Source organism: Pseudomonas sp. GW821-FHT09D08, assembly GCF_059416305.1.
Genome location: NZ_JBWKOX010000002.1, coordinates 226,254 through 453,224, shown reverse-complemented (window position 1 = coordinate 453,224; position 226,971 = coordinate 226,254). Strand labels below are relative to the sequence as shown.

217 protein-coding genes, 1 other RNA gene and 1 riboswitch (2 of these 219 running past the window's edge) are annotated in these 226,971 nt (G+C 61.4%); of the genes, 124 read left to right on the top strand and 94 right to left on the bottom strand.

Annotation, left to right across the window (positions count from 1 at the left end; all coding sequences use genetic code 11):
- The 3 genes in view from AC07OP_RS05080 to tldD are tightly spaced (at most 48 nt apart) and all read left to right on the top strand, a layout consistent with a single transcriptional unit that may run on beyond the window.
- On the top strand, positions 1-2,331 hold the 3' portion of the coding sequence (locus AC07OP_RS05080) for a YhdP family protein (RefSeq protein WP_495101132.1). Its footprint begins 1,485 nt before the window's first position; 2,331 of the gene's 3,816 nt are visible here — the last part of the coding sequence; its start codon lies beyond the left edge, outside the window; the stop codon is at positions 2,329-2,331.
- Positions 2,332-2,379: 48 nt separating this feature from the next.
- Positions 2,380-3,228: a carbon-nitrogen hydrolase family protein gene (locus tag AC07OP_RS05075; protein ID WP_495101133.1), complete on the top strand. Its 849-nt coding sequence runs from the start codon at positions 2,380-2,382 to the stop codon at positions 3,226-3,228.
- A gap of 16 nt (positions 3,229-3,244) precedes the next feature.
- The gene (gene tldD, locus AC07OP_RS05070; RefSeq protein WP_027604822.1) at positions 3,245-4,687 is read left to right on the top strand and encodes a metalloprotease TldD; all 1,443 of its coding nucleotides are present in this window, start codon (positions 3,245-3,247) and stop codon (positions 4,685-4,687) included.
- Between the two features lie 45 nt (positions 4,688-4,732).
- On the opposite strand, the gene yjgA is transcribed toward tldD, so the two are convergent.
- A complete protein-coding gene (yjgA, locus tag AC07OP_RS05065; RefSeq protein WP_017138246.1) occupies positions 4,733-5,254 on the bottom strand; it encodes a ribosome biogenesis factor YjgA in 522 nt (173 codons plus the stop codon).
- Between the two features lie 108 nt (positions 5,255-5,362).
- Between yjgA and pmbA the strand changes: the two genes are divergently transcribed.
- The 6 genes from pmbA to AC07OP_RS05035 all read left to right on the top strand — a co-directional run bounded on the left by pmbA (position 5,363) and on the right by AC07OP_RS05035 (position 10,617).
- Positions 5,363-6,709: a metalloprotease PmbA gene (gene pmbA, locus AC07OP_RS05060; RefSeq protein WP_027604821.1), complete on the top strand. Its 1,347-nt coding sequence runs from the start codon at positions 5,363-5,365 to the stop codon at positions 6,707-6,709.
- Positions 6,710-6,856: 147 nt separating this feature from the next.
- Positions 6,857-7,252 carry a FagA protein gene (locus AC07OP_RS05055; RefSeq protein ID WP_065938527.1) on the top strand — a complete coding sequence of 132 codons (396 nt, stop codon included), beginning with the start codon at positions 6,857-6,859 and terminating at the stop codon, positions 7,250-7,252.
- Complete coding sequence (locus tag AC07OP_RS05050; protein WP_495101134.1) at positions 7,245-8,621, top strand: class II fumarate hydratase; 1,377 nt, start codon at positions 7,245-7,247, stop codon at positions 8,619-8,621. The genes AC07OP_RS05055 and AC07OP_RS05050 overlap by 8 nt, the downstream gene beginning before the upstream one ends.
- 27 nt (positions 8,622-8,648) lie before the next feature.
- Positions 8,649-9,077 (top strand): DUF2753 family protein, encoded by a 429-nt coding sequence (locus tag AC07OP_RS05045; protein WP_024073462.1) that lies wholly within the window; start codon positions 8,649-8,651, stop codon positions 9,075-9,077.
- 1 nt (position 9,078) lies between these two features.
- Positions 9,079-9,690 (top strand): superoxide dismutase, encoded by a 612-nt coding sequence (locus AC07OP_RS05040; protein ID WP_495101135.1) that lies wholly within the window; start codon positions 9,079-9,081, stop codon positions 9,688-9,690.
- A gap of 33 nt (positions 9,691-9,723) precedes the next feature.
- Positions 9,724-10,617, top strand: coding sequence for a ZIP family metal transporter (locus tag AC07OP_RS05035; protein ID WP_115486642.1), 894 nt, complete (start codon positions 9,724-9,726; stop codon positions 10,615-10,617).
- A 20-nt stretch (positions 10,618-10,637) separates the two neighbouring features.
- Here the strand turns inward: AC07OP_RS05035 and AC07OP_RS05030 are convergent, their stop codons facing one another.
- From AC07OP_RS05030 to AC07OP_RS04985, 10 genes are all read right to left on the bottom strand, one after another.
- Complete coding sequence (locus tag AC07OP_RS05030) at positions 10,638-10,910, bottom strand: HPr family phosphocarrier protein (RefSeq protein WP_027604815.1); 273 nt, start codon at positions 10,908-10,910, stop codon at positions 10,638-10,640.
- 16 nt (positions 10,911-10,926) lie between these two features.
- Positions 10,927-11,784: an RNase adapter RapZ gene (gene rapZ, locus AC07OP_RS05025; protein WP_495101136.1), complete on the bottom strand. Its 858-nt coding sequence runs from the start codon at positions 11,782-11,784 to the stop codon at positions 10,927-10,929.
- Positions 11,785-11,786: 2 nt separating this feature from the next.
- Positions 11,787-12,251 (bottom strand): PTS IIA-like nitrogen regulatory protein PtsN, encoded by a 465-nt coding sequence (gene ptsN, locus AC07OP_RS05020; RefSeq protein WP_495101137.1) that lies wholly within the window; start codon positions 12,249-12,251, stop codon positions 11,787-11,789.
- Positions 12,252-12,261: 10 nt separating this feature from the next.
- Entirely contained in the window at positions 12,262-12,567 is a 306-nt protein-coding gene (gene hpf, locus AC07OP_RS05015) for a ribosome hibernation-promoting factor, HPF/YfiA family (RefSeq protein ID WP_027604812.1), read from the bottom strand.
- A 75-nt stretch (positions 12,568-12,642) separates the two neighbouring features.
- A complete protein-coding gene (locus AC07OP_RS05010) occupies positions 12,643-14,136 on the bottom strand; it encodes an RNA polymerase factor sigma-54 (protein WP_065938529.1) in 1,494 nt (497 codons plus the stop codon).
- Positions 14,137-14,333: 197 nt separating this feature from the next.
- Positions 14,334-15,059, bottom strand: coding sequence for an LPS export ABC transporter ATP-binding protein (lptB, locus tag AC07OP_RS05005; RefSeq protein WP_016974288.1), 726 nt, complete (start codon positions 15,057-15,059; stop codon positions 14,334-14,336).
- Entirely contained in the window at positions 15,059-15,592 is a 534-nt protein-coding gene (gene lptA / locus AC07OP_RS05000; protein ID WP_027604809.1) for a lipopolysaccharide transport periplasmic protein LptA, read from the bottom strand. The genes lptB and lptA overlap by 1 nt, the downstream gene beginning before the upstream one ends.
- Complete coding sequence (gene lptC / locus AC07OP_RS04995) at positions 15,579-16,151, bottom strand: LPS export ABC transporter periplasmic protein LptC (protein ID WP_065938531.1); 573 nt, start codon at positions 16,149-16,151, stop codon at positions 15,579-15,581. The genes lptA and lptC overlap by 14 nt, the downstream gene beginning before the upstream one ends.
- A gap of 8 nt (positions 16,152-16,159) precedes the next feature.
- Complete coding sequence (locus AC07OP_RS04990; RefSeq protein ID WP_495101138.1) at positions 16,160-16,684, bottom strand: KdsC family phosphatase; 525 nt, start codon at positions 16,682-16,684, stop codon at positions 16,160-16,162.
- On the bottom strand, positions 16,685-17,659 hold the full coding sequence (locus tag AC07OP_RS04985; protein ID WP_065938532.1) for a KpsF/GutQ family sugar-phosphate isomerase: 975 nt from the start codon (positions 17,657-17,659) through the stop codon (positions 16,685-16,687).
- A gap of 311 nt (positions 17,660-17,970) precedes the next feature.
- On the opposite strand from AC07OP_RS04985, the gene AC07OP_RS04980 reads away from it, so the two are divergent.
- The 10 genes from AC07OP_RS04980 to hisC all read left to right on the top strand — a co-directional run bounded on the left by AC07OP_RS04980 (position 17,971) and on the right by hisC (position 26,000).
- Positions 17,971-18,780 carry an ATP-binding cassette domain-containing protein gene (locus AC07OP_RS04980; RefSeq protein ID WP_003171811.1) on the top strand — a complete coding sequence of 270 codons (810 nt, stop codon included), beginning with the start codon at positions 17,971-17,973 and terminating at the stop codon, positions 18,778-18,780.
- On the top strand, positions 18,780-19,577 hold the full coding sequence (mlaE, locus tag AC07OP_RS04975) for a lipid asymmetry maintenance ABC transporter permease subunit MlaE (RefSeq protein WP_010213107.1): 798 nt from the start codon (positions 18,780-18,782) through the stop codon (positions 19,575-19,577). Before AC07OP_RS04980 ends, mlaE begins: the two co-directional genes overlap by 1 nt.
- Complete coding sequence (mlaD, locus tag AC07OP_RS04970) at positions 19,577-20,044, top strand: outer membrane lipid asymmetry maintenance protein MlaD (RefSeq protein ID WP_003171814.1); 468 nt, start codon at positions 19,577-19,579, stop codon at positions 20,042-20,044. The genes mlaE and mlaD overlap by 1 nt, the downstream gene beginning before the upstream one ends.
- 11 nt (positions 20,045-20,055) lie before the next feature.
- The gene (locus tag AC07OP_RS04965) at positions 20,056-20,703 is read left to right on the top strand and encodes an MlaC/ttg2D family ABC transporter substrate-binding protein (protein ID WP_141156758.1); all 648 of its coding nucleotides are present in this window, start codon (positions 20,056-20,058) and stop codon (positions 20,701-20,703) included.
- The gene (locus AC07OP_RS04960; RefSeq protein WP_065924287.1) at positions 20,700-21,005 is read left to right on the top strand and encodes an STAS domain-containing protein; all 306 of its coding nucleotides are present in this window, start codon (positions 20,700-20,702) and stop codon (positions 21,003-21,005) included. The genes AC07OP_RS04965 and AC07OP_RS04960 overlap by 4 nt, the downstream gene beginning before the upstream one ends.
- 114 nt (positions 21,006-21,119) lie before the next feature.
- Positions 21,120-21,359 (top strand): BolA family protein, encoded by a 240-nt coding sequence (locus AC07OP_RS04955; RefSeq protein WP_027604803.1) that lies wholly within the window; start codon positions 21,120-21,122, stop codon positions 21,357-21,359.
- 23 nt (positions 21,360-21,382) lie between these two features.
- The gene (gene murA, locus AC07OP_RS04950; RefSeq protein ID WP_024073479.1) at positions 21,383-22,648 is read left to right on the top strand and encodes a UDP-N-acetylglucosamine 1-carboxyvinyltransferase; all 1,266 of its coding nucleotides are present in this window, start codon (positions 21,383-21,385) and stop codon (positions 22,646-22,648) included.
- 212 nt (positions 22,649-22,860) lie between these two features.
- Positions 22,861-23,496 (top strand): ATP phosphoribosyltransferase, encoded by a 636-nt coding sequence (gene hisG, locus AC07OP_RS04945; RefSeq protein WP_003188599.1) that lies wholly within the window; start codon positions 22,861-22,863, stop codon positions 23,494-23,496.
- Positions 23,497-23,624: 128 nt separating this feature from the next.
- Positions 23,625-24,944, top strand: coding sequence for a histidinol dehydrogenase (gene hisD, locus AC07OP_RS04940; RefSeq protein WP_065924286.1), 1,320 nt, complete (start codon positions 23,625-23,627; stop codon positions 24,942-24,944).
- Positions 24,945-24,947: 3 nt separating this feature from the next.
- Positions 24,948-26,000 carry a histidinol-phosphate transaminase gene (gene hisC, locus AC07OP_RS04935; RefSeq protein ID WP_495101139.1) on the top strand — a complete coding sequence of 351 codons (1,053 nt, stop codon included), beginning with the start codon at positions 24,948-24,950 and terminating at the stop codon, positions 25,998-26,000.
- A gap of 64 nt (positions 26,001-26,064) precedes the next feature.
- Here the strand turns inward: hisC and AC07OP_RS04930 are convergent, their stop codons facing one another.
- Entirely contained in the window at positions 26,065-27,339 is a 1,275-nt protein-coding gene (locus tag AC07OP_RS04930; protein WP_027604799.1) for a uracil-xanthine permease family protein, read from the bottom strand.
- Between the two features lie 2 nt (positions 27,340-27,341).
- Positions 27,342-27,980 carry a uracil phosphoribosyltransferase gene (gene upp / locus AC07OP_RS04925; protein WP_027604798.1) on the bottom strand — a complete coding sequence of 213 codons (639 nt, stop codon included), beginning with the start codon at positions 27,978-27,980 and terminating at the stop codon, positions 27,342-27,344.
- 163 nt (positions 27,981-28,143) lie between these two features.
- Here upp and AC07OP_RS04920 point away from each other — a divergent pair, with 163 nt between their 5' ends.
- The 4 genes from AC07OP_RS04920 (at position 28,144) to AC07OP_RS04905 (ending at position 30,110) form a co-directional block, all read left to right on the top strand.
- Positions 28,144-28,701 carry a hypoxanthine-guanine phosphoribosyltransferase gene (locus AC07OP_RS04920; protein WP_027604797.1) on the top strand — a complete coding sequence of 186 codons (558 nt, stop codon included), beginning with the start codon at positions 28,144-28,146 and terminating at the stop codon, positions 28,699-28,701.
- A gap of 3 nt (positions 28,702-28,704) precedes the next feature.
- Positions 28,705-29,172, top strand: a complete 468-nt coding sequence (locus tag AC07OP_RS04915) for a WbuC family cupin fold metalloprotein (protein WP_495101140.1) — start codon at positions 28,705-28,707, stop codon at positions 29,170-29,172.
- Positions 29,173-29,207: 35 nt separating this feature from the next.
- Positions 29,208-29,693 carry a hypothetical protein gene (locus AC07OP_RS04910; protein WP_027604795.1) on the top strand — a complete coding sequence of 162 codons (486 nt, stop codon included), beginning with the start codon at positions 29,208-29,210 and terminating at the stop codon, positions 29,691-29,693.
- 129 nt (positions 29,694-29,822) lie between these two features.
- Positions 29,823-30,110: a PA4642 family protein gene (locus AC07OP_RS04905; RefSeq protein WP_027604794.1), complete on the top strand. Its 288-nt coding sequence runs from the start codon at positions 29,823-29,825 to the stop codon at positions 30,108-30,110.
- 131 nt (positions 30,111-30,241) lie between these two features.
- Here the strand turns inward: AC07OP_RS04905 and mqo are convergent, their stop codons facing one another.
- Both mqo and AC07OP_RS04895 read right to left on the bottom strand, forming a co-directional pair.
- Positions 30,242-31,768: a malate dehydrogenase (quinone) gene (mqo, locus tag AC07OP_RS04900; RefSeq protein WP_065938541.1), complete on the bottom strand. Its 1,527-nt coding sequence runs from the start codon at positions 31,766-31,768 to the stop codon at positions 30,242-30,244.
- A 728-nt stretch (positions 31,769-32,496) separates the two neighbouring features.
- Positions 32,497-32,730 carry a hypothetical protein gene (locus AC07OP_RS04895; RefSeq protein ID WP_027604792.1) on the bottom strand — a complete coding sequence of 78 codons (234 nt, stop codon included), beginning with the start codon at positions 32,728-32,730 and terminating at the stop codon, positions 32,497-32,499.
- 194 nt (positions 32,731-32,924) lie between these two features.
- Between AC07OP_RS04895 and AC07OP_RS04890 the strand changes: the two genes are divergently transcribed.
- Entirely contained in the window at positions 32,925-33,512 is a 588-nt protein-coding gene (locus tag AC07OP_RS04890) for a YajG family lipoprotein (protein ID WP_025855554.1), read from the top strand.
- Positions 33,513-33,569: 57 nt separating this feature from the next.
- On the opposite strand, the gene AC07OP_RS04885 is transcribed toward AC07OP_RS04890, so the two are convergent.
- Positions 33,570-33,779 carry a hypothetical protein gene (locus tag AC07OP_RS04885; RefSeq protein ID WP_027604790.1) on the bottom strand — a complete coding sequence of 70 codons (210 nt, stop codon included), beginning with the start codon at positions 33,777-33,779 and terminating at the stop codon, positions 33,570-33,572.
- Positions 33,780-33,962: 183 nt separating this feature from the next.
- Between AC07OP_RS04885 and AC07OP_RS04880 the strand changes: the two genes are divergently transcribed.
- A complete protein-coding gene (locus AC07OP_RS04880; protein WP_027604789.1) occupies positions 33,963-34,220 on the top strand; it encodes a hypothetical protein in 258 nt (85 codons plus the stop codon).
- Positions 34,221-34,283: 63 nt separating this feature from the next.
- On the opposite strand, the gene AC07OP_RS04875 is transcribed toward AC07OP_RS04880, so the two are convergent.
- Positions 34,284-35,447 (bottom strand): 1-acyl-sn-glycerol-3-phosphate acyltransferase, encoded by a 1,164-nt coding sequence (locus AC07OP_RS04875; RefSeq protein WP_495101141.1) that lies wholly within the window; start codon positions 35,445-35,447, stop codon positions 34,284-34,286.
- Between the two features lie 133 nt (positions 35,448-35,580).
- Between AC07OP_RS04875 and AC07OP_RS04870 the strand changes: the two genes are divergently transcribed.
- The 4 genes from AC07OP_RS04870 (at position 35,581) to AC07OP_RS04855 (ending at position 37,662) form a co-directional block, all read left to right on the top strand.
- Positions 35,581-35,763: a CPXCG motif-containing cysteine-rich protein gene (locus AC07OP_RS04870; protein ID WP_027604787.1), complete on the top strand. Its 183-nt coding sequence runs from the start codon at positions 35,581-35,583 to the stop codon at positions 35,761-35,763.
- 11 nt (positions 35,764-35,774) lie between these two features.
- Positions 35,775-36,035 carry a putative signal transducing protein gene (locus AC07OP_RS04865; protein WP_027604786.1) on the top strand — a complete coding sequence of 87 codons (261 nt, stop codon included), beginning with the start codon at positions 35,775-35,777 and terminating at the stop codon, positions 36,033-36,035.
- 36 nt (positions 36,036-36,071) lie between these two features.
- Positions 36,072-36,692, top strand: coding sequence for an SOS response-associated peptidase (locus AC07OP_RS04860; protein ID WP_141605524.1), 621 nt, complete (start codon positions 36,072-36,074; stop codon positions 36,690-36,692).
- A 151-nt stretch (positions 36,693-36,843) separates the two neighbouring features.
- On the top strand, positions 36,844-37,662 hold the full coding sequence (locus tag AC07OP_RS04855; RefSeq protein ID WP_115486649.1) for a M48 family metallopeptidase: 819 nt from the start codon (positions 36,844-36,846) through the stop codon (positions 37,660-37,662).
- 80 nt (positions 37,663-37,742) lie between these two features.
- Here the strand turns inward: AC07OP_RS04855 and AC07OP_RS04850 are convergent, their stop codons facing one another.
- From AC07OP_RS04850 to AC07OP_RS04840, 3 genes are all read right to left on the bottom strand, one after another.
- Positions 37,743-38,327, bottom strand: coding sequence for a TMEM165/GDT1 family protein (locus AC07OP_RS04850; protein WP_005784895.1), 585 nt, complete (start codon positions 38,325-38,327; stop codon positions 37,743-37,745).
- Between the two features lie 89 nt (positions 38,328-38,416).
- Positions 38,417-38,538, bottom strand: a riboswitch (yybP-ykoY riboswitch).
- A 50-nt stretch (positions 38,539-38,588) separates the two neighbouring features.
- Positions 38,589-39,587 (bottom strand): methyltransferase, encoded by a 999-nt coding sequence (locus AC07OP_RS04845; protein WP_495101142.1) that lies wholly within the window; start codon positions 39,585-39,587, stop codon positions 38,589-38,591.
- A 30-nt stretch (positions 39,588-39,617) separates the two neighbouring features.
- Positions 39,618-40,583, bottom strand: coding sequence for a 2-hydroxyacid dehydrogenase (locus AC07OP_RS04840; protein ID WP_495101143.1), 966 nt, complete (start codon positions 40,581-40,583; stop codon positions 39,618-39,620).
- Between the two features lie 84 nt (positions 40,584-40,667).
- Here AC07OP_RS04840 and AC07OP_RS04835 point away from each other — a divergent pair, with 84 nt between their 5' ends.
- The 5 genes from AC07OP_RS04835 (at position 40,668) to AC07OP_RS04815 (ending at position 49,684) form a co-directional block, all read left to right on the top strand.
- Positions 40,668-41,300, top strand: coding sequence for a LysE family translocator (locus AC07OP_RS04835; RefSeq protein WP_115486652.1), 633 nt, complete (start codon positions 40,668-40,670; stop codon positions 41,298-41,300).
- Positions 41,301-41,431: 131 nt separating this feature from the next.
- Positions 41,432-43,114, top strand: a complete 1,683-nt coding sequence (locus AC07OP_RS04830; protein ID WP_495101144.1) for a fatty acid--CoA ligase — start codon at positions 41,432-41,434, stop codon at positions 43,112-43,114.
- A 330-nt stretch (positions 43,115-43,444) separates the two neighbouring features.
- Positions 43,445-45,319, top strand: coding sequence for a DUF1302 domain-containing protein (locus tag AC07OP_RS04825; RefSeq protein WP_065938548.1), 1,875 nt, complete (start codon positions 43,445-43,447; stop codon positions 45,317-45,319).
- A 29-nt stretch (positions 45,320-45,348) separates the two neighbouring features.
- Positions 45,349-46,713 (top strand): DUF1329 domain-containing protein, encoded by a 1,365-nt coding sequence (locus AC07OP_RS04820; RefSeq protein WP_065924270.1) that lies wholly within the window; start codon positions 45,349-45,351, stop codon positions 46,711-46,713.
- A 241-nt stretch (positions 46,714-46,954) separates the two neighbouring features.
- Positions 46,955-49,684: a winged helix-turn-helix domain-containing protein gene (locus AC07OP_RS04815; protein WP_495101145.1), complete on the top strand. Its 2,730-nt coding sequence runs from the start codon at positions 46,955-46,957 to the stop codon at positions 49,682-49,684.
- A 12-nt stretch (positions 49,685-49,696) separates the two neighbouring features.
- On the opposite strand, the gene AC07OP_RS04810 is transcribed toward AC07OP_RS04815, so the two are convergent.
- From AC07OP_RS04810 to AC07OP_RS04795, 4 genes are read right to left on the bottom strand one after another with little or no spacing between them, the layout of a single operon-like run.
- Positions 49,697-50,257, bottom strand: a complete 561-nt coding sequence (locus tag AC07OP_RS04810) for a PqiC family protein (RefSeq protein ID WP_141156772.1) — start codon at positions 50,255-50,257, stop codon at positions 49,697-49,699.
- A gap of 17 nt (positions 50,258-50,274) precedes the next feature.
- The gene (locus AC07OP_RS04805) at positions 50,275-51,930 is read right to left on the bottom strand and encodes a PqiB family protein (RefSeq protein WP_092487056.1); all 1,656 of its coding nucleotides are present in this window, start codon (positions 51,928-51,930) and stop codon (positions 50,275-50,277) included.
- A complete protein-coding gene (locus AC07OP_RS04800) occupies positions 51,911-52,555 on the bottom strand; it encodes a paraquat-inducible protein A (RefSeq protein ID WP_027604774.1) in 645 nt (214 codons plus the stop codon). The genes AC07OP_RS04805 and AC07OP_RS04800 overlap by 20 nt, the downstream gene beginning before the upstream one ends.
- Complete coding sequence (locus tag AC07OP_RS04795; protein WP_027604773.1) at positions 52,552-53,142, bottom strand: paraquat-inducible protein A; 591 nt, start codon at positions 53,140-53,142, stop codon at positions 52,552-52,554. Before AC07OP_RS04795 ends, AC07OP_RS04800 begins: the two co-directional genes overlap by 4 nt.
- A gap of 345 nt (positions 53,143-53,487) precedes the next feature.
- Here AC07OP_RS04795 and AC07OP_RS04790 point away from each other — a divergent pair, with 345 nt between their 5' ends.
- From AC07OP_RS04790 to AC07OP_RS04775, 4 genes are all read left to right on the top strand, one after another.
- Complete coding sequence (locus tag AC07OP_RS04790; protein WP_495101146.1) at positions 53,488-54,519, top strand: hypothetical protein; 1,032 nt, start codon at positions 53,488-53,490, stop codon at positions 54,517-54,519.
- Positions 54,498-55,265, top strand: a complete 768-nt coding sequence (locus tag AC07OP_RS04785; RefSeq protein ID WP_115486659.1) for a hypothetical protein — start codon at positions 54,498-54,500, stop codon at positions 55,263-55,265. The genes AC07OP_RS04790 and AC07OP_RS04785 overlap by 22 nt, the downstream gene beginning before the upstream one ends.
- A 169-nt stretch (positions 55,266-55,434) precedes the next feature.
- Positions 55,435-56,079 carry an MBL fold metallo-hydrolase gene (locus tag AC07OP_RS04780; protein ID WP_495101147.1) on the top strand — a complete coding sequence of 215 codons (645 nt, stop codon included), beginning with the start codon at positions 55,435-55,437 and terminating at the stop codon, positions 56,077-56,079.
- A 214-nt stretch (positions 56,080-56,293) separates the two neighbouring features.
- On the top strand, positions 56,294-57,067 hold the full coding sequence (locus AC07OP_RS04775) for a YiaD family glycine zipper/OmpA-like lipoprotein (protein ID WP_027604771.1): 774 nt from the start codon (positions 56,294-56,296) through the stop codon (positions 57,065-57,067).
- Between the two features lie 68 nt (positions 57,068-57,135).
- On the opposite strand, the gene AC07OP_RS04770 is transcribed toward AC07OP_RS04775, so the two are convergent.
- The 4 genes from AC07OP_RS04770 to AC07OP_RS04755 form a co-directional block, all read right to left on the bottom strand.
- Positions 57,136-57,717 (bottom strand): BON domain-containing protein, encoded by a 582-nt coding sequence (locus AC07OP_RS04770; protein WP_027604770.1) that lies wholly within the window; start codon positions 57,715-57,717, stop codon positions 57,136-57,138.
- Positions 57,714-58,307: a phosphoheptose isomerase gene (locus tag AC07OP_RS04765; protein WP_007904374.1), complete on the bottom strand. Its 594-nt coding sequence runs from the start codon at positions 58,305-58,307 to the stop codon at positions 57,714-57,716. The genes AC07OP_RS04770 and AC07OP_RS04765 overlap by 4 nt, the downstream gene beginning before the upstream one ends.
- A 92-nt stretch (positions 58,308-58,399) precedes the next feature.
- Complete coding sequence (locus AC07OP_RS04760) at positions 58,400-58,771, bottom strand: YraN family protein (protein ID WP_495101148.1); 372 nt, start codon at positions 58,769-58,771, stop codon at positions 58,400-58,402.
- Complete coding sequence (locus tag AC07OP_RS04755; RefSeq protein WP_495101149.1) at positions 58,771-60,582, bottom strand: penicillin-binding protein activator; 1,812 nt, start codon at positions 60,580-60,582, stop codon at positions 58,771-58,773. Before AC07OP_RS04755 ends, AC07OP_RS04760 begins: the two co-directional genes overlap by 1 nt.
- Before the next feature lie 209 nt (positions 60,583-60,791).
- Between AC07OP_RS04755 and rsmI the strand changes: the two genes are divergently transcribed.
- From rsmI to lpxC, 18 genes are all read left to right on the top strand, one after another.
- Entirely contained in the window at positions 60,792-61,664 is an 873-nt protein-coding gene (gene rsmI / locus AC07OP_RS04750; RefSeq protein WP_495101150.1) for a 16S rRNA (cytidine(1402)-2'-O)-methyltransferase, read from the top strand.
- A 96-nt stretch (positions 61,665-61,760) separates the two neighbouring features.
- Positions 61,761-62,114: RNase P RNA component class A (gene rnpB, locus AC07OP_RS04745), an RNA gene on the top strand.
- 354 nt (positions 62,115-62,468) lie between these two features.
- Positions 62,469-62,924, top strand: a complete 456-nt coding sequence (mraZ, locus tag AC07OP_RS04740) for a division/cell wall cluster transcriptional repressor MraZ (protein WP_003171868.1) — start codon at positions 62,469-62,471, stop codon at positions 62,922-62,924.
- Positions 62,921-63,868, top strand: coding sequence for a 16S rRNA (cytosine(1402)-N(4))-methyltransferase RsmH (rsmH, locus tag AC07OP_RS04735; protein ID WP_010213048.1), 948 nt, complete (start codon positions 62,921-62,923; stop codon positions 63,866-63,868). Before mraZ ends, rsmH begins: the two co-directional genes overlap by 4 nt.
- Positions 63,865-64,158: a cell division protein FtsL gene (gene ftsL / locus AC07OP_RS04730; protein WP_003216203.1), complete on the top strand. Its 294-nt coding sequence runs from the start codon at positions 63,865-63,867 to the stop codon at positions 64,156-64,158. The genes rsmH and ftsL overlap by 4 nt, the downstream gene beginning before the upstream one ends.
- Entirely contained in the window at positions 64,158-65,900 is a 1,743-nt protein-coding gene (locus AC07OP_RS04725; protein WP_162844256.1) for a peptidoglycan D,D-transpeptidase FtsI family protein, read from the top strand. The genes ftsL and AC07OP_RS04725 overlap by 1 nt, the downstream gene beginning before the upstream one ends.
- A complete protein-coding gene (locus AC07OP_RS04720; protein WP_065924259.1) occupies positions 65,900-67,363 on the top strand; it encodes a UDP-N-acetylmuramoyl-L-alanyl-D-glutamate--2,6-diaminopimelate ligase in 1,464 nt (487 codons plus the stop codon). Before AC07OP_RS04725 ends, AC07OP_RS04720 begins: the two co-directional genes overlap by 1 nt.
- Positions 67,356-68,726 (top strand): UDP-N-acetylmuramoyl-tripeptide--D-alanyl-D-alanine ligase, encoded by a 1,371-nt coding sequence (locus tag AC07OP_RS04715; RefSeq protein ID WP_495101151.1) that lies wholly within the window; start codon positions 67,356-67,358, stop codon positions 68,724-68,726. The genes AC07OP_RS04720 and AC07OP_RS04715 overlap by 8 nt, the downstream gene beginning before the upstream one ends.
- Positions 68,726-69,808, top strand: coding sequence for a phospho-N-acetylmuramoyl-pentapeptide-transferase (gene mraY, locus AC07OP_RS04710; RefSeq protein ID WP_003171875.1), 1,083 nt, complete (start codon positions 68,726-68,728; stop codon positions 69,806-69,808). Before AC07OP_RS04715 ends, mraY begins: the two co-directional genes overlap by 1 nt.
- 6 nt (positions 69,809-69,814) lie before the next feature.
- Complete coding sequence (gene murD / locus AC07OP_RS04705; RefSeq protein WP_495101152.1) at positions 69,815-71,161, top strand: UDP-N-acetylmuramoyl-L-alanine--D-glutamate ligase; 1,347 nt, start codon at positions 69,815-69,817, stop codon at positions 71,159-71,161.
- Positions 71,158-72,381 carry a putative lipid II flippase FtsW gene (gene ftsW, locus AC07OP_RS04700; protein WP_065924256.1) on the top strand — a complete coding sequence of 408 codons (1,224 nt, stop codon included), beginning with the start codon at positions 71,158-71,160 and terminating at the stop codon, positions 72,379-72,381. Before murD ends, ftsW begins: the two co-directional genes overlap by 4 nt.
- Positions 72,371-73,441 carry an undecaprenyldiphospho-muramoylpentapeptide beta-N-acetylglucosaminyltransferase gene (murG, locus tag AC07OP_RS04695; RefSeq protein WP_065949002.1) on the top strand — a complete coding sequence of 357 codons (1,071 nt, stop codon included), beginning with the start codon at positions 72,371-72,373 and terminating at the stop codon, positions 73,439-73,441. The genes ftsW and murG overlap by 11 nt, the downstream gene beginning before the upstream one ends.
- Positions 73,434-74,882 (top strand): UDP-N-acetylmuramate--L-alanine ligase, encoded by a 1,449-nt coding sequence (gene murC, locus AC07OP_RS04690; RefSeq protein WP_495101153.1) that lies wholly within the window; start codon positions 73,434-73,436, stop codon positions 74,880-74,882. Before murG ends, murC begins: the two co-directional genes overlap by 8 nt.
- Positions 74,879-75,835, top strand: coding sequence for a D-alanine--D-alanine ligase (locus AC07OP_RS04685; protein ID WP_065938561.1), 957 nt, complete (start codon positions 74,879-74,881; stop codon positions 75,833-75,835). Before murC ends, AC07OP_RS04685 begins: the two co-directional genes overlap by 4 nt.
- A gap of 4 nt (positions 75,836-75,839) precedes the next feature.
- The gene (locus AC07OP_RS04680; RefSeq protein WP_027604758.1) at positions 75,840-76,709 is read left to right on the top strand and encodes a cell division protein FtsQ/DivIB; all 870 of its coding nucleotides are present in this window, start codon (positions 75,840-75,842) and stop codon (positions 76,707-76,709) included.
- Positions 76,710-76,724: 15 nt separating this feature from the next.
- Complete coding sequence (gene ftsA / locus AC07OP_RS04675) at positions 76,725-77,987, top strand: cell division protein FtsA (RefSeq protein WP_027604757.1); 1,263 nt, start codon at positions 76,725-76,727, stop codon at positions 77,985-77,987.
- A 74-nt stretch (positions 77,988-78,061) separates the two neighbouring features.
- Positions 78,062-79,267, top strand: a complete 1,206-nt coding sequence (gene ftsZ / locus AC07OP_RS04670; RefSeq protein ID WP_017526184.1) for a cell division protein FtsZ — start codon at positions 78,062-78,064, stop codon at positions 79,265-79,267.
- A gap of 112 nt (positions 79,268-79,379) precedes the next feature.
- On the top strand, positions 79,380-80,291 hold the full coding sequence (gene lpxC, locus AC07OP_RS04665; RefSeq protein ID WP_003171886.1) for a UDP-3-O-acyl-N-acetylglucosamine deacetylase: 912 nt from the start codon (positions 79,380-79,382) through the stop codon (positions 80,289-80,291).
- 106 nt (positions 80,292-80,397) lie between these two features.
- Here lpxC and AC07OP_RS04660 read toward each other — a convergent pair whose 3' ends face one another.
- From AC07OP_RS04660 to AC07OP_RS04635, 6 genes are all read right to left on the bottom strand, one after another.
- Entirely contained in the window at positions 80,398-81,891 is a 1,494-nt protein-coding gene (locus AC07OP_RS04660; protein ID WP_495101154.1) for a sensor domain-containing diguanylate cyclase, read from the bottom strand.
- A gap of 86 nt (positions 81,892-81,977) precedes the next feature.
- Complete coding sequence (locus AC07OP_RS04655) at positions 81,978-83,306, bottom strand: OprD family porin (RefSeq protein WP_495101155.1); 1,329 nt, start codon at positions 83,304-83,306, stop codon at positions 81,978-81,980.
- Positions 83,307-83,593: 287 nt separating this feature from the next.
- Complete coding sequence (locus AC07OP_RS04650; protein WP_115486669.1) at positions 83,594-84,958, bottom strand: heavy metal sensor histidine kinase; 1,365 nt, start codon at positions 84,956-84,958, stop codon at positions 83,594-83,596.
- Positions 84,948-85,625 (bottom strand): heavy metal response regulator transcription factor, encoded by a 678-nt coding sequence (locus AC07OP_RS04645; protein ID WP_027604753.1) that lies wholly within the window; start codon positions 85,623-85,625, stop codon positions 84,948-84,950. The genes AC07OP_RS04650 and AC07OP_RS04645 overlap by 11 nt, the downstream gene beginning before the upstream one ends.
- A 31-nt stretch (positions 85,626-85,656) precedes the next feature.
- Positions 85,657-88,752 carry a multidrug efflux RND transporter permease subunit gene (locus AC07OP_RS04640; protein WP_495101156.1) on the bottom strand — a complete coding sequence of 1,032 codons (3,096 nt, stop codon included), beginning with the start codon at positions 88,750-88,752 and terminating at the stop codon, positions 85,657-85,659.
- Positions 88,749-89,915, bottom strand: a complete 1,167-nt coding sequence (locus AC07OP_RS04635; RefSeq protein WP_115486671.1) for an efflux RND transporter periplasmic adaptor subunit — start codon at positions 89,913-89,915, stop codon at positions 88,749-88,751. The genes AC07OP_RS04640 and AC07OP_RS04635 overlap by 4 nt, the downstream gene beginning before the upstream one ends.
- A 213-nt stretch (positions 89,916-90,128) precedes the next feature.
- Between AC07OP_RS04635 and AC07OP_RS04630 the strand changes: the two genes are divergently transcribed.
- Together AC07OP_RS04630 and AC07OP_RS04625 are read left to right on the top strand one after the other, a co-directional pair.
- Positions 90,129-90,362, top strand: coding sequence for a hypothetical protein (locus AC07OP_RS04630; RefSeq protein WP_027604750.1), 234 nt, complete (start codon positions 90,129-90,131; stop codon positions 90,360-90,362).
- A gap of 166 nt (positions 90,363-90,528) precedes the next feature.
- Positions 90,529-91,311: a transporter substrate-binding domain-containing protein gene (locus AC07OP_RS04625; protein ID WP_115486672.1), complete on the top strand. Its 783-nt coding sequence runs from the start codon at positions 90,529-90,531 to the stop codon at positions 91,309-91,311.
- A gap of 17 nt (positions 91,312-91,328) precedes the next feature.
- On the opposite strand, the gene AC07OP_RS04620 is transcribed toward AC07OP_RS04625, so the two are convergent.
- The 6 genes from AC07OP_RS04620 to AC07OP_RS04595 form a co-directional block, all read right to left on the bottom strand.
- A complete protein-coding gene (locus AC07OP_RS04620) occupies positions 91,329-92,072 on the bottom strand; it encodes a YkgJ family cysteine cluster protein (RefSeq protein ID WP_495101157.1) in 744 nt (247 codons plus the stop codon).
- Between the two features lie 108 nt (positions 92,073-92,180).
- Positions 92,181-92,663, bottom strand: coding sequence for a GNAT family N-acetyltransferase (locus AC07OP_RS04615; protein WP_495101158.1), 483 nt, complete (start codon positions 92,661-92,663; stop codon positions 92,181-92,183).
- Between the two features lie 3 nt (positions 92,664-92,666).
- Entirely contained in the window at positions 92,667-93,569 is a 903-nt protein-coding gene (locus tag AC07OP_RS04610; protein WP_027604746.1) for a chemotaxis protein CheV, read from the bottom strand.
- 99 nt (positions 93,570-93,668) lie between these two features.
- Positions 93,669-94,643 (bottom strand): 2-hydroxyacid dehydrogenase, encoded by a 975-nt coding sequence (locus AC07OP_RS04605; protein WP_115486675.1) that lies wholly within the window; start codon positions 94,641-94,643, stop codon positions 93,669-93,671.
- A 112-nt stretch (positions 94,644-94,755) separates the two neighbouring features.
- Positions 94,756-95,724, bottom strand: a complete 969-nt coding sequence (locus tag AC07OP_RS04600; RefSeq protein ID WP_027604744.1) for a LysR family transcriptional regulator — start codon at positions 95,722-95,724, stop codon at positions 94,756-94,758.
- A 96-nt stretch (positions 95,725-95,820) separates the two neighbouring features.
- A complete protein-coding gene (locus AC07OP_RS04595) occupies positions 95,821-98,010 on the bottom strand; it encodes a hypothetical protein (protein ID WP_495101159.1) in 2,190 nt (729 codons plus the stop codon).
- A gap of 233 nt (positions 98,011-98,243) precedes the next feature.
- On the opposite strand from AC07OP_RS04595, the gene AC07OP_RS04590 reads away from it, so the two are divergent.
- From AC07OP_RS04590 to AC07OP_RS04575, 4 genes are read left to right on the top strand one after another with little or no spacing between them, the layout of a single operon-like run.
- On the top strand, positions 98,244-99,779 hold the full coding sequence (locus AC07OP_RS04590) for an efflux transporter outer membrane subunit (protein ID WP_495101160.1): 1,536 nt from the start codon (positions 98,244-98,246) through the stop codon (positions 99,777-99,779).
- A 26-nt stretch (positions 99,780-99,805) separates the two neighbouring features.
- Entirely contained in the window at positions 99,806-101,983 is a 2,178-nt protein-coding gene (locus AC07OP_RS04585; RefSeq protein ID WP_495101161.1) for an FUSC family protein, read from the top strand.
- The gene (locus AC07OP_RS04580; protein WP_027604741.1) at positions 101,973-102,173 is read left to right on the top strand and encodes a DUF1656 domain-containing protein; all 201 of its coding nucleotides are present in this window, start codon (positions 101,973-101,975) and stop codon (positions 102,171-102,173) included. Before AC07OP_RS04585 ends, AC07OP_RS04580 begins: the two co-directional genes overlap by 11 nt.
- A 10-nt stretch (positions 102,174-102,183) precedes the next feature.
- Positions 102,184-103,050: an efflux RND transporter periplasmic adaptor subunit gene (locus AC07OP_RS04575; RefSeq protein ID WP_495101162.1), complete on the top strand. Its 867-nt coding sequence runs from the start codon at positions 102,184-102,186 to the stop codon at positions 103,048-103,050.
- Here AC07OP_RS04575 and AC07OP_RS04570 read toward each other — a convergent pair.
- From AC07OP_RS04570 to AC07OP_RS04555, 4 genes are all read right to left on the bottom strand, one after another.
- Complete coding sequence (locus AC07OP_RS04570) at positions 103,039-104,346, bottom strand: NHL repeat-containing protein (protein ID WP_495101163.1); 1,308 nt, start codon at positions 104,344-104,346, stop codon at positions 103,039-103,041. The genes AC07OP_RS04575 and AC07OP_RS04570 overlap by 12 nt on opposite strands.
- 136 nt (positions 104,347-104,482) lie before the next feature.
- Positions 104,483-104,896, bottom strand: a complete 414-nt coding sequence (locus AC07OP_RS04565) for a DUF4440 domain-containing protein (RefSeq protein ID WP_065924239.1) — start codon at positions 104,894-104,896, stop codon at positions 104,483-104,485.
- A complete protein-coding gene (locus AC07OP_RS04560) occupies positions 104,897-105,709 on the bottom strand; it encodes an SDR family oxidoreductase (protein ID WP_495101164.1) in 813 nt (270 codons plus the stop codon).
- Between the two features lie 14 nt (positions 105,710-105,723).
- On the bottom strand, positions 105,724-106,188 hold the full coding sequence (locus tag AC07OP_RS04555) for a multidrug transporter (RefSeq protein ID WP_115486682.1): 465 nt from the start codon (positions 106,186-106,188) through the stop codon (positions 105,724-105,726).
- Between the two features lie 362 nt (positions 106,189-106,550).
- On the opposite strand from AC07OP_RS04555, the gene AC07OP_RS04550 reads away from it, so the two are divergent.
- A complete protein-coding gene (locus tag AC07OP_RS04550; protein ID WP_147296017.1) occupies positions 106,551-106,862 on the top strand; it encodes a hypothetical protein in 312 nt (103 codons plus the stop codon).
- A gap of 129 nt (positions 106,863-106,991) precedes the next feature.
- On the opposite strand, the gene AC07OP_RS04545 is transcribed toward AC07OP_RS04550, so the two are convergent.
- From AC07OP_RS04545 to yaaA, 13 genes are all read right to left on the bottom strand, one after another.
- Positions 106,992-108,443 carry a mannose-1-phosphate guanylyltransferase/mannose-6-phosphate isomerase gene (locus tag AC07OP_RS04545; RefSeq protein ID WP_065924237.1) on the bottom strand — a complete coding sequence of 484 codons (1,452 nt, stop codon included), beginning with the start codon at positions 108,441-108,443 and terminating at the stop codon, positions 106,992-106,994.
- Positions 108,444-108,548: 105 nt separating this feature from the next.
- The gene (locus AC07OP_RS04540; protein ID WP_027604734.1) at positions 108,549-109,202 is read right to left on the bottom strand and encodes an alginate O-acetyltransferase AlgF; all 654 of its coding nucleotides are present in this window, start codon (positions 109,200-109,202) and stop codon (positions 108,549-108,551) included.
- A 16-nt stretch (positions 109,203-109,218) separates the two neighbouring features.
- Positions 109,219-110,403, bottom strand: a complete 1,185-nt coding sequence (locus tag AC07OP_RS04535) for an alginate O-acetyltransferase (RefSeq protein WP_027604733.1) — start codon at positions 110,401-110,403, stop codon at positions 109,219-109,221.
- Between the two features lie 11 nt (positions 110,404-110,414).
- The gene (locus AC07OP_RS04530) at positions 110,415-111,947 is read right to left on the bottom strand and encodes an MBOAT family O-acyltransferase (protein WP_027604732.1); all 1,533 of its coding nucleotides are present in this window, start codon (positions 111,945-111,947) and stop codon (positions 110,415-110,417) included.
- A gap of 218 nt (positions 111,948-112,165) precedes the next feature.
- Complete coding sequence (locus AC07OP_RS04525) at positions 112,166-113,275, bottom strand: mannuronate-specific alginate lyase (protein WP_083236343.1); 1,110 nt, start codon at positions 113,273-113,275, stop codon at positions 112,166-112,168.
- 8 nt (positions 113,276-113,283) lie between these two features.
- Complete coding sequence (locus AC07OP_RS04520) at positions 113,284-114,732, bottom strand: alginate O-acetyltransferase (RefSeq protein ID WP_495101181.1); 1,449 nt, start codon at positions 114,730-114,732, stop codon at positions 113,284-113,286.
- Positions 114,733-114,743: 11 nt separating this feature from the next.
- On the bottom strand, positions 114,744-116,312 hold the full coding sequence (algG, locus tag AC07OP_RS04515; protein ID WP_098480350.1) for a mannuronan 5-epimerase AlgG: 1,569 nt from the start codon (positions 116,310-116,312) through the stop codon (positions 114,744-114,746).
- Positions 116,312-117,799 carry an alginate export family protein gene (locus AC07OP_RS04510; protein WP_253493353.1) on the bottom strand — a complete coding sequence of 496 codons (1,488 nt, stop codon included), beginning with the start codon at positions 117,797-117,799 and terminating at the stop codon, positions 116,312-116,314. The genes algG and AC07OP_RS04510 overlap by 1 nt, the downstream gene beginning before the upstream one ends.
- Positions 117,796-119,187, bottom strand: coding sequence for an alginate biosynthesis TPR repeat lipoprotein AlgK (gene algK / locus AC07OP_RS04505; RefSeq protein WP_027604727.1), 1,392 nt, complete (start codon positions 119,185-119,187; stop codon positions 117,796-117,798). The genes AC07OP_RS04510 and algK overlap by 4 nt, the downstream gene beginning before the upstream one ends.
- 2 nt (positions 119,188-119,189) lie before the next feature.
- Entirely contained in the window at positions 119,190-120,356 is a 1,167-nt protein-coding gene (locus AC07OP_RS04500) for an alginate biosynthesis protein Alg44 (protein ID WP_027604726.1), read from the bottom strand.
- A gap of 36 nt (positions 120,357-120,392) precedes the next feature.
- The gene (alg8, locus tag AC07OP_RS04495) at positions 120,393-121,874 is read right to left on the bottom strand and encodes a mannuronan synthase (protein ID WP_161985711.1); all 1,482 of its coding nucleotides are present in this window, start codon (positions 121,872-121,874) and stop codon (positions 120,393-120,395) included.
- Between the two features lie 83 nt (positions 121,875-121,957).
- The gene (locus AC07OP_RS04490) at positions 121,958-123,274 is read right to left on the bottom strand and encodes a nucleotide sugar dehydrogenase (RefSeq protein ID WP_092487137.1); all 1,317 of its coding nucleotides are present in this window, start codon (positions 123,272-123,274) and stop codon (positions 121,958-121,960) included.
- Between the two features lie 825 nt (positions 123,275-124,099).
- The gene (yaaA, locus tag AC07OP_RS04485; protein ID WP_495101165.1) at positions 124,100-124,879 is read right to left on the bottom strand and encodes a peroxide stress protein YaaA; all 780 of its coding nucleotides are present in this window, start codon (positions 124,877-124,879) and stop codon (positions 124,100-124,102) included.
- 120 nt (positions 124,880-124,999) lie between these two features.
- Here yaaA and AC07OP_RS04480 point away from each other — a divergent pair, with 120 nt between their 5' ends.
- From AC07OP_RS04480 to moaE, 5 genes are all read left to right on the top strand, one after another.
- Positions 125,000-126,124 (top strand): polysaccharide deacetylase family protein, encoded by a 1,125-nt coding sequence (locus AC07OP_RS04480; protein WP_495101166.1) that lies wholly within the window; start codon positions 125,000-125,002, stop codon positions 126,122-126,124.
- Between the two features lie 347 nt (positions 126,125-126,471).
- Complete coding sequence (locus tag AC07OP_RS04475; RefSeq protein ID WP_005785025.1) at positions 126,472-127,866, top strand: PhoH family protein; 1,395 nt, start codon at positions 126,472-126,474, stop codon at positions 127,864-127,866.
- 88 nt (positions 127,867-127,954) lie between these two features.
- Entirely contained in the window at positions 127,955-128,428 is a 474-nt protein-coding gene (gene moaC / locus AC07OP_RS04470) for a cyclic pyranopterin monophosphate synthase MoaC (protein WP_027604721.1), read from the top strand.
- A complete protein-coding gene (gene moaD, locus AC07OP_RS04465; protein WP_065938595.1) occupies positions 128,425-128,667 on the top strand; it encodes a molybdopterin converting factor subunit 1 in 243 nt (80 codons plus the stop codon). The genes moaC and moaD overlap by 4 nt, the downstream gene beginning before the upstream one ends.
- A 2-nt stretch (positions 128,668-128,669) precedes the next feature.
- Positions 128,670-129,119 (top strand): molybdopterin synthase catalytic subunit MoaE, encoded by a 450-nt coding sequence (moaE, locus tag AC07OP_RS04460; protein ID WP_027604719.1) that lies wholly within the window; start codon positions 128,670-128,672, stop codon positions 129,117-129,119.
- Between the two features lie 144 nt (positions 129,120-129,263).
- Here the strand turns inward: moaE and rhlB are convergent, their stop codons facing one another.
- The gene (gene rhlB / locus AC07OP_RS04455; RefSeq protein WP_193603551.1) at positions 129,264-130,727 is read right to left on the bottom strand and encodes an ATP-dependent RNA helicase RhlB; all 1,464 of its coding nucleotides are present in this window, start codon (positions 130,725-130,727) and stop codon (positions 129,264-129,266) included.
- 95 nt (positions 130,728-130,822) lie between these two features.
- On the bottom strand, positions 130,823-131,479 hold the full coding sequence (locus AC07OP_RS04450) for an alpha/beta hydrolase (RefSeq protein ID WP_027604717.1): 657 nt from the start codon (positions 131,477-131,479) through the stop codon (positions 130,823-130,825).
- A 345-nt stretch (positions 131,480-131,824) separates the two neighbouring features.
- On the opposite strand from AC07OP_RS04450, the gene AC07OP_RS04445 reads away from it, so the two are divergent.
- From AC07OP_RS04445 to AC07OP_RS04430, 4 genes are all read left to right on the top strand, one after another.
- A complete protein-coding gene (locus AC07OP_RS04445; RefSeq protein ID WP_027604716.1) occupies positions 131,825-132,856 on the top strand; it encodes an amino acid ABC transporter substrate-binding protein in 1,032 nt (343 codons plus the stop codon).
- A gap of 72 nt (positions 132,857-132,928) precedes the next feature.
- On the top strand, positions 132,929-134,110 hold the full coding sequence (locus tag AC07OP_RS04440; protein WP_092487160.1) for an amino acid ABC transporter permease: 1,182 nt from the start codon (positions 132,929-132,931) through the stop codon (positions 134,108-134,110).
- 10 nt (positions 134,111-134,120) lie between these two features.
- On the top strand, positions 134,121-135,218 hold the full coding sequence (locus AC07OP_RS04435) for an amino acid ABC transporter permease (RefSeq protein ID WP_092487163.1): 1,098 nt from the start codon (positions 134,121-134,123) through the stop codon (positions 135,216-135,218).
- Between the two features lie 11 nt (positions 135,219-135,229).
- A complete protein-coding gene (locus AC07OP_RS04430; protein ID WP_003171943.1) occupies positions 135,230-135,994 on the top strand; it encodes an amino acid ABC transporter ATP-binding protein in 765 nt (254 codons plus the stop codon).
- Between the two features lie 50 nt (positions 135,995-136,044).
- Here AC07OP_RS04430 and AC07OP_RS04425 read toward each other — a convergent pair whose 3' ends face one another.
- Positions 136,045-136,527 (bottom strand): type II toxin-antitoxin system MqsA family antitoxin, encoded by a 483-nt coding sequence (locus tag AC07OP_RS04425; protein WP_098480346.1) that lies wholly within the window; start codon positions 136,525-136,527, stop codon positions 136,045-136,047.
- Complete coding sequence (locus AC07OP_RS04420) at positions 136,524-136,835, bottom strand: type II toxin-antitoxin system MqsR family toxin (RefSeq protein WP_092356204.1); 312 nt, start codon at positions 136,833-136,835, stop codon at positions 136,524-136,526. The genes AC07OP_RS04425 and AC07OP_RS04420 overlap by 4 nt, the downstream gene beginning before the upstream one ends.
- A gap of 159 nt (positions 136,836-136,994) precedes the next feature.
- Here AC07OP_RS04420 and AC07OP_RS04415 point away from each other — a divergent pair, with 159 nt between their 5' ends.
- Positions 136,995-137,654, top strand: coding sequence for a FadR/GntR family transcriptional regulator (locus AC07OP_RS04415; RefSeq protein WP_092356653.1), 660 nt, complete (start codon positions 136,995-136,997; stop codon positions 137,652-137,654).
- Complete coding sequence (locus AC07OP_RS04410) at positions 137,644-138,909, top strand: CynX/NimT family MFS transporter (protein ID WP_146476025.1); 1,266 nt, start codon at positions 137,644-137,646, stop codon at positions 138,907-138,909. Before AC07OP_RS04415 ends, AC07OP_RS04410 begins: the two co-directional genes overlap by 11 nt.
- Here the strand turns inward: AC07OP_RS04410 and AC07OP_RS04405 are convergent.
- The 8 genes from AC07OP_RS04405 to AC07OP_RS04370 all read right to left on the bottom strand — a co-directional run bounded on the left by AC07OP_RS04405 (position 138,906) and on the right by AC07OP_RS04370 (position 146,581).
- On the bottom strand, positions 138,906-139,556 hold the full coding sequence (locus tag AC07OP_RS04405; protein WP_115486695.1) for a DUF1120 domain-containing protein: 651 nt from the start codon (positions 139,554-139,556) through the stop codon (positions 138,906-138,908). The two genes, AC07OP_RS04410 and AC07OP_RS04405, sit on opposite strands and share 4 nt — an antisense overlap.
- Before the next feature lie 18 nt (positions 139,557-139,574).
- Positions 139,575-140,705, bottom strand: a complete 1,131-nt coding sequence (locus AC07OP_RS04400) for a DUF1120 domain-containing protein (RefSeq protein WP_115486696.1) — start codon at positions 140,703-140,705, stop codon at positions 139,575-139,577.
- Positions 140,702-143,134, bottom strand: coding sequence for a fimbria/pilus outer membrane usher protein (locus tag AC07OP_RS04395; protein ID WP_115486697.1), 2,433 nt, complete (start codon positions 143,132-143,134; stop codon positions 140,702-140,704). The genes AC07OP_RS04400 and AC07OP_RS04395 overlap by 4 nt, the downstream gene beginning before the upstream one ends.
- Positions 143,135-143,214: 80 nt before the next feature.
- On the bottom strand, positions 143,215-143,910 hold the full coding sequence (locus tag AC07OP_RS04390; protein ID WP_115486698.1) for a fimbria/pilus chaperone family protein: 696 nt from the start codon (positions 143,908-143,910) through the stop codon (positions 143,215-143,217).
- Positions 143,911-143,939: 29 nt separating this feature from the next.
- Complete coding sequence (locus tag AC07OP_RS04385) at positions 143,940-144,563, bottom strand: DUF1120 domain-containing protein (RefSeq protein ID WP_495101167.1); 624 nt, start codon at positions 144,561-144,563, stop codon at positions 143,940-143,942.
- An 83-nt stretch (positions 144,564-144,646) separates the two neighbouring features.
- Positions 144,647-145,267 (bottom strand): DUF1120 domain-containing protein, encoded by a 621-nt coding sequence (locus tag AC07OP_RS04380; protein ID WP_027604704.1) that lies wholly within the window; start codon positions 145,265-145,267, stop codon positions 144,647-144,649.
- Positions 145,268-145,296: 29 nt separating this feature from the next.
- Positions 145,297-145,911 (bottom strand): DUF1120 domain-containing protein, encoded by a 615-nt coding sequence (locus AC07OP_RS04375; protein WP_115486701.1) that lies wholly within the window; start codon positions 145,909-145,911, stop codon positions 145,297-145,299.
- 46 nt (positions 145,912-145,957) lie between these two features.
- Positions 145,958-146,581, bottom strand: a complete 624-nt coding sequence (locus AC07OP_RS04370; protein ID WP_115486702.1) for a DUF1120 domain-containing protein — start codon at positions 146,579-146,581, stop codon at positions 145,958-145,960.
- A 454-nt stretch (positions 146,582-147,035) separates the two neighbouring features.
- On the opposite strand from AC07OP_RS04370, the gene AC07OP_RS04365 reads away from it, so the two are divergent.
- The 7 genes from AC07OP_RS04365 to dacB all read left to right on the top strand — a co-directional run bounded on the left by AC07OP_RS04365 (position 147,036) and on the right by dacB (position 154,464).
- Entirely contained in the window at positions 147,036-147,461 is a 426-nt protein-coding gene (locus AC07OP_RS04365) for a hypothetical protein (protein ID WP_495101168.1), read from the top strand.
- A 208-nt stretch (positions 147,462-147,669) separates the two neighbouring features.
- On the top strand, positions 147,670-148,305 hold the full coding sequence (locus AC07OP_RS04360; protein ID WP_065938609.1) for a response regulator: 636 nt from the start codon (positions 147,670-147,672) through the stop codon (positions 148,303-148,305).
- 96 nt (positions 148,306-148,401) lie between these two features.
- The gene (locus AC07OP_RS04355) at positions 148,402-148,872 is read left to right on the top strand and encodes a nuclear transport factor 2 family protein (RefSeq protein ID WP_065938610.1); all 471 of its coding nucleotides are present in this window, start codon (positions 148,402-148,404) and stop codon (positions 148,870-148,872) included.
- 36 nt (positions 148,873-148,908) lie between these two features.
- Positions 148,909-149,184, top strand: coding sequence for a GIY-YIG nuclease family protein (locus tag AC07OP_RS04350; protein WP_027604699.1), 276 nt, complete (start codon positions 148,909-148,911; stop codon positions 149,182-149,184).
- 75 nt (positions 149,185-149,259) lie between these two features.
- Entirely contained in the window at positions 149,260-150,195 is a 936-nt protein-coding gene (locus tag AC07OP_RS04345) for a glutathione S-transferase family protein (protein WP_495101169.1), read from the top strand.
- Between the two features lie 109 nt (positions 150,196-150,304).
- The gene (locus AC07OP_RS04340; RefSeq protein WP_495101170.1) at positions 150,305-152,722 is read left to right on the top strand and encodes a TonB-dependent siderophore receptor; all 2,418 of its coding nucleotides are present in this window, start codon (positions 150,305-150,307) and stop codon (positions 152,720-152,722) included.
- Between the two features lie 296 nt (positions 152,723-153,018).
- A complete protein-coding gene (dacB, locus tag AC07OP_RS04335; RefSeq protein ID WP_495101171.1) occupies positions 153,019-154,464 on the top strand; it encodes a D-alanyl-D-alanine carboxypeptidase/D-alanyl-D-alanine endopeptidase in 1,446 nt (481 codons plus the stop codon).
- Position 154,465: 1 nt separating this feature from the next.
- Here the strand turns inward: dacB and AC07OP_RS04330 are convergent, their stop codons facing one another.
- Entirely contained in the window at positions 154,466-155,245 is a 780-nt protein-coding gene (locus tag AC07OP_RS04330; RefSeq protein WP_141156823.1) for an IclR family transcriptional regulator, read from the bottom strand.
- A 120-nt stretch (positions 155,246-155,365) separates the two neighbouring features.
- Here AC07OP_RS04330 and hmgA point away from each other — a divergent pair, with 120 nt between their 5' ends.
- The 4 genes from hmgA to AC07OP_RS04310 are packed head-to-tail and all read left to right on the top strand — an operon-like array spanning position 155,366 to position 160,011.
- Positions 155,366-156,649, top strand: a complete 1,284-nt coding sequence (hmgA, locus tag AC07OP_RS04325) for a homogentisate 1,2-dioxygenase (protein WP_495101172.1) — start codon at positions 155,366-155,368, stop codon at positions 156,647-156,649.
- Between the two features lie 3 nt (positions 156,650-156,652).
- The gene (gene fahA, locus AC07OP_RS04320) at positions 156,653-157,939 is read left to right on the top strand and encodes a fumarylacetoacetase (protein ID WP_495101173.1); all 1,287 of its coding nucleotides are present in this window, start codon (positions 156,653-156,655) and stop codon (positions 157,937-157,939) included.
- A 13-nt stretch (positions 157,940-157,952) separates the two neighbouring features.
- A complete protein-coding gene (maiA, locus tag AC07OP_RS04315; protein WP_495101174.1) occupies positions 157,953-158,591 on the top strand; it encodes a maleylacetoacetate isomerase in 639 nt (212 codons plus the stop codon).
- A gap of 49 nt (positions 158,592-158,640) precedes the next feature.
- Positions 158,641-160,011, top strand: a complete 1,371-nt coding sequence (locus AC07OP_RS04310) for an MFS transporter (RefSeq protein WP_495101175.1) — start codon at positions 158,641-158,643, stop codon at positions 160,009-160,011.
- Positions 160,012-160,217: 206 nt separating this feature from the next.
- On the opposite strand, the gene AC07OP_RS04305 is transcribed toward AC07OP_RS04310, so the two are convergent.
- Positions 160,218-161,021, bottom strand: a complete 804-nt coding sequence (locus AC07OP_RS04305) for a SirB1 family protein (RefSeq protein ID WP_027604690.1) — start codon at positions 161,019-161,021, stop codon at positions 160,218-160,220.
- A gap of 185 nt (positions 161,022-161,206) precedes the next feature.
- On the opposite strand from AC07OP_RS04305, the gene AC07OP_RS04300 reads away from it, so the two are divergent.
- Positions 161,207-162,226, top strand: a complete 1,020-nt coding sequence (locus tag AC07OP_RS04300; RefSeq protein ID WP_027604689.1) for a Leu/Phe/Val dehydrogenase — start codon at positions 161,207-161,209, stop codon at positions 162,224-162,226.
- 51 nt (positions 162,227-162,277) lie between these two features.
- Here AC07OP_RS04300 and AC07OP_RS04295 read toward each other — a convergent pair whose 3' ends face one another.
- On the bottom strand, positions 162,278-162,538 hold the full coding sequence (locus AC07OP_RS04295; protein ID WP_012722374.1) for a YebG family protein: 261 nt from the start codon (positions 162,536-162,538) through the stop codon (positions 162,278-162,280).
- A gap of 423 nt (positions 162,539-162,961) precedes the next feature.
- Between AC07OP_RS04295 and AC07OP_RS04290 the strand changes: the two genes are divergently transcribed.
- From AC07OP_RS04290 to AC07OP_RS04275, 4 genes are all read left to right on the top strand, one after another.
- Positions 162,962-163,207 carry a DUF6124 family protein gene (locus tag AC07OP_RS04290; protein WP_065924200.1) on the top strand — a complete coding sequence of 82 codons (246 nt, stop codon included), beginning with the start codon at positions 162,962-162,964 and terminating at the stop codon, positions 163,205-163,207.
- 154 nt (positions 163,208-163,361) lie between these two features.
- Entirely contained in the window at positions 163,362-163,550 is a 189-nt protein-coding gene (gene relB / locus AC07OP_RS04285) for a type II toxin-antitoxin system RelB family antitoxin (RefSeq protein ID WP_115487608.1), read from the top strand.
- A complete protein-coding gene (locus AC07OP_RS04280) occupies positions 163,540-163,809 on the top strand; it encodes a type II toxin-antitoxin system RelE/ParE family toxin (RefSeq protein WP_145335240.1) in 270 nt (89 codons plus the stop codon). The genes relB and AC07OP_RS04280 overlap by 11 nt, the downstream gene beginning before the upstream one ends.
- 168 nt (positions 163,810-163,977) lie before the next feature.
- Complete coding sequence (locus AC07OP_RS04275; RefSeq protein WP_027604688.1) at positions 163,978-164,466, top strand: phosphate-starvation-inducible protein PsiE; 489 nt, start codon at positions 163,978-163,980, stop codon at positions 164,464-164,466.
- On the opposite strand, the gene AC07OP_RS04270 is transcribed toward AC07OP_RS04275, so the two are convergent.
- From AC07OP_RS04270 to AC07OP_RS04260, 3 genes are all read right to left on the bottom strand, one after another.
- Positions 164,463-164,780, bottom strand: coding sequence for a DUF3509 domain-containing protein (locus AC07OP_RS04270; protein ID WP_065938619.1), 318 nt, complete (start codon positions 164,778-164,780; stop codon positions 164,463-164,465). The genes AC07OP_RS04275 and AC07OP_RS04270 overlap by 4 nt on opposite strands.
- A 299-nt stretch (positions 164,781-165,079) precedes the next feature.
- A complete protein-coding gene (locus AC07OP_RS04265) occupies positions 165,080-166,366 on the bottom strand; it encodes a serine/threonine transporter (protein ID WP_495103232.1) in 1,287 nt (428 codons plus the stop codon).
- Positions 166,367-166,427: 61 nt separating this feature from the next.
- On the bottom strand, positions 166,428-167,804 hold the full coding sequence (locus AC07OP_RS04260; RefSeq protein WP_495103233.1) for an L-serine ammonia-lyase: 1,377 nt from the start codon (positions 167,802-167,804) through the stop codon (positions 166,428-166,430).
- A gap of 137 nt (positions 167,805-167,941) precedes the next feature.
- Here AC07OP_RS04260 and AC07OP_RS04255 point away from each other — a divergent pair, with 137 nt between their 5' ends.
- A complete protein-coding gene (locus AC07OP_RS04255) occupies positions 167,942-168,889 on the top strand; it encodes a LysR substrate-binding domain-containing protein (RefSeq protein WP_495103234.1) in 948 nt (315 codons plus the stop codon).
- Between the two features lie 213 nt (positions 168,890-169,102).
- Complete coding sequence (locus tag AC07OP_RS04250; RefSeq protein ID WP_027604683.1) at positions 169,103-169,513, top strand: HPF/RaiA family ribosome-associated protein; 411 nt, start codon at positions 169,103-169,105, stop codon at positions 169,511-169,513.
- 51 nt (positions 169,514-169,564) lie between these two features.
- On the opposite strand, the gene AC07OP_RS04245 is transcribed toward AC07OP_RS04250, so the two are convergent.
- Positions 169,565-171,076, bottom strand: a complete 1,512-nt coding sequence (locus tag AC07OP_RS04245) for an MFS transporter (RefSeq protein WP_495103235.1) — start codon at positions 171,074-171,076, stop codon at positions 169,565-169,567.
- A 105-nt stretch (positions 171,077-171,181) separates the two neighbouring features.
- On the opposite strand from AC07OP_RS04245, the gene AC07OP_RS04240 reads away from it, so the two are divergent.
- Positions 171,182-172,054: a LysR family transcriptional regulator gene (locus AC07OP_RS04240; protein ID WP_141156831.1), complete on the top strand. Its 873-nt coding sequence runs from the start codon at positions 171,182-171,184 to the stop codon at positions 172,052-172,054.
- On the opposite strand, the gene fecA is transcribed toward AC07OP_RS04240, so the two are convergent.
- The 3 genes from fecA to AC07OP_RS04225 form a co-directional block, all read right to left on the bottom strand.
- Positions 172,051-174,390, bottom strand: a complete 2,340-nt coding sequence (gene fecA, locus AC07OP_RS04235; protein ID WP_495103236.1) for a TonB-dependent Fe(3+) dicitrate receptor FecA — start codon at positions 174,388-174,390, stop codon at positions 172,051-172,053. The two genes, AC07OP_RS04240 and fecA, sit on opposite strands and share 4 nt — an antisense overlap.
- Positions 174,391-174,480: 90 nt before the next feature.
- A complete protein-coding gene (locus AC07OP_RS04230; protein WP_495103237.1) occupies positions 174,481-175,419 on the bottom strand; it encodes a FecR domain-containing protein in 939 nt (312 codons plus the stop codon).
- Positions 175,416-175,904, bottom strand: coding sequence for a sigma-70 family RNA polymerase sigma factor (locus AC07OP_RS04225; protein ID WP_495103243.1), 489 nt, complete (start codon positions 175,902-175,904; stop codon positions 175,416-175,418). The genes AC07OP_RS04230 and AC07OP_RS04225 overlap by 4 nt, the downstream gene beginning before the upstream one ends.
- 184 nt (positions 175,905-176,088) lie before the next feature.
- Here AC07OP_RS04225 and AC07OP_RS04220 point away from each other — a divergent pair, with 184 nt between their 5' ends.
- The 5 genes from AC07OP_RS04220 to AC07OP_RS04200 are packed head-to-tail and all read left to right on the top strand — an operon-like array spanning position 176,089 to position 179,851.
- Positions 176,089-176,391, top strand: a complete 303-nt coding sequence (locus AC07OP_RS04220; protein WP_115487669.1) for a DUF3649 domain-containing protein — start codon at positions 176,089-176,091, stop codon at positions 176,389-176,391.
- Complete coding sequence (locus AC07OP_RS04215) at positions 176,388-177,962, top strand: PepSY-associated TM helix domain-containing protein (RefSeq protein WP_495103238.1); 1,575 nt, start codon at positions 176,388-176,390, stop codon at positions 177,960-177,962. The genes AC07OP_RS04220 and AC07OP_RS04215 overlap by 4 nt, the downstream gene beginning before the upstream one ends.
- Positions 177,963-178,289 carry a DUF3325 domain-containing protein gene (locus tag AC07OP_RS04210; RefSeq protein ID WP_495103239.1) on the top strand — a complete coding sequence of 109 codons (327 nt, stop codon included), beginning with the start codon at positions 177,963-177,965 and terminating at the stop codon, positions 178,287-178,289.
- A 9-nt stretch (positions 178,290-178,298) separates the two neighbouring features.
- Positions 178,299-178,877, top strand: coding sequence for an RNA polymerase sigma factor (locus tag AC07OP_RS04205; RefSeq protein ID WP_027604674.1), 579 nt, complete (start codon positions 178,299-178,301; stop codon positions 178,875-178,877).
- Positions 178,874-179,851, top strand: coding sequence for a FecR family protein (locus AC07OP_RS04200; protein WP_495103240.1), 978 nt, complete (start codon positions 178,874-178,876; stop codon positions 179,849-179,851). Before AC07OP_RS04205 ends, AC07OP_RS04200 begins: the two co-directional genes overlap by 4 nt.
- Here AC07OP_RS04200 and AC07OP_RS04195 read toward each other — a convergent pair whose 3' ends face one another.
- Both AC07OP_RS04195 and yejK read right to left on the bottom strand, forming a co-directional pair.
- The gene (locus AC07OP_RS04195) at positions 179,852-180,202 is read right to left on the bottom strand and encodes a glutaredoxin family protein (protein ID WP_495103241.1); all 351 of its coding nucleotides are present in this window, start codon (positions 180,200-180,202) and stop codon (positions 179,852-179,854) included.
- Entirely contained in the window at positions 180,202-181,206 is a 1,005-nt protein-coding gene (yejK, locus tag AC07OP_RS04190; RefSeq protein WP_495103242.1) for a nucleoid-associated protein YejK, read from the bottom strand. Before yejK ends, AC07OP_RS04195 begins: the two co-directional genes overlap by 1 nt.
- 396 nt (positions 181,207-181,602) lie before the next feature.
- Between yejK and AC07OP_RS04185 the strand changes: the two genes are divergently transcribed.
- The gene (locus AC07OP_RS04185; RefSeq protein WP_003188840.1) at positions 181,603-181,884 is read left to right on the top strand and encodes an HU family DNA-binding protein; all 282 of its coding nucleotides are present in this window, start codon (positions 181,603-181,605) and stop codon (positions 181,882-181,884) included.
- 178 nt (positions 181,885-182,062) lie between these two features.
- Here AC07OP_RS04185 and rlmF read toward each other — a convergent pair whose 3' ends face one another.
- The 5 genes from rlmF to AC07OP_RS04160 form a co-directional block, all read right to left on the bottom strand.
- Positions 182,063-183,079, bottom strand: a complete 1,017-nt coding sequence (rlmF, locus tag AC07OP_RS04180) for a 23S rRNA (adenine(1618)-N(6))-methyltransferase RlmF (RefSeq protein ID WP_027604671.1) — start codon at positions 183,077-183,079, stop codon at positions 182,063-182,065.
- 148 nt (positions 183,080-183,227) lie between these two features.
- On the bottom strand, positions 183,228-186,074 hold the full coding sequence (locus tag AC07OP_RS04175; RefSeq protein WP_115487675.1) for a valine--tRNA ligase: 2,847 nt from the start codon (positions 186,072-186,074) through the stop codon (positions 183,228-183,230).
- A 149-nt stretch (positions 186,075-186,223) separates the two neighbouring features.
- Positions 186,224-186,616 (bottom strand): DNA polymerase III subunit chi, encoded by a 393-nt coding sequence (locus AC07OP_RS04170; protein ID WP_495103244.1) that lies wholly within the window; start codon positions 186,614-186,616, stop codon positions 186,224-186,226.
- A gap of 7 nt (positions 186,617-186,623) precedes the next feature.
- Entirely contained in the window at positions 186,624-187,052 is a 429-nt protein-coding gene (locus AC07OP_RS04165) for a DNA polymerase III subunit chi (protein WP_027604668.1), read from the bottom strand.
- 167 nt (positions 187,053-187,219) lie between these two features.
- Positions 187,220-188,710 carry a leucyl aminopeptidase gene (locus AC07OP_RS04160; RefSeq protein ID WP_027604667.1) on the bottom strand — a complete coding sequence of 497 codons (1,491 nt, stop codon included), beginning with the start codon at positions 188,708-188,710 and terminating at the stop codon, positions 187,220-187,222.
- Positions 188,711-188,995: 285 nt separating this feature from the next.
- Between AC07OP_RS04160 and lptF the strand changes: the two genes are divergently transcribed.
- From lptF to tadA, 10 genes are all read left to right on the top strand, one after another.
- Positions 188,996-190,114, top strand: a complete 1,119-nt coding sequence (gene lptF, locus AC07OP_RS04155; protein ID WP_027604666.1) for an LPS export ABC transporter permease LptF — start codon at positions 188,996-188,998, stop codon at positions 190,112-190,114.
- Positions 190,107-191,186, top strand: a complete 1,080-nt coding sequence (gene lptG / locus AC07OP_RS04150; RefSeq protein ID WP_092487264.1) for an LPS export ABC transporter permease LptG — start codon at positions 190,107-190,109, stop codon at positions 191,184-191,186. Before lptF ends, lptG begins: the two co-directional genes overlap by 8 nt.
- A 151-nt stretch (positions 191,187-191,337) precedes the next feature.
- Positions 191,338-193,137 (top strand): translation elongation factor 4, encoded by a 1,800-nt coding sequence (lepA, locus tag AC07OP_RS04145; RefSeq protein ID WP_027604664.1) that lies wholly within the window; start codon positions 191,338-191,340, stop codon positions 193,135-193,137.
- Positions 193,138-193,142: 5 nt separating this feature from the next.
- Positions 193,143-193,997 (top strand): signal peptidase I, encoded by an 855-nt coding sequence (gene lepB, locus AC07OP_RS04140; protein ID WP_027604663.1) that lies wholly within the window; start codon positions 193,143-193,145, stop codon positions 193,995-193,997.
- A gap of 147 nt (positions 193,998-194,144) precedes the next feature.
- Entirely contained in the window at positions 194,145-194,834 is a 690-nt protein-coding gene (gene rnc / locus AC07OP_RS04135; protein WP_027604662.1) for a ribonuclease III, read from the top strand.
- Positions 194,827-195,729, top strand: coding sequence for a GTPase Era (gene era / locus AC07OP_RS04130; protein ID WP_027604661.1), 903 nt, complete (start codon positions 194,827-194,829; stop codon positions 195,727-195,729). The genes rnc and era overlap by 8 nt, the downstream gene beginning before the upstream one ends.
- A gap of 142 nt (positions 195,730-195,871) precedes the next feature.
- Positions 195,872-196,561 carry a DNA repair protein RecO gene (recO, locus tag AC07OP_RS04125; protein WP_092356244.1) on the top strand — a complete coding sequence of 230 codons (690 nt, stop codon included), beginning with the start codon at positions 195,872-195,874 and terminating at the stop codon, positions 196,559-196,561.
- Positions 196,562-196,612: 51 nt separating this feature from the next.
- The gene (gene pdxJ, locus AC07OP_RS04120; RefSeq protein WP_065906925.1) at positions 196,613-197,356 is read left to right on the top strand and encodes a pyridoxine 5'-phosphate synthase; all 744 of its coding nucleotides are present in this window, start codon (positions 196,613-196,615) and stop codon (positions 197,354-197,356) included.
- A gap of 331 nt (positions 197,357-197,687) precedes the next feature.
- Complete coding sequence (locus tag AC07OP_RS04115; protein WP_495100904.1) at positions 197,688-199,070, top strand: multicopper oxidase family protein; 1,383 nt, start codon at positions 197,688-197,690, stop codon at positions 199,068-199,070.
- Complete coding sequence (tadA, locus tag AC07OP_RS04110; protein WP_027604657.1) at positions 199,070-199,567, top strand: tRNA adenosine(34) deaminase TadA; 498 nt, start codon at positions 199,070-199,072, stop codon at positions 199,565-199,567. Before AC07OP_RS04115 ends, tadA begins: the two co-directional genes overlap by 1 nt.
- 33 nt (positions 199,568-199,600) lie before the next feature.
- Here the strand turns inward: tadA and cmoB are convergent, their stop codons facing one another.
- The 6 genes from cmoB to AC07OP_RS04080 form a co-directional block, all read right to left on the bottom strand.
- On the bottom strand, positions 199,601-200,557 hold the full coding sequence (gene cmoB / locus AC07OP_RS04105) for a tRNA 5-methoxyuridine(34)/uridine 5-oxyacetic acid(34) synthase CmoB (RefSeq protein ID WP_169899443.1): 957 nt from the start codon (positions 200,555-200,557) through the stop codon (positions 199,601-199,603).
- A complete protein-coding gene (cmoA, locus tag AC07OP_RS04100) occupies positions 200,554-201,297 on the bottom strand; it encodes a carboxy-S-adenosyl-L-methionine synthase CmoA (protein WP_027604655.1) in 744 nt (247 codons plus the stop codon). Before cmoA ends, cmoB begins: the two co-directional genes overlap by 4 nt.
- A gap of 35 nt (positions 201,298-201,332) precedes the next feature.
- Positions 201,333-201,989 (bottom strand): lysoplasmalogenase, encoded by a 657-nt coding sequence (locus AC07OP_RS04095; RefSeq protein WP_495100905.1) that lies wholly within the window; start codon positions 201,987-201,989, stop codon positions 201,333-201,335.
- Between the two features lies 1 nt (position 201,990).
- A complete protein-coding gene (locus AC07OP_RS04090) occupies positions 201,991-202,380 on the bottom strand; it encodes a protease inhibitor I42 family protein (RefSeq protein ID WP_495100906.1) in 390 nt (129 codons plus the stop codon).
- Positions 202,381-202,518: 138 nt separating this feature from the next.
- Positions 202,519-204,939 (bottom strand): endopeptidase La, encoded by a 2,421-nt coding sequence (gene lon / locus AC07OP_RS04085; protein WP_092487284.1) that lies wholly within the window; start codon positions 204,937-204,939, stop codon positions 202,519-202,521.
- A 120-nt stretch (positions 204,940-205,059) separates the two neighbouring features.
- Entirely contained in the window at positions 205,060-206,049 is a 990-nt protein-coding gene (locus AC07OP_RS04080) for a GntR family transcriptional regulator (RefSeq protein ID WP_115487680.1), read from the bottom strand.
- A 336-nt stretch (positions 206,050-206,385) separates the two neighbouring features.
- Between AC07OP_RS04080 and AC07OP_RS04075 the strand changes: the two genes are divergently transcribed.
- The 10 genes from AC07OP_RS04075 (at position 206,386) to AC07OP_RS04030 (ending at position 217,420) form a co-directional block, all read left to right on the top strand.
- Positions 206,386-207,717 (top strand): amidase, encoded by a 1,332-nt coding sequence (locus AC07OP_RS04075; protein WP_495100907.1) that lies wholly within the window; start codon positions 206,386-206,388, stop codon positions 207,715-207,717.
- Between the two features lie 11 nt (positions 207,718-207,728).
- Positions 207,729-208,607, top strand: coding sequence for a polysaccharide deacetylase family protein (locus AC07OP_RS04070; RefSeq protein WP_003234086.1), 879 nt, complete (start codon positions 207,729-207,731; stop codon positions 208,605-208,607).
- A gap of 140 nt (positions 208,608-208,747) precedes the next feature.
- Positions 208,748-210,088, top strand: a complete 1,341-nt coding sequence (locus AC07OP_RS04065; RefSeq protein ID WP_065948897.1) for an MFS transporter — start codon at positions 208,748-208,750, stop codon at positions 210,086-210,088.
- Between the two features lie 10 nt (positions 210,089-210,098).
- Entirely contained in the window at positions 210,099-210,860 is a 762-nt protein-coding gene (locus AC07OP_RS04060) for an SDR family NAD(P)-dependent oxidoreductase (protein WP_495100908.1), read from the top strand.
- A 53-nt stretch (positions 210,861-210,913) separates the two neighbouring features.
- A complete protein-coding gene (locus AC07OP_RS04055) occupies positions 210,914-211,663 on the top strand; it encodes an SDR family NAD(P)-dependent oxidoreductase (protein WP_495100909.1) in 750 nt (249 codons plus the stop codon).
- 13 nt (positions 211,664-211,676) lie between these two features.
- Positions 211,677-211,979, top strand: a complete 303-nt coding sequence (locus AC07OP_RS04050) for a hypothetical protein (protein ID WP_115487684.1) — start codon at positions 211,677-211,679, stop codon at positions 211,977-211,979.
- A gap of 111 nt (positions 211,980-212,090) precedes the next feature.
- Positions 212,091-213,065 (top strand): CobW family GTP-binding protein, encoded by a 975-nt coding sequence (locus tag AC07OP_RS04045; protein ID WP_115487685.1) that lies wholly within the window; start codon positions 212,091-212,093, stop codon positions 213,063-213,065.
- Entirely contained in the window at positions 213,062-214,234 is a 1,173-nt protein-coding gene (locus AC07OP_RS04040) for an ABC transporter substrate-binding protein (protein WP_065926582.1), read from the top strand. The genes AC07OP_RS04045 and AC07OP_RS04040 overlap by 4 nt, the downstream gene beginning before the upstream one ends.
- A 210-nt stretch (positions 214,235-214,444) precedes the next feature.
- Complete coding sequence (locus tag AC07OP_RS04035) at positions 214,445-216,781, top strand: putative bifunctional diguanylate cyclase/phosphodiesterase (protein WP_495101044.1); 2,337 nt, start codon at positions 214,445-214,447, stop codon at positions 216,779-216,781.
- A gap of 180 nt (positions 216,782-216,961) precedes the next feature.
- Positions 216,962-217,420, top strand: coding sequence for a hypothetical protein (locus AC07OP_RS04030; RefSeq protein ID WP_495100910.1), 459 nt, complete (start codon positions 216,962-216,964; stop codon positions 217,418-217,420).
- Between the two features lie 249 nt (positions 217,421-217,669).
- On the opposite strand, the gene AC07OP_RS04025 is transcribed toward AC07OP_RS04030, so the two are convergent.
- Positions 217,670-220,087 (bottom strand): glucose/quinate/shikimate family membrane-bound PQQ-dependent dehydrogenase, encoded by a 2,418-nt coding sequence (locus tag AC07OP_RS04025; RefSeq protein WP_495100911.1) that lies wholly within the window; start codon positions 220,085-220,087, stop codon positions 217,670-217,672.
- Positions 220,088-220,467: 380 nt separating this feature from the next.
- Positions 220,468-222,486, bottom strand: a complete 2,019-nt coding sequence (locus AC07OP_RS04020; protein WP_495100912.1) for a TonB-dependent receptor — start codon at positions 222,484-222,486, stop codon at positions 220,468-220,470.
- A 148-nt stretch (positions 222,487-222,634) separates the two neighbouring features.
- Here AC07OP_RS04020 and AC07OP_RS04015 point away from each other — a divergent pair, with 148 nt between their 5' ends.
- The 5 genes from AC07OP_RS04015 to AC07OP_RS03995 form a co-directional block, all read left to right on the top strand.
- Complete coding sequence (locus AC07OP_RS04015) at positions 222,635-222,868, top strand: VF530 family protein (protein ID WP_027604640.1); 234 nt, start codon at positions 222,635-222,637, stop codon at positions 222,866-222,868.
- A 4-nt stretch (positions 222,869-222,872) separates the two neighbouring features.
- Positions 222,873-223,499, top strand: coding sequence for a Pr6Pr family membrane protein (locus AC07OP_RS04010; protein ID WP_115487690.1), 627 nt, complete (start codon positions 222,873-222,875; stop codon positions 223,497-223,499).
- Between the two features lie 491 nt (positions 223,500-223,990).
- Complete coding sequence (locus AC07OP_RS04005; protein WP_065926573.1) at positions 223,991-224,500, top strand: fimbrial protein; 510 nt, start codon at positions 223,991-223,993, stop codon at positions 224,498-224,500.
- A gap of 50 nt (positions 224,501-224,550) precedes the next feature.
- Positions 224,551-225,111, top strand: a complete 561-nt coding sequence (locus tag AC07OP_RS04000) for a fimbrial protein (RefSeq protein ID WP_092487319.1) — start codon at positions 224,551-224,553, stop codon at positions 225,109-225,111.
- A 19-nt stretch (positions 225,112-225,130) separates the two neighbouring features.
- Positions 225,131-226,971: the 5' portion of an outer membrane usher protein gene (locus AC07OP_RS03995; RefSeq protein ID WP_168209007.1), read on the top strand. The gene runs 763 nt beyond the window's last position; 1,841 of the gene's 2,604 nt are visible here — the first part of the coding sequence; it begins with the start codon at positions 225,131-225,133; the stop codon falls past the right edge of the window.

The following is a 226,971-nucleotide window of genomic DNA, read 5'->3' as shown; positions in this document are numbered from 1 at the left end:
CATTTCGACCACAGCCAGGAAGACTATATGGACCTGCGGGTCGGTATGGTCGATGGCGATGGACGCTTTACCCCTAAATACCTGCCGGCCGTACTGAGCCCCGCGTTGGATGAGTGGCTGCGCACGGCAATTCTCAAGGGCGCGGTGGACCAGGGGTTCTTCCAGTACCAGGGCTCGCTGAACCACGACGCATTGCCGGCTGCGCGCAATATCAGCCTGTTCTTCAAGGTGCATGACGCCGAACTGGCGTTCCAGCCGGGTTGGCCCCATGTGAACAAGGTCAATGGCGAAGTGTTTGTCGAAGAGACGGGCGTACGCATCCTGGCCAGCAAGGGGCAATTGCTCGACACCAAGGTCAAGGACGTCTACGTCAATATTCCCCACGCGCCGTCCGGCAAGGAAAGCCATCTGCTGCTTACCGGTGGTTTTACCGGTGGCTTGGGTGATGGGCTGAAGATTCTCCAGGAAGCGCCAATTGGTACGGCCTCCACCTTCGCCGGCTGGAAAGGTGAAGGAGACCTGCAAGGCTCGCTGGATCTGGACGTTCCGCTGGTCAAGGGCATCGAGCCCAGGATCGTGGTGGATTTCCAGACTGACAAGGCACGCCTGCAATTGGCGGAACCGCCCCTGGACCTGACGCAGCTCAAGGGCAATTTCCGTTTCGACAGCACCAAGGGCTTGAGCGGCGAAAAGATTACCGCCCAGGCATTTGACCGGCCGATCACCGCGCAGATCTTTGCCGATGGCAAGCCGGGCAATATCAGCACCCGTGTCGCCGCCAAGGGGCAGGTGACGGTCAAGCGTCTGACGGATTGGTTGAAAGTCAGTCAGCCGTTGCCGGTGTCCGGCGACATTTCGTATCAGTTGCAGCTCAATCTGGACGGTGCCGACAGCCAACTGATGGTCAGCTCCAACCTCAAGGGCGTTGCGGTGGACTTGCCGGCGCCGTTCGGCATGCCGGCCAGCCAGGGACGTGACAGCGTATTCCGCATGACCTTGCAGGGGGCTGAGCGCCGCTACTGGTTTGATTACGGTGAGTTGGCCAACTTCACCTTTGCCGCGCCGCCGGACAAACTCAATGACGGCCGTGGCGAGTTGTTCCTCGGCGATGGCGATGCCGTGCTGCCAGGCGCCAAGGGTTTGCGCATCCGTGGCGTACTCTCGGAGCTGGATATCGACCCGTGGAAAAAACTGGTGAACCAGTATGCTGGCAATGACCCAGGTGGCAGTGCCAAGCAGCTGCTGAGCGGTGCCGAATTCAAGATTGGCAAGCTCACCGGCCTGGGTACCCAGTTCGATCAGGTTAACCTGCTGTTGGATCGAAAGCCCGCTGCCTGGGGCTTACAGTTCGACAGCCAGCAGGCCAAGGGGGCGGTGAACCTGCCGGATGCCAAGGGCGCGCCGATTGCGGTCAACCTGCAATACGTGAAGCTGCCGGCGGTGGACCCGACGGTACAGGCTGATGAAAATGCACCGGACCCGTTGGCCAGTATTGATCCCAAGGATATTCCGGCGCTGGATATCGCCATTGACCAGCTGTTCCAGGGGCCGGACCTGATTGGCGCCTGGTCACTCAAGATCCGGCCAACGGCCAAAGGCCTGGCTTTCAATACGCTGGACCTGGGCCTCAAGGGCATGCAACTCAAGGGCGCCGGCGGATGGGAAGGTGTCCCGGGTGACAGCAGCAGTTGGTACAAGGGGCGCCTGGATGGCAAGAACATCGCCGACGTACTCAAAGGCTGGGGCTATGCGCCCACGGTCACCAGTGAGGATTTCCACCTGGATGTAGATGGGCGGTGGCCGGGTTCGCCGGCCTGGGTCGGGCCTAAACGGTTCTCCGGCAGCCTGGATGCGACGTTCCGTAAAGGCCAGTTTGTCGAGGTGGAAGGTGGTGCCCAGGCGCTGCGGGTATTCGGCCTGCTCAACTTCAACTCCATCGGGCGCCGCCTGCGCCTGGACTTCTCCGACCTGCTGGGCAAAGGCTTGAGTTATGACCGGGTCAAGGGCCAATTGGTCGCCAGCAATGGCGTGTTCGTGACGCGCGAGCCGATCACCATGACCGGCCCGTCGAGCAACCTGGAGCTCAACGGCACCCTGGACCTGGTGGCTGACCGTGTCGATGCGAAATTGCTGGTGACGTTGCCGGTGACCAACAACCTGCCGATTGCCGCGCTGATCGTGGGCGCGCCGGCGATTGGTGGCGCACTGTTCCTGATCGACAAGCTGATCGGCGACCGTGTTTCGCGTTTCGCCAGCGTGCAATACAAGGTGGAAGGCCCATGGAAGGATCCAAAAATCACCTTCGACAAGCCCTTTGAAAAACCAAACTGAGAGCCTGTGGAGTAGCATGGCCCCATGCCTTTTACGGAGTATCGGCCCATGTCCTTTGCAGTAATCCAAATGGTCAGTCAGAGCGATGTGCTGGCCAACCTGGTCCAGGCCCGACGCTTGTTGGAACAAGCGGCGGCCGGCGGTGCCAAGCTGGCGGTGCTGCCGGAAAACTTTGCCGCCATGGGCCGCCGCGACGTGGCGGATATCGGCCGCGCCGAGGCGCTGGGTGAAGGTCCGATCCTGCCATGGTTGAAACAGACCGCCCGCGACCTCACCTTATGGATAGTGGCTGGCACACTGCCGTTGCCGCCCAAGGATCAACCGCACGCCAAATCCAATGCCTGCTCGCTGCTGATCGATGATCGCGGCGAAGTCGTCGCCCGTTACGACAAGCTGCATTTGTTTGATGTGGACGTGGCGGACGCCCGGGGTCGCTATCGGGAGTCCGATGACTATGCTTTCGGGAGTAACGTGGTGGTGGCGGATACGCCGGTCGGCCGTTTGGGCCTGACGGTGTGTTACGACTTGCGCTTCCCCGAGCTGTACAGCGAGCTGCGCGCGGCGGGTGCTGAATTGATTACCGCGCCCTCGGCCTTTACCGCCGTGACCGGTGCCGCCCACTGGGATGTGCTGATTCGTGCACGGGCCATCGAAACCCAGTGTTACCTGCTGGCCGCCGCCCAGGGCGGTGTGCATCCAGGGCCACGGGAAACCTATGGTCACGCGGCGATCGTCGACCCATGGGGCCGGGTGCTGGCACAACAGGATCAAGGCGAAGCGGTGTTGCTGGCCGAACGCGATAGCAGTGAACAGGCGTCGATACGGGCGCGCATGCCGGTGGTCAACCATCGGCGCTTTTTCTCGCAGGGCGCCCAGCGGCCTGCTTCAGAACGATGAATTTAAGGCCAAACCTATGAGCGAGTTGTTGTCCTCAGTCAGTGAACACCTCCTGGCACCCGGTGGCGTGACCATCGAAAGTTTGCAAACCGTGCTCGGCGATCTGGCCGGGCCAGGCATCGATGCCGCCGACCTGTATTTCCAGGGGCAGATCTCCGAGTCCTGGGCCCTGGAAGATGGCATCGTCAAGGAAGGCAGTTTCAATCTTGACCAAGGTGTAGGCGTTCGTGCGCAATCCGGGGAAAAGACCGGTTTTGCCTACAGTAACGCGATCACCCTGGAGGCGTTGGGCCTGGCCGCACGTGCCGCGCGTTCGATCTCCCGTGCTGGCCAACATGGCACGGTACAGGCGTTCAGTACCCAGGACGTGGCGCAGTTGTATGCGCCGGACAACCCCCTGGAAGTGATCAGCCGCGCGGAAAAGGTCGAGTTGCTCAAGCGTATCGATGCGGCCACCCGCGCCCTGGACCCGCGTATCCAGCAGGTCTCCGTGAGCATGGCCGGTGTGTGGGAACGCATCCTGGTGGCGTCCACCGACGGGGGGCTGGCGGCGGACGTACGGCCGCTGGTGCGTTTCAATGTCAGCGTGATCGTCGAGCAGAACGGCCGCCGCGAGCGTGGCGGCCACGGCGGCGGCGGGCGTACCGACTACCGTTACTTCCTCACCGACGACCGTGCCATGGGCTATGCCCGTGAGGCTTTGCGCCAGGCGTTGGTGAACCTGGAAGCCATTCCTGCGCCGGCCGGCACGTTGCCGGTGGTGTTGGGCCCGGGCTGGTCCGGCGTATTGCTGCACGAGGCCGTGGGCCATGGCCTGGAAGGCGATTTCAACCGCAAAGGCAGTTCCGCCTACAGCGGGCGCATGGGCGAGATGGTTGCGTCCAAGCTCTGCACCATTGTCGATGATGGCACCCTGGCCGGTCGCCGCGGCTCGTTGAGCGTCGATGATGAAGGCACGCCGACCGAATGCACCACCTTGATTGAAAACGGTGTGCTCAAGGGCTACATGCAGGACAAGCTCAATGCTCGCCTGATGGGCGTTGCGCGCACCGGTAACGGCCGTCGCGAATCTTATGCGCACCTGCCGATGCCCCGCATGACCAACACCTACATGCTCGGTGGCGAAAGCGACCCGGCGGAGATCATCGCCTCGGTGAAGCGCGGCATCTACTGCGCCAACCTCGGCGGCGGCCAGGTGGATATCACCAGCGGCAAGTTCGTGTTCTCCACCAGCGAGGCGTACTTGATCGAAGACGGCAGGATTACCGCGCCGGTCAAAGGGGCAACGTTGATTGGCAATGGCCCGGAAGCCATGAGCAAGGTGTCGATGGTCGGCAACGACCTGGCCCTGGACAGTGGTGTGGGCATGTGCGGGAAGGATGGGCAGTCGGTGCCGGTAGGTGTCGGCCAGCCAACGCTGAAAATTGACGCGATCACCGTGGGTGGCACGGGGTCGTAAGGGGTGGAGCTTCGGGTGGCGAAGATCGCCACCCGGGGAAGGGCCTCAACGCAGGCCGCGTTGAGTCTCGTCCAGCTCACGGATGTATTTGAAGATTTTACGGCTGGTGGCCGGCGCCTTGTTATGCGCCTGCTCGTGCTGGGCCTGACGGATCAGGGAGCGCAGTTGCTGGCGGTCCGCGTCCGGGTAGTCCAGCACGAATTTCTCCAGCACCGCGTCATCGCCCGAGATCAGGCGGTCACGCCAACGTTCCAGGTTGTGGAAACGTTCGTTGTACTGGCGAGTGGAGGCATCGGTTTGATCAAGCAAGGCGAGAATGGCGTCAGTGTCCTGATCGCGCATCAGCTTGCCGATAAACATGATGTGCCGTTTACGCGCGATATTCGCGGTGTGCTTGGGTGCATCCGCAAGCGCCCGGCGCATCTCGTCGGTCAGTGGCAGTTTTGCAATCAAGTCTTTCTTGAGCGTTGTAAGGCGCTCGCCCAGGTCAACCAGAGCATGCAGCTCACGTTTGACCTGGGTTTTGCTTTTCTCCCCATCGAGGGAGTCGTCGTAAGAATCAACCATGGTGGCAGTCCGCAAAGAAACGCCGCCATGATAACCAGTCGGGGGCCGCTTGTCCGGCCCGGTCGCTCGATGGCCTTAGCCGAAAGCAGAATTTGAGTGGAGAAAACCATGAGTGCAGCCCAAAGCGTCGGTCCGCAAGCGTTACCGGCCCTGCAGGAACAAGTCGAGCAGATCCTTGCCGAGGCCAAGCGCCAGGGGGCCAGTGCCTGTGAAGTGGCGGTGTCGCTGGAGCAGGGGTTGTCGACGTCGGTACGTCAACGGGAAGTGGAAACCGTCGAATTCAACCGTGACCAGGGCTTTGGCATCACCTTGTATGTGGGGCAGCGCAAAGGTTCGGCCAGTACGTCGGCCAGCGGCCCGGAGGCCATACGCGAAACGGTTGCCGCCGCGTTGGCGATTGCCCAGCACACCTCTGAGGATGAAAGCTCGGGCTTGGCCGATAAGGCGCTGATGGCCAAGGACTTGAAGGATTTCGATCTGTTCCATGCCTGGGACATCACGCCCGAGCGGGCCATCGAGCTGGCGCTGACCTGCGAAGCGGCAGCGTTCGATGCCGATACCCGCATCAAGAACGCCGATGGCACCACGTTGAACACGCATCAGGGCTGTCGCGTCTACGGCAACAGCCACGGGTTTATCGGCGGGTATGCGTCCACGCGCCATAGTCTGAGCTGCGTGATGATCGCCGAGGCCAATGGCCAGATGCAGCGTGATTACTGGTACGACGTAAGTCGTCAGGGTGAATTGCTCGCAGACCCTGCCAGCATTGGTCAGCGTGCCGCACAACGTGCCGCGAGCCGCCTGGGCGCGCGCCCGGTGCCGACCTGTGAAGTGCCTGTACTGTTTTCGGCGGAGCTGGCAGGCGGTTTGTTCGGCAGTTTCCTGAGTGCCATTTCCGGCGGCAACCTGTATCGCAAGTCGTCGTTCCTTGAAGGGGCGATCGGCCAGACGTTGTTTCCCGAGTGGCTGACCATCGATGAGCGTCCGCACTTGATGCGGGCCATGGGCAGTTCGGCGTTCGATGGGGACGGTTTGGCCACGTATGCCAAGCCGTTCGTCGAAAACGGTGAGCTGGTGTCTTACGTACTCGGCACTTACTCAGGCCGCAAACTCGGCCTGCCAAGCACCGCCAACGCCGGTGGCGTGCATAACCTGTTCGTGACCCATGGCGACGAAGACCAGGCGGCGCTGTTGCGTCGCATGGGACGTGGCCTGCTGGTAACCGAATTGATGGGCCATGGCCTGAACATGGTCACTGGGGATTATTCCCGTGGTGCGGCGGGCTTCTGGGTGGAAAACGGTGAGATTCAGTTCGCCGTCCAGGAAGTGACCATCGCCGGCAATATGCGCGATATGTTCAAGCAGATCGTTGCTGTGGGAAATGACCTGGAACTGCGCAGCAATATTCGCACAGGCTCGGTGCTGATCGAGCGGATGACCGTCGCAGGCAGTTAATCTCGCTACAGCTTCACAAAAAGGCGCGCCATCTTACGGATGACGCGCCTTTTTTGTGGGCGTGTTTCAGGGGGATTGAGGTGTTGCTCTTGTTTTGATTCTCAATATCATTTAATAATAAATATCATTACCGGATGAGTGTGGATCATGAGTTCTGTCCTGCATGAGGATCCTTACCTGGAAAGCTGGCGCTGGATGAGTCGCCAGATTCGCTGTGGTCTGGATCCCAATGAGCCTCGCCTGATCGAACATTACCTCAATGAGGGCCGATACCTGGCGTGTTGTACCGCGACCCATCCGTGGACCATCGCTGAAACCTCATTCCGCCTGCTGATCGACACCGCCAGCGATATTGCACTGCCGTGGCATTGGCGATCCCTGTGTCTGGATCAAGCCTGGCGCCCACTGCGCGACCTGGAAAAACTCGCCCACTGTGCCTGCCGCCTCAAGCGCTGGCAGACCTTTGCCTGGCAATTGGCGACCTGCGAATTGCTTCCCTCCATTTCCGTTTCTGACCTGGTGCAAGGATCTTCCGATGAGTAACACCCGTATCGAACGCGACAGCATGGGCGAACTGCAAGTCCCCGCCGAGGCCTTGTACGGTGCGCAGACCCAGCGCGCGGTGAACAACTTTCCGATAAGCCACCAACGTATGCCGGCGCAATTCATTCGCGCACTGATCCTGGCCAAGGCGGCGGCTGCCAAGGTCAACGTCGACCTCAAGCAGATCAGCGAAGGGCAGGGCAAAGCCATCGTCGATGCCGCCCAAGGCTTGCTCGAAGGCGATTACATGCGGCATTTCCCGGTGGATATCTTCCAGACCGGTTCCGGCACCAGTTCGAACATGAATGCCAACGAAGTGATTGCGACACTCGCCAGCCGCTTGCTCGGCGAAGCGGTCAATCCTAACGATCATGTGAATTGCGGCCAAAGCAGCAACGACATCATCCCGACCACCATCCACGTCAGTGCCGCGCTGGTGCTGCACGAGCAGACGCTGCCGGCCCTGCTGCACCTGGTGCAGGTGATCGAGCAGAAAGCCGAAGAGGTTCACCCATTCATCAAGACCGGCCGCACGCACCTGATGGACGCCATGCCCGTGCGCATGAGCCAGGTGCTCAATGGCTGGGCGCAGCAACTCAAGGCCAATATCGGTCACCTGCAGGATTTATTGCCGGCCCTGCAGGCTCTGGCCCAGGGCGGTACGGCGGTGGGCACCGGGATCAACGCACATCCGGAGTTTTCGGCGCGTTTCAGCCAGCAACTGAGCAGCCTGGCCGGCGTGAAATTCACGCCGGGCAAGAACCTGTTCGCGCTGATCGGCTCCCAGGACACTGCCGTCGCCGTCTCCGGCCAGTTGAAAGCCACCGCCGTGTCGCTGATGAAAATCGCCAATGACCTGCGCTGGATGAACTCCGGCCCGCTGGCCGGCCTGGGGGAAATCGAACTGGAGGGCCTGCAGCCGGGCTCCTCGATCATGCCAGGCAAGGTCAACCCGGTGATCCCGGAAGCCACGGCCATGGTGGCTGCGCAAGTCATCGGCAATGACACGGTGATCACCGTCGCTGGCCAATCCGGCAATTTCGAGCTGAATGTGATGCTGCCGATCATTGCCCAGAACCTGCTCAGCAGCCTCGAATTGCTGGCCAATGCCAGCCGCCTGCTGGCAGACAAGGCGATCGCCAGCTTCAAGGTCAACGAAGCCAAGCTCAAGGAAGCGCTGTCGCGCAACCCGATCCTGGTCACCGCACTCAACCCGATCATTGGTTACCAAAAGGCCGCTGAGATTGCCAAGAAGGCCTATCAGCAGGGCCGTCCGGTGATTGATGTGGCCCTTGAGCACACCGACCTGCCCCGTAGCCAACTGGAAGTCCTGTTGGATCCGGAGAAGCTCACGGCCGGCGGCGTGTAATCACCGACCCTGCTTTGGAGGCTCACCATGGAGCACTGGAAACGCACGATCGAACGCGCCAATCGCTGCTTTATGCAGGGCGAATTGGTTGACGCTCGCGAGGCCTATCTGCAAGCCCTGGCCCTGGCTCAAGTGTTGTTCGAGCGCTGGGCGAATGCCGACGAAGCAGTAGCGGCTTGCGTCATTTCCCATCACAACCTGGCGGATTTGCACCTGCGCCTGAATCAGCCCGAGGAAAGCGCCGAATACCTCTGCGCCATTCACCAGCGCTTGCTCCAGGCCATGCAGGACGTGCGCCTTAGCCCGCAGCTGCGGGAAGCGGCGCTGCGCCAGAGCAGCAAGACTTACGTCGAACTGTTGAATTTCATCAGCGATCACGGTGAGTACCCGCGCACCCATCGCTTGCTGGGCGGTACTGCGGTGCAGCCGACCACGTCTCAATACGGAGCACATTGATATGACCTACACCTTGCCAGCCTTGCCCTATGCCTACGATGCCCTGGAACCGCATATCGATGCGCAAACCATGGAGATTCACTACACCAAGCACCACCAGACCTACATCAATAACCTCAATGCTGCGGTCGAGGGCACCGAGTTTGCGGGCTGGCCGGTGGAAAAACTGGTGTCCAGCGTGCAGCAGTTGCCGGAAAAACTGCGTGCGGCCGTCATCAACCAAGGCGGCGGCCATGCCAACCACTCGCTGTTCTGGGCGGTGATGTCGCCTAAAGGTGGCGGCAAGCCCGACGGCGCATTGGGAAAAGCCGTAGAAGAGCAACTCGGCGGTTTCGACAGTTTCAAGGAAGCCTTCACCAAGGCCGCCTTGACCCGTTTCGGCAGCGGCTGGGCGTGGTTGAGTGTCACTCCGCAAAAGACGCTGATAGTGGAAAGCAGCGGCAACCAGGACAGCCCGTTGATGAATGGCAACACGCCGATCCTCGGCCTGGACGTCTGGGAGCATGCTTACTACCTGCGCTACCAGAACCGTCGACCTGAATACATCAACGCCTTCTACAGTGTTATCAACTGGCCGGAAGTCGCCGCACGCTATCAGGCCGCGTTGACCTGACATTCACTTCCATAACAAGATCTAAGGCCGACTATGGGCTCTGAAACACTGGCGATCAGCAGCGTGCGAATGTTTCGTTATGCGTTTGGTTCGCTGCTGCTGTTGGCAGGTACTGCATTGCTGGTGGCCCACGGGCTGGCCTGGCTGGATCTGGCACCGCGCATCATGCGCGCCCTGCAGGGCGGGGCGATTTGCGCGCTTGGCACGGCGCTGGGGGCGGTTCCGGTCTTGGTGATTCGGCGGATGCCGGTGGCGTTGAGCGATACCTTGTTGGGCTTCGGTGCCGGTGTGATGCTGGCGGCGACCGCGTTTTCGCTGGTCGTGCCGGGAATTGCTGCGGCCGAAGCCCTTGGTCTTTCGCCCTGGGGGGCAGGTGGGCTGATCAGCTTCGGCATCATGCTGGGGGCATTCGGTCTGTATCTGGTGGACCGCAAGGTCTCCGGCGCCAGCCCGGAGATGTTGGTGGGCACACCGGATAAACCGGTGATTCCACCGCGTATCTGGCTGTTCGTGTTTGCCATCATCGCCCACAATATCCCCGAAGGCATGGCCGTTGGCGTCTCAGCCGGCGGCGGCATGCCGGATGCCGACAGCTTGGCCATGGGCATTGCTTTGCAGGATGTGCCCGAAGGCCTGGTCATTGCGCTGGTATTGGCTGGGGCAGGGATGTCGCGGATCAGGGCGTTCCTGATCGGCGCCGCGTCAGGCTTGGTAGAGCCGGTGTTCGCCGTGCTTTGCGCCTGGCTGGTGACCCTGGCCGAGGTGCTGTTACCGTTGGGCCTGGCACTGGCCGCTGGCGCGATGCTGTTGGTGGTCACCCACGAAGTGATCCCGGAGTCGCGCCGCAACGGTCACGAAAAACTCGCGAGCCTGGGGTTGTGCATGGGGTTCTGCTTGATGATGGTGATGGATACCGCCTTGGGGTGAGGCCTCAGCGGGGGGAGGGGTTACTCACCCTCATCAAAGAAGTTGTTGATCAGCGCCACCAGGGCGTCCATTGCTTCCTGCTCTTGCTCGCCCTCGGTGCTCAAATGAATCTTGGTGCCCTTGCCGGCCGCCAACATCATCATCGCCATGATGCTTTTGCCATCGACCATGCTCTCAGGTGTACGCCCGGCGCGGATCTGGCAAGGGAACTGCCCGGCAATACCGACGAATTTGGCCGAGGCGCGGGCATGCAGGCCCAGCTTGTTGATGATTTCAATTTCCAGAGCGGGCATCGCGGGGGTGTTCCTTTCAGCTAAGGTCGCGGTGGCGAACCTGGACGTTCTTGAGGGTTTGTTGCAGCACCTGGCCCAGGCGCTCGGTCAGGTAGACAGAGCGGTGGTGACCGCCGGTGCAGCCGATGGCAATGGTGACATAGGCTCGGTTGCTCGCGGCAAAGCGCGGCAACCATTTGAGCAGGTAGCTGGAAATGTCCTGGAACATCTCATCCACATCCGGTTGCGCGGCCAGGTAATCGGCCACAGGCTGATCCAGCCCCGACTGGTCGCGCAGTTCCGGCTTCCAATAAGGATTGGGCAGGCAGCGCACGTCGAACACCAGGTCGGCATCCACCGGCATGCCACGCTTGAAACCAAAGGACTCGACCAGAAATGCCGTGCCAGGCTCCGGCTGGTTCAGCAGGCGGAGCTTGATGGCATCGCGCAACTGGTACAGGTTGAGGCTGGTGGTGTTGATCTTGAGGTCGGCGAGGTCAATGATCGGCCCCAGCAGCTTGGTTTCGTCCTCGATGGCTTCGGCCAGGGAACGGTGCGGGCTGCTGAGGGGGTGACGTCGGCGGGTCTCTGAGAAGCGCTTGAGCAGGGTTTCTTCGTCGGCGTCCAGATACAGCACATCGCAATGAATGTGCTTGGCGCGCACCTCTTCGAGCAATTCCGGAAAGCGCGTGAGGTGGCTCGGCAGGTTGCGGGCGTCAATCGAAACCGCGACCAGGGGTTGTGCCAATTCGGTATGGATCAGTGCCCGCTCCGCCAATTCCGGGAGCAGACCGGCGGGCAGGTTGTCGATGCAATAGAAGCCGTTGTCCTCAAGGACGTTGAGGGCGGTACTTTTACCCGAGCCGGAGCGGCCGCTGACGATGATCAAACGCATGATTACTGCCCGTTTTGTTCATCCAGGACAACTTGATACAGCGCCTCGTTGCTACTGGCACTGCGCAGTTTGTCGCGTACTTCCTTGCGGTCGAGCATGCTTGCGATCTGCCTAAGCAGTTCCAGGTGTGCGTCGGTGGCGGCCTGTGGGACCAGCAGAACAAACAGCAGGTCTACCGGGGCGCCGTCGATCGCGTCGAAATCGATAGGTGCGTCCAGGTGCAGCAGGGCGCTGACAGGTGTCTCGCAGCCTTTGAGGCGGCAGTGGGGAATGGCGATGCCGTTGCCAAAACCGGTGGAGCCGAGTTTTTCACGGGCAATCAGAGCCTCAAAGACATCTTGCATCTCCAGCTCAGGCACTTGGCTGCTGATCAGGTTGGCAATTTGTTCGATGGCTTTCTTCTTGCTGCCGCCCGGCACGTTCACGAGGGAACGGCCGGGGGTCAGGATGGTTTCAAGTCGGATCATGGGGGGAGAGTTAACGACCTGTGCCCTGAAGCAGGCTCAGATTCTTTTCCTTATGCTTTTTGAGTTGGCGGTCAAGCTTGTCTGTGAGCAAGTCGATTGATGCATACATGTCTTCATGTTCGGCATTGGCGACCACTTCTCCACCGGGTATCTGAAGAGTCGCTTCGATTTTCTGCTGAAGCTTGTCGACCTTCATGATGACCTGCACGTTGGTGATCTTGTCGAAATGACCCTCAAGCTTCCTCAGCTTCTGCTCGACGTAGTCGCGTAGTGGAGGGGTGACTTCTACATGGTGTCCACTGATGTTGACTTGCATACAGCTTCTCCTTCGTTGCCAGTGCATAAAGCGGCGGGTAGGAATACCCGCCACTGGAACGCTGTGGCCCGCCCGTCACATCAAACGCTTACGTTCGCTGGAAGGCGCGATCCCTAGGGACTCGCGGTACTTGGCGACGGTTCGACGGGCGACCTGAATGCCTTGTGCCTCCAGTAAACCAGCGATCTTGCTGTCACTCAACGGCTTTTTCTGATTTTCCGCAGCAACCAGTTTTTTGATGATTGCGCGGATCGCCGTGGACGAGCATTCGCCGCCTTCGGATGTGCTGACATGGCTGGAGAAAAAGTATTTCAGCTCATATATGCCCCGTGGGGTATGCATGAATTTTTGTGTGGTCACCCGGGAAATCGTCGATTCGTGCATGCCCACCGCTTCTGCGATGTCGTGCAGGACCAGCGGTTTCATCGCCTCGTCACCATATTCCAGGAAGCCGCGCTGATGCTCGACGATCTGGGTGGCCACTTTCATCAGGGTTTCGTTGCGGCTTTGCAGGCTTTTGATGAACCAACGCGCTTCCTGCAACTGGTTGCGCATGAAGGTGTTATCGGCACTGGTATCGGCACGGCGCACAAAACCGGCATATTGCGGGTTGACCCGCAGGCGCGGCACCGATTCCTGGTTCAGTTCCACCAACCAGCGCTCGTTGTCCTTGCGCACGATCACGTCGGGAACGACGTATTCGGCTTCACTGGACTCGATCTGCGAGCCTGGACGCGGGTTGAGGCTTTGCACCAGCTCGATGACCTGGCGCAGGTCGTCTTCCTTGAGCTTCATGCGCCGCATCAACTGGCTATAGTCGCGGCTGCCCAGCAGGTCGATGTAGTCGGTGACCAGGCGCTGAGCCTCTGCGAGCCATGGGGTCTTGGCGGGCAGCTGGCGCAGTTGCAGCAGCAGGCATTCGCTCAGGGTGCGGGCACCGATGCCGGCGGGCTCGAATTGTTGGATGCGGTGCAGGACCGCTTCGATTTCGTCCAGCTCGATGTCCAGTTCCGGGTCGAAGGCCTCGAGAATCTCTTCGAGCGTCTCGTCCAGGTAACCCTGGTTATTGATGCAGTCGATCAGGGTCACGGCGATCAGGCGATCGGTGTCCGACATCGGCGCGAGGTTCAGTTGCCACAGCAGATGGCTCTGCAGGCTCTCGCCGGCGGAAGTACGGGTGGTGAAGTCCCACTCGTCATCGTCATTGCTGGGCAGGCTGCTGGCGCTGGTCTGGTAGACGTCCTCCCAGGCGGTGTCCACCGGGAGTTCGTTGGGAATGCGTTCGTTCCAATCGCCTTCCTCAAGGTTATCCACCGTGGGGGCGGATTCCTGGTAGGAGGGTTCCTGTACGTCGGAATTGGGTTTTTGCTCGATGTTGTCGGCCAATGGGTCTGCATTATCGAAGTCGTCGCCTTCTTCCTGGCGTTCGAGCATCGGATTGGACTCCAGGGCCTCCTGGATTTCCTGTTGCAGGTCCAGGGTCGACAATTGGAGCAGGCGGATGGCCTGTTGCAGCTGCGGTGTCATCGTCAGCTGCTGGCCCATTCTCAGGACTAGCGATGGTTTCATGGCAGGGGCTTAACACCTTATTCGCCGGCGCAATGCGCCATCCACGACAGGGCGCGTGAGCGCCAAACATAAGCAAATTATATGCCTGATATCGGGGGCTTTGCCTAGAGCGCGGTAACAATAAAAATCCGGAGGTTTTCATTGACTCCCGCGCATCGGGCAAACGACCTGCCACCGCCTTGTTGTTGCAGGCGGCCTTACAGGCGGAACTCGTGACCCAGGTACACTTCCTTGACCAGTTCGTTGGCCAGGATGGTGGCAGAGTCGCCTTCGGCGATCAGCTGGCCATCGTTGACGATATACGCGGTTTCGCAGATATCGAGGGTCTCACGCACATTGTGGTCAGTGATCAGTACACCGATGCCCTTGGCCTTGAGGTGGTGGATGATCTGCTTGATGTCGCCGACCGAGATAGGGTCGACGCCGGCAAACGGTTCGTCCAGCAGGATGAACTTGGGGGCAGTGGCCAGGGCGCGGGCGATTTCCACGCGACGACGCTCACCACCGGACAGGCTCATGCCAAGGTTGTCGCGAATGTGGTTGATGTGGAATTCCTGCAGCAGGCTTTCCAGTTCTTTGCGGCGGCCGTCACGGTCGAGTTCCTTGCGGGTTTCAAGGATGGCCATGATGTTGTCGGATACTGACAGCTTGCGGAAGATCGACGCTTCCTGCGGAAGATAGCCAATACCGGCACGGGCGCGGCCGTGCATTGGCTGGTGGCTCACATCCAGGTCGTCGATCAGTACGCGACCTTGGTCCGCCTGGACCAGGCCGACGATCATGTAGAAGCAGGTGGTCTTGCCGGCGCCGTTAGGGCCAAGCAAGCCGACGATCTGGCCGCTGTCGATCGACAGGCTGACGTCGCGCACGACCTGACGGCTTTTATAGGCCTTGGCCAGATGCTGGGCTTTCAGGGTTGCCATTACTCGGCCTTCTTCTTCGGCTGGATAACCATGTCGATGCGTGGGCGTGGCGCGGTGACCTTGCTGCCATTGGCACGACCGGCGTTGGCGATCTGCTTCACGGTGTCATAGGTGATCTTCTCGCCTTCCGTGGAGTTGCCATCGGGGCTGAGTACCTTGGCTTGGTCGATCAGCACGATGCGATTCTGCTGGGCGTGATACTGGATGGTCTTGCCGTAGCCCTTCATCGGGCCGGTGTCGGTAGCCGACTGCTTCTGTTCGAAGTAAGCCAGGTTGCCCACCGAAGTCACTACGTCGATATCGCCCGCCTGGGTGCGCGTCAGTGTCACCGTGTTGCCGGTGATCTTCATCGAACCCTGGGTGATGATCACGCCGCCGGTATAGGTGGCGACGCCTTGCTTGTCATCCAGCTGCGCATCGTCAGCCGAGATGTGGATCGGTTGCTGGCTATCGTTCGGCAGAGCCCAGGCGCTCACGCTTCCCAGTGCTGCGCCCAGACCGAGCAAAATAGGGAGAGTTTTAACGAGCCTCATACTGTCCTCTTACGTTCGATAGCAGGTGTATCCTGCTTTCTTTCAAATACGCTTTCATTCCCTTGCCAGTCGATACACCGCCAGCGCCGTCGATTCTAACGTCTTGCTCGGTCTGCGCATATTGCTTCTGTGGGAATACGGTCATGCGACTGCTGGTAATCACGGTGTCACGGTTTTTGGCGTCAGTGCGCGCAACGCGTACCGAGTCAATCAGTTCTACCTCGGTGCCGTCCGGGTTCACCTCGCCACGCTTGCTCGTGACATGCCATGGGAACTCGGTGCCGCGATACAGGTTCAGGTCCGGGTTGGTCAGCAGGGTGACTTCGGTGGCCTTCAAATGCTCGACTTTGTCCGAGGTCATCTCGTACTGCACCTTGCCGTCGGGCAGGAACTGCACGCTGTAGGCATTGGTTGCGTAATAGTCGATAGCCCCTTCGTCAACCTGCGCAACAGGCTGGTCGAGGAAGCGCCCCGGGCTGATATTCCAGTAGCCCACCGCCAGAAACAGCGCGGCAATGACCCCGAATAGCAGGAAGTTGCGAATCTTTTTACTCAGCATAAAACGCTCTATAGGTAGGCGGCGTGGGCCGCTTCAAGACTGCCCTGGGCTCGCAGGATCAGTTCACAGAACTCGCGGGCGGCACCTTCGCCGCCACGGGCGGTGGTGACGCCATGGGCGTGCTCGCGAACAAACGTCGCCGCATTGGCGACGGCCATGCCCAGGCCCACTCGGCGAATGACCGGCAAGTCGGGCAGATCATCGCCCAGATAGGCAACCTGCTCATAGCTTAGGTTGAGTTGGCCAAGAAGCTCGTCCAGAACCACCAGTTTATCCTCGCGGCCCTGATACAGGTGAGGAATACCGAGGTTTTGTGCGCGGCGTTCCACAACGGGGGTTTTTCTGCCGCTGATAATCGCCGTTTGCACGCCCGAAGCCATCAGCATCTTGATGCCCTGGCCGTCGAGGGTATTGAACGTCTTGAATTCGCTGCCATCTTCGAGAAAGTACAGGCGGCCATCGGTCAGCACGCCATCAACGTCGAAAATCGCCAGTTTGATCTGTTTACCGCGTTGCAACAGGTCGCTGGTCATTTACATCACTCCCGCACGCAGCAAGTCGTGCATGTTCAGGGCGCCCACCGGGTGGTCGTCGCTATCGACCACCACCAGCGCGCCGATTTTGTGGTCTTCCATGATCTTCAATGCTTCGGCTGCCAGCATTTCAGGGCGTGCAGTCTTGCCATGGGGGGTCATCACGGCGTCGATGGTCGCGGTGCGGATATCGATGGTGCGGTCCAGGGTGCGACGCAGGTCACCGTCAGTGAATACCCCGGCCAGGCGCCCGTCGGCTTCCAGGATCACGGTCATGCCCAGGCCCTTGCGGGTCATTTCCATCAGCGCGTCCTTCAGCAGGGTGCCGCGTTGGACGTGGGGCAATTCCTCGCCTGAATGCATGACGTTTTCCACTTTCAGCAGCAGGCGGCGGCCCAGGGCGCCACCCGGGTGGGAAAATGCGAAGTCTTCAGCGGTGAATCCACGGGCTTCCAGCAGCGCCACGGCCAGGGCGTCGCCCATGACCAGGGCGGCGGTGGTGGAGGAGGTCGGCGCCAGGTTCAGCGGGCAGGCCTCGTGGTCCACGTGAACATTCAGGTTCACGTCGGCGGCCTTTGCCAGCGTAGATTCCGGGTTGCCGGTGACGCTGATCATCTTGATGCCCAGGCGCTTGATCAGCGGCAGCAGGGTCACGATTTCGTTGGTGGTGCCGGAGTTGGACAGCGCCAGGATGATGTCATCCTTGGTGATCATGCCCATGTCGCCGTGGCTGGCTTCGGCCGGATGCACGAAAAATGCGGTGGTCCCGGTGCTGGCCAGGGTGGCGGCGATCTTGTTGCCGACGTGGCCTGACTTGCCCATGCCGACCACGACAACACGGCCCTTGCTGGCCAGGATCATCTCGCAGGCGCGTACGAAATCTGCGTCGATATGGGCCAGCAAGCCTTCTACGGCTTCAACTTCGAGGCGGATGGTGCGTTGCGCGGATTGAATAAGGTCGCTGGATTGGCTCATGTCTGAAGTCGTATAGCCTGACGAAAAGTCGGCGATTATAGCGGTAATGATCAATTCCCTCACGCAAGTTCGTCAGGCTTTATTCAACGAATGCCTGAGAACCATCCTCAGTAACATAGCCAGCAACGTTTTTTCCCTGTCCCTAAACTGAACTAGCGCAGTTCCGGCCTTGGGCGCCCTGTACCAGCAGTGATATAGTTCGCCGCCAGTTCGGTCCGCCCAGCCCATGTGGCTATCTATATGCGTCACCGTTGCAAACGTTTGTCGCATGCATGGTGTCTGAGTGAGAGGCTGCATCCCAAGGAGTTTAGATGAGTGCCGATAACGCCTACGCGGTCGAGCTGAAGGGACTGACCTTCAAGCGCGGGACGCGCAGCATCTTCAATAACGTCGATATTCGCATTCCCCGCGGCAAGGTCACGGGCATCATGGGGCCGTCCGGTTGCGGCAAGACCACGCTGCTGCGTCTGATGGGCATGCAATTGCGCCCCAGCGCCGGTGAAGTATGGGTCAACGGCCAGAACCTGCCGACGCTGTCGCGCAGTGATCTGTTCGATGCGCGCAAGCATATGGGGGTGCTGTTCCAGAGCGGTGCGCTGTTTACCGACCTCGATGTGTTCGAGAACGTGGCGTTTCCGTTGCGGGTGCATACCCAGCTGTCCGACGAAATGATTCGTGACATTGTGTTGCTGAAACTGCAGGCCGTGGGCCTTCGTGGTGCCATCGACCTGATGCCCGACGAACTGTCCGGCGGCATGAAGCGCCGCGTGGCCCTGGCGCGTGCCATTGCCCTCGACCCGCAGATCCTCATGTACGACGAGCCCTTCGTCGGCCAGGATCCGATTGCCATGGGCGTGCTGGTACGCCTGATCCGTCTGCTCAACGATGCGCTGGGTATCACCAGTATCGTGGTCTCCCACGACCTTGCAGAAACCGCGAGCATTGCCGATTACCTTTATGTAGTCGGCGATGGCCAGGTGCTGGGGCAGGGTACGCCTGAAGAGCTGATGAACGCCGACAACCCGCGTATTCGCCAATTCATGACCGGCGATCCCGATGGCCCTGTGCCTTTTCACTTTCCGGCAGCGGATTACCGCTCAGACCTTCTGGGGAAGCGCTGATGCGCAAGACATCTCTCATCGAGAAGGTTCGCCTTTTCGGTCGATCCGGTATCGACATCGTCGAAGTGCTGGGCCGCTCGACGATTTTCCTGTTTCACGCGTTGCTCGGCCGCGGTGGCATCGGCGGCGGCTTCGGCCTGTTGATCAAGCAGTTGCATTCGGTGGGCGTGATGTCCCTGGTGATCATTGTGGTCTCCGGGGTGTTCATCGGGATGGTGCTGGCGTTGCAGGGCTTCAATATCCTGTCCAGCTACGGTTCGGAGCAGGCGGTAGGGCAGATGGTTGCCCTGACGCTGCTGCGTGAGCTGGGGCCGGTCGTGACCGCGTTGCTGTTCGCCGGGCGTGCGGGTTCTGCGTTGACCGCCGAAATCGGCAACATGAAGTCCACCGAGCAGTTGTCCAGCCTGGAAATGATCGGCGTGGACCCGCTCAAGTACATTGTTGCCCCGCGCCTGTGGGCCGGCTTTATTTCCCTGCCGTTGCTGGCGATGATCTTCAGCGTGGTCGGTATCTGGGGCGGCTCGTGGGTGGCGGTGGACTGGTTGGGCGTCTATGACGGCTCCTACTGGGCCAACATGCAAAACAGCGTGACCTTCAGCGGTGACGTGCTCAACGGCATCATAAAGAGCATCGTCTTCGCCTTTGTAGTGACCTGGATCGCCGTATTCCAAGGCTATGACTGTGAGCCCACTTCAGAAGGGATCAGTCGCGCCACCACCAAGACCGTTGTGTACGCCTCGTTGGCAGTACTGGGCCTTGACTTCATTTTGACCGCCTTGATGTTTGGAGATTTCTGATGCAAAACCGCACTGTGGAAATCGGTGTCGGCCTTTTCTTGCTGGCTGGCATCCTGGCTTTACTGTTGCTGGCCCTGCGAGTCAGCGGCCTTTCGGCCAGCCCCACCGCCGATACTTATAAACTTTACGCGTACTTCGACAATATCGCCGGTTTGACTGTCAGAGCTAAAGTGACCATGGCCGGTGTGACCATCGGCAAGGTCACGGCAATCGATCTGGATCGCGACAGCTTCACCGGTCGAGTGACGATGCAACTGGACAAGAAGGTAGATAATCTGCCGACCGACTCCACTGCATCTATCCTCACTGCGGGCCTGCTGGGCGAGAAGTACATCGGTGTCAGTGTGGGCGGGGAAACAGCGCTGCTCAAGGATGGCTCGACCATCCACGACACGCAGTCGTCGCTGGTGCTTGAAGACCTGATCGGTAAATTCCTGCTCAATACGGTCAATAAAGACGCCAAATGAGGAATCTGTACATGATCTCTACCTTGCGACGTGGCCTCCTGGTACTGCTGGCAGCGCTGCCGTTGATGGCCAACGCAGCGGGTTCTGCGCACGAACTGGTGCAGGACACTACCAACAAGATGTTGGCTGACCTGACTGCCAATAAAGAGCAGTACAAGCAAGATCCGAGCAAATTCTACGAGGCGCTGAACAGCATCGTGGGCCCGGTCGTCGATGCTGAAGGTATTTCGCGCAGCATCATGACGGTCAAATATTCGCGCAAGGCCACCCCTGCGCAAATGCAGACGTTCCAGGAGAACTTCAAGCGCGGCCTGTTCCAGTTCTATGGCAACGCTTTGCTCGAGTACAACAACCAGGGCATTACCGTCGCTCCCGCCGGGGATGAGTCGGGTGACCGCACCAGTGTCAACATGAGCGTCAAGGGCAATAATGGTGCCGTCTACCCTGTGCAGTACACGCTGGAGAAGATCAATGGCGAGTGGAAACTGCGCAATGTGATCATCAACGGCATCAACATCGGCAAGCTGTTCCGTGACCAGTTCGCCGACGCGATGCAGCGCAATGGCAACGACCTGGACAAAACCATCAATGGTTGGGCCGGTGAAGTCGCCAAGGCCAAGGAAGAGACCGATAAAGCCGCCGGGAAACCTGTGCAATGACCGAGTCGGCTGTTCGTCTCGGCGACGCGGGCGAGCTGTTCCTCAGCGGCGTGCTCGATTACCGCACCGGGCCTGACCTGCGCAAGCAGGGCCAGGCGCTGATCAAGACCAGCACGGCCCCTGCGCTAGTGCTGGATTGCTCGGCGGTAACCAAGTCCAGCAGTGTCGGCTTGTCGTTGCTGCTGTGTTTCATGCGTGATGCCGAAGCGGCCAAAAAGTCGGTCACCCTTCGTGCATTGCCCGAAGACATGCGTGAAATCGCCGAAGTTTCCGGTTTGACCGAGCTGTTGGCGCATCCTTAATACACATTATCGATAAAGCCCCCCGTCAGAGTCCTGCTATGCGGGGTTCGCAGGCGCGGGGCTTTTTTGTATGATGTGCGACCCGTGCGCACTGGGCGCCGATAGAGGTTGATCATGCAGGCCCTAGAAGTTAAGAGCTTTCTCGAAGGAAAGCTGCCGGATACGAACGTAGAAGTTGAAGGCGAAGGCTGCAACTTCCAGCTGAACGTGATTAGCGATGAACTGGCGGCACTCAGCCCGGTCAAGCGTCAGCAGCAGATCTATGCCCATTTGAACCCGTGGATCACCGATGGCAGCATCCACGCGGTCACTATGAAATTTTTCAGCCGCGCGGCCTGGGCCGAGCGCACCTGAGCCCCCAAGGCGTCGAGATTCTTATGGATAAATTGATTATTACCGGCGGTGCCCGCCTTGATGGCGAGATTCGCATTTCCGGTGCGAAAAACTCTGCCTTGCCGATCCTGGCTGCGACCCTGCTGTGCGATGGCCCTGTGACCGTGGCCAACCTGCCGCACCTGCACGACATCACCACCATGATCGAGCTGTTTGGTCGCATGGGTATTGAGCCGGTAATCGACGAGAAGCTGTCCGTCGAAATCGATCCGCGCACCATCAAGACCCTGATCGCCCCGTACGAACTGGTGAAGACCATGCGTGCGTCGATCCTGGTATTGGGCCCGATGGTCGCTCGTTTCGGCGAAGCCGAAGTCGCATTGCCTGGCGGTTGCGCCATTGGCTCGCGTCCGGTGGACCTGCACATCCGTGGCCTTGAGGCCATGGGCGCGACCATCGACGTCGAAGGCGGCTACATCAAGGCCAAGGCGCCGGAAGGCGGCCTGCGTGGCGCCAACTTCTTCTTTGATACCGTCAGTGTGACCGGTACCGAGAACATCATGATGGCTGCTGCTTTGGCCAACGGCCGCAGTGTGCTGCAAAACGCTGCGCGCGAGCCTGAAGTGGTCGACCTGGCCAACTTCCTGATCGCCATGGGTGCCAACATCACCGGCGCCGGCACCGACACCATCACCATCGACGGTGTGAAACGCCTGCACCCGGCCACCTACAAAGTGATGCCGGACCGTATCGAGACCGGTACCTACCTGGTTGCTGCCGCCGTCACCGGTGGTCGCGTCAAGGTCAAGGACACCGATCCGACCATCCTGGAAGCGGTCCTGGAGAAACTGCGCGAAGCCGGTGCCGAAATCACCACCGGTGAAGACTGGATCGAGCTGAACATGCACGGCAAGCGGCCAAAAGCCGTTAACGTGCGTACCGCTCCATACCCGGCGTTTCCGACCGACATGCAGGCGCAGTTCATCTCCTTGAACGCCATTGCCGAAGGCACGGGGGCCGTGATCGAGACCATCTTCGAAAACCGTTTCATGCACGTGTACGAACTGCACCGCATGGGCGCGAAGATCCAGGTTGAAGGCAACACTGCCATCGTGACCGGCACCGAGAAGCTCAAGGGCGCGCCGGTCATGGCCACCGACCTGCGCGCTTCGGCCAGCCTGGTGATCTCGGCGCTGATCGCCGAAGGCGATACCTTGATCGACCGCATCTACCACATAGACCGTGGCTACGAGTGCATCGAAGAGAAACTGCAGATGCTCGGCGCGAAAATCCGCCGCGTTCCGGGCTAGTCCCACTGCATTGTAGGAGCGAGCTTGCTCGCGAAGAACTCGTGGGCACCGCGTTGAGTCTGAATAAACGCGTTATCGTTGACGTTTTTCGCGAGCAAGCTCGCTCCTACAGACACTGGTTTGTTTCAAATCGAGGCTGTCATGGCCTCGATCTGTGTCTGGCGCCGTTTGCGACCGGACAGCAATAGCCTGATGAAGGACTGACGTTTCCCATGTTGACCATCGCACTGTCCAAGGGCCGCATCCTTGACGACACTTTGCCGCTTCTGGCTGAAGCGGGCATCGTGCCGACCGAGAATCCGGACAAGAGCCGCAAGCTGATCATCCCTACGACCCAGGACGACGTTCGCCTGCTGATCGTACGGGCTACCGACGTGCCGACCTATGTTGAACATGGCGCGGCCGACCTCGGTGTCGCCGGTAAAGACGTGTTGATGGAATACGGCGGCCAAGGCCTGTACGAGCCGCTGGACCTGCGCATTGCCCTGTGCAAGCTGATGACCGCCGGCCGTGTCGGTGATGTCGAGCCTAAGGGCCGCCTGCGCGTGGCCACCAAGTTCGTCAACGTCGCCAAGCGCTACTACGCCGAGCAAGGCCGTCAGGTCGACATCATCAAGCTCTACGGCTCGATGGAACTGGCGCCGCTGATCGGCCTGGCCGACAAGATCATCGACGTGGTCGACACCGGCAACACCCTGCGTGCCAACGGTCTCGAACCGCAGGACTTTATCGCCGACATCAGCTCTCGGCTGATCGTCAACAAAGCGTCGATGAAGATGCAGCACGCCCGTATCCAGGCGTTGATCGACACCCTGCGCAAGGCAGTGGAGTCTCGACACCGCGGTTGACTCACCCGCGTAGCTGAAAAGCTGCGCCCGTCTATCCGCCTCATAGCCAGAATTCTCAGGTGCCCAAGCGGAAACGACTGCTAGTTTAGGGCGCCTGAGTTTTTGCCAATTCTATTGAGGCCCTCGCTATGACCACGTCCACTGCAATTGCCCGACTCAACGCTGCCGACCCGGATTTCGCCCATCATCTGGATCATCTGCTGAGCTGGGAAAGCGTGTCCGACGACTCGGTCAACCAGCGGGTCCTCGACATTATCAAGGCCGTGCGCGAGCGCGGTGATGCGGCGCTGGTGGATTTCACCCGGCAGTTCGACGGTCTGGACGTCAAGTCCATGTCCGACCTGATCCTGCCCCGCGAACGCCTGGAACTGGCCCTGACGCGCATCACCGCGCCCCAGCGCCAGGCCCTCGAAGTCGCCGCGACCCGAGTGCGCAGCTACCACGAAAAACAGAAGCAGGATTCCTGGAGCTACACCGAGGCCGACGGCACCGTATTGGGCCAGAAGGTCACGCCCCTGGACCGTGCCGGCTTGTACGTGCCGGGTGGTAAGGCCTCGTACCCCTCGTCGGTGTTGATGAACGCGATTCCCGCCAAGGTGGCCGGCGTGACCGAAGTGGTCATGGTGGTACCGACCCCGCGCGGTGAAATCAACGAACTGGTACTGGCTGCCGCCTGCATTGCCGGTGTCGACCGCGTGTTCACCATCGGCGGTGCCCAAGCGGTTGCCGCCCTGGCTTATGGCACTGAAAGCGTGCCGAAGGTCGACAAGGTGGTCGGCCCCGGCAACATCTACGTGGCCACTGCCAAGCGCCACGTGTTCGGCCAGGTCGGTATCGACATGATCGCCGGCCCGTCGGAAATTCTCGTGGTGTGCGACGGCCAGACCGATCCGGACTGGATCGCCATGGACCTGTTCTCCCAGGCCGAGCACGACGAGGACGCCCAGGCGATCCTGGTCAGCCCGGACGCCGAGTTCCTCGACAAGGTCGCCGCCAGCATCAATAAGCTGCTGCCGACCATGGACCGCGCCGAGATCATCGAGAAGTCGATCAATGGCCGTGGCGCGCTGATCCTGGTGCGTGACATGGAACAGGCCATCGAAGTGGCCAACCGTATCGCGCCGGAGCACCTGGAGCTGTCCGTGGCCGATCCACAGGCCTGGCTGCCGTCGATTCGCCATGCGGGTGCGATCTTCATGGGCCGCCACACCAGCGAAGCCCTGGGCGACTACTGCGCCGGCCCCAACCACGTGCTGCCGACGTCCGGCACCGCGCGCTTCTCGTCGCCGCTGGGGGTGTATGACTTCCAGAAGCGTTCGTCGATCATCTTTTGCTCGCCACAAGGCGCTTCCGAATTGGGCAAGACCGCTTCGGTGCTGGCCCGTGGTGAATCCCTGAGCGCCCACGCCCGTAGCGCTGAGTACCGAATCCTGGAAGAGGGGAAATAACACATGAGCAAATTCTGGAGCCCCTTCGTCAAGGACCTCGTGCCTTACGTGCCCGGCGAGCAACCGAAGCTGACCAGGCTGGTCAAGCTCAACACCAATGAAAACCCCTACGGCCCGTCGCCCAAGGCGCTGGCTGCGATGCAGGCCGAGTTGAACGACAACCTGCGCCTGTACCCGGACCCCAACAGCGACCTGCTCAAGCAGGCCGTGGCCAAGTACTACGGGATAGACGCCGGCAAGGTGTTCCTCGGTAACGGCTCCGATGAAGTCCTGGCGCACATTTTCCACGGCCTGTTCCAGCACGAGCTACCGTTGCTGTTCCCGGATATCAGCTACAGCTTCTATCCGGTGTACTGCGGCCTCTACGGCATCAAGTCCGACCCGGTGCCGTTGGACGAGCAGTTCCAGATCCGCGTAGCGGACTATGCCAGGCCCAACGGCGGGATCATCTTCCCCAACCCGAACGCGCCCACCGGCTGTGTGCTGGTGCTGGACGCCGTGGAGCAGATCCTCAAGGCCAGCCCGGATTCGGTGGTGGTGGTCGATGAAGCCTATATCGACTTTGGCGGCGAAACAGCCATCAGCCTGGTGGACCGTTACCCGAACCTGCTGGTGACCCAGACCCTGTCCAAATCGCGCTCACTGGCCGGTTTGCGCGTGGGCCTGGCCGTGGGCCACCCGGACCTCATCGAAGCGCTGGAGCGGGTCAAGAACAGCTTCAACTCCTACCCGCTGGATCGCCTGGCGATTGTCGGCGCGGCGGCGGCGTTCGAGGACCGGGCGTACTTCGAGAAGACGTGCCAACTGGTCATCTACAACCGCAACAAGGTGGTCGCGCAACTGGAAGGTAAAGGCTTTGAAGTGTTGCCGTCAGCGGCCAACTTCATCTTTGCCCGCCACCCACGGCACGACGCAGCCGGCCTGGCGGCCAAGCTGCGTGAGCAAGGGGTGATCGTGCGGCACTTCAAGCAGGAGCGGATTGCCCAGTTCCTGCGGATCAGCATCGGTACGCCGGAGCAGAACCAGGCGCTGATCGATGGTCTCGGCGAGCTTTAACGGGCGCTGAAATCAAATGCGGGAGGGGGCAAGCTCCCTCCCACATTGGTTTTTGCGTTGGCAGTTAGATCAGCGGCTCATCCGGCTTCTTGTTCTTCCAGCCATCATTGCCCGGCAGCAACAGGTTCAGGCCAATCGCTACCACCGCACACAGGGCAATGCCCTTCAGGCCGAAGTCATCCGGACCGGTCCCGGTTCCCACCAGCACGCCGCCAATGCCGAACACCAGGGTCACCGACACAATCACCAGATTGCGCGCCTCACCCAGGTCAATCCTGTGGCGGATCAAGGTGTTCATCCCCACCGCGGCAATCGAGCCGAACAGCAGGCACAGGATCCCGCCCATCACCGGCACCGGGATGCTTTGCAGCAGTGCACCGAATTTGCCGATGAACGCCAGGCTGATGGCAAACACTGCCGCCCAGGTCATGATCTTCGGGTTGTAGTTCTTGGTCAGCATCACCGCGCCCGTCACTTCGGCGTAGGTGGTGTTCGGCGGGCCGCCAAACAGGCCGGCGGCCGTGGTGGCGATCCCGTCACCGAGCAGGGTGCGGTGCAGGCCAGGCTTCTTCAGGTAGTCGCGACCGGTCACGCTGCCCACCGCAATTACGCCGCCGATATGTTCGATCGCCGGGGCCAGGGCCACCGGGACGATAAACAGGATCGCCTGCCAGTTGAACTCCGGCGCGGTGAAGTGGGGCAGGGCGAACCACGGGGCGGCGGCGATTTTCGCCGTGTCGACCACGCCGAAGTAGAACGCCATGGCAAAGCCCACCAGCACGCCGGAGATGATCGGCACCAGGCGGAAGATACCCTTGCCGAACACCGCGACGATCAACGTGGTCAGCAGCGCCGGCATCGAGATCATCATCGCCGTCTGGTAATGAATCAACTCGGCGCCATCGCCGGATTTACCCATCGCCATGTTCGCGGCAATCGGTGCCATGGCCAGGCCGATGGAAATGATCACCGGGCCGATCACCACAGGTGGCAACAGGCGGTCGATGAAACCGGTGCCTTTGATCTTCACGGCCAGGCCGAGGAAGGTATAGACAAAACCGGCCGCCATCACCCCGCCCATGGTCGCCGCGAGGCCGAACTGGCCCTTGGCAAGAATGATCGGGGTAATGAAGGCAAAGCTCGACGCCAGGAAGACCGGCACCTGCCGTCCTGTCACCAGTTGGAACAACAACGTGCCCAGGCCGGCGGTGAACAGGGCGACGTTTGGATCAAGACCTGTGATCAGTGGCATCAACACCAGCGCGCCAAATGCTACGAAGAGCATCTGTGCGCCAGACAGGATCTGGCGCCAAAGCGGGTCGTTGAACTCATCCTGCATGCTCACGCGTCCTTCTGCTTGGTGCCGAAGATCTTGTCACCGGCATCGCCCAGGCCTGGGATGATGTAACCGTGTTCGTTCAGGCGCTCGTCGATGGAGGCGGTGTAGATCTGTACATCCGGGTGGGCTTTCTCGACGGCGGCGATGCCTTCGGGCGCGGCCACCAGCACCATGGCACGGATGTCCCGGCAACCGGCTTTTTTCAGCAGGTCGATGGTGGCAACCATGGAGCTGCCGGTAGCGAGCATCGGGTCGATGATCATGGCCAGGCGCTCGTTGATTTCCGGTACGAGTTTTTCCAGGTAGGTGTGGGCCTGCAGGGTTTCTTCGTTGCGGGCGACGCCGACGGCGCTGACCTTGGCGCCCGGGATCAGGCTGAGCACGCCTTCGAGCATGCCGATACCGGCACGCAGGATCGGCACCACGGTAATTTTCTTACCGGCGATTTTCTCGACCTGGACGGTGCCAGCCCAACCTTCGATGTCGTAGGTTTCCAGGGGCAAATCTTTGGTGGCTTCGTAAGTGAGCAGCGCTCCAACTTCCTGAGCAAGCTCACGGAAATTCTTCGTGCTGATGTCGGCGCGGCGCATAAGGCCGAGTTTGTGTCGGATCAGCGGGTGGCGGATCTCGCGAGTGGGCATGGGAAAGGCTCCGGCGGCGGGCAAAAAAACCGGCCTAGATTAATCTATCCGAGGGTGTTGTCCTATAGACATCTAGTACGTTAGTCCATTAAGGCTTGCTCGGAGCGCATGAGAAGCGTACCTTCGCCCGCTTTTCTTGCCACAGCACCCCTTGGAGAGCGCCATGTCCGCTGATCTCGAGCATATCCGTCAAATCATGCGCGAGGCTGACTGCCTGTACACCGAAGCGCAAGTCGAAGCAGCGATCGCCAAGGTCGGCGCACACATCACTCGCGAGATGGCCGACACCAACCCGGTGGTCTTCTGCGTGATGAACGGTGGCCTGATCTTCGCCGGCAAATTGCTGACTCACCTGCAGTTCCCGTTGGAAGCGTCCTACCTGCACGCCACTCGTTATCGCAACGAAACCAGCGGCGGCGACCTGTTCTGGAAAGCCAAGCCGGAAGTTTCGTTCATCGACCGCGACGTGCTGATCATCGACGACATCCTCGATGAGGGCCACACCCTGGGCGCGATCATCGACTTCTGCAAACACGCTGGCGCACGTAAGGTGCACACCGCCGTGCTGATCGACAAAGACCACGACCGCAAGGCCCGTCCCGAGTTGAAAGCCGATTTCGTCGGCCTGCCGTGCATCGATCGCTACATCTTCGGTTACGGTATGGATTACAAGGGCTACTGGCGCAACGCCAATGGAATCTACGCCGTCAAAGGTATGTAACCCATGACTCGCTTTCTTGATCAGACGCTGTTTGCCGAGTTGGCCGAGAAAGCGGGCGCCAGCCTCCGTGGCCGGCATCATCACAACTTTCATCAGATGGAAGATCCGTGCCATCGCCTGGCCGTGGGCCTGCAGCCCAGCACCTACGTGCCGCCCCATCGGCACTTGAGCGCGGACAAGGCGGAAACCTTGCTGGTCCTCCAGGGGCGCTTGGGCTTGCTGGTGTTCAGCGACACCGGCGAGGTGCTTGCCAAGCGCGTGATGCAGGCCGGCGGCGAATGCTCGGGCGTCGACCTGCCGCCCGGCGTGTTCCATGGCCTGGTGGTGCTCGCGCCCGACACGGTGATGTTCGAGTGCAAGGCCGGGCCTTATCGGCCGGTGGGCGAAGGCGAACTGGCCGATTGGGCGCCCCGTGAAGGCGACGCCAACGTGGCCGAGTATCAACGCTGGATGCTTGCCCAGTTCGATTGAGCTACAGTGCTGGGCCACCTCTTGCGGAGCGGCCCATGAGCCTGTTGATACGCACCTGCGCCGCCCTGGCGTTGACCCTCAGTCTGCCGCTGGCTGCGGCGCCTGCGCCGATGCATGCGCAGTTCCTGCCGCCGGACGATCTGACCCTGCGCGCCGAAACCCCTGACCAGCAGCAACTGCTGCAAGTCACCGAGTATGCGGTGGTGGTGGGCAACCAGCGTCAATCCACGCAACAGCCGATCCCGGTAACCTCGCCGCTGATGATCCGTCTCAAGGGCAAGTCCCTGAACAAAGGCGCGACCATCAGCCAGGTGGTGCTCAACTTCGATGCCGAAAGCAAAAGCCTGAAAAAGCCGGTATACGATGACAAGAGCAAAACCTTGACCCTGTCCTACCCGGTGGCCCAGTACCGAGTGATTGTCGACCTGCTGCGCAATGACACGGTGTATGTGCAGTTCCTCAGTTACGCCAACGGGCATGTCTGGGCGGATGTGCATACCGGTGCTGTTCGTAGCAAATAGCAAAAACACTGAAGAACCAATGTGGGAAGGGCTTGCCCCCGGCCGCATTGGTTCTTCACCGCTTTCGAAGCCTGCGCCTCGCAGGTAGACTTCAAATCCCGTGTAAATGTCTGCTGGCTGGAGTCGGTAATGCGTAAAGATAAGAAACAGGTGATTGGTGACGAGATCGGCGACGACCAGATCAAGTTGTTCCTGGACTTCGAGCCGGTTGACGCGACGTCCCCGTCCCTGCACAAACTGATCAAGGCCTACCGTGGCCTGCGTATCGACGACTTCGAACGCTTCCTGGTTTTCTTCAAGGCGGCCGGTTTGGACCTGGATGGCAAGGATGAGCACGGCCAGACGTTTGTCGACCTGATCAAGGACCAGCGCAACGCCGCCGACTATATCGAGCTGATCGACAACGCCCGCGGCTGATTATTCCTGGGCATAAAAAAACGCCCCGTTCTCATCGCGAGAACGGGGCGTTTTTGCTTTTTACTGTAGGAGCGAGCTTGCCCGCAAAAAACCAGAGAACGCCGCGTTAAACCAGATGCGCTGCGTTATCGTTAACGATCTTCGCGAGCAAGCTCGCTCCTACCGGTCTCGGCGGCAGATTCAACCAGTTCGAGGCTGATGTTGTTCTGCGCGTTGATCTTGCGATACAGCTCGGCATCAGTCTCCAGGACCTTCTCCCGCGCCGGGAAGATCTCGTGCAGCTTGGTCGCCCATTCACCGGCAGCTTTCTGCGGGAAGCAACGCTCGATCAATTCCAGCATGATCGACACCGTCACCGAGGCGCCCGGCGAGGCACCCAGCAGCGCAGCCAGCGAACCGTCCTTGGCCGCGACCAGCTCGGTGCCAAATTGCAGCACGCCGCCTTTCTTCGGGTCTTTCTTGATGATCTGCACCCGTTGGCCGGCCACTTCCAGGCGCCAGTCTTCGGCTTTCGCTTCAGGGTAGAAGCGACGCAGGGATTCCAGGCGCTGCTCCATGGACTGCATCACTTCGCTGACCAGGTACTTGGTCAGGTCCATGTTGTCGCGGGCCACGGCCAGCATCGGGCCAATGTTGCCGGCGCGAACCGACAGCGGCAGGTCGAGGAACGAGCCGTGCTTGAGGAACTTGGTGGTGAAGCCGGCGTAGGGCCCGAACAGCAGGGATTTCTTGCCGTCGACTACGCGGGTGTCCAGGTGCGGCACGGACATCGGCGGCGAGCCCACGGCAGCCTGGCTGTAGACCTTGGCCTGGTGGTGCTTGACCACTTCCGGGTTGTCGCAACGCAGCCACTGGCCGCTGACCGGGAACCCGCCAAACCCTTTGCTTTCTTCGATACCCGAGGCCTGCAGCAGCGGCAGGGCCGCGCCACCGGCGCCGAGGAACACGAACTTGGCGTCCACTTCGCGGCTGTTGCCGCTGTTGACGTCCTTGATGCTCACGGTCCAGCCCGCGCCGTTACGTTTGAGGCCGGTCACGCGCTTGCTGTACTTGACCTGGGCGTCCGGTGAGCTGGTCAGGTGAGTGAGCAGCTGGTTGGTCAGGGCGCCGAAGTTGACGTCGGTGCCGTTCATCACGCGGGTGGCAGCGATTTTTTCGTCGAGCGGGCGGCCCGGCATCATCAGCGGCATCCACTCGGCCATTTCGCTGCGGTCTTCGGTGTAGTGCATGTCCGAGAACGCATGGTGCTGGCTGAGGGTTTCAAAGCGCTTCCTGAGGAACTCCACGCCTTTTTCGCCCTGCACGAAGCTCAGGTGCGGCACCGGGCTGATAAAGGACTTGGACGAGCCAAAGGTGCCCTTCCTGGTCAGGTAGGCCCAGAACTGCTTCGACACCTCGAACTGGGTGTTGATGTGCACGGCTTTCTTGATGTCGATGGAGCCATCGGCGGCCTGGGGCGTGTAGTTCAGCTCACACAGCCCGGCGTGGCCGGTACCGGCGTTGTTCCACGGGTTGGAACTTTCCGCGGCACCCGAGTCCATCAGCTCAACGACTTCCAGCTTGAGGCCGGGGTCGAGCTCTTTAAGCAGTACGGCCAGGGTGGCACTCATGATGCCGGCCCCTACCAGTACTACGTCGACTGCTTCGTTATGCGCCATTTAACGCGTCTCCAAAATCTGCAGCACCAAATTGACGGCATGGCTGCCAGGAGTGACGGGGCGTTTCACGTGTTGCCCCAGGTCACCCATGGCCAGGATCGCCATGTCCGTTTCGCAATTCCTTGCACATTCAGCACACGCTTCCTGCCCGGCCTGATCTGCCTATGAACGCATTCATGGGCGCCTGTGGCAATTCGACTTATGGTCAAAGCGTGGGATTCGTGCAATCAATCCGTAGCGGACAGGCTCAAGCTCCGGTGTTTGCGGAGTACTCGGTCCTGTGTGGTTGGGCTGTTCCAGACGCTGATGGTGCTTGTACAAACGCCAAACTATTCATTTGCTCGCCACACTCTTGTGAAGTTGTGAAAACCCGTTTTTTTCACGCTCTTTTGAAGACGTGAACCTCAAAAAAGGGCTGCCCCGGCCTGGCACCTGGCCCGCAAACCTCTGCCGAAACGCGGCAAAACGGGCAAACAACTCAAGTGGCCGAGCGCAATGGCAGCTCTGGCAGATTCGGCAAAGGCGGGTGGTTTGCAAAGGAAACAGCAAGCTCGCCAGCTTCACTCGATCTGTGTGGGCGGCTCTCTGTGGGCGATTCTTGGGGTTAATACCGAGGCATTAACGATGCTGCGAGGCCCGATCAGGAGACGTCCTTATAATCGGGGGGAGATTGTAGCGAAGAACGCCGGGGAAATGGGCGGGTTTTATGACTTTTATTAGGCGTTCGGTCAGGCGGCCAACGCCTGGTGACGTGGCGACCGCGCAGGGCGTGGGTTTACACGGGCGCGGGCCGGCAACGGATGATGCATCCAGCTCAGGCGAATTTCTTCGATTTCCACCCAGCCTTCGCCGACGGGAGGCTGGCAGCACGCTTTGAAGGCCTGGCAGCGGCCTTGCGCATCGAGCAGGGCGAACTGGCGAAGGGCGGGCTTGCGCGTAAACAGCGACCAGAGAAAATGCATGGCGATCAACCTCCTGAGATTGAGGCCAAGCATGCCTGCTTCGGATGACGAGCCCATGTAACGGCTATGACATATCGGTGACATCGAACCGCAGGCGAAGCCCCGGGTCACAGGTTGTAACTGACGCTAGTTCCCAGCAGGGGCGCCCCGCTATACTGCCGGCCTGTCGGTACCTGATTTCTGGAGAGAAGCGCATGTTGCAACGCCTGTTGTTCGGTTTGATCACTGTGACCAGCTTGACCCTGGTTGGCTGCGCCAACAGCCCGCAGCAACTGACCCCGGAACCGAAAATCACCACGCAGCTGGCCCCGGTGGGCCATGGCCAGCCGGTGTCGGTACGGGTGGTGGACGGTCGTCCGTCGCCGACACTCGGTTCGCGCGGTGGCCTGTACCCGGAAACCGCCCTGGTGTCGGTGAACGCTCAAGACGTGCTGCCCAAGCTGCAGGCCCAGGCCGAAGCGGCCGTGCGCCTGCTGGGTTTCACCCCCAGCCCCAACGCGCCGGGCGCTCCGCAGTTGACGATCACCCTGGCCGAGTTGAAGTATCAGTCGCCTAAAGACGGTCTTTACGTGACCGAGGCGTCCATTGGCGCCACCTTCAAGTCCGACGTCACCGCCGGCACCCGTCGCTACAGCGGCCGTTACGGTGCGTCGCTGAACCAGCGCTTCGGCATGTCGCCTAACCAGGAAACCAACACCAAGCTGGTCAGCGACGTCCTGAGCGACGCCTTGACCCGCCTGTTCAAGGACCCAAGCATCGGTTCATTGCTCAGCTCGCAGTAATCGCTCAAACAAAAAACCGGGCTCAGCGATGAGCCCGGTTTTTTTATGCCTTCAGTTTCACGCTGCCGTGTCGATACAAAAGTCCAGCATGCTCACCCCCGTCAACAGATCGGCCTCCGGCAAGTCTGCATGCTGGTGCCCGCCAAGGGCGCAATACACCAGCCAGTGGCGGTCCTGCACATTGAACGCCAGGCCGCCGATCAGCGCCTCTTGCTCGTCGCTTTGGGCAATCAGATACAGCCGATCCTGGTTGTGCGCGTGCAGCATGACAAGCTCCTAAGTGTTCGAAGGGCAACAGAGTGGCTTGTTAAGGTGACGTTCAGGTGACGGCGTAAATTACTGGATACATTAGCCGTCCATGGGGGGCGGAGCGGTTTTGGCGTTCGATGCCACTACCGTTCAGGTTTGTATCTGAACCGATACCCAGACACTGTTTCATCGAGGTTTGCGATGGCGCTGCCCGCACTATTGATCAATGCCGTGGCTTTATCAGTGGCCTGCCCAGGCGCTGCGCTGCTGTTCATCACCCGCCTGCGCGAGCAACGCGCCATGGCTGAACTGACGGCGCAAAGTGAAGATCGCGCAATCGACCAGCCCATGCTGTTCCTGGATGTGCGCACCGAGCGGGCGCACCGTGTGGCTTACCGCATCGGGTTCGCCTGCCTTGGGCTGGCGCTGGCTATTTCCTGGCTCAGCACCCGAATCTAAAAAACCGCAGAACCCATCATATGGGAGGGAGCTTGGCCCCTCCCATATTTTCTTGATCGGTGTTTACAGCGGGATTCCAGCCTTGACCCGATACTGATTGCGCACTGGCGTCGCGTATTGCACCACCAGGAAAGGCCGGTGCTCGGCCGGGCATTCGTTCAAGCGCCGCTCCCACTCCGCCTGTGCCTTGGCCAGTTCGTCCGCGGGGAATACGTCGGCTGCCTTTGGCACCTGCAATTGCGGGTCGGCATCGCTCCACTGGGCGTACGCCAGGTAGTGCACCGGGAACAGCCGATAGCCGCCGAGAATCTGCTGATCCATTTCCACGGCCAGGACCTTGGTGTCTTCGAAACGCTCGGTAATCGGCGGCGCGAAGTTGATATGTACGCGGCCTTTGTAGCCGGTGATGCCCAGGGCAATGCTGACGTCATCCTCGCCTTGCGCCTTGACGTAGGTGCCGGTGGTGGCGCGGATATACAGTTCGCGGGCCTTGGCGGCATCGCACGGGTCGTACTCGTAGCTGATGGACACCGGCGTCAGGTTGAGTGACTGGATCACCTCGGCAAACGGCTCGTCCTTGCGGCTGACATGGAACATCTTGAGGATCGCCGACTCGGTGCGGTCATCCCCGTCCTTGGCGCGGCCTTCGGCCTGGGCGATCCAGATCGACTGGCAGTCGTTGCGGATCGAATGGTTGATATAGGCCGACAGCAGGTTGAACGCCGCCATCTTCTCCTTTCGCCCGGTGATCGAACGGTGCACGATGAAGCTCTTGTTCAGACGCATCAGGTCACTGACAAACGGCTTTTGCAGCAGGTTGTCGCCGATGGCGATGCGTGGCGTCGGCAGGCCGGCGTGGTACACGGCATAGTTGACGAAGGCCGGGTCCATCACGATGTCGCGGTGGTTGGCCAGGAACAGGTAGGCGGTGCCGGATTTGAGCTGTTCGACGCCGGTGTAGGTCACGCCGTCGGTCGCCCGGTCAATGGTGTGGTCGACGTAATACTCGACTTTGTCCTGAAGCGTGGCCACGGTGGTGACACCGGCGAACTCACGGCGCAGTTTGCGCGCGATCATCGGCTTGAGCAGCCAGCCCAGGGCGCCGGCAAAGCGCGGGAAGCGGAAGTGGGTCAGGATGTCCAGAAAGGCCTTGTCACTGAACAGCCGGGCCAGCACTGCCGGGACTTCGCTGTCGTTGTAAGGTCGGATGGTATCGAATTCGCCCATCATGCTCTCTTGTTAGAAACGGCTAGGGTAAGTAAAGGAAATACCAGGGTGCGGTCCGGGGAATTGGCCCGGCCGGAAAATAGCCCTGTAAATAGACCGGCGATTATACGCACAAGTCACCTGGGAGACTGCGATGCTGGAAACTGCGCTGTACGATTGTCCTTATTGTGGTGAAGCGGTAGAGACCGCGGTGGATTTATCCGGCGGTGATCAGACCTACATAGAGGACTGTCAGGTGTGTTGCCGACCGATCATTTTCAACCTGCAGGTCCATGGTGAAGAGTGGATGCTCGAAACCCGCAGTGAAAACGAATAGCAGGTACGCCCATGCAGCGAATCTACGAACCGGAAAACCTTATGGAAGGCGAGTTGCTGCAGCAAATGCTCGCCAGCGAGGGCATCGAGGCGCACCTGGTAGGTCGCCATTTGCTCGGCGGCACGGGGGAGTTGCCGATCTTCGGCCTGCTGGGGCTGGAAGTGGATAACGACCGGGCGGCTGAAGCCCGCGAGCTGATTACCGCCTATATCGGTGCGCAACCCCTGCCCGGCGATGAACCCGACAGCTTCCCCGACGTATTGGTCTGTTAGGCTGTCGGTCGGTTTACCCAAGAGTCGTGTTGCCCCATGTGTGGACGTTATGCCCTGTTTCGCTGGAACCCTACCTTTGCTGCCCTGCCGGGTTTTCCGGCCGACCAGCAGGCCCAGTGGAACATCTCCCCGAATGATTCGGTGCTGATCCAGCGCCTCAATGACGGCCAGCGCACCCTGGCACGGGCGCGCTGGGGCCTGACGCCACCCTGGCTGACTGACCTTTCCCGCACCCCGGCCCATGCCCGTGCCGAAACCCTGGCCGAGCAACCGATGTTTCGCGAAGCGTTTCGCCAGCGCCGTTGCCTGCTGCCGGCCAACGGCTTCTATGAATGGCGCGGCACCCAGCGCAAGCGTCCGTACTGGCTGACGCCGGGGGAGGGCTCGACCCTGTTTTTTGCAGCGATCTGGGAGGCGTACCCGGTGCAGGAGCAAGTGTGGCTGAGTACGGCAGTGGTGACCCAGGCCGCCCAGAGTCAGCGCCGGCCGTTGATTCTGGACGTGGCGGGGCAGGCCGCCTGGCTCGATCCCGAGACGCCCTTGCATGTGTTGCAAGGCTTGCTGGCCAGTGAGCCGGTCCCATTGCGCGAGCGAGTCCTGGCCAACATGGTCAATGATCCCAAGCTCAACGGGCCGGAGTGCCTGACCCCGGCCTGAGCCTGGGGCCAGTTGCTCACTGAAGTTGCCGGGCGTGTGAGATGTGTCCGAAATTCATCGGTTACACGTCTGTTGTATCTGGCGCCGATACAAACGAGCGCCTACGATACGCGCCATGTTTTCAGGGCGTCTTTTCAGGGAGAGTGTATTGATGAAGAAATCATTGGTCGTAAGTGTATTGGCGGCAGGCGTGTTGCTGGCCGGGTGTCAGTCGGTCAACACCACCAGCGGCGGCGCCGTCGGGGTTGAGCGCAAGCAATATATGTTCAGCATGCTGTCGAGCCAGGAAGTCGACCAGATGTACGCCCAGTCCTACCAGCAGACCCTGGGCGAGGCCAGCAGCAAAGGCCAGTTGGACAAGACCAGTGCCAATGCCAAGCGCGTGCAGGCGATCGCCAATCGGCTGATCGCCCAGGCGCCGACCTTCCGCCCGGATGCGGCGCAGTGGAAGTGGGAAGTGAACCTGATCAAGAGCGATGAGATGAACGCCAACTGCGGGCCTGGCGGCAAGATCTTCGTGTACAGCGCGTTGATCGACAACCTCAAGCTCACCGACGATGAGCTGGCCGCGGTGATGGGCCATGAAATCGCCCACGCTTTGCGGGAGCATGGCCGCGAAGCCATGTCCAAGGCCTACGGCATCGAGATGGCCAAGCAGGGCGCCGGCGCGTTGTTCGGCCTGGGCCAGGACAGCCTGGCGCTGGCCGATACCGTGGCCAACTACGGCATGACCTTGCCAAACAGCCGCAGCAATGAAAACGAAGCGGACCTGATCGGCCTGGAACTGGCGGCCCGCGCCGGCTACAACCCGAACGCGGCGATCACGCTGTGGAACAAGATGGCCAAGGCTTCGGAAGGCGCACCGCCGGAGTTCATGAGCACTCACCCGGCCTCCGACAGCCGGATCGCCTCGTTGCAGGCGGCGATTCCGAAGGTGATGCCGCTCTACCAACAGGCCAAGAAGTCCTAAGACTTCAACGACAAGTAGCAAGCTTCAAGCTGCAGGAAAAAGCACTGCTTCTTCCTGCAACTTGAGGCTTGAAGCTGCAGCTAGATCCAGCCACTGCTCTGCATGGCCTTGTACACCGCCACAATCGCCAGAACAAAGAACGCCGTAGCCGCCAGTCGACGAATCAATGTCAGTGGCAGTTTCTCCGCCGCGAAATTCCCCGCCAGAACCACCGGTACGTTGGCAATCAACATGCCCAGGGTGGTGCCGATAATCACCAGCCACAGTTCCGGGTATTGCGCTGCGAGCATCACCGTGGCGATCTGGGTCTTGTCCCCGATTTCCGCCAGGAAGAATGCAATCAGCGTGGTTAGGAACGGCCCGAACTTGCGGGTCGTGCTGGCTTCGTCATCGTCGAGTTTGTCTGGCACCAGGGTCCACAGCGCGGTGGCGCAGAAGCTGGCCGCGAGAATCCAGTGCAATACCGCATCCGAGAAGAAACTCCCGAACCAGGCCCCCACGGCACCGGCGGCCGCATGGTTGGCCAGGGTCGCAGCGACGATGCCGGCGATGATCGGCCAGGGTTTGCGAAAGCGTGCGGCAAGGATGAGCGCGAGCAGTTGCGTCTTGTCGCCGATTTCGGCCAAGGCAACGATTGCGGTAGGAACGAGCAATGAATCCAGCATCAGGTAGGTTTCCAGGGGGCGGGTCGACACGGCTATGACACGTACAGCCTTCCCGCCCCGGGTAAGGTGTGCGTGTCATAGGTCTTGTCAAACCCCGGTCCGTCTGTGCGGACTCCTGGGTCGCATACGCCATGGCCTGTTGACCAAGTATGTTGACGTATGCCGGACGAGCGTGGCGCTCGTGGGAGACTACTCCCCTAGGACGGAGCGGATTCTGCCTAGGCAAAATCCATTCGGCAAGCGTTCTTTTTCAAACGGCCATCAGCCGCGCTTGGCACGGTAGATGCGAAAACCATTGCCTTCGGCCTTGACCGCACACACGCCCAGATGCTCTTCGATCAACGGCTGGTACTTCAGGAAGCTGTTAGCCACCAGGCGAAGTTCGCCACCTTTTGCCAGGTGTTTCGCTGCTTTTCGCAGCAGGTTCTCTGTGGCGAAATAGTCGGTGTGCACGCCGACATGGAACGGCGGGTTGCTCAAAATCGCGTTCAAACCCATCGGCGCGGCGTCGATGCCGTCACCGGTCAGTACCTCGGCTTCCAGCCCGTTGGCGGCCAGGGTCAGGCGACTGCTGGCGGCGGCGAAAGCATCCACGTCCAGCATCGTTACGCTGTTGTGCGGGTAGCGACGTTTGACCGCCGCCCCCAACACACCGGCGCCGCAACCGAAGTCGAGCAAATGGCCGCTCGGCAATTTGTCCAAGTGCTCCAGCAACAGCTCGGTACCGCGATCCAGACGGCCGTGGCTGAATACACCCGGCAGGCTCACCACCTTGAGCGGGCCTTCGGCCAGCGGCACATCGAACACCTGCGCCAGGCTTTCCAGCTCGACCGCTTGCGGGGCGTTGGCCACGGTGATTTGCCACAGTTGGCAATGCCGCGCGTTGTCGAGCTTGCGCGGTTTGCCATACGGCGCCATCTGCTTGGCGGCGCTTTCGATACCGCCTTTTTTCTCCCCTACCAGGAACAGCTCGGCGCCGGGCAGTCGCGCTGCCACGGCGTTGAGCAGGTAATCGGTGAGGTCCTTGGATTTGGGCAGGAAGATCACCGCCGCCTCGAACCCGTGCTCGGGCGCATTCACCCCAAACTGGCTGCGCTCCGGGAAGCGCGCGTCGAGCGCCGCCTGGTCGCCGGCATGCCAGCACCAGCCGTGGGCGTTGGGCAGGCGACCCAGCAGGTCGTCGGCGGGCAAGCCCACCAGCAGCAGGTTGCCTTGAAAAAGTTCGGCCTGACGAAGCAGTACTTCACTGCGCGGATCCATGGTCTGCTCCTTGAAAAGGGGCGCAGTTTATCAACTGACGACGCGCAGCGGGGCGCCGCTGAAAAAGCCCTGGGCGTTTTCCGCCAGTTGGCCGACGATACGCTGCCGCGCTTCGCGACTGCCCCAGGCATTGTGGGGCGTGACGATCAGTCGAGGAATATCGCCGGCCAGCAATGGGTTGCCATTGACCGGGGGCTCAACACTCAGCACATCGGTCGCCGCGCCGCCCAGGTGGCCGCTGCGCAGGGCATCGGCCAGGGCCTGCTCGTTGATCAAGCCACCGCGCGCGGTGTTGACGATAAACGCGCCGGGCTTGAGCCGCGCCAATTCACGGGCGCCGATAAAGTCCCGGGTGTGTTCATTGAGCGGGCAGTGCAAGGTGAGTGCGTCCACCTGCGTCAGCAGTTCATCCAGGGGCACGCGGTCGGCACGGGCAGGGCGCCCGGGGATGGCGCCGAGTAGCACGCGCATGCCGAAGGCTTCGGCCAGGCGGGCCACGGCACTGCCCAGTTCGCCATGGCCCAGCAGGCCGAGGGTCTTGCCTTCCAGTTCGACAATCGGGTGGTCCAGCAGGCAGAACTGCTTGGCCTCCTGCCATTTGCCGGCGCTCACATCGCGCTGATAGTCCTGCAGCCGCGTCGCCAGGTTGAGCAATAGCATGATCGTGTGCTGCGCCACCGACGGTGTGCCGTAGCCCTGGCAGTTGCTCACGGTGATGCCGTGGGCGCGGGCGGCTTCCAGGTCAATGTTGTTGGTGCCGGTCGCCGAAACCAGGATCAACTTGAGTTCCGGGCAGGCCGCCAGGGTTTCGCGGTTGAGCGGGATTTTGTTACTGATCGCCACCTGCGCGCCTTGCAGGCGCTCGACCACATTTTGCGGCGTGGTGCCCGTCAACAACTGCAAGTCGCTGAAGCGGGCGTGCAACTCGCTGAGGTCGAGGTCGCCCAGATCCAGGGACGGGTGATCAAGGAAGACGGCGCGGCGATTGTTCGTCATCAACTGTACCTTTTGCGACAGGGTTCGAAGGCGTAATCTGCCGAGCCTATCAGATGAAATAATCCGTTACTTAATGGAGTGAGTATGTACGCCGCCGAGTTTTTGACCGTAGCCCTGATTCACTTGTTGGCGGTGGCCAGCCCCGGCCCGGATTTCGCGGTGGTGGTGCGTGAGAGCGTGACCCACGGCCGCCGCGCTGGAACCTGGACCGCGTTGGGCGTGGGCTCGGCGATTTTCCTGCACGTGGGCTATTCGTTGCTCGGCATCGGCCTGATCGTGTCCCAGTCCATCGTGTTGTTCAACGCACTGAAATGGGCCGCCGCCGCCTACCTGCTGTACATCGGCTTCAAGGCCCTGCGCGCCAAACCGGCCAAGCCTGCCGTCGAGGGCGAGTTGCACCGCGAAGCGGGCGAGCGCACCCCGCGCGGCGCGTTTACCGCAGGCTTCGTCACCAACGGCTTGAACCCCAAGGCGACGTTGTTCTTCCTGTCGCTGTTCACCGTGGTGATCAACCCGCACACACCGCTGGCGATCCAGGCCGGCTACGGCGTGTACCTGGCGGTGGCGACGGCGTTGTGGTTCTGCCTGGTGGCGATGTTGTTCAGCCAGCAGCGCGTGCGCGCCGGGTTTGCGCGGATGGGGCATTGGTTTGATCGGACCATGGGAGCGGTGTTGATTGCGATTGGGGTGAAGTTGGCGTTTACCAGCATGAAATAGGACGGATGCTGGCGCAAAGCTAGCATTTACGGCGGTCTGCAAATCATTCCTTTGGCTGATTTGTCTGACACATAACGTCTCTACAGTGCAGGTCTTCAAGCCAAGACCGTGCAGTCATAAAAGGGATTCGTATGTTGCAGACCCGTGTTATTCCGCCCGCCGAAGGTGCGTATCAATACCCGCTGTTGATCAAGCGCCTGTTGATGTCCGGTACCCGTTACGAGAAGACCCGGGAAATCGTCTACCGCGACAAGCTGCGCTACACCTACCCGACCTTGATCGAGCGCGTCGCGCGCCTGGCCAACGTGCTCACCGCAGCCGGGGTCAAGGCCGGTGACACCGTGGCGGTGATGGATTGGGACAGTCATCGTTACCTGGAATGCATGTTCGCCATCCCGATGATCGGCGCGGTGATCCACACCATCAATGTGCGCCTGTCGCCGGAACAGATTCTCTACACCATGAACCACGCCGAGGACCGCTTCGTGCTGGTCAACAGCGAGTTCGTGGGGCTCTACCAGGCCATTGCCGGGCAGCTCACCACCGTCGACAGGACGCTGCTGCTCACCGACGGCGAAGCCAAGACCGCCGAGTTGCCCAACCTGGTCGGTGAGTATGAAACCCTGCTGGCCGCCGCCAGCCCGAAGTACGATTTCCAGGACTTCGACGAACACTCCGTCGCCACCACCTTCTACACCACCGGTACCACCGGCAACCCCAAGGGCGTGTACTTCACCCATCGCCAGCTGGTGCTGCACACCATCGGCGTGGCGACCATCATGGGCAGCGTCGACAGCGTGCGCCTGCTGGGCACCAACGACGTGTACATGCCGATCACGCCGATGTTCCACGTGCATGCCTGGGGCCTGCCGTATGTGGCGACCATGCTTGGCCTTAAGCAGGTCTACCCCGGCCGCTACGACCCGGAATACCTGGTGGAGCTGTGGCGCAAGGAGAAGGTCACCTTTTCCCACTGCGTGCCGACCATCCTGCAAATGGTGCTCAACGCCAAGGCTGCCCAAGGCGTCGATTTTGGCGGCTGGAAAATCGTCATCGGCGGCAGTGCGCTCAACCGCACGCTGTATGAGGCGGCAAAGGCCCGCGGGATTCAGCTCACCGCCGCGTACGGCATGTCCGAGACCGGCCCGCTGGTGTCCTGTGCCCACCTCAACGAGGAACTGATAGCCGGCACCGAGGACGAGCGCATCAGCTACCGCATCAAGGCCGGCGTGCCCGGGCCGTTGGTGGAAGCGGCGATCATGGACGCCGAGGGGAATTTCCTGCCCGCCGACGGCGAGTCCCAGGGTGAGTTGGTGCTGCGCGCGCCGTGGCTGACTGAGGGGTATTACAACGAGCCGCAGAAGGGCGCCGAGCTGTGGGCGGGTGGCTGGATGCACACCGGCGACGTGGCCACCCTCGATGCATTTGGGGTGATCGATATCCGCGACCGCATCAAGGACGTGATCAAGACCGGCGGCGAGTGGATCTCCTCCCTGGCCCTCGAAGACCTGGTCAGCCGTCACCCGGCGGTACGCGAAGTAGCGGTGGTGGGCATCGCCGACCCGCAGTGGGGCGAGCGCCCGTTTGCGTTGCTGGTGGTGCGTGATGGCCATGAGATTGGGGCCCGCGAGCTCAAGGAACACCTCAAGCCTTTTGTCGAACTGGGCCATCTGAGCAAGTGGGCGATTCCGAGCCAGATCGCCGTTGTTACGGAAATTCCCAAGACCAGTGTCGGCAAGCTCGACAAAAAACGTATCCGTATTGACATCATTGAATGGCAGGCCAACAACAGCACCTTCCTGTCCACCCTCTGAGCTGATTTGCCGTGCCCTCGTGGCACGGCGATGCTCTATCTCGCGCCTTCACTTGTGATTTGCCAATTTTCAGCCATCCTTGCCGCGTCGGCCTTCGCCGACATGGCGAAAGGGCTGTGGCAGACGGGTTGGTGATGCAAATCACACTTTAGAGGGATCAAGCGGTACCCCCTGCTGGCTATAGTCCCACCCAGAGTTTTTCAAGGATGCATCGCTTCGGGCCATGGAGGTTCAGTTGCCAGGCGGCATTGGAATCGTTGTATTCCGGCCGTTACAAGCATCACAGAACAAACTCACTGCCATAACAATAATGCACATGGAGTAGCGTCGATGACCTCAGTAAACCAGTTCTGGCGCCGGGCAAGACTGCCCCTGGCCGTCAGTCTCGCCTCTACGCTCGCCGGGCCCGCATTCGGCGTCAGTTTCAATATCGGTGAAATCGAAGGAAGTTTTGACTCGTCGCTGTCTGTGGGGGCGAGCTGGTCGACGGCCAAGCCCGACCGAGATCTTATCGGCGTCAATAACGGCGGCAAGGGGCTGTCCCAGACCTCCGATGACGGCCACTTGAACTTCAAGCGTGGCGAAACGTTCTCGAAGATCTTCAAGGGTATCCACGATCTGGAACTGAAGTACGGCGATACCGGCGTGTTTGTGCGCGGCAAGTACTGGTATGACTTCGAACTCAAGGATGAAAGTCGGGAGTTCAAGGACATCAGCGACAACAACCGCAAGGAGGGCGCCAAGTCTTCCGGTGGGCAGATTCTCGATGCGTTCATCTACCATAACTATTCCATTGCCGATCAGCCCGGCAACGTGCGGTTCGGTAAACAGGTAGTGAGCTGGGGTGAAAGTACATTCATCGGCGGCGGCATCAACTCCATCAACCCGATTGACGTGTCCGCGTTCCGTCGTCCGGGGGCCGAAATCAAGGAAGGCCTGATTCCGGTCAACATGTTCTATGTGTCGCAAACCCTGACCGATAACCTGTCGGCAGAAGCGTTCTATCAACTGGAATGGGACCAGACCGTCACGGATAACTGTGGGACGTTCTTCTCTCAACCTGATGTTATTTCCGATGGTTGCACGGACAACCTTCGACTGCTCAGCAAGCGTTCGTTTCTCGCGACTCAACCCGGCGCGCTGCCGTTGCTGAACAACTTCGGGGTCAACGTCAACGAAGAGGGCGTTCTGGTTAAGCGTGGGCCTGATCGCGATGCGCGTGACAGCGGCCAATTCGGCGTGGCGTTCCACTACAACTACGAACCGCTGGACACCGAGTTCGGCGCTTATTTCATGAACTATCACAGCCGTGCACCGATTTTCAGTGCCCGCGGAGCGTCAGCCGGAACCTATGCAGCGGCCAATGCCTTGACGCCTACTCCGGCAGTTGGCCTGCGCCCTCTCATCGTCGCAGGCAACTCCAGTTACTTTGTTGAATACCCCGAGGACATCCGTCTATACGGTTTGAGTTTCTCCACGACGTTGCCTACCGGTACGGCATGGAGCGGCGAACTCAGCTACCGTCCTAACGCTCCGGTGCAGCTCAACACCACGGATATTCTGTATGCAGGCGTCACGCCACTGATCGGCCTGGGCGCAGCCTCTCCGCTCAAGGGCGCCGCCGACACCGATCTGAATGGCTATCGCCGTAAGGAAATCACTCAGTTCCAGACAACCTTTACGCACTTTTTCGATCAAGTCATGGGTGCCAGCCGCCTGACGTTGGTCGGCGAGGTGGGTGTGACGCACGTGGGTGGCTTGGAAAGCCGTGACAAAGCGCGTTACGGACGTGACCCGGTGTATGGCCCTGGACAAGGTGCTCTCTGTGCAACGCTTAACTCCGGCACGATCACGGGGGCCGGCCCTGGCACCGATGCCAGCAACCGCACTGCCAATTGCAATAATGATGGTTTCACCACGTCCACGTCCTGGGGCTACCGTGGCCGGGCAATCTGGGAGTACCCGGATGTCTTTGCCGGTGTGAACCTCAAGCCCAACGTGGCGTGGTCGCATGACGTGAGTGGTTATTCGCCAGGCCCTGGTGGCAACTTTGAAGAGGGCCGCAAAGCGGTGAGCCTGGGGTTGGACGCTGAGTATCAGAACACCTACACGGCGAGCCTTGCCTACACCAACTTCTTTGGTGGCGACTTCAACACCTCAAGTGACCGCGACTTCGTCGCCCTGAGCTTCGGCGCCAACTTCTAAGCACACTGTATTTTCAGGAAGACCAGAACATGAAAATAACCAAAAGTCTGTTGCACGTGGGTGTGCTTGGGCTGTCGATCCTGGCGAGCAATGTCATGGCGGCAGTGTCGGCGGATGAAGCCGCCAAGCTGGGCACGACCCTGACGCCGATGGGCGCGGAAATGGCCGGTAACGCGGCCGGCACCATCCCGAAATGGTCGCCGATGCCGACCAACGCCGGCGCTGTGGATGCCAAAGGTTTCCTCGCCAACCCGTACGCCAGTGAGCAACCGCAGTTCACCATCACCGCGCAGAACGTCGAGCAGTACAAGGACAAGCTGGCACCGGGGCAGTACGCGATGTTCAAGCGTTACCCGGAAACCTTCAAGATGCCGGTCTACCCGACCCATCGCGGCGCTACCGTGCCGGCCGATGTGTTCGCCTCCATCAAGAAGAACGCCACCACCACCAACCTGGTGTCTGGCGGCAACGGGCTGGAGAACTTCGAAACCGCCATACCGTTCCCGATCCCGAAAAGCGGCGTGGAAGTCATCTGGAACCACATCACCCGTTATCGCGGTGGCAGCGTGACCCGCCTGGTGACCCAGGCCACGCCGCAAACCAACGGCTCCTACAGCCTGGTGTACTTCCGCGACCAGTTCGTGTTCCGCGACAAGATGAAGGACTTTGACCCGAAGAACCCGGGTAACGTGCTGTTCTACTTCAAGCAGCAAGTGACCGCCCCGGCACGTCTGGCCGGTGGTGTGCTGCTGGTGCACGAAACCCTGGACCAGGTGAAGGAGCCGCGTTCGGCGTGGGTCTACAACGCCGGCCAGCGCCGCGTGCGCCGGGCGCCGCAAGTGTCCTATGACGGGCCGGGGACCGCTGCCGACGGCTTGCGTACCTCCGACAACCTCGACATGTACAACGGTGCGCCGGACCGCTACGACTGGAAACTGGAAGGCAAGAAGGAAATCTACATCGCCTCCAACAGCTACAAGATCGACGATCCGAAGCTCAAGTACGCCGACATCATCAAGGCCGGCCACATCAACCAGGACCTGGCACGCTACGAGCTGCGCCGTGTCTGGCACGTGGTCGCGACCTTGAAGGAAGGCCAGCGCCACATCTACGCCAAGCGTGACTTCTACATCGACGAAGACACCTGGCAAGCCGCAGTGATCGACCACTACGACGGCCGTGGCCAACTGTGGCGTGTCGCCGAAGCCCATGCCGAGAACTACTACGACAAGCAAGTGCCGTGGTACGCCCTGGAAACCCTCTACGACCTGCAGTCCGGCCGCTACCTGGCCCTGGGCATGAAGAACGAAGAGAAACAGGCCTACGACTTCGGCTTCACCGCCACTACCAGCGACTTCACCCCGGCGGCCCTGCGCCAGGATGGTGTTCGCTAAGCTGCACGAGTAACGCAAGGTGGGAGGGGGCTTGCCCCCGATAGCGATGTGACAGTCAGCGCAGCATTGACTGATCCGCCTCTATCGGGATCAAGCCCCCTTCCACTTTTTGTTTGCGGCGATATTTCTTGTCTCAGTTCTTTTTCAGGCAAATGTTGCAAAGATCTACAAACCCGCCGCTTTTACCGCTAGTCTGCGGACATCTGCAATGCCGACAACAGCCTTCTACAAGAGCCCGGCGATGACTGATCTGTCCCGAATCCAAGGGCCTGCCAGCCGGGTAATCCCGACCCTGGAAGGTCGCTTCTACAGGCCTCCGCTGCCGGATGGCTACGTGCTGCGCCCGCGCCTGTGTGAACGGCTGGGCGCCGGCCTGGAAGGGCGGTTGCTGCTGGTCTGCGCACCGGCCGGGTTCGGCAAGAGTTCGTTGGCGGTGGAGTTCTGCCAGGGCCTGCCGGCTCACTGGCACAGCCTGTGGCTGGGCCTGAGCCCACGGGACAACGACCCGGGGCGTTTTCTTGAGCGCCTGCTCGAAGGGTTGCAGCACTACTTCCCGGCACTCGGCACCCAATCCCTGGGCTTGCTGAAAATGCGCCAGCGTCACCAACCCTTTGCGTTTGAAGAGTGGCTCGACGGCCTGCTCGATGAGCTGACCGTTCACCTGTCCACCCGTGCGCCATTGTTGCTGGTGCTGGATGACTACCATCTGGCCCAGGGACCGGTGCTGGACCGTTGCCTGCAATTCTTCCTCAACCATTTGCCCGATGGCCTGGTGGTGCTGGTCACCAGCCGCCAGCGCCCGGACTGGCATCTGGCGCGATTGCGGTTGTCACGGCATTTGCTGGAGTTGCACGAGCAAGACCTGCGCCTGACCCATGCCGAATCCCAGGCGTTGCTGGATCGCCACAGCAGTTCCTTGAGTGGTGAAGCCCTCGACAACCTCATTCGCCGCAGCGAAGGCTGGGTGGCCGGCCTGCGCTTTTGGCTGCTGGCGGCTTCCGAAGCCGGCAATGAGGGAGCCTTGCCGCAAAGCCTGCACGGTGGGGAAGGGCTGATCCGCGACTACCTGCTGGAAGAAGTGATCGACTGCCTGCCACCCGAAGTGCAGGCGTTCCTGTTCGACACCGCGCCCCAGGAGCGTTTTTGCAGCGAGTTGTGCGATGCCGTGCGCGAAGCCCATGACAGCGCCGAGATCCTGCGTTACCTGCAAGCCCACCAGGTGTTCCTGGTGCCCCTGGACGAGCAGGGGCACTGGTACCGTTATCACCATTTGTTCTCCGACCTGCTGCGCACCCGCCGCGCGAGCAGCAATGTCTTGCCGGCCGCCAGCCTGCATCTGCGCGCGTGCCGTTGGTTCAACGCCCAGGGCTTGATCGACGAGGCGGTGGAGCAGGCATTGCGCGCCGGGCACCTCGATGTGGCGGCCAACCTGGTGCAGAACCTGTCCGAAGAACAACTGCTGGCCGAGCAGAATGTCGGCATGTTGCTGCGCTGGAAAATGGACTTGCCCGACAGCCTGCTGATCAGTACGCCGCGCCTGATTGTGCTGTACAGCTGGGCGTTGGCACTGGCCTGCCAGTTGGATGCGGCGCAGGAGCTGTCCGCGTACCTCAGTCGCTTCCTGCCGGCGCCCTCGGCCACCGCACAGCGCTCGATGCTGGCCCAGTGGCTGGCGCTGAGCGGGATTATCGCCCGCGGTCGCGGCGACCGTGAATTGACGCAGCGCTATTGCAGCGAGGCGTTGGACAGCCTGCCGCAACGGCGTTACGGCCAGCGCCTGGTGTGCCTGTCGACCCTGTCCAACCTGGCCATTGCCGATGGCGATTTGTGGCGCGCCCGTGGCCTGAACCGTGAATCCCTGGAACTGGCGCAGCGCGTCGGCAACCCGCTGTTCGAAGCCCTGGCCCATTACGACCGTGCACGGGTGCTGCAGGCCCGTGGCGAAATCCTGCGCGCCCTCGACGAGGTGCGCCAGGGCCTGCAGCGCCTGCACGGCCTGGCACCGCAGCGACTGTATGCGGTGCGTGCGCGGCTGTCGCTCTACGAAGGCTATTTGCTGTTGGTGCGCAACCAGCCCGAAACCGGCATCGCCCACCTGCGCGCAGGCCTGGCCGAAGCGCGGGCCTGTCGCGATATCAGCGTGCTGATCGGCCATTGCGTGATCGCCAGCTTCGAAGGGCGGCGCCATGACTTTCCCAAAGCCTTCGCCGAACTCGCCGAAGCCGAGCGCCTGATGCATATCTGGGATGTGCCGCCGATCTACTACCTGGCGATGATTACCCTGATCAAATGCGAACTGTGGCTGGCCCAGGGCCGCACCGACCTGGCCGATGCCTGGCTGACGCGCCTGGGGCAGACTTACCACGGCGAACAGGCCGCCGCTGCACCGGAATTCCACCCGCACTTGCCGCAACATATCGGGCTGCAACAAGCCGCCCTCGATGCCGTGCGCCATCAGCCCCAGGCGGCGCTGGAGCGGCTCGAAGCACTGGCGCAACAGGCCCGCAACAGTGGGCGCCAGATGATTGCCCTGATGGCGCTGACCCAGCAGGCCCAGTTGCTGCTCGAGTGCGGCCAGGAAGCCAGGGCGCGGCCGGTGCTGGCCCAGGCGCTTGAGGCGGGCGCCGGGGGCGCGTTACAGCCGTTCCAGCGCTTGTTGGACGGGCATCCGGACTGGATGCGCGAGCAGGTGGGCAAAGACCCGCAAGATGCACTGCACCAGAGCCTGCTCGCGCTTCTCCCGGCGGTCGTGACGCCCGAGGTCACGACTGGCCACGAAACCCTGAGCACGCGCGAGCTGGCGGTCCTGCAACTGATCGCCCAAGGCTGCTCCAACCAGGAAATCAGCAACCAGCTGTTTATCTCCCTGCACACCGTCAAGACCCACGCCAGCCACATCAACAGCAAACTTGGGGTGGAGCGACGCACCCAAGCCGTGGCGCGCGCCAAGGCCATGGGCTTGCTGGCGTAAGTGCCGGTCGGTTTACGGTGCTGTCGGGCACTGGCCGGCTGACCGGTCGACCACCTGGCTGACCTGCGCGGCAAAGCGCTTGAGATTGTTTTGATGGGCGAGCACCACGTTGTCGATGCTCGGCCCGGCGGGCGACTGCAACGTGGTCCGGCAGGTCAGCGGTGGGCGCTCGGTGCCACCGGCCGGGCGCAGGCGCCATTTGACGTCGAGCAATGCGTATTGGCCGGGCACGGAGTCAAAGCGCTGCACTTCAAGACGCAACAACATCGATTGTCGAGGGTTGCTGCTGGCCAGTTGGTCCACCAGCGCACTCCTCAGCTCATCCGCGAGGCTCGCGGCCCACCACTGGGTTTCCAGGATCGCCACGCCACTGTCGCCCTGGCGGATCACAATCTGCGGTCGGTCGACCTGGGGGGGAACGGTGATGCTTTCAATCCGGATGCTGCCTGCGTCTGCTCCCGTGGCCGTATTCCAGTGCGCCGGTGTCAGCGTATGAAAGGTAATCGGCGTACTGCTGCACGCCGCCAGCAACAGCAGCATGCCGACCACTGTGATTTTCAACGGAAACGTCATGGCGCTTGCTCCAGGGGTCATTTGCGTGGAGGTCCTTGCAGGTCCAGGGGCGCGGCGTTGTCGGGACGGCCGCGAATCAGCGATTCCGGGTGACGGCCCAGGTAGTCCGACAGTTCGCGCAGGGAACGCGACATGCGCCCCAGTTCATCCAGGGTCTGGGTCAACTGCTCACGCTGCGGTGAGTCCTCGGCCAGGGTCGAACTGGCCGATTGCAGCGTCTTGCTCACGTCAGCCAGGGTGTTCTGCACGCCGGGCAGGGTCTTGGCATTGAATTGGGTCAGGCCTTTGCGCAGCTCGACCAGGTTGCTGTCGAGGTTGCCGGCAATGCGTTCGATCGGCAGTTGGTTGATCTTGTTGACGATGCTCTCGAGTTTTTCCTGCAGTTGCTCGAGGTTGCCGGGAATGGTTGGAATGCTGACGGGGCGCAGGCTGGGGTCAAATTTGACCTTCTCGGCTTTCGGGTAGAAGTCCAGCGCGATGTATAACTGGCCGGTCAACAGGTTGCCGCTACGCGCCTGGGCGCGCAGGCCATTTTCGATGAACGAGCCGATCAGCCGTACGCCGGCGGCCTCATCGTTGGGGTCATGGTTCATGACCTTGAGCAGTTTGGTGTGGGCCTGCCCGAGCAACTGTGGATAGATCACGATACCGACGTTGAGTGGGAAGCTGCGTTTACTGGCATCGAAGTCCAGGTTGATCGACACCACCTTGCCAAACTCGACGCCGAGGAACTCCACCGGCGCCCCGACCTTGAGCCCGCGCAATGCCTGGTCGAAGCGCAGGGTCATGTATTGCCCCTCGCCATTGGGTGGGGCGAGGGCGCTGTCCTGGTCGTCGAAGAGCTCAAAGGTACGTGCTTCGTCAGCCGGTTTGTCGTTGGGGCTGTACGGCGGTGCCCGAAAGGCGATGCCGCCGACCAGCATGGACGAAAGCGATTCGGTCTTCAGCGCGAAGCCATTCGCGCCGACGCTCAGGTCAACCCCGCTGGCGTTCCAGAAACGCGTGTTTTCGGTGACATAGGCATCATTGGGCGCATGCACGAACACCTCGACATTGACACCCTTGCCTTCGGCATCCAACTCGTAGGCCACCACCTGGCCGACCTCGATTTTGCGGTAGTACACCGGTGAGCCGATATCCAGCGAGCCGAGGGTCTGTGTGTGCAGCGTGAAACGCTTGCCCGGTTCGCCGTAGGTGATGGGCGGCGGGTTTTCCAGGCCTTTGAACTGCTTGGCACGGGTCTCTGATTGGCCGATGTCGGCACCGATGTAGTCGCCGGAAAGCAGGGTGTCGATGCCGGATACGCCGCCGGCGCCGATACGCGGGCGTACTACCCAGAACTGCGAATCGGCGCGGGTGAAGCTTTCGGCCTGCTTGGCCAGTTGAACCGTGGCGTTGACGCTTTTCTGGTCGTCGCTCAAGGCGACGTCGGTCACCTGGCCGATCACCACGTTGCGGTACTTGACCTCGGTTTTGTTCGCGGTCAGACCGCTGCCGGTCTTGAAATTGAGGGTGATGGTCGGGCCCTGCTGGAGGACGCTGTGTACCACCAGCGAAATCCCCACCAACACCGCGACGATCGGCACGATCCATACCAGCGAAACGCTGAAGCGCCGTGTCTTGATCGCAGGCGACCCTGGGGCTTGCGGGGTGTCAGTGGGATGTGACGTCATCCGCGGTCTCCTTGTTGTGTGGGGTTTCCCAGATCAGCCTCGGGTCGAAGCTCATGGCGGCCAGCATGGTAAACACCACCACCAGGCCGAAAAACAGGATGCCCAGGCGCGGCTCGATCGTGCCCAGGGCCTGGAACTTCACCAGTGCGGCCACCAGCGCGACCACGATGACATCCAGCATGGACCAGTAGCCAATCAGTTCGACGAAGCGGAACAGCTTCGAACGTTCCTTGCGTGCCCAAAGGCTATTGCGCTGCACGGTGACCAGCAGCAGGGCCAGGGACACAAACTTGATGCCGGGCACTGCGATGCTGGCGATGAAAATAATCAGCGCGATGTCCCACGCGCCGTGCTGCCAGAACTCCAGCACCCCGCTCATGATGGTGCTGTCCGCCCCCGAGCCGAGCATGGTGGTGTTCATCACCGGCAGGAGATTGGCCGGCACATAGAACGCCAGCGCGGTGAGCATGTAGGCCCAGGTGCGCGTCAGGGAACTGACCTTGCGCCGGTGCAAGGGCGCGCCGCAGCGCTCGCATTCGGTCGGCCCGGCGCGCAGGTCGCAGGACAATCCGCAGCTGTGACAGAGGCACAGGCCGAGCTCGCTGGCCGTCGGCGGTGTGCTCATACGCTGTCCCACAGGTCGCGTACATCACGCCCGGCAATGCGGATCAGCAACAGGCTGAGCACGGCCAGGGCAAACAGGCCGGTGCCGGGGATCACATCCAGCATGCCGGCCAGCTTGAACACCGCCACCATTGCCCCGAGCAGACACACCTCCAGCATGCTCCAGGGCCTGAGTGCCTCCAGCCAACGCATGCACAATCGGAACGCCGGTGAGCGCTTGCCCGCAAGGGCGAAGCTCAAGACCCACATCAGCAGCAGCAACTGGAACACCGGCGCGATGATGATGGAAATGGCCGCCACCAACGCGATAAACGTGATCGGCCCCAGGCTCAGCGCTACCACCGAATCCCATAGTGTGGCGCTGCTTTTCAGGCCTTGCAGGCTGATACTCATCACGGGATAGAAATTGGCGAACGTCCACAGCACCGCAGCCGTCAGCGTCAGGGCGAGACGCTGTTGCACGGTCAGGCCGTTGTAGCGCTGGAGCACGCCTGCGCAACGTATGCAGTGGGCTTTTTGATGTTTGGCGAGCGTGACTTTTTCGTACACACAGTCGCAGTGCTCGCAGATGATCAGTTGATTCGCCATGGGGATCGCTCCAACGCGGCACGGTGGCGGGGGCCTGGGTTGTTTTTCGATGGCGTGGGCAAGCTTAGCAGTCGCTGCTCTTCAGGTCTGGCGCCTGGTCAACCATACGGTGTGGAATATGCCATAGCGCCCGCAGGAGCATCGATGAATATTGAAAAAGCTGCGCTGATCCGCGAAACCTTCCCGGTCGGCCCGTTGCAGTGCAACTGCAATGACGAGTGACTGGCCTTCACGTTGATCTACAGAGGACCGGGTGGGTAATCCTCCTGCAGTGTTAATCACTTTTTTGACTTGTTAATCGCCATGGTTTACGGTGTAAAAAAGTGGTTAACAAGGTGACGTGAAATGCCGGTTTTACTGGATGATATTAAGGGTTACCTCGAATCCACTGTGGGCTTGGAGGTGCACCTTCAAGCAGCCTCAGGCCTGAAGGTTCCCTTTCATATCAAGGATGCCTACAAACTCGTCTATCTGGCCCTTGTGGTCGGGCCGAAGGCGAAACAAACGCTACCGATGCTCCTACTGCTTCCAGTGGAAAATAAGTACCCGGGAGCCGTAACGCTTGGGAAGCACATCGCTCAGGTACAAAAAAACACGGACAAGGTGGTTGTGTACGTATGCCAGTCACTGTCGGTGCCGGAGCGGCGTAGCCTGATCGCCAACCACATCAATTTCATCCAGCCTGGCTATCAGATGTTCATCCCGGAGTTGGCGATGGACCTACGCGAGAGCGTTCGGACGCGCCGAAACGAGGAAGACGTTTCAGCCCTGCTTCCTGCTGCACAAGCGATGGTCTTGGCTCGCCTGTATGAGGGATGGGACAGCGATACGATCTTCAACTCCAACGGCATCATGAACGGTTTCAAATACAGCCGCGTCACACTTGCCAAAGTGATCGATCAGTTACTGAAGTTGGGTATCGTCCATCCTGCACAAAGTCAGGGGTTCAAAAATTTCTATTCGTTCGCTGCACCTCCGGCCAGTGTCTTCAAAAATGTTCGCCCCTTTATGCGCTCTCCCGTTAAACGGAAGGTTGCGATCGACCGAGTGCTTCACACAGGCGGCGGCGTATTTCTCGCCGGCGAGACCGCTCTGGCCAAATGCACGATGCTGGCGGGTCCCATACAACCGGTTTTTGGAATGACCAAAAAGCAGTTCGACGACATGGTCCAGGAACTGGCGTTCAAGGTAACCGACTCGGTTGATGAGATCCGGGCATGGGTGGAGATATGGTCTTATCGAAGCCTAAAGGAAGGAAAAAACATCGCAGATGAGGCGTCATTGCTTCTGAGCTTGGAAAACGTCCCGGACGAACGTGTCCAGTTGGCTTTAGACGAACTTAAGGAGGCAGTGACTTGGCTGAAATCAGAGGACTAGACGTATTCGGACAACACTTCAGCGATTTTCGTGATCAGTATGTGCTGATTGGCGGTGTTGCCTCCTGGCTCACGATGGATGCGGCGGGTCAATCGTTCCGCGCAACCAAGGATCTCGATATCGTGCTGGTTATCGAAGCGCTCAATGCCGAGTTTGCCGGGGCGTTCTGGGCTTTCATACGTGCCGGACGGTACGCCATCCGGCAGGTTGGTGGGATTGACGGTCAGCGGCCTGTTTTCTATCGGTTCCAGCACCCCGAGGACGAGGCCTATCCCGTCCAGATCGAATTGTTCTCGCGTGCTCCCGAGGGTGTCGCGCTCCCAGCGGACGCCACGCTGACCCCTATTCCTACAGACGAATCGGTATCAAGCCTGTCCGCCATCTTGCTCGATGACCCCTACTATCATTTCCTCCTTGAGGGCCGGCAGCGCAATGACGTTCTGACCTTCATCGGCGCCGACCGGCTGATCCCACTCAAGGCGCACGCTTGGCTCAATTTGTCAGCGCGAAAGGAGGCTGGCGAACAGGTCGATAGCAAGAACCTCAAAAAACATCGAAATGATGTACTGAATCTGAGCGGCCAATTGACGGATGACCCCGTCGACCTGCCAGAAAGCATTCAGGCCGACATGAGGGCGTTTCTGGCGCTCTTGGCGAACGAAGAGATCGATCTCAAGGCCATCGGACTGAAAGGCGCCATGGGGGACTATATCGAGCGTCTTACATTGAGCTTCGGCTTACAGTAGCCAATCCAATAGGAACACATTCTGAAAAACTGTCAGCCAACGATCATGACCGCGAGCACATGAACGCATTCCTCGGGCATGCGCTCGATGCTTACAAAGTAGCTGACATCACTCGTCATCGCTTTTCACACAGTGCCAAAAATGTGCCATTAACTTTACAGGAGCACCCATGGAAGCCGAAAAGCCCACGCTGATCCGCGAAACCTTCCCGGTCGGCCCGTTGCAGTGCAACTGCACGATCATTGGCGACCCCATCACCAAGAAGGCCATCGTGGTCGACCCGGGTGGCAACCATGAACTGATCCTGGCGCGCCTCGATGCCCTGGGCCTGAAAGTGGTGAGCATTATCCACACCCATGCCCATCTCGATCACTTCCTGGCCTCGGGGCAATTGAAGGAAAAGACCGGTGCAACCCTGCACCTGCACAAGGAAGACCAGTTTCTCTGGGACAACCTGGAGATGCAGTGCCAGATGTTTGGTGTGCCCTACACGCCGGTGCCGTCGCCGGATCGCTGGCTGGCCGATGATGAGGCGTTGGCCTGTGGGTGCGGTGTGGCGCTGCATACACCGGGGCACACGCCAGGCTCGATGAGCTTCTGGTTTGCCGATGCCAAGCTGCTGATTGCCGGTGACACGCTGTTTCGGCGCGGTGTTGGGCGTACGGATTTGTGGGGCGGGGACCAGGCGACGATCGTGCGTTCGATCAAGCAACGGCTCTATACGCTGGACGAGGGCGCGACGGTGGTGACCGGCCATGGCCCGGACACGCGCCTGGGTGACGAGATGCGTGAGAACCCGTTTGTGCGGGCGTGAAGCAATGGTTCGAACGGCAATCCGCTGTAGCAAAAACTCAGGCCGCGTTCAGCATGTGTCTGCTACGGTTTCTGTAGCAACGCAAGCCCCGAATGTTTTGTTACAGCTCGAGGCGTGCACACGGAATTTTTACCGTTTGTCGCGTTCCAAACTCGGCACGGGTCCATTGCCAATGTCCTTTGCACCACAGAATGCAAAAGTAGGAGCTCCCTTCATGTTCACTCCGCGTCGTCTGCTTGTTGTCGCTACCGCCGTAGCCCTGTTGTCCGGCTGCGCTTCACCTAATCCTTATGGCGGTGGCAGCCAGGGACAGGCGAATAATGAATCCAGCGGTATGAGCAAGACCGCCAAGTACGGTGGCCTGGGTGCCCTGGCCGGTGCACTGGCGGGTGCTGCCATCGACCATAACAACCGTGGCAAGGGCGCGCTGATCGGCGCAGTGGTTGCGGGTGCCGGCGCCGCGGGTTACGGCTACTACGCCGACCAGCAGGAAAAGAAACTGCGTGAGAGCATGGCCAATACCGGGGTTGAAGTTCAGCGCCAGGGCGACCAGATCAAGCTGATCATGCCGGGTAACATCACCTTCGCCACCAACTCGGACGCGATCTCCAGCAGCTTCTACCAGCCGCTGAACAACCTGGCCAACTCCCTCAAGCAGTTCAACCAGAACACCATCCAGATCGTCGGTTACACCGACAGCACCGGCAGCCGCCAACTGAACATGGACCTGTCCCAGCGCCGTGCCCAGAGCGTGGCCAACTACCTGACGTCCCAAGGCGTCAATGGTGCCAACCTCAGTGCGCGCGGTGCCGGCCCGGATAACCCGATAGCCAGCAACGCCGACGTGAACGGTCGTGCGCAGAACCGTCGCGTAGAAGTGAACCTCGGCCCGATCCCCGGCCAGCAGTACGGCCAGCCTGGCGCGCAGCAGCAAGCGCCGCAGCAGAACAACCAGTTCCAGGGCAACCCGTACCAGCAATACCAATAAACGCTGGTCACTAAAAAGGGCGCCATGCAGTGAATGCATGGCGCCCTTTTTCATGGCTGCCGCTTACATCAATCGATGTACTCGAACACCTTGACGATCTTCTGTACGCCGGACACGCCCTGCACCAGGTTGGCTGCGCGCGTGGCTTCCGCCTGGGTCAGCAGGCCCATCAGGTAGACGATGCCGTTATCGGTGACCACTTTGATCCGCGAGCCGGGAATCGCGTTGTCGGTCAGCATCTGCGCCTTGATCTTGGTCGTCAGCAGGGCATCGTTGCTGATGGCCAGCAGGGTGATCGGGTCCATGACCTGCAATTCGTTGTGGACCTTCTTGACCCGCTGTACGGCTGAGGCCGCCTGTTCGGCCTGGGCCTTGAGGTCGGCGCGTGGCGTTTGGCCTGCGAGCAGTACCACGCCGTTGAAGCTGGTCACGACGATGCGTGAAGCACCGTTGCCCAGGTCCGTGGCGGCTTTGGCAATGTTGACTTCGACCTTGGTTTCGATCAGCGAGTCATCAATCTTGCTGCCGAAGGTGCGGGTGCCCTTGTCATCCTGAATAGGGGTGTCACGTGTCGCAGTGATTGCCGTGCTGCAGCCGCTGATGCCGAGGCACAACGTAATGGCCAAAAGGCCGAGGCGGTTAACGGTCATTCTTCACTCCCAAACAGTTGGCTGTCGATCAGATCGCACAGGCAATGGATCGCCAGCAGGTGGACTTCCTGAATACGTGCGGTGACATTGGCCGGGACGCGAATCTCCACATCTTCGGGCAGCAGCAGCGAGGCCATGCCGCCGCCGTCGCGTCCGGTCAATGCTACGACAATCATTTCGCGATCATGTGCGGCCTGGATCGCTTGAATAATATTCGCCGAGTTGCCGCTGGTGGAGATCGCCAGCAGCACATCGCCTGGTTGGCCCAGGGCGCGGATCTGCTTGGAGAAGATTTCGTTGTAGCTGTAGTCGTTGGCGATCGAGGTGATCGTCGACGAATCGGTGGTCAAGGCGATGGCCGGCAGGCTCGGGCGCTCACGTTCGAAGCGGTTGAGCAGTTCGGACGAAAAATGCTGGGCATCGCCGGCCGAACCGCCGTTGCCGCACGAAAGCATTTTGCCTTCGTTGAGCAAGGCATTGACCATGACCTGACTGGCTTGCTCGATGTGCGGTGCAAGTACGTCCATCGCCTGTTGCTTGGTGTCGATGCTGGCCTGGAAAAGCTGGCGAATTCTGGATTGCATGTCCATCTGTGTGACCTTAAGTAGCGCGGCTGTGTGGCACAGGAATGTGCAGCCCGCAAAGCAAAGAGCAAAAGTGTGTGGTGAAGATGTCCGGTGAATCAGCTGTCGAAGGCATTTTGCAGCCAGTTCAGATCAACCTGACCAGACGGGGTGCTTTCCATGGCAACCACATCGAAACGGCAGGGGGCGTCGGCCCAGCGATGCTCTTCTTGCAGGAAAAACTGCGCAGCGAGTATCAGCTTCTGACGCTTGCGCCCGTCGATACTTGCGAGCGCGCCACCCCATTGTGCGTGTTTTCTGTAGCGGACTTCGACGAATACTACTGTATCGCCGTCAAGCATGACCAGATCAAGCTCGCCGCGTTTACACAACCAGTTCTGCGCCAGCAGGCGCAGACCCTGTCGTTGCAAGTGTTTCAATGCTTGAAGTTCGGCATCCTTGCCGCTTTGTGCAGTGGACCGCTCCGGCATCAGCGCGGGGTGTCCGGCAGGCGCTGGATCTCGCCACCGACGAACTTCGCCCATGGCATCTGGCGATCGACGCGCTGGTTGGTGCTGATGCCCAGGTTGCCCGAGAGGCCGTCAATCCGTGTATCCGGCAGTGCCTTCAACTGGCCCAGGCGCGGGGCCAGGCGGTAGGCGTCGACGCCCATCGCATACAGGCGGCCAAGGCTGCCGTTGGCTTGCGGCCATTGTGCGGCAACCTGGTTACGCAGCGGGTCGGTGGTGTTGAGCAGCCAAGGGGTTTCGCAGAACATCACGTTGGTCATGTCCAGGTACTGGTTCTTGTCACCGCTGGCGCTGAATACGTGGGACGTGGCGTACACCGGCACATCACCGGCGTACTGGAAGTTCAGGGTCGGCTTGATCTGCTGGGCCAGTTGCGGGGTAACGGCCAGGAAGATGAACTCGATGTCCTGGCGACGTGACGGCTGTGCCGCTACGTCTGTGCCCACTGTGCTTTGCAGGCTCTTGGCGCGACCTTCGCTTTTACGCAGTTGGAACAGGTCGGCAATTTGCTGGGCGAGGGCGACCGGCTGGTCGACATACTCGACACCGACAACCGTGCCACCGTTGGCTTCCCAATCCTGGCGGAAGGCCTTGTAGACACGCTCGCCCCACTCGCCACGGGGCACCATGGCAGCGGCGCGGTGCAGGCCATCGGCACGGGCGCGGCGCGACACTTCGCGGGCTTCGTCTTCAGCGGCCAGGCCGAACTGGAACAATTGCGCCGGGCCCTGATCGGTTTCGCTGTAGTTCAACGCCAGCGTGGTGATGGGGAGCTGAGGACGCGTGCTGAGCTGCTTGACCAATGGCTTCTCCAGCGGACCAACTACCAATTGCACGCCTGCAGCCTGGGCCTTGGCATAGAAGTCGTCGATGGAGGCCAGACGCGAGCTGTCATAGAACTCGATGACCGGTGGTTTCTGCCCGGCTTGTTCAGCCTGGTAGTGCGCCGCCATGAAACCTTCGCGCAGGGCCTTGCCGACGGAGGCCAGCGGGCCATCCTGAGGCAGCAGCAGGGCAATCTTGTTCAGGGGCTGGCTGGCCAGCTCCTTGAGCTTGGTCAGCGGGGTTGGCAGTTGCACGGCGGCCGGGTGGCCCGGGTTTTGTGCGCGCCAGGTGTCGATAGCGGCCTGCTGTTGCTCAAGCGTACCGGCGCCCTTGACCGCCTGGGCCAGGGTAATCCAGCCGTCCAGGGTCGGGTTGCCGCTGGCTTGCAGTTGTTCTGCAGGCAGTGCGGCAATCAAGGTCCAGATGGCTTCGTGATTGCTTTTGGCGGCATCGCCGCTGAGCAGTGGCGCCATGGCAACGCGCTCGCGGGCAGCGGCCAGGGTCTGGCCATCGGCTTCATAAGCGCGGGCGTGCACGCTGCCGGTGCGAATCTGCTGTTCGGTCGGCAGCTCCTTCAGGCTTTGCAGGCTCGGATGGTTCAAGGCGGTCAACGCGGCCTTGGGCTGGTTGCGCGTCATGGCCAATTCGGCAGCCAGGGTGCTGGCAAAGACTTGCGCGGCTGGCTTGAGGACATCCAGGGACACTTGCGCAAGAATCTGCGACGAGCGGCCAGGGTTGTTCTGGCGGTAGGCCATGTCTGCCGCACTCAGGCGCAGCAACGCGGCCTTTTCTGGTGTCTTGGCGGTGGTGGCCTGTTCGAGCAGTTGCTCGATACTGGCGTCCGGGGTCCGTGGAAGGTCGCCAAGGCTGGACGAGGGCGAGCTGGCGCAAGCGGCCAGTAAGGCAGCGAGGCAGAGGGCGGAGAGCAGCCGCAGGCAAGCGATCATGTAAGTGTTCCTGATACCGATCAAATTAGCATGGAATTGTACCCAAGCACTGGCCCAGGCGCGATGTTACTGGCGTGAAACCGTCGATTTAGGTCGTGCAAATGTTGCGATCAGCCAGGGACGGCTGAAAAGCCATCGGCCGTGATGGCATATTTCCGGGGCGCCTACGCGCTACACTATGGCTTTTGCCAACCATCGAGGTGTGCGTTTTGACTGCTCCAGGTCCTTTGAATTCCGCTGCAGGCTCGCTTTTTGTCGTGGCGACGCCCATTGGCAACCTGGACGACATCAGTGCCCGGGCGCTGAAAGTGTTGCGCGAGGTTAAATTGATTGCGGCGGAAGACACTCGACACTCCCAGCGTTTGATGCAGCATTTTGGTATCAGCACGCCATTGGCGGCTTGTCACGAGCATAACGAGCGCGAAGAAGGCAGTCGCTTTATCGTGCGGTTGTTGGCGGGCGACGATGTGGCGCTGATCTCGGACGCGGGTACGCCGCTGATCTCCGACCCTGGGTACCATCTGGTCCGCCAGGCGCGTGCCGCAGGTATCAATGTAGTGCCTGTTCCAGGCGCGTGCGCGCTGATCGCTGCATTGTCGGCGGCAGGCCTGCCGTCGGACCGTTTTATTTTCGAAGGTTTCCTGCCGGCCAAGGCCGTGGGGCGTCGTGCGCGTCTACAGGCATTGAAAGAGGAGCCGCGCACCCTGATTTTCTACGAAGCGCCTCATCGTATTCTTGAATGCCTGCAGGATATGGAACTGGTGTTTGGCGGCGAGCGCCTGGCCCTGCTGGCCCGTGAGCTGACCAAAACCTTCGAAACCCTCAAGGGCCTGCCGCTGGAAGCGCTGCGCGCGTTCGTCGAGGGCGACAGTAATCAGCAGCGCGGCGAGTGCGTGGTGTTGGTGGCGGGCTGGACCGCGCCGGAAAATGAAGAGGCCGTCGGCAGCGAGGCCATGCGTATCCTCGACCTGCTGCTCAAGGAGATGCCCCTCAAGCGCGCTGCGGCGTTGGCGGCGGAAATCACCGGGGTACGCAAGAATGTGTTGTATCAAGTTGCGCTGGATAAACAGAAAGCCGAATAGTTCCGGGGGTAAACCGGTATTCCGTCCGAACGTGATGGCAATGCTGCACTTTTAATACTTGTCCTGAAGCCGTCGTGCCGTTAACCTGCGCGGCGGAGAGTCGATTGGACAGTCGCTGCCCTCTATGAAAATTAGGGGGGGGAGGAAAGTCCGGGCTCCATAGGGCGAAGTGCCAGGTAATGCCTGGGAGGCGTGAGCCTACGGAAAGTGCCACAGAAAATAACCGCCTAAGCACTTCGGTGCCGGTAAGGGTGAAAAGGTGCGGTAAGAGCGCACCGCACGACTGGCAACAGTTCGTGGCTAGGTAAACCCCACTTGGAGCAAGACCAAATAGGGTCCCAAGGCGTGGCCCGCGCTGGGACCGGGTAGGTTGCTAAAGATGTCCAGTGATGGCCATCGTAGACGAATGACTGTTCAAGACAGAACCCGGCTTACAGATCGACTCTCCACCTTTTTCCTTCTGTCCGAATCTCGGGCAGAAAACCGGTAGTAGCGCAAGAATCCCTCCCTGCCAAATCATTGGCAGATGCATCTTCGTAATACCAAAAAAATCTTACTCTTAATAAATCACTTTAACTTTGATCTGTAGCTCTTTGAGCTATCTGTGCTTGTCGAGCCAAAAACACCGCCGAACTCTGGTTTCTCCTCCTTTTACGCTCCTAAATCTCCGATCTGTAAGGCTTTTCCTTGAATCCGCGCCTTGACGGTGTGGTGGGCGCATTCCTATAGTGTGCGCAAGTGGCGGAAAGTGGCACAAAGTGGGTTTTTTGAACGTAAAACGCTAAAATTTGGAGAAACGCATCTGTGTTTCGCGGAGCTAACGCTATCAGTCTCGATGCAAAAGGCCGTCTCGCCATGCCGAGCCGGTATCGTGACGAGCTGATTTCGCGAAGTTCCGGACAGTTGATCATCACAATCGATGCCGTTGACCCTTGTTTATGTGTTTACCCCCTCGATGAGTGGGAGTTGATTGAGACCAAGTTGCGTGCCTTGCCTTCATTGCGTGAAGAAAACCGCCGTCTGCAGCGTTTGCTGATTGGTAATGCCGTCGACCTCGAGCTCGATGGCAGTGGTCGTTTCCTGGTGCCCCCGCGTTTGCGCGAGTACGCCAAGCTGGATAAGCGCGCAATGCTGGTCGGCCAACTGAACAAGTTCCAATTGTGGGACGAAGATGCCTGGGATGCTGTTTCTGCAGCTGACCTGGCTGCTATTCAACAACCGGGCGCCATGCCTGATGAACTGCGTGATTTGATCCTGTGACTATTGATAGCGGCTTTAACCACATCACCGTACTGCTTGACGAAGCCGTTGAGGCTCTCGCCGTACGCGCGGATGGCTGCTATCTGGACGGTACCTTTGGCAGGGGCGGGCATAGCCGGTTGATCCTCAGCCAGCTCGGGCCCGACGGCAAACTCCTCGGGTTCGACAAAGACCCCCAAGCGATTGCCACCGGGCAAGCGCTAGCGGCCGAAGACGGCCGCTTTGTCGTTGTGCAGCGCAGCTTTGCCGAGCTGGGTGCCGAAGTCGCCGAGCGTGGCATGGCGGGCAAGGTGGCCGGGGTTTTGCTCGACCTGGGCGTGTCTTCGCCGCAGCTCGATGACCCGGAGCGCGGCTTCAGCTTCATGAACGACGGCCCCCTCGACATGCGCATGGACCCTACCCGTGGCGTCAGTGCCGCGCAGTTCATTGCCACTGCGCCGGTGGAAGAAATCGCCCGTGTGTTCAAGGAATACGGTGAAGAGCGCTTCGCCGGCCGCATGGCCCGTGCCGTGGTGGAGCGCCGCGAAATCCAGCCGTTCGAGCGCACCGCCGACCTGGCCGAAGTGCTGAAAGTCGCCAACCCCGCGTGGGAAAAGGGCAAGAACCCGGCGACCCGCGCGTTCCAGGGCCTGCGTATCCACGTCAACAACGAATTGGGCGACCTGGAGGCTGGCCTCGAGGCCGCCCTCGAGGCGCTGGAAGTAGGCGGTCGCCTGGTGGTGATCAGTTTCCACTCCCTGGAAGACCGCATCGTCAAACTGTTCATGCGCCGCCTGGTCAAGGGCGAGTCCGACAACCTGCCGCGCAACCTGCCGGTACGTTTCGAAGCCTTTGTGCCGAAAATCAAAATCCATGGCAAAGCGCAGTTCGCTTCCGAAGCCGAACTCAAGGCCAACCCACGTTCCCGTAGCGCCGTCATGCGCGTCGCGGAGAAGCTGCGGTGAGCAAGCTTTTCGCCAAGCCCCTCCCGGGCGGCAGCTTCTTTATGTTGCTGCTGTTTGTCGGCGTGCTGGTGTCCGCAATTGCGGTGTCCTACAGCGCCCATTACAACCGCCAACTGCTCAACACCCTCTATGGGGAATTGAGCGTGCGTGACAAGGCGCAGGCGGAGTGGGGCCGGTTGATCCTCGAGCAAAGCACCTGGACGGCCCATAGCCGTATCGAAGTGCTGGCCACCGAACAGCTGAAAATGCACATCCCGGGCGCGGCCGAAGTGCGCATGGTGGCGCCATGATGAAACTCGAAGGCGCACTCTACCCATGGCGCTTCCGCCTGATGCTCGGCTTGCTGGCATTGATGGTGGGTGCGATTGCCTGGCGGATCATCGACCTGCAAGTGGTCGACCGTGACTTCCTGATCGGCCAGGGCGATGCCCGTAGCCTGCGTCACATCCAGATCCCTGCGCACCGTGGCCTGATCACCGACCGTAACGGCGAGCCGTTGGCGGTGAGTACGCCGGTGACCACCCTGTGGGCCAACGCCAAGGAATTGCAGGTTGCCAAGGACAAGTGGCCGCAACTGGCTGCCGCCCTGGGCCAGGATCCGAAAGCCTTGGCTGAGCGCCTTGAGGCCCAGGCAAATAAAGAATTTATCTACCTCGTTCGCGGCCTTACCCCCGAACAAGGCCAGCAGGTGCTCGACCTTAAAGTCCCCGGTGTCTACGGCATCGAGGAGTTCCGTCGTTTCTACCCGGCCGGTGAAACCACTGCCCATATGGTCGGCTTTACCGACATTGACGATCATGGTCGTGAAGGTGTGGAACTCGCCTACGATGAATGGTTAGCCGGGGTACCGGGAAAACGACAGGTCATCAAGGATCGGCGCGGCAGGTTGATCAAGGATGTCCAAGTCACTAAAAACGCCAAGGCCGGTAAGCCCTTGGCGTTGTCGATTGACCTGCGCCTGCAATACCTGGCCAACCGCGAGCTGCGTAACGCGATCATCGAGAACGGCGCCAAGGCCGGCAGCCTGGTGATCATGGACGTGAAGACCGGCGAGATCCTCGCCATGGTCAACCAGCCGACCTACAACCCGAATAACCGTCGCAACCTGCAACCGGCGATGATGCGCAACCGCGCGATGATCGACGTGTTCGAGCCGGGCTCGACCATGAAAGCCATCTCCATGAGTGCCGCCCTGGAAACCGGACGCTGGAAGCCCAGCGACAAGGTCGAGGTGTATCCGGGTACCTTGCAGCTGGGTAAATACACCATTCGCGACGTGTCCCGTACTGAAGGCCCGGTGCTGGATTTGACAGGTATCCTGATCAACTCCAGTAACGTGGGCATGAGTAAGGTCGCCTTCGATATCGGTGGTGAAACCATCTACCACCTGGCGCAGAAGATCGGCCTTGGGCAACCCACCGGCCTGGACTTCCCGGGTGAGCGCGTCGGCAACCTGCCCAACTACCGCGACTGGAAAAAAGCCGAGACCGCCACGCTTTCCTACGGCTACGGCCTGTCGGTGACCGCCATCCAGCTGGCCCATGCCTTCTCCGTGCTGGCCAATAACGGACGCATGGTGCCGCTGAGCCTGATCCACGTTGACGAAGCGCCGAAAGCCACCCAGGTGATCCCGGAAAACGTCGCCAAGACCATGCAGGGCATGCTGCAACAAGTGATCGAAGCACCGCGCGGCGTATTCCGTGCCCAGGTGCCGGCGTATCACGTGGCCGGCAAGTCCGGTACCGCGCGTAAGACGTCGGTGGGCACCAAGGGCTACGCCGAAAACTCCTACCGCTCGCTGTTCGCCGGCTTCGGCCCGATGAGTGATCCGCGCTACGCCATCGTCGTTGTGATCGATGAGCCGAGCAAAGCCGGTTACTTCGGTGGCCTGGTATCGGCGCCGGTGTTCAGCAAAGTGATGTCCGGCACCCTGCGCCTGATGAACATCACCCCGGATAACCTGCCGCCGACCCAACAAGCGAATGCCGGACCACCGGCCGCTGCAGTAAAAGCCAATGGAGGGCGCGGCTGATGTCTCTTAGCCTGAACAAGATTTTTGCCCACGCCGGCCGCGATCTGCTGATTCGCGAGTTGACCCTGGACAGCCGTAACGTGCGCGCTGGCGACCTGTTCCTGGCGGTGCCGGGCGGCAAGTACGATGGCCGTGCGCACATCGCCGACGCTCTGCAGCGCGGCGCGGCTGCCGTGGCCTATGAAGTCGAAGGCGCCACGGTGCTGCCCATCACCGACGTGCCGCTGATCCCGGTCAAGGGGCTGGCCAAGCAACTGTCCGATATTGCCGGGCGTTTTTACGGCGACCCGAGCCGCCACCTCAATCTGGTGGGCGTGACGGGTACCAACGGCAAGACCAGCGTGACCCAATTGGTCGCCCAGGCCCTTGACCTGCTGGGCCAGCACTGCGGCATCGTCGGCACCCTGGGTACCGGTTTTTATGGCGCGCTGCAAAGCGGCCTGCATACCACGCCGAACCCCATCGCCGTGCAAGCGACCCTGGCCGACCTGAAAAAGGCCGGTGCCAAGGCGATTGCCATGGAAGTGTCGTCCCACGGTCTGGACCAGGGCCGCGTCACCGCCCTGGCCTTTGATGTGGCCGTGATGACCAACCTGTCCCGCGATCACCTGGATTATCACGGCACCATGGAGGCGTACGCCGCCGCCAAGGCCAAGCTGTTTGCCTGGAATGACCTCAAGTGCCGGGTGATCAACCTGGACGACGCTTTTGGTCGCCAACTGGCGGCCCAAGACAGCGAAGCGCGCCTGATCACCTACAGCCTGGAAGACGCCGGCGCGTACCTGTATTGCCGCGAAGCCCAATTCAATGACGAAGGCGTGCGCGCCACACTGGTCACGCCTCAGGGCGAGCACCACTTGCGCAGCACCCTGCTCGGGCGTTTCAACCTGAGCAATGTGCTTGCCGCCATCGGCGCACTGCTCGGCCTGGATTACGCACTGGACGAGATTCTCAAGGTGCTGCCGAAGCTGGAAGGCCCGGCCGGTCGCATGCAGCGCCTGGGTGGCGGTACGCAGCCGCTGGTGGTGGTTGACTACGCCCATACCCCGGATGCGCTGGAAAAAGTCCTCGAAGCCTTGCGCCCTCACGCCAAGGGCAAGTTGCTCTGCCTGTTCGGCTGTGGCGGTGATCGTGATCGCGGCAAGCGGCCGTTGATGGCCGAGATCGTCGAACGCCTGGCCGATGGTGTGCTCGTCACCGACGACAACCCGCGCAGCGAAGACCCAAGCCGGATTTTCGATGACATTCGCACCGGCTTCAAAGATGCATCCAAGGCCACTTTCGTCGCCGGTCGCGGCGCGGCAATCGCCCAGTTGATCGCCAGCGCCAGTGCTGACGACGTGGTCGTGCTGGCCGGTAAGGGGCACGAGGATTACCAGGAAATCAATGGCGAGCGTCATGCCTTCTCCGATCTGGTCGAGGCCGATCATGCCTTGACCGCCTGGGAGGTCGCCCATGCTTAAGGCGATGACGTTCAGCGAACTGACCCAGGCCTTGTCGGCCCGCGTACTGTCGAGCGATTGCAGCTTCAGCGATGTGAGCATCGACAGCCGCGCGATCCAGTCGGGGCAACTGTTTGTCGCCCTGGCCGGCCCGCGTTTCGACGGTCACGACTACCTGAACGAAGTCGCCGCCAAAGGCGCCGTAGGTGCCTTGGTGCAGCGCGAAGTGGCTGATTCCACCTTGCCGCAACTGCTGGTCGCCGATACCCGCCTGGCCCTCGGTCAATTGGGTGCGCTGAACCGCGCCGCGTTCGACAAGCCCGTTGCCGCCATCACCGGCTCCAGCGGCAAGACCACGGTCAAGGAACTGCTTGCCGGTATCCTGCGTACGCGCGGCCCCGTGCTGGCCACCCGTGGCAACCTGAACAATGATTTCGGCGCTCCGCTGACCCTGCTCGAACTCGCCCCGGAACACACGGCGGCGGTGATCGAACTGGGTGCCTCGCGCATCGGCGAAATCGCCTACACCGTGGCGCTGACCAAGCCCCACGTCGCCATTATCAATAACGCCGGTACGGCCCACGTCGGCGAGTTTGGTGGCCCGGAAAAAATCGTCGAGGCCAAGGGTGAAATCCTCGAGGGCCTTGATGCATCGGGCACTGCAGTCTTGAACCTGGACGACAAGGCCTTCGAGACCTGGCGTGTACGCGCCGCCGGTCGCAAGGTCCTGACGTTTGCCGTGCTTAACGCCGCGGCTGATTTCCATGCCTCCGACATCACCGTCGATGCCCGTGGCTGCCCGTCCTTCACGTTGCACACACCGCAAGGTAGCGAGCACGTGCAACTGAATTTGCTCGGCAACCATAACGTCGCCAATGCCCTGGCCGCTGCGGCTGCGGCTGGCGCCTTGGGCGTGTCGCTGTTCGGTATTGCCACGGGCCTGGGCGCGGTGCAGCCGGTCAAGGGCCGCACTGTTGCGCAACTGGCGAGCAACGGCATGCGTGTGATCGATGACACCTATAACGCCAATCCATCGTCCGTCAACGCCGCTGTCGACCTGCTCAAAGGCTTCGATGGGCGCAAGGTACTGGTGTTGGGCGATATCGGCGAGTTGGGCGACTGGGCTGAACAAGGTCATCGTGAAGTCGGGGCCTATGCCACCGGTAAAGTCGACGCCCTCTACGCCGTCGGCCCGAACATGGCCCATGCCGTGGCTGCCTTCGGCCCCGGTGCGCGCCATTTCGCCACCCAGGCCGAGTTGATCCAGGCGCTGGGCGTGGCAGAACAAGACAAACACACAACCATTTTGATCAAGGGATCGCGCAGCGCGGTGATGGAAAACGTCGTCGCGGCCTTGTGTGGCTCAAGTACGGAGAAACATTAATGCTGCTGCTGCTGGCTGAGTATCTGCAACAGTTCCACAAAGGCTTCGCGGTCTTTCAGTACCTGACCCTGCGCGGGATCCTGGGTGTGCTGACCGCGCTGTCTTTGTCGCTGTTTTTAGGGCCGTGGATGATCCGCACCCTGCAGAACCTGCAAATTGGTCAATCGGTTCGTAATGACGGCCCGCAGTCGCACCTGTCCAAGTCCGGCACCCCGACCATGGGCGGTGCGCTGATCCTGTCGTCCATCGGTATCAGCACCTTGCTGTGGGCCGACCTGCACAACCGCTACGTATGGGTGGTGCTGCTGGTGACCCTGCTGTTCGGCGCCATCGGCTGGGTCGATGACTACCGCAAGGTGATCGAGAAAAACTCCAAGGGGCTGCCAAGCCGCTGGAAGTATTTCTGGCAGTCGGTGTTCGGCCTTGCCGCCGCGATCTTCCTCTACACCACGGCGCCAAGCGCGGTGGAAACCACCTTGATCATCCCGATGCTCAAGGACGCCAGCATCCCGTTGGGCATCGGCTTCGTGGTGCTGACCTACTTCGTGATCGTCGGCTCCAGCAACGCGGTGAACCTGACCGACGGCCTCGACGGCCTGGCGATCATGCCGACGGTGATGGTAGGCGGCGCGCTGGGTATCTTCTGCTACCTGTCGGGTAACGTGAAATTCGCTGAATACCTGCTGATCCCCTACGTACCGGGCGCGGGTGAGCTGATCGTGTTCTGCGGTGCCTTGATCGGTGCCGGCCTGGGGTTCCTGTGGTTCAACACCTACCCCGCGCAAGTCTTCATGGGCGACGTCGGCGCACTGGCGCTGGGCGCGGCACTGGGCACCATCGCGGTGATCGTTCGCCAGGAAATCGTGTTGTTCATCATGGGCGGCGTGTTCGTGATGGAAACCCTGTCGGTGGTCATCCAGGTGGCGTCCTTCAAGTTGACCGGGCGCCGCGTGTTCCGCATGGCGCCGATTCACCACCACTTTGAACTCAAGGGCTGGCCTGAGCCGCGTGTGATTGTCCGTTTCTGGATCATCACCGTGATTCTGGTCCTGGTCGGCCTTGCCACCCTGAAACTGAGGTAGAAACGAGTGTCCCTGATCGCTTCAGACCACTTCCGCATCGTTGTCGGCCTCGGCAAGAGCGGCATGTCCCTGGTTCGCTTCCTGGCGAACCGGGGCACGTCGTTTGCCGTGGCCGATACGCGGGAAAATCCACCGGAGCTGGTCACGCTGCGCCGTGACTACCCGCACGTGGAAGTGCGTTGTGGCGAGCTGGATGTCGAGTTTCTGTGCCGCGCCGATGAGCTCTACGTGAGCCCCGGCCTGGCCCTGGCGACACCGGCCCTGCAAGCCGCAGCGGCCCGTGGCGTGAAGCTGTCCGGCGACATCGACCTGTTTGCACGCAATGCGAAGGCGCCGATCGTGGCCATCAGCGGATCCAACGCGAAAAGCACCGTGACCACCCTGGTCGGCGAGATGGCGATGGCGGCCGGCAAGCGCGTGGCCGTGGGCGGCAACCTCGGCACGCCGGCGCTGGACCTGCTCGGCGACGACGTCGAGCTGTACGTGATGGAACTGTCGAGCTTCCAGCTGGAAACCACCCACGACCTGGGCGCTGAAGTGGCCACCGTGTTGAACGTCAGCGAAGACCACATGGACCGCTACAGCGGCCTGCCGGCGTACCACCTGGCCAAGCACCGGATCTTCCGCGGTGCCAGGCAATTTGTGGTCAATCGCCAGGATGCGCTGAGCCGTCCGCTGATGGGCGAGGGTATGCCGTGCTGGACCTTCGGCCTGGGCAAACCCGACTTCAAGGCCTTCGGCATTCGTGAAGAGAATGGCGAGAAATACCTGGCCTTCGAATTCCAGAACCTGATGCCGGTGCGCGAGCTGAAAATCCGCGGCGCCCATAACCAATCCAACGCGTTGGCCGCGTTGGCCTTGGGGCACGCCGTGGGCTTGCCGTTCGACGCTATGCTGTCGAGCCTGCGCACCTTCGGCGGCCTTGAGCATCGCTGCCAGTGGGTCCGCGACCTTAATGGTGTCAGTTACTACAACGACTCCAAGGCCACCAACGTGGGGGCCGCATTGGCCGCCATCGAAGGCCTGGGCGCCGATATCGAAGGCAAACTGGTGCTGATCGCCGGTGGCGACGGCAAGGGTGCCGATTTCAAAGACCTCAAGGCACCGGTGGCTGCCCATTGCCGCGCCGTGGTGTTGATGGGCCGCGACGCCGATTTGATCGCCGCCGCGCTGGGCGATGCCGTGCCACAGGTGCGTGCCACCTCCCTGGACGACGCCATTGCCCAGTGCATAGCCCTGGCCCAGCCAGGCGATGCGGTACTGCTGTCGCCGGCGTGCGCCAGCTTCGACATGTTCAAGAACTACGAAGAGCGCGGCCAGTTGTTCGCCCGCGCCGTGGAGGGCTTGGCATGAGCATCGATTTCAGAAACATCATCAAGCCGTACCCGTCGCCGATCATTACCGGGCGCGGCATCGACCTTGATTTCCCGATGCTCGCCGGTTGCCTCGCGCTGCTGGGCCTGGGCCTGGTGATGATCACCTCGGCTTCTTCCGAAGTGGCCGCCGTGCAATCGGGCAATACCCTGTACATGATGATCCGTCACCTGGTGTACCTGATCATCGGCCTGGGCGCGTGCATCGTTACCATGATGATCCCCATCGCCACCTGGCAGCGCCTGGGCTGGCTGATGCTGATCGGCGCGTTCGGCTTGCTGATCATGGTGATCCTGCCCGGCATCGGCCGTGAGGTGAACGGCTCGATGCGCTGGATCGGCTTCGGTGCGTTCAACGTGCAGCCGTCGGAAATCGCCAAGGTGTTCGTGGTGATCTACCTGGCCGGTTACCTGGTGCGTCGCCAGAAGGAAGTGCGCGAAAGCTGGATGGGCTTCTTCAAGCCATTCATCGTGCTGCTGCCCATGGCCGGCCTGTTGCTGATGGAGCCTGACTTCGGCGCCACTGTGGTGATGATGGGCGCGGCGGCGGCGATGCTGTTCCTCGGCGGCGTGGGCTTGTTTCGCTTCAGCTTGATGGTGGTGCTGGCGGTGGCGGCGGTGACCATCCTGGTACAGGCACAACCGTACCGGATGGCGCGTCTGATCACCTTTACCGACCCCTGGTCCGACCAGTTCGGTTCCGGATACCAATTGACCCAGGCCTTGATCGCCTTCGGTCGTGGCGAATGGCTGGGCGTGGGCCTGGGCAACAGCGTGCAGAAGCAGTTCTACCTGCCGGAAGCGCACACCGACTTCGTGTTCTCCGTACTCGCCGAAGAGCTCGGCGTGGTCGGCTCGCTGTGCACCGTCGCCCTGTTCGTGTTCGTGTGTGTACGCGGCATGTACATCGGCCTGTGGGCCGAGAAGGCCAAACAGTATTTCGCCGCCTATGTGGCCTACGGCTTGTCGTTCCTGTGGATCGGCCAGTTCCTGATCAACATCGGGGTGAACGTCGGCCTGCTGCCGACCAAGGGCCTGACCTTGCCGTTCCTCAGCTATGGCGGCAGTTCGTTGGTGATCTGCTGCGCCTGTCTTGGCTTGTTGCTGCGCATCGAGTGGGAGAGTCGAACCCATCTGGGCAGTGAAGAGATGGAGTTCAGCGAAAGCGACTTCGCCGAGGAGCCGACCCATGGGCGCTAACGTGCTGATCATGGCCGGCGGCACCGGGGGCCATGTGTTCCCGGCCCTGGCGTGCGCGCGGGAATTCCAGAACCGTGGCTATACCGTGCACTGGCTGGGTACACCGCGCGGCATCGAAAACGAGTTGGTGCCGAATGCCGGCTTGCCGTTGCACCTGATCAACGTCACGGGCCTGCGCGGCAAGGGCAAGTTGTCCCTGCTCAAGGCACCGTTCGTGTTGCTCAAGGCGGTGTGGCAGGCGCGTAAGGTCATCCGTGAATTGCAGCCGGTGTGTGTGCTCGGCTTCGGTGGTTATGTGACCGGCCCCGGTGGCGTCGCCGCCAGACTTGCCGGCGTGCCGGTGATCGTGCACGAGCAGAACGCCGTGGCGGGTACCGCCAACCGTTTGCTGGTGCCGCTGGCTGCGCGGGTGTGCGAGGCGTTCCCCAACACCTTCAGTGTGTCGGATAAGCGCCGTACCACCGGCAACCCCGTGCGCACCGAGCTGTTTATGGACATTGCCCGTGAAGCACTCGCGGGGCGCAAGGCGCACCTGCTGATCCTGGGCGGAAGCCTGGGTGCCGAGCCGCTGAACAAATTGCTGCCGGAAGCCGTGGCGCAACTCCCTGTGGAATTGCGCCCGGAGATCTTCCACCAGGCCGGCAAGAACCACGATGAAGTCACCGCCACGCGTTATCGCGACGCCGGTGTGGCGGCCAATGTGCAGCCCTTTATCAAAGACATGGCCCATGCCTATGGCTGGGCCGACCTGGTGGTCTGTCGCGCGGGTGCGTTGACCGTCAGTGAACTGGCTGCTGCCGGTCTGCCGTCCTTGCTGGTGCCCTTGCCCCACGCCATCGACGATCACCAGACCCGCAACGCCGAATATTTGGCCGGGGAGGGCGCTGCCTTCCTGCTGCCGCAAAGAACGACTGGCGCCGCCGATTTGGCCGCACGCCTGACCGAGGTTTTGATGCAACCGGAACGACTCAACAACATGGCGAGCACCGCAAGCCGCCTGGCCAAACCTGACGCAACCCGCACCGTGGTCGATATCTGCCTGGAGGTGGCCCATGGTTGAGAATCAGAAAGCCATGCCACAACCGGAAATGCGCCGCATCCGTCGCATCCACTTCGTCGGTATCGGCGGCGTGGGCATGTGCGGCATCGCCGAAGTGTTGCTGAACCTGGGCTACCAGGTGTCCGGCTCGGATTTGAAAGAGTCGCCGGTCACCGAGCGCCTGAAGTCCTTTGGCGCGCAGATCTTTATCGGTCACCGCGCCGAGAACGCTGCCGAGGCTGACGTGCTGGTGGTGTCCAGCGCCGTGAACACCTCCAACCCGGAAGTGGCCACCGCGCTCGAGCGCCGCATTCCCGTGGTACCCCGCGCCGAGATGCTCGCCGAGCTGATGCGCTATCGCCACGGCATCGCCGTCGCCGGTACCCATGGCAAGACCACCACCACCAGCCTGATCGCCTCGGTGTTCGCCGCCGGTGGCCTGGACCCGACCTTCGTCATCGGTGGCCGCCTGAATGCAGCGGGTACCAATGCCCAGCTCGGCACCAGCCGCTACCTGATCGCCGAAGCCGATGAAAGCGACGCCAGTTTCCTGCACCTGCAACCGCTGGTCGCTGTGGTCACCAACATCGACGAAGATCACATGGCCACCTACGACGGTGACTTCAACAAGTTGAAGAAAACCTTCGTCGAGTTCCTGCACAACCTGCCTTTCTACGGTCTGGCCGTGCTGTGCCTGGACGACCCGGTGGTGCGTGAAATCCTGCCCCAGGTCAAGCGTCCGACCGTGACCTACGGCTTCAGCGAAGACGCCGACGTGCGCGCGATCAATGTGCGCCAGGAAGGCATGCAGACCTACTTCACCGTGCTGCGTCCCGACCGCGAGCCGCTGGATGTGTCGGTGAACATGCCGGGCAACCACAACGTATTGAATTCCCTGGCGACTATCTGCATCGCCTCCGACGAGGGTGTCAGCGATGAAGCCATCGTCGAGGGCCTGTCGCGCTTTGCCGGTGTCGGCCGACGCTTCCAGGTCTACGGCCAACTGCCGGTGGAAGGCGGTGACGTGATGCTGGTGGATGACTATGGTCACCACCCGACCGAAGTTGCTGCGGTGATCAAGGCTGTGCGCGGTGGCTGGCCGGAGCGTCGCCTGGTGATGGTCTACCAGCCGCACCGCTACAGCCGCACCCGCGATTTGTACGACGATTTCGTCAATGTATTGGCCGATGCCAACGTGCTGCTGCTGATGGAAGTCTACCCGGCCGGTGAAGAACCGATCCCCGGCGCCGACAGCCGCAAGCTGTGCAACAGCATCCGTCAGCGCGGCCAGTTGGACCCGATCTACATCGAGCGCGGTGTGGACCTGGCGCCGATCGTCAAGCCGCTGCTGCGCGCCGGCGACATCCTGCTGTGCCAGGGTGCCGGTGATATCGGCGGCCTTGCGCCTAAGTTGCTGGCGAGCCCGCTGTTTGCGGCCGTCAAGAAGGGGGCGTCGAAATGACTGCTGACTACGGCTCCCTGTTTTCGACAATCGCGCCAGCCGACTTCGGCCGCGTGGCCGTGCTGTTCGGCGGCAAGAGCGCCGAGCGCGAAGTGTCGCTCAAGTCCGGCAACGCCGTGCTCGAAGCGCTGCAAAGTGCCGGCGTGAATGCGTTCGGGATCGACGTGGGCGATGACTTCCTCGCCCGCCTGCAGGCCGAGAAGATCGACCGTGCCTTCATCATCCTGCACGGCCGTGGTGGTGAAGACGGCAGCATGCAGGGCCTGTTGGAGTGTGCCGGTATTCCTTACACCGGCAGCGGCATCCTCGCTTCGGCATTGGCCATGGACAAGTTACGCACCAAGCAGGTGTGGCACAGCCTGGGTATTCCGACCCCGCGTCACAGCGTTCTGTGCAGCGAAGACGATTGTATTTCTGCAGCCAAGGAACTGGGCCTGCCTTTGATCGTCAAACCTGCCCATGAAGGCTCCAGTATCGGCATGGCTAAAGTGAACTCGGCCGCCGAATTGATCGACGCATGGAAAGCGGCAAGTACCTACGATTCGCAAGTGTTGGTGGAACAGTGGATCCAGGGTCCCGAGTACACCATCGCCACCCTGCGTGGCCAGGTATTGCCGCCCATCGCATTGGGCACGCCCCACACCTTTTACGACTACGACGCCAAGTACCTGGCCTCCGATACCCAGTACCGGATCCCGTGCGGCCTTGACGCAACCAAAGAACAGGAATTGATGGACCTCACGGCGAAAGCCTGTGAGGCGTTGGGTATTGCCGGTTGGGCACGGGCAGACGTGATGCAGGATGACCAAGGGAATTTCTGGTTCCTGGAAGTCAACACCGCACCGGGCATGACCGACCACAGCCTGGTACCGATGGCCGCTCGCGCAGCCGGCCTGGATTTCCAGCAGTTGGTGCTGGCGATTCTGGCCGCCAGCATCGAGCCAAGAGGCTAAGGACATGAAAGGCGCATCGCTTCGTCATCAGCCCCCACAAGCACCGAGCCGCAAGCCGGTGCCACGGGGTGCCAGTCGAATGGTGGCTAAAGAGCCGATGTCGGCGCGCCTGCCGAAAGCCAACTTCGGTTTCCTCAAGGCGCTGTTCTGGCCGGTGATGCTGGTGGTGTTGGGCTTCGGCACTTACGAGGGCGCGCAGCGTCTATTGCCGTATGCCGACCGGCCGATCACCAAGATCAGCGTGCAGGGCGACCTGAGCTACATCAGCCAGCAAGCGGTGCAGCAGCGTATCGGCCCGTTCCTGGCCGCGAGCTTCTTCACCATTGACCTGGCCGGTATGCGCCGGGAGCTGGAGCAAATGCCGTGGATCGCCCACGCCGAAGTCCGCCGCGTCTGGCCGGACCAGGTGACGATCCGCCTGGAAGAGCAGCTGCCCGTGGCCCGTTGGGGCGATGAGGCGCTGTTGAACAACCAGGGTCAGGCGTTCACCCCGCGTGAGCTGGCCAACTACGAGCACCTGCCGCAGTTGTTCGGGCCGCAGCGGGCGCAGCAGCAAGTGATGCAGCAGTACCAGGCCCTGAGCCAGATGCTGCGGCCAATGGGCTTCTCCATTGCACGCCTGGAACTGCGTGAACGGGGCAGCTGGTTTTTGACGACCGGGGCAGGCAGTTCCGGCCCGGGCATCCAGTTGTTGCTGGGACGCGACCGCCTGGTGGAAAAGATGCGCCGTTTCATCGCCATCTATGACAAGACCTTGAAAGAACAGATTACGAACATTGCGAGCGTCGACCTGCGTTACGCCAACGGCCTTGCCGTCGGCTGGCGTGAACCGGCTGCGCCCACGGCAGCGCAACCCGCTGTCGCGAAGAATTAAGAAGAGGCAGGACCCATGGCAAACGTGCAAAGCGGCAAAATGATCGTCGGTCTCGATATCGGCACCTCCAAGGTGGTGGCGCTGGTGGGCGAGGTCGGGGAAGACGGCACGATCGAAATCGTCGGTATTGGCACGCATCCGTCCCGGGGCCTGAAGAAGGGCGTGGTGGTCAACATCGAGTCCACCGTGCAATCGATCCAGCGCGCCATCGAAGAAGCGCAGCTGATGGCCGGTTGCCGGATTCACTCGGCGTTCGTCGGCGTGGCGGGCAACCATATCCGCAGCCTGAACTCCCACGGCATCGTGGCGATTCGCGACCGCGAAGTCAGCGCCGCCGACCTTGAGCGCGTCCTCGACGCCGCCCAGGCCGTGGCGATCCCGGCTGACCAGCGCGTGCTGCACACCCTGCCGCAGGACTACGTGATCGATAACCAGGAAGGCGTCCGCGAGCCCCTGGGCATGTCGGGCGTACGTCTGGAAGCCAAGGTCCACGTGGTGACCTGTGCCGTCAACGCCGCGCAGAACATTGAAAAATGCGTGCGCCGCTGTGGCCTGGAAATCGACGACATCATTCTCGAGCAGCTTGCCTCCGCGTATTCGGTACTGACCGACGACGAAAAAGAGCTTGGCGTATGCCTGGTAGACATCGGCGGCGGCACCACCGACATCGCGATCTTCACCGAGGGTGCGATCCGTCACACCGCCGTGATCCCGATTGCCGGCGACCAGGTGACCAACGACATCGCCATGGCGCTGCGCACGCCGACCCAGTACGCCGAAGAAATCAAGATCCGCTACGCCTGCGCCCTGGCCAAGCTGGCCGGTGCCGGTGAAACCATCAAGGTGCCAAGCGTGGGCGACCGTCCGCCGCGCGAGCTGTCGCGCCAGGCCCTGGCCGAAGTGGTCGAGCCGCGCTATGACGAGCTGTTCACCCTGATCCAGGCTGAACTGCGCCGCAGCGGCTACGAAGATTTGATCCCGGCCGGCATCGTGCTGACCGGTGGTACCTCGAAGATGGAAGGCGCGGTCGAACTGGCCGAGGAAATCTTCCACATGCCGGTCCGCCTGGGTGTTCCCCATGGCGTCAAAGGCCTGGGCGATGTGGTACGCAACCCGATTTATTCCACCGGTGTGGGCTTGCTGTTGTACGGGCTGCAAAAGCAGACCGACGGCATTTCCCTGTCGGGCCCGAGCAACCGTGACAGCTACCGCAGCGACGACGAGGCCAAGGCGCCGTTGTTCGAGCGGCTGCAGGCGTGGGTCAAAGGCAATTTCTAAAGATTTACCGCAACACCGCAGCACCGAAACAAGTAGTAGGCGAAAAAACTAGAGAAAACGAAAGGAGAGGGAACATGTTCGAACTCGTAGACAACATCCCCGCCAGCCCGGTCATCAAAGTGATCGGTGTCGGCGGTGGCGGCGGCAACGCTGTCAACCATATGGTCAAGAGCAACATTGAAGGCGTTGAATTCATCTGCGCCAACACTGATGCCCAGGCGCTGAAAAGCATCGGCGCGCGGACCATCCTGCAATTGGGCACAGCCGTGACCAAGGGCCTCGGCGCCGGCGCCAATCCGGAAGTCGGCCGTCAAGCCGCCCTGGAAGATCGCGAGCGTATTGCCGAAGTGCTGCAGGGCACCAACATGGTGTTCATCACCACGGGCATGGGCGGCGGTACCGGTACCGGTGCAGCGCCGATCATTGCCGAAGTGGCCAAGGAAATGGGGATTCTGACGGTTGCGGTCGTGACCCGTCCGTTCCCGTTCGAAGGCCGCAAGCGCATGCAGATCGCCGACGAAGGTATCCGTCTGCTGTCTGAAAGCGTCGACTCGTTGATCACCATTCCCAACGAGAAGCTGCTGACCATCCTGGGCAAGGACGCGAGCCTGCTGTCCGCATTCGCCAAGGCTGACGATGTACTGGCCGGTGCCGTTCGCGGTATCTCCGACATCATCAAGCGCCCGGGCATGATCAACGTCGACTTTGCCGACGTCCGTACCGTCATGAGCGAAATGGGCATGGCGATGATGGGCACTGGCTGCGCCAGCGGTCCGAACCGTGCACGCGAAGCCACCGAAGCGGCCATCCGCAACCCGTTGCTGGAAGACGTGAACCTGCAAGGCGCACGCGGCATCCTGGTGAATATCACCGCCGGTCCTGACCTGTCCCTGGGTGAGTACTCCGACGTGGGTAGCATCATCGAAGCCTTCGCTTCCGAGCACGCCATGGTCAAGGTCGGTACCGTTATCGATCCGGACATGCGCGACGAGCTGCACGTGACCGTGGTTGCCACCGGCCTGGGCGCGAAAATCGAGAAGCCTGTGAAGGTCATCGACAACACCCTGCATAACAGCCAGGCCAGCCACGCGAGCCAAGCGGCTGCCGCTCCTGCGCCTTCGCGCCAGGAACTGCCGTCGGTGAACTACCGTGACCTGGATCGTCCGACCGTGATGCGCAACCAGGCTCAGGCCGGTGCTGCGGCGTCCCGTAGCCCGAATCCGCAAGATGATCTGGACTACCTGGACATCCCGGCATTCCTGCGTCGTCAGGCCGATTAATGGAATGTATCAGGGCTATGAAGGTGATTGGTGTTCAGCAAAGGTCTGGTCTGCTATTATCGCCAGCCTTTGTTGATACCAGTTCGCAATTTGCGCTGAAGCGGTCCAAGCCATGATTAAACAACGCACCCTGAAGAATATTATTCGTGCCACAGGTGTAGGTCTGCACTCCGGGGAGAAGGTATACCTGACCCTCAAGCCTGCACCTGTCGACACCGGCATCGTGTTTGTGCGTGCCGACCTGGACCCTGTGGTGCAGATTCCTGCTCGCGCGGAAAATGTTGGCGAAACCACGATGTCGACCACGTTGGTCAACGGTGACGTCAAAGTGGACACGGTGGAGCACTTGCTCTCGGCCATGGCCGGTTTGGGCATCGATAACGCCTACGTCGAGCTCTCCGCGTCCGAAGTCCCGATCATGGATGGCAGCGCTGGACCCTTCGTATTCTTGATTCAATCTGCCGGCCTGGAAGAACAGGACGCAGCCAAGAAGTTCATACGCATTCTGCGGGAAGTGACAGTAGAAGACGGCGACAAGCGCGCCACCTTCGTCCCGTTCGAAGGCTTTAAAGTGAGCTTTGAGATCGATTTCGATCACCCGGTATTCCGTGACCGCACCCAGAGTGCAAGCGTGGATTTTTCCAGCACTTCGTTCGTAAAAGAAGTCAGCCGCGCCCGTACCTTTGGTTTCATGAGTGACATCGAGTACCTGCGCAAGCACAACCTCGCACTCGGCGGCAGCGTTGAAAACGCCATTGTGGTCGACGCGGATGGTGTACTGAACGAAGACGGCCTTCGCTATGAAGACGAATTCGTGAAGCACAAGATCCTCGATGCAATCGGTGACCTCTACCTGCTGGGCAATAGCCTGATAGGCGAGTTCAAAGGCTTCAAGTCGGGCCACGCCCTTAACAACCAGCTGCTGCGCAAGTTGATTGAGCAGACAGACGCTTGGGAAGTCGTGACCTTCGAAGATGCCAGCACCGCACCGATCTCTTACATGCGTCCCGTTGCGGCGGTGTAAGTAACAACTCTCTTTCTTTAGTTTTTAAAGGCTGCCTTCGGGTGGCCTTTTTTTATGTGCCTGTGACGCGCCTCCCTCGTTCCCATGCGCAGCGTGGGGGCGATCATCACCCCTCACTGGCATCCACAATCCGATTGCGCCCCGTGTGCTTGGCCTCATACAACGCCCGGTCCGCGCTGAGCAGCAAAGCCTCCAGGGACATCCTGCTGCGCTTGTCCCGGGTGCTCATGCCGATGCTCGCCGTGATCGGCTGCTCATCCCCCGCCACCCGCGGCAAATGTTCGATGCTGCTGCGGATATGCTCGGCGATGACCCACGCGCCCTTGGCGTCCGTATTGGGCAGTACAACCGCGAACTCCTCGCCGCCGTAACGTGCCGCGAGGTCGGCAGGGCGGCGGATATTGCTGTTGATCACCTGGGCCACCGTGCGCAGTGCTGCATCGCCACCATGATGGCCGTGGCGGTCGTTGAAGGCCTTGAAGTGGTCCACGTCGATCATCAGCACAGTCAGTGGTTCGAGCGAACGTTGCGCCCGGTCCCATTCAAGGCGCAGGCGTTCGTCGAGAATGCGGCGGTTGGCCAGGCCGGTCAGGGCATCGGTGGCTGCCAGTTCTGACAGGACGCGCTCTGCGCGATAACGGCGGCGCAGTTCCCGGCGCAGCATCCAGGTCAGCCATAACAAACCGATACACAGGATGCCCGTGGCGCCGCTGGTCAGCAGTGCGGCGCGCTTCCAGGGGGCGAATACATCTTCACTGGACAGGGCCACCACCACAATCAGCGGCAGGTCTCCGACATTGGTGAAGGTGTACAGGCGCTCCTTGCCGCTGATGGCAGAGATGGCCTGGAAGCTGCCACTGCCTTCGCGCAGCATGCGCTTGAAGTTGGGACGTTCGCTCAGGTCCTTGTCGATCATGTCGCGCTCCAGCAGCGGTTGCTGGGCGAGCAAAATGCCTCGATTGCTCAGCAGGTTGACGCTGCTGCCATTGCCGATGGTGAGCGTACTGAAAAGCTGATCGAAGTACGCCAGGCGCATGGTTGCGACGGCAACGCCGGCAAATTCACCATTGGGGCCTGATACGCGCCGACTGAACGCCATGCGCCAGACCTGGTCGCAATCGCAGTGGATCTTGAACGGTCGGCTGATGAACAAACCGGCCTGGGCGTCTTTGGCATGCACCTGGAAGTAATCGCGGCTGGCAAAGTTGCGCGGGGTGGGCTGCAGGGTAGAAGAGTCCGCGATCACTGCGCCGTCTGCGTCCAGCAACAGGACTTCGCCTTTGAACGGCGCAGCGGTAGACAACTCAAACTGCACCAGGTGCTGGATATTCGCCGTAACCTGGGACAGGTCTTCGCGTTGTTTGGCTGCAATCAACCCTTTGAGTGCCAGGTCGTAGAGCTCGACGTTCCGTAGCACGTCGGCGTTGATCAACTGGGCGATATTGGTGGTTGAGCGCGTAGCGGCCTGCAGGGTGCTGGCGTGTTCGCGGATCAGCAACGCGGCGACGATGACCACGATCAAGACAACAGTGATACCGCTGCCCAGAACCATTAACAGTTCTGGGCGTGCGGCCAGGGTAAGGACACGGCGTTGACTCATCGGGCAGACTTCAGCGATGTGGATGCTGGCAGTTTAGTTCTACCCGATGAAAATTAAATACTCGGTTAAAAAGAAAGATCTGCGCGTTAGAACACGTTGACCGGGTAGTCGACGATCACTCGGTACTCATCCACATCCCGGTCTACCGCCGAGTAGCCATGACTGCCACGATTGGTTGCCCATTGCAGGCGCACCGCCAGATCCTTGGCCTTGCCGCCCTGCACCACATACTTCACATCGATATCTCGCTCCCAGTGTCTGGCGTCCTTGCCATCGGCGCTGTACCAGGCACTGTAGCCACGGCTTTGCGGGTCGACCTTGGTCAGGTCGGTCTTGCCGCTGATGTAGGACACCGCCGAGGTCAGGCCAGGCATGCCGAGGCCGGCGAAGTCGTAGGCGTACTTGAGCTTCCATGAACGCTCATTGGGGCCGTTGAAGTCCGAGTATTGCTGGGAGTTGTCCAGGTACACGCTGTCGCCTTGGCTGATGTAGTCGAACGGCGTGTTGCCGTTGACCCGCTGGTAGGCGGCGGTGACGCTGTGGTGGCCCACGCCGACGGTGAAGTGCAGGCTGTAGGTGTTGTTGTCGATATCACCGAGCAGCGACTGGCCGGTGTCCTGGGTGTGGTAGTAGTGCAGGCCCGGGTTGAGGCTGACCAGGTCGTTCAGCGCGTAGGTGTAGTCCAGGTCGTAGTAGTACTGGTGCCACACGTCCTTGAGTTCGGAGGCGTACAGGTTGCTGGTCACTCCCGGGATGCCGCTGAACGACACGCCCGCCCAATTCATGTGCTGGCTGTCAGCGTTGCTGGGCAATGCGCCATAGCTGGTGCCGATGCGTCGGTGGCCACTCTGGTTGTAGAGCTTGGTGAAGCTGGCCTGGCCGCCTTCGAGCATCCAGCCGTCGAAGCTGTGGTTAGTCAGGCTCACACCCCGGAAGGTCTGCGGCAGCATGCGCGTCATGCCGCCGGCGATCACCGGGTTGTTGAGGAACAGGTCACCGGCCTTCAACTCGGTGTCGAAGGCGCGCATCTTCAAGGTGCCCCCTGCGGTGGAAAACGAACCGGGCGCTTTGCCGCTGCCGTCAGCACTGCCGTAGGGAAGGATGCTGGAACCGTCGGTGCCGCCACCGCCGTCGAGCTTGAGGCCAACCATGGCGTGGGCGTCCAGGCCGAAGCCGACGGTGCCCTCGGTGTAGCCGGATTCGAAGGTGCCAATAAAACCTTGGCCCCATTCCTTGCTGTCATCGGTGTGGAGGTCGCGCCGGTCGCGGTTCATGTAGTAGTTGCGGGTGTTGATGTCGAGGTGCGAGCCTTCGACGAATCCGTCGGCGGGGGTGGTGTCTGCCGCGTGGGCAAGGGGAACGATCGTTGCTGCAATCGCGAGGAATAACGGGGTGAACGTCAGCGAGTTCTTCACCGGTGAAGCTCCTTTGGTCAATCGAAAACGGCCAGTGTCGTGGGGGTGTGCCTGGCCTTTTTTTACCGCAAAAAAAAGCCGCTGAAGTCAGCGGCTTTAAGACAGATTCCCAGTGTAGAGCCCTGGAAATAAGTCGAGGGAAATTCGGGTAAGCGGGTCAGCTGCCTTTGCCGTCGCGCTCATCGATGCGTCAAATTAACGCAGGCGAGCGCCGCGATACAGAGTGTAACAAGATAATGACTGTTGCCAAAACAGCAACAGTGATGCTGGGGCCATGGGGGAGATGCCTAGACCGGCAGAGTGATGCCAAAGGTATTGCCACTGACATCGCTGCGCACGAACACATCACCGCCGTGCATCAAGGCAATCGCCTTGACGATGGCCAGCCCCAAACCGTGATTTGCCCCGCTGTTGCTGCGTGACGCATCCACCCGATAGAAGCGTTCGAACAGCCGGGGCAGGTGTTCGCTGGCAATCACGTCGCCAGGGTTGGTCACGCCGATGGCTACCTGATGCTCCAGCACGTCGATGTTCACGTCGATCACCTGCCCGGGCGCGGTGTGCTGCACCGCATTGCTCAGCAGGTTGATCAGGGCGCGGCGCAGGTGGGCTTTTTCGATCTGCACCCGGGCGTCGCCATGCACGCGTACCTGAACCTGGGCGTCTTCAAGGATGAAGTCCAGGTAGTCGAGAGTGGTCGCCACTTCATCGGCCAGGGAGCTTTCGCTCAGCTTGGTGGCCTTGCTGCCCTGGTCGGCGCTGGCGAGGAACAGCATGTCGTTGATGATCGAACGCAGGCGTTCCAATTCCTCGAGATTGGATTGCAGCACCTCGAAATAATGCTCGGCCGAGCGCCCGCGTGTCAGGGCAACCTGGGTCTGGCCGATCAGGTTGGTCAGCGGCGAGCGCAGTTCGTGGGCGACGTCGGCGTTGAACGACTCCAGGCGCGAGTAGGCCTGTTCCACGCGGTCCAGTGTGGAGTTGAACGAATTGACGAACTGACTCAGTTCCGGCGGCAGCGGCGACAGTTGCAGGCGCCCGGAGAGCTTCGGCGGCGCCAGCTTCTTTGCTTCATCCGAGAGTTTGCCCAGCGGCTTGAGGCCAATGCGCGACACCCAGAACCCCAGCAGCGCCGCCAGCACCACGCCGACCAGCGCCAGGCTGACCAGCGCCACCAGCAGGTGGTGTTGGGTGGCGCGGAAGTTTTCGGTGTCGATGGCAATCATGAAGCGCAGCGGCGGGCGTTGGTCCTTGGCCGGGAACTGGCTCACCAGCACCTTGAGCGGGTACTCGCGCCCCGGCAGGCGCAGATCCCGCTTGCCCGTCGGGCCCTCGGCGAAGGCACGGATCTGCGCATCGGGGTTGCCGTACTCGTACGTCGGATCGCTGCTGACGACCCAGAAGCGGATGCGCTTGTCTTCCTCGCCGAGTAATTTGAGCTTGGCTTGAATCTTCACCCAATGGTCCGGTGTGCCGAAGCGGTTCACGGAGGATTCCAACACGCTGTAGCGCGCATCCAGCTCCGCCCCTGGCAGCAAGCCCAGGCTGCGGTCCACCTGCTGATACAGCGCGCCGCCGATCAACAGGAATATCAGCGCCGCCACGAGGGTGAACATGCTGCTGAGGCGCAGGGCAATGGAGTTAGCCGACACTGCGATTCTCCAGCACGTAACCCATGCCGCGAATGGTGTGCAGCAGCTTGTGTTCGAATGGCCCGTCAAGCTTGGCGCGCAGGCGCTTGATCGCCACCTCGACCACGTTGGCGTCGCTGTCGAAATTGATGTCCCAGACCATTTCCGCAATCGAGGTCTTGGAGAGGATTTCGCCCTGGCGCCGCGCCAATACGCTGAGCAGCGAGAACTCCTTGGCGGTCAGGTCCAGGCGCACGCCGTTGCGGCTGGCCTTGCGGCTGATCAGGTCGATCCACAGGTCGGCGACGGTCACTTGCACCGGCTCGTGGCCGCCGCTGCGGCGGGTCAGGGCTTGCAGGCGCGCCACCAGTTCGAGGAAGGAAAACGGTTTGCCAAGATAATCGTCGGCGCCTTCGCGCAGGCCGCGGATACGGTCTTCCACGCGCTCGCGGGCGGTGAGCATGATCACCGGCGTCTGTTTGCGCGCACGCAACGCCCGCAGCACGCCAAAGCCATCGAGGCCGGGCAGCATCACGTCGAGCACGATTACCGCGTAATCGTTTTCCAGCGCCAGGTGCAGGCCCTCGACACCCTCGCGCGCCACATCGACGGCGTAGCCTTGCTCCGTCAGGCCACGGTGCAGGTAGTCGGCGGTTTTTTCTTCATCTTCAACAATCAGTACGCGCATGAGCCTTTTGCTCCAGGGCGGTGCCTTGGCCTCAGTGTGTGGTCGCCAGCTCAACCGCTGGTTTGGGCCGGTGGAAAAATTTCTCAAGGTACAAGTATATGACCGGTGTGGTGAACAGCGTCAGCGCCTGGCTCACCAGCAAGCCGCCGACCACCGCGATGCCCAGGGGCTGGCGCATTTCCGCGCCAGGGCCGGCGCCGAGCATCAGCGGTACCGCACCGAGCAGGGCGGCGAGGGTGGTCATGATGATCGGGCGGAACCGTGTCACGCAGGCTTCGTAGATCGCATCCTCCGGTGACATACCTCTGACGCGCTGGGCTTCCAGGGCAAAGTCGATCATCAGGATGCCGTTCTTCTTCACGATGCCGATCAGCAACACCAGGCCGATCAGCGCCATGATCGAGAAGTCCTGGCCCATCAGCGACAGCATGATCAGCGCGCCCAGCCCCGCCGAGGGCAAGGTGGAGATAATCGTCAGCGGGTGCACGAAGCTCTCATACAACACACCCAGAATGATGTAGACCGCCACCAGCGCCGCGAGGATCAGCCACGGCTGGCTGGCCAGCGAACTCTGGAACGCCTGGGCCGCGCCCTGGAAGTTGCCGATGATGGTGGTCGGCATGCCGATTTCATTCTTGGCCTGGTTGAGCATGATCACCGCGTCGCCCAGCGCCACACCGGGTGCCAGGTTGAACGATAGGTTGGCGGCGGGGAACATGCCGTCATGGCTGATGGACAAGGGGCCCACGGTCGGCGGGTCGACCTTGGCCACTGCCGACAACGGCACCATCTCGTTGGTCAACGGCGAGCGCAGGTAGAAGTAGTTGAGGCTTTCGGCTTTGCCGCGCTGCTGGGTGTCCAGTTCCAGCACCACCTGGTACTGGTTGATCTCGGTCTGGAACTCGTTGATCTGGCGCTGGCCGAAGGCGTCGTAGAGCGCCTGGTCGACATCGGTGGCGGTCAGGCCAAAGCGCGCGGCGGCCTGGCGATCAATGCTGATATGGGTGATGCTGCCGCCCAGTTGCAGGTCGTTGGACAGGTCGCGAAACGCCGGGTTGGCGCGCAGTTTTTCGGTCAGACGCTGGGTCCAGGTGTTGAGTGTCGGGCCGTCGTTGCTCTTGAGTACGTACTGGTACTGGGCACGGCTGGGGCCGGAGCTGAGGTTGATGTCCTGGCCCGCGCGCAGGTACAGCACGATGCCCGGCACTTTCGCGAGCTTGGGCCGGATGCGGTCGATGAACTGGCTGGCGGACACGTCGCGATCACCGCGGTCTTTCAAGGCGATCCAGAAGCGCCCGTTGGCGATGGTCTGGTTGCTGCCGGTCACCCCCACCGAATGGGAAAATGCCTGCACCGCCGGATCATCCTTGACGATCTCGGCCAGGGCCTTGTGCTTGGCGACCATGTCCGGGTAGGACACATCCGCCGCCGCTTCGCTGGTGCCGAGCACAAAACCGGTGTCCTGTACCGGAAAGAAGCCCTTGGGGATAAACACGTAGCCGACCACCGCCAGGGCCAGGGTCACCACGAAAATGGCGGCCATGGTGCGTTGATGGGCCAGTGCGCGACGCAGGTTGCGCGCATAGCCGGCGAGCAGGCGCTCGCTGAAGCCGGGTTTGTCGTGGGTGGTATGGGTCGGGGCGCGCATGAACAGCGCGGCCAATGTCGGTGCCAGGGTCAAGGAGACCACCACCGAAATCAGGATGGTCGAGGTGGCCGTCAGCGCGAATTCCTTGAACAGCCGTCCGACCACGCCACCCATGAACAGCAGCGGAATAAACGCCGCCACCAGCGAGAAGCTGATGGACACCACGGTAAAACCAATCTCGCCGGCGCCCTTGATCGCCGCTTCGCGCTTGCCAAGCCCCGCTTCGAGGTGGCGGTGAATGTTCTCCACCACCACGATGGCATCGTCGACCACAAAGCCCACGGCGATCACGATTGCCACCAGGGTGAGGTTGTTCAGGCTGAAGCCCATCAGGTACATCAACGCAAAACTGGCGACCAGCGACACGCCGAGCACGCTGGACACAATCAGCGTCGCCGACAACTGGCGCAGGAACAGTGCCATCACCGCCACCACCAGCAGGATGGCGATCAGCAGGGTGACTTCCACTTCATGCAGGGACGCGCGGATGGTCTTGGTGCGGTCGCTCAACACGCTGACCTGCACCGAAGCCGGCAGCATGCCTTGCAGGCGCGGCAGTTCGGCCTGGATGCGGTCCACCGTCTCGACAATGTTGGCGCCGGGCTGGCGCGAGATCACCAGGTTGACCCCCGGAGTGTCGCCGGACCAGGCCTGCACGTAGGCGTTTTCCGAACCGTTGATGACTTTGGCGATATCACGCAGTTGAACAGGTGCGCCATCCTTGTAGGACACGATCAGTTGGGCGTAGTCCTCCGGGTGAAACAGCTGGTCGTTGGTCGACAGGGTCGACACGCTGTTCTCGCCGTAGATCGCACCCTTGGCCAGGTTGAGGCTCGATTGCTGGATGGCCAGGCGAATATCGGCCAGGGTCAGGCCGATGGCCGCGAGTTTGTCGGGGGACGCCTGCACGCGGATCGCCGGGCGCTGCTGGCCGGTAATGTTGATCTGGCCGACGCCGTCGATCTGGCTGATCTGCCGCGCCAGCAGGGTTTCCACATAGTCGCTCAACTCGGTGCTGGGCATGCTGTCGGAGCTGACACTGAGGATAAGCACCGGGCTGTCCGCCGGGTTGACCTTCTTCCAGGTGGGCAGGCTCGGCATGTCGCTGGGCAGCTTGCCGGATGCGGTGTTGATCGCTGCCTGCACTTCCTGCGCGGCGGTGTCGATGCTCTTATCGAGGGTGAATTGCAGGGTCAACAGGCTTGAGCCCAAGGCACTGCTGGAGGTCATCTGGGTCATGCCGGGGATGGCGCTGAACTGCACTTCCAGTGGCGTCGCCACCGAGGACGCCATGGTGTCCGGGCTGGCGCCGGGCAATTGTGCGGTGACCTGGATCGTCGGAAATTCCGCCTCCGGCAGTGGCGCGATGGCCAGGCGCGGGAAGGCAATGATCCCGAGCAGCACTAGGGCGAAGGTCAACAACAGGGTGGCGACCGGGTGGTCGACGCACCAGGCCGAGGGCGAACGGCTGCCGTTCATGGCTGCACCTTGGCGTCGACGGTCTGGATCACTTGCGGCGGCTCCTTGAGCACCTCCACCTGGGCACCGGCCTTGAGCCGCGACTGGCCGTCACTGACTAGCACATCGCCGGCCTGTACGCCCTTGATGATGTTGACGTCGCTGTCCTGGTACGTCACCTGCACCGGCACCACCTCCACTTTGTCGCCACTGACCCGGTACACGAAGTGCGAATCCAGGCCGCGTTGCACCACGGTCGGCGGCACCACCAAGGCATTTTTGTCGAGGGCGGTCTGGATCTTGATGGTCACCAGCTGCCCCGGCCACAGGCGTTGCGAGGCGTTGTTGAACTCGGCCTTGGCGCGCACGGTGCCAGTGGTGGAGCTGATCTGGTTGTCGATCAGGCTCAAGTGGCCTTCGCCGAGCAAGTCGCCGGTCTGGCCGTCGGTGTCGGCACCCAGGTAGGCGTCGACGCTGGCCTTGGCAGGCGCGGCGATCAGGCCTTGCAGGGTCGGCAGCATCTGTTGCGGCAAAGAGAACTCAACGGCAATCGGGTCGATCTGGGTCACGGAGAACAGGCCCTGGGTATCGCTGGTGCGCAGGAAGTTGCCTTCATCCACATTGCGAATACCGACGCGGCCACTGACCGGTGAGCGAATCTGGGTGTAGGACAGCTGGACCTGGGCTGCATCAATGGCGGCCTGGTTACCTTGGACGGTGGCCTTGAGTTGGTTGACCAGGGCTTGTTGCTGGTCGTAGGTCTGCTTGGACACGCCGTCGTCGACGCTCAATTCCTTGTAGCGCTTGAGGTTGACCAGCGCCACCTGCAACTGCGCCTGGCTCTCGCCCAGTTGCGCCCTGGCCTGGTCGAGACTGGCGCGGATCGAGCGATCATCGATTCTGGCCAGTAGGTCGCCGGCCTTGACCCACTGGCCTTCCTTGACCGGCAATTGGGTGAGAATGCCGTCGACCTGCGGGCGAATGACCACGCTGTGCAGGGACAACACCGTGCCGATGCCGCTGACAAAGCGTGGAATGTCCTGCTGCGCTACGCTCACCACCCGCACCGGGATCGCGGTGGGTGCCGCCAGTCTGGCCTTGGCTGGGCGGGTCAGCGCCCAGGCTGCAACCGCCACGACCACGAGGACACCCACGATCAGGGCAGTTTTTCGTTGAATGTGCATGGGTGAGGCGCCGGGGCAAAGGATGGGGAGAGTGAGCGGCCTTTATAGCCCTTCAACCCGGTCAGCACGGTGACGGCTAACTGACAGCGCTGTCAGCAAACTCCGACCATTCGTACCGGTGGTGGTTAAAGATCTGAAGCTCGCAGGTATACTGCGCGCCAGTGTGGCCCGCAAGCCGGCCCCGCATCATTTTTTGCACGCCCCGGAGCTTTCATGACTTCCCCGACACAACCCCCTGTTGAAGCGACCGACATCGTCGATCCGGCCAGCGCCGAAGGCGTTGAAAAAGCCGAGATCCCGGCGTTCAAGTTTCCGTTCAAGCCGGGTGAGCTGGCTGGGGCCAGGAATGCGGCCCAACCCTGGTACAAAAACGGCGCCAAGAACGGCCATACCAAGTCGCCAGGCATGGCTCCGCCGGGGACTCGTCGTTCGATGGGTAAACGCTGAGACTAACAAGTCGCACACCGTGTCGATTATTGCCTACAGCCTCTGCTGAAATTTCTGATTGTAGGCCTGCGACCGTTTCTTGAAAGCTTGCACAGCCTTTGCTCTGCCCCTTTGATTTCAGGGGGGAGTGGGGCGATGCTGGTCTTTCCGGAAAAGGACGTTTCCCTTGGCTCTGATACACATCTGTGTAGTGTTTGCCCTGTTGCTTGCGGCGGATGCCTCTGCGGCCGATGATCCACCGCAGCGTGAAATCCGTTTCGCCGTTGCTGCACAATTCCCCCCGTTCCAGAGCCGCGACCCGCAAGGGCAGTTGGTCGGCTTGAATATCGAGTTGGGCAACGCCCTGTGCGTGCAGTTGAATGCACGCTGCATCTGGGTCGACCAGGTGCTTGCCGAAGATTTCATCTCCCTTGAAGCCAGGAAATTCGACGCGATCATGGGGATGGCGCCGACCTCGCAGCGGCAACGTTGGGTGGGCTTCACCGATAACCTCTACCCCTTCACCACGCGCCTGGTGGCGCGCCGCATGTCCAACTTGCAGCCGCGGGTAAAGTCGCTCAAGGGCAAGCGAGTCGGCGTGTTGCTGGGAAGTAATCGTGAGGCTTTTGCCCGCTCGATGTGGGCGCCAAATGGCGTCATCGTCAAGAGCTTCTGGCTCAACAATGAATTAGTCAGCAGCCTTAAAGCCGGCGAGATTGATGCGACCCTGCAAGGCACGGTAGAAATTCGTGAAGCCTTGCTCGACACCGAAGACGGCCACGATTTCGACTTCGTCGGCCCTGCCATTTCGTCCGAGCTTTTGGGCGATGGTGTGGCCATCGCGGTGCGCAAACCTGACACCGCATTGCGCAACGAACTCAACTGCGCCCTTGAACAACTGAAGCAGAGCGGCGAGTACCAGCGGATCATCCAGCCCTACCGCCTTGACGCCGTTCCTGCCGAGCACTGATCGGCGGCCTTCAAGGTCTACGCTGCCCGCAGCGAGATAAACGCATAGTTGGCCGGCACCTCGGTGGCAATCTGCGCGCCGGCATCCAGCAACTGTTCGGCGATGTCCATCCCCGATACATGAAACACCCACTCATTGGCCACGGCCGGCCGGTCCAGCGCCAGCTCAATCGCCTGGGCAAACGCGTCCATGTCCGGCAGGTACGCGGTGAACCCATCACCCTTGAGCGCCGTGGTGCGGATGCCCAGCAAGGCGCACACCGCCTCCTTGGTCTGCACGTCGTCTCGGTCGGCCTGGCGCGAGCGTTGGATCAGTTCCACCAGCTCCGGGTCCATCAATTCACCCCCGACGATCAACGCCGGGCCCTGTTCCCAGGATTCCGGCGGGCAATCCTTGGCGGCGGGGTTGAGCGGGATATGCGGGTTGATCTCCATCGGGTAGATGCGGCACACCAACGGGCGGCGCTCGTAGATGCGGCATAGGTTGTCGGCGTCAAGATTCCGGCAGCGCCCGGCGTTGTAGGCGGCAAAGGTGATTGCCACAAACGCCTCGGTGCTGCCGCTGGGCACCACCACCGAACGCCGCTCGGCATGTTCGCGCTGCAGTTGAGGCAGGCCCAGGCCATTGCTCAGGAAACCCTCCACCAGAACGATGACGTTACCGCCGTCAGCCGCCCATTGGCGGGCTTCCTGGAGGGTCAGGGGGACGTGATGATCGCTGCAGCACTTGCCGCAACCGACGCAGGAAAAATGGGTGTTCATGGCGGATCTGTCACCAGGCTAGGTCAGAGGGCACGCAGGAACAGTGACGGGTTTTTACCTCTATCCACCGTTGTGCTGCTCTGGAAGCAAGTTATGCGCCAGCGCCTGTCAGTCGTCGGCGACCACATCCCGCAGCACAAAGACCATGCCCGCGCTTTCGTACAGTTGTCGGGCGCGCCGGTTGCTCTCCAGCACCTTGAGGTCGACATAGGGTTCGCCACGCTGCTTGAACACCTGGAAGCAGTGCAGCAGCAACGCGCGGCCCAGGCCTTGGCCTTGAGCGCAAGGATGCACGGACAGGTTCTTGATAAACGCGCTGGTCCAGCACTGCGCCACGCCGAGAATGCCATCGCCATTGCTGACCACCAGACACAGCGTGGGATCGAATTCGGCGTCGCTGACAAACAGCTGCTGCCAGGCGTGCAGATGAGGAACGCGGCCACCCCCTTGCTCCTGGGTCATGCGCAGCACCGCATGGATCGCCGGGGCCAGCTCGTCGCGGTAGTGATCCAACTGCGTATGGGCCGGCCATTGCGGTGCAGGCAGGCTGCCGGTGAGGTCGCGGCGCAGCAGTTGGAAATACTCCGCCACCGGTTACAGCCCCTGTTGCGCCACGGTCTGGGCGGCGACCACCAGGCATTTGGTCAGTTCGGGCGAGGAGAACTTGGTCAGCACCGCGTTGGCACCGGCCAGGCGCGCCTTTTCGCTGTTCATCGCGCTGTCCAGGGAGGTATGCAGCAGCACGTAGAGATCCTGGAAGTCCGGGGTTTCACGCAGGGTGCGGGTCAGGGCATAACCGTCCATTTCGGACATCTCGATGTCCGACACCACCACATTGATCTGCGCGGCCGTGCCTTGCAGTTCCAGTAGCACATCGATGGCTTCTTTGGCGCTGCGCGCGGTGTGACAGGTCAGGCCAAGGTTGCGCAGGGTGTGCACCGACTGCTGCAAGGCGACCTGGCTGTCATCCACCACCAGGATCCGCGCATTGCCGAGCACTTCCGCCTCTTCCATGGTCAGGTCGGTAGGCGCCGCTTCAATCGGCGCCGGGGCGATGCCATGGATGACTTTTTCGATGTCCAGCACCTGCACCAGGCCGCCTTCTACCTGGGTCACCCCGGTGATGAACGCACGGTTGCCGCCAGAGCCGTAGGGCGGTGGACGAATATCGGTGGTCAGGCAGTGCACGATCTTGCTCACGGCCTGCACATGCAGGCCCTGCTTGGAACGGCTCACGTCGGTGACGATCAGGCAGCCGCCGTTCGGGTCTTCCAGGGGCATTTCCCCCAAGGCGCGACTTAGGTCGATCACCGCCAATGAGTTGCCACGCAGGGTGGCGATGCCTTTGACGTGGGGATGAGACTCCGGCAGCTTGGTCAGCGGCGGGCAAGGGATGATCTCGCTGACTTTCAGCAGGTTGATGGCCATCAGCTTGCCGCTGCGCAAGGTAAAGAGCAGAAGCGAGAGTGAGTCTGCGCGGGCTTTGGTGGTGGACATAAAAACCTTCTGTGGATCAGGGATGACGAACTTCTATTGAAGGTTATCGACTCGGGAGAGCCAGGCTTTAACCCGATTTTGTGTCGGGTTGGGCCCGTGTCAGCCCTTCCACACCTGCGGGTTCACCAGGTCCTGCGGACGCTGGCCCAGCAGGGCGCTGCGCAGGTTGTCCAACGCGCGGTTGGCCATGGCTTCGCGGGTTTCATGGGTCGCCGAACCGATGTGCGGCAGGGTCACCGCGTTGCTCAGCTGGAACAGCGGCGACTCGGCCAATGGCTCCTGCTCATACACATCCAGGCCGGCACCGCGAATGGTGTGGTTTTGCAGGGCCTGGATCAGCGCCGGTTCGTCCACCACCGGGCCACGGGAGATATTGATCAGGATCGCGCTGGACTTCATCAGCCCCAATTCGCGGGTGCTGATCAGGTGGCGGGTCTTGTCGCTCAACGGCACCACCAGGCAGACGAAATCCGCCTCGGCCAGCAACTGGTCCAGGCTGCGGAATTGCGCGCCCAGTTCCTGTTCCAGCGCGGTCTTGCGGCTGTTGCCGCTGTACAGGATCGGCATATTGAAGCCCAGGCGCCCACGCCGGGCCACGGCCGCGCCAATATTGCCCATGCCAACGATACCGAGGGTCTTGCCATGCACGTCACAGCCAAACAGCGGCGCGCCGACGCTGGCTTTCCATTGGCCGGCCTTGGTCCAGGCGTCCAGCTCGGCTACTCGGCGCGCGCTGCTCATCAGCAGGGCGAAGGCCAGGTCGGCGGTGCTTTCGGTCAGTACGTCCGGGGTGTTGGTGAGCATGATCCCGCGCTCGTTGAAGTACGGCACATCGTAGTTGTCGTAGCCCACCGACACGCTGGACACCACCTCCAGCTTGCCCGCGCCTTCGAGCTGCGCGCGGCCCAGCTTGCGACCCACGCCGATCAAACCGTGGGCGTGGGGCAGGGCTTCATTGAATTGAGCGTTGATATCGCCCAGCTTGGGGTTGGGCGCAATCACCTCGAAATCCTGTTGCAGGCGTTCGATCATTTGCGGGGTGACACGGCTGAAGGCGAGGACGGTCTTTTTCATTGCAGGCGGGCTCATCGACTACGGAAGAATGCCAAGCACGCTAACATTCCTGCCGGCAATTGTCAGGACACCGCCCCTCCCCCATTTAAAGACTTGTATCGCCTGGTAGAAATCAGTTCGCCAGCCGTGCACCGCTGAGGCTGCCGCTCAACTCATACGCCACCAACTCCGCCTGGTGCGCCGCCAGGATCTCCGGCAACGAACCGCGCAGGTATTCCACCCAGGTCTTGATCTTCGCATCCAGGTACTGGCGAGACGGGTAGATGGCGTACAGGTTCAGCTCCTGGGAGCGATAGGTGGGCATGACCCGCACCAATGTGCCGTTGCGCAGGCCTTCGATGGCTGCATACACCGGCAGCAGGCCGACGCCCATGCCGCTGGTGATCGCGGTTTTCATCGCGTCGGCGGAGTTGACCAGGAACGGCGACGTATTGATCGCCACGCTTTCCTGGCCTTCTGGGCCGTTGAAGGTCCATTTGTCCAGCTGGATCACCGGGCTGACCAGGCGCAGGCAGGCGTGGTTGAGCAAATCCTGGGGCCGTTGTGCGCAGCCCTTGGCCTTGACGTAGTCCGGCGAGGCGCAGGCGATGCTGTAGGTGATGCCCAGGCGTTGGGACACGAAGCCCGAGTCCGGCAGCTCGCTGGCGAGCACGATGGACACGTCGTAGCCCTCGTCCAGCAGGTCCGGCACGCGGTTGGCCAGGGTCAGGTCGAAGGTCACGTCCGGGTGGGTGCGGCGGTAGCGGGCAATTGCGTCGATGACGAAGTGCTGGCCGATGCCGGTCATGGTGTGCACTTTCAGCTGTCCGGCGGGGCGCGCGTGGGCGTCGCTGGCTTCGGCCTCGGCTTCTTCGACGTAGGCCAGGATCTGCTCGCAACGCAGCAGGTAGCGTTTACCTGCCTCGGTGAGGGCAATGCGGCGGGTGGTGCGGTTGAGCAAGCGGGTTTGCAGATGGGCCTCAAGATTGGAGACCGCGCGCGAGACGTTGGCAGTGGTGGTGTCCAGTTGCGCGGCGGCGGCGGTGAAGCTGCCGGCTTCGGCCACGCAACTGAAGGCGCGCATGTTTTGCAAAGTGTCCATGGAGAGTTCTCAGGGGAGATGCCAAATTGTGACATGAAGTTGCGCGCAGGTGTGCATCCGCTGGGCGCGCTCCGCCTGGACGTTGATGGCGTAGGCTCAGGACAAGGTCCAAGCCTGGCTGACTTTGGCCTGGTAGTGCGGCAGGTATTCCCGCAGCAGGTGATTGAAGGCCTCCCGTGCGTTGGCGCGGTTTTCGCCAGTAGGTGTTTCAAGGGCGGCCTTGGCGTGCTGTGTCAGGTCTTCTGCCGCCCGCTCGAGTACCGGGCTGATGCGTTTGATCGCGTCGAGATCGGCCGCCAGTGTCGTACCGTGTGTCTGCCGGCCGAGGGCGTCGAGTAGTGCATGAATGTCATCGACGTGGTGCTGTATGTAGTCGTCCCAACCCGACTGCTCACCAGGGCTTCCCAGGTAGCGGCGAGCGATTGGCAAAAGATGGTCCAACGAATCGGTGCCCAACCGTTCTGTGCGCAAGGTTTGCCGTGTGCGCAAAGACTGCACATCAATGCCGCTGAACTGTTCAACAGGCTTGGGCAGCCCCAGGTTGCGCGCTTTGTTCACCGTATGGCGCGTGAGTAATATCACGGGTTCGCCGTGCTTGATCTTTACCAGCACCTGGGTAGACGAAGGTCTGGTCGGGTCGAGCAGCGATTCACTGATCGAACGGACCAGCTTTTCCCAGTCGAACGCCTGGTCTCCGATGGATGACAATGCGTGCCGCAGCGTTTTTTGTACCACCGCCACGGACTTGAGCGCTGCGATGTCGATCGTCAGGTAATCGCCACTCAGATGCGGATCATCACTCTTGCGGTGGCTGAACTCGATGGACACCCCTTTACCGCCTGCCTCGGCCCGTGACGAAGCCGTGACCCCGGCTGAGCCTGACAGTGTTTGCGCCTGGGCTGTCAGCGTGTAGGTCCTTAGCGCTTCGGGGCGAAGCAGCGCAGGGTTGCGCTCGATCAGCGCGCGTATTTCGCTGTCCAGGTGCGTCTCCAGGCGTGAGTCGGTCTTGAGCAGTGCATATCGCTCCAGCAGTGACCTTGCCTGTCGGTTGCTGGTGTGCAGGGTGGCGTTCAACTCGGACGCCGGCACGGGCTTGCTGACGCTCCGGGTGAATTGCCGGCTGCTGGAAATGACATGGTTTTTCATGTCATTCAACAGTGCCGTGGGGCTGTCATCGGGATGCTTGAGCGAGACCAGTTGCTGCTTCGCCAGCGCCGGGGACATTTCGTGCAAGCCGAGAATATCCAGGGCTTTATGTTGCCGGGTGCGCTGCAAAGTAAGTTCGATCGTGGTGTGCACATTCAGGAAACTGAAGAAGTCGACCGCCACCTTGCCTCGCATGGTCAGTGCGATGCCCCTTTCGGTCATGATGGGTTGGGAGGGACTATGCAGGCAGGGCAGTTCAACGTTGACCAGGCCTGCGCGGGCAAGGGTGTCCCTGACATAGGGTTGGCTCTGTGTTGAGTAAGCGCGGTGCCTGCGCAGGTTGCAGCTGTCACTCACCAGGTTGCGCAAGTTATTGGCGGTGCGCCCGATGCTCTCGCTCAGCGACGTGCGTACAGAATGGCTGCGGGCATCGGCGTAGTGCTCCAGGCTCGCGTACTCGCGAGACGATACATAGCCAAGGCCAAGTTGGGCCCGAGACCGGGACTCGCTCGGTTGTGACAGCGCTGATTTGAATTTGCCCTGCAGGGCAATGATGCGCGTGCTCTTGATCCGCTGATCTGCCGTGGTTGCCAAGCGAGAGTCGGCAGCCAGATGCGGCCCGGCACTGATCTGTCGCGTCGATTCCAGGGCAATGTCGTAGCCGATATGACGATGGTTGATCCGTTCGCCGCCATCGCGGATATAGCTCAGCGACTGCAGCAGATTGTGCGTCAGGCGCTGGTGGTTACCCTCGCTGACGGCTGCGCGAAACTGCCATTTGAGCGCACGACACAGTGTGTAATCGGCCTCGATGTCCGGGTTTTGACGAGATCGATGACGGCTGAGCATGTGTTCGGCTTTTTTGAAAAACGCGTACAAGTCAGGTAACGCCTCAACCGACACTTCCAGGCTTGGTGGGCCGTTGGACAGTCTGTGGTGGAGTGCCTCTATTGCCAACTGGTCGCGAGGGTAGCCTGCAAGGGGGGTCAGCTTTTCCAGAATCTTGTCGGCGATCCAGCACACATCTCGTTGGAGAGGCAGCATCCCGGGACGCAAAGCCACAGGGTCGAGGTGCAGCTGCCTGCGCAGAGCATCGACGCTCTCTGGTGTCGGCAACCGCGTATTGAGGGCTGAAAGCATGAGGCGCTCTCCGGGGGCAGTCGGTTGACTACTCTGGTGCCCCGGTTACGCGGATCGATGTAGGGCAAGGATGCAGATGCCGGGATAAATATCCGAACCACACGCCCGTCGAACCGGGATTGTCGCTGGAACGGTAATAAAGATTCACAGGAACACCTGCTTATCGCGCTCCGTGCCGCCGCCTAGAATTGCGCCACTTCTCCCCGCAACACCACCTCAGGAATTCGTTCGCCGTGCCGCGTCGCATCAGCAGAGAGCTGAAGACTCTCATTAACAGAGGGCTGAAGGCTCTCAGTGTTTGTGCTTTATCGTTAGCAATCAGCGGCTGCATCGGAACCGGAGGAATCGCCCCCCAAGGCCAGGCGCTCAATGCCACTACCCTGGCCACCGACGAAGCGATCCGCAGCGCCGCCCAGGACGCCCACTGGCCCACCGCACAATGGTGGCAGGCCTATGGCGACCCCCAGCTCAACCGCTGGGTCGAACTCGCCACCCAAAGCAGCCCGAGCATGGCCATGGCGGCCGCGCGGGTGCGGGAGGCGCGGGCCATGGCCGGGGTTGCCGAGTCGGCCGAGTCGCTGCAGATCAATGCTGATACCACCCTCAAACGCCACAATTGGCCCAAGGATCAGTTCTACGGCCCGGGTGAGTTGAGCGGTGCCAACACCTGGGACAACAATGCGTCCTTGGGTCTGAGCTACGCCCTCGACCTGTGGGGCCGCGAAAGCAACGCCACCGAGCGTGCCGTCGACCTGGCCCACATGAGCGCGGCCGAAGCCCGCCAGGCCCAGCTTGAACTGCAGAACAACGTGGTGCGCGCCTATATCCAGCTGTCGTTGCATTACGCCAACCGCGATATCGTCGTAGCGACCCTGGCCCAGCAACAGCAGATCCTCGACCTGGCCAACAAACGCCTGGATGCCGGGATCGGCACCCATTTCGACGTGAGCCAGGCCGAAACGCCGCTGCCGGAAACCCATCGTCAATTGGATGCCCTGGACGAAGAAATCGCCCTGAGCCGTAACCAACTGGCGGCGCTTGCCGGTAAGGGCCCGGGCGTGGGGGCCACCTTGCAGCGTCCGACGCTGTCCCTTGCTGCACCGCTGAAGCTGCCCTCGAGCCTGCCCGCGCAATTGCTCGGCCAGCGCCCGGATGTGGTTGCCAGCCGTTGGCAGGTCGCGGCGCAAGCCCGTGGCATCGATGTGGCCCACGCCGGTTTCTACCCCAACGTCGACCTGGTCGGCAGCCTCGGCTACATGGCCACCGGCGGCGGCATGCTGGCGTTTCTCGCCGGCAAGAAATTCAACTACTCCGTCGGCCCGGCGATCACCTTGCCGATCTTCGACGGCGGCCGCCTGCGTGCCGAGCTGGGAGAAGCCAGCGCCGGCTATGACATCGCCGTGGCGCGCTACAACCAGACCCTGGTCAATGCGCTCAAGGGCATCAGCGACCAGTTGATTCGCCGTGAATCCATGGACAAACAAGCAGCATTTGCGGCGCAGTCGGTGGCCTCGGCGCAGAAGACCTACGATATCGCGATGATCGCCTACCAGCGCGGCCTGACCGATTACCTCAATGTGCTCAACGCGCAGACCCTGCTGTTTCGCCAACAACAGATTGAGCAGCAGGTCCAGGCTGCGCGGCTTGGCGCCCATGCCGAACTGGTGACCGCACTGGGTGGCGGTCTCGACGCCGGCAAAGACCTACCGCAGGACGCCAAGACCCTCCCGAGCAAGACCCCGGCGGCGCTTGCCATGTTTGATCACTGAATAGTTTGGTCACTGAGTAGGATTTAATGACTCCAATGCCTGCACCGCTGCGCTGGCTGCATTCCCTTGAGTGGCGCCGTGGTTTTTTCGACTGGGCACGCAGCGACGGCGTGACCTGGGTGTACATCTTCAAGGTGCTGATCGCGGCGTTCCTCACGCTGTGGCTGGCCATGCGCCTGGAACTGCCGCAACCGCGCACCGCGATGATCACCGTATTTATCGTGATGCAACCCCAGAGCGGCCAGGTGTTCGCCAAGAGCTTCTATCGTTTCCTCGGCACCCTGGCGGGGTCGGCGGTGATGGTGGTGTTGATCGCGTTGTTTGCGCAGAACACCGAGTTGTTCCTGGGGGCGCTGGCCATCTGGGTCGGCATTTGCACCGCTGGCGCGACACGCAACCGTAACTTTCGCGCCTACGGGTTTGTACTTGCGGGTTATACGGCGGCGATGGTCGGCCTGCCGGCCCTGGCTCATCCGGACGGCGCTTTTATGGCGGCGGTGTGGCGAGTGCTGGAAATCTCCCTGGGGATCCTGTGTTCCACCCTGGTCAGCGCGGCGATCCTGCCGCAGACCTCCAGCGCCGCGATGCGCAATGCGCTCTATCAGCGCTTTGGCGTGTTTGCGCTGTTCGTCACCGACGGCCTGCGCGGGCGCAGCCAGCGCGAAGGGTTCGAGGCCAGCAATGTGCGCTTTATCGCCGAGGCCGTGGGCCTGGAAGGGCTGCGCAGCCTCACGGTGTTCGAAGACCCGCATATGCGCCGGCGCAACGGTCGGCTCAGCCGCCTCAACAGCGAGTTCATGGGCATCACCACGCGCTTCAATGCCTTGCACCAGTTGCTCGAACGCCTGCGCACGGACGCCGCGGATCACGTGGTGGCGGCGATCAAGCCGGGCCTGCAGGACCTCGCCGAAGTCCTTGACGGCTTCTCCGGCCGCGCCCTCACCAGCCCCGACGCCGCGCGCCTGGTCAGCCAACTCAGCGCCTACAAGGACAGCCTGCCCGCCAAGGTCCGCAGCCTGCGTACGACCTTCCAGGAGGGCAATCCGAGCGAGGCCGAACAGCTGGATTTTCACACCGCTTATGAGCTGCTCTACCGCTTCGTCGATGACCTGCACAACTACGCGCAAACCCATGCCTCCCTGGCCGATCACAGCCATGCACGGGAGCAATGGGACGAAACCTTCAGTCCGAAAACCAACTGGCTGGCCTGCGCCGCTTCGGGGATTCGCGCGTCGTTCATCCTGATTGTGCTGGGCAGTTATTGGGTGGCCACGGCCTGGCCCAGCGGTGCCACCATGACCCTGATCGCCGCTGCCACCGTCGGCCTGTCCGCCGCCACGCCCAACCCCAAGCGCATGGCGTTCCAGATGGCCTGCGGCACCTTGATCGGCGCGTTGGTGGGCTTTGTGGAAATGTTCTTCGTGTTCCCGTGGATCGACGGCTTCCCGTTGCTGTGCGTGATGCTCGCCCCGGTGATCATCCTCGGCGCGTTCCTCGCCTCACGCCCGCAATACGCCGGTGTGGGCGTGGGCCTGCTGATTTTCTTCAGCACCGGTTCGGTGCCGGACAACCTCACGGTCTACAACCCCTACACCTTTATCAACGACTACATCGCCATGATCATTGGCATGCTGGTGTGCGCGGCGGCGGGGGCGATCATCCTGCCGCCCAACAGCCGCTGGCTGTGGCGCCGCCTGGAGCAGGACCTGCGCGAACAGGTGGTGTATGCCATCAGCGGCAAGCTCAAGGGGTTGGCGTCGAGTTTCGAAAGTCGCACCCGAGACCTGCTGCACCAGGCCTACGGCCTCGCTGTCGGCCAGCCGCAAGTGCAACGCGACCTGCTGCGCTGGATGTTCGTGGTGCTGGAGGTCGGTCACGCGATCATCGAGTTGCGCAAGGAGCAGGCGATCCTGCCGGTGCACCCGGCCTATGCCGAATCCCAGCCGTGGCGCCAGGCGATCCGGGTCATGGGGCGTTCGTTGGTGCGCCTGTTCCTGCAACCCAGCGCCAGCAACCTGGAGCGTGGCCTGATCGCCGTCGACCACGCGATCAGCCGCGTGCAGGCCACCGACGAACCCTTCGCCCCGCACTTCGACACCTCGGCCCTGCGCCGGGTGAAAAGCTACCTGCACTTTATCCGCACCTCGTTGCTGGACCCGCAATCACCGCTGGCGGCCCTCAAAGGAACCCCGAATGCCTCGTGAAATCGCATTCCACGGCATCTATATGCCGACCATGACCCTGATGTTCCTGATTGCGGCCGCGTTGGCCTGGGCCCTGGACCGCTTCCTGGCCGGCTTCGACCTGTACCGGTTTTTCTGGCACCCGGCGCTGCTGCGCCTGAGCCTGTTCGTTTGCCTGTTCGGCGCCCTGGCGCTGACCGTCTACCGTTGAGAATGCCCCGATGAAAAAGTTTTTCAGCCTGCTCGCGACCTTGCTGGTACTGGCCTTGGCGATCTGGATTGGCCGCACGTTGTGGGTGCACTACATGCAAACGCCGTGGACCCGCGACGGCCGCGTGCGTGCCGACATTATCAACGTCGCCGCCGACGTCACCGGCGAAGTGGTCGACGTGCCGGTGCGCGATAACCAGTTGGTGAAAAAGGGCGACCTGCTGATGCAGATCGACCCCGAGCACTACCGCATCGCGGTCAAGCAGGCGCAGTCCCTGGTCGCCTCGCGCAAGGCCACCTGGGAAATGCGCAAGGTCAACGCCCACCGCCGCGCCGACCTCGACGCCCTGGTGATCTCCAGGGAAAACCGCGACGACGCCAGCAACATCGCCGACTCGGCCCTGGCGGATTACCAGCACGCACTGGCACAACTCGAAGCGGCCGAACTCAACTTGAAACGCACCCAGGTCGTGGCGGCGGTGGACGGCTACGTCACCAACCTCAACGTGCATCGCGGCGACTACGCACGCATCGGCGAAGCCAAGATGGCCGTGGTGGATATGAACTCGTTCTGGGTCTATGGCTTCTTCGAAGAAACCAAGCTGCCCCATGTGAAAGTCGGTGACAAAGCCGACATGCAGCTGATGAGCGGCGAGACGTTGAAGGGGCACGTAGAAAGCATCTCGCGCGGCATCTACGACCGCGACAACCCCGAGAGCCGCGAACTGATCGCCGATGTGAACCCGACTTTCAACTGGGTGCGCCTGGCCCAGCGCGTACCGGTGCGGATTCATATTGATGAAGTGCCGGAGGGGGTATTGTTGGCGGCGGGGATTACCTGCACGGTGATTGTCGATAGCGTGCCCCTAGCCGAATAAGCACCTTAGCTGGCCTACACCCTTATCATCGATACCCGAGACGTTCGCACCGGCGATGATTCGCTGGTCACCCCGTTCGGTCAGCAGCACAGGGGGGGATCTGGGTTCGGACTGCATGTCGTTGTAACCCTTGTTGTTGAAGGCCAGATCCAGCACGCCGTGGGTTTTGAATTGAGCGATGTAGATCCAGTTGCCGGTTGACGCCGTCACCAGGTTGCCTGTGCGGGTTTGCATGATGCATTGCCAGCCATTGTCGTGGCTGCCATCAAAATGGCTGATCAGGGGTTTACCGTTATTGAACAGTTGGTGCACGGCGCCGTTTGGGGTAATGGCCTGCATGAGACCTTTTGTGCTTTTGGCGCCGCCCTGCCCAATTTGACCGGCGCCAACAAGGCTGTTGTCCTCCTCGCGCTTGATCAGAGCGTTGAAGGTGGTGTGATCCTTGATCCTGTCCATGAGATGAAACCCCGGCGTCTTGGGACTGCCAAAGCCGGCGTCCGGGCTGCCGTCGGGGTTGAGGCGGGCAAACAGGGCGGTCTTGAGGGTGGGAATAAACCGGGCATGTCCAACAAACACTATTTTGTGATCACTGCCCTGGCTGATACACGCGTTGATCGCAGTGGCCACATTGGAGCCGGCAAGTTTGAACTCCAGCCTGCCAGTTTTGTTGAAGCTTTCGTCCAGTGCACCATTGGGCTGCAGGCGAAACAGCACTCCCATGGTCTGGTCCGGATTGCCGCGGGTTGCATAGTTGGCGCTCACTAAAATACGTCCGTTGCTCTGGACGTGTACTGTCGCTGATTCTCCTATGAGTTCTTCGTAGTCCTTGGTAGGCAGAATGCGCCGTCCTTGCTCGGCAAAATTCGTGTCGGGCTTACCTTCGCTGTTGAAACGTGCAATCACCAAGTCCGCCCAGCCATTGGATGCACTGCGCCATGTCCAGCCCAGCATCAGGATGTTGCCGGCCGATTGTACGGTCAGCCTTGAACCACCGGCCGGTAGCGAGGGTAAAAAATCACCGGTGACCAGCCCGTTCGTTCCAAACGATTTATCCAGGCTGCCGTCGGCGCTCAGGCGGCCCAAGCCGTATAGGTATTGGTCGTCGTGGTTTCTATACACGCTGGCGCTGAACAAAAGCTTGCCATCCTTCGCGGTTGCAAGTCCTCCGAAGCGAAAGCGAACGTTCAGATCACCATGATCTTCGAGAATTTTTTCCAGGGCTTGCACCCCTCCAATACCGAAGTCGGGATCCAGCGTGCCGGGTTGCGTCTTTGAGGTTTTTTTGGACGTACGCATCAACGCGTTCCTTCTTTGGTTGGAGAGGAAAGTCTGCCGCGTGGATACCTTGAGTGTTCAAATCGGGCGACGTTTTCAGTCTGGTCTTGGTGTGATACCGCGTCTACTGTCAGATCTGACAGGTGCTAGTTGGCCATTATTGGCTGCGAGCCTGAGGCACAAAAGTCTCATGCAGATGACGCCACAGCAACGCGCCGCTGGCCTGCTTTTCAAACACCACCGTGGCGCGACGATCCGTCTGTGTGCCGCTGGCATCGATCTGATGCTCGCGATAAGTCACCGTCGCTCCCCGCGCATGCCGGTCAATCCCAGCCATTTCACTCAAGGTGATTTTCAACCCCGGGCGCATGCCGCCCAGGCGGGTGAACAGCGCGTTGACCCCGGCTGCATTGACGCGTGTGCCGGTGGCGGGGGCGATCATGCTGAACTCGGGCGAGAAGCGCGCAAGCAGGCTTTGCAGGGTGCCTTCTGGCGCAACCCCGGCAAACCATTGCTCGATCTCGACGTGGGTCTGGATCACTTCTTCAAAAAAATCGCTGTAGTCGATCATTTACAAACTCCCATTCAAACCAAAGCGTTTTTTCAACACGGCTTCCAATAATCCCTTGGGCAACAACGCAGCCATCAACGGCAACGCCCGGCTGCCATTGCCCGAACGCAACAGGCGCGGTGGCTGTGGTTGTTGCACCGCCTTGAGCACATCTGCTGCAAACACGCTGGCCGGGGTGGGCTTGTCCTGAGAGGCCTGGCTGCGTGCGCGAATGCCCTCGCGCAACGGCCACCACGGCGATTTTTCGTTGATTAACAGTTCGGCCTGGGCGCCGGCGTTTTTTGCGAAGCTTGTATTGATGGCGCCTGGCTGCACCTCCATCACTCGGATGCCAAACGGTGCCAGCTCCATGCGCAGTGCATCACTCAACGCATGCACCGACGCCTTGGACGCGCAGTAGGCGCCGGCAAACGGCGTGACCAGCACGCCGGAAACGCTGCCGATATTCACCACCAGCCCTTTGCGCTTGCGCAGGGCCGGGAACAGCGCCTGGGTCACGCCGACGATGGAAAATACGTTGGTCTCGAACTGGCGCTGCATCGCCTCGGTGCCGCCATCGAGCAGCGGACCCATGGCGCCGTAGCCGGCGTTGTTGATCAGTACATCCAGCTCGCCCAGCTGTTCGGCCAGGCGCTGTAAAGCGGCACTGTCGTTGACGTCGAGTTCGACGGCATTGAAACCCGCGGCGGCGAGGGCGGTGACGTCTTGCGGGCGGCGGGCGCTGGCCCACACGTTGAAACCGGCGGATTTGAAGGCCTCGGCCAGGGCGCGGCCAATACCGCTGGAGCAACCGGTGATGAGTACGTTGGGCATGGATCAGTCCTTTGTCAGTCCGAGAAGCTGCCTTGCAGGTGCTCGGCGCGAAATTCCAGGGTTTGCGCGCGATAGCCGGGGCGCAGGGGCGGGGTGGGCAGGCAGTCGTCCCAAGTGGCGCCGGCCTGCAACTCGCCGGGGCCACGATAGCGCGGGGCGGCGTAGACGTTGTCGGCCAGGTTGACCGTATCGCCCGGCGCATAGGCGGCGACGCGCCAGCGCAGTTCGGTGAGGGGTACGTCGTTGCCGTTGTTCAGGGTCAGCTTGAGCGGGCGGTCGGCCGGGCACTCCTGCGGGGCGTAGGTGATGCGCAGTTCCAGGCGCGCCAATTGCGAGGCTTCGCGGCTGTCCAGCCAGACCACCCAGACGGCCACGCAACCCAGGCCTGCCAAGGCAGCAAGGGAAACTGGAAGGGCCTTGGCCGGGTAGCGCAGCAGGAGGATCAGCCAGGTGATGATCAGCAAAACACCGAAGAACATAACAACAACCTCGCACAGGGATAAAACATCCTACTCGCGGGCTCACCCGATTGCCTATCGTGGGGGGGCTTTTTCCTCGTGGTCAGGTATTTACATCCGATGATACTGGGAACTGACTTGAATAATTTTCCACAGAGTTTGTGCAAGAAGGCTTGGCTGGTCCAAGCGGGAACTCAACTTCACACTTACATCAGGTGAACTATTTTATGAACGTTTCAGACGCGCCTCCAAGCCTGTCCACCCCTCTCAATGTATCCGCTTCCTCAGCGGCGCCCAGTCACTCAGCAAGCGTCACTCAAACGGGGGCCGACCCCGGCGAATCGCGCTCGGGACCTCGAATGCAAAGTCTGGGGCTCACGAGCTTGAAGCAAACTGTACTGCAAGGTATCAATGATCAAGTCCGTTCGCATTTTTTGCCATCCATGGCGCTTCACATGAATGACTCGACTAAAAATAAAGCTTTTGGGGCCGTGTTGACGGTGGGTGGGGCGGCGGCAAAAGTGGCCGGTAAGCAACTGGCAGGCTCGGGCGGTCTTACCTCGAAAGTGGCCGGTTCGGCTCTTATGTGGGGGGGCAAAGCTGCCGAGAAAATTGGCAAGAACACGTACAAAAATGCTGAGCCTAAAGAACATGGCAACTATAACGCCTATGCTCCGCGTAACTGGGCTCGTTAAGAACCAGGCATGAGAGCATGCCTTGGTTCGTCGGTACGCCTTGACGGGTATTGAACGAAAAAGCCCCCACCCAACCCACTGCGGATAGGGGACGCAATGGGCTGGGCGAGGGCTTCTTGTACGACTGTTTTACTGCGCGATAGTTTTCACCGACACGCCACGTTCAACCGGGGTCGAGCGCCCGTAGATATCCTCAAACCGCTCGATATCGTCTTCGCCCAGGTAGCTGCCCGATTGCACTTCGATGATCTCCAACGGGATCTTGCCCGGGTTGCGCAGGCGGTGCACCGAGGCGATCGGGATGTAGGTGGACTGGTTCTCGCAGAGCAGGAACACGTTCTCGTCACAGGTGACTTCGGCGGTGCCGCTGACCACGATCCAGTGTTCGGCGCGGTGGTGGTGCATCTGCAACGACAGGCACGCGCCCGGCTTGACCGAGATGTGCTTGACCTGGAAGCGGCCGCCCATGTCCACCGAGTCGTAGGAGCCCCACGGACGATAGACTTCGCAGTGGTTCTGGGTTTCGCTGCGGCCCTGTTCGTTGAGGGTGTTGACCATCTGCTTGACGCCCTGGACCTTGTCCTTGTGGGCAATCATCATCGCGTCCTTGGTTTCCACCACGACGATGTTTTCCAGGCCGATCACCGACACCAGCTTGCCGTTGCCATGGATCATGCAATTCTTGCTGTCCTGGATCACCACGTCGCCCTTGGTGACGTTGCCGTTGGCGTCTTTATCGTTGACCGCCCACAGCGACGCCCAGCAACCTACGTCGCTCCAACCCGCACTCAGGGGGACCACGCAGGCGCGCTGGGTTTTTTCCATCACGGCGTAGTCGATGGAGTTGTCCGGGCAGCAGGCGAAGGTGGCTTCGTCGAAGGTCACGGTATCGGCGTCTTGCTGGCTGCGCTCCAGGGTCAGCACGCAGGTGTCGTAGATGTCCGGATCGTGCTTTTTCAGCTCTTCCAGGAAGCGGCTGGCGCGGAACAGGAACATGCCGCTGTTCCAGAAGTAACCGCCGCTTTTGACGAACTCGACGGCGCGTTTTTCATCGGGTTTTTCCACGAACTGCTGCACGCGGCTCACGCCTTCGGGCAGCAGCGAATCGTTGGTGGACTTGATGTAGCCGTAGCCGGTTTCCGGGCGGGTCGCCGGTACGCCGAACAGCACCATTTCGCCACGCTCGGCGGCCACGGTGGCCAGGGCCAGGGCGCGTTGCAGGGCTTTCTGGTCGTCGATCACGTGGTCGGCCGGCAGCACCAGCATCAGTTCGTCACGGCCTTCGTTGACCAGCATCATCGCGGTGAGGGCCACGGCCGGCGCGGTGTTGCGGCCGAAGGGTTCCATCAGGATGCGCTGGCATTCCAGCTTACGGTTGGCCAGTTGCTCGTTGACGATAAAGCGGTGGTCCTTGTTGCAGACCACGATCGGGGCGTCCATGCCTTCGAACACCAGGCGTTCCAGGGTTTGCTGGAACAGCGTGTGCTCGCCGGTCAGGGCCAGGAATTGTTTTGGGAACTGTTTACGGGAAAGCGGCCAAAGACGTGAGCCGCTACCACCGGAAAGGATTACTGGGATCATGTGTTTCTCCTTGAATCAATTTGGGTCAGAGCTACGAAGGTTTGTCGTTTCACTCTTGTTTTTGTCTCGTGTCCGGGCCGGCCGCAGCCGACCCGGAAAATTCATTCAGCGGGTCGACACCGGGCGTTTTACCCAGACTGGCGAAATGCTCGAACCCGAACCGGTGACGTACAGCACCGCTGCCTCACCACGCTCCAGGGCCACTGGCTTCACGTCGCCGACTTTTTTGTCGCCGTCATACAGCGCCAGGCTGACCTTCACCGGGTTGATTTCGCGCTCGCCACGGCCTTTGGCGGCCACCGACTTGACCACGTCGGTCTTGCCGTCGGCGGTTTTCAGGGTCAGGGCCTTGTCGCTGAGGTTCTGCACGCGCACCAGGGATTTCTGCTTGTTCTTGAACGGCGGCTCTTCGATCAGCTGCGGCTGGCCGCTGTTGTTGTTGACCAGGGTGTAGTAGTGGTCCGGGGCGAGCTTGACCGGCACGGTCTGGCTGCCGACCTTGGCGCTGTAGTCGCCGCCGGGCATGAAGCTGAAGTCGCTGCTGGCCAGCGGGGCCACGTCGCTGAGGTTGGTGCTGCCGACAGTGGCGCTGACTTCCTGGTTGGAGGCGTTGTAGATCCGCACGAAGCTTGAGCCTTTCGGTGCAACTGGGCCGTACAAGGCAGCGTCACCGGCGAAGGCGGACAGGGATACCAAGCTCATACCGGCAGCCAGGGCCAGAGTCTTAGCGAGACGACGCGGAGTAGTAGTGAAAGTCATGTGAGTTACCTCTCTTTCAGTTTTGCGCCCGGTCGGGCGTCTCGGATTTTGGGTTTTTAGCTGGGGTGTTCAGTGCCATGTTTTGTTGGCGCGAACCGGCTTGTTTAAGTTGCGCAACCCACGATGGGTCGGCATCACCGATTTCGTTGTTCACGGGCAGATAGCGTTCAGGAAACTCCCAGATCAGCACCTGTGGCGGGCTGTTCTTGAAGTCGTCACTTTTCAGGTAGCTGAGCATCGGCAGGATCGGGCCGTGGCCGTCTTCGGCGTAGCTGACCACATCGCTGCCCAAGGCTTGCTTGAGGGCGCCGACGAAGTTCCAGTTGGGGTTGGCGCTGTAGCTGGTGCCCACCAGGGCCACCGGGGTTTCGCTGTCGCTGAACAGTGCGTCGTCGCCTTTGGTTTCGGCCAGGTGCGTGACGCGTTTTTCCAGCGGCTCTTTCGGTGGCATCAGGTTTTCGAACAGCGGGTCCAGGGGCAGGAACAGACGCAGGTCGCCTTTATGCGGCTCGGTCTTCTCGGCCTCGGTGACAAAACGCTGCGGCTCGCCGTGGAGCGGGGTCTTGTCGGCGATGGTTTTAGCCAATTGCTTGGCGGCGATTTCCGCGCCGTCCGGGGTCCAGTGAGTGTCGGTGCGCAGGAATACCTGCTTGCCGCCCAGCTTGGCCTGTTGCAGCGGGCCGAGCAGGTCCGGGGCGATGATCTTGTCGGCGGCCACACGGGCGTGGAAGTCCTGGTACAGGTTGGCGTGGATGCTCGCCGGTTTCACTTCACCCAGGTGCTCCGGGTACAGGCGCACCTTGGCCGGCACGATCGCCATCACCAGTTGGATGCCCTGGGCCTTGAGCTTCTGGCGCACGCCTTCGACCAGCGCGTAGTTGCCTTGAAGGTTCTGGTCTTCGTTGACGGCGGGGTTGAACTCTTCGTCGCTGTACAACCAGTGATCGCGGCCCAGCACCACCCCAGGGCGGCCTTCATTGAACAGCTTGTAGTCCAGCGCGGCCCAGAGGTTGGTGCCCAATCGCTTGATCGGGAACTCCTCGTCGTAATGGGTCTCGACGGCCTTGGTCCAGCGACCGTTGAGCACGGTCGCGTCGGCGTTGGTGCTGAAGCCCAGGAAACTGCGCAGCGACCAGGCGCCCAGGGCCAGCAGCAGCACCAGGAACAGGCCGATATAGAGGACGCGTAATGAACGGGTCATGGTCGGCTCCCTCAGAATTGGAAGTAAAGGAACGGCGAGAAACTCTGCGCCGACAGTTTGAGAATCGACGCCACGAACAGCAGCAGCACCGCCGCGCGCATGGCGTAGCGTGGCCAGTCAGCGGTCCAGTAGGCCGGTTGCACGGCAGCGTCACGACCTACGGTGAAACCTGGCTCGTGGATGCTGCCCGGGTTGTCGCCCGGCACGGCCTTGATCAGGCTCGGGTCGGCCGGCTTGGTTTTCTCGGCAGGGCGGTTGGTGTAGAAGTCGCGCAGGCCGAAGAACGCCAATGTTGCGTACGCTACCACCAGGGTCGCGACTTGCAGGCCGGTGAGGCTGGCGCGGTTGAGTTCCGACAGCGACCACTCGCCGAAGCTGAACATCGCACCGTACATACGGCCCGCGACGTGGAGGTTCTCGGCGCGGAAGATCACCCAGCCCATCACCACCAGCAGGAAGGTGAAGGCCCAGCGCAGGACATTGAAACTGCGCGGTGCGGTGTTGAGGCCGATGGCTTTTTCAATCGCCAGCCACATGCCGTGCCAGGCACCCCACACGATGTAGGTGATGTTCGCACCGTGCCACAGGCCACCGAGCAGCATGGTCAGGAACAGGTTGCGGTAGGTGGTCAGCGTGCCTTTACGGTTGCCGCCCAGGGTGATGTACAGGTAGTCACGCAGCCAGGTGGACAGGCTGATGTGCCAGCGCCGCCAGAACTCGGTGATCGACTGGCTGATGTACGGCTGCTTGAAGTTTTCCATGAAGCGGAAACCCATCATCAAGCCCAGGCCGATGGCCATGTCGCTGTAGCCGGAGAAGTCGAAGTACAACTGCGCGGTGTAGGCCAGCGCCCCCAGCCAGGCATCGCCGGTGGTGGGGTTTTGCAGGGCGAAGCAATGGTCGGCCACCACCGCCAGGGTGTCGGCGATGAAGACCTTCTTGATGAAACCCTGCATGAACCGCGTGCAGCCCTCGGAGAACTTGTCGAGGGTGTGGGTGCGGTTATTGAACTGGTCGGCCAGGTCGCGGAAACGCAGGACCGGGCCGGCGATCAGGTGCGGGAAGATCGCCACGAACGCCGCGAAGTCGATGAGATTGCGGGTCGCCGGGGTATCGCCACGGTACACGTCGATGATGTAGCTGATGGACTCGAAGATGTAGAACGAGATCCCGATCGGCAGCAGCACGTGGGTGAGGATGAATGGCTCCAGGCCGGCCGACTTCATCATGACGTTGATGCTGTCGACGCCGAAGTTGGCGTACTTGAAGTAGCCGAGGATGCACAGGTCGACCGCCACGCCCAGCAGTAGCCAGCGTTGGGCCGGCTTGGTGCGCACGCCGGCGGCACCGACCTTGAGGCCGATCCAGTAGTTCCACAGCGTGACGGCGGCGAACAGCGCCAGGAAGTCCACTCGCCACCAGGCGTAGAACACGTAGCTGGCAATCAGCAGCAGCAGATTGCGATAGCGTTGCCCGCTCAAGTAGTACAAGCCGAGAAAGATCGGCAAGAACAGAAACAGGAACACATTGGACGAGAAAACCATCCCGATCTCTCCATGTTTAACCAACAGTCAAGGGCCAGAGCCCCCCCAAACCCCCCACGAAAAAACGGGGAGGGCGGTACAACATTCCTACTGACGAAACCGGCTCAAAAATGTGGGAGGGGGCTTGCCCCCGATGGCGGTGTAACAGTCGCCATCTGTGTTGAATGACACCCTGCTATCGGGGGCAAGCCCCCTCCCACATTTTTTACCGAGTTCGCTCAGGAACCTTTATTGCCTTTCTCATGCGTCGGGTCGTAGACCTTGGTCAGGTCACCCCCCAGGCGGAAGGTCTTGAACGGCTGCATCCCGTGCTTGCGTTCGATCACATCCGGCGCGCAGGTGTAGAGGGTGCAGAAGGGTTCGAGCCAGGCGAATTTCATGTCCTGCTTCAGGTCCTTCATGTCCTGCTCCTTGCCGTTCTTCTGTTCGAAGATCTCCGGGTCCTTGACCCCGGCCAGCACTTTGTCGCCCAGGCGCTTGAGCGCGCTGTTGTTTTCCTGGCGCAGGTCGACACCGTTGACCAGGGCAAAACTGGCGATCATCGACAGCGGCGGCAACGCGTAGTTGTGGTACGACAAGGCACGCTGCTGACGCTTCAACTCGTTGGGCAGGAAGCCTTGGTCGTCGACCTGGTTGACGCCAACCTTGTATTCCTTGACGGCCCAGTCAAACAGGTCGCGCCGGTTGGTGGCGACAGACGTTGCCATCACCGACCAGGCGGCCCAGTAGGAGTGGTTGTTGGTTTTTTCCAGCGGCAGGTTGTCCCAGTCGCTCACCACCTGATCGGCCAGTTTGTTGAACCAGGCTTCGATCAGTTGCGATTCCTGCTGGTGGTTGGCCAACGGGTGCGAGTCGGAGAACTTCAGGCGCACATAGGCCGACGCCATGCTGCCCAGTGCCCATTTGCGCATGGACTTGCCGGTGTGGTTGAAGTCCTTGGACATCAACGCATCGGCCTTGGCCCACGACACCAGCCAGTTCAGGGTGCATTCGAGCTGTTCCGGGCGACCGTCGCGCATGAATTGCATCACGCGCTTGCTGGTGTCTTTTTCCAGCTTGGTGATGTCGGCGGTGCTGTCGCGAAAGGCTTTTTCCGACTGCACGTTCAGGGTCGAACGGGCTTTGTCGGAACCTTCGTACTTGCTGCGAAATTGCAGAGGCCCGGTGTAGGGCGTCGGCATGGTGTCGCAGTTTTCCTTGAAGTCGCCGGTCTTGAACGCTTCAATCGGTGCGAAGTAGCCCTGGGGCGGACGCAGCGGGGCGGCGGCGTTGACCGAACCGGCGAAGATCGCCAGGCCCAGCAACGATGGAATCCATAACTTCTGCATAAGTAACCTCATTGCCCTGTCGAGGCAGTCTGTTGACCACCCGCTGGGAATACGTTGCGTGTGCAAATTTTCGCTTCGACCTTCTGCGCGGCAGCGCCCGCTTCGGGGCCCTGCACTTCCACGGCCAGCAAGTTCTGCGAGGCCCAGTCTTCATCGGTGCGCAGTTCAAAGGCGAAACGCCCGTCTGTTTCGGATGTTTCGGGTTTCTCGATCTTGATGTCCTCGTGGCGCCCGTTCATGTACCAGAGGGTGGCTTGCAAGGTTTTCACCGACGGGTCGGCGAAGCGGATATCAACCTGGTGATTGGCATTACGCAGGTCTTTGTTCGAACTGTTGACCAGCAATTCGTTCTTGCCGGGTTTCAACGAGGTGCTTGCACTCATCTGCGCGGTCTTGCCTTCGCAGCCGTTGTCGAGCAGCGCCATCATCTGGCGGTAGATGGTCTCCTGGTCCAGGCGATACAGCGGCGAGAACTCCCAGATCAGGATTTTCGGCGGGCTCTTCTGGAATTCGTCGCTGCCCAGGTACTGGATCATCGAGCCTTCCAGGCCACCGCCGGGGAAGGCGACGTTGAGGATGTCGGCGCCGATTTCTTCTTCCAGGAACCCGGCAAAGTTGTAGTTCTTGCCGCTGTGGCTGGTGCCCACCAGGGTGATCTGCGGGTTGCCCGAATCGCCGAACAGGTCGCCGTCGCCGGCTTCGCCTTTCGGCTCGGTGGTGAACTGGTCCATGTACTGGATGGCGTAGCTGGTGCCGCACAATTGCCCGGCCATGTTGTGCAGGGTGCCGGTCTTGCCCATGCGCCCGGAGCGCTTGGTCTCGAATTCGCGCTTGGGAATATCGGCAAACTCAGGCATTGCACGCACCTTGGCGCCGACGATTTTCGCCGTGCGCTGGGCGCCGTATGGAGTCCAGTGCTGGTCACCGCGGAAGTAGAAATCATGGGCCGGCAGTTCGTCCGGCAGTTGCTCGTTGGTCAACGGCGACAGGTCCGGCACCACGTAGCCCATCTTGGCGAAACGGCCGAGCATGGTCTTGTAGTTGCCCAGGGCCTTGTCGAAATCGAACGAGGCTTTTTCTGCGGGGTTGAGCTTGTTGCGGTTCACCAGGCCACGGGTCGGCTGGTAGACCACTACCAGCTCCACGCCCTTGGCCTTGAACGCGTCGTGCAGTTGTTGCATGCGCTTGTAGCCGGCCGGGCTGGTGTCGAATTCGGTGCGCAGGTCTTCCTGGGTACGGAACAGCCAGTCGCCCTGGGCTTGCACCAGGGTGGTGAAGTTCTGCTGGTAGCGCGTGGTGTAGTTCTTCGCGTCATGGGCGGCCGGGCACAGGCTGCAGCAGGGCTCGGCGGTGAAGGTCGGCGCCTTGATTTCGTCGGCGCGCACGCCCTGGCTGGCCGCGAGCAGGCCGAGGGTCAGACCCGAGAGGCTCAGCAGTTTGATCATGTGTGGGTGCATAAGGGTCATCCTCAGTCCTGCATTTCGGTCTGGCGTTCGACAGGGTCGATCAGCACGGCTTTCTGCTGGCGCACCAGCAGGTCGAGAATTTCTTCCTGGCGATCGCCCAGCACGCCGGAAAAGCTGATGCCGCTGGATTTGGTCGGCGCCAGCATCGACACGCGGTACAGCTCGATACTCAGTGGCGAGTCGATGGACAACGGCCCGCTGCCGTTACCCGCCAGTTCACCGCCGACCACGATCAGCGAGACCTTGGCGTCGAACGGGTCGAGGGCGATGTCGCGGTCGGTGTCGGTCAAATCCTTGATGTGGCCGTACACGCCGGTCAGGCCGTTGGCCATCGAGGTGTTTTCGTACAGCTTGATATTCACGCTGTTACGCACGCGGATGCCGTGGCGACGGTTGCTGATCACCTTGTTGCCCCACAGCAGGTTGTCGCCGCTCTCATAGAGGGTGATGCCGTCGGTGTGGTTGCGGTAGATCTCGTTGTCGGCGATCAGGTTGTTCACGCTGTTACGGTCGATCACCAGGCCCGAAAGCTTGTTGTCGTAGCTGCGGTTGTTGAAGATGAAGCTGTCGTTCACCTCACGGGAAATGATGATGCCGTGCTTCTTCTTGGTGCCGTAGACGGTGTTGTCCGCGATGATCAGGCCGTGGGAACGGTCATGGGGGTCAATGCCGTAGACGATGTTGTCTTTGTAGGTGTTGCCCTTGATCACGAAGCCCGTGGTCTCGTAGCAGTAGAAGCCGTACCACATGTCCGAGAACTCGGAATCAATGATCCAGCCGGTCGGCTCGGGGCGCTTGAGCACCTTGGCCATGTTCGGCGTGTACTGGGAAATACTCACCCCGTACGACTTACTGTTGGCATAGCCGAAGCTGGCCATCTTGGTCTTGGAGACGTAGGTCTCGGTGCCGCCCCAGGCCAGCAGGAACGGGCGGAATTCCTTGGGCGACTTGAACAGCGCCGGGCCATTGGCCTTTTCGCTCCAACCGGTGATTTTGGTGTCACGCACGAACAGCTGACCGTCGTTGATCAGGAACGAACCACCCTCCTGGGACAGGCGCAGCTCCTGGGTGTTTTTATCGATGTCCAGGATGCCCTTGCGCCCGACCACGATCGGCAACTTGGCCAGGAACACGCCCGGCGAAGTTTCGCTGAAGTACTGCTTGGGCACTTTGCCCAGCAGGTCCTTGAGGTTCATGTAGCCGTCGTCGACAAAGATCGCCTGGGGAATGCCGTGCTGGCGCACCACCCATTCGGCCATCTTGTTGTCGCCGCCGATAAAGTCCTTGAGGGCGTCTTCCTGCATCATGCGGCGGATGCTGATCTTGCCGGGCCTGGTGCGTACGATCTTCTTTTCCATCGCTGCGGCGGTATAACCCGACAGGTCAGGCAGGGCTGGCTTGGCCATTTCCAGCGGCGCGGTCGGCGGGCTGGAAATGGTGTAGGTCTTGGCCTGTTGCAGTTCCTTGGCGATGGTCGGCGCCTTGGCCGCCGTATCGGCAAACGCTGTGGCACTGGCCATCAGCATTGCCGCGACGAGTAGGCTTTGAGCATTCATTGCACAGGCTCCCATCAGAATTTCCAGATCACGTCGACAAACGCGCGGTGCATGTACGAGTCGACCTGGCTGCCGTAGGCATCACCTGGCTTGAACACACCGGCACGGAACCGCACCAGGGCCGACGGCTCGTCGATTGACTGGCTGAGCGCGGCGGGCAGCAGGCCGGTCTTGAAGTACTTGGTGACGACCAGGTCCATCTCCTGGCCCAGGTCTTTCTTGCCGTCTTCAAGGGGCAGGGAAGTGCTGGACAGGATCGCGCCGGTGACGTCATCGGTGTTGTTCTGCACGGCGTCAATGCCATTGCTGCCCACCGGCTTGTTGCCGTCGACGCGCCAGAACTTGTGGTACACCAGGCTGGCGTCGTAGTCCTCACGCAGCTGCCAGGAACCGAACAGGCTCATGGACTGCATGTTGTTCATCTCGCCGCGAAACGCTTCGCCGAAACGGTGCACGCGGGACTGGGTACCGGTCCAGTTCGAACGGTTGCTTTGCAGGCCGTTCTGCTCGTACTCGGCACTGGCGCGGGAGTAGGCCGCGCCCACTTGCCACTGCGGGTCCAGACGCAGGCGGATACCCAGGTCGGTCGCCCAGCCACTCACGTCATCGCTGCGCTTGGCCTCTGTCGGGCGGGTGCCGTCGGCGTTCAGGGCATTGACCGAGTCGCGGTCGCCTTTCATGCCGGTGATGCTGGCCCAGTAGTTGACGGTGTTGGTGTTGCGCCAATTGTAGGCGTCGCTGTTGGCTTCGATGCCGAGCCAGGTCAGGTCGCCGTTCTCGCGCTTGTCCAGCGAATCGGTGGCGACGCCCGGTTCCGGGTAGTCGAGCTTGCCGTTGTCATGGGTGTGGTGGCCACGCAGGCCGATCCACTGGCCCGGCGTCCACTGGTAGGAGGCGTCGGCGTAGAGGTGCTGACGGTCCTTGTCCTTGGGCGACAGTTCCTTGAGGTCGGTGCGGTATTCGCTGAAACGTTCGGCGACGCCGACATTGGCCTTGAGCAGGGTGGTGTCGAAGGTCCAGTTCAGCGCTTCGATGTTGGTGTCGCGCCATTGGCCGTCGTCATTGCGCAGGCGTTGGCGACCGAGCTTGAGGATCTCGCCGGGGTAGGGCGTGAAGCCGCTGTAGCCGACCCAGAACTCGCGCATGGCCAGGTAGTTTTTCTTGGTCTTGCGGTCGTTGTTGGTGGTTTGCTGGTTTTCGTCATCCGCCGACTGTTGCAGGGTGTCGGTCTCGATGATGTCGCTCGAAGCAACCGCCTGGCCCATGGCGTAGGCGCTCCAGTTGCCGCTTTCGCCGTAGATCCACGGGCGCAGGTCGAGGCCGATGCCGTTGACGTCGCCGCCTTTCTGGGTGCCGAGGTCGCGGTCATCTTCGGACTGGCCGGTGACTTTGACTTCCAGGCCGAAATTCTTGGCTTCGGTCAGCGCGGCCAGGGTCGGGCACGACCACAGCAGGGCGAAGGTCAGGCCGATGCCGGCCTGCACGAATGGATTGAGCTTCATAGGGATTCCTCGCCGTCTTCTTCTTCCAGGGCGTGCAGTTGCAGCGTGCTCTGGGCCAGGGTGCCGCGGGCGGCCAGTTCCTGTTGCACCAGGCGTTGGCCTTGGGCGCGTTGTTCCGGTGTAAGCGGGGCTTCGAGCTGCGTGGCCAGGTCGTTGGCCTCTGGCGTGCCCTGGGCTTTGGCCAATTGGCTGAAGACATAGGCATTCAATGGGTCGGGCTTGGTGCCCTTGCCTTGGGAAAACAATTGGGCGATGGCGAAGTCGGCGCTGTTCTGGCCGTTGCGCGCAGCGGTCAGCAGGTGGTCCAGGGCTTTTTGCGAATAGACCTGGCCCAGGTAACCACGGCGGTAGATCTGACCGAGGTAGTAGTCGGCAGCCACTTCGCGGCCCACGGCTTTCTGGAAGTGCGCTTCAGCCGCCTTGGCGTCCGCCGGCACCCACTTGCCTTCGTAGTAGAGCTTGCCCAGCAACAGCTCGGCGCGCGGCTGGTCGGCGGCGCGGCCGTTGTCCAGGTACTTCATCATCTGGTCGACGTCGCCCAGTTCGGGGAAGTCGTAGAGCAGTTGCGCCAGGCTGACCCAGGAAGCCGGGTAGCCGGGGGCGATTTTTTCCAGCAGGGCCTGGGCGGTTTTCTCGTCGGTCTTGCCCAGCGTGGCGTCGCCCAATACGCGGGCGACGCTGTCGACGCGTTGTGCGGTGACGGTGCCGCGGCTGTAGCCGGCTTCCATCTGCTTGAGCAGTTCGGCCTGTTTTTCCGGCTGGGCTTTTTTCTGGTAGACCGTGGCCAGCTCGACATAGCAGATATCGGTGGTGTTCAGCGCGGCCTTGCAGATGCGCTCCACATCATCCAGATGCTGGTCGTAGGTGTCCTGGGTGCGATACAGCAGGACCTGGGCCAGGCCGGCTTCCGGGTAACCGGCGGCCTGCCACTTGCTGATCTGCTGCTGGGCATTCACGTTGGGGAAGCTGTGGGGGTATTGCAGGTACAGCATCGCCAGCGGGATCAGGGTGTTGCCTTCGCCATTGGCAAAGGCTTTTTTCAACAGGCCTTCGGCTTCATGGTGTTCGGCTTCGGTGGAGCCTGGCTTGGCCACCAGCAGGCGACCGAGGCGGGCCTGGGCGCGCGGCGAGGTATCCGCCGCGGCACGGTAAGTGGCCTCGGCCTGTTTGATTTGCGCCGGATCGCGGGTGCCTACCTGGATATCGGCCAGGCCCACCTGGGCCTCGCTGTAACCCAGTTCTGCCAGTTGCTGGTAATTCTGCTGCGCGGTGACGGTGTCGCCACGCTTGAGCGCTTCATTGGCCAGGCGTTGGTCGGGCAGGCCGGCACAACCGGCGAGGGCGATGGCCAGCGCCAGGGGCACGGGCAGGGTTCGAAGGGCGCTCATGATTAAAGACCCGCAGCCATGGCTTTATCGATCAGCCAGTTCAGGGATGGGCCACGGTCGCTGGTCACTTCCACCGGGCGGCCGGCGTAGGCGCTGTCCAGCGGGGCGTCAGGCTTGATCTGTACGCGGATGTCGGAGGACAGGTCGGCGCTGTTCAGGCTGGTGCTGCTGACGATGGTGCCGGTGCGGGTCTGCTCTTCGTCGGCCACCTGGAAGCTCACCGGGGTGCCTGGGCGCACGTCACCGAACTGGCGATAGGTAAAGCGAGCTTCGACGTTAGCCTGGCTGCCGCGTGGCACCAGTTGGAAGATCACGTCGCCTTTGCTGGCGTACTGGCCGTCGGCGACCAGTTGCTGGGCGACCACGCAATCGCACGGCGAGGTGAGGGTGCCGGTCATTTGCTTGCCGAACAGCTCTTCGACCTTGGCCGGCTGCAGCTGGTCTTCGTCCAGGTGGCCCTTGAGCACATCCAGCATGCTGGTGCTGAAGGTCGCCAGTGGTGCACCTTTGGCCGCCACCGCGTCACCTTTGAGCAGGCTTTGCACGGTGCCGTCGCGGGGCATGGTCACGTTCATGCCGGGCACGCTGACCAGGCCCGCCTGGGCGTGGCTGACGAAGTACATGCCGTACACCGATTTGAACACGAAACCGAAGGCTGCCAGGCCGACGAGGAAGATTGCCAGGCTGAACGTCACGGCGCGCAGGCGACCGAAGGCGCTCATGTTGCTGCCGCTGTCCTTGACCTTGCGCGCCTTGGTGAAGTTGTCGCGTTGCAGGGTCGCCAGCACGTCACCCATGGTCACGATGTCGCCGGACAGGTGCGAGGTGATCAGGTGGCGCAGGGTGGAAATATCCTGGGCGTCGAGGTTCTGGAACTGGCAACCGGTGCGGCCGGTCTGGCGGTCGTAGGAGCGGATCTGCAGTTCTACGTCCATGGCCAGGCCGAGGTTATCGATGACGAACTGCAGGCGACCCTTGTGCACTTCACCCACGGTCAACGGCTGGGTGGCGGTGAACGCCAGGCCGCCGGCGGACAGGTCGATCACCCGCGCTTCGGTCTGGGTGCGGTCAGTGTTGAAGAAGCGCAGCTTGGCCGGGATTTTGACCCGGGCATGTTGGCGCTGGGCTTCGGACTCGTGGACAACGTTGGCGTTTACTTGGCTGTTCATGACGGTGTAATTCCTTGGTTAATTCAGGCTTGGCTGTCAGACCATCATCAGCAACACGGCAACGAAGATGCTGCCGGCGGAGAAGGTCATGGTCCGAGACGACCAGGTGTTGAACCAACGTTGAAAGCTGGCCAAATCGCGGGTCAGTTTGGTGTCCTGGCGGGTCCAGGACTGTTGATCAAGGCGGAAGAACACGTAGATCTTCACCAACGCGCCCATGATCTGGTTGTAATAGAGAATCGCCGGGTAAGCCGGGCCGATCTTGTGGCCGGAGCACGACAGCAGCAGCGTCAGGATCAGGCGGGTGATGCCGATCCACAGCAGGTACGCGAGGATGAACGCGCCGCCGTACTTGAAGGTGGCGATGATTGCCACGGTCAGGCCGAGCAGGGAGGTCCACATCGACACGCGCTGGTCGAACAGCACGATGCTGGTGAACAGGCCCAGCCGACGCACACCCAGGCCCAGGGCTCGGGAGTTCTGGCGCAGGTTGTTGCCGTACCAGCGAAACATCAGCTTGCGGCTGGCCTTGATAAAGCTCTTTTCCGGCGGGTGTTCCACTGTGTGGATCGCCGCATCGGGCACGTAGAAGGTGTCGTAGCCCAGGCGCATCAGGCTGAACCAGCTGGACTTGTCGTCACCGGTGAGGAACTTGAAGCGGCCCAGGCGCCAGTGTTGCAGGGAGTCGCTTTCCACGTCGGCGATAAAGCCCGGGTCCGTCACGACGTTGGCGCGGAACACCGACATGCGGCCGGTCATGGTCAGCACGCGCTTGGACAGGGCCATGGAGCACATGTTGATGTGGCGTTGGGCGAAGCGCAGCTTGTGCCACTCGCTCATGATGTAGCCGCCGCGCACTTCGCAGAATTCGTTGGTGGTCAGGCCACCGACGTTACCGAACAGCTGGAACCACGGCACGGTCTTGCGCACCACGCCTTCGGCGAGCACGGTGTCGCCATCGATCACGGCAACCACGGCGCGGTCGTCCGGCAGGTGGCGGGAGATGGCGCGGAAGCCGAAGGCCAGGCCGTCGCGCTTGCCGGTACCGGCGATCCGCACGAAGTCGAGCTTGACGTGATCCGGCGGGTTCATGCGTTCCCAGAGGCTCTTGACCAGCAGCTCATCGGACATTTCCACCAGCGAGCAGACCACGGTGGTGGGGAAGCCGCATTCGATGGCCTCGCGAATCACCGAGCTATAGACCTGCGCGGTGGTCAGCGCATCGATACGGAAGCTGGTGACCATCAGGAACACGTGGGACGGATCGGCAGCCTTGCCCAGCTTGCGCACTTTACGGCGCAGGTGGGGGTAGACCACGTACAGGAACAGCATGCCGCGAAAGAAATGCGTAGCACCCATCGAGTAGCGCCAGATACCGACGGCGCCAATCAGGAAAATAAAATTCTTCGACTCGGAGTCGAACGTACTCGCCGGCAACAGCAGGGCGAGACCCATCAGCAGGCTCAGAAAGAACAGCCAGCCGGCGGATTGGAGCAGTACGTGTTTTAACTTGGACATAAGCGTCATCCGAAGGTGAAGAAGGCTTCGAGCTGCAAGCGCTGGGGATTGGTACGCCTGCAGCTCGAAACTTACCGTTGCTGTTACCAGCAAATGCCTTCGGTACGGCCTGTCGTACTGGTGGCCTTGGACATGAAGCCCACCAGATCGATCACTTGCTTGCCGTGCGGTGCGTTCTGCGCCAGGGCACGGAACTTCTCGTCGCGGTTACCGAGGATGATCACGTCGGAGTTGTTGATCACATCATCGAAGTCCGAGTTGAGCAGGGACGACACGTGGGGGATCTTGCCTTCGATGTAGTCCTTGTTTGCACCGTGGACACGGGCGTACTCGACGTTGCTGTCATAGATGCTCAGGTCGTAGCCCTTGCCGATCAGCATTTCCGCCAGTTCGACCAGCGGGCTTTCGCGCAGGTCGTCGGTACCGGCCTTGAAGCTCAGGCCCAGCAGGGCGACTTTGCGTTTGTCGTGGCCTGCGACGATGTCGAAGGCGTTCTGCACCTGGGACTCGTTGCTGCGCATCAGCGAGTTGAGCAGCGGTGCTTCCACGTCCAGGGAGCCGGCGCGGTAGGTCAGGGCGCGCACGTCTTTAGGCAGGCAGGAGCCGCCGAACGCGAAGCCTGGGCGCATGTAGTACTGGGACAGGTTGAGGGTCTTGTCCTGGCAGACCACTTCCATCACCTCGCGACCGTCGACGCCGACCGCCTTGGCGATGTTGCCGATCTCGTTGGCGAAGGTGACCTTGGTGGCGTGCCACACGTTGCAGGTGTACTTGATCATCTCGGCTACGGCGATGTCCTTGCGGATGATCGGGGCGTCGAGTTCTTCGTACAGCGACTGCAGGACATCGCCGGAGGCTTTGTCGAATTCGCCGATGACGGTCATCGGTGGCAGGTCGTAGTCGGCGATGGCGGTGGATTCGCGCAGGAATTCCGGGTTGACCGCAACACCGAAGTCGACGCCGGCTTTCTTGCCGGAGCAGTCTTCGAGGATTGGGATCACCACGTTGGCGACGGTGCCCGGCAACACGGTGCTGCGTACCACGATGGTGTGGCGGGTGGTCTTGTCACGCAGGACAAAACCGATCTCGCGGCATACCGATTCGATGTAGTTGAGTTCCAGGTCGCCGTTTTTCTTGCTCGGCGTGCCGACGCAAATCATCGACAGGTCAGTATCACGGATGGCGTCGGCGAAGTTGGTGGTGCCGCGCAGTCGACCGTTTGCGATGCCCTGGCTCAATAGTTCGCCCAGACCTGGCTCGACGATCGGCGATTTGCCGGCGTTGATCAGGTCGATCTTTTCCTTGGAGATGTCTACGCCGACCACTTCGTGGCCACGGGCAGACAGGCAACCGGCACACACTGCGCCAACGTAACCCAAACCAAATATGCTGATGCGCATCGCAATTACCTCTGTATTTAAATCATGCCATTAGATGGCCGGAGTTCATGTTTGCAAACGTCACAAATGCCGCGAAAGTTGGGCGAATAGACGCCGACTTACCGCGTACAGGCATGTTGAATAACGAGTGACTAACTATTGCACTCAAGTTGTGCGCAACTTGGCCTTGTTATTGGGGCCTGCCCTGAAATGCAGCCAGCCTTCCTGGGAGAAGGGCCTGGCGCCAGTGCCGCAGGGCCTTGATAGAGGCTGTAAGCCTTTACATATCAATGCCTTGGGTTGTCTCACTGACCCATTAGGGTAAGCACAGCCTTGGCCTTATAGTTCGTGGCAATGGATCCTTATCGCCGCTCTCAACTAATCGGTTGGTAATGTGACCACTGAGTCAAAGTTGAATATGACAACTTCGCTACTTCCGTTGGTCCGCCTTGTAAGTCATCTCCTACAGAAACAGAGAATTTCGTTACCGGTGGTATGAGCGGCGCTTCAGGACGAAGTTCCTGGCCGCTCATCCTGTTTCCCGAAATTTCTTGAAATATAGGCAAAGATGGCACTGGTACTATATTGATAGCACTTGCTATCTGGGCCAGTAGTTACAGGTAGTTGGCGCGAAGGGATAGTTTTGTGCCACTAGTGTTTTAAAAAAGTGGTGCCACTACGAAAAAATTTTGGAAATGTCGAGTGAAAGAAATGTTAGGGATGTGTCGGGATATTTTTTGACGTCAAATAAATGACGATTCTTGGTGTGAAGCGCGGACAAAATGTGGGAGGGGGCATGCCCCTCCCACATTTGGATTTCATTGTCTGAAAGAGGCTGGTACGGCCTTATTCCGGTGCATGATCGCGCAGGAACACCAGATTGTCCGGCTTGGACTGCTCCGCATTGAAGCGGTAACCCTGCACATCGAACTGCTTGAGCCTGGCCGGATCGTTGATGCGCTCTTCGATCACGAAGCGGCTCATCATGCCCCGGGCCTTTTTCGCGTAGAAGCTGATGATCTTGTACTGGCCGTTCTTCAGGTCCTTGAACTCGGTGTTGATGATCCGCGCGTTCAGGGCCGTGCGCTTGACCGCCGAGAAGTACTCGTTGGAGGCCAGGTTGAGCAGCACGTCGTCGCCTTGTTCGGCCAGGGCTTCGTTCAGCCATTCGCTGATGCGCGTGCCCCAGAAGGCGTACAGGTCCTTGCCACGGGCGTTGGCGAGTTTGGTACCCATCTCCAGGCGATACGGCATCATCAGGTCCAGGGGGCGCAGCAGGCCATATAGGCCCGAGAGCATGCGCAGGTGGTCCTGGGCGTAGCTGAAGTCGGCATCGGTGAAGGTGTCGGCGTTGAGTCCGGTGTACACGTCGCCCTTGAACGCCAGCAAGGCCTGCTTGGCATTCTCCGGGGTGAAGGCCGGGGTCCAGCTGCCGAAGCGGGCGGCATTGAGGCCGCCGATCTTATCGGACACGTGCATCAATTCGCTGATCTGCGCCGGGCTCAGCTCGCGCAGTTGCTCGATCAGCGCCTGGGAATGGTCCAGGTACTGTGGCTGGGTAAAGCGCTGGGTCACCGCTGGGGTCTCGAAATCGAGGGTCTTGGCGGGGGAAATCACCATCAGCATGAAGTCGTCTCCTGTAAATCGTGCGGGGATTCTAGGGGCTTGGGCGATTTGACTCCACCTATGATGGCGATAGGCGCGATCCGCTATGATGGCCGGTGACTCTGGAGAGGGAGACCCTGCGTGCGAATAGCGCTTTTGTTGTCGGCGTGCCTGCTGTGCCTGAATGCCCAGGCGGCGCCGGTGGATGTGGCCAGCCTGGACCGTGGCACCTGGCCGGAAAAACTCAGCAGCCCGGCGCTGTTCGACGTGGCTTCGCGTGCGGAAATCCTGATGTTCGCCCATAGCCTGCTGGGCAGTGAATCCCAGGATGAAACCGCACTCAAGCAGCGCCTGGGCTTGAAGATCATCAACCTGGCCGCCATCGACGACTTGCGTCGCGAGCTTTGGCAGCGCCTGCTGGAGAACTACACGTTCGCCCAGCAGAGCTGCGAAGTCGACGCCTCGTTCTGCTACCTGGTGGAGAACATGGACGACCTGCGCGAGCAGGCCGGCAAGCTGGCGATCAGCGAAGACTCTTTCTATATAGGCTGGGCCGCCCCCAGCCATGCCTTCCACGAGCGTTATCTGGACGAACTGCTGCGCAAGGCTGCGCTGTTTCCGCAGATCAGCAGCGAGGTCGCGCGCTTTGGCGACCATGAACGCAATGGCGATGAGTTCAACGACCGCCTGTTCCTGCTGACCTTCGACGGCGGTCCTGCACCGGTCAGCGGTAACACCGACTGGCTCGCCGACTACCTGCGCAAGCAGAAGATGAACGCCACCTTCTTTGTCCTCGGCAGCAGCCTGCAAAACCGTGTGGAGCGCAGTTCCGCCGCTGAGGTGGAGGCGTTGTACCAGGGCCAGTGCGTCGGCACCCAGGGCTGGCAGTACCGTTCCCACAGCCATTGGGTGGACTGGCAGAGTTCCATCACCCGCAGCGCGCAGTTGGTGCAGAACCTGATGCCGGAAAACTACGTGCCGCTGTTCCGCCCGCCTTACGGGCAGCGGCGCGCGGACAGCCAGGGGTTCTTCCAGTCCCAGGGCTTGCAGGTGGCGTTATGGGACATCGATTCCCAGGACGAGCCGGGCAAGCTCAAGGCCGATGAGTCGGCGCAACGGGTGCTGACGTTGATGCTGTTGTGGCGCAAAGGCGTGATTGTGTTTCACGACACCCAGGACAAGGCGCGGGTAGCACTGCCGATGTTGCTGCAGGCAACGGCGCAGAGTGGGCTGGGTTGGCAGGACTGCCGGGAGGCGTTTCGTTAAAAGGATGAAGTGCCCGGCCCTGTTGGGTTGGAGGCATTTTGGCGCTGATTTTGTGCGACATTTCGATGCAGGCGGACTTCCGACTTTAACGGTGCATCGGGCACTCGGCTAGTGCTATTCGTCATCCTGAAAAATAAACTTCAAAAAAGCGTCAAAGTACTTTTTCCTGTCATGGGTTTTGCGGTATTACGAAGTCAGATCGCCGAAACCTGCAACACAGGTGGCGTCTTCCAAGACTCCTCATGTGGGCACTGCGCTTGACGTCACTCAGGTGCAGTCGGTGGTCGAATCGAGGCGCAGCACTGTTGTGGTATTGCGTCGACTGGCTCCCACAAAGGTGACCGAGTATGGATGATCATGGACGTAACCCTTCTTCCGACCAGCCAATCCTTTATGTGCTTGATACCAATGTACTGATCCACGATCCAAACGCACTGCTTAACTTCGAAGAACACCACGTCGCCATCCCGATGATCGTGCTTGAGGAGCTCGACAAACTTAAAAGCGGGCACCACAGCGTGGCTGCCGAATGCCGCCAGGCCATCCGCCTGATCGACAAGACCCTGGGCGAAGCGTCACCCGAGGACGTTGAGGTCGGCGTGCCGATCCAGCGCGGCAAAAGCGGGCCCAAGGGCTTGCTGTCGATCCTGATGAGCAAGCGCAGCGAGCCCAACAGCCTGCTGCCGGAAAACCTGAACGACAACAAAATCATCAACCAATTGATCGACCTGCACGCTCGCGACAAGGACCTGCGCGTGGTGCTGGTGACCAAAGACATCAATATGCGCCTCAAGGCACGAGCGTGTGGGATCGCTGCCGAGGACTACAGTACCGACCAACTGGTCGACGACGTGTCGATGCTGTCCCGTGGTTATCACATGATGACCGGCTCGTTCTGGGACCGTGTCAGCAAGGTCGAAACCCGTCAGGACCACGGTCGTACCTGGCACCAGGTACAACTGATCGACAATCTGCCGGCCGTGCATATCAATGAATTCATCGTCGACGAGCAGGGCTTCGTGGGCTGGATCAAAGAGATCCAGGTCGACAAGCTGCTGATCCTCGACCTGCATCAGGAACCCCTGTTGCACCAGGAAGCCTGGGGCCTGAAACCGCGTGATATCTACCAGAGCCTGGCGCTGTATGCGCTGCTCGACCCGGACATCCATCTGGTCAACCTGACGGGCGCTGCCGGTTCCGGTAAAACCATCCTCGCCCTGGCTGCCGCCATCGAGCAGACCATGGTGACCAAGCGCTATCGCCGCATCATCGCCACCCGCTCCGTGCAGGGCCTGGACCAGGAAATCGGCTTTTTGCCCGGTACCGAGGCGGAAAAAATGGAGCCGTGGCTGGGGGCGATCACCGACAACCTCGAAGCCTTGCACATGGATGACGAAAACACCCATGGCAGCGTCGACTACATCCTCAGCAAAGTGCCGTTGCAGTTCAAATCCCTCAACTACATCCGAGGTCGCAGCTTCCAGCAGAGCCTGATTTTGATCGATGAATGCCAGAACCTGACCCCGCACCAGATGAAAACCATCATCACCCGTGCCGGCGCCGGTTCCAAAGTGGTATGCCTGGGCAACCTGGCACAGATCGACACCCCTTACCTGTCCGCGACCAGCTCCGGGCTGACCTACCTGACGGAACGCTTCAAGGACTTCCCGAACGGCGTGCATATCGCGCTGCAAGGGGTGCCTCGCTCGATTCTGGCTGAATACGCAGAGTCGCACCTGTAACCGTTGGAGCGGCGGTGCGTCGCACCGCTGCTCCCACATTTATTGCGTGTTGGGTTTACAATCGCCGCTCCTGATCAGGAGTATCCCTGTGCTGACTCATCTCGATTCCCAAGGTCGCGCCCATATGGTCGACGTCACCGACAAGTCCGTGACGTTCCGGGAGGCGGTGGCCGAAGCGCGGGTGCGCATGCTGCCCGAGACCCTGCAAATGATTGTCGACGGCGCCCATCCCAAGGGCGACGTGTTTGCCGTGGCCCGCATCGCCGGGATCCAGGCGGCGAAAAAAACCAGTGATTTGATCCCCCTGTGTCACCCGCTGATGTTGACCGGAGTCAAGGTCGAACTGAGTGCCGATGGCGCAGACTCGGTGCACATCGTCGCGCGCTGCAAGCTGTCCGGGCAGACCGGCGTAGAGATGGAAGCGTTGACGGCGGCCAGTGTCGCGGCGCTGACGATCTACGACATGTGCAAGGCCGTGGATCGCGGCATGACCATCGAAAACATTCGCCTGCTGGAAAAGCTTGGCGGTAAGAGCGGGCATTTCAAGGCGGATGGACAATGAGCATCAACGTACTGTTTTTCGCGCGTTACAGCGAAAAAATAGGCCTGGATTCACTTGAGATGGAAGGCGACTTCGCCACGGTCGATGCCGTGCGCCAGGCGCTGGCCGCTGATCCGGGCTTTGAAGTGCTCAACGAAACCAGCCTGATGTGTGCCCGCAACCAGGAGCTGTGCGCTCTCGACGAGCCGTTGCAGGCCGGTGATGAAGTCGCGTTCTTCCCGCCCGTGACCGGAGGCTGAACATGGCCATTCGTGTACAGGTCGAACCGTTTGATCCCGGTGCCGAGGTCAACGCGATGCACGCGGCGAATGTGGGCGTGGGCGCGGTGGTGAGTTTTGTCGGCTATGTGCGCGATTTCAACGAGGGGCGCGAGGTGTCTGGCATGTTCCTCGAACACTATCCGGGCATGACTGAAAAAGCCTTGGCCAAGATCGCCGTCGAAGCCGAGCAACGCTGGCCGCTGCTCAAGCTCGAAGTGCTGCATCGTATCGGTGCGCTGGAGCCCGGCGAGCCGATTGTGTTCGTGGCGGCCGCCAGTGCCCATCGCCAGGCGGCGTTCGATGCCTGTGCGTTTGTGATGGATTACCTGAAAACCCGTGCGCCGTTCTGGAAGAAGGAAAATACCCGTGAGGGTGCGCGCTGGGTGGAAGGGAGGGATAGCGACCACGCTGCGGCGGATCGCTGGAAATAACCAGCCGAACACTTAACCAAATGTGGGAGGGGGCTTGCCCCCGATAGCGGTGTGTCAGTCAATTTATGTATCGACTGATCCACTGCTATCGGGGGCAAGTCGAATCGTCGCACCGCCCCTCCCACATTTTTATCGCATTTCAGCTTACGGGCGTTTGCGCTCTACAGCCCGCAGCAAGTGCGTCGGCGGAGTCTCGCAGCTGATCTTGCGGCCCAGCAAGGTCTCGATCGACGGCAACTGATACGAGTCATCCTCCCCGGCAAAGCTGATCGACACACCCGCAGCCCCCGCCCGGCCGGTACGGCCGATGCGGTGCACGTAGTCGTCCGGCACTTCCGGCAGGGTGAAGTTGATCACGTGGCTGATGCCGTCGATGTGAATCCCGCGTCCGGCCACGTCGGTGGCCACCAGCACGCGGATCTTGCCTTCGCGGAAGCCTTCCAGGGTCTTGATGCGCTTGTGTTGCGGCACATCGCCGGACAGCTGCGCGGCATTCACGCCATCGCGCACCAGGCGTTCTTCGATGCGACGCACTTCGTCCTTGCGGTTGGCGAACACCATCACGCGCTCCCAACCGTTGTCGTTGACCAGGTTGTAGAGCAGCTTGTACTTGTCGGCACCGGCCACGGCATAGATGTGCTGTTCGACGTTTTCGCTGGCGACGTTCAGCGCTTCGATCTCGACGATCGACGGCTCGGTAGTCCACTGCTTGGCGAGGTTCATCACGTCTTCGGTGAAGGTCGCGGAGAACAGCAGGGTCTGGCGCTCGTTTTTCGGCGGGGTCTGGCGAATGATCTGGCGTACTTGTGGGATGAAACCCATGTCGAGCATGCGGTCGGCTTCGTCCAGCACCATCACTTCGACCATGTCCAGGTGCACGTCGCCGCGCTGGTTGAAGTCCAGCAGGCGGCCGGGGGTTGCCACCAGGATGTCGCAGTGGCGGGCTTCGAGGTGCTTGAGCTGCTTGTCGAAGTCCATGCCGCCCACGAACGTCATGACGTTGAGGCCGGTGTACTTGGTCAGGTCGGCGGCGTCCTTGGCGATCTGCACCACCAGTTCACGGGTAGGCGCGATGATCAGCGCACGCGGTTCACCCATGTAGCGTTCTTTCGGCGGCGGCGTTTGCAGCAGCTGGGTGATGATCGAGATCAGGAACGCGGCGGTCTTGCCGGTGCCGGTCTGGGCACGACCGATGGCATCTTTGCCGGCGAGGGTAAAGCCCAATACCTGCGCCTGGATCGGCGTGCAGTACGGGAACCCCAGGTCCTGGATGGCGTGCATCAGTTCCGGGGCCAGATCAAAATCGTGGAAGCGGGTCTTGCCTTCCTGGGGCTCGACGACGAAATCCTCGAGTTTCCACGGGATCACCGGCGGTTTGGGCGCGCGTTCCCGGCGAGGCTTGGGGGCGGGTGCGGCTTGGGTCTCGGGTTTTGCCTGTTCGGGCGGTGTCACCGTCGGCGTCTTCGGCTGGGCGACAGGTGCAGTCCGGCCTGGCTGTTGACCGTCATTGCGGCTGCCGGAGGAGGGGACAGGAGCACTGGGAACAGGCGCGAGCGGCTCAGCCTCGCTTTTGCCGAACATCTTCTTGAGTGCTTTGAGCACGGTGATCTCATTAATTGGTTAAGGAATGTACGCCGGCCAGTGTAATGCAAGAATCGGGCGCGGCGTAGTGCGTCTGTCATACGGCTACATAAACGTGGGGTTCAGCCCAGGCGAGCGGTCAACCAAGTCCCTATATCGTGTATCTCCTGGGGTAACACTTCGTGGCCCATTGGGTATTCCTGCCATGTCACGGTGACACCACGGGTTTTCAAATGCTCGTAGGCGCTGCGGCCCATGGCGTTCTGTACCACCTCGTCGTACTGGCCGTGCAGGCACAGCGTTGGAATGCGTTGTTGGCTGGCCGACAATTCAAGCTCATCGCTGAAGGTGGGCGCGTAGGTGGAGAGGGCGATGACGCCGCCCAATGGCCCCTCCCAATTCAGGAACGCGGTGTGGAAGACCACGGCGCCACCTTGGGAAAAGCCCGCGAGGAAAATCCTCGAAGCGTCTATTCCGGTTCTCTTCTGTGCTTCGATCAGATCGGTCAGCATTTTTGCTGACACTTCCAGCTCTTCCAGGCTGATCGAGCGGGCCGGGCTCATGGCCTTGATGTCGTACCAGCTGGGCATCTCGTAGCCACCATTGATCGTCACCGGACGGGTCGGTGCCTGGGGCAAAACAAAGCGGGTGGACAGCAAGCTTTCCTGCAGCGCCTCGGCCACCGGCAGGAAGTCGTAGCGATCGGCACCCAGGCCATGCAACCAGATTACGCAGGCGTCTGCGGGCTTGGCGGGCTGAAGAATCAAGGGTTCGGTCATGTCTGCTCCATATATGTGCGTGCGCTCCGATTGGGTGCGTCGGAACGGTGCGCGACAGGTTGATCTGTTAAGAGAATGTCGCAAGGTTGAATCTTTTTCCATTGACGAGGGGCTGAAACGACTCAGCCGCCACTCTGGTACGCGCCTTGCTATGTGTAGGTCGATGTCAGAACTTTCCCTGGACGGTAACACTATCAGTGACTGCCGCTTCTGGGATAGCCGCTGGAATTACCGCGAAAGCCTCATGCCGCTTGACCCTAAAAAAAGCCAACACGGGTCGATATCGCCTCATAAGGGTGCGCTGAGGTTGGAGCTTCGACACAACAAGAGCAACTGGAGGTTTGAATGAAGGTATTGAAATCCACCCTGGCCATCGTTAGCGCGGCGGCTGTACTGGGTGTCAGTGGTTTCGCCCAGGCTGGCGCCACTCTGGACGCCGTGCAGAAGAAAGGCTTTGTGCAATGTGGCGTGAGTGACGGCTTGCCGGGCTTCTCGGTACCGGATGCCAGCGGCAAGATCCTCGGGATCGATGCTGACGTTTGTCGCGCCGTGGCCGCTGCCGTTTTCGGCGACGCCACCAAGGTCAAATTCAGCCAGTTGAACGCCAAGGAGCGTTTCACCGCGCTTCAATCCGGCGAAGTCGACATCCTGTCGCGTAACACCACCATGACCAGCTCCCGCGATGCGGGCATGGGCTTGAAATTCCCGGGCTTCATCACTTACTACGACGGCATCGGCTTCCTGGTTAACAACAAGTTGGGCGTTAAAAGTGCCAAGGAACTGGACGGTGCAACCATCTGCATCCAGGCCGGTACCACCACTGAGCTGAACGTTTCCGACTACTTCCGTGGCAACAACCTCAAATACACCCCGATCACCTTCGACACCTCCGATGAAAGCGCCAAGTCGCTGGAATCCGGCCGTTGCGACGTACTGACCTCCGACAAGTCCCAACTGTTCGCCCAGCGCAGCAAGCTGGCCTCGCCAAAGGATTACGTAGTTCTGCCGGAAACCATTTCCAAGGAACCGCTGGGCCCGGTCGTGCGTAACGGTGATGACGAGTGGCTGGCCATCGTGCGCTGGGTGGGCTACGCCATGCTCAACGCTGAAGAAGCCGGCATCACGTCCAAAAACGTTGAAGCTGAAGCCAAGTCCACCAAGAACCCGGACGTTGCGCGTCTGCTCGGTGCTGACGGCGAATACGGCAAAGACCTGAAAGTGAAGAAGGATTGGGTCGTACAGATCGTCAAGCAAGTCGGTAACTACGGTGAAGTGTTCGAGCGCAACCTGGGCAAGAGCACCCCGCTGGAAATCGACCGCGGCCTGAACGCGCTGTGGAACAACGGCGGCATTCAATACGCACCGCCTGTGCGCTGATCGCTGATGGTTCTGTCACCCGGTGGGCCAACCGCCGGGTGATGTTCTGTTCCATTCTTTCCGGGGCACTTCATGCAAAAACAAATCGGCGCACCAAATCGGAAGCTCAGCTTCAGCGATCCCAAAGTGCGTGCGTGGCTCTTCCAGATCATCACGATTGTGGCGGTGATCTCGCTGGGCTGGTACCTCTTCGACAATACCCAGACCAACCTTCAGCACCGGGGCATTACCTCGGGTTTCGACTTTCTTGAGCGCAGTGCCGGCTTCGGCATCGCGCAGCATTTGATCGACTACACCGAATCGGACAGCTATGCCCGTGTCTTTGTGATCGGGCTGCTCAACACTTTGCTGGTGACCTTTATCGGGGTGATCCTGGCGACCCTGCTGGGCTTCATCATCGGCGTGGCGCGCCTGTCACCGAACTGGATGATCAACAAGCTGGCGACCGTGTATGTGGAAGTGTTCCGCAACATTCCGCCGCTGCTGCAGATCCTGTTCTGGTACTTCGCGGTGTTCCTGACCATGCCGGGGCCGCGCAACAGCCATAACTTCGGTGACACCTTCTTTGTCAGCAGCCGTGGCCTGAACATGCCCGCAGCGCTGGCCGCTGACGGGTTCTGGCCGTTTGTGGCCAGCATCGTGGTTGCCATCGTGGCAATCGTGCTGATGGCGCGTTGGGCCAACAAGCGCTTTGAGGCGACCGGCGTACCCTTCCACAAGTTCTGGGCGGGCCTGGCGCTGTTTATCGTGATCCCGGCGTTGTGTGCCTTGATCTTCGGCGCGCCGCTGCACTGGGAAATGCCAAAGCTGCAAGGTTTTAACTTTGTCGGCGGCTGGGTACTGATCCCTGAACTGCTGGCCCTGACCCTGGCGCTTACCGTGTACACGGCAGCGTTTATCGCCGAGATCGTGCGTTCGGGCATCAAGTCCGTCAGCCACGGCCAGACCGAAGCTGCGCGCTCCCTGGGCCTGCGCCCTGGGCCGACGCTGCGCAAGGTCATCATCCCGCAAGCCCTGCGGGTGATCATTCCGCCGCTGACCAGCCAGTACCTGAACCTGGCGAAGAACTCGTCGCTGGCCGCCGGTATCGGTTACCCGGAAATGGTTTCGCTGTTTGCCGGCACGGTGCTCAACCAGACCGGCCAGGCCATCGAGGTTATTGCCATCACCATGAGCGTGTACCTGGCGATCAGCATCAGCATTTCCCTGCTGATGAACTGGTACAACAAGCGCATTGCGCTGATCGAGCGGTGAGGAAACGCACATGAGTTCGCATACTTTCAAACCTGATATGCCGCCGCCGAGCAAAGTCTTCGGACCGATGGCCTGGATGCGCGCCAACCTGTTTTCCAGCTGGCTCAATACCTTGCTGACGCTGTTGGCGTTCTACCTGATCTACCTGGTGGTGCCGCCAATCCTGCATTGGGCCATCCTCGATGCCAACTGGGTCGGCACCACCCGCGCCGACTGCACCAAGGAAGGCGCGTGCTGGGTGTTTATCCAACAGCGCTTCGGGCAGTTCATGTACGGCTACTACCCCGGCGACCTGCGCTGGCGTGTGGACCTGACCGTGTGGCTGGCCATCGTCGGCGTGGCGCCGTTGTTCATCTCGCGTTTCCCACGCAAGGCGGTCTATGGCCTGAGCTTCCTGGTGCTGTACCCGATCATCGCCTACTTCCTGCTCCACGGCGGGATCTTCGGGCTGACCAATGTGGCAACCAGCCAATGGGGCGGCCTGATGCTGACCCTGGTCATCGCCACTGTCGGCATCGCCGGTGCCTTGCCGCTGGGGATTGTGCTGGCCTTGGGGCGGCGCTCGAACATGCCGGCGATTCGTGTGGTCTGCGTGACCTTCATTGAGTTCTGGCGCGGCGTGCCGTTGATCACCGTGCTGTTCATGTCCTCGGTGATGCTGCCGTTGTTCCTGCCTGAAGGCATGGGCATCGACAAGCTGCTGCGGGCGTTGATCGGCGTGATCCTGTTCCAGTCGGCCTACGTGGCCGAAGTGGTGCGCGGTGGCTTGCAGGCGATTCCCAAAGGTCAGTACGAAGCGGCCGCGGCGATGGGCCTGGGTTACTGGCGCAGCATGGGCCTGGTGATCCTGCCGCAAGCCCTGAAGATGGTGATCCCTGGCATCGTCAACACGTTTATCGCGTTGTTCAAGGACACCAGCCTGGTGATCATCATCGGCCTGTTCGACCTGCTCAACAGCGTCAAGCAAGCCGCCGCCGACCCTAAATGGTTGGGCATGGCCACCGAAGGCTATGTGTTTGCCGCCCTGGTGTTCTGGATTTTCTGTTTTGGTATGTCGCGCTATTCCATTCATTTGGAACACAAGCTCGACACAGGCCACAAGCGTTAGGAGTTGATGTTATGAGCGAAGCGATCAAACAGCCTGTGAGCCCTGAAGGCATTATCCAGATGCAGGGCGTCAACAAGTGGTATGGCCAGTTCCATGTGTTGAAAGACATCAACCTCAACGTCAAGCAGGGCGAGCGTATCGTGCTGTGCGGCCCGTCGGGTTCGGGCAAGTCCACCACCATCCGTTGCCTCAACCGTCTGGAAGAGCACCAGCAGGGCCGCATCGTGGTCGATGGCGTGGAACTGACCAACGACCTCAAGCAGATCGAAGCGATCCGCCGTGAAGTCGGCATGGTGTTCCAGCACTTCAACCTGTTCCCGCACCTGACCATCCTGCAGAACTGCACGCTGGCGCCGATGTGGGTGCGCAAGATGCCCAAGCGCAAGGCCGAGGAAATCGCCATGCACTACCTGGAGCGTGTGCGCATCCCGGAGCAGGCCCACAAGTTTCCGGGGCAACTGTCCGGCGGCCAGCAACAGCGTGTGGCGATTGCCCGCGCCCTGTGCATGAAGCCGAAAATCATGCTGTTCGACGAGCCGACCTCGGCCCTCGACCCGGAAATGGTCAAGGAAGTGCTCGACACCATGATCGGCCTGGCCGAAGACGGCATGACCATGTTGTGCGTGACCCACGAAATGGGCTTCGCGCGTACCGTGGCCAACCGCGTGATCTTCATGGACAAAGGCGAGATCGTCGAACAGGCGGCGCCGAATGACTTCTTCGACAACCCGCAGAATGACCGGACCAAGCTGTTCTTGAGCCAGATCCTGCATTGATCGATGTTTGAAAAAATAAACCCGGCCCGGCCGGGTTTATTTTTGTCTGTTCAGGAGGCCTTGAGCGCCTCCTGCCCTGTGTTCGCGGTATGGGTGAAGCCCCGCAGGTCAGCGCCTTCGGCCAAGACCCTGGCGTCGGCGAGCAGGTGAGGGTAACGGTCCAACAATCGCATCAATAGAACCAGTGGCTTCGGTGGCAGAAGCTCACCGCGTTCATAACGTGAAAAAGCGTTGTGACCGCCACCGGACAACAGTTGCACGGCTTCTTTCTGCGTAAGGTGCAGCTTGCGACGGATGCGTTTCATCTCGTTGCCGATCATTGTCCGCGCGGTACGGACCAGTTCATCGCTGGCGGCGCTATAGCGGTCGGAGCTGTCAGGGTCATGCATGCCGTCGCCGCACAGTTGGCATTCCCAGCCAGACAGGTCATCGACACGCCGTTCCATACCGTTGACACGGAGGGTTTCGCTGCGGCTTTCGAAGCGCCTCATGGCGTCGGGTGCACCGCAAATGAAGCAATGTTGAGTGTTCATGAGCTCTTCTTCTTGAAGGAGATCACTGGAGGGTTACCGGCTGTGCAGTAAGTGACCTTGATGTAAATCTCCAGACCGTGTGAATTGATGTGGTACACGTCCTGCCACACCCGGTGATCGGCATACGTGGTCATCGATTTGTACAACATCCTGTTTTGTAGTTCGAAAACGACCTCTTGCATCTCCTTGATACTCAGACCGAGCCGCGCGCCTGTTTGCTTTGCTGCGAGCGTAAATGCCCGGCCTCCAAGCCGCCTGACGTCCGCCTTGATCACCGCCAGATCGTAATGAGGTGTGTACTTTTCCATAAGACACCTGAGCCGAATAATTACCCTTTGAGGGTAATTTTACCAATCGAAAATACTGCTCCTTTTCCTGCCTAAGAACCCTAGTGCGTTGCCTTTGTAGGCAACTCTGAATAGGCTGTAGGAAAATTCATCCTATGATTGGACGAAAGCCTGCATTCCATGACAGACATCGCCCCCTTGATCAAACGCTCCCTGGTGGACCAGGCCCTTGAGCAATTGCGCTGGCGCATCAGCGAAGGCCGGTGGGCCATCGGCGAACGCCTGCCCACCGAGCCGGAGCTGGCCGCCGAGCTGGGCATCAGCCGCAACACCGTGCGCGAGGCCATGCGCGTGTTGGCGTTCTCCGGGTTGATCGAGATCCGCCAGGGCGACGGCAGTTACCTGCGCTCGATGACCGACCCGCTGGGGGCCATGCGCGCGTTATCCCACTGCACCCTGGAGCAGGCGCAGGAGACGCGGCAGATCCTGGAAGTGGAGGCCGTCGGGCTCGCGGCGGTGCGCCGTACCGACGCCGACCTCACCGCTTTGCATGAGGCACTCAAGGCCAGCGCGGTGCTGTACCACGGTGACCTCGAGGCCTATATCAGCGCCGACCTGCTGTTCCACAAACGCCTGGTGGACGCCGCGCACAACCCGGCGTTGAGCGAGCTGTACCAGTACTTTTCCGCCATCGTCGGCGCGCAGTTGCGCCAGACCCTGAACATTTCGCCGCGTCGCCAGGCGGTGTTCGACCTGCATATCGCCCTGCTCGCAGCCGTGGAACACCAGGACCCGGAACGCGCCAAATCCCTTTGCCGGCAGTTGATCAATGAACCCTGAAACCAAGCGTACGAGCGAGTTGGACGAACTGTTGATCGACGCCGAGGCCGACGACGACGTGGTGCAAAGCAGCCACCCGGTGGTGAGTCGCCCCTGGTTGCTGCTGCTGGGCCTGATCCTGGTGGCCTTGAACCTGCGTCCGGCGTTGTCGAGCGTGGCGCCATTGCTGGCCGACGTCTCCAGCAGCCTGGGGTTGTCGGCGGCCAAGGCCGGTTTGCTCACCACCCTGCCGGTGTTGTGCCTCGGCCTGTTCGCACCCACGGCGCCGATCCTGGCCCGGCGGTTTGGCGCCGAGCGGGTGGTGTTGGGGATTTTGCTGACCCTGGCCGCCGGCATCATCCTGCGCAGCGCTTTTGGCGAAGTGGGCTTGTTCGTCGGCAGCCTGATCGCCGGTGCGAGCATCGGCATCATCGGCGTCTTGCTGCCGGGCCTGATCAAGCGTGATTTCGCCAGGCAGGCCGGTGCCATGACCGGCGTCTACACCATGGCCCTGTGCCTGGGCGCGGCGTTGGCCGCCGGTGCCACGGTGCCGCTGAGTCATTACTTCGGTGACCGCTGGACCATTGGTCTGGGCTTCTGGATTCTGCCGGCGTTGGCGGCGGCGTTGTTCTGGTTACCGCAGGTCGGCCGCAGACACGCCACCCACCAGGTCGCCTACCGAGTGAAGGGCCTGCTGCGTGATCCGTTGGCCTGGCAGGTCACCTTGTACATGGGCCTGCAATCGTCCCTGTCGTACATCGTGTTTGGCTGGCTGCCGTCGATCCTGATCGGTCGTGGCCTGAGCGCCACCGAAGCCGGGCTGGCGTTGTCCGGCTCTATCGTCATGCAATTGTTCAGTTCCCTCGCCGCACCCTGGCTCGCCACCCGTGGCAAAGACCAGCGCCTGGCGATCGTAGTGGTGATGCTGCTGACCCTCGGCGGTTTGTTCGGTTGCCTGTATGCACCGCTGGACGGCCTGTGGGGCTGGGCGATCCTGCTCGGCCTGGGCCAGGGCGGTACGTTCAGCCTGGCGCTGACCCTGATCGTGCTGCGCTCGCGCGACTCCCATGTGGCGGCCAACCTGTCGAGCATGGCCCAGGGCTTTGGCTACACCCTGGCGTCCATTGGCCCATTTGCGGTGGGCCTGGTGCACGACTGGACGGGCGGCTGGTCGGCCATCGGCTGGATTTTCGCGGTCATCGGCCTGGGCGCCATCATTGCCGGGCTGGGGGCGGGGCGGGCGCAGTATGTGCAGGTCAGCAGCGAGAAAGTCTAGAGGTACACCACCTCCAGCGTGGCAAGGCCGTCGAGTCGTGTGTCGCTGCTCAGGTCCAGGTTTTGCGTGGCATTGATCACGGCTTCGACCTTGACCGTGCTGATCAGCTCCTGGATTGCCGAGGGCCCGGCCGTGCTGCCGGCGATGCCGGTAAAGCCCAGGTAACTGTTGGCGCCGATATTGATGGGGTTGAGGTTGGCGGTGCGCCAGGCCACGCCACCGGTGGTGGACTCGGTGCCATACACCTGCGTGGTGCTGTCGACCAGGGTCTGCCTGGGGTCGAAGGTCATGGAGTACAGGCCGATACGGTTGCCGCTGTTGTCCAGGCCCAGTCCGTAGTAAATCTCGCTGTTGACCATGGCCGAACCGTCGCGATTGTCGTGCATGCGCAAGGCGAAGCGGTTCGAGGCGTTGCAGGCGATGCTGACTTGCAGCAGCTTGACCGGCAGGCGCGTATTTTTGTCCGCGTTCAGGTCCTGGTGGGAGATCTTGCCGTAGTCGATCAACGCGCCGTTGGACAACTGCGGGGTACAGGCGGTGGGCGTGATGCGGCCCTTGACCGCCAGGTCCACGCGCGAGGCGGCCTGTGCGGGGAGCGCGCTCCCCAGTAACAGCAGGGAGAGCAGGGTGATGCCGGGGGTTTTCATGGGGCGGGTTCCAATGGGTTACAGGTAGATGATTTCGAGGGTGCCGGAGCCGTTGATGTACACCACGTTGCGCAAGTCCAGGGCCTGGGTCGGCGCCAGGTAGGCCTTGAGGCGCACCGTGCCGGCCAGGTGCTGGATCGGTACCGGCCCCAACGTGCTGGCGGCGCGGTCGGTGAACCCCATGAGGCTGTTGGCGGCGATGGGGATCTGCCGGGCACTGGAACTGCTCCAGGCCACCCCGCCGCTGGTGGAGTCGGTGCGATACAGCGTGCCGAGGGCGTCGGCGCTGAATTCGGCCGGGTCGATGTTCAGGTAGTAGCGCCCGATCTTGTTCTGGCTGGCGTCCAGGTCCAGGCCGTAGGCGGTTTCATCGGTGCCTCCGGTCGCCGAGCCGTTGCGGTTGTCGTGCATCTTCAAGGCGAAGGGGGTGGCGGCGTCGCAACTGACAGAAAACTGCAGGGTGCGGGTGGGCAGTGGGGTTTCGTGGGTGGCGTTCAGGTCTTTGGCCGCCAGCGTGCCGTAATCCACCAGCCCTCCATTAGACAACTGCGGTACACAGGCCACGGGAGCGAAATGCGCCTGCAGTGTCAGTTCGCGGTAGCGATCGCTGGGACGGTTGTAGACCGTGCCGGAGACTTCCCAGGTGGTGGCATCCCTGACGCGGGTGGCGGCGCTGTCGGCCCAGGCGTTGACGCTCAGTTGCAGTGAAAAGTGCTTGCCCGTCAGCAGCGTACCGTTCTGGACCGGCGCAATCCCGTGGCCCGGCCGCCAATCCAGGCTGTTACCTGTGGCGACGGCAGGCTGGCCGCTGGCGGGCAGCAACCCCAGGGCCACCGCCTGGCCATCCAGTACAGCGTCGCTGGCGTGGAGGGTGTAGCTGCCCTGCTCGGTAAATTGCCAGCGCTCTGCGCTTGTCGCCAAAGCGCGATAGAACAGGCTCGGGTCGGTGGGGTGCGGGCACGTGAACGTCAGGCTCAGGCGCCGCTCGCCGAGCAAACGCTGTGGGGCGCTGTCGCGCTGGGCGGCGCGGTTCATCAGGCCAAAATCCAGCAACGCCTCGCTGACGTTCAGGCGGCATTCGTCCTGGGCCAGGGCGCTATTGAGCGCGCCCATCAGCACGCAGGCGATGCCTAGTCGTAGGGCTGTCATCGATCATCCTCGGGGGTATGGCAGAGGGCGGGGGCGGTTTCGTAATACACCGTCGGATTCGCCTTGGCCGGCAATTCAAAGCGCAATTCACAGCGTTGTTTGCCTGCGGTGCCGACCCACAGCGTGGTGTGCTCCAGCACATTGGGCAGGAACACCTGGCTGCCATCCTGGACCAGGGTGACGAATTCACCCTCGGCAGTGCTCACCGTGGCGCCACGGGGCAACGGCTGGTCCTGGTCGGTGCGTACTGTCAGCAGCAAGCGGCGCGTCAGCGCTACGCCGAACTCGACGCGATCCACCGCACCACGCCCGGCCGAGATCATTGCCAGGCCATTGTGGATATCGGCGTTGCGTGGCAGCGAGCGGGTCTGTACCTCGACCGGGCTGCGTCCGTACGCATTGACCTGGGAAACCACCGCCTGGCCTTGCCAATCGGTCCAGACCGGGCCGCTGGGGGTGCTGAGCTTGATGCCGCTCATGTCGCCCACCGACACCAGGGCGAAGGTGTCGCGCACCGGGTACGGCGAGAACGTCATCCCGCCGCCATGCACCACCATCGCGCCACGGGCACCGCCCTGGTAACTCGAGCGTTCGGCGTCGCTGCGGCTGTAGCTCAGGTCCAACTGGCTATAGCGCGGCAGGGCGGACAGGCCCACGCTGGTCTCCACCTGGCGGTCACGGCTGTCGTACTCGGCGCTGACCCGGTAGTTGAGTTGGTCGTTGACCTGTTCGTTCAGGCCGAGCCCGGAACGGTGCTCGCCGCCCGAGTTGCGCACCCAGGCGCGGGCCCGGCGACTCTCGCCCAGGGGCAGGCTCAGGTTCAGGTACACCGCGTTGTCCTGTTGCTGGCGCCCGCCCATCTGCCATTCGGCACTGGCCGACAGCGAAACGCCGTTGACGCTCGTCCCCCAGGACGCCAGCGCGCGGCTGCTGTTGGCCCCGTCAAAATTGCTGGAGCGCGAGAGCCCGGCGCTGAATGCCCCGAGCCACGGGTGCGACCAGCCCAGGGTGGCGCTTTGTTGATCGCGATAGCGTGTGCTGCGGTGCCGGTCGGGTTGGGCTGCGTAGGTGGCTTCCTCCAGCTCGCGGTAGCCTGGGGTGCGCCAGGAGTTGGCGAGACTGAATGACCATTGTTCACCCAGGCGCTGGGCCCAGGAAAGATCGGTTTGTACACCCTGTGCCTTGTCGCGGGCCTGGGCATCGGAGAGTTGGCTGGCCAGCTGCAACTGGCTGTCCAGCCCGGGCAACCAGGCCATGCTTGCTCCCACTCCACGGTATTGGCTGGCGGCCAGCACGCCGCCGCCCACGGACAATTGCGGATGCACGGCGCCGTTCCAGCCCGCACTGACCACCCACGGATCGTCACCTTGAGCGTTACCAATATTGCGCACGCGTCCTGCTGCCACCGAGTAACCGGCTGCCGGCAGCCCCAGGCCAAGCATCGCCGCCGGGACGGTGAAGCGCCGTTCGCCGCCCGTGCTTTCCTTGACCGTTACCTCCACATCCGAGCGGGTGTTCAAGCGCCGTACATCGGTGAGGGCGAACGGGCCGGCGGGGACCACCGTCGAGTGGATCAGCGCGCCGTTCTGCCGCACCTCGACCTGTGCGGGGCTGTTGGCGATGCCCTCGATGGTCGCGCCCTGCTCCTGGTCTTGCAGGGCTTGTTCGGTAAATACCTGCACGCCGGTGATCTGGGCGCCGGACAACACCGGGTTGTAGAGGCTGACTTGCCCGGCCTGCAGCACCGTTTGATAACGGGCAAAGGTGCGTTGGGCATAGGCTTCAAGGTGGGTGCTGCGTGACAGGCCATCCTGCCAGGTCTGCACCTGGCGGCTGCGCACGATCCAGTCGCCCGCATTGAAGCCGACCTCGGTATTGGCCGAGCCGAAACGGCTGGCGTCGTCGCCGAAGCGGTTGTAGAACCCGCTGAGGTCGTAGTTGAGCAAGCCCGCGACACCGCCGGCCTGGTATCCCGAGATGTCCTGCTGCGCCGGGCGCAAGGCTTCGCTCGGCACCACCAGCGATACGGTGAGGCTGGCCGGGTCCGGCTCGACCAGGCTCTGCGGGAAGCGGGCGAGAAAGTCATGGCACGGGCCGCTGTCCGCCGGGACCCGCAGATTTGCGGTGTCCAGCAGCGCGCGGTCAAAGCACAGGGCGCCGTGCTCATCGAAACGTGCCTGCAGGCGGCCGCGGCGTTGCCCGTTGACCCGTAAGGTCACGGCGTGTGTGCCTGCCGTGAAGCGCGGGGCATCCAGTAGCAGGCTCGCCAGTTGCGGGTCGATGCCGCGCTGGTCCAGGGTCTTGGTATCAAAGCCTGCGTACTCGTCGGCCCGTACCTCTTCGGGGAACAAGGCAAAGGTCAACAGCAGCACGGGTAAGGCAAGGCGGGGTGGGGCGGCGGGCACGGCGTTGCCGTCACGATCATTCACGACTGTTTTCACCAAGGCATTCGAATATTGGGCGGCTGCGCGTCTTAGCGGCGCTTGTCAGGCCGTCACGTCGTCTTGCGTCAGGGGAGGGTGAGCGGCGCGTCGTAGGCGGCGACGGCGAAACCGTAAAGGGTGGCCGGTTGCAGTCTTACGGTGCGGGCGCCGGAGGCGGCTGCCGGTACACGCAGGCGCTCACCCGGCAACACATAGGTGCGCGGCAGCATCGCCTTGCCGTCGCCGGGCAGCAGGCGCAGTTCCTGGGCCAGCCGCACCACATACGGCGTGTCATTGCTGACCAGCAATTGGTTGTTTTCCAGGGACCAGGTCAAGCCGGTCCAGGGCGTGCGATTGGGCGCCAGGCCCTTGGGATGAATGATCACTGGCAGGTTCTGGCGCACGGTGACACCCACCCGTGCATGTCCGGCCTCGGCTGCGGGGCGGCCCTTGGGCATGCCTTCGAAAATCACGCGTTTGAGGCGCTGGCTCTTGAGCGGCAAATGATCTTGCAGGATGAAACGCACCAGTTGCGATTTCGTCGGCTCCACCCGCGACAACGGCGGGGTGACCACCAGCAAGGGCTCGTTGTCTTCCGGGATATCTTCCAGGGTCACGTGCAGCAGGGCCAGCTGACTGTCGGTGTTGGTCACCGAAACGCTGGCTTCGCCGTCGCTTTCGTAGACGATCACCACGGAGGTGTCGGGGACCATGCCATCAGCCCGGGCATTCATGCTGAACAGCAATGCCAGGGTCGCAATGTTCAAAAGTAGTGTCGTCATGACAAGAGTTCCATTGGGCAGGAGAGGAGTCAGAGGTAGCGCAGATCCAGGACGATGGAGCCATCCAGCGGCACCTCTTGATCCAGGGTCAGGTAGTTGGAAAAGTTGATCGAGGTTTCGATGTGCAGTTGGGCGCTCAGATGCCTGATGAAGTCCGGCTGGCGATCCCCCGGCAGGGCAAAACCGGTGTAGGCCTTGGGCGCGGCGTTGGGGCGAGGCGTCCAGGTTTCACCGTTGTCGAGGGACATCAGCACCTGCATGGGTTGCGCGTCGCCCAGTGGGTTGCGATAGGACAGCGCCACGCCGCCGAGGCGTTCTTCGGGGGCATGGATGTTCCTGCCCAAGCCGAAGACCCCTGGGGCCAGCGCCGACTCCGCACGGTTGTCCAGGCCCACCAGCGCAAACAGCATGGGCCGGGCGCACTGTACGGACAGCTCCAGGAGTCTGCTCGGCATCAGGGTGAATTCATCACTGCTCAGCGTATGGGAGGGAATCTTGCCATGGTCAACCATACCGTCTTCCGACAGCTCGACGTGACAGGCGTCCGGGGTCAACCGGCCGGTCACGGTGATATCGACGATAGAGGCGGCCCACGCCGGGGCGTCGAAGGTCAGTGTCAGCAGGGCAGCGAAAAGTGTGGCGGACGTGTTCATAGGGCATCACTGGCTGGGAGACGGTGGCCGATCTGTAAGAAGGGAGGCCATGGCAGAGCAGGCCTGGCATGGCATCCCCGGCATCACAGGTACTTCACTTCCAGGGTGGCCGACCCGTCGAGGGTGACCTCGTTGCTCAGGTCCAGGCTGTCCGTGCGGGCAATCGAGGTGCTGACCTCCATCTCCATGACCAATTCCTTCACGGGCACCGGCTGGGTGGTGTCATCCGTGGTGGCGACCGACATGTACAGGCCCGGGTCCCAGAACTTTTCCTTGTACCAGGTATTGCCCCCGTCGCCGGAAGCGATGGTTTCCACCTGTACGCCGTCGGCGACGGCGTTTTGCAACATCAGGTCGAACCAGCCCAGTTTTTGCGTACCGTTGATAAAGCCCAGTCCGAAGAGACTCGCCATTATTGCGGAGTCCGCGCGGTTATCGATCGCATTCAGGGCAAACGAGGTCGCACCATCACAGACCACCGCAATCGTCATGACGTTCTTACCGATGTGGGTAGGGTTGTCCGGGCGCAGGTCCTTGGCGGAAATCTTCCCGTGGTCGATGACGCCGCCGCCGGACAGGTTGGGGGTACAGGCGCTGGGCACGATCAGGCCCTTGACGGTCAGGTCCACGGTGGAGGCGGCATGGGCGGTGGCGCAAGTGAGCAGCATCAAGCTGGTGGCAGCGGCACTGAACAGGGTTTTCATGGTGAGCGAACTCCTTTCGATAGGCGGAATTACAGGTACTTGAGTTGAACGGTGGCGTGCCCGTCGATGGGGACTTCGTCCAACAGGGTCAGGCGGTCGGCGGGGGCGACGTGGGTGTACAGGCGGATCTGCGCGTCAAAGTCGCGGACGGCGATGGGTACCAGGCCATTGCTGTTTGCAACGGCGGTCAGCCAGATATGGTTCAACTGGTTGGTGGGTGACCAGGTCACCCCGCCATCGCTTGAGGTAATGATGCGTGCAGCCACACCGTCGGCCACGGGGGTGTAGAGATGGAAGGTCGAGCCGCCGATCTTTTCATCGTTCGGGGTCATGCCCAGGCCATGCCAGTGATCATGGTTGGCCGAAGAACCGGCGCGGTTATCAATGGTGTTGAGGGTGAAAAATGTCGGTGCTTCGCAACGTACGCTCAATTGCATGTTCTGGTTGGGCAACACGGTGTGTTGCTCGGTATTGAGCGACTTGGCCGACATTTTCCCGAAGTCGACCACGCCGCCCCCGGAAATCAGTGGCGCGCAGGCGCTGGGCGTGATGCTGCCCTTGACGGTGAGGTCTGTATTGCTGGCGGCAAACACCGCTGGCGTAAACGCCAGCAACAGTGCTGTGCGAGTGACAAATAGGTTCATAGGGGCAATCACCATTTGAGCAGGGTCGATGGACGCGGGGTAAGCGCTACAGGTACTTCACTTCAAAGGTCGCAGAACCATCCAGTGCCACCTCGTTGGTGAGCGTCAGTGTGTTGGCCGGCGCGATCGCGGTGTTGAGCACAATCTCCACGCTCATGTCCTGCAGCGGGTGAGGCTGCCAGCCAATCGTTTCGTCCAGGCCTCCCAGTGCAATCAGGTAGTTGGGCTCAACGGTGTCGTCCTCTGCGAGCCACGTCCAACGGCCCTCGGTGTACGACACCAGCAAGGTCGACGGCTTGTCGGCGACGGGATTGCGCATGGTCAGGAAGTACCTGCCCAGTTTCTCCGTCTCGTTGATCAGGCCCAGTCCAAACGAGGCGGGGCGGGTAGAGGAGCCGGCACGGTTGTCGAAAGGCTTGATGGCAAACAGCGTCGATGCCTCGCAGCTGACGGACAGCTGTACGGTTTGTGTGGGCAGCGGGGTCTGGCTGTCGAGGTTCAGGTCTTTCGCGGAAATTTTTCCGAAATCCACTGCGCCCGGCAGGTTGGGCGTACACGCACTGGGCGTGATCAAACCTTTGACCGTCAGATCCACCGTGCTGGCAGCCAAGACAGGCAAGGCATTGGTGAGCAACAGGGCGGCGCTGAACAGGGTGAGGGACTTGCTCATTTCTATAGGTTCCACTATGGGGCTGGCTGATAAAGGCTTGCGCACGGCATCGTCCGAGCTTTTTGTGGAAGGCGGCGAGCAGGGCGGCGGGTGGTGTTTTGCTGGGATCGACGAAACGGGCCAATCCATCCCCTCTTTGGGGGTGGCGGCAATTTAGCCGGGGGGAGTGGCGGGGGAAATACAACTATTACGACAATCGGAGTAGTCAGTATTTGAGTGCAAGTTCGTGGGAATTAATGTTTTGGATTGTAGGAAAGTTGGATTTTTCGTAGTTGTTGTATCGTCTTTCCCCTGTCCGCAAGGCTATTCATTGTCGCTTATGACAGTCACATGAGTGCCATGGGGATGTTGCACGCTGTTCGTTTATTTGGCTGTTGCAACGTCCCGCTCCTATTCAAGTGGATGTTAATGAACTCATGGGCTGAGCAATCAATGTAAGCACAGTGAGGTGACCATGGTGACAAGGGTATTTTCCAAGCGAGTACCTGTCCTGAAGTTGGCACCCTCACCCTTGCCACCGTCGGTGGAGGAGCCGGTTTGTCGTCCAGGCGCGATTGCATGGCCGACGCGAGCCAGCCTGATCGAGATTTTCGGCAGTGATGAGATGGTGAATCGGGCGGTGGCCAGCCTGATTGAGGAAGCGCGTGAAGACGATGCCTGGCTGGACCTGGCGCAGGCCCGCGCCGATGCGCCCTTGCTGGTGGAGCGCTTGCACCGCTTGGTGGGCAGCCTGGCCTTCGTCGGCGGAGTCGACCTGGAGCGTTGCGGCGAGCAGTTGATTGCGCGGGTCCTGGCCGATGGTGTGGTGGCGAATACGCCGCAGTTGCAAGCCTTCCAGCGCAACTTGCGGGGGTACATGGCTTATCTGAGTAAGTTATGAGTCTTCGGGGTTCGAAAGTTTGTAGGAGGTTATTACTGTGCGCTGAAGGTCTTGGATGTAGGTAATTTCTTTTTATTTTGTAGGCGTAAAGATGCCATCTATCAAACGCTGGGCGCGATCCGGAGCCGGCTGCGTCGAGTGGTTGTTGAGACAAGAAGACACAGGTATTTTTGCGCCAATTCCAAGTTGCCATCATTCGTGGGTATTTATGTTGCGTGTAATTATTGCCGACGATCATCCCATTGTGCGCATCGGGCAACGGGTGGTGATTGAGGCGGGCGGTAGATGCACAGTGGTCGGTGAGGCCGATGGTCCCGATGAATTGCTCAAGTTGCTGGGCAGCGTGGCGTGTGACGTGCTGGTGACTGACTTCGCCATGCCCGGCGGCCAGCAGGCCGACGGCTACGGACTGCTGGGGCTGTTGCGGCGCCAGTACCCGACTTTGCCGGTGATTCTGGTCACCATGTTCGCCAATGTGGCGACGCTGCGTGCGTCCTTTGCCCACGGGGCACGGGCGATTGTCGCCAAGAGCGCCTCGGCCCGGGAGCTGCCTACCGCCATCGGTACCGTGATCAAGGGCGAGACATTTGTCAGTGAATGCCTGCGCGCGCAGTTGGTGGAGGCGGGCACCGGCGATCAGCTGCAACAGCCGCAGTTATCCAGCAAGGAGCGCGAAGTGGTCAGGATGCTGGCCAGCGGCATGACCGTCAGCCAGATTGCGGCCCGGGTCAATCGCAGTATTTCCACGATCAGCAAGCAGAAAAGCACGGCCATGAGTCGGCTGTGCATCTCCACCGATGTGGACCTGTTTGCCTACGCACGCAGCTGCGGCATGGTGCCGTAGCGCTGGGTGGGGCATTCCCGGTGTAAATGGCGATAGAGTTTTACCGGCGCCCGGACTATCTTGGACGGCTTACAACCCCTGGTCTGGAACCTGCCCATGAGCGATGCACACAACGCCCTGATCACCGAGTTCTACAGCGCTTTCCAGCGGCTGGATGCCGAGGCCATGGCGGCCTGCTACACCGAGGATGTGCTGTTCAGCGACCCGGCCTTCGGTGAGTTGCGCGGGCGTGACGCCGGCGATATGTGGCGCATGCTCACCACCCGGGCCAAGGATTTCTCCCTGACGTTCGACCATGTGCGCAGCGATGAAACCACCGGCAGCGCGCATTGGGTCGCGACCTACCTGTTCAGCGCCACCGGTAACACGGTGGTCAACGATATCGGCGCGCGGTTTGTGTTTCGCGATGGCAAGATCTGCGAACACCACGACCACTTCGATTTGTGGCGCTGGTCGCGCCAGGCCCTGGGCCTCAAGGGCCTGTTGCTGGGCTGGTCGCCGGCCCTGAAAAACGCCGTGCGTGCCCAGGCGCTCAAAGGCCTCAGGGCATTCCAGGCCGGTCGTTGATAAGCTTGGCGCTCTTCTGGTTTGCCGAATCGACCCGTGACTGATCCTTCTGAACCCAAACCCTGGTTTGTGTACCTGGTACGCGCCGCCAATGGCGCGTTGTATTGCGGCATCAGCAATGACCCGGTGCGCCGTTTTGCCGCTCATCAGAGCGGCAAGGGCGCACGGTTTTTCCTGTCCAGTCCGGCGGTCGCGCTGGTGTACACGGAGCAATGCGCGAGCAAAGGCGAGGCGTTGCGCCAGGAGCGCTTGATCAAGAAGTTGAAGAAAAGCGCCAAGGAGTGCCTGGCCGCAAGTGGCTCATTGATTTGACTGATGGGTTCCCATCGTCCCCGCCTGGGGTTTTGCAGGCTAAGCTAGCCGCTCACCTATCGAGCGGAGCCTGGCATGTCTGAGTTGATTCTCCACCATTACCCGCAGTCCCCTTTTGCTGAAAAAGCCCGCCTGATGCTGGGCTTCAAGGGCTTGTCCTGGCATTCCGTGCGCATCTCGCCGGTGATGCCCAAGCCTGACCTCACCGCCTTGACCGGCGGCTATCGCAAGACGCCGGTGCTGCAAGTCGGTGCCGACATCTACTGTGACACCGCCTTGATCGCCCGACGCCTGGAGCAGGAAAAATCCGCCCCGGCGCTGTTTCCCCAAGGACTGGAGCTGGTCACCCAAGGCTTCGCCGCCTGGGCCGACTCGGTAGTGTTTTCCCATGCCGTGGCGCTGGTGTTCCAGCCTGAATCCCTGGCCGTCAAATTTGCCAACGTACCGCCACAGATGCTCCAGGTGCTGGTGGCCGACCGCAGCAAATTGTTCAGCGGTGGCACCGCCGCCCGCGTGCAACTGGACCAGGCCAAGCACCAATGGCCGGCGATCATCCATCGTATCGATCAGCAATTGCAGCACCCGACGGGGGACTTCCTGTTCGGTGAGCCATCGATTGCCGACTTTGCCCTGGCCCATCCGCTGTGGTTCCTCAAGGGCTCGTCGGTGACTGCACCGTTGGTGGATGCGTATCCCGCTGTCGCGGCGTGGCTGGACCGGGTGCTGAGCGTTGGCCATGGCACTGCCAGTGAGATCAGCGCCGAGCAAGCGCTGGAAGTGGCGCGTAACGCAACGCCCGCTGCGCTGCCCGATGAGGTTTTCGAGGATTTGAACGGCTTCAAACCCGGCCAGCAGGTGACCATCTCGGCCACTGACTACGGCACCGACCCCGTGGCCGGTGAACTGCTGTTTGCCGGGCGCGAAGAGCTGATCCTGCGCCGTACCGATGAACGCGCCGGCACCGTGCATGTGCATTTCCCACGCTTGGGTTTTTGCATTCAGGCGCAATAAATAAAAATATTTGCAAATAAAGGTGAGGTAAACCGTCAGCCCATCCGTGTAGTGCTTGAAACTGCGATCTATTCGCATTAACAGCGTTTTCTACACGGGTTCTCACAGCATGAAGTCGACGGCGGGCGGTTGGGTTAAACAGTGGCTGGGAGCCTCGGTATTGGCGGTGTCGGGTCTGGCATTGCTGCCCCTCGGCGTGGCGCAGGCGCAGGAGCAGCAAAGCGCCCAGTTCACCTTTGCCCTGGCTGCCAAACCGTTGCCCCAGGCCTTGAGCGATTTCAGCCGGGTTACCGGGATCAGCGTGATCTACACCGATGAAGCGCCCTATGGCCTCAGTGCCCCGGCGGTCAGCGGGCAAATGAGTGCGACCCAGGCCCTGCAACGTCTGCTGGGCAACTCCGGCTTTACCTTCCGCCAGATCGACGCCCGCACCCTGGCCCTGGAACCGGTGCCCACCGATGGCGCGCTGAACCTCGGCGCCACCACCATCAGCGGGGTCGGCCAAACCGAGGACAGCACCAGCTACCAGCCCCCGCCCACCAGCTCGGTGATGCGTTCCCGCGCGTTGCTGCTGGAAACCCCGCAGACCGTCAACGTGGTCCCCGCGCAAGTGCTGCGCGACCAGACCCCGCGCAACCTGGATGACGCCCTGGCCAATATCAGCGGCATCACCCAGGCCAACACCCTGGCCAGCACCCAGGACGCGGTGATGCTGCGCGGCTTCGGCGACAACCGTAACGGCTCGATCATGCGCGATGGCATGCCGGTGGTGCAGGGCCGGGCGTTGAATTCAACCGCAGAACGGGTCGAAGTGCTCAAGGGCCCGTCGTCGCTGCTGTATGGCATCCAGGACCCGGGCGGCGTGGTCAACATCGTCAGCAAAAAGCCGCAACTGACCCAGGCCACGTCCCTGACCGTGCGCGGCTCCACCTTCGGCGACGGCAAGAACGGCAGCGGCGGCAACCTCGACACCACCGGCCCCATCGGCGATTCGGGCTTGGCCTATCGCCTGATCGTCGACCATGAGGACGAAGACTACTGGCGCAATTTCGGCACCCACCGCGAGTCGCTGGTGGCGCCGTCCCTGGCCTGGTACGGCGATACCACCAAGTTGTTGTTCGCCTACGAACACCGCGAATTCCTCTCGCCGTTCGACCGCGGCACCGCCATCGACAAATCCAACCACCCGCTGGACATCCCGGCCACTCGCCGTCTGGATGAGCCGTTCAACAACATGGAAGGCCGTTCCGACCTGTACCGCTTCGAAGCCGACCACGATTTGAACGACGACTGGAAAGCCCACTTCGGCTACAGCTGGAACCGTGAAACCTACGACGCCAGCCAGGTGCGTGTCAGCGCGGTGAACACCAACGGCACACTGACCCGCAAGATGGACGGCACCAAGGGCGCGATCACCACCGACCGTTTCGCCACAGCCAGCCTGGAAGGCAAGGTCAATGTGCTGGGCATGCAGCATGACCTGGTGTTCGGCCTGGACGACGAGTACCGCAAGATCTACCGCGCCGACCTGATTCGCCAGAACTCGCGCGGTACGTTCAACTACAACAACCCGGTGTACGGCAACGAAGTTGCGGGCACCACCGTCAGCGCCGCCGACAGCGCCCAGACCGACCTGCTGCGCAGCGACTCGCTGTTCTTCCAGGACGCGATTCACCTGACTGACCAGTGGATCTTCGTGGCCGGTGCGCGCTATCAGATGTATGACCAGTACGCCGGCAAAGGCGTGCCGTTCAAGGCCAACACCAACGGCAATGGCCAGGCCTGGGTGCCACGTGCCGGCCTGGTGTACCGCTACACCGATGAGTTGTCGTTCTACGGCAGCTACACCGAGTCGTTCAAGCCCAACTCCACCATCGCCGCCTTGGCCGATGGCAGCACGTTGACCGGTGACCTCACGCCGGAGGAATCCAAGTCGTGGGAGCTGGGCGCCAAGCTCGACATCCCCGGGCGCATCACCGCCAGCGCAGCGTTGTTCACTATCGACAAACGCAATGTGCTGGTGTCGGTGGGCTCCGGCGCCAACACCATCTACAGCATCGCAGGGCAGGTGCGTTCCCGTGGCCTGGAACTGGACGCCAGCGGCCAGTTGACCGACAAGTGGAGCCTGATCGGCAGCTACGCCTTCACCGACGCCGAAGACATCAAGGACAACGACCCGACACTGGAAGGCAACCGCCTGCAAAACGTGGCCAAGCACACCGGCTCGCTGTCGGTGGCCTACGACTTCGGCAACATTTTCGGCGGCGATCAGTTGCGTGTGGGCACCGGTGCGCGGTATGTCGGCGAGCGCGCAGGCGACGCCGCCAACGACTTCACCCTGCCGGGCTACACCGTGGCGGATGCCTTCGCCACCTACGACACCAAGATCGACGGGCAGAAGGTCAAGTTCCAGGTCAACGTGAAGAACCTGTTCGACCGCGTTTACTACACCTCTGCGGCCAGCCGACTGTTTGTGTCCATGGGCGATGCGCGGCAGGTATCGGTGTCCAGCACCCTGGAGTTCTAAAACCTGGCGGGCTCCCTATGGCAAGTGTGCTCCTTGTGGTGGGCAGGCTTCCTCTGGTGAGCGGGCCTCCTGTGGTGAGCGGGCTTCCTCTGGTGAGTGGGCTTCCTGTGGTGAGCGGGCTTGCCCCGCGTTGGGCTGCGAAGCAGCCCCAAAACAGACTCCATGGTGCTCCTGAAAGAACGCGACGGCATCAGTAAGGGCGGCTTCGCCACCCAACGCGGGGCAAGCCCGCTCGCCACAAAGGTACGGAGCTGTTAGCGTTGCGGCCACCAATGGCTTTGCGGAACACGTTACTGATGCACTTTGGACGATGGCTACACCTGTTGTGCCTGAGCGTTTTACTGGGCGGCTGCGCGAGTGTTTCGCAGCCATCCACGCCTTCAACCCTGGATCAGCTGTTGGCCGATCCTGCCCTCAACGGCGCCACGGTTTCCGTCATGGTGCGCGACGCCCGCAGTGGCAGCACCCTCTATCAGCACAACCCGCGCACGCGCCTGATCCCGGCCTCCAACCTCAAGTTGCTGACCACCGCTGCGGCGATGGATGTGCTGGGGCCGCAATACCGCTTCTCCACCCAACTGTTGAGCAACGGCACCCAGCAAGGTGGGCGCCTGGCCGGCAACCTGTACCTACGCGGTCTCGGCGACCCGACCACGCAGTTCGCCGACTACCAGGCACTGGCCGCCCAACTGGCGAGCCAGGGCGTGCGCCAGGTGCAAGGCAACCTGGTGTTCGACGACACGTGGTTCGACGCCGAGCGTTTGGGCGTGGACTGGGCCCAGGACGACGAGAGCACTTACTACGGCGCACAGATTTCGGCGCTGACGGTGTCGCCCAACACGGATTTTGATGCAGGCACCTTACTCGTCACGGCAAAGGCTCCCGTCGCCCTCGGCCAGCCAGTGAACGTGGTGGTGAGCCCGTCAACCGACTACGTGCAACTGAGTAACCGCGCCATCAGCGGCCCCGGCAACAGCTACGCGATTACCCGCCAGCACGGCACCAACCTGCTGCAACTCAGCGGCGCGCTGGCGCCGGGCAAGCAAAGCCGGCAGTGGGTGAGTGTGTGGGAACCGACGCAATTGGTGGCCAATCTGTTTGAGCAGGCGCTGACGCAGCAGGGTATCCAGGTGCTCGGGCGGCGCGTGATCGGGGGGGCCAGCCCTGCGACGGCGACGGTGTTGGCCGAACATCAATCGGCGCCGTTGCAGGACTTGATCACGCCGCTGCTCAAGCTTTCGAACAACAACATGTCCGAAGCCCTGCTCAAGGCCATGGGCCGCAAAACCGCCAACGCGGGCACTGCGGCAGCGGGCGTGGCGGCGGTGGCGGCGTTCATGCAGCGCCAGGGCCTGGACCCGGCGACGCTCAGCCAGGTAGATGGCTCAGGCTTGTCGCGACGCAACCTGGTGTCGGCGCAGAACCTGACCGACCTGCTGCTGGCTAGCGCCAAACAACCCTGGTTCGACGCCTGGTACAACGCCTTGCCGATTGCCGGCAATGCCGACCGTATGACCGGCGGCAGCCTGCGCTATCGCCTGCGCGGGACGGCTGCCGAAAACAACCTGCACGCCAAGACCGGCTCCATGGCCGGTGTATCATCGTTGAGCGGCTATATCACCGATGCCGAGGGACGACGCCTGGTGTTTTCGATAATCAGCAATAACTACCTCAGCGACGCAGCCCCTGTCCGCGCCCTCGAGAACCGCGTGGCGCTGGCCCTGGCCCAGTGGCACGACTAGTTCAGGGCTGGTAGCCCATTCGCCAGCTCACGGCCCGGGTCGCCGCCAGCAAGCGCTGCGCCGCCGGGCCATCTTCGTCGGCGTGGAACAGCGAGGTGGGGCCGACCACGGTCATCACCGCCGCCACTTGCCCGACCGCGTTGAATACCGGTGCCGACAGCGCATCCACCCCCGGCATCAGTAGGCCATGCACAAAGTGCAGGCCACGGTTGCGGATTTGTTCGCAGGTGGTGGCGTAAGCCTGGTCGTCGGCGAGGGCATGGGCGGTGCCGGCCTGGATTTCACGCTCACGCAATTCGACGGTTTCCCGCGACGGCAGGAAGGCACTGAACACCAGCCCGGTGGATGAGCTGAGCAGTGGCAGCACCGAACCCAATTGCGTCACCACCGTCACCGCGCGCACGGCCGGTTCGATCTGCACCACCGTCGCGCCCTGGTTGCCCCATACCGCCAGGAAGCAGGTTTCATTCAACTCGTCGCGCAACTCTGCCAGGGGCATCGCGCCGACTTTCAGCACGTCCATGCTGCCCAGCGCGGCGAGGCCAACACGCAATGCTTCGCGCCCCAGGCCGTAATGGTTGGTGGCGGCGTTCTGTTCGGCAAAACCCGAGGCGATCAGCGCCTGTAAATAACGGTGCACCTTGCTCGCCGGCATCTGCACGTGGTCGGCCAGCCGCGACAACGACGTGGAGGGCGACAGTTCGGCCAGGGCCTTGAGGATATCGGTGCCCACTTCGGCCGAGCGGACTTTCTGTTTACCGGTGTCGCGGGGCTTTTCCATGGAGGGGCGAGAATCCGAGAGATGAATGGGCGTCTTTATAGCTTGACGGTCGATAGTGATCAAATTACGTTATGCGTAACTGGATTACGATAAAAACAACTTCCGCCTTGAGGATGATCCATGCACCTCGAATACCTGTCGGGCTTCGGCAATGAATTCGCCAGCGAAGCCCTGCCCGGTGCCTTGCCGGTCGGCCAGAACTCCCCGCAAAAAGCCCCCTACGGGCTGTATACCGAGCTGTTTTCCGGCACCGCCTTCACCATGGTGCGCAGCGAAGCCCGCCGCACCTGGCTGTACCGCATTCAGCCATCGGCCAATCACCCCGCGTTTATCAAGCTGGAGCGGCAGTTGGCCGGCGGTCCGTTGGGCTCGGTGACGCCCAATCGCCTGCGCTGGAACCCGTTGGATATTCCGAGTGAGCCGACGGACTTTATCGACGGCCTGGTCGGCATGGTGGCCAACGCCGGGTCGGAAAAACCCTCGGGCATCAGCATCTATAACTACTGCGCTAATCGCTCCATGGACCGTGTGTTCTTCAATGCCGACGGCGAACTGTTGATCGTGCCCGAGCAGGGCCGCCTGCGCATCGCCACTGAACTGGGGGTGCTGGACGTCGAGCCGCTGGACATTGTGGTGTTGCCCCGTGGCCTCAAATTTCGCGTCGAGCTGCTGGATGCACAGGCGCGCGGTTACGTCGCCGAAAACCATGGCGCGCCTCTGCGCCTGCCGGACCTGGGGCCTATCGGCAGCAACGGCCTGGCCAATCCGCGTGACTTCCTCACCCCGGTGGCCCACTACGAAGACCTCAGGCAACCGACCACGCTGGTGCAGAAATTCCTCGGTGAACTGTGGGCGTGCGAGCTGGACCATTCACCACTGAACGTGGTGGCCTGGCACGGCAACAACGTGCCGTACAAATACGACCTGCGCCGCTTCAACACCCTTGGCACCGTGAGTTTCGATCATCCCGATCCGTCGATCTTCACCGTATTGACCTCGCCCACCAGCGTGCACGGCTTGGCCAACCTCGACTTCGTGATCTTCCCGCCGCGCTGGATGGTGGCCGAGAACACCTTCCGTCCGCCGTGGTTCCACCGCAACCTAATGAACGAATACATGGGCCTGATCCAGGGCGCCTATGATGCCAAGGCCGAAGGCTTCCTGCCCGGCGGCGCCTCGCTGCACAGCTGCATGAGCGCCCACGGCCCGGACGGCGAGACTTGCACCAAGGCCATCAACGTGGACCTGGCGCCGCACAAGATCGATAACACCATGGCCTTCATGTTCGAGACCAGCCAAGTGCTGCGTCCCACTCAGTTCGCCCTGGAGTGCCCGCAACTGCAACCTTCCTATGACGCGTGCTGGGCCTCGTTGCCCGTCACCTTCAACCCGAACCGGAGATAACCCATGACGCAGCCAACCCCTACCCGCAGTTGGGTAGCCTCCGCCAATGGTCACCGCGATTTCCCCCTGCAAAACCTGCCGCTGGGCGTGTTCAGCATTAACGGCTCTGCCCCGCGCAGTGGCGTGGCGATTGGCGATTCCATCCTCGATCTGCATGCCGCTTTGGATGAGTTTGAAGGCGAAGCCCGCCGTGCCGTTGAAGCCACTGCCGGCGGCCAGTTGAACGCCTTCTTCGAATTGGGCCGTGGTCCGCGTGTGGCCTTGCGCGAGCGCCTGCTGGAACTGTTGGCGGAGGGCAGCAAACTGCAGAGCCGTGAAGCGCAGGTGCTGCACCGCGCCGCCGATTGCCAGATGCACGTGCCGGCGAAGATCAACGACTACACCGACTTCTACGTCGGCATCGAGCACGCGCAGAACGTCGGTAAACTGTTCCGCCCGGATAACCCGCTGCTGCCGAACTACAAGTATGTGCCGATCGGTTATCACGGCCGCGCCTCGACCATTCGCCCCTCGGGTGCCGACGTCCGTCGTCCCAAAGGCCAGACCTTACCGGCTGGGCAGACCGAACCAACCTTCGGCCCCTGCGCGCGCCTGGACTATGAGCTGGAACTGGGCATCTGGATTGGCCAGGGCAACGCCATCGGCGACTCGATTGCCATCGGCGATGCGGCCGAGCATATCGCCGGTTTCTGCCTGCTCAATGACTGGTCGGCGCGGGACATCCAGGCCTGGGAATACCAGCCGCTGGGGCCGTTCCTGTCGAAGAGCTTCATCACCAGCATTTCACCGTGGGTGGTCACGGCCGAAGCCCTGGAACCGTTCCGCAAAGCACAACCGGCGCGGCCCGAAGGCGATCCACAGCCGCTGCCATACCTGCTGGATAAGCGTGACCAGGCCGCTGGCGCCTTGGATATCGAGCTTGAGGTGCTGTTGACCACCGCCGCCATGCGCGAACAGAACCTGCCGGCCCATCGCCTGGCCCTGAGCAACAGCCTGCATATGTACTGGACCGTCGCGCAGTTGGTGGCGCACCACAGCGTCAACGGTTGCCAACTGCAGGCCGGTGACCTGTTTGGTTCGGGCACCTTGTCCGGTCCTGAAGCCGGGCAGTTCGGCAGCCTGCTGGAGATGACCGAAGGCGGTAAGAAAGTCATTGAACTGCCTTCCGGCGAAGTGCGCAGGTTCCTTGAGGACGGTGACGAGGTGATCCTGCGCGCCCGTTGCAACCGTGAAGGCTTCGCCTCCATCGGCTTCGGCGAATGCCGTGGCACCGTGGTCGCGGCGCGCTAGGAGGGCAGGGGCGATGGAACTCTATACCTACTACCGCTCTACGGCGTCCTACCGGGTGCGCATCGCCCTTGCGCTCAAGGGCCTGGATTTCACTGCGGTGCCCGTCAACCTGCTGGTGCCGGCGGGTGGCGCCAATCGCCAGCCGGAGTACTTGGCCATCAACCCCCAAGGTCGCGTGCCGGCCTTGCGCACCGATGACGGCGAGCTGTTGATTCAATCCCCGGCGATCATTGAATACCTGGACGAACGTTATCCACAGGTGCCGTTGCTTTCCAAGGACATGGCCACCCGTGCCCATGAGCGCGCAGTGGCGTCGATCATCGGCTGCGATATTCACCCATTGCACAACTCCAGCACCCAGAACCTGTTGCGTCAGTGGGGCCATGACGAGGCGCAGGTGCTGGAGTGGATCGGGCATTGGATCAGCCAGGGGCTGGGGGCGGTGGAGCAGTTGATTGGCGATAAGGGGTATTGCTTCGGCGAGCAGCCGGGGACGGCCGATGCCTTCCTGATTCCCCAGCTGTATGCGGCGGAGCGCTTCAAGGTGCCGCTGGGGGCGTATCCGCGCATCGGCAGGGTGGCGGCGTTGGCGGCGCAGAATCCGGCATTTATCCAGGCCCATCCTGCCAATCAACCCGACACTCCTGAGTGATCGTGCCCGCGCAGAGCGTGAGCACAATAATAAAAACAGGTACCTTGCGATGCACAATCAGATTGCCAGCTTTCGCGCGGCACTCGATGCCCGTCCGGTGTCGCGCTACCAGTGGTTGATTCTCCTGTTGCTGGCCTTGTTGCTGGTAACCGATGGCTACGATGCCCAGGTGCTGGGTTATGTGGTACCGGCGCTGGCGTCGGATTGGGGGCTGGAAAAGGCCGCGTTCGGCCCGGTATTCAGTGCCAACCTGCTGGGGCTCACGCTGGGCTCGCTGCTGGTGACTCCCCTGGCCGACCGCTTTGGCGTTCGCCGCATCCTGCTGGGCTGCGTGCTGATCTACGCCAGCCTCACGGTGTTGATGGTCTTCGCCAGCTCGCTGACCACGCTGATGGCGGCGCGCTTTATCTGCGGTATCGGCATGGGCGGCGCGATGCCCAGTGCCATGGCGTTGATGTCGGACTATTCCCCGCCACGCTTGCGCACCTTGATGGTGACGTTGGCGGCGTGCGGCTTTTCGTTCGGCGGCGCAGCCGGTGGGTTTGTGGCCGCAGGATTTATCGACGGCTTTGGCTGGCAGGCGGTGTTTCTTGCCGGCGGCGTGACGCCGTTGCTGCTGTTCCCTTTTCTGTTGTGGCTGCTGCCGGAATCCCTGCCGCGCCTGCTGCGCGATGCGCCGCCGTATGCACGCTTGCATAAGGTCACCGCGCGCATGTTGCCTGGGTGGCGTGCGCCGCTGGCGAGCGAGGACGAAAACCGCCGCGAGCAGGGCAGCCCGTTGACGGTGGTGGAGCTGTTTCGCCATGGCTATGCACGCCCGACCGTGCTGATCTGGGCGACCTTCTTTGTCAGCCTGATCCTGCTGTATTTCATGATCAGCTGGTTGCCGTCGCTGCTGCTGGAAAGTGGCCTGGCGTTGAGTGAAGCCAACCTGGTGACCTCAATGTTCCTGTTCGCCGGCACCTTGGGTGCCATCGGCATGGCCTGGTTTGCCGATCGATTGAAGCACAAGGTGCGGCTGTTGTCCGGCGTGCTGGCCGCGGCTGCAGTGTGTACCGTGCTGCTGGGGCTGAACCACGACAATCCGCGCTATCTGGTGGCCTGTGTGTTTGCCGCCGGGTTTTGCATCATCGGCGGGCAACTGACCCTTAATGCTTTCGCCAGCAATTTTTATCCGGCGCATGTACGCGCCACCGGTACGGGTTGGGCATTGGGTGTAGGGCGCTTCGGCTCGATCCTGGGCCCGTTGCTGGGCAGCATGCTGCTGGCGATGCATATTCCGGTGCAGCAGATTTTCTTCTTCTGCGCGATTCCGGCGGTGATCGCGGCGTTGTTGATCATTCAAGTGCGCTCGCCCGCGACTGACGCGCCGAAGGGCCCTTTGCACGGCGATATCCTCAAGGTACCGGCCAATCACTGAAGATGTTGCATCTACATCGAGCAGGATCATTGTGGTGAGCGAGTTTCTGTGGTGAGCGGGCTTGCCCCGCGCTGGAGTGCGAAGCGCTCCCACGATTTTTGGGGCCGCTACGCAGCCCAACGCGGGGCAAGCCCGCTCACCACAGAAGGCCGCTCACCACATAAGCCCGCTTGCCACAGGGAAATAGGCGCTTGAGAGCAGTGGGTTCAATGCACCACGGAGTTGGGCGGCAGGTGCCCCAGGCGCTCAGTCAGGCGCAGGCGTTGGATCGGGTCTTCGCTGAGCATCAGCGCGTGTTCCAGGTCGAAGCGTTCGGCGTTGGGGCAATCCAGGCGTTGATACAGGCTGGCCCGCGCGAGGTAATCGGCAGCGCTGGCATTGCCCAGTTCCAGCACGCGTTCGGCGTCGATCAGCGCGGCCAGGGGGTTGTCATTGGCCAAGTGCAACTGGCGCAAGTTGCGGGACAACCGTTGCAGGATCGAACGGGGTTCGGCGGTGTGCAGGTGATCGGCCTGCAACTTGAGGTTGGGACCATACTGGCGTTGCAGCAGCTCGCGGCAGTCGTTGGGGTACAGGCGTCGTCCGCCGCAAGGGTCCAGCAGGTGATCGGCACCGGGCACCCGCAGCAGGAAGTGGCCGGGAAAGTTGACGCCGACCATGGGAATGCCCAGGCGTCGCGCCAGCTCCATGGCAATCAACCCCATGGCCAGGGGTTGCCCGCGTTTGCGTTGCAACACCTTGTCCAGCAGGGCAGCGGCGGGGCGCAGCGGGGTGAAATCATCCTGGGCGAAGCCGAGGTCATTCATACCTCGCAGCAAGGGTTGGCCCAGTTCGTCCGCTGGCAGCAGGGGCATGCCCAGGCTGACCTGTTGCTCGAGCAATTTCAGGTCCTGCATGATCAACGCCGGTTGCACCGCCGGGTCATGCTCGGCGGCGATCCACAGCGCGGCTTCAAACAGCGCGGGGGGCGAACGTTCCAGGCAGGCGAAAAAAGCGTGACGGGGATTCATTGCATTCTCCGGCGAATGCCCCCGTTTTAGCCTTGCTGGGAATTTTCGTCCAGTGGCTTAAGAAATATCCTATCCGCTTATGTCACAAGACCTACAAAACCGGACGACTTATTCCAGCGCACTTCGGCAGTTTTCTGCCGCAAGCCTATACTTGGCGACACAAGAAGTGATTCGGGAGCTCGACGATGTTTGCTCTCATGCACAGCACCCGCCTTGAATCGCTGCACCTGAGCATCGACCCGGTGACGGGGTTGAAGGCGGTCATAGCCATCCACAACAGCCGCCTGGGCCCAGCCTTGGGTGGTTGTCGCTACCTTGCCTACCCCGACGATGAAAGCGCCGTGGCGGACGCCGCGCGCCTGGCCCAAGGCATGAGCTACAAGGCCGCCCTGGCCGGGTTGCCGGTGGGTGGCGGGACGGCGGTGATCCTGCGCCCTGCCCATGTGGAAAACCGTGCGGCACTGTTTGAAGCCTTCGGTCGTTGCATCGAGCAACTCGACGGTCGCTACATCACCGCTACCGACAGCGGCACCTCGGTCGCCGACATGGACTGCATCGCCCAACACACTCGCTTCGTTACCAGCACCACCGCCGCCGGCGACCCCTCGCCCCATGCCGCCATGGGCGTGTTCGCGGGTATCCGCACCACCGCCATGGCACGCCTGGGCAGCGACAACCTCGAAGGCTTGCGCGTGGCCATCCAGGGCCTGGGCAACGTGGGCTTCGCCCTGGCCGAACAACTGCACGCCGCCGGCGCCGAACTGCTGGTCAGCGACATCGACCACGGCAAGGTGCAGCTGGCCATGGAACAGCTCGGCGCGCACCCCATCGCCAACGACGCCTTGCTCAGCACCCCGTGCGACATCCTCGCGCCCTGCGGCCTGGGCGCCGTGTTCAACCGCCAGAGCGTCGGCCAGCTCCGCTGCGCCGCCGTCGCCGGTTCCGCCAGTGCGCAACTGACCAACCTGCAAGTGGCCGACCAACTCGAAGGCCGCGGCATCCTCTACGCCCCGGACTATGTGATCAACTCCGGCGGCCTGATCTACGTCGCCCTCAAGCACAGCGGCGCCGAACTGCCGACCATCACCGCGCACCTGTCCAACATCGGCACGCGCCTGACGGAAATCTTCGCCCACGCCCAGGCCGAAAAACGCTCACCCGCACGGGTCGCGGACGAGCTGGCCGAGCGCCTGCTCTACAAATAGGCATTAAAAAGGCCCCGAATCATCGACTCAGGGCCTGTTCAATTCGGGCTTTTATTCCGCCGGTGCGTTCAGCAACTCGGACAATGCATCCGGTTGGCTCTTGAACGCCTTGGCAAACACATCGCGATTCTTCGCCATGTAGATCCCGGCTTCCTCCACCTGCTGCTCGCTCAGGGACGGCACGGCTTTTTGCAACACTTCTGCGAGCAACTCAGCGAGTTCAAGCATCTTGTCATGACGGTCAGCTTCGGCTTTATCCATGAACAAACGCTCCAGATCTCGGCTGCTGCGGTATACCACTTCGACGGCCATTCACCACCTCACATGCCTTCACGATAGTTGTCTTTTGCGACTACTGTATTTATATACAGCGAAAAGGGTAAGCCAAACCGTGGGGTTTGGGTAGCAGTTTTTTAATGTAGCCGGGAAATAGGGGTTTGCTACACCGGAAATTTCTGACAACTTGCCGGGGTTGCGCTGGAATTGTCCGGTGGCTTACTTTCACCGGGCGCTGCAAATGCAGCTAGCGGGCTTGGCGGCCCAACAAGGAAGCGCAACAACACCCCTATAAGACTGCAGGCGTTTTTTGCATTTGCATTCTTGTGTCATGGCGGGTTGCGCATGGACCCTTCGGGGTGCCGGGTTGTTCCTTACCGGTCCGCCAACCTTGTGCAATCCGTCACCCAACCTGCTTGGCGGCAGGCGGTGATGGTTTCTTAACTAAGGAACTAATCTATGAAAAAAATCACTCCCAACCCCCCGTCCACCGATTCGACGCTATTCAGCGTCACGCCTGAAGCTGACACAGAAACCTTACTGGCTAACGCCAGCGAAACCCTGAACAGCGCCCGTGAAATGGCTAATATGCTGGCATTCGACCTTGAAGGTCCGCAGCGAAGTCTTGTATTGGCCATTCACCAATTGGTTGAGATTGGCGGTCTGTTAGTCGACCAAGCGCTAGAGAAAGTCGCACCAGTTTGATGCCAAGCCCTCTGACCGTTCTTACGTTTATGGGAACGGTCAAAAAATAGTCACAAATGGCTTCGATTTTTCCTGTTACTCACTTCATCGCTCGGAGCACGACAGTAAAAACTCCAGCGACTAGACTCCTTCTTCATCGACAACGGAGGCTTTTATGGACACTTCCTTTTCCTCAGGTATCCCCGCAGATACCGAAGAGCAGGCCGACAGCTATGACCGCTGGTTTCGCGCCAAGGTACAGGCCGCTCTTGATGATCCAAGCCCTGGCATTCCTCATGATGAAGTGATGGCAGAGATGCGCGCGTTAATTGAATCCAAACGCAAGAAAGGCGATGCTGATTGAGTGGGCTCCCGCAGCGCGGGTCCAACTCCGGCAAATTACTGATTACATCAGCGACCGCAATCCAGTTGCTGCGCTTGAGCTAAACCAAGCAATAGAAGCCTCCGTGCTGGCTCTTTCTCGTAGGCCCCATCTTTACCGCCCTGGGCGTGTCATCGGTACGCGAGAGATGGTGGTACACCCGAATTATCTGGTCGTTTATAAGGTGACAGACAACATTCGGGTCATCTCGGTTTTACACGCCCGCCAGCGATATCCTTGAAAAATCCGCTTCTCGGATGGGCAAAGTATCTACTCTGCTCATCCTCCCACGTGCCTCATGTCACCCCGCCATCATCTTATACCCGCCTCTGGCCTTTTTTCTGCATGCAGAACAACCGTCACGTCCAACCCGCATTATCCGGTCGAACCGACCTAAGGAAGCACCATCGTGAAATTTAATTGGGCCGAAAAGCTGCGCCATCAAGTCCATGGGCTGGCCGAGTCCCTGGGTAACCTGTTTGTCGAGTCGTTCCATTACCTGGCGTTGTTCGCCATCGGTGCGGTGACCGCCTGGGCTGCGGTGATGGAATTCCTGGGGATGCTGGAGAACGGGCACATCAAGATCGACGACATCCTGCTGCTGTTCATCTACCTGGAATTGGGCGCGATGGTCGGGATTTATTTCAAGACCAACCACATGCCGGTGCGCTTCCTGATCTACGTGGCGATCACCGCGCTGACGCGTCTGTTGATCTCCAACGTGTCCCACCACAATCCACCCGACCTCGGCATCATCTACCTGTGCGGCGGGATTCTGCTGCTGGCGTTTGCGATTCTGGTGGTGCGCTACGCGTCGTCGGCGTTCCCGTCGGTGAAGGTCGAAGGCCCGCGTCGCAAGGGCGAGGCGAGCCTGGAGACCGAGAAGGGTGAGCTTTAAAGCCCGACGCTGAAGGGCAGGGCGCGGGTCGGTGGCCGCTGCAACAATTTGTGGCTGTCGCCGTCCGTCATCACCGCCAGGATCTCCATGGCGCTGTGGCCCTGCTCGATGGCAATGCCGAATTGAATGCTTTGCACCAGGCGTTTGAGCCGTTGCGGGTCGTTGCGTTGTTCGGCGCTGATCATGCGTTTGGCCACTACGCCCGTCTCGTCCGAGAGGGTGAGCATGATGCTGCCGTCGAGCCGTTGAATGCTCAGGTTGACGCGGTATTTTGGGGTGAAGGTGTCGGTGATGATCTGAAAAGGATTGTCCATGGTGCGTTACCGCCTGATAAGAACATGCAGTCATTGACGACCGGTGTCGTGATTAGTTCGCGTTGCCTGACCACCGGCCACTCCGTCGCTGAGGTGGTACAAATTCCGTTTACCTCATGAGCTGTACAGCAAAGGGCGTGCCGTACAGCGATCTGTCAAACAATGAGCTCCTTATGTGGGAGGGGGCTTGCTCCCGATAGCGGTGCATCAGTCAATGAATACTTGGCTGATGCACCGCTATCGGGAGCAAGCCCCCTCCCAGATGGGTTCTATGTTGTTATTGAGGTTGGTGATCCGTTTCAGGGCAACACGGAAAAAACGATCGCAGACAGCGCAATCAGCCCGATCAGCACCACAAACACATTCGACACCTGGCCCGAATACTGGCGTAAAGCTGGCACGCGATGGATGGCGTACATCGGCATCAGGAACAGCAGGCAGGCGATGATCGGCCCGCCCAGGGTTTCGATCATGCCCAGGATACTCGGGTTGAAGGTGGCCACGGCCCAGCAGGTCAGCACCATGAACAGCGCGGTGCAGCGTTCCAGCCATTTGGATGACATCGAACGGTCACGCCCGCGCAGGGATTTGACGATCAGCCCCTGGAAGCCTTCGCTGGCGCCGATGTAGTGGCCGAGGAAGGACTTGGTAATCGCCACCAGCGCGATCAATGGCGCGGCGTAAGCGATCAGCGGCGTCTGGAAATGGTTGGCCAGGTACGACAGGATCGAAATGTTCTGCGCCTTGGCCGCCGCCAGGTCAGCCGGCGACAGGGCCAGCACGCAGCTGAAGCAGAAGAACATCACCGTCAGCACCATCATGCCGTGGGCCGTGGCGAGGATGCCGCTGCTTTTGCGTTCGGCCAGCGGGCCGTACACGCGCTTCTGGTCGACGGCGAAGGCGGAGATGATCGGCGAGTGGTTGAATGAGAACACCATCACCGGGATCGCCAGCCATAGCGTGTTGAAAAACACTGGCAGGGGCATGCCCTCGCTGGCGGAGGCGAAGAAGGCGCCGTTCCAGTTGGGGATCAGGCTGAGCGCCAGCAACAGCAAGGCGGCGACGAACGGATAGACCAGCACGCTCATGGCCTTGACGATCACACCCTGGCCGCAGCGCACAATGGCCATCAGGCCGAGGATCAGTACCAGCGACAGGATCGCCCGGGGCGGCGGCGCCAGGTGCAGTTGGTGCTCCATAAAGCTGCCCAGGGTGTTGGTCAGTGCCACGCTGTACACCAGCAGGATCGGGAAGATCGCAAAAAAATACAGCAGGGTGATCAGCTTGCCCGCACCGACGCCGAAGTGTTCTTCGACGACTTCGGTGATGTCGCCGGATTTGCCTGACAGCACAAAGCGCGTCAGACCACGGTGGGCAAAGAAGGTCATCGGGAAGGCCAGCAGCGCCAGCACGATCAACGGCCAGAAGCCGCCGACGCCGGCATTGATCGGCAGGAACAAGGTGCCGGCGCCGATGGCGGTGCCGTAGAGGCCGAGCATCCACGTGGTGTCGTGTTGGGTCCAGCCAGTGGTAACGGTAGTGTCTAAAGCAGGATTTTCAGCCGCAGGTGTACGTACATCGGTCATCGTTATTGCCTCGTTATTATTTTTGCGCGGGCTCACGTTGGGGCGGGACGAAGTGCTCCGATCAGCACTCCACCCAGCTGACCGCCAGGCCGCCCCGTGAAGTTTCTTTGTATTTGTCGTGCATGTCGGCGCCGGTATCGCGCATGGTGCGGATCACCCGGTCGAGGGAAATGAAATGCTTGCCGTTACCGCGCAGGGCCATTTGCGTGGCGTTGATGGCCTTGACCGCGGCGATGGCATTGCGCTCGATGCACGGCACTTGCACCAGGCCGCCGACCGGGTCGCAGGTCAGGCCGAGGTTGTGTTCCAGGCCGATTTCGGCGGCGTTTTCCAGTTGCTCGGGGGTGGCGCCGAGGATGTCGGCCAAGCCGGCGGCGGCCATGGCGCAGGCTGAACCGACTTCGCCCTGGCAGCCGACTTCGGCACCGGAGATCGAGGCGTTTTTCTTACACAGAATGCCGACGGCTGCGGCGGCCAGGAAGAAATTGATCACATCGTCGTCAGACGCGTCGGCATTGAACTTCATGTAGTAGTGCAGCACCGCCGGGATGATCCCCGCTGCGCCATTGGTCGGCGCCGTGACCATGCGCCCGCCTGCGGCATTTTCTTCGTTGACGGCGAGGGCGAACAGGTTGACCCATTCCATGGCCGACAAGGTCGAGGTAATTACATTGGGTTTGCCGATTTCCAACAGGCTGCGGTGCAATTTCGCTGCACGCCGTGGCACGTCCAGGCCACCGGGCAGGATGCCTTCATCGCGCAAGCCTTGCTCCACGCATTCGCGCATCACCGACCAGATATGCAGCAGGCCGCTGCGGATCTGTTCTTCGCTGCGCCAGGCGCGTTCGTTGGCCATCATCAATTCGGAAACCCGCAGGCCGTGCTGGTTGCACAGCGCCAGCAGCTCGACGGCGCTGGAGAAGTCGTAGGGCAATTGCACATCGCTGGCCGGCGCGATGCCCGAAGCCGCTTCAGCGGCTTCGATGATGAAACCGCCACCCACCGAATAATAGGTCTGCTCGCTGAGCAGGCCGTTGTCGCCGTAGGCGTGCAGGGACATGGCGTTGGGGTGGTAGGGCAGGCTTTCGTCCAGCAGCAAGAGGTCGCTGTGCCAGTTGAAGGCAATTTCTTGTTGACCGGCCAGTAACAGCCGCCCGGACTCGCGCAGTCGCTGGATTCGGGTGTTGATCGAGGTGGGATCGACCTGATCCGGCCATTCGCCCATCAAGCCCATGACGCAGGCGCGGTCGGTGGCGTGGCCGACACCAGTGGCGGACAGCGAGCCATACAGGCGCACTTCGACCCGGCGCGTTTCACTCAGCAAGTGCTGGTCGCCCAGGGCCTGGGCGAAGGTCGCCGCCGCGCGCATGGGGCCGACGGTATGGGAGCTGGACGGGCCGATGCCCACTTTGAATAGATCGAAAACGCTGATAGCCATGCTAAACCCTTACAAGCAATGGAGTAGGAATCGCTGCCATGTTTTGTAGGACGAGCGCAATTGGCGCGATACTGAGCTTCTGGATCGGCACTGACCAACGAATTATCCTAAGACACCCTTTAGCAGGACTAAACCCTATGGCTCGCCCTCTCCATGGCCAGACTTACGTCTGGTTGCACGTGTTTTCCTGCGCTGCCCGGCATCTGTCGTTCACCCGCTGCGCCGAAGAACTGCACATCACGCCGGGAGCGGTGAGCCAGCAAATCCGCCAATTGGAGGAGCGCCTTGGGTTTCGGCTGTTTCATCGACGGGCACGGGGGGTGGAGCTGAGTGCCGAGGGCCAGCGCCTGGCGGCAACGGTGGGGGAGGCCTACGGCAGCATCGACGCCGAGTTGCAGCGCCTGGACGCGGGGATGATCAGCGGCACGCTTCGCCTGCGCTCGATTCCATCATTTCTCGGCAAGTGGCTGACCCCACGCTTACCGCGCTTGCAGCAGCGCTTCCCGGATATCCAACTGCGTATGGTCGCCGAGGACAGCAGCGTCGCCCTGCACGAGGGCGACTTTGACCTGGCCATCGATCTCAACGACGGCAGCTACCCTGGCCTGTTATCCACAGCCCTGCTGGATGAGCAGATTTTCCCGGTCTGCGCCCCCAGCCTGTTGCGGGGTCGACCGCCCTTGCATGGTCCGGCCGATCTCGTGCATTTCCCGCTGCTGCACGACATTACCGCCTGGCGTGGGAGTTATGAGTATGCGGAGTGGGAATTCTACCTGAATGCCATCGGCTATCACGTCGCCGATGTACGCCGTGGCCACACCTTCAATCGCAACCACCTGACCATCGAAGCCGCCATCGCCGGCATGGGCGTGGCGATTGCACGACGCACCTTGCTCAATGATGAGCTGGAACGCGGCACCTTGATCGTGCCGTTCGGCCTCGCGGTGCCCAACCACAAACGTTATGTGCTGCTGTATGCGCCGGGCGCCCTGAACCATCCGGGCGTGCGCGCGGTGCATGACTGGCTGGTGGAGGAAGCAGGAATTTTTCGCGCCTTGCACCCGCTGGGGGAGGGGCAATTGTGAGGATCGCGGGGCGTAAGAAGATGTAACTAACTCCCCACCCTAACAGTGTTTCTGCTCGTCGTCAGGGTTAATTTGTAATGTGGGATTTATCTTTGCAAAGGGGTTGAAATGTTTCTCTGGCTGCTCAATTGTGTAATCAAGAGGTCATGGTTTCACCACCCCGGTGTTGCAGTTTGTGACCTCTCGCGAGCTAGCTGAAATAAGGGAAGAACTATGCAAATCCAAGTCAATAGCGATAACCATATTGAAAGCAGCATCCGACTGGAGGAGTGGGTACGTACTACCATTGAGAGCACGCTCGAACGTTATGAAGAAGACCTGACCCGAGTGGAGGTCTACCTGCGGGATGAGAACGGCGACAAACCCGGTCCCCACGATTTAAGTTGCCGCCTGGAAGCGCGGCCAAAAGGCCATCAACCGCTGTCGGTGTCCGCCAAGGGCGATACCCTGGAACAAGCGATTGACAGCGCGGCCACCAAGCTGGATCACGCATTGGAACATCTGTTTGGCCGACTGCAAGGCAAGCCCCGCGCTGCCGCGAAAAACCAGCCCATCAACAAAGTGAATGAAGACGCGCTGGAACAGGAATTTCTGGAAAACGAAAACGCGGTCATTAACGGCTGACGTTCTTTTCACCCCCTGCAAACGGGCCTGCATCTGCAGGCCCGTTTTCGTTCAGGCGCCGCGTCGGAAAAAATACCGGCTCAACAGCGCCAGCCCCCCAGCGCCCAACCCGGCAAACAGCATCGCCCAACCGGCGCCATGGCGCAGTGCCGCCTTAGCATCGTTGGCTGCCAGCCCCATCGACTCCAACTTTCCTGCGGCAATGTTCTGGCTGATGGCCGGCCACTCCATTGACGTGGTGGCGGGCAGCATCTCGGCCAGCTGATGGCTGATCCCCAGCAACAGCACCAGCCCCATCAGGGCAATGTTGAGCGCCAGGGTGATCAGCCGCGCACTGAGGTCGATGCCGGAGGCCATGCCCGCGCGGTCGGCCGATACCGAGCCGGTGGTGGTATTGGTGGTGGGCGAGTTGGTCAGCGCCAGGCCTGCGCCGGCGATCACGCAGCTGAGCAGCACCAGCCCGATACGTGGGTGCGCGGCGCCGTTGACGGCGGCCATGGCGAGAAAGCCCGCGCCCATCAGGCCCAGGCCGAGGGGGATGATGCGTTCGGCGCCATAGCGCAGGGCCAGGCGCTCGGCCAGCGGCGGTACCAGCAAGGTCGGCAGGGTATAGGCGAGCAGCGCGGCGCCGGTGGTCAAGGTGTCGTAACCCAGGCCCGCCTGAAAGTACAACGGCAGGTAGATCATGAACGGCCAGAAGCTGAAGTTCATGCCGATCGAACCCATCAACGCACCGTTGAACCGCTGGATGCGGAACACCGAGAAGTCGAACATCGGGTGCGCACTGCGGAGCTCGACCGTGATGAACAGCAGCAGGCCGAGCACCGACAACGCCGCCCAACCGAGCATGGCCGGTGTTCCGAAACCGTGTTCGCTGCCTTGGGTGATGAAGTACACCAGGGCAAACACCGACAGGGTCAGGGTGAGCATGCCGGCGATGTCCAGGCGATGGGCGGCCGGGTCGCGGGACTCCTGCACGCTGACGCGCAGCAGCACCAGGGTGAACAGGGTGAGCGGCACGTGCACGAGGAACACCCAACGCCAATCCGCCACCGCCAGGATCAGTGCGCCGATCATCGGCCCGAAGCCCAGGCCCACGCCGGCAATCACGCCCCATATCGCAAACGCACGTGCCCGTGCTGCCGGTTCGCGGAACAGGTGCGAGAGGATGGCGAATTGGCAAATCATCATCGCCCCGGCACCGATGCCCTGGATAAACCGCGCCGTGATCAGCAGCGAAGAATCCTCGGCCAGCCCGCAGGCCAGTGAAGCCAGGCCAAACACCCAGAGGCACAGCACCAGCATGCGGCGACGACCAAAGCGATCCGCCAACGTGCCCGCTGCCATCAGTACGCTGGTGCAGGCCAGGGTGTAGGCGTTCATGATCCACTGGGCGTCTTGGAAGCCCGTGCCCAACTCTCGCTCGAGTGTCGGCAGGATCACCGGCACGCTGGAAATCTCCAGGCCGAACATCAGGGCGACGAGGCACACGGCCGTGAGGGCCAGCCCATTCCTGGCGGTACGCGGGGGGCTGGCGGTGGTTAGCGTGGCGGCGGGTGGCATGGGATTCTCCTGTGGATGAAGTGTCGCGTTATTTTCAGGGGAATCTGTTTCGTTATTCGTGATAAGTTTTCCGCTAATAAGGGAATTTGGGGCGACAATCGAGCCATGACGACACCGCGTTTTGATGGCGTTGAGCTGTTTCTGCACATCGTCGAAAGCGGCAACCTGACCGAGGCCGCCGAACGGCTGAACCTCACCCGCTCTGCGGTCGGCAAGGGCCTGGCACGATTGGAAGCACGCCTGGGCACATGCCTGTTGCAGCGTTCCACCCGCCGCCAGCGGCTGACCGAGGACGGCCAGGCCTACTACGAACATTGCCTGCGCGCGTTGGCGGAACTCGAGGCGGCCGAATCGGTACTGGAAAGCGGCCGGCAACAGCCACGCGGTCGTTTGCGGGCCAGCTTGCCACTGGCCTTCGGGCATCACTACGCAGCCCCGGCATTGTGGGGGTTGATGGCGCGCTATCCGGAACTGGAGATCGAGATCAGCTTCGCCGATCGGCTGGTGGACCTGGCACAGGAAGGCTTCGACGTCGCCGTGCGGATCGGCCCGCTGCCCGACACCGACCGCCTCAGTGCACGTCGCCTGGGCGAACAGGCTGTTGGGCTGGCGGCGTCACCGGCGTACTTGCAGCGCGTCGGGCCGATTGAATGCATCGAAGACCTCGCCCGCCATCGCGGCATCGCCTATCGCAGCACGACCCCGCAGCGCAATCCCGTGGCCTCGCCGTTGATGATGGACGACCTCCAGGCGGTGGCCGATGCCGCCATCGCGGGCGTCGGCCTGGCCTGGTTGCCGAGTTGGTTGATTGCGCACTATGTGCTGCGTGGGCAGCTGGTCGCGGTGTTGCCCGGCTATCGCGAGCAACCCGCGCCGATCCATGTGATCTGGCCGACAGCCGTGCATATGCCGGCCAAGACCCGTTGTGCAATCGACGCTCTGGTCGCCGCCACTCCCAGTTGCCTGGCGGGCAGTTAGAACGCGATAGAGGTCTGCACGTACAGCGTACGCGGCTCACCCACGTATTTGCCCTTGTTGTTGTCGTCGAACGAGCGGGTGAAGTACTGCGTGTTGAAGATGTTCTTCACGCCGACCGCCACATTCAGATCCGACAGTTGCGGGCCGAAGTCATAGGCTGCGCGGCTGCTGAACAGCATGTAGCCGGGGATTCGACCGTTGGCGCCGTCAGCACTTTCTGCCTGAGTGTTGGCGTTGTCGGCGAACTGGCTGCTCTGATAGCTGCTGTCCACATTGAGTTTCCAGCGCCCTTCGGTGTAACCCACGCCGAGGGTGCCTTTGTGCTTGGACGAGAAGGGCACGCGGTTGCCTTTGTTCGGGCCGTCTTCGCGGATGGTGGCGTCGACGTAGGCGTAGGTAGCGTACACATCGAAACCGGCCAGCGCCGGGCTCAAGCCATCGAGGGCGTAGTTGACGCTGGTTTCAATACCCTGGTGGCGCGTTTCGCCGCGGGCGATCACCGAGTCGTTGGTCTGGTTGCTTTCATACTGGTTGTCGAAGTTGATCAGGAACGCACCGATCTCTGCGCGCAAGGTGCCGTCGTCATAGCGGGTACCCAGTTCCCAGGTGCGGGCTTTTTCCGGTTTCACTTCACCGCTGGTCACACGGTTGGGCATCTGGCTGTACTGCACGCTGCCGAATGAACCTTCGGTGTTGGCGTACAGGTTCCAGTCGTCGGTCAGGTGATAGAGCACGTTCAACGCCGGCAGCGCGGTGTTGTAGTCGCCTTTGTATTTGACGTTGGTCAGGTTGTTGCTCTGCTGGGACTCGATCATCTCGTAGCGGATGCCCGGGGTGATGGTCCATTTGCCGATATCAATCCGGTCATCGACGAAGAACGCATTGGCTTCGGTGCCGCCACGGGTGTCGCGGTCGTTGCGGCTGTCGGTGCTGGGGATTTGCTGGTTGTTGGCGGAAATCGGCGTGCGGTAGCGCAGTTCGTGGCCGGCTTCGTTGATGTAGCGGTAGCCGACGCCCACTTCATGGCTGGTCGGGCCGAGGTCAAAGCCCTGGGCGAAACGGGTTTCCACGCCGCGCACCCAATACTCACGCGGGGACAGCGACAGGAACGTGCCCTGGTCCAGGTAGCCGCTGCGCAGGGTCTTGGTGAAGAAGCTGTTGACGGTGAATTCGCGGCGGTCCTGCTCGTAGCGATAGCCGACGTTGAACATCGTACGGCGGCCCCAGAATTTGTCGTAGGGGCGGGTGGACTGATACGGATCGGCCTTGTAGTCCGCGACGTTCAAGCCCCCAGGCATATCGGCCTGGCCTTCGTAGTACTGCGCCATGGCGTTGAAGCTGTTGGCGTCGTCGAGCTGGTATTTGCCTTTGAGGATCAGGTCGTCGATGCGCGTGTTGCTGTTTTCGCGCCAGTCGCCGCCACGGGTGCCGGAATACAAAATCGCGCCGCCCAGGCCATTCTCGGCAGTGCCGCCGGCCAGCAGGTTGCCGGTGGTCTTGAAGCCGTCATGGCTGGAAGACGGGCTGGTCTCGGTCTGCAAGCCACCTTTGACGGTGGGTGCATCCGGGATCGCGCGGGTCACGAAGTTGACCACGCCGCCGACGTTCTGCGGGCCGTAGCGCACCGCACCGCCGCCACGCACCACGTCCACGGCGTCCATGTTGCCCATGCTGATCGGCGCGAAGGACAGCTGCGGCTGGCCGTACGGCGCGAAGGGCACAGGGATGCCGTCCATCAACACCGTTGAGCGCGACGCCAGGCGCGGGTTGAGACCGCGAATGCCGAAGTTCAGCGCCATATCGTGGCTGCCGGTGCCGTTATTGTCCGGGGCGTTGACGCCGGGGATGCGGTTGAGCACGTCCTTGGCCTGGGTGGCGCCCTGGCGTTCGAACGCTTCGCGGCGGATCACGTCACGGGCGCCGGGGTGTTCGAAGACATTGGTTTGCGCCGCATCGCCGAGCCAGTCGCCGACCACGCTGGAGGTCGCCAACTCGACAGCCGCCGGCGCCGTTGCCGGTTGCAGGCTGTAGGCGTTGTCGCCTTCGGCGCGGGCTTGCAGGCCGGTACCTTCCAGCAGCTTCTGCAGGCCTTCGGCGGCGCTGTAGTTGCCGGACAAACCACGGCTCTGCATGCCCGCCGTGACTTCGGAACCGAAGGAAATCAACACGCCGGCTTCACGGCCAAACTGGTTCAGGGCTGCTTCCAGCGAGCTTGGGGCGATGTGATACGGCTTGGTATCGGCCGCCATTACGCAAGGCAGTACGGTCAGGCTGAGGCTGGCGCCCAGCAGCAGTTGGCGCAAGGTGCGGGCGAGAAGGGTGGGGTGCTGGGGCATGAAGGGCGGTCCTGAGAAGGAAGGATCAAGGTGGCTTTCCTTCTCTGTCACGCGAGGTGCGGAAAACGGCTCACGGTGGCTGAAAATAATTTATGCACGGGCCTGGACGCTTACCCAATAGCGGGTAAAACGCCGCACCTTGACCGGCAGGCTGACCTCCAGCAGGTCGAGGATGCGTTCGCTGTCGTCCAGCGGGTAGCTGCCGGACAGCAGCAGGTTGGCGACCTGCGCATCGCAATGGAGCTGGCCACGGCGGTAGCGGCCCAGTTCGGCGAGAAAGTCCTCCAGGCGCATATGCGCGGCCACCAGCATGCCGTCGGCCCAGGCGCCGCTGTTGGCGTCGGTTGGGCGCGGGGTGTCCCAGCCTTTACGGGTGAAATTGACCTGGCGTGCCGCGTCGACCGTCAGGGGCAGGCCGCTGTAGGTGTTGGGCATCACCTCGACGCGGCCGTCCAAGACCGCCAGTTGGGTGTGGTCGTTGAACTGGCGCACATTCAGGCGCGCCGCCTGGCTGCTGAGCAGGCCCTGGCCGGTCAACACCTGCAGCATGCTGCCGGCATTGGCGGTGAGCAGGATCTCGCCTTCGAGCAGGCGAATCAGCCGTTGCCGGCCGTCGAAGTGCACATCCACGGCGCTGCCGGTATTGAGTTGCAACTGGCTGCCGTCGGCCAGTTGCACCTTGCGCCGTTGGCCGACGGGGCTGCGGTAGTCGGCGCTCAGCGGCGGCAGGATATGCTGCTGGCGCAGGCTCCAGGCCGCGGCCGAACCGGCGCCGAGGATCAGCAACAACTTCAGCGCCTGGCGCCGGCTGCTGGACTTAGGTGCGTTCAAGGCCGCATGGGCCAGGGGCGAGGGCATGCCGCGCAGGCGCTGGTTGACGCGCTGAATATGGTCCCAGGCGCGCTGATGTTCGCTATGGGCATTCAGCCAGTGTTGCCAGGCCGCCTGCTGGCGTGGGTTGAGCGCGCCTTGCTGCATTTCCATCAGCCAGTGCACGGCCTGTTCGGCAACCTGGGTCGAGACATTCATAGGGCGAAATAGCAGCGCAGGGCGGCTTTATTCAGGTGGCGTTTGACGGTGGCGATGGAAATGCCCAGTTCGGCACCGATCTGCGCATACGTCAGGCCGTCGAGTTGGGCCAGCAGGAACGCGCGCTTGACCAGCGTGGGTAAGCCGTCGAGCAACTGGTCCAGCTCCAGCAGGGTTTGCAGGATGATCGCGCGCTCTTCTTCGGATGGCGCTACCTGTTCAGGCATCTGCGCCAAGGCGTCGAGGTAGGCGCGTTCCAGGTCCTGGCGGCGGTAGAAGTTGAACAACACGCGCTTGGCGACCGTGGTGAGGAAGGCGCGGGGCTCGATCAGCGTCGGCGCTTCGCGTGCGGTCAGGATTCGGATGAAGGTGTCCTGCGCCAGGTCTGCCGCACTTTCCGGGCAGCCGAGCTTGCGTCGCAACCAGCCGGTGAGCCAGTGGTGATGGTCGTTATAGAGCACTTCGACAGTGTTGGACGGCTGCAACGCGATCTCCCTTTTGTGCATGCCGGCAAAATCTCGGCATGCTTTAGAGAACAAGAATTGTTCGCATTGTAGGGGGCCGCCAACCGTTCGGCAATGTGCGAAGGCAGGTGTTTCATCCGTTCTGTTTTGCTTATGAGAATATTTATCATTAATATTGCGCGCTGATGAACCTGGCGCCTCCCGCATGAAAAGCAAAACCTCACTGCCTGCTTCCTATCGTCTCGCCGTTACGTCGCGCGTGCTGGCTGCTGTCGTCGGCGGTTACCTGATGGCGTCCCTGGCCAGCATCTGCCTGGCGCTGTGGATGCCAACGTCCCGCGCCGATGCGGTGATTACCGGGATGATGAGTTCGTTCGTGTTCTACCTGTTGGCAGTGCTCTGGTGCTTCGCCTGTCGTACGGCATGGCGCGCGTGGTGCGGCGTGATGCTGCCGAGTGCGGCGTTTGCCACCCTGGCAGGCGTGGGCTTGTGGATGGTACGCACATGAAAGAGGGCTTTCGCCAGGCCATGGCCTGGTTGCACACCTGGGCCGGGCTGATCTTTGGCTGGCTGCTATTTGCGATTTTCCTGACGGGCACCCTGGCCTATTTCAAGGATGAGATCACTCACTGGATGCAACCCGAAGTGCAGGCCCATCCCCTGGATGATGCGCGCAGCCTGAGTGTCGCCCAGGACTACCTGCAGAAGGTCGCACCCACGGCCGCACGCTGGTTCATCACCTTGCCGGATAGCCGCGACCCTGGCCTGTCTGTGATGTGGCAAGACAAGGTCGACCCCGGCAAACGTGGCAATTTCATTCAGAAAACCCTCGACCCCGTGAGCGGTCAAGCCGTACAGGCCCGGGAAAGCATGGGCGGGGATTTCTTCTACCGTTTCCACTTCCAGCTGCAAATGCCTTACCCGTGGGGCCGCTGGCTGTCGACCATTGCAGCGATGGTGATGTTCGTAGCGTTGATCACGGGCATCATCACCCACAAGAAAATCTTCAAGGACTTCTTCACCTTCCGCCCCCGCAAAGGCCAGCGTTCCTGGCTCGACGGGCATAACGCGGTGGGTGTGCTGGTGCTGCCGTTCCACCTGATGATCACCTACAGCAGCCTGGTGATTTTCATGAGCATGGTGATGCCGGCGCCGATCGTGGCTTCCTATGGCAACGACACCCGGGCCTTCTTCAATGACGTGTTCCCCGCCACCAACAACGCGCCGGCGCTGGGCCAGCCAGGCCAATTGCTGTCATTGCTGCCGATGTACGAGCAGGCGAGGGCGCAGTGGGCGGGTGGGCATGTCGGGCGGTTGGCGGTGAACAACCCGAGTGATGTAAACGCTTCGGTGAACCTGTTCCGTGCCAGCTCCGACCGCGTGGTGCATGACTTCGGCAGTACCGTGTCGTTCAACGGCAACACCGGCGAGTTGTTGCGGGTCAGCGCTGAACAATCGCTGCCGGCGGCGATCGGCGGCAGCTTCTATGGCCTGCACATGGGCCATTTCGCCGGTCCGGTGCTGCGCTGGTTGTACTTTATCTGCGGCCTGGCGGGCACGGCGATGATCGGCACGGGGCTGGTGATCTGGCTCGGCAAGCGGCAACTCAAACATGCAAAAAGCGGCGTGATGCCGTTTGAACTGCGGTTGGTGGAAGTGCTGAACATCGCCAGCATGTCCGGGCTGTTGATCGCCATTGCAGCCTTCTTCTGGGCCAACCGTTTATTGCCGGTGGGCTTTGCCGAGCGCTCCGATTGGGAAGTGCAGGTCTTCTTTATCGCCTGGGGCCTGAGCCTGTTGCACGCGATCCTGCGCCGGGGCCGCCAGGGTTGGGTTGAGCAATTGAGCTTCGCAGCACTGCTGTTTGCCGCAATCCCGTTGCTCAATGCCCTGACCACGTCGCAGCACTTGGGCGCTTCACTGGCGACGGGCGACTGGGCCATGGCCGGCTTCGACCTGACCTGCCTGGGCAGCGGTGTGTTCCTCGCCTGGGCAGCCTGGAAGATGCAGCACCGTAAGGCCCCGCAGCCCAAGACCGAACGGGCGCGGCCGCTGCAGCTCAAGCAGGAGGCGAACTGAATGCTCCTCGCTCTGCTGATGTGTTACGCCGGGTTTACCGCCTTGTGCCTGTCCACCGACCGTCACCACGGCGAACTGCTGCACAGCAAGCCAGCGCCTCGGCGGCGTATTGCTTTGCGCGTCATCGGTTGGCTGCTGCTGACCGTGTCGATCTGGCCCGCCGTGGCTGTCGCCGGTTGGGGCCTGGGCCTGGTGGAGTGGTGCGCGGTGTTGATGCTCAGTGCCCTGTTGCTGGTGCTGTTGTTGCCGTATCGGCCAAGGCTGGCCTTGCTCCTGGCAGGCGTCGGCCTGCTGGCCAGCCCTGTTGCCGCCTTCGCAACGTTCTGAGCCGCCGCCATGATGATCAGCACCCCACCCGATTCCCAGGACAGCCCACAGGCTGACGCGGCGGGTGGGCGTGCGCATTTCCTGCAGGTGTTCCTGTCCCAGCGTTCGCAGATGGAAGCGTTGGTGAGCCGCCGTGTCGGGTGCCGCGCCACGGCGGCCGACCTGGTGCAGGACCTGTTCCTGCGGTTTTGGCGTCGGCCATTGGTGCAGGTCGAAGAACTCAGCACCTACCTGTTGCGTTGCGCCGGCAATATCGCCATCGACCACCTGCGCAGCGAAGGCGCACGGGTGCGCAGCAGTGAAGGCTGGCTGCCGGAGCAGCAGGATAACCAGGGCTCCGAACCCCAGGCGGCGCTCGAGGCGGGCAACGACCTGCGGCATGTCGAAGCCGCCCTGCGCAGCCTGCCGGAGCGCACCCGGCAGATCTTCCTGCTCAACCGCATTCATGGGCGCAAGTACGCGCAAATCGCCAAGGCCATGGGCCTGTCCCAAAGCGCCGTAGAAAAACATATGATGCGTGCCCTCGAAGCCTGCAAAGCCAGCCTTCGCGAACCATCGCCATCGCGCACGCCAGGGAAAGCACCGTGAATCCGACCCCCACGCCAGACCAGGAACAAGCCGCACTGGCCTGGCTGAGCCTGTTGCACGACCAGCCCAGCAGTGGCGACCAGGCCACGTTCAGCCGCTGGCTACGGGCCGATCCTGCGCACGTCGAAGCCTATGCCCAGGCCCAGGTGCTTTGGGAGTTGAGCGAAGTGCCGGCACGCCAACTGGCGGATGAGGATGCGCTGGCATTGCAGGGCTACCTTAATGCGATGAACACCCCTAGGCGCTCGCGGGTGGTGCGCTGGTCCGGCGCATTAGCCATGGCGGCGTGCCTGGTGTTGATGGTGTCCATGGGCGCCGGTTGGCAGCCTTCGCGGTGGATCGATGACTTCGGCGCCGATTACGTGAGCGCACCGGGAGAAGTGAAAACCGTCACCCTGGCCGATCAATCCAAGGTCACGCTGGATGCGGACAGCGCCATTGCCGTGGATTTCAGCCACGGTGAGCGACATATCCAATTACGTCGAGGTGCAGGTTTTTTCAGCGTCACCCACACCGGCGAGTCCTTTGTGGTCGAGGCGGGCGGCGGTGAAGCGCGGGTGCTTGGGACACAGTTCGAAGTGCGCCTGCAACCGGCAGGGGCCGAGGTGACGGTGTTGTCGGGGCGGGTCGGCGTGACCGCGTCGAAACAGGGCCAGCAGCAAATTCTGACGGCGGGCCAGCAAGTGGCCTACGCCGATGGCAGCGCCGATCCCCTGCACGCGGTCGACAGCGAATCCCGCCTGGCCTGGCGGGATGGCTGGCTCAACTACTACAAGGCACCGCTGGCCGATGTGGTCAAGGACCTGGGGCGTTACTACCCTGGCCGCATCCTGCTGCTCAACGAAGCGATGGGCGCCAGGCGCGTCAGCGGCAGCTTCCCGAGCAAAGACCCGCAGGCGGTACTCAACGCCTTGCAAGCGGTATTGGGGTTCGAGCAGCACAGCCTGTTGGGGCGGGTGATCGTGGTGCGCTGATTACTTCAGCGCGGCCATGATCGCGTCAGGGTTGTAGTCGCGAATCAGCGTCCCGTTGACGTCCACAAACGGAATCCCGCCACCGCCCAGTGCTTCATACGCCTTGCGCGCCTGGGCGTCCTTCTCGATGTCGAAGGCCTGGTACGGAATGCCTTTCTGGTCCAGGAAGCGGCGGATCTGCTTGCAGTAGCCACACCACTCGGTGGTATACAGCGCCACTCGCGCCGATGCCCGCGTCTGCTCCGAGACCACCTGGGAAGGGTTGAACACCCGCTCGATCTTGCCCCAGTTCTGGATAACCACCACCACCAGCAACACCAGCAGGACTTTCTTGAGAACCCCGCCGAGCATCAGTTACGGCGCTTGAGCTGGTCGGTCAGTTGGGTCGGCAGGCCCTTGATGATGAGGGTGCCGGCGGCTTCGTCGTACTCGATCTTGTCGCCCAACAGGTGCGCTTCAAAACTGATGGACAGGCCCTCGGCGCGTCCGGTGAAGCGGCGGAACTGGTTGAGGGTGCGTTTATCCGCCGGGATTTCCGGCGACAGGCCGTAGTCCTTGTTGCGGATATGGTCGTAGAACGCCTTGGGCCGATCCTCATCGATCAGGCCCGACAGCTCTTCAAGGCCCATGGGCTCGCCGAGCTTGGCCTGGCTGCTGGCGTAATCCACCAGGGTCTTGGTTTTTTCGCGGGCGGATTCGTCCGGCAGGTCTTCACTTTCGACGAAGTCGCTGAAGGCCTTGAGCAGGGTACGCGTCTCGCCTGGGCCGTCGACGCCTTCCTGGCAGCCGATGAAGTCGCGGAAGTATTCCGAGACCTTCTTGCCGTTCTTGCCTTTGATAAACGAGATGTACTGCTTGGACTGCTTGTTGTTCTGCCACTCGGACACGTTGATACGCGCTGCCAGGTGCAACTGGCCCAGGTCCAGGTGGCGCGACGGGGTGACGTCCAGCTCGTCGGTCACCGCCACGCCTTCGCTGTGGTGCAGCAGGGCGATGGCGAGGTAGTCGGTCATGCCTTGCTGGTAGTGGGCAAACAGCACGTGGCCACCGGTGGAGAGGTTGGACTCCTCCATCAGTTTTTGCAGATGTTCGACGGCGGTGCGGCTGAACGCGGTGAAATCCTGGCCACCCTCGAAATATTCCTTCAACCAGCCGCTGAACGGGTGCGCGCCGGATTCGGCATGGAAGAAACCCCAGGCCTTGCCTTGTTTGGCGTTGTAGCTCTCGTTGAGGTCGGCAAGCATGTTCTCGATGGCGGCCGACTCGGCAAGCTCGGAGTCGCGGGCGTGGAGAACTGCGGGTGTGCCGTCGGGTTTTTTGTCGATCAGGTGGACGATGCAATGACGGATCGGCATGGGCTTCTCGGCTGGTTGAAGGGGAGCGGTCGGCCTCCCCGAAAAGTCGCCCAGTGTACCGCACCCATTGGTCAAGACACGCGTCGAAGGGCATTTTGGATGCTCTCGGACGAGGCATATGCCTTTTTTTCACGGTTTAGAGCGATAAAGCTGACCAAATGGGTAGGTAGAAGCGGATATTTCCCCGTCTCTGTGCTAGTTTTGCCCCGTCTTACGCCAAGTCTCGGCGATAAGCGTGCATTCAGCATCTGTCAGGTCGAACCAATCCCCGTTTCAAGCATCTATAACCCCGATCTCCGTGGTTATAGCCGGGGGTGCCAGGCCATGACGGTCGGGCTCGACGGCTGACACTGCACTCTGCAATCCATATGAATTTGATAGGGAAGGAACACCACAATGGCTATTACTAAAGACCAACTGATCGCTGACCTGGCTGAAGCAGTAGACGCACCGAAAACTACCGTGCGCGCTCTGCTGGACCAACTGAGCCAAGTTGTTGCTGACCAGCTGGAAAACGGCGGCGAAATCACTCTGCCAGGCGTTGGCAAACTGAAAGTGACCGAGCGTCCTGCCCGTACTGGCCGTAACCCTTCGACTGGCGCTGCCATCGAAATCGCTGCCAAGAAAGTTATCAAGCTGGTTGTGGCCAAAGGCCTGACCGACGCTGTTAACAAGTAAGACGCAGCAAAAAAAAACCGTGCTCCGGAGCGATCCGGGCACGGTTTTTTGTTGCCTGCGATTTTTTACCTGTAGGAGCGAGCTTGCTCGCGAAGGCCGTTAACGATAACGCGGCCATCCCGGATGAATGCGGTGTCTTGGCGTTTTTCGCGAGCAAGCTCGCTCCTACAGGTTGGCGTCAGCGCACCCAGCGCTGGCGCCAGATCTGCTGTTCGTTCTTGGTCTGGAAGGTCCAGGCCACGAAACGGCTCTGCTTCTGACCCTGGGACATTTCCACCACCTGGCTTTCCAGCACGCCAGCTTTTTTCAGGGCGGTCTCGATCGCGGGCAAATTTGACGCTTTTGACACCAGGGTGCTGAACCACAACACCTTGTGGGCAAAGTGCGCACTCTCGGCGATCAATTGCGTCACGAAGCGCGCTTCACCGCCTTCACACCACAACTCGGCCGATTGGCCTCCGAAGTTGAGCACCGGCAATTTGCGCTTGGGATCGGCCCGGCCCAAGGCGCGCCACTTGCGCTCGCTGCCCTTGGTCGCTTCGTCCATGGACGCATGGAACGGTGGGTTGCACATGGTCAGGTCAAAACGCTCACCCGGTTCCAGCAGGCCCAGCAGGATGTGCTTGGGGTTTTCCTGCTGGCGCAACTGGATGACCTTGCTCAGGTCGTTGGACTGCACGATGGCCTTGGCGGCGGCCACGGCGATGGGGTCGACCTCCGAGCCGAGGAAGTTCCAGCGGTACTCCATATAGCCAATCAGCGGGTAGACACAGTTGGCGCCCATGCCGATGTCCAGCACCTTGACGATTGAACCGCGCGGGATCTTGCCCTCGTTGACACTGGCCAGCAGGTCGGCGAGGAAGTGCACGTAGTCGGCACGTCCCGGTACCGGCGGGCACAGGTAATCCGCCGGGATGTCCCAATGCTGGATGCCATAGAAGGCCTTGAGCAACGCCCGGTTGAACACCCGCACCGCGTCCGGGCTGGCGAAGTCGATACTCTCTTTGCCATAGGGGTTGATGATCACGAATTGCGCCAGTTCCGGCGTGGTCTTGATCAACGCCTGGAAGTCGTAACGACCTGTGTGGCGGTTGCGTGGGTGCAGGGTAGCCTCTTTGCGCGGCGCGACGGGTTTGGCCGTGGCTGCGGTCTTAGGCTTCTTGCGTGGAGGTTTGGGCGTAGTGGGGGCGGTCATGATGATTCTGGTGTTGGCTCAAAGTGGCGGCCATTGTCACACATTCCCGAGGATAACTCGGTCAAATGTGGGAGCACGCCCCCTCCCACATTGACTGCAAGCACAAAAAAAGAGACCCGAAGGTCTCTTTTTTCACACGGATTGCCCCTTACAGGCTGGAAATCCGCGCATGTTGCTCCGCCAGCTTGCCCAAAGCCTGTTCGGCCTCGGCCAGCTTGGCGCGTTCCTTATCGATCACTTCAGCCGGTGCCTTGTCGACGAATGCCGCGTTGGACAGCTTGCCGCCCACCCGCGCCACTTCGCCTTGCAGGCGCAGGATTTCCTTGTCGAGACGGGCCAGTTCCGCGCCCTTGTCGATCAGGCCGGCCATTGGCACCAGCACTTCCATGTCGCCGACCAGCGCGGTCGCCGACAGTGGCGCTTCGGCGCCCTCCGCCAATACGGTGATCGATTCCAGCTTCGCCAGCTTCTTGAGCAGCGCATCATTCTCGGTGAGACGACGCTGGTCTTCGGCGCTGGCGTTCTTCACGAATACCGCCAGGGGCTTGCCCGGGCCGATGTTCATTTCGGCGCGGATGTTGCGCGTGCCGAGCATCAGGGTCTTGAGCCACTCGATATCGCTCTCGGCCGCCTCATCGATACGTGCTTCGTTGGCCACCGGCCAAGGTTGCAGCATGATGGTCTTGCCGTCTTTGCCGGCCAGCGGCGCGAGGCGTTGCCAGATTTCTTCGGTGATGAACGGCATGAACGGATGCGCCAGGCGCAGGGCGACTTCGAGCACGCGTACCAGGGTGTGACGGGTGCCGCGCTGACGTTCGATCGGCGCGTTTTCGTCCCACAATACGGGCTTGGACAGTTCCAGGTACCAGTCGCAATACTGGTTCCAGATAAACTCGTACAAGGCCTGTGCGGCCAGGTCGAAACGGAACTGGTCGAGTTGACGGGTCACTTCGGCTTCGGTGCGCTGCAGCTGCGAGATGATCCAGCGATCCGCCAGGGACAGCTCGATGGCCTCGCCGTTCTGGCCGCAGTCTTCGCCTTTGTCCAGCACGTAGCGTGCGGCATTCCAGATCTTGTTGCAGAAGTTGCGATAGCCTTCGACGCGGCCCATGTCGAACTTGATGTCGCGACCGGTGGACGCCAGCGAGCAGAAGGTGAAGCGCAGCGCATCGGTGCCGTAGCTGGCAATGCCGTCGGCGAATTCGTCGCGGGTCTGCTTCTCGATCTTCTTCGCCAGTTTCGGCTGCATCAGGCCCGAGGTGCGCTTCTGTACCAGGGTTTCCAGGTCGATGCCGTCGATGATGTCCAGCGGGTCGAGGACGTTGCCCTTGGACTTGGACATCTTCTGGCCCTGGCCATCCCGCACCAGGCCGTGCACGTACACGGTCTTGAACGGTACCTGCGGGGTGCCGTCCTCGTTCTTCACCAAGTGCATGGTGAGCATGATCATCCGGGCAACCCAGAAGAAAATGATGTCGAAGCCGGTGACCAGCACGTCGGTGGAGTGGAATTTCTTCAGGAATTCGGTCTGCTGCGGCCAGCCCAGGGTGGAGAAGGTCCACAGGCCCGAGCTGAACCAGGTGTCCAGTACGTCGTTGTCCTGTTGCAGTGCCACATCCGGACCGAGGTTGTGCTTGGCGCGTACTTCGGCTTCGTCGCGGCCCACGTAGACCTTGCCCGACTCGTCGTACCAGGCCGGAATGCGATGACCCCACCACAGCTGGCGGCTGATGCACCAATCCTGGATATCGCGCATCCACGAGAAGTACATGTTTTCGTACTGCTTGGGCACGAACTGGATACGCCCGTCTTCCACGGCAGCAATCGCCGGCTCGGCCAGGGGCTTGGTGGACACGTACCATTGGTCGGTCAGCCACGGCTCGATCACGGTGCCGGAGCGGTCGCCCTTCGGCACTTTCAGGGCGTGGTCGTCGACGCTGACCAGCAGGCCGGCAGCGTCGAAGGCAGCAACGATCTGCTTGCGCGCTTCGAAACGGTCAAGGCCGGCGTATTCGGCCGGGATCTTGCCATCAATACTCTCGTTCAGCGTACCGTCGAGGTTGAACACCTGGCAGGCCGGCAGCACGGCGGCATTCTTGTCGAAGATATTCAACAGCGGCAGGTTATGGCGCTTGCCGACTTCGTAGTCGTTGAAATCGTGGGCCGGGGTGATTTTCACGCAGCCGGTGCCGAATTCAGGGTCGCAGTAATCGTCGGCGATGATCGGGATGCGGCGGCCTACCAGCGGCAACTCGACGAACTTGCCGATCAGTGCCTGGTAGCGCTCGTCGTTCGGGTTGACCGCGACGGCGGCATCACCAAGCATGGTTTCCGGACGGGTGGTGGCGACGATCAGGTAGTCGTTGCCCTCAGCGGTCCTGGCGCCGTCGGCCAGCGGGTACTTGAGGTTCCACAGGAAACCTTTCTCGTCGTGGTTTTCCACTTCAAGGTCGGAAATTGCCGTGTGCAACTTGGTGTCCCAGTTGACCAGGCGCTTGCCGCGGTAGATCAGGCCGTCTTCATGCAGGCGCACGAAGGCTTCTTTCACCGATTCCGACAGGCCGTCATCCATGGTGAAGCGCTCGCGGCTCCAATCGACGGACGAACCGAGGCGACGGATCTGACGGCTGATGTTGCCGCCGGACTGGTCTTTCCATTCCCAGATTTTTTCCAGGAATTTCTCGCGACCCAGGTCGTGACGGTTCTGGCCAGTGGCTTCGAGTTGGCGCTCCACCAGCATCTGGGTGGCGATACCGGCGTGGTCGGTACCCGGTTGCCACAGGGTGTTGCGGCCCTGCATGCGGCGGAAACGGATCAACGCATCCATGATCGCATTGTTGAAGCCATGGCCCATGTGCAGGCTGCCAGTGACGTTCGGTGGCGGAATCATGATGGTGTAGGACTCGCCCGCGCCTTGCGGAGCGAAATAGTTCTCGGACTCCCAGGTGTTGTACCAGGAAGTTTCAATAGCGTGCGGCTGGTAGGTCTTATCCATGCGCGGCGGGACCCTAGTTGGCATATATTCAGGAAAGCCGGCAAGTATAACGGGGGATAGGGCGCAGGGCGAGGCGAAGGCGGGCTTAAGGTGCAGGCAATCAAATGTGGGAGGAGTTTGCCACCTCCCACAGGGGATCTATGGACGGTTCAAGACTGGTACTGGCTGAGCATCCGCTCCATCCGCGCATCCATCCGGCGCTTGATCTCGGTTTCGATATGGGGGGCAAAGTCGTCGATCACGTCTTGCATGATCAATTGCGCAGCTGCACGCAGTTCGTTGTCCAGGTGCAGCAGCAGGGCGTCGGGGCCCTTTTCAGCCGCAGCAGGGGCAGCGTCCACGACAGCGGGGGCTTCGACAACCGGTTCCGGGGCAACCTGCTTGCCACCGACCATGTCGAACAACAGCGGAATCTGTACCTCGCCATCGGCCTGTTCGGTCAATAGCGGCGGTTGCAAGTCATCATCACCCAGCAACTGACGAATCGACTCGAGGTCGTCCAGCAGGTGGTCATCTTTTTTTGTCGGGTTGGGAGTGTCCATCATGTACTCAAAGTCGTTGTAGCCGGTGATCTTGCAAAGGATAGCCCTGTTCGCGGTAGAAACGGAAACTCTCGCGCGCGGCCTGACGAATAGCCGGATCTTCCACCACCACTTCCGCCACACGGGCGAAGGCCTTGGCAAAAGGCGGTACTTTCAGGTCCAGGTTGACCAGCAGGTCCTGGTGATTGCCGCAACTGTCCCCCAAGCCCAGGACAACCTGGCCTTCGGGTTCTGATTCTGCGGGGCCGTGGGGCACGAAGCTTTCGCCCTTGAAACGCCACAGGCGGGCGTCGAGCTCGTCGCGTTGGGCGGCATCGCTGCAATGCAGGTAGATGCGGTGGCCCATGCGCCAGGCTTTTTCGGTGAGTTTGCAGGCGAAGTCCAGGCGCGCGAGCGGATCGGCGCTGGGCAATATATAGAAGTCGACTTGGGTCATTGCGGTTCCTGGGCTGCCGCGCCTGCCGCCGTCATAATGTAGGAGCGAGCTTGCTCGCGAAGAACCTGAGAACAATGCGTTCATCCAGGATGAACGCGTTATCGTTGACGCTCTTCGCGAGCAAGCTCGCTCCTACAGTTGACCGCGGCAGGCAGCCGGGCAGGTGTTTAGGCTTTGGCGCGGTCCAGCAGGTATTGGGTCAGCAATGGCACCGGACGGCCGGTGGCGCCCTTGTCCTTGCCGCCGCTGGTCCAGGCCGTGCCGGCGATGTCCAGGTGCGCCCAGTTGAAGTTCTTGGCAAAACGCGACAGGAAGCACGCAGCCGTGATGGTGCCGGCTTTCGGGCCGCCGATGTTGGCGATGTCGGCGAACGGGCTGTCCAGCTGTTCCTGGTACTCATCGAACAGCGGCAGTTGCCAGGCGCGGTCGTCGGCGGCCTTGCCGGCGCTGAGCAGTTGCTCGATCAGCTCGTCGTTATTGCCCAGCAGGCCCGAGGTGTGGGAACCCAGGGCCACGATGCAGGCGCCGGTCAGGGTGGCGATATCGATCACGGCCTGTGGCTTGAAGCGCTCGGCGTAGGTCAGGGCATCGCACAGCACCAGGCGGCCTTCGGCGTCGGTGTTGAGGATTTCCACGGTCTGGCCGCTGAGGGTGGTGACGATGTCGCCCGGACGGGCCGCGCCGCCGCTCGGCATGTTTTCGGCGCAGGCCAGGATGCACACCAGGTTGATCGGCAGCTTCAGTTCCAGCACGGCGCGCAGGGTGCCGAACACGCTGGCGGCGCCGCCCATGTCGTACTTCATCTCGTCCATGCCCAGGCCCGGCTTGAGGCTGATGCCGCCGGTGTCGAAGGTGATGCCTTTGCCGACCAGGGCGTAAGGCTTCTCGGACTTCTTGCCGCCGTTGTATTGCATCACGATCAGGCGTGGCGGCTGGTCGCTGCCCTGGCCCACGGCATAGAACGAGCCCATGCCCAGTTCCTTGATCTTCTTCTCGTCCAGGACTTCGACTTTCAGGCCCTTGAACTCTTTACCCAATGCCTTGGCCTGTTCGCCCAGGTAGGTCGGGTGGCAGATGTTCGGCGGCAGGTTGCCCAGGTCGCGGGTGAACGACATGCCATTGGCGATGGCCTGGGCGTGGGTCACGGCGCGCTCGACTTCAGCCTGGGCGGCCTTGATGGTCAGCAGGGTGATTTTCTTCAGGGCGCGGGGTTCGGCTTTCTGGCTCTTGAACTGATCGAAAATGTAGCCGCCGTCCACCAGGGTTTCGGCCAGCAGGCGGGTCTTGCCGTAGCTGTCACGGCCCTTGACCACTATTTCATCGAGTGCCAGTGCCGCATCGCTGCCGCCCAGGCCCTTGAGGGTGTTGAGGATGCCGCTGATGATCTTGCGGAACGGACGGTCGCCCAGTTCAGCGTCCTTGCCCACGCCCACCAGCAACACGCGGTCGGCTTTCAGGTTGGGCAGGCTTTGCAGCAGCAGGCTCTGGCCGACTTTGCCGGCCAGGTCGCCGCGCTTGAGGACCGCGCTGATCGCGCCGCCGCTGAGTTCGTCGAGCTGCCTGGCGGCTACGCCGAGCTTGCGGCCTTCGCCGATGGCGACCACGAGGGTGGCGGTTTTCAACGTTTCGGGGCTAACGCTTTTTACAACCAATTCCATTTTCGGGTCCCTTATATAAGGTCTGAGAGCCTGGCGTCTGTACGCAGGCTTTAAAGCTTGGCGGCTGTGTAAACCGCCAGCGACAAAGGCCGCAGTTTGAACCTCGCCGGCGGAGCCTGACAACCCTTGCCACCAGCTTTGTGCGTGCGCATGAGGTTGCGCAGTGACAGGCGCGGTCAATCACAGGATAATGCGCCATCTTTTTAGCCGGCCCGATGCAAACGGGCTGACTCGGTATGCTTGCTTGTTTGGCCGCCTTAGCCTGACAACCCTGGAGTGTCTGGTTTGATCGTCTTCCGTTATCTGTCCCGCGAAGTCCTGTTGACCCTGAGTGCCGTGAGTGCGGTCCTGCTGGTCATCATCATGAGTGGTCGTTTCGTCAAATACCTGGCCCAGGCTGCCTCCGGCGCCCTGGACCCAGGCTCGCTGTTCCTGATCATGGGCTTTCGCCTGCCGGGATTCTTGCAACTGATCCTGCCGCTGGGCCTGTTCCTCGGCATCCTGCTGGCCTACGGCCGCTTGTACCTTGAAAGTGAAATGACCGTGCTCTCGGCCACCGGCATGAGCCAGCAGCGCCTGCTGGGCATGACCATGATTCCGGCGGCCGGTGTTGCGCTGATCGTGGCCTGGCTGAGCCTGAGCCTGGCTCCCCAGGGCGCCATGCAGTTCCAATTGGTGCTGAACAAGCAGGACGCGATGACCGAGTTCGACACCCTCGAGCCGGGCCGTTTCCAGGCACTCAATGACGGTTCACGGGTGACTTACACGGAAACCCTGACCGACGACCGCGCCAACCTGGGCGGTGTGTTCATCTCCGAGAAACGGTTTGGCCAGGACAAGAAAGACCGGGGCATTTCTGTGCTGGTGGCCGATTCGGGCCGCCAGGAAGTGCGTCCTGACGGCAGCCGCTACCTGATCCTGGAAAATGGCTATCGCTACGATGGCAGTCCAGGCATGGCCGACTATCGCGCGATCAAGTACGACACCTATGGCGTGATGCTGGCCCGCCCGGACATCAGCGACGAAGTCACCGACCGCGACGCCATCCCCACGGCGGACCTGCTCGGCAGCAAGGAACTGCGTTCCATTGCCGAGCTGCAATGGCGGATTTCCCTGCCGCTGCTGGTGTTTATCGTGACCCTGATGGCCGTGCCGCTGTCGCGCGTCAACCCGCGCCAGGGCCGTTTCCTCAAGCTGTTGCCGGCGATCCTGCTGTACATGGCTTACCTCACCATCCTGATTTCCGCCCGTGGCTCCCTGGAGAAAGGCAAGCTGTCGCCGGTCCTGGGCCTGTGGTGGGTGCACGGCATGTTCCTGGTGATCGGCCTGGGACTGCTGTATTGGGAGCCTATTCGTTTGAAAATGATGAGCCGTCGTGGCCAGAAGGAGTTGGCTCGTGGCTAAGCTCGATCGCTACATTGGTAGCAGCGTCCTGATCGCCATCCTGGCGGTACTGGGCATTATCCTGGGCCTGGCCTCGTTGTTCGCCTTCATCGATGAAGTCGGCAACGTCAGCGACACCTATACCGTATGGGACGTGCTCAGCTACGTGGCACTCACCGCGCCGCGTCGTCTCTACGACATGATGCCGATGGCCGCGCTGATCGGTTGCCTGATCGGCCTGGGCAGCCTGGCCAGCAACAGCGAACTGACCATCATGCGCGCCGCCGGGGTGTCCATTGGGCGTATCGTCTGGGCGGTCATGAAGCCAATGTTGCTGCTGATGCTGTGCAGCGTGCTGATCGGTGAATACGTCGCGCCGCCGGCCGAAACCACCGCCCAGGCCAATCGCGCCCTGGCCCAGGGCTCGGGCGATGCGCAAAGCGCCAAGCATGGCCTGTGGCACCGCCAGGGTGATGAGTTCATCCACATCAACGCCGTGCAACCGGGCGGGCTGTTGATTGGTGTGACGCGCTACACGTTCGACAAGGAACGTCACATGCTGTCGTCCAGTTTCGCGAAACGCGCGCAGTACGGCGACGAAAAGTGGCAACTGACCGACGTCACCACGACTTACTTCCGCAATGTCGGCCAAGGCACCAAGGCCAGCACCGAAGTGATCAATGTGCCGAGTGAAGAGTGGGATATCGCCCTCAAGCCGGAACTGCTCAATACGGTGGTGATGATCCCCGAAAGCCTGCCGATCTCCGGGTTGTGGGGCTATATCCACTACCTGAAGGATCAAGGCTTGAATAACGGTCGTTACTGGCTGGCATTTTGGGTCAAGGTGTTGCAGCCGGTGGTGACCGCCGCACTGGTGCTGATGGCGATCTCGTTCATCTTCGGTCCGTTGCGCTCCGTGACCCTCGGCCAGCGGGTATTCACTGGCGTGCTGGTCGGTTTCACCTTCCGCATCGCCCAGGACCTGCTCGGCCCGTCGAGCCTGGTCTTCGGGTTCTCGCCGCTGTTTGCAGTGCTGGTGCCGACGGCCATCTGCGCCCTGGCCGGGTTCTGGCTGCTGCGCCGAGCGGGCTGATAGCGCACCGATGGATAAAAAATGCCCCGCTCGGATGAGCGGGGCATTTTTGTTCTGGTCAGCAAAGATGACGCCCGGCCTGAGCATCAGGTACAATTCCCGGCTATTTTTCAGCGGGCAATCTGCCCGCAGCCTTTTTGAGTGTTGATCCGTGAGTGATTTGAGTCATATCCGCAATTTCTCCATCATCGCCCACATTGACCATGGTAAGTCGACGCTGGCCGATCGATTCATCCAGATGTGCGGCGGCCTTGCCGAGCGTGAAATGGAAGCCCAGGTGCTGGACTCCATGGACCTCGAACGCGAGCGCGGGATCACCATCAAGGCCCACAGCGTTACCCTGTACTACACCGCCAAAGACGGTATCAAGTACCAGTTGAACTTCATTGACACCCCGGGCCACGTGGACTTCACCTATGAAGTCAGCCGCTCCCTGGCGGCCTGCGAAGGTGCGCTGCTGGTGGTGGACGCGGGCCAGGGCGTTGAAGCCCAGTCCGTGGCCAACTGCTACACCGCCATCGAGCAAGGCCTGGAAGTCATGCCGGTGCTGAACAAGATCGACCTGCCACAGGCCGATCCGGACCGCGTAAAAGAAGAAATCGAAAAAATCATCGGCATTGACGCCACCGACGCCGTCGAGTGCAGCGCCAAGACCGGCCTGGGCGTCGACGAAGTGCTCGAGCGCCTGGTCAAGACCATTCCAGCCCCCACCGGCAACTACGAAGATCCGCTGCAAGCGTTGATCATCGACTCCTGGTTCGACAACTACCTGGGGGTTGTCTCCCTGGTACGCGTGCGCCACGGCCGTGTGAAGAAGGGCGACAAGATCCTGGTCAAGTCCACCGGCAAGATCCACCTGGTGGACAGCGTCGGTGTATTCAACCCCAAGCACACCGCGACCACTGATCTGAAAGCCGGTGAAGTAGGCTTCATCATCGCCGGTATCAAGGACATCCACGGTGCGCCGGTCGGTGACACCCTGACCTTGAGCTCCACCCCTGACGTCGACGTGCTGCCGGGCTTCAAGCGTATCCAGCCGCAGGTCTACGCCGGCCTGTTCCCGGTCAGCTCCGACGACTTCGAAGACTTCCGCGAAGCCCTGCAAAAGCTGACCCTCAACGACTCGTCGTTGCAGTACACCCCGGAAAGCTCCGACGCCCTGGGCTTCGGCTTCCGCTGCGGCTTCCTCGGCATGCTGCACATGGAGATCATCCAGGAGCGCCTGGAGCGCGAATACGACCTGGACCTGATCACCACGGCGCCAACGGTTATTTTTGAGTTGCTGCTCAAAAACGGTGAAACGATTTACGTCGACAACCCGTCCAAGCTCCCAGACCTGTCTTCCATCGAAGACATGCGCGAACCGATCGTGCGGGCCAATATCCTTGTGCCGCAGGAACACCTGGGCAACGTCATTACCCTGTGTATCGAAAAGCGTGGCGTGCAGCACGACATGCTGTTCCTCGGTACCCAGGTGCAAGTGACCTACGATTTGCCGATGAACGAAGTGGTCCTGGACTTCTTTGACCGTCTCAAATCCACCAGTCGCGGCTATGCTTCGCTGGATTACCATTTCGACCGTTACCAATCGGCTAATCTGGTGAAACTGGATGTGTTGATCAACGGCGACAAGGTCGATGCCCTGGCACTGATCGTGCACAAGGACAATGCGCACTACAAAGGTCGCCAGTTGACCGAGAAGATGAAAGAACTGATTCCGCGCCAGATGTTCGACGTCGCGATCCAGGCCGCCATTGGCGGGCAGATCATTGCGCGAACCTCCGTCAAAGCACTCAGAAAGAACGTACTGGCCAAATGCTACGGCGGTGACGTAAGCCGTAAGCGCAAGCTGCTTGAGAAGCAAAAGGCCGGTAAAAAACGCATGAAGCAAGTGGGCAACGTGGAAATTCCACAAGAAGCCTTCCTTGCGGTGCTCAGGTTGGATAGTTAGGTCCTATGTCGCTAAATTTCCCGCTGTTGCTGGTCATCGCCGTTGCCGTTTGCGGTCTCCTGGCGTTGCTCGATCTGGTGTTCTTCGCCCCGCGTCGGCGGGCGGCTATCGCGTCCTATCAGGGCAGCGTCAGCCAGCCCGATGGCATGGTGATCGAGAAGCTGAACAAAGAGCCTTTGCTGGTTGAATACGGCAAGTCGTTCTTCCCGGTGTTGTTCATCGTGCTGGTGCTGCGCTCGTTCCTGGTGGAACCGTTTCAGATCCCGTCGGGGTCGATGAAACCTACCCTGGACGTGGGCGATTTCATCCTGGTGAACAAGTTCTCCTACGGGATTCGCCTGCCGGTGATCGACAAGAAGGTCATCGAAGTCGGTGATCCGCAGCGCGGCGATGTGATGGTGTTCCGCTACCCGAGCGACCCGAACGTCAACTACATCAAGCGTGTGGTAGGCCTGCCGGGCGACGTGATTCGCTACACCAGCGACAAGCGCCTGTTCATCAACGGCGAGTCGGTGGCCGAGAAGCTGATCGGTTCCGAACCGAACAGCCTGGGCAGTGCCGAGCTGTACCAGGAAAAACTCGGTGCGGTAGAGCATGAAATCCGCAAGGAAATGAGCCGCTACCGTGCCATGCCTGACGGCGAGTGGAAAGTGCCGGCCGGGCACTACTTCATGATGGGCGACAACCGCGACAACTCCAATGACAGCCGTTACTGGGATGACCCCAGCATTCCCAAGGACCTGCTGGGCATGGTTCCCGACCAGAATATCGTCGGCAAGGCCTTTGCGGTCTGGATGAGCTGGCCGGAACCCAAGCTCAGCCACCTGCCGAACTTCTCGCGGGTCGGGCTGATCAAGTAATACAAGCGGCGCTGTGCACACAGCGCCGAATGCTTTTCTGGGGCTTGGACATTTCCCGTCCCCGTGCAATACCAACCAGGATTTGAATTTGAACACTGCGTCAATCGTCGATGGCCGCCGGTGCCACCACACAGATATGGGTAAACCGTGACCGTTTCTCTAAGTCGTCTCGAGCGCCAGCTCGGCTACACCTTCAAGGATCAGGAATTGATGGTCCTTGCCCTCACACACCGCAGCTTTGCAGGGCGTAATAACGAACGCCTGGAATTCCTCGGTGATGCCATCCTCAATTTCGTCGCCGGTGAAGCACTGTTCGAGCGCTTCCCCCAAGCCCGTGAAGGTCAGCTGTCGCGTTTACGCGCACGCCTGGTAAAGGGCGAGACCTTGGCCGTACTGGCCCGTGGTTTTGGCCTGGGTGAGTACCTGCGCCTGGGTTCCGGCGAGTTGAAGAGCGGCGGGTTCCGCCGTGAGTCGATCCTGGCCGATGCGCTTGAGGCGTTGATCGGCGCGATCTACCTCGATGCCGGCATGGAAGCGGCCAAGGAGCGCGTCACCGCGTGGCTGACCTCCGAGATCGAAAGCCTCACGCTGGTCGACACCAACAAGGATCCGAAGACCCGCCTGCAGGAGTTCCTGCAATCGCGCGGTTGCGACCTGCCACGCTACGAAGTGGTGGATATCCAGGGTGAACCCCATTGCCGCGTGTTCTTCGTGGAATGTGAAATCACCTTACTGAATGAAAAAAGCCGAGGTCAGGGTGTGAGCCGTCGTATTGCCGAACAGGTAGCGGCCGCTGCAGCACTGATTGCCCTGGGCGTGGAGAATGGCCATGACTGATTCAACCGCAACACGCTGTGGCTATGTTGCCATCGTCGGCCGCCCGAACGTGGGCAAGTCCACGCTGCTGAACCATATCCTCGGCCAGAAGCTTGCAATCACCTCGCGCAAGCCGCAGACCACCCGCCACAACATGCTGGGCATCAAGACCGAAGGCAGCGTGCAAGCGGTCTACGTCGACACCCCGGGCATGCACAAGGGCGGCGAGAAAGCCCTTAACCGCTATATGAACAAAACGGCCTCGGCGGCGTTGAAAGACGTGGACGTGGTGATCTTCGTGGTCGACCGCACCAAGTGGACCGACGAAGACCAGATGGTCCTCGAGCGTGTGCAGTACGTCACCGGCCCTTTGATCGTCGCGTTGAACAAGACCGACCGTATCGAAGACAAAGCCGAGCTGATGCCGCACTTGAGCTGGCTGCAGGAGCAACTGCCGAACGCCCAAATCATGCCGATCTCGGCCCAGCACGGCCACAACCTCGAAGCCCTGGAGCGCGTGATCGCCGGCTATCTGCCGGAGAACGAGCACTTCTTCCCGGAAGACCAGATCACCGACCGCAGCAGCCGTTTCCTCGCCGCCGAACTGGTGCGTGAGAAAATCATGCGCCAGATGGGCGCCGAGCTGCCGTACCAGATCACCGTCGAAATCGAAGAGTTCAAGCAGCAGGGCAAGACCCTGCATATCCATGCGCTGATCCTCGTCGAACGTGACGGCCAGAAGAAAATCATCATCGGCGACAAGGGCGAGCGCATCAAGCGCATCGGCACCGAAGCGCGCAAGGACATGGAATTGCTGTTCGATTCCAAGATCATGCTTAACCTGTGGGTGAAGGTTAAAGGCGGCTGGTCCGATGATGAGCGCGCACTGCGCTCCCTCGGCTACGGCGACCTGTAAGGACACCGCAGGGCAAAAAATGTGGGAGGGGGCTTGCCCCCGATAGCGGTGGATCAGTTAATAAATAAGTGACTGAGCCACCGCCATCGGGGGCAAGCCCCCTCCCACATTAGGTTTGTGTTGTTTTCAAGATAGAGAACCCATGTCCCAATCCCCACCCACCAGCCAACTCGCCTACGTGCTGCACAGCCGCGCCTACCGCGAGACCAGCGCGCTGGTGGATTTCCTCACGCCCCAAGGCCGTCTGCGCGCGGTATTGCGCAGCGCGCGGGGCAAGGCGGGGACATTGGCGCGACCTTTCGTGGCGTTGGACGTGGAGTTTCGCGGCAAGGGCGAGCTGAAAAACGTCGGCCGCCTGGAAAGCGTCGGCACGTCCGCCTGGCTCAATGGCGATGCACTGTTCAGCGGCCTCTACCTCAATGAACTGCTGATCCGCCTGTTGCCCGCCGAAGACCCGCACCCGGCGGTCTTCGATCACTACGCCGCCACCTTGCTGGCCCTGGCCGAGGGCCGCCCCCTGGAGCCGCTGTTGCGCGCCTTCGAATGGCGCCTGCTTGACGACCTGGGCTACGGCTTCGAACTGCACAACGACCTGCACGGCGACCCCATCGCCGCCGACGGCATGTATCGCCTGCAGGTGGATGCGGGTCTGGAGCGTGTGTACCTGCTGCAACCGGGGCTGTTCCAGGGCACCGAGCTGCTGGCCATGAGTGAAGCCGACTGGACTGCACCGGGCGCCTTGTCCGCCGCCAAGCGCTTGATGCGCCAGGCCCTGGCCGTGCACCTGGGCGGACGGCCGTTGGTCAGTCGCGAGTTGTTTCGAAAGCCCTGACATCCCCGTGTATGCTGTGCAGCGTTTCTTCCCCTTTTCAGGAGCGCTTCCGTGACCACCAGCAATCGCATTCTTCTTGGCGTCAACATCGACCACGTCGCTACCCTGCGCCAGGCCCGGGGCACCCGTTACCCTGACCCGGTCAAGGCTGCGCTGGACGCCGAAGAAGCGGGTGCCGACGGCATCACCGTGCACCTGCGCGAAGACCGCCGCCACATCCAGGAGCGCGATGTGCTGCTGCTCAAGGACGTGCTGCAAACCCGCATGAACTTCGAGATGGGCGTCACCGAAGAAATGATGGCCTTCGCCGAGCGTATTCGCCCGGCGCACATCTGCCTGGTCCCGGAAACCCGCCAGGAACTGACCACCGAAGGCGGCCTCGACGTGGCTGGCCAGGAAGCGCGGATCAAGGCCGCCGTGGAGCGGCTGTCGAAGATCGGCAGCGAAGTCTCGCTGTTCATCGACGCCGACGAGCGTCAGATCGAAGCGTCCCGCCGTGTCGGCGCGCCGGCCATCGAACTGCACACCGGCCGGTACGCCGACGCCACCACACCGACCGAAGTGGCGGATGAACTGCAGCGCATCATTGACGGTGTGAACTGCGGCCTTAATGAAGGCCTGATCGTCAATGCCGGCCACGGCCTGCACTACCACAACGTCGAAGCCGTGGCCGCGATCAAGGGCATCAACGAGCTGAACATCGGCCACGCGCTGGTGGCCCACGCGCTGTTCGTCGGTTTCAAAGGCGCGGTGGCCGAGATGAAAGCGCTGATTCTGGCTGCTGCCAAGGCCTGATGCCGCAGCGCAAGCTCTGCTGTGCTTCCTGTAGTGAGCGGGCTTGCCCCGCGTTGGGCTGCGAAGCGGCCCTGAAACCTGCGATTCCGGTCTCCCTGACACCCGGCGGCGATTGAACTGCGGCTGCTGCGCAGCCCAACGCGGGGCAAGCCCGCTCACCACAAAAAGCGTGCTCGGCACGACAAGCTCTTTGTTACAAAAAGCGTGCTCGCCCCGCGACCCAATGAAATCAGCAACTGCGGCAATGCGAAGCCTTACTGTTTAGCCAATGCAGGTGTATCGTATCCGCCCTTTGCAGGCCCTGCGCCTGCGGCAGATACGTGAGGTTGTTGTGTCCCGATCCTTTTCCCGTCGACAAATCCTGGGTGGTCTTGCCGGCCTGGCCGTAGTGGGCATCGGTGCCGGTGGCGCCTACCGCTACTGGCTGGGGAAAGTCGCCGAAGCCGAAGCGGGGCATGATTACGAACTGATCGCCGCGCCGCTCGACGTAGAACTGGTGCCGGGGCACAAGACCCAGGCCTGGGCCTTCGGCCCTTCGGCACCGGGCACCGAGTTGCGCGTGCGCCAGGGTGAGTGGCTGCGGGTGCGCTTTATCAACCACCTGCCGGTCGCTACCACGATCCACTGGCACGGCATTCGCCTGCCGCTGGAAATGGACGGCGTACCCTACGTCTCGCAATTGCCAGTGCTGCCCGGCGAATACTTCGACTACACATTCCGCGTGCCCGACGCCGGCAGCTACTGGTATCACCCCCATGTGAACAGCAGCGAAGAACTCGGCCGCGGCCTGGTCGGCCCGCTGATCATCGAAGAACGCGAACCCACAGGGTTCAAGCACGAGCGCACCCTGAGCCTGAAGAGCTGGCATGTGGACGAAGAGGGCGCCTTTGTCGCCTTCAGCATTCCCCGTGAGGCCGCGCGCGGCGGTACGGCCGGGCGGTTGTCGACCATCAATGGCGTATCCCAGGCGGTGATCGACCTGCCTGCCGGGCAGATCACCCGTGTGCGCCTGCTCAACCTCGACAACACCCTGACCTATCGCATCAACATCCCCGACGTCGAAGCGCAGATCTACGCCCTGGACGGCAACCCCGTCGAACCACGCCCGCTGGGCAAGGAATACTGGCTGGGTCCGGGCATGCGCATCTGCCTGGCAATCAAGGCGCCGCCGGCGGGTGAAGAACTGTCGATCCGTAACGGCCCGGTGCGCCTGGGCACTTTCCGCTCAGTCGCCAACACCGACGCACCGACCGAATGGCCACCGGCATTGCCCGCCAACCCGATTGCCGAGCCGGACCTGGCCAATGCGGAGAAACTCAACTTCAATTTCGAGTGGGTCGGTTCAGTGTCGGTGAATGTCGATAATGGCAAGCCGCCGAGCCTCTGGCAGATCAACGGCCAGGCCTGGGACATCACCGACAAGACCTGCGCCGACCGCCCGATTGCCAAGCTGGAAAAAGGCAAGAGCTACATTTTCGAATTGAAGAACATGACCCAGTACCAGCACCCGATCCACCTGCACGGCATGAGTTTCAAGGTGATCGCCTCGAACCGCCACAAGGTGATCCCGTATTTCACCGACACTTACCTGCTGGGCAAGAACGAACGCGCCCGCGTGGCCTTGGTGGCGGATAACCCCGGGGTGTGGATGTTCCACTGCCACGTGATCGACCATATGGAAACCGGCCTGATGGCCGCCATCGAGGTGGCGTGATGCGCCAGTTTCGCCCCACGGCGATCATCGACCGCAGCCGCGACCAGGATTTCATGCGCGAAGCCCTGGCCCTTGCCGCCCAGGGCGCGGCGCTGGGCGAAGTGCCGGTGGGCGCGGTGCTGGTGCAGGACGGTGACATCATCGGTCGCGGCTTCAACTGCCCGATCAGCGGCAATGACCCCAGTGCCCACGCCGAAATGGTCGCCATCCGCGCCGCCGCGCAGGCTGTCAGCAACTACCGCCTGCCGGGCAGTACGCTGTACGTGACCCTGGAACCGTGCAGCATGTGCGCCGGGCTGATCGTGCATTCGCGGATTGCGCGGGTGGTGTATGGCGCGTTGGAGCCGAAAGCGGGGATCGTGCAAAGCCAGGGACAGTTCTTTACCCAGGGCTTTCTGAACCATCGGGTGTTGTTTGAAGGCGGTGTGCTGGCCGAGGAGTGCGGGACGGTGTTGAGCGAATTCTTCAAGGCCCGTCGAGCCAAGCCCCCGCTCTAAAGAACACTTCATTTTTTCAGGGAGCTTGGGGGCTTACTTTTTAGCGATGATGACCGCCCGCATCGGCGCCGGCAGCCCTTCAATCGTCTTGCTGTGATCCTGCGGATCGAGGAAGTCGCTGAGGGATTGATACTTCATCCACTCCGTTCCGCGCTGTTCCTCCACCGTGGTCACGCTCACATCCACGCACCTCACATCACTGAACCCGGCACGCCGCAGCCACAGCATCAGTGCCGGCACCGACGGCAGGAACCACACGTTACGCATCTGCGCATAACGGTCTTCCGGCACCAGCACCTGTTGCTGATCGCCTTCCACCACCAGGGTTTCCAGGACCAGTTCGCCGCCCTTGACCAAGGTGTCCTTCAGCGCCAGCAGATGTTCGATGGGCGAACGGCGGTGATAGAACACCCCCATGGAGAACACCGTGTCGAAGCCTTCCAGGTTTGCCGGCAAGTCTTCAAACGGGAACGGCAGGTGCCAGGCCTTGGGTTCGGACAGGTAACGCTGTACGGCCTGGAACTGGCAGAAGAACAGCCAGTTAGGGTCGACGCCAATCACGCTGTCGGCCCCGGCGCCGAGCATGCGCCACATGTAGTAACCGTTGCCGCAACCGACATCGAGAATACGCTTGCCCTTCAGGTCCAGGTGCGGGGCCACACGCGACCATTTCCAGTCCGAGCGCCATTCGGTGTCCACATGCACGCCGAACAGGTGGAACGGGCCCTTGCGCCACGGGCTCAAGCCCATCAGCGCGGTGTGCATCTGCGCGCGGGTGGCGTCGTCGCAATCGGTGTCCAGCACCAGGCCATTGAGCAAGTCGACTTTGCTGGGCTGGATCCTTGGCAGCGCGTCCAGGGCACTCTGCCAACGCTCCAGGTCGCCATGACCCTTTTCCATCTTGCTATCGAGCTGCGCTTGCAGGCCTTGGGCCCATACGGCCAGCGGGGTGCCGACCAGATGGCGGGCGAGGGGGGACAGATCAATCATGGCAAGGCAATCAACGAGGCAAAGTTAAGACACTGGAACCACGGCACGACTTTCGAGAACCCGGCCGCCAGCAGGCGTTCGCGGTGTTCTTCGAGGCTGTCGGGCTTCATGACGTTTTCGATGGCGCTGCGCTTCTGGGCGATTTCCAGTTCGCTGTAGCCGTTGGCGCGTTTGAACGCGATATGCAGGTCGGTGAGCAGCGCATGCTCTTCCAGGTCATTGAAGCGCAGCTTTTCCGAAAGGATCAGTGCGCCGCCGGGCAATAACGACTGGCGGATACGCCCGAGCAACGCCAGGCGCTCATCCGGGGCGATGAATTGCAGGGTGAAGTTCAACGCCACCACCGAGGCCGGCTGGAACTGCAGCGCGAGGATGTCGCCCTCGATCACCTCCACCGGCAGCAGCTCCTGGAACATCGAGTCCTGGCCATTGAGGTATTCGCGGCAGCGCTCGACCATGGCCGCCGAGTTATCCACCGCGATCACGCGGCAACCGTCGGTGCGCACATGACGGCGCAAGGCCTGGGTCACCGCGCCCAGGGACGAGCCCAGGTCGTAGAGCACGCTGTGCGGTTGGGCAAACTGCGCCGCAAGCACGCCGAGGTTTTCGACAATCGTCGGGTAACCGGGCACCGAACGCTTGATCATGTCCGGGAACACCCGCACCACGTCCTCGTTAAAGGCGAAGTCCGGCACCTGGGGCAGGGGCTGGGCGAATAGGCGATCGGGTTCTTTGCTCACGGTTGTTCCGGCGACGAAGGGGAAAGGCCGGCATTTTAGCCAAGTTGGCCCTCGTGTGCGCGGGTTGTCTGATGGAAAGCCGAGGCGGTGATGCCCCACTGTCCGAGCCAGTACGTGACGATCAACAAATACGGCGCGGCGTCGAACGACAGCACAAACCGATTGATACCGATCAGCGTGTCGGAAAACACAAACGACACCGCGCCCGCCGCCGCCAGCAGCGCCGAGCGTTTCGGTACATCGCTGCCCACGCGTGCCAGCGCGCGCCAGAGCATGGCGCTGATCACCAGTGCGTAAACCACCACCGGTACCAGCAGTTCACCAAGGCCGTGGGAAATCAGGATGCCCAGCAAGATCGCGCCCACGCCCAGCGCTAATACCAACGGCAGCAGCGCCAGACGGCGGCAGTCGCTGAAATAGGCTTTGAGATAAGCCAGGTGGGCAAACAGGAAGGCGCCGAGGCCGAAGATAAACAGGTCGCCCGGCCAGGCCAGCAATACATCGCCGACCAGGGAGAAAATCAGCCCGAGGCTGATCCAGCGTCGATAGTCGGTCGGCGGCGCATCATGCAGCCAGCCCAGCAGCGCCAGCACCGGCAGCGGCTTGACCAGCAGGCACAGCAACGTGGCATGGGTGCTCAGGCCGTAGATAAACGTGCCTGCGCCCATCAACGCAAGAATCAGCCATGGCATATCAGTTCACCGTAATGGCGCAATCGAAGGTCTCGGCGGGTTCGGCTTCCGGTTCCCAGGGTTGCTGGGAGGTCAGGCGCAACCGCCCCTGGCCGGCCGTGAATGCCTGGAAGCGCCAGGTGGACTGGCCGCCGCCGCCGATCACACCGGATTCCGAGCTGCTGTACACCTCGGGGCCCAGGGCCCGCAATACGCCGCCGGCGGAATCCTGGATGGCCCAGCGGTAGCCGGTAGTGGGGTTGCTCGGCAGAGTGAGGATCAGGTTTTGCCCGGTCTTGAGTTGCAGCGGGCAGGCGCTCTGGTTGTCCACGGTGACGTTTTGCTTCGGCGCACTGGCACAGGCGGCGAGCAGGCAAAGGCTCAGGGGGAGAAGCAGGCGGGCAGCGGTCATGGGGGCTCCGTTGTTTGGCGACGAAGACCGAGCATAACCGAAGATGAGACAAGGTGTGACAAGAGGGCTGCCGGGTGCCCCTTGTGGTGAGCAGGGCAAGCCTGCTCGCCACAAGGGCCCACTCGGGCTAATGAGGTATCAGAAGAGCACCTTCGCCACATCCGCAAAGCGCTTGGCAAAGTGCACCGTCATGCCTTCCTTCAGGTACTCCGGCAACTCTTCAAAACTGCCACGGTTCGGCTCCGGCAGAATCAGCTCGTGGATTTTCTGGCGCCGCGCCGCAATCACCTTCTCGCGCACGCCGCCAATTGGCAGCACATGCCCGGTCAACGTCAGTTCACCGGTCATGGCCACGCCTTTTTTCGGCGCTTGATTGCGCGCCAGGGACAGCAGCGCACTGGCCATGGTCACCCCGGCGCTCGGGCCGTCCTTCGGCGTGGCGCCTTCCGGTACGTGCAAGTGTACGAAGGCTTCGTCGAAGAACTTCGGGTCGCCGCCAAACGACTTCAGGTTTGAGCTGATGTAGCTGTAGGCGATTTCGGCGGACTCTTTCATCACCTCACCCAACTGCCCGGTGAGTTTGAAGCCGCGATTGAGGGTGTGGATGCGGGTCGCCTCGATCGGCAACGTAGCGCCACCCATGCTGGTCCAGGCCAGGCCGGTGATCACACCGGTACCCGACAACACCTGTTCGTTGCGGAACACCGGCATGCCGAGGGAGCTTTCCAGGTCCTTGTTGCCGATCTTGATCACCGAGTTCGGCGCGTCCAGCAGCTTGACCACCGCCTTGCGCACCAGTTTGCCCAGTTGTTTCTCCAGCTGGCGCACCCCGGCTTCACGGGCGTACCCGTCGATCAGTGCGCGCAGGGCGCCGTCACTGATGCTCAGGCTGTTTTTCGACACGCCGGCTTTTTCCAGCTGCTTTGGCCACAGGTGGCGTTTGGCGATGGCGACTTTTTCTTCGGTGATATAGCCCGACAGGCGAATCACTTCCATACGGTCCAGCAGCGGGCCGGGGATCGAGTCCAGGGTGTTGGCGGTGCACACGAACAGCACCTTGGACAGGTCCAGGCGCAGGTCGAGGTAGTGGTCGAGGAATTCGACGTTCTGCTCCGGGTCGAGGGTTTCCAGGAGTGCCGAAGCCGGATCGCCCTGGAAGCTCTGGCCCATCTTGTCGATCTCGTCGAGCATGATCACCGGGTTCATCACTTCCACATCCTTGAGCGCCTGCACCAGCTTGCCCGGCAGGGCGCCGATGTAGGTGCGGCGATGGCCCTTGATCTCGGCCTCGTCGCGCATGCCGCCGACGCTGAAGCGATAGAACGGCCGCCCGAGGGACTCGGCGATGGACTTGCCCACGCTGGTCTTGCCCACGCCCGGCGGGCCCACCAGCAGCACGATGGAGCCAGCGACCTCACCTTTATAGGCGCCCACCGCGAGGAACTCGAGGATGCGGCTCTTGATGTCATCCAGGCCGGCATGGTGCTTGTCCAGCACCTTGCGTGCGTGCTTGAGGTCGAGTTTGTCCTCGCCATACACGCCCCAGGGCACCGAGGTGGCCCAGTCCAGGTAATTGCGCGTGACGGCGTATTCCGGCGAGCCGGTTTCGAGGATCGACAGTTTGTTCAGTTCTTCATCGATACGTTTTTTCGCCTGGGCCGGCAGCACCTTGCCTTCCAGGCGTTGCTCGAACTGCTCGACGTCGGCGCTGCGGTCGTCCTTGGTCAAGCCCAGTTCCTGCTGGATGACCTTGAGCTGTTCCTTGAGGAAGAACTCGCGCTGGTGCTCGCCGATCTTGCGGTTCACCTCGGCGGAGAGTTCTTTTTGCAGGCGCGCGACTTCCACCTCCTTGCGCAGCATCGGCAGGACTTTTTCCATGCGTTTGAGCATCGGCACGCAGTCCAGCACTTCCTGCAGCTCGTTCCCGGTGGCCGAGGTCAGCGCGGCGGCGAAGTCGGTGAGGGGCGACGGGTCGTTGGGGCTGAAGCGGTTGAGGTAGTTCTTCAGCTCTTCGCTGTACAGCGGGTTGAGCGGCAGCAGTTCCTTGATCGCATTGATCAGCGCCATGCCGTAGGCCTTGACCTCGTCGGTCGGCTCGCTCGGCTGGTGCGGGTATTCCACTTCCACCAGGTACGGTGGGCGATGGTGCTTGAGCCAGGTCTTGATGCGCACGCGGGTCAGGCCCTGGGCGACGAATTGCAGCTTGCCGTTCTCGCGGCTGGCGTGGTGCACCTTCACCAGGGTGCCGTACAGCGGCAGGCTCGAGGTGTCGAAATGGCGCGGGTCTTCGGGTGGTGTGTCCATGAAGAACAAGGCCAGGGAGTGGTGGTCGGATTTGCTCACCAGCTCCAGGGTCTCGGCCCACGGCTCTTCGTTGACGATCACCGGCAGCACTTGTGCCGGGAAGAAGGGCCGATTGTGGATCGGGATGATGTAGACCTTGTCCGGCAGGTTTTGCCCAGGCAGGGCCAGGCCGGTATTGGACGAAGGGGTTTCAGCGTTTTCGGGGTCGGCGTAATCGTTGAGGTCGTAATCAGGGAATTCTTGCTGGTCGCTCATGGGGCACCTGCATCAGGAAGTATGCAGCTTAGATGGGGCGGGGTAGCAGTGGTTTCAATGGTGGGGGTGAGATAGCAACATATTGCAGGAAATTACTGCGGCGACATTGGTCAATATGGGTCAGCTGATTTTGTGGAGGTAAGCGGGGAGTGGCTGCTCTGGCAGCACCGACAGGACTTTCAAGCGCTGCAACATCCGCTGCCGCGCCCGTTGCAGATGCTCGCGCAGGTTCAACGCCGCTGCATCGAATGCGCCATGCAGCAGCAGCTCCAGAATCAAGCGATGTTCGGCAAGCATCGCCGGATCGGCGCCGATCCCCAGCAATCGGTAAAAAATCCGGCTGATGATCATCGGGCTCTGGCCCTGGCGAATCAGCGCGGCAATCTTGCGGTTCTGCAGGCCGGCCAGGCAGCGCTGGTGCAGGTCCTCTTCGATCTGCTCGATGGCTTCCAGGCTGCACTGGGGACTGTCCTGGGCATCCAGCACGCGCTGCAGCATGGCTTCCAGCATGTCGCGGTCGAGGTTCGGGGCACTCTGGCGCAGGGCTTCGGGTTCGAGGCAGGCGCGCAGTTCATAATCTTCGGTGACTTCCCGCGCGGTCAAGGGCCCCGCCAACCATTGGGAATAGGGCTCTTTTTCCACCAGGCCGCGGTCGCGCAGGCGCATCAGCGCTTCACGCACCACCGCGCGGCTGACGCCGTAGTGGTCGGCGGCGGCTTGCTCATCCAGGCGGTAATGGCCAAAGGCGATGCAGGTGGACAGCGCCGCGCCGATTTCCTCGACGATGCGCTCGCCCAGCGGCCGGGTGTCCACCAGTTCGGCCTCGCCATTGAGGCCCAGGTGCGCATGGCTCAGGGGCAGGCGCAGCGGCTCCATGGTCAGGCCTTCGGGGTTGATCAGGTAACCCCGGCCGTTGAAGCGGCAGATCAAGCCTTCAGCGTGCAGCAGGTCCAGCGCCTTGCGCACCGGCACGCGGCTGGTGCCGAACAGCTCGGCCAGGGGCGCTTCGAGCAATACCAGGCCATGGCGCGCGGTGCCATTGACGATCGCGTCGCGCAACACCTGGTGAATCATCGCGTAACGGGAGGCCGAGGCGGACACTGCTTTCATCGATTTCTCAAAGGCATGTAGGACGATGGCCGGGGATTCTCTCATAAGTTGCGCCTGTCACTCTGCGCCACGTCGGTGGCACTTTTTTGGGGCCTTGAATGTAGGAATGTTACTTTTCTGCACCAAAATGTACTTATTAATAAAAGATACATTATTTCATTGGGCGCGCTTCGCAAGCGGGGCGCACGTTTTTTTTCCATCGATCAACACCATCTATCCCGTAGCTCTGGGTAAGAATGCGTAATCGCGCCAAGAGCGCTACGCAGAGACTGGCACGAAAGCTGCCTTTGTAAAATGTACATTTTATGAATATGTACGTTTTATGAGGTTTCCCTGATGTCAGACGCCACTTCACTGGCCGAGGATTTCGCCAACGGTCGCAGCGACCCGGTGCAAGTCCTTGAGCAGGCACTCGATCAAGCGAGCCGCTCGACCAGCGTATTTATTGCCCTGACCGCCGAACGCGCCTGCCGTGAAGCCGAAGCGTCCGCCGCCCGGTGGCGTGCCGGCCAGCCCTTGAGCGTGTTCGATGGCGTGCCCCTGGCCTGGAAAGACCTGTTCGATGTGGCCGGCAGCATCACCACCGCCGGTGCCGCCTACCGCCGCACTGCGCCCGCCGCGTTGCTGGACGCCCCCAGCGTGGGCCTGTTGTGCCGTGCCGGGATGGTCAGTGTCGGCAAGACCAACCTCAGCGAACTCGCCTATTCCGGTTTGGGCCTGAACCCGCATTTCGGCACGCCGCACAATCCCCATGGCACCGACCAGGGGCGTATTCCCGGCGGCTCGTCGTCCGGTTCGGCGGTGGCGGTCGCGGCCGGTATCGTGCCGATCGCCATGGGCACCGACACCGCAGGCTCCATCCGCATTCCGGCAGCGCTCAACGGCCTGGTGGGGTACCGCAGCAGCAGCCGACGCTACAGCCGCGACGGTGTGTTTCCCCTGGCCCGTTCCCTCGACAGCCTTGGCCCGTTGACCCGCAGCGTGCGCGATGCCTTGGCCATCGACGACCTGCTCCATGGCCGTGCCCGGCAGCACAGTGCCCGCCGCCTGAAAGGGCAGCGTTTTGTGTTGGAACAAGGCGTGCTGGCCGACGTGGAGCCTGCGGTGCGCAACAACCTGCTGCGTGCCGTTGAGCGACTGAAGGCCGAAGGTGCGCTGATTGATGAGCGTGAAAGCACCCCGTTCCAGGCCACCCTGGACCTGATCAAGCACCAAGGCTGGCTTGGCGCGTTCGAAGCCTTCGCCCTGCACCAGGCCCTGCTCGACAGCAGTGATGCCGAGCAACTCGACCCCCGTGTGCGCCGCCGCCTTGAAGCCGCGCGCACATTGCCGGCCAGCCAGTTGATCCACCTGACCGACGCACGCCGCCGCCTGCAACAGCAACTGCTCGACGCGCTTGACGGCGCGATCCTGATCACCCCCACCGTCGCCCATGTCGCCCCGGCATTGGCACCGCTTGAAGCCGACGACGAACTGTTCGTCAAAACCAACCTCGCCACCCTGCGCCTGACCATGCCCGGCAGTTTTCTCGACATGCCGGGCATCAGCTTACCCAGCGGCCGCGATGCCCAGGGCCTGCCCACCGGGCTGCTGCTCAGCGCCCCGAGCGGAGAAGATGCGCGGCTGTTGCGCGCGGCCTTGTCCGTCGAGTCCGTCCTCAACCTTTAAGGAGACACACCATGGCTAAAGACATCCTCTGTGCATTTGGCGTCGACGTCGACGCCGTCGCCGGCTGGCTCGGATCCTACGGCGGCGAAGACTCGCCCGACGACATCTCCCGCGGCCTGTTCGCCGGTGAAATCGGCGCGCCGCGCCTGCTCAAACTGTTCGAACGCTACGGCCTGCGCACCACCTGGTTTATCCCCGGCCACTCGATGGAAACCTTCCCCGAGCAGATGAAGGCCGTGGCCGACGCCGGCCACGAAATCGGCGTGCATGGCTACAGCCACGAAAACCCGATTGCGATGACCGCCGAGCAGGAAGAAATCGTCCTCGATAAATCCATCGAGTTGATCACCCAAGTCACCGGCAAACGCCCCACCGGCTACGTCGCGCCGTGGTGGGAATTCAGCAAGGTCACCAACGAGCTGTTGCTGAAAAAAGGCATCAAGTACGACCACAGCCTGATGCACAACGACTTCCACCCCTACTACGTACGCAAGGGCGACAGCTGGACCAAGATCGACTACAGCCAGCACCCCGACACCTGGATGAAACCCCTGGTGCGCGGCGAAGAAACCGATCTGGTGGAGATCCCGGCCAACTGGTACCTCGACGACCTGCCGCCGATGATGTTCATCAAGAAAGCCCCCAACAGCCACGGCTTCGTCAACCCGCGCCACCTCGAGGAGATGTGGCGCGACCAGTTCGACTGGGTCTACCGCGAGCACGAACACGCGGTGTTCACCATGACCATCCACCCCGACGTGTCCGGCCGCCCGCAAGTGCTGCTGATGCTCGAGCGCTTGATCGAACACATCCAGAGCCATGCCGGCGTGCGCTTCGTCACCTTCGACGAAATCGCCGACGACTTTATCCGCCGCCAACCGCGTACCTGATCCCAACCCTGTAGGAGCGAGCTTGCTCGCGAAAAGCCTGAGAGCACCGCGTGCATTCAGGATGCCCGCGTCATCGTTGACGATTTTTGCGAGCAAGCACGCTCCTACAGAAAGCCCACTCCACCTCCCGAGGCGCGATTATGTCCATCTACAACAAGCTTGACCTGACTGGCTGGAAACCCCGGCAACTGACGTCCCAGGAAGTGCGCTTCGCCACCTGGATCGCGTTTTTCGCCTGGGTGTTTGCGGTGTATGACTTCATCCTGTTCGGCACCTTGCTGCCGGAGATCGGCCGGCACTTCGGCTGGGGGGAAGTGGAGCAGGCTGAAATCGCGACCTGGGTGGCGGTGGGTACCGCCGTGGTCGCCTTGGCCATCGGGCCGATCGTCGACAAGCTGGGGCGACGCAAAGGGATTATTTTCACCGTGGCCGGTTCCGCACTGTGCTCGGCGCTGACCGCCATTGGCGGCGCGTGGGGCAAGTCGCCGCTGATTCTGATCCGTTCGCTGGGCGGCCTGGGGTATGCCGAAGAAACCGTCAACGCCACTTATTTGACCGAGCTGTATGGCGCCTCGGAAGACCCGCGCCTGACCAAGCGTCGCGGCTTCATCTACAGTCTGGTGCAGGGCGGCTGGCCGGTCGGCGCGTTGATTGCCGCCGGCTTGACCGCGCTGTTGCTGCCGATCATCGGCTGGCAGGGTTGCTTCATCTTCGCCGCGATCCCGGCGGTGGTGATCGCGATCATGGCGCGTAAGCTCAAGGAGAGCCCGCAATTCCAGATCCACCAGCGCATCAGCCAACTGCGTAAAAGCGGCGCGGTGACCGAAGCGCAAAACGTTGCCGTGACCTATGGCGTGGACTACGACGAACACAGCAAGGCCGGTCTCAAGGCGGCCTTCCGTGGCCCGGCCCGTCGCGCCACCCTGGTGATCGGCGCTGCGCTGCTGCTCAACTGGGCAGCGATCCAGGTGTTCAGCGTGCTCGGCACTTCGGTGATCGTCAGCGTGCACCACATCTCGTTCGAGAACTCGCTGATCATCCTCGTGCTGTCCAACCTGGTGGGTTACTGCGGCTACCTCAGCCACGGCTGGATGGGCGACAAGATCGGCCGCCGCAATGTGATCGGCCTGGGCTGGATGCTCGGCGGCCTGGCGTTTGCCGGCATGCTGTTTGGCCCAAGCAATATGCCGATGGTGGTCGGGCTGTACAGCCTGGGCCTGTTCTTCCTGATCGGGCCGTACTCGGCGGCGCTGTTCTTCATCAGTGAAAGTTTCCCCACCAGCATCCGCGCCACCGGCGGCGCGATCATCCATGCCATGGGCCCGATTGGTGCCGTGGTCGCGGGCTTTGGTGCGACCCAGGTGTTGTCCGCCGGCAGTGACTGGCAGACCGCCGCGCTGTGGTTCGGCGCGCTGCCATGCTTCTTGTCCGGCGCCCTGATGTTTGCCGCACGCCATGTGCGTCCGGAAACCGTTCAGTAAGGAGAGTTCGATGAGCCGTAAAGTTGCCTTGATTACCGGCGCCGCCAGTGGCATCGGCCAAGCCCTCGCCGTGGCCTATGCCCACAGCGGCGTGGCGGTGGTGGGCGGGTATTACCCGGCCGATCCCCACGACCCGGGCACCACCGTGTCGTTGGTGGAAGAGGCGGGGGGCGAGTGCCTGATGTTGCCGCTGGACGTGGGCGATACCGCCTCGGTGGACGCCCTGGCCGAGCAGGCGGTGCAGCATTTCGGCCGGCTGGATTACGCGGTGGCCAACGCCGGTTTGCTGCGCCGTGCGCCGCTGCTGGAAATGACCGACGAGTTATGGAACGAGATGCTCAATGTCGACCTGACCGGGGTGATGCGCACCTTCCGCGCGGCGACGCGGCATATGAACGAAGGTGGCGCGCTGGTGGCGATCTCTTCGATTGCCGGCGGCGTGTATGGCTGGCAGGACCACAGCCATTACGCCGCAGCCAAGGCCGGTGTGCCGGGGTTGTGCCGTTCGCTGGCGGTGGAACTGGCGCCCCTGGGCATTCGCTGCAATGCAGTAATCCCGGGGTTGATCGAGACGCCGCAGTCGCTGGATGCGAAGAACTCGCTGGGGCCGGAAGGTCTGGCAAAGGCTGCTCGAGCGATTCCGTTGGGGCGGGTAGGGCGCGCGGATGAAGTGGCGTCGTTGGTGCAGTTCTTGACCAGTGAAGCGTCGAGTTATTTGACCGGGCAGAGCATCGTCATCGACGGCGGCCTCACCGTGCGCTGGCCTGACTGATGTACTCAATCCAAATGTGGGAGAGGGCTGTGTTTGCTTCAGGAGATTTTCATATGCCTCAACTAGATAACCGCCGTGCCGTGATCACCGGTGCCGGCAGCGGCATCGGTGCCGCCATCGCCCGCGCCTATGCCGTTGAAGGCGCGCGGCTGTTACTGGCCGACCGCAACCCCGCCAGCCTCGCCGAAACCGCGACCGCTTGCCGCAACCTGGGCGCCGAAGTGGTCGAGTGCGTGGCCGATGTGGGCACGGTGGAAGGCGCCCAGGCCAGTGTCGACCGTTGCGTCGAACGTTTCGGCGGCATCGATATCCTGGTCAACAATGCCGGGATGCTCACCCAGGCGCGTTGCGTCGACCTGTCCATCGAGATGTGGAACGACATGCTGCGCGTCGACCTCACCAGTGTGTTCGTCGCCAGCCAGCGCGCCTTGCCGCATATGTTGGCGCAGCGTTGGGGGCGGATCATCAACGTGGCGTCGCAACTGGGCATCAAGGGCGGTGCCGAACTCACCCACTACGCGGCCGCCAAGGCCGGGGTCATCGGTTTTACCAAGTCCCTGGCCCTGGAAGTGGCCAAGGACAATGTGCTGGTCAACGCCATCGCCCCCGGGCCGATCGAGACGCCGTTAGTGGGCGGTATCAGCGCCGACTGGAAGCGCGCCAAGGCCGCTGAATTGCCTTTGGGACGCTTCGGCCTGGCGGATGAAGTGGCGCCTACCGCCGTGCTGCTGGCCAGCGAGCCGGGCGGCAACCTGTTCGTCGGTCAGACTCTGGGCCCGAACTCCGGCGATGTCATGCCATGAGCGGGGTGTAGCCATGTGCGGACTCTGCGGACTGCTCGGCGAAGACCTGCACTGGAGTGATCCCCTGGGCGATGAACTGCCCAGGCGCCGCGAACGCCTGCGCCGTATCGCCGCGATCAACCAGATCCTGGCGGTGTTCCGGCTCAAGGTCGAAGACTTCCAGGGTGCGTCTTATCTGCTGTTGGGCGCCACCGGTAAACAGGCACTGGCGAGCGGCTTGGATCAACTCTGGCAGGCGGCTGAAACCATGCTCGGCCGGCCTTTGGATCCCCTTGATCCGCGTCTACTTGACCACCTGGAAAACACCCCACTGTAGGAGCGAGCTTGCTCGCGAAAAACGTCAACGATAACGCGTGTTGTCTGGATGTACGTGGCGCTCTCGGGTTTTTCGCGAGCAAGCTCGCTCCTACCGGGCGTGGAGGTAAATATGAGCATTGCTCTAAATGTGATCACCGGTTTTCTCGGCAGCGGCAAAACCACCTTGCTCCAGCGCCTGCTGCAAGGCGAAAGCCTGGGCGACACCGCGTTGCTGATCAACGAGTTCGGCGATGTCGGTATCGACCATCTGCTGGTGGAAGAAGTCGCGCCGGACACCGTGCTGCTGCCCAGCGGCTGCATCTGCTGCTCCATCCGTGGCGAGCTCAAGGACGCGTTGCTCGGCCTCTTGCAACGCCGCGAGCGTGGCGAAATTCCTGCGTTCAAACGGGTGATCCTGGAGACCACCGGCCTGGCCGACCCGGCCCCGATCCTCGCCACCTTGAACAACGACGTGCAACTGCGCGGGCGTTTTCATATCGGCCTGGTGGTGACGCTGGTCGATGCCAGCCACGCCGCGTTGCAGGAACGCCTGCACCCGGAATGGCTGGCCCAGGTCGCGGCGGCAGACCGTTTGCTGCTGAGCAAGACTGATCTTGTGGATGACTGTGAACCGCTGCGTGCGCACCTGCAGGCACTCAACGCCGGTACGCCGATCCTCGATACCCACGCCATCCACAGCGGCGACCAACTGTTGCTCGGTGAAGGCCTGCGCAGTGCCGAACCCGCCCTGGAAGTCAGCCGCTGGCAATTGCACCAGACCACCAGCGCCACCCACGGTACGGCCCAGGTGTGCAGTATGACCTTCGACCAGCCGCTGGACTGGGTCGGCTTCGGGGTGTGGTTGTCGATGCTGTTAAGATGCCACGGCGAACGAATCCTTCGCGTCAAAGGACTGCTCAACGTGAACGCCAGTAACGCCCCCATCGTCATTCATGGCGTGCAGCATTGCCTGCATGCCCCGGTCCATCTGCCCGCGTGGCCAGGCACCGAGCGGCAATCGCGCCTGGTGTTTATCCTGCGCGGTCTCGACCCAACGTTGCTGCGGCGTTCCTTTGAGGTGTTCTCACGGCGGTTCGCCGGATGATCACCTTACGAGTGCTCGGCACCTCGGTTACTTTGCTCGAATGCCTGCGGGTGCGCGCCGAACAGGAACTGGGGATTCGCCTGGTGTACCAGGTGCACGACGTCGAACAGGCCCAGCGCATTGCGGTGATGCAGCCCGACAGCTACGACCTGTACGACCAATGGTTTCACAACGTCGACTTCGTGTGGCCGGCCCGGGCGATCCAGCCCATCGACACGCGGCGCATCGCGCTGTGGCACGAGATCAATGACCTGCCCAAACGCGGTCGGCTGTCGCCCAACGACCGCCTGGGCAGCGGCAGCGTGCCCAGTGAGCGCCTGTTCGTGCAGCACGACGGCAGCCTCGGCAGCACCGTCACCGAGCGCATCAGCATGCTGCCCTTGACCCACAATGCCGACAGCTTCGCCTACCGCCCCGAGCGCCTGCCCGAGGGTTTTTGCCACGGTAACGAAAGCTGGGGCTGGCTGCTGGACCCGGCCTGGCGCGCCCGCACGGCGCTGCAGAGCGATGCCGCCATCGGCGCCCTGGATGCTGCGCTGGCGGTGCAGGGCGCGGGGCTGGCGCGCTTCAACGACATCGGCAATATGAGCATCGAAGAGATCGACGTGCTCGCCGATATTCTGGTGCGCAAGCAGAAGGAAGGGCATTTCGCCGCGTTCTGGTCCGACGATGAGGAGGCGGCGCAACTGATGCTCAGCCCGAGCATCGATATTCAGAGCCTGTGGTCGCCAACCTTGATGCGCCTGCACCGCGCCGGGGTGAAATACCGCCTGGCGGTGCCCCGCGAAGGCTATCGCGCCTGGTTCGGCGGCTTGTCATTGTCGCGCCATGCCCAGGGGCCGGTGCTGGACGCGGCCTACGCGTACCTCAATTGGTGGTTGTCCGGCTGGCCGGGCGCGGTGATGGCGCGCCAGGGTTACTACATCGGCAACCCGGCGCGCAGCCGTGATCACCTGAGCAGTGCCGAGTGGGATTACTGGTACGCCGGCAAGCCTGCGCGGGAGGAGCTGCTCGGCAGTGATGGGTTGCCGTTGATCGATATCGGCGAGGTGCGCGATGGCGGCTCCTATGAGCAGCGCATGGGGCATATTGCGGTGTGGAACTCGGTCATGGATGAGCACAACTATCTGGTGCGGCGTTGGGGGGACTTCATGCGCGCCCGCAGCTGATAGACGGATATGGCCAAGCGGTTGTCGCCAATAAAATGACAGTTAAATCCCCGGTTTTATTCGGTGCGCTTATGCGATGTCCCAGCTAATCTGCTAAAACAAAAAGTCCAGTCTAAATGGATGTTTTTTTGACAGCAGGTCAGGGCGCAAGGAATGCACATGACTAAGGGACGCGGCGGCGAGCGGCGAACGCTGCCGGAGGGCACTGCCATGACATGGCGCCATACCTTTCAAACCCGTATTGCCGGGGTGTTGGCGCTGTTGCTGCTGGTGGTGGTCGCCGCCACCTATTTCGCCGTCAAGAGCGCCACCCGTCGTGCCGTGGAGAACCAGGCACAAGTCCAACTGAAAACCGGAACCCAGGTATTCGAGCGTCTGCTGGACCTGCGCGGGCGGCGCTTGCAATACGGGCTCGACTGGCTCGCCGGCGATGGTCCGTTCAAGCACGCCGTGGCCGAGGGCAACCCTGCGCCGATCCTGGCGGCACTGCGGCGCCACGGCACCGGCATCCGTTCCAGCGACGTGTTTGTGCTGGGCCTGGATGGCAAGGTCATGGTCAGCACACTCCCCATCCTCACCCGCGGCCAGCCGTTCCCCTATGACGCCGCCTTGCGCCATGCGCGCCGCAATGGCCTGCACATGGTGATCGTGGCCCTGGACGGGCGGCCTTACCTGCTGGTGCAGGATGAAGTGCACGACCCGTTGCCCATCGCGCGCATCGTGATGGGCTTTGCCATGGACCAACTGTTCGCCTATGAACTGCGCTCCATGAGCAACCTGGAAGTGTCGTTTCTCAGTGTGCAGGACGGCACGCCCGGCCCGCTGTTCAGCACCCAGCCCGACGCGTACCGGGCCACCGCCCTCAGCCTGCTGCACGACGCTCCGCTCAACCCTGAGGCACAGATCCATGGGTTCCACGGTCAGCGCGTGCTCAGCCGCGTGCTTCCATTGGCCAATACCGGCGACGGCGATGACGTGCGCGTATTGCTGCAAAGCCCGCTGGACCATGCGCTGGAATCCTTTGCGCCGCTGGACCGGCAGTTTCTCGGGATTGCCCTGGCGGTGCTGCTGGTGTCGTTGGCCGGCGCGCTGTTCCTGGCGCGGCGGGTGTCGCGCCCGCTCAACGCCCTCGTGGAGGCGGCGGGGCGCATCGGCGCCGGTGATTACCGCACGCCGGTGCGGGTACGCAGCCACGATGAGTTCGGTTTGCTGGCCCGCGCCTTCAATGCCATGCAAAGCGGCATCGCCGTGCGCGAACGGCAACTGGCCCATAACGCCCTGCATGATCCGCTCACCGGCCTGCCCAACCGAGCCCTGGCCATGGAACGCCTGGGCAGTGCGATCAGTGCCCGGCGGCCGGTGGTATTGCTGTACCTGGGCATCGAAAACTACCGGGTGATCAACGAAGGCTTCGGCCCGGAGGGGGTCGAGGACATGCTGCGCGAAGCCAGCCGCTGCCTGTCCATGAGCCTGCTGGCCAGCGACACGGCGGCGCGCATCACCGGCAGCGAGTTCTTGCTGTTGCTGGAAAACACCGAGATCGATCGCGCCGTGGCCCGCGCCGACCGCCTCTACGCGCTGCTTACCGAGCCCCAGCGCATCGGCAATGATGAAGTGCGCCACGAAGTCAGCATCGGCATCGCCGCCTACCCCGCCGATGGCCAGCAGGTGGAAGAGTTGATCAGTCGCGCCGCCATCGCCCGCCACGATGCGGCGACGCTGCCGGGTTATCTGCAGATCTACCAGCAGGACCGCGACCTCGCCCACCAGCGCCAGATCACGCTGATCCGCGACCTGCGCCGGGCCGTCGTCGAAGGCGAGCTGTACCTGTGCTACCAGCCCAAGCTCGACCTCAAGCATGGCGAGGTGTGCCAGGCCGAAGCCCTGCTGCGCTGGCAGCATCCCACCCTGGGGCTGGTGTCGCCCGCCGAGTTCATCCCCCTGGCCGAGCGCACCGGCAGCATGGGCGGCCTGACCCTGTGGGTGATCGAAGAAGCCATCCGCCAGATCGGCGAGTGGTCGCAGCGCGGCATGCACATTCAATTGTCGGTGAACATCTCGGTGGATGACCTGGCCGATGACGACCTGGCGATCCGCGTCAGCACCTTGCTGATGCAGTACGGCGTGGCGGCCCGGCAGCTGATTTTCGAAATCACCGAAAGCGCGATCATGCACAACCCGCAGCAAGCCTTGAGCGTGCTGGAGCAACTGCGCGGCTGCGGCATCAGCCTGTCGGTGGATGACTTCGGCACCGGCTATTCCTCCCTGGCGCAACTGCAGCGCCTGCCGGTGCAGGAGTTGAAGATCGACCAATCCTTCGTGCGCAACCTCGACAGTACCAGCGGCGACGGCGTGATCGTGCGTTCGACCATCGAAATGAGCCACAACCTGGGGCTCAAGGTGGTGGCCGAAGGTGTGGAATTCGAGCCCAGCCTCAAGCTGCTCAAGCAGTGGAACTGCGATACGGCCCAGGGCTATCTGATCAGCCGGCCGCTCAATGCCATGGCGTTCGAGATGTGGATGCGGCGCGAGCGGCAGCCGCTTTAAGGCAACAGAAGGCGAGCAGGTGTGTAATATTTTTAACTCTAAAGCGTCCGTCAGTAATTACGGATTGATATGAAGGGCTGTTATTTCTAACAGGTTATTTTGGTTTTTTTTTATGCTTTTATGCGGTTGAGACTGTCGCCTTGGTTGAGCGAGTCAACGTCCTCTGCAGGAGTGTTTATTATGTCGACTTTTGATTATTCATCTCTCCGTAAAATCCCTGATGGAAATGAAAAAAACGTCAAGGGCTCCTTGAAGGGAACTATAAAAAACCTCGATGCCGAAAAAGAATTTCCGCTGGAAGCTCATTATTTTCATAGAACCAACCGTCATCCTATTATTACTATTGGCGGAAAAGATCCAGAACACGCTCATACCAGCGATTATTTTCTACAGATCATAATGGACGATCGTGAACCCGCCACCGGAACCTATAAAGTAGGCGAGTCAGGTTGGAAGGGATGTATATATTATCGGGATATTCATGAGAGGGAGCATTCTGCTGTCAGCGGTTGGCTTGAGTTAAAGAACTTTCAGTCGATTAAGAGGCTTGAAGGTGAACTTCATGTTTTTGCTAGTTATCAGGAGATTGAGAACTATGAAATTGATGTGCAATTTAGCATTCAAGGGGTCAATTCTTAAGATGTGCCCGTCACAGGGCGAATGATGATTGGAACGGCTGCTTTTTTGTGATCGGCCTGCCTGGCCGACCTGATCGTGCAAATAATTCTGGCCGATAATGGTCGCCTGATCGCCCGCCTGGCGGCAATGCGTGGCGAAGTGATCGAACACTGATCCCGGCAAGCCCCCTCCCACAGTGAATCCTGCTCCACCCATGAAAAAGGCGGCTACCTGTGAGGGTAGCCGCCTTTGTTTTGCCGTCAGTGTTGCTTAATCCGGCAGTTTGAACGCCATCACGTAGTCACCCTGCTTGGTCCCCAGGGAACCATGACCACCCGCCATGACCAGCACGTACTGCTTGCCGTCCTTGCCGGTGTAGGTCATCGGGGTGGTTTGCGCGCCGGCGGGCAGGCGGCCTTCCCACAACTGCTTGCCGTTTTTCACGTCATAGGCACGCAGGTACTGGTCGAGGGTACCGCTGAGGAACGACACGCCACCGGCGGTGGTGAAGGTGCCGCCCAGGCTCGGTACGCCCATGGTCAGCGGGACCGGAACCGGCGAGCTGTCACGCACGGTACCGTTCTTGTGCATCCAGATGGTCTGGTGGGTGGTCAGGTCGACCGCGGCCACGTAACCCCACGCCGGTGCCTGGCACGGCAGGCCCAGAGGCGACAGCAGTGCTTCGAGGATCACGCCGTACGGCGCGCCTTTGTTCGGCTGCACGCCCTGGGTTTCGCTGACGCGCGGGCCTTGCTTGGCGATATCGGCCGCCGGGATCAGCTTGGATTTGAACGCCATGTAGCTCGGGTTCACGAAGGCGATCTGGCGTACCGGGTCGACGGAAATGCCGCCCCAGTCGAACACGCCGAAGTTACCTGGGTAAACGATCGAACCTTGCAGCGATGGCGGGGTGAACGGACCGTCGTAGCGCATGGATTTGAAATCGATGCGGCACAGCATCTGGTCGAACGGCGTCACGCCCCACATGTCACGCTCCTTGAGGGGGGGGGGCATGAAGTTCAGCTCGGACTTCGGCTGGGTCGGGGAAGTACGGTCGCCCGCGACAGCGCCCTGGGGCACGGCCACTTCGTGGATCGGCACCACCGGCTGGCCGGTGGCGCGGTCCAGCACGTAGATGCTGCCTTGCTTGGTCGACGCCATCACCGCTTGCTTCACGCCGGCTTCGGTCTTGACGTCGATCAGCGACGGCTGGCCGCCGACGTCCATGTCCCACAGGTCATGGTGAGTGAACTGGAAGGTCCACTTCACGTGGCCGCTGTCGATGTCCAGGGCGGTCAGGCCCGCAGCGTATTTCTCGGAATCGTCGGTACGGTCACCGCCGTACTGGTCGGGCATCTGGTTGCCCATCGGCAGGTAGAGCATGCCGAGTTTTTCATCCACGGCGAACATGGACCACATGTTCGGCGAGTTGCGGGTGTAAGTCTTGCCTTCGGCCAACGGGGTGGTGTCGTCCGGGTTGCCGCTGTCCCAGTTCCACACCAGCTTGCCGGTGTGCACGTCGAACGCGCGGATCACGCCGCTGGGCTCGTCGGTGGAGACGTTGTCGGTGACGTGGCCACCGATTACCACCAGGTTTTTGGTCACGGCCGGTGGCGAAGTGGAGTAGTAACCGCCTGGGGCGAAGCTGCCGATGTTGGCACGCAGGTCGACCTGGCCTTTGTCACCGAAGTCTTCGCACATCTTGCCGGTGTCGGCGTTCAGGGCGATCAGGCGGGTGTCGGCGGTCGGCACGAAGATGCGTTTCGGGCAGGCATTCGGCGCGGCAGCCGGGCTGGCGCTGCCGGTCGGGCTCTGCTCGGAAGCGTAGGCGGCGTCATCGTGATACGACACGCCACGGCAGGTCATGTGCGCCCAACCCTTGAAGTTTTCGGCGCCCTGGCTGCTGATCTTCGGATCGAAGCGCCAGATTTCCTTGCCGGTGTCCGGGTCCAGCGCAATCACCTGGCTGTGGGGCGTGCACACGTAGAGCATGCCGTTGACTTTCAGCGGGGTGTTTTCCGCGGTGGTCTCGCCTGGATCGTTCGGGCCGGGGATGTCGCCGGTGCGATAGGTCCATGCCGGTACCAGCTTGTGCGCGTTTTCCGGAGTGATCTGCGCCAATGGCGAGTAACGATCACCGTAGGCCGAGCGGCCGTAGGAGTTCCAGTCGCCATCGGCCTGGGACGGTGCAGCGCTGGCCATGCCCGGTACCGCGTCGCGGTCCAGTTGACCGGTCTTGACCATTTCACCGGGGTTGGTGAATTGGCTGGCCAGGGCGGTTGCACCGGCCAGCACCACGGCCACGCTCAGCGCGCCAGTGCCCAGCGGGGCAGGTTGGCCGCGCAGCAACGGACGGCGAAACCACGGGAGCAGCATGACGATGCCCAGGGCGAACAGCAGCGCCAGACGCGGCACCAGTTGCCACCAATCCAGGCCGACTTCCCACAGGGCCCATACGGTGCTGGCGAACAGCACCAGTGCGTACAGACCCAGCGCGGCGCGGCGGGTGGCCAGCAGCAGCAGGCCGGTCAGGGTGATGCCGATACCGGCCAGCAGGTAGTACAGCGTCCCGCCGAGCAGGCTCAGCTTGACGCCGCCGGCCAGCAAGGCCAGGCCCATGATCAGCAGCAAGACGCCTAGCAGCCTCGGCAGCAGGCGGCTCGGACGTGAAGCACCGTCAGTGCTCATAGTTGTGTTTCTCCGTTACGTTGGAATTATGTATCCCCGTGTTTCTTCACTGTAGATGACGATTCGACACGGGCTTGGTTCAGCGTTAATTACGTTTTTCTGTGGATAACGGACTTATCCACAGGTGGGCGATTTATTCCCGTGCGCAGGTCGGTGTAAGACAGCGCTGTCTTGGCGGGTAGGAATAATCAGCAAAGTGGGGTCGGCCGGGGGAGTGAAACGTTTCAGGTTATTGCCGATAAGGATAAAGCGCTGGCGCACCAAGAGAAAGCACGAATCGCAAGATGCATCATTTCAGATTTGGTAACAGTGACAGATCGTCGCTGCCCAATAACGGTGGGAGGGGGTAAGCCTCCTCCCACAGGGGCATTTCAGTGTGTTCAGAAGGTAGTGCGGATGCCCAATTGCACGCTGCGCCCCGGTGCCGGCGCGATATCGCGCAGGATCGAGCTGGCGTAGCGCACGGTCTGGTTGGTCAGGTTTTCACCGTTCACAAACGCCAGCCATTGACTGCCGCCGACATTGAAGCGATAGCCCGCGCTCGCGCCCAGGGTGGTGTAGCCATCGGTACCGCTCTCGTTATCCGGCACGCGCCCTTGCCCGGCCGCGTGCTCGATGTCGATGCGCGCCTGCCAGCGGTCCAGTTCCCACAGCAGGCCGCTGTTCAAGCGCAGCGGCGCGATGCGTGGCAAGGCTTCGCCGGTGTCCAGGTTGGTGGCGCGGGTGTAGTCGCCTGACAGCTCCAGCGCGAACTTGCCGTAGGCGCCTTCGCCGAGCTTCCAGTGATCCTGGGCCTCGAAGCCGGCGAAACGTGCGCGCACACCGGAATATTCGTACTCGGGGATGCCACTAGCGTCTTCTTCGCCTTCGTCGTTCAGCGTACGACCGGTGCCCAGCAAACCGATGTAATTGGAGAAGTGGCTGTAGAACACGCCGAAGCTGCCCTTGTGGGTGCCGGTGTCAAAGCGCAGGGCCAGGTCGCTGGACACGGCTTTCTCTTTCTTCAGGTTGGCGTCGCCCAACTCATAGGTGCCGGTGGCGACGTGGGCACCGTTGGCGTACAGCTCGTAGAAGGTCGGTGCGCGCTCGGTGTAGCCCAGGGTCGCGGCCACGGACCAGATCGGCGTGAGGGTATACACCGCGCCCGACGACAGGCTGCCGGCGGTGAAGTGGTTGCTCCTGTCGGCGCCGGCGAAGCGTTCGTTGCCCTTGGCGTCGGGGTCGATGCGGGTGTGTTCCAGGCGCCCGCCGAGGCTGAGTTTCAGGCGGTCGGTGGCCTGCATTTCTTCGAGGATAAACAGCGCGCCGGCGTTGGTGTCGGTCTGCGGCACGAAGGCTTCTTCGCCCAAGGCCGAGAACTCGTTGCGCGTCACCTGTGCACCGACCACGCCGTCGAATGGGCCGAGCGGCTGGTGACGGGCTTCGACGCGGGCTTCGTAGCCCTTGTTCTTGAAGACCGTACCGGTTTCGCCGCCTTCGATTTCGCGGTGCTCGTAGTCGGTGTAGCCGGCGTCGACCTTGACCGAGGTAAACGGGCCTTGCAGGTTGCGGATTTCGGACGCGAACCCGTAGTGATCCTGCTGCATGCGGATGCGCACATCCTGCTCGGCCGGGGAGCCGTAGTTGCTGTCGTAGTTGCTGTAGGACAGCCCGGCGTAACCGTCGTCCCAGGTGTAGGAACCGCCTACCGCGCCACCGTCCTGGCGCCCGTCGCTGTTGCCCAGGCGGCCGTTCCTGCCGGGTGCGTCGTCGCTGTCCGGGGCGTGGCGGCTGCGGGCCTGGCCGGGGATTTTCAGGTCGTTGAATTCCCGCGCGTTGGCATCCAGGTGCAAGGCGAAGGTGCCATTGCCGGCTTCCAGCTTGCCCGCACTGCTGCGCGTGGTGTCGGCGCCGCCGTAGCGCAGTTCACCGGCGCCGTGGATGCCCTCGATGGCTTCGGTGGGGATGCGGTTGTCGAAGGTGTTGACCACGCCACCGATGGCGCTGCCGCCGTACAACAGCGCTGCCGGGCCGCGTACGATTTCGATGCGCTCGACATTCACCGGGTCCAGCGGCACCGCATGGTCGTAGGACAGTGACGAGGCATCCAACGCCCCCACGCCATTGCGCAGGATGCGAATGCGGTCACCGTCCTGGCCCCGGATGATCGGCCGGCTGGCGCCCGGGCCAAAGTACGAAGACGACACGCCCGGCTGCTTGTTCAGGGTTTCGCCGAGGCTGCCTTTTTGTTGCAGGGTCAGCTCATCGCCCTCCAGCACGGTGGTCGGCGAGGCGAGTTGCTCGCTGCCCAGCGGGTTGCCGGTGATGACTTGGGGTTGCAGTTCCAGGGCGTGGGCTTCCGAGCTGATCAACAGGGCGGCGGCGAGCGGCGACAAGCGCCACAGGGAGGAGAGGGACATCGGACATTCCTTGGCAAAACGACGAAAAGATTTGGTATACATGGTTACAATATAACATCTCTTTTTTGCCGGGAGCGGGAACTTTTTTACCTGCCAGGGCGGAGTGATAAGGTGTGCGCCTTCGTGAGCACTTTTTCATAGGCCCGGCATGACCGCGACAAACAACGACCCCCTCCACGGCGTGACCCTGCAACACGTCCTCACCACCCTGGTGGAACACTACGAATGGGCAGGCCTGGCCGAACGCATTGATATCCGTTGCTTCAAGAGCGACCCGAGCATCAAGTCGAGCCTGACGTTCCTGCGCAAGACCCCATGGGCGCGGGAGAAGGTCGAAGGCTTGTACGTCAAGCTGATGCGCACCAAACGCCCGCTGGATTGACCTCATGAAGCGGTATGTGGCGGCAGCGGCGCTGACCGGTTGGGTGGGCCTGGCGATTCAGCAATACCTGATTTTCTATTCGCGCTGGGAGTCCGGCGCCAGCCTGCTCGGCGGGCTGATCAACTTCTTCAGTTTCTTCACGGTGCTGACCAATACCCTGGCAGCGGTGGTGCTGAGCTATGCGTGGGTGAAGCGCGATTCTGCAGCCAGGCGGTTTTTCCTCGCCCCCGGCGTCAGCAGCGGCATCGCCGTCAGCATCGTGGTGGTGGGCCTGGCCTACAGCCTGTTGCTGCGCCATCTGTGGCAGCCCGAAGGCTTTCAATGGATCGCCGATGAACTGCTGCACGACGTGATGCCGCTGCTGTTCGTGCTGTACTGGTGGCGCTGCGTGCCCAAGGGCCAGTTGCGCCTCAAGCACATTGGCCTGTGGGTCATCTACCCGCTGGTGTACTTCGGCTATGTGCTGCTGCGTGGGGATTTGCTCGGGCAGTACCAGTACCCGTTCATCGATGTCGGCACCCTGGGTTATCCACAAGTGTTTGTGAATGCCGGGGGGATCCTGCTGGGGTTTGTGCTGGTTGCCCTGGCGGCGGTCGGCCTGGACAAGACCTTGAAGTCACCTCGAATTTAACCTGTACAGATCTCTGGGCAGGGAGCAACTCCCTTCCCTCAGGCTCTAAGCTTTGCCATTCCCCCCGTTGCGCACCGTCCATGGTTTTCCATTGAACGGTGTTTCGCCACGTCGCGCACTTATCAACATGTTAGTTGATGTGCTCCAGTAAACGTTGTTATTTTTCGTTGAATGTAATCCCTCTCTTACAGTGATATCTGAAGACAAGTTTCTACAACTAAAGCTGATGTAGTCTAATTCTTACGGGTAATTTTAAAGTTTTGGCAATTTGCCATATTTTTCCTATGTGTCCGAGTGTTGCAAGGCTACGAAATTAGAAGAACTGGACGACTTATGTTTTTTAAAATTGGCCGGGATAATCGCCTGGCTTCAAATGAGCTGGTTTGCAATACAAGTAATTGGAATAAATAGAGGAATTCTGTGCGCCATGGCGGCGGAATCACTTAAACAACGTTTATTACTCATGTGGGCATCTATAAATGAAAGCTAAAATGAAAACCGCGCTGTTCTCTATCGGGCTGTTGGTGGGGTCGATGTCCGTTGCCCAGGCGGCGGACGGAACTGTCACGTTCTTGGGGTCGGTCCATTCGGGTGCCTGCTCTATCAAGCCTGATTCGGTCGATCAGACCATTCCCCTTGGCGCGATCGCAAAACATCAATTGCAAGCGGGCGGGAAGTCCGAGCCGCGTCGCCTGCTGATTGAACTTGAGGGCTGCGACCTGGCGGGTCTCACCGATAACACCGTGACCACCACCTTCACCGGAGCGCCATCGAGCGTTGTGCCGGGTGCGCTGGGCACCGTCGGGAGCGCGGGCAATGTGGGCATCATGATGACCCATGGCAGTAAACCCGTTGAATTGGGCGTGGCTACCACGCCGCAAGTGATTGCCGCCGGTGACAACACACTGGAGTTCGGTGCCTATGTACAAGGCGCTGCCACGGGCGACATCGTGCCAGGCGACTTCAGTGCGGTGACCAACTTCACCTTGGCTTATCAGTAAGCGTTTTCCCCCGCCACCCAGCGTGGCGGGGGAGGCTGGTGGAGGCACAGGTGAAAACATTCATAAGTCTCGCTATCTCCTCTTCTTTGGCGATGTTCATCAGCCCTGGGGTGGTTGCCCAGGAGCCTGCTCAAGGTGATGGGCTTGTCACGCTGGGAGGAGAGGTCGTCGACTCGGCCTGCGGGCTGGAGTTGGTCAGCGTCGATCAAACCATCGATATGGACCCCGAGCCCATTGGCCGCTTCCTGCGGCGCGCCAGGGGCCAGGACCAGTCCTTCCAGTTGCGCCTGGTCAATTGCACCTTGAGTCGTACCGATCCATCCCGTCCAGGGGTGACGCTGCCCGACTGGCAGCACCTTCGGGTGACGTTTGACGGCCCCACGGATAGAGGTGGTCGTTCTTTTGCGGTCTTTGGTGGCTCCCAAGGCGTTGCGCTGAATATTGAGGATTCCGCTGGCCAGTTAAGTGTTCCGGGTCAGCCGATGACTCCACATCCGTTAACGGAAGGCGATATGACGCTGCACTACACGCTTCATTTTGTCGGTAACGGATTGCCCATAGTGGCCGGAGCCCACCGTACTGCCGTGCGATTCAAGTTGGAATATTTTTGAACGTTGATGGGTTGCTTGCATGTTAAATACAGCGAAGGTCAAAAATACGCTGCGCCCAAGCCTTTTTGGCGGGTTGATATCATTAGCAGGCACTGCACTGGCTGCTGGGGATATTGAGTTTAATACTGATGTTCTTGATCTGAGTGATCGCACTAATATTGACTTGTCTCAGTTTGCCCGCAGCGGGTTTATTCTGCCGGGCACCTATTCGATGGTCGTGCAGATCAATGCCCAGCCCATTGCTGAGCAATCGGTGGCTTTCTATCCCCCCGATAATGACCCTAAAGGCAGCCAGGCATGTTTATCGCTGGATCTTGTCGATCAATTGGGTCTCAAGGCGTCGGACGCGGCCAAACTCAAATGGTGGAAAAACGGCGAGTGCCTGGATACCGAAAGTTTGCCTGGCATGGAGGTCAGTGGCGACCTGGCCACCTCCACACTGAATATCAACCTGCCCCAGGCCTACCTCGAGTACAGCGCCATCCATTGGGATCCGCCGTCCCGGTGGGATGAGGGTGTGCCGGGGCTGTTGGTTGACTACAACATGACGGCGCAGTCCAGCTATCAAAAGAATGACGGCACCCGCAACAACCTCAGTGGTAACGGAACCCTTGGCGCCAATGCCGGGGCCTGGCGCCTGAGGGCCGACTGGCAGGGGCGGATCGAGAAAGGCGTGGAGGGGGCACCCAGGGATCAACAACAGTTGGAGTGGAGTCGTTACTACGCCTATCGCGCAGTGCCTGCACTGAAGGCACGCTTGACGGTCGGAGAGGACTACCTGTACTCGGACATCTTCGACAGCTTCCGTTTTACCGGTGCTTCACTGATCTCGGATCAAAGCCAACTGCCACCCAACCTGCGCGGCTACGCACCGGAAGTCGTCGGGGTCGCCAAGACCAACGCAAGAATCATCATCAGCCAGAAGGGCCGCGTGCTGTATGAAACGCTGGTCGCCGCAGGCCCTTATCGCATTCAGGACCTCAGCGATGCCGTGAGTGGCACTCTGGATGTGCGGGTCGAGGAGCAGGACGGTTCGGTTCAGACCTTCCAGATCGATACGGCAGGCGTTCCCTACCTGACACGTCCTGGGCACGTTCGATACAAGCTGGCGACCGGGCGCCCGTCCGATCTTCAGTACGGTGCCAACGGCAGCGTTTTCGGCACCGGCGAATTCTCCTGGGGGATCAGCAATGGCTGGTCGCTGTTTGGCGGCGGGATAACGGATAACAACTACCGCGCATTGTCTGTCGGGGTCGGTCGCGACCTGCTGGCGTTCGGCGCCGTATCGCTGGATGCCACCCAGTCCCACGCCAGTGTGTGGAACCAGACACTCTCGGGCAAATCCTACCGTCTTCAATACTCCAAGCACTTCGAGCAGTACGACAGCCAGGTCACGTTTGCCGGTTACCGGTTTTCCGAGAAAAACTACTTGAGCATGAGCGAATACCTGGACGCCCGTCATTACGGTTTGAACGGTGAGCGCGGCGGGATCGAGCGCGGTGAATACATCGAGGGCTGGAAGCCGATTGGCGACAGCAAGGCCCTGTATACGGTGACGCTCAACAAGCAGTTTCGTGACCTTGGGGCGACCGTCTACGCCAGCTACAACAAGCAGACGTATTGGGGGCGCCCGGACACTCAGCGTTGGAACCTGTCGATGTCGCGCTACTTCAATGTGGGAACCGTCAGGAACATGAGCCTGTCCCTGAACATGTTTCGCACCCAGGAGTATGCCTACAAGGATAACGGAATGGCGCTGACGGTCAGCCTGCCGTTGGGGCGCAGCGGCACCCTGTCGCTGGACGCCAACAGGACCTCGGGTAAAGAGAGTTTCTCGACGCGCTACAGCGATCGCCTCGA

Excerpts from the sequence above, each read along its gene's own strand:
- AC07OP_RS05075 (WP_495101133.1), top strand. The coding sequence starts at position 2,380 with ATGTCCTTTGCAGTAATCCAAATGGTCAGTCAGAGCGATGTGCTGGCC.
- tldD (WP_027604822.1), top strand. The coding sequence starts at position 3,245 with ATGAGCGAGTTGTTGTCCTCAGTCAGTGAACACCTCCTGGCACCCGGT.
- yjgA (WP_017138246.1), bottom strand. The coding sequence starts at position 5,254 with ATGGTTGATTCTTACGACGACTCCCTCGATGGGGAGAAAAGCAAAACC.
- pmbA (WP_027604821.1), top strand. The coding sequence starts at position 5,363 with ATGAGTGCAGCCCAAAGCGTCGGTCCGCAAGCGTTACCGGCCCTGCAG.
- AC07OP_RS05055 (WP_065938527.1), top strand. The coding sequence starts at position 6,857 with ATGAGTTCTGTCCTGCATGAGGATCCTTACCTGGAAAGCTGGCGCTGG.
- AC07OP_RS05050 (WP_495101134.1), top strand. The coding sequence starts at position 7,245 with ATGAGTAACACCCGTATCGAACGCGACAGCATGGGCGAACTGCAAGTC.
- AC07OP_RS05045 (WP_024073462.1), top strand. The coding sequence starts at position 8,649 with ATGGAGCACTGGAAACGCACGATCGAACGCGCCAATCGCTGCTTTATG.
- AC07OP_RS05040 (WP_495101135.1), top strand. The coding sequence starts at position 9,079 with ATGACCTACACCTTGCCAGCCTTGCCCTATGCCTACGATGCCCTGGAA.
- AC07OP_RS05035 (WP_115486642.1), top strand. The coding sequence starts at position 9,724 with ATGGGCTCTGAAACACTGGCGATCAGCAGCGTGCGAATGTTTCGTTAT.
- AC07OP_RS05030 (WP_027604815.1), bottom strand. The coding sequence starts at position 10,910 with ATGCCCGCTCTGGAAATTGAAATCATCAACAAGCTGGGCCTGCATGCC.
- rapZ (WP_495101136.1), bottom strand. The coding sequence starts at position 11,784 with ATGCGTTTGATCATCGTCAGCGGCCGCTCCGGCTCGGGTAAAAGTACC.
- ptsN (WP_495101137.1), bottom strand. The coding sequence starts at position 12,251 with ATGATCCGACTTGAAACCATCCTGACCCCCGGCCGTTCCCTCGTGAAC.
- hpf (WP_027604812.1), bottom strand. The coding sequence starts at position 12,567 with ATGCAAGTCAACATCAGTGGACACCATGTAGAAGTCACCCCTCCACTA.
- AC07OP_RS05010 (WP_065938529.1), bottom strand. The coding sequence starts at position 14,136 with ATGAAACCATCGCTAGTCCTGAGAATGGGCCAGCAGCTGACGATGACA.
- lptB (WP_016974288.1), bottom strand. The coding sequence starts at position 15,059 with ATGGCAACCCTGAAAGCCCAGCATCTGGCCAAGGCCTATAAAAGCCGT.
- lptA (WP_027604809.1), bottom strand. The coding sequence starts at position 15,592 with ATGAGGCTCGTTAAAACTCTCCCTATTTTGCTCGGTCTGGGCGCAGCA.
- lptC (WP_065938531.1), bottom strand. The coding sequence starts at position 16,151 with ATGCTGAGTAAAAAGATTCGCAACTTCCTGCTATTCGGGGTCATTGCC.
- AC07OP_RS04990 (WP_495101138.1), bottom strand. The coding sequence starts at position 16,684 with ATGACCAGCGACCTGTTGCAACGCGGTAAACAGATCAAACTGGCGATT.
- AC07OP_RS04985 (WP_065938532.1), bottom strand. The coding sequence starts at position 17,659 with ATGAGCCAATCCAGCGACCTTATTCAATCCGCGCAACGCACCATCCGC.
- AC07OP_RS04980 (WP_003171811.1), top strand. The coding sequence starts at position 17,971 with ATGAGTGCCGATAACGCCTACGCGGTCGAGCTGAAGGGACTGACCTTC.
- mlaE (WP_010213107.1), top strand. The coding sequence starts at position 18,780 with ATGCGCAAGACATCTCTCATCGAGAAGGTTCGCCTTTTCGGTCGATCC.
- mlaD (WP_003171814.1), top strand. The coding sequence starts at position 19,577 with ATGCAAAACCGCACTGTGGAAATCGGTGTCGGCCTTTTCTTGCTGGCT.
- AC07OP_RS04965 (WP_141156758.1), top strand. The coding sequence starts at position 20,056 with ATGATCTCTACCTTGCGACGTGGCCTCCTGGTACTGCTGGCAGCGCTG.
- AC07OP_RS04960 (WP_065924287.1), top strand. The coding sequence starts at position 20,700 with ATGACCGAGTCGGCTGTTCGTCTCGGCGACGCGGGCGAGCTGTTCCTC.
- AC07OP_RS04955 (WP_027604803.1), top strand. The coding sequence starts at position 21,120 with ATGCAGGCCCTAGAAGTTAAGAGCTTTCTCGAAGGAAAGCTGCCGGAT.
- murA (WP_024073479.1), top strand. The coding sequence starts at position 21,383 with ATGGATAAATTGATTATTACCGGCGGTGCCCGCCTTGATGGCGAGATT.
- hisG (WP_003188599.1), top strand. The coding sequence starts at position 22,861 with ATGTTGACCATCGCACTGTCCAAGGGCCGCATCCTTGACGACACTTTG.
- hisD (WP_065924286.1), top strand. The coding sequence starts at position 23,625 with ATGACCACGTCCACTGCAATTGCCCGACTCAACGCTGCCGACCCGGAT.
- hisC (WP_495101139.1), top strand. The coding sequence starts at position 24,948 with ATGAGCAAATTCTGGAGCCCCTTCGTCAAGGACCTCGTGCCTTACGTG.
- AC07OP_RS04930 (WP_027604799.1), bottom strand. The coding sequence starts at position 27,339 with ATGCAGGATGAGTTCAACGACCCGCTTTGGCGCCAGATCCTGTCTGGC.
- upp (WP_027604798.1), bottom strand. The coding sequence starts at position 27,980 with ATGCCCACTCGCGAGATCCGCCACCCGCTGATCCGACACAAACTCGGC.
- AC07OP_RS04920 (WP_027604797.1), top strand. The coding sequence starts at position 28,144 with ATGTCCGCTGATCTCGAGCATATCCGTCAAATCATGCGCGAGGCTGAC.
- AC07OP_RS04915 (WP_495101140.1), top strand. The coding sequence starts at position 28,705 with ATGACTCGCTTTCTTGATCAGACGCTGTTTGCCGAGTTGGCCGAGAAA.
- AC07OP_RS04910 (WP_027604795.1), top strand. The coding sequence starts at position 29,208 with ATGAGCCTGTTGATACGCACCTGCGCCGCCCTGGCGTTGACCCTCAGT.
- AC07OP_RS04905 (WP_027604794.1), top strand. The coding sequence starts at position 29,823 with ATGCGTAAAGATAAGAAACAGGTGATTGGTGACGAGATCGGCGACGAC.
- mqo (WP_065938541.1), bottom strand. The coding sequence starts at position 31,768 with ATGGCGCATAACGAAGCAGTCGACGTAGTACTGGTAGGGGCCGGCATC.
- AC07OP_RS04895 (WP_027604792.1), bottom strand. The coding sequence starts at position 32,730 with ATGCATTTTCTCTGGTCGCTGTTTACGCGCAAGCCCGCCCTTCGCCAG.
- AC07OP_RS04890 (WP_025855554.1), top strand. The coding sequence starts at position 32,925 with ATGTTGCAACGCCTGTTGTTCGGTTTGATCACTGTGACCAGCTTGACC.
- AC07OP_RS04885 (WP_027604790.1), bottom strand. The coding sequence starts at position 33,779 with ATGCTGCACGCGCACAACCAGGATCGGCTGTATCTGATTGCCCAAAGC.
- AC07OP_RS04880 (WP_027604789.1), top strand. The coding sequence starts at position 33,963 with ATGGCGCTGCCCGCACTATTGATCAATGCCGTGGCTTTATCAGTGGCC.
- AC07OP_RS04875 (WP_495101141.1), bottom strand. The coding sequence starts at position 35,447 with ATGGGCGAATTCGATACCATCCGACCTTACAACGACAGCGAAGTCCCG.
- AC07OP_RS04870 (WP_027604787.1), top strand. The coding sequence starts at position 35,581 with ATGCTGGAAACTGCGCTGTACGATTGTCCTTATTGTGGTGAAGCGGTA.
- AC07OP_RS04865 (WP_027604786.1), top strand. The coding sequence starts at position 35,775 with ATGCAGCGAATCTACGAACCGGAAAACCTTATGGAAGGCGAGTTGCTG.
- AC07OP_RS04860 (WP_141605524.1), top strand. The coding sequence starts at position 36,072 with ATGTGTGGACGTTATGCCCTGTTTCGCTGGAACCCTACCTTTGCTGCC.
- AC07OP_RS04855 (WP_115486649.1), top strand. The coding sequence starts at position 36,844 with ATGAAGAAATCATTGGTCGTAAGTGTATTGGCGGCAGGCGTGTTGCTG.
- AC07OP_RS04850 (WP_005784895.1), bottom strand. The coding sequence starts at position 38,327 with ATGCTGGATTCATTGCTCGTTCCTACCGCAATCGTTGCCTTGGCCGAA.
- AC07OP_RS04845 (WP_495101142.1), bottom strand. The coding sequence starts at position 39,587 with ATGGATCCGCGCAGTGAAGTACTGCTTCGTCAGGCCGAACTTTTTCAA.
- AC07OP_RS04840 (WP_495101143.1), bottom strand. The coding sequence starts at position 40,583 with ATGACGAACAATCGCCGCGCCGTCTTCCTTGATCACCCGTCCCTGGAT.
- AC07OP_RS04835 (WP_115486652.1), top strand. The coding sequence starts at position 40,668 with ATGTACGCCGCCGAGTTTTTGACCGTAGCCCTGATTCACTTGTTGGCG.
- AC07OP_RS04830 (WP_495101144.1), top strand. The coding sequence starts at position 41,432 with ATGTTGCAGACCCGTGTTATTCCGCCCGCCGAAGGTGCGTATCAATAC.
- AC07OP_RS04825 (WP_065938548.1), top strand. The coding sequence starts at position 43,445 with ATGACCTCAGTAAACCAGTTCTGGCGCCGGGCAAGACTGCCCCTGGCC.
- AC07OP_RS04820 (WP_065924270.1), top strand. The coding sequence starts at position 45,349 with ATGAAAATAACCAAAAGTCTGTTGCACGTGGGTGTGCTTGGGCTGTCG.
- AC07OP_RS04815 (WP_495101145.1), top strand. The coding sequence starts at position 46,955 with ATGACTGATCTGTCCCGAATCCAAGGGCCTGCCAGCCGGGTAATCCCG.
- AC07OP_RS04810 (WP_141156772.1), bottom strand. The coding sequence starts at position 50,257 with ATGACGTTTCCGTTGAAAATCACAGTGGTCGGCATGCTGCTGTTGCTG.
- AC07OP_RS04805 (WP_092487056.1), bottom strand. The coding sequence starts at position 51,930 with ATGACGTCACATCCCACTGACACCCCGCAAGCCCCAGGGTCGCCTGCG.
- AC07OP_RS04800 (WP_027604774.1), bottom strand. The coding sequence starts at position 52,555 with ATGAGCACACCGCCGACGGCCAGCGAGCTCGGCCTGTGCCTCTGTCAC.
- AC07OP_RS04795 (WP_027604773.1), bottom strand. The coding sequence starts at position 53,142 with ATGGCGAATCAACTGATCATCTGCGAGCACTGCGACTGTGTGTACGAA.
- AC07OP_RS04790 (WP_495101146.1), top strand. The coding sequence starts at position 53,488 with ATGCCGGTTTTACTGGATGATATTAAGGGTTACCTCGAATCCACTGTG.
- AC07OP_RS04780 (WP_495101147.1), top strand. The coding sequence starts at position 55,435 with ATGGAAGCCGAAAAGCCCACGCTGATCCGCGAAACCTTCCCGGTCGGC.
- AC07OP_RS04775 (WP_027604771.1), top strand. The coding sequence starts at position 56,294 with ATGTTCACTCCGCGTCGTCTGCTTGTTGTCGCTACCGCCGTAGCCCTG.
- AC07OP_RS04770 (WP_027604770.1), bottom strand. The coding sequence starts at position 57,717 with ATGACCGTTAACCGCCTCGGCCTTTTGGCCATTACGTTGTGCCTCGGC.
- AC07OP_RS04765 (WP_007904374.1), bottom strand. The coding sequence starts at position 58,307 with ATGGACATGCAATCCAGAATTCGCCAGCTTTTCCAGGCCAGCATCGAC.
- AC07OP_RS04760 (WP_495101148.1), bottom strand. The coding sequence starts at position 58,771 with ATGCCGGAGCGGTCCACTGCACAAAGCGGCAAGGATGCCGAACTTCAA.
- AC07OP_RS04755 (WP_495101149.1), bottom strand. The coding sequence starts at position 60,582 with ATGATCGCTTGCCTGCGGCTGCTCTCCGCCCTCTGCCTCGCTGCCTTA.
- AC07OP_RS04725 (WP_162844256.1), top strand. The coding sequence starts at position 64,158 with ATGAAACTCGAAGGCGCACTCTACCCATGGCGCTTCCGCCTGATGCTC.
- AC07OP_RS04720 (WP_065924259.1), top strand. The coding sequence starts at position 65,900 with ATGTCTCTTAGCCTGAACAAGATTTTTGCCCACGCCGGCCGCGATCTG.
- AC07OP_RS04715 (WP_495101151.1), top strand. The coding sequence starts at position 67,356 with ATGCTTAAGGCGATGACGTTCAGCGAACTGACCCAGGCCTTGTCGGCC.
- mraY (WP_003171875.1), top strand. The coding sequence starts at position 68,726 with ATGCTGCTGCTGCTGGCTGAGTATCTGCAACAGTTCCACAAAGGCTTC.
- ftsW (WP_065924256.1), top strand. The coding sequence starts at position 71,158 with ATGAGCATCGATTTCAGAAACATCATCAAGCCGTACCCGTCGCCGATC.
- murG (WP_065949002.1), top strand. The coding sequence starts at position 72,371 with ATGGGCGCTAACGTGCTGATCATGGCCGGCGGCACCGGGGGCCATGTG.
- murC (WP_495101153.1), top strand. The coding sequence starts at position 73,434 with ATGGTTGAGAATCAGAAAGCCATGCCACAACCGGAAATGCGCCGCATC.
- AC07OP_RS04685 (WP_065938561.1), top strand. The coding sequence starts at position 74,879 with ATGACTGCTGACTACGGCTCCCTGTTTTCGACAATCGCGCCAGCCGAC.
- AC07OP_RS04680 (WP_027604758.1), top strand. The coding sequence starts at position 75,840 with ATGAAAGGCGCATCGCTTCGTCATCAGCCCCCACAAGCACCGAGCCGC.
- ftsA (WP_027604757.1), top strand. The coding sequence starts at position 76,725 with ATGGCAAACGTGCAAAGCGGCAAAATGATCGTCGGTCTCGATATCGGC.
- ftsZ (WP_017526184.1), top strand. The coding sequence starts at position 78,062 with ATGTTCGAACTCGTAGACAACATCCCCGCCAGCCCGGTCATCAAAGTG.
- lpxC (WP_003171886.1), top strand. The coding sequence starts at position 79,380 with ATGATTAAACAACGCACCCTGAAGAATATTATTCGTGCCACAGGTGTA.
- AC07OP_RS04660 (WP_495101154.1), bottom strand. The coding sequence starts at position 81,891 with ATGAGTCAACGCCGTGTCCTTACCCTGGCCGCACGCCCAGAACTGTTA.
- AC07OP_RS04645 (WP_027604753.1), bottom strand. The coding sequence starts at position 85,625 with ATGCGCGTACTGATTGTTGAAGATGAAGAAAAAACCGCCGACTACCTG.
- AC07OP_RS04640 (WP_495101156.1), bottom strand. The coding sequence starts at position 88,752 with ATGAACGGCAGCCGTTCGCCCTCGGCCTGGTGCGTCGACCACCCGGTC.
- AC07OP_RS04635 (WP_115486671.1), bottom strand. The coding sequence starts at position 89,915 with ATGCACATTCAACGAAAAACTGCCCTGATCGTGGGTGTCCTCGTGGTC.
- AC07OP_RS04630 (WP_027604750.1), top strand. The coding sequence starts at position 90,129 with ATGACTTCCCCGACACAACCCCCTGTTGAAGCGACCGACATCGTCGAT.
- AC07OP_RS04620 (WP_495101157.1), bottom strand. The coding sequence starts at position 92,072 with ATGAACACCCATTTTTCCTGCGTCGGTTGCGGCAAGTGCTGCAGCGAT.
- AC07OP_RS04610 (WP_027604746.1), bottom strand. The coding sequence starts at position 93,569 with ATGTCCACCACCAAAGCCCGCGCAGACTCACTCTCGCTTCTGCTCTTT.
- AC07OP_RS04605 (WP_115486675.1), bottom strand. The coding sequence starts at position 94,643 with ATGAAAAAGACCGTCCTCGCCTTCAGCCGTGTCACCCCGCAAATGATC.
- AC07OP_RS04600 (WP_027604744.1), bottom strand. The coding sequence starts at position 95,724 with ATGGACACTTTGCAAAACATGCGCGCCTTCAGTTGCGTGGCCGAAGCC.
- AC07OP_RS04595 (WP_495101159.1), bottom strand. The coding sequence starts at position 98,010 with ATGCTTTCAGCCCTCAATACGCGGTTGCCGACACCAGAGAGCGTCGAT.
- AC07OP_RS04585 (WP_495101161.1), top strand. The coding sequence starts at position 99,806 with ATGACTCCAATGCCTGCACCGCTGCGCTGGCTGCATTCCCTTGAGTGG.
- AC07OP_RS04580 (WP_027604741.1), top strand. The coding sequence starts at position 101,973 with ATGCCTCGTGAAATCGCATTCCACGGCATCTATATGCCGACCATGACC.
- AC07OP_RS04575 (WP_495101162.1), top strand. The coding sequence starts at position 102,184 with ATGAAAAAGTTTTTCAGCCTGCTCGCGACCTTGCTGGTACTGGCCTTG.
- AC07OP_RS04570 (WP_495101163.1), bottom strand. The coding sequence starts at position 104,346 with ATGCGTACGTCCAAAAAAACCTCAAAGACGCAACCCGGCACGCTGGAT.
- AC07OP_RS04565 (WP_065924239.1), bottom strand. The coding sequence starts at position 104,896 with ATGATCGACTACAGCGATTTTTTTGAAGAAGTGATCCAGACCCACGTC.
- AC07OP_RS04560 (WP_495101164.1), bottom strand. The coding sequence starts at position 105,709 with ATGCCCAACGTACTCATCACCGGTTGCTCCAGCGGTATTGGCCGCGCC.
- AC07OP_RS04555 (WP_115486682.1), bottom strand. The coding sequence starts at position 106,188 with ATGTTCTTCGGTGTTTTGCTGATCATCACCTGGCTGATCCTCCTGCTG.
- AC07OP_RS04545 (WP_065924237.1), bottom strand. The coding sequence starts at position 108,443 with ATGATCCCAGTAATCCTTTCCGGTGGTAGCGGCTCACGTCTTTGGCCG.
- AC07OP_RS04540 (WP_027604734.1), bottom strand. The coding sequence starts at position 109,202 with ATGACTTTCACTACTACTCCGCGTCGTCTCGCTAAGACTCTGGCCCTG.
- AC07OP_RS04535 (WP_027604733.1), bottom strand. The coding sequence starts at position 110,403 with ATGACCCGTTCATTACGCGTCCTCTATATCGGCCTGTTCCTGGTGCTG.
- AC07OP_RS04530 (WP_027604732.1), bottom strand. The coding sequence starts at position 111,947 with ATGGTTTTCTCGTCCAATGTGTTCCTGTTTCTGTTCTTGCCGATCTTT.
- AC07OP_RS04525 (WP_083236343.1), bottom strand. The coding sequence starts at position 113,275 with ATGCAGAAGTTATGGATTCCATCGTTGCTGGGCCTGGCGATCTTCGCC.
- AC07OP_RS04520 (WP_495101181.1), bottom strand. The coding sequence starts at position 114,732 with ATGCACCCACACATGATCAAACTGCTGAGCCTCTCGGGTCTGACCCTC.
- algG (WP_098480350.1), bottom strand. The coding sequence starts at position 116,312 with ATGGGAGCCTGTGCAATGAATGCTCAAAGCCTACTCGTCGCGGCAATG.
- AC07OP_RS04510 (WP_253493353.1), bottom strand. The coding sequence starts at position 117,799 with ATGAAGCTCAATCCATTCGTGCAGGCCGGCATCGGCCTGACCTTCGCC.
- algK (WP_027604727.1), bottom strand. The coding sequence starts at position 119,187 with ATGAGCGCCCTTCGAACCCTGCCCGTGCCCCTGGCGCTGGCCATCGCC.
- AC07OP_RS04500 (WP_027604726.1), bottom strand. The coding sequence starts at position 120,356 with ATGAACAGCCAAGTAAACGCCAACGTTGTCCACGAGTCCGAAGCCCAG.
- alg8 (WP_161985711.1), bottom strand. The coding sequence starts at position 121,874 with ATGTCCAAGTTAAAACACGTACTGCTCCAATCCGCCGGCTGGCTGTTC.
- AC07OP_RS04490 (WP_092487137.1), bottom strand. The coding sequence starts at position 123,274 with ATGCGCATCAGCATATTTGGTTTGGGTTACGTTGGCGCAGTGTGTGCC.
- yaaA (WP_495101165.1), bottom strand. The coding sequence starts at position 124,879 with ATGCTGATGGTGATTTCCCCCGCCAAGACCCTCGATTTCGAGACCCCA.
- AC07OP_RS04475 (WP_005785025.1), top strand. The coding sequence starts at position 126,472 with ATGGATGATCATGGACGTAACCCTTCTTCCGACCAGCCAATCCTTTAT.
- moaD (WP_065938595.1), top strand. The coding sequence starts at position 128,425 with ATGAGCATCAACGTACTGTTTTTCGCGCGTTACAGCGAAAAAATAGGC.
- moaE (WP_027604719.1), top strand. The coding sequence starts at position 128,670 with ATGGCCATTCGTGTACAGGTCGAACCGTTTGATCCCGGTGCCGAGGTC.
- AC07OP_RS04450 (WP_027604717.1), bottom strand. The coding sequence starts at position 131,479 with ATGACCGAACCCTTGATTCTTCAGCCCGCCAAGCCCGCAGACGCCTGC.
- AC07OP_RS04445 (WP_027604716.1), top strand. The coding sequence starts at position 131,825 with ATGAAGGTATTGAAATCCACCCTGGCCATCGTTAGCGCGGCGGCTGTA.
- AC07OP_RS04440 (WP_092487160.1), top strand. The coding sequence starts at position 132,929 with ATGCAAAAACAAATCGGCGCACCAAATCGGAAGCTCAGCTTCAGCGAT.
- AC07OP_RS04435 (WP_092487163.1), top strand. The coding sequence starts at position 134,121 with ATGAGTTCGCATACTTTCAAACCTGATATGCCGCCGCCGAGCAAAGTC.
- AC07OP_RS04430 (WP_003171943.1), top strand. The coding sequence starts at position 135,230 with ATGAGCGAAGCGATCAAACAGCCTGTGAGCCCTGAAGGCATTATCCAG.
- AC07OP_RS04425 (WP_098480346.1), bottom strand. The coding sequence starts at position 136,527 with ATGAACACTCAACATTGCTTCATTTGCGGTGCACCCGACGCCATGAGG.
- AC07OP_RS04420 (WP_092356204.1), bottom strand. The coding sequence starts at position 136,835 with ATGGAAAAGTACACACCTCATTACGATCTGGCGGTGATCAAGGCGGAC.
- AC07OP_RS04415 (WP_092356653.1), top strand. The coding sequence starts at position 136,995 with ATGACAGACATCGCCCCCTTGATCAAACGCTCCCTGGTGGACCAGGCC.
- AC07OP_RS04410 (WP_146476025.1), top strand. The coding sequence starts at position 137,644 with ATGAACCCTGAAACCAAGCGTACGAGCGAGTTGGACGAACTGTTGATC.
- AC07OP_RS04405 (WP_115486695.1), bottom strand. The coding sequence starts at position 139,556 with ATGAAAACCCCCGGCATCACCCTGCTCTCCCTGCTGTTACTGGGGAGC.
- AC07OP_RS04400 (WP_115486696.1), bottom strand. The coding sequence starts at position 140,705 with ATGACAGCCCTACGACTAGGCATCGCCTGCGTGCTGATGGGCGCGCTC.
- AC07OP_RS04390 (WP_115486698.1), bottom strand. The coding sequence starts at position 143,910 with ATGACGACACTACTTTTGAACATTGCGACCCTGGCATTGCTGTTCAGC.
- AC07OP_RS04385 (WP_495101167.1), bottom strand. The coding sequence starts at position 144,563 with ATGAACACGTCCGCCACACTTTTCGCTGCCCTGCTGACACTGACCTTC.
- AC07OP_RS04380 (WP_027604704.1), bottom strand. The coding sequence starts at position 145,267 with ATGAAAACCCTGTTCAGTGCCGCTGCCACCAGCTTGATGCTGCTCACT.
- AC07OP_RS04375 (WP_115486701.1), bottom strand. The coding sequence starts at position 145,911 with ATGAACCTATTTGTCACTCGCACAGCACTGTTGCTGGCGTTTACGCCA.
- AC07OP_RS04370 (WP_115486702.1), bottom strand. The coding sequence starts at position 146,581 with ATGAGCAAGTCCCTCACCCTGTTCAGCGCCGCCCTGTTGCTCACCAAT.
- AC07OP_RS04365 (WP_495101168.1), top strand. The coding sequence starts at position 147,036 with ATGGTGACAAGGGTATTTTCCAAGCGAGTACCTGTCCTGAAGTTGGCA.
- AC07OP_RS04360 (WP_065938609.1), top strand. The coding sequence starts at position 147,670 with ATGTTGCGTGTAATTATTGCCGACGATCATCCCATTGTGCGCATCGGG.
- AC07OP_RS04355 (WP_065938610.1), top strand. The coding sequence starts at position 148,402 with ATGAGCGATGCACACAACGCCCTGATCACCGAGTTCTACAGCGCTTTC.
- AC07OP_RS04345 (WP_495101169.1), top strand. The coding sequence starts at position 149,260 with ATGTCTGAGTTGATTCTCCACCATTACCCGCAGTCCCCTTTTGCTGAA.
- AC07OP_RS04340 (WP_495101170.1), top strand. The coding sequence starts at position 150,305 with ATGAAGTCGACGGCGGGCGGTTGGGTTAAACAGTGGCTGGGAGCCTCG.
- dacB (WP_495101171.1), top strand. The coding sequence starts at position 153,019 with ATGCACTTTGGACGATGGCTACACCTGTTGTGCCTGAGCGTTTTACTG.
- AC07OP_RS04330 (WP_141156823.1), bottom strand. The coding sequence starts at position 155,245 with ATGGAAAAGCCCCGCGACACCGGTAAACAGAAAGTCCGCTCGGCCGAA.
- hmgA (WP_495101172.1), top strand. The coding sequence starts at position 155,366 with ATGCACCTCGAATACCTGTCGGGCTTCGGCAATGAATTCGCCAGCGAA.
- fahA (WP_495101173.1), top strand. The coding sequence starts at position 156,653 with ATGACGCAGCCAACCCCTACCCGCAGTTGGGTAGCCTCCGCCAATGGT.
- maiA (WP_495101174.1), top strand. The coding sequence starts at position 157,953 with ATGGAACTCTATACCTACTACCGCTCTACGGCGTCCTACCGGGTGCGC.
- AC07OP_RS04310 (WP_495101175.1), top strand. The coding sequence starts at position 158,641 with ATGCACAATCAGATTGCCAGCTTTCGCGCGGCACTCGATGCCCGTCCG.
- AC07OP_RS04305 (WP_027604690.1), bottom strand. The coding sequence starts at position 161,021 with ATGAATCCCCGTCACGCTTTTTTCGCCTGCCTGGAACGTTCGCCCCCC.
- AC07OP_RS04300 (WP_027604689.1), top strand. The coding sequence starts at position 161,207 with ATGTTTGCTCTCATGCACAGCACCCGCCTTGAATCGCTGCACCTGAGC.
- AC07OP_RS04295 (WP_012722374.1), bottom strand. The coding sequence starts at position 162,538 with ATGGCCGTCGAAGTGGTATACCGCAGCAGCCGAGATCTGGAGCGTTTG.
- AC07OP_RS04290 (WP_065924200.1), top strand. The coding sequence starts at position 162,962 with ATGAAAAAAATCACTCCCAACCCCCCGTCCACCGATTCGACGCTATTC.
- relB (WP_115487608.1), top strand. The coding sequence starts at position 163,362 with ATGGACACTTCCTTTTCCTCAGGTATCCCCGCAGATACCGAAGAGCAG.
- AC07OP_RS04280 (WP_145335240.1), top strand. The coding sequence starts at position 163,540 with ATGCTGATTGAGTGGGCTCCCGCAGCGCGGGTCCAACTCCGGCAAATT.
- AC07OP_RS04270 (WP_065938619.1), bottom strand. The coding sequence starts at position 164,780 with ATGGACAATCCTTTTCAGATCATCACCGACACCTTCACCCCAAAATAC.
- AC07OP_RS04265 (WP_495103232.1), bottom strand. The coding sequence starts at position 166,366 with ATGACCGATGTACGTACACCTGCGGCTGAAAATCCTGCTTTAGACACT.
- AC07OP_RS04260 (WP_495103233.1), bottom strand. The coding sequence starts at position 167,804 with ATGGCTATCAGCGTTTTCGATCTATTCAAAGTGGGCATCGGCCCGTCC.
- AC07OP_RS04255 (WP_495103234.1), top strand. The coding sequence starts at position 167,942 with ATGGCTCGCCCTCTCCATGGCCAGACTTACGTCTGGTTGCACGTGTTT.
- AC07OP_RS04250 (WP_027604683.1), top strand. The coding sequence starts at position 169,103 with ATGCAAATCCAAGTCAATAGCGATAACCATATTGAAAGCAGCATCCGA.
- AC07OP_RS04245 (WP_495103235.1), bottom strand. The coding sequence starts at position 171,076 with ATGCCACCCGCCGCCACGCTAACCACCGCCAGCCCCCCGCGTACCGCC.
- AC07OP_RS04240 (WP_141156831.1), top strand. The coding sequence starts at position 171,182 with ATGACGACACCGCGTTTTGATGGCGTTGAGCTGTTTCTGCACATCGTC.
- fecA (WP_495103236.1), bottom strand. The coding sequence starts at position 174,390 with ATGCCCCAGCACCCCACCCTTCTCGCCCGCACCTTGCGCCAACTGCTG.
- AC07OP_RS04230 (WP_495103237.1), bottom strand. The coding sequence starts at position 175,419 with ATGAATGTCTCGACCCAGGTTGCCGAACAGGCCGTGCACTGGCTGATG.
- AC07OP_RS04220 (WP_115487669.1), top strand. The coding sequence starts at position 176,089 with ATGAAAAGCAAAACCTCACTGCCTGCTTCCTATCGTCTCGCCGTTACG.
- AC07OP_RS04215 (WP_495103238.1), top strand. The coding sequence starts at position 176,388 with ATGAAAGAGGGCTTTCGCCAGGCCATGGCCTGGTTGCACACCTGGGCC.
- AC07OP_RS04210 (WP_495103239.1), top strand. The coding sequence starts at position 177,963 with ATGCTCCTCGCTCTGCTGATGTGTTACGCCGGGTTTACCGCCTTGTGC.
- AC07OP_RS04205 (WP_027604674.1), top strand. The coding sequence starts at position 178,299 with ATGATGATCAGCACCCCACCCGATTCCCAGGACAGCCCACAGGCTGAC.
- AC07OP_RS04195 (WP_495103241.1), bottom strand. The coding sequence starts at position 180,202 with ATGCTCGGCGGGGTTCTCAAGAAAGTCCTGCTGGTGTTGCTGGTGGTG.
- yejK (WP_495103242.1), bottom strand. The coding sequence starts at position 181,206 with ATGCCGATCCGTCATTGCATCGTCCACCTGATCGACAAAAAACCCGAC.
- AC07OP_RS04185 (WP_003188840.1), top strand. The coding sequence starts at position 181,603 with ATGGCTATTACTAAAGACCAACTGATCGCTGACCTGGCTGAAGCAGTA.
- rlmF (WP_027604671.1), bottom strand. The coding sequence starts at position 183,079 with ATGACCGCCCCCACTACGCCCAAACCTCCACGCAAGAAGCCTAAGACC.
- AC07OP_RS04175 (WP_115487675.1), bottom strand. The coding sequence starts at position 186,074 with ATGGATAAGACCTACCAGCCGCACGCTATTGAAACTTCCTGGTACAAC.
- AC07OP_RS04170 (WP_495103244.1), bottom strand. The coding sequence starts at position 186,616 with ATGGACACTCCCAACCCGACAAAAAAAGATGACCACCTGCTGGACGAC.
- AC07OP_RS04165 (WP_027604668.1), bottom strand. The coding sequence starts at position 187,052 with ATGACCCAAGTCGACTTCTATATATTGCCCAGCGCCGATCCGCTCGCG.
- AC07OP_RS04160 (WP_027604667.1), bottom strand. The coding sequence starts at position 188,710 with ATGGAATTGGTTGTAAAAAGCGTTAGCCCCGAAACGTTGAAAACCGCC.
- lepB (WP_027604663.1), top strand. The coding sequence starts at position 193,143 with ATGTCGCTAAATTTCCCGCTGTTGCTGGTCATCGCCGTTGCCGTTTGC.
- era (WP_027604661.1), top strand. The coding sequence starts at position 194,827 with ATGACTGATTCAACCGCAACACGCTGTGGCTATGTTGCCATCGTCGGC.
- recO (WP_092356244.1), top strand. The coding sequence starts at position 195,872 with ATGTCCCAATCCCCACCCACCAGCCAACTCGCCTACGTGCTGCACAGC.
- tadA (WP_027604657.1), top strand. The coding sequence starts at position 199,070 with ATGCGCCAGTTTCGCCCCACGGCGATCATCGACCGCAGCCGCGACCAG.
- cmoB (WP_169899443.1), bottom strand. The coding sequence starts at position 200,557 with ATGATTGATCTGTCCCCCCTCGCCCGCCATCTGGTCGGCACCCCGCTG.
- AC07OP_RS04095 (WP_495100905.1), bottom strand. The coding sequence starts at position 201,989 with ATGCCATGGCTGATTCTTGCGTTGATGGGCGCAGGCACGTTTATCTAC.
- AC07OP_RS04090 (WP_495100906.1), bottom strand. The coding sequence starts at position 202,380 with ATGACCGCTGCCCGCCTGCTTCTCCCCCTGAGCCTTTGCCTGCTCGCC.
- lon (WP_092487284.1), bottom strand. The coding sequence starts at position 204,939 with ATGAGCGACCAGCAAGAATTCCCTGATTACGACCTCAACGATTACGCC.
- AC07OP_RS04080 (WP_115487680.1), bottom strand. The coding sequence starts at position 206,049 with ATGAAAGCAGTGTCCGCCTCGGCCTCCCGTTACGCGATGATTCACCAG.
- AC07OP_RS04075 (WP_495100907.1), top strand. The coding sequence starts at position 206,386 with ATGTCAGACGCCACTTCACTGGCCGAGGATTTCGCCAACGGTCGCAGC.
- AC07OP_RS04070 (WP_003234086.1), top strand. The coding sequence starts at position 207,729 with ATGGCTAAAGACATCCTCTGTGCATTTGGCGTCGACGTCGACGCCGTC.
- AC07OP_RS04065 (WP_065948897.1), top strand. The coding sequence starts at position 208,748 with ATGTCCATCTACAACAAGCTTGACCTGACTGGCTGGAAACCCCGGCAA.
- AC07OP_RS04060 (WP_495100908.1), top strand. The coding sequence starts at position 210,099 with ATGAGCCGTAAAGTTGCCTTGATTACCGGCGCCGCCAGTGGCATCGGC.
- AC07OP_RS04055 (WP_495100909.1), top strand. The coding sequence starts at position 210,914 with ATGCCTCAACTAGATAACCGCCGTGCCGTGATCACCGGTGCCGGCAGC.
- AC07OP_RS04050 (WP_115487684.1), top strand. The coding sequence starts at position 211,677 with ATGTGCGGACTCTGCGGACTGCTCGGCGAAGACCTGCACTGGAGTGAT.
- AC07OP_RS04045 (WP_115487685.1), top strand. The coding sequence starts at position 212,091 with ATGAGCATTGCTCTAAATGTGATCACCGGTTTTCTCGGCAGCGGCAAA.
- AC07OP_RS04040 (WP_065926582.1), top strand. The coding sequence starts at position 213,062 with ATGATCACCTTACGAGTGCTCGGCACCTCGGTTACTTTGCTCGAATGC.
- AC07OP_RS04035 (WP_495101044.1), top strand. The coding sequence starts at position 214,445 with ATGACATGGCGCCATACCTTTCAAACCCGTATTGCCGGGGTGTTGGCG.
- AC07OP_RS04030 (WP_495100910.1), top strand. The coding sequence starts at position 216,962 with ATGTCGACTTTTGATTATTCATCTCTCCGTAAAATCCCTGATGGAAAT.
- AC07OP_RS04025 (WP_495100911.1), bottom strand. The coding sequence starts at position 220,087 with ATGAGCACTGACGGTGCTTCACGTCCGAGCCGCCTGCTGCCGAGGCTG.
- AC07OP_RS04020 (WP_495100912.1), bottom strand. The coding sequence starts at position 222,486 with ATGTCCCTCTCCTCCCTGTGGCGCTTGTCGCCGCTCGCCGCCGCCCTG.
- AC07OP_RS04015 (WP_027604640.1), top strand. The coding sequence starts at position 222,635 with ATGACCGCGACAAACAACGACCCCCTCCACGGCGTGACCCTGCAACAC.
- AC07OP_RS04010 (WP_115487690.1), top strand. The coding sequence starts at position 222,873 with ATGAAGCGGTATGTGGCGGCAGCGGCGCTGACCGGTTGGGTGGGCCTG.
- AC07OP_RS04005 (WP_065926573.1), top strand. The coding sequence starts at position 223,991 with ATGAAAACCGCGCTGTTCTCTATCGGGCTGTTGGTGGGGTCGATGTCC.